The organism is Ruegeria meonggei (assembly GCF_042768335.1).
Taxonomy (GTDB): Bacteria; Pseudomonadota; Alphaproteobacteria; order Rhodobacterales; family Rhodobacteraceae; genus Ruegeria; species Ruegeria meonggei.
Genome location: NZ_JAXHBT010000002.1, coordinates 344,085 through 574,770 on the forward strand (window position 1 = coordinate 344,085; position 230,686 = coordinate 574,770).

The 230,686-nt window shown below is 55.4% G+C and carries 198 protein-coding genes and 6 pseudogenes (2 of these 204 only partly in view); 106 read left to right on the forward strand and 98 right to left on the reverse strand.

Features of this window, described 5'->3' with window-relative positions:
* Positions 1-966: the 5' portion of a pyridoxal phosphate-dependent aminotransferase gene (locus SJY13_RS21640; protein ID WP_377194226.1), read on the reverse strand. 78 nt of this gene lie to the left of the window's left edge; 966 of the gene's 1,044 nt are visible here — the first part of the coding sequence; it begins with the start codon at positions 964-966; its stop codon lies beyond the left edge, outside the window.
* 122 nt (positions 967-1,088) lie between these two features.
* Here SJY13_RS21640 and SJY13_RS21645 point away from each other — a divergent pair, with 122 nt between their 5' ends.
* Complete coding sequence (locus SJY13_RS21645) at positions 1,089-1,844, forward strand: N-acyl homoserine lactonase family protein (protein WP_377194228.1); 756 nt, start codon at positions 1,089-1,091, stop codon at positions 1,842-1,844.
* A 52-nt stretch (positions 1,845-1,896) separates the two neighbouring features.
* On the opposite strand, the gene SJY13_RS21650 is transcribed toward SJY13_RS21645, so the two are convergent.
* Both SJY13_RS21650 and SJY13_RS21655 read right to left on the reverse strand, forming a co-directional pair.
* On the reverse strand, positions 1,897-2,625 hold the full coding sequence (locus SJY13_RS21650) for an SDR family NAD(P)-dependent oxidoreductase (RefSeq protein WP_377194230.1): 729 nt from the start codon (positions 2,623-2,625) through the stop codon (positions 1,897-1,899).
* Between the two features lie 392 nt (positions 2,626-3,017).
* Positions 3,018-3,890 (reverse strand): substrate-binding periplasmic protein, encoded by an 873-nt coding sequence (locus SJY13_RS21655; protein WP_377194232.1) that lies wholly within the window; start codon positions 3,888-3,890, stop codon positions 3,018-3,020.
* A 22-nt stretch (positions 3,891-3,912) separates the two neighbouring features.
* On the opposite strand from SJY13_RS21655, the gene SJY13_RS21660 reads away from it, so the two are divergent.
* Positions 3,913-5,907, forward strand: coding sequence for an adenylate/guanylate cyclase domain-containing protein (locus SJY13_RS21660; protein ID WP_377194234.1), 1,995 nt, complete (start codon positions 3,913-3,915; stop codon positions 5,905-5,907).
* Positions 5,908-6,033: 126 nt separating this feature from the next.
* Here the strand turns inward: SJY13_RS21660 and SJY13_RS21665 are convergent, their stop codons facing one another.
* The 8 genes and pseudogenes from SJY13_RS21665 to SJY13_RS21700 all read right to left on the reverse strand — a co-directional run bounded on the left by SJY13_RS21665 (position 6,034) and on the right by SJY13_RS21700 (position 14,260).
* Entirely contained in the window at positions 6,034-6,273 is a 240-nt protein-coding gene (locus SJY13_RS21665; protein WP_377194236.1) for a hypothetical protein, read from the reverse strand.
* Positions 6,272-6,769, reverse strand: a pseudogene (locus SJY13_RS21670) (IS6 family transposase); the annotation flags it as partial. The pseudogene SJY13_RS21670 and the gene SJY13_RS21665, both read right to left, overlap by 2 nt.
* 281 nt (positions 6,770-7,050) lie before the next feature.
* The gene (locus SJY13_RS21675) at positions 7,051-8,040 is read right to left on the reverse strand and encodes a C45 family autoproteolytic acyltransferase/hydolase (RefSeq protein ID WP_377194238.1); all 990 of its coding nucleotides are present in this window, start codon (positions 8,038-8,040) and stop codon (positions 7,051-7,053) included.
* Positions 8,041-8,048: 8 nt separating this feature from the next.
* A complete protein-coding gene (locus SJY13_RS21680; RefSeq protein ID WP_377194240.1) occupies positions 8,049-9,497 on the reverse strand; it encodes a biotin carboxylase in 1,449 nt (482 codons plus the stop codon).
* A gap of 18 nt (positions 9,498-9,515) precedes the next feature.
* Positions 9,516-12,248, reverse strand: a complete 2,733-nt coding sequence (locus tag SJY13_RS21685; protein ID WP_377194242.1) for an aminotransferase class I/II-fold pyridoxal phosphate-dependent enzyme — start codon at positions 12,246-12,248, stop codon at positions 9,516-9,518.
* A 42-nt stretch (positions 12,249-12,290) separates the two neighbouring features.
* Positions 12,291-13,259 carry a carbon-nitrogen hydrolase family protein gene (locus SJY13_RS21690; RefSeq protein ID WP_377194244.1) on the reverse strand — a complete coding sequence of 323 codons (969 nt, stop codon included), beginning with the start codon at positions 13,257-13,259 and terminating at the stop codon, positions 12,291-12,293.
* 130 nt (positions 13,260-13,389) lie between these two features.
* On the reverse strand, positions 13,390-13,740 hold the full coding sequence (locus SJY13_RS21695; RefSeq protein WP_377194246.1) for a hypothetical protein: 351 nt from the start codon (positions 13,738-13,740) through the stop codon (positions 13,390-13,392).
* A gap of 46 nt (positions 13,741-13,786) precedes the next feature.
* A complete protein-coding gene (locus SJY13_RS21700; protein WP_377194248.1) occupies positions 13,787-14,260 on the reverse strand; it encodes a VOC family protein in 474 nt (157 codons plus the stop codon).
* 387 nt (positions 14,261-14,647) lie between these two features.
* On the opposite strand from SJY13_RS21700, the gene SJY13_RS21705 reads away from it, so the two are divergent.
* Positions 14,648-14,875: an AAA family ATPase gene (locus tag SJY13_RS21705; RefSeq protein ID WP_377194250.1), complete on the forward strand. Its 228-nt coding sequence runs from the start codon at positions 14,648-14,650 to the stop codon at positions 14,873-14,875.
* Between the two features lie 23 nt (positions 14,876-14,898).
* Here the strand turns inward: SJY13_RS21705 and SJY13_RS21710 are convergent, their stop codons facing one another.
* Positions 14,899-15,585, reverse strand: a complete 687-nt coding sequence (locus tag SJY13_RS21710) for an IS6 family transposase (RefSeq protein WP_377194252.1) — start codon at positions 15,583-15,585, stop codon at positions 14,899-14,901.
* Positions 15,586-15,886: 301 nt separating this feature from the next.
* Between SJY13_RS21710 and nhaC the strand changes: the two genes are divergently transcribed.
* Complete coding sequence (gene nhaC, locus SJY13_RS21715) at positions 15,887-17,323, forward strand: Na+/H+ antiporter NhaC (RefSeq protein WP_377194254.1); 1,437 nt, start codon at positions 15,887-15,889, stop codon at positions 17,321-17,323.
* Positions 17,324-17,690: 367 nt separating this feature from the next.
* Here nhaC and SJY13_RS21720 read toward each other — a convergent pair whose 3' ends face one another.
* Complete coding sequence (locus tag SJY13_RS21720; protein ID WP_377194256.1) at positions 17,691-18,179, reverse strand: GFA family protein; 489 nt, start codon at positions 18,177-18,179, stop codon at positions 17,691-17,693.
* Between the two features lie 61 nt (positions 18,180-18,240).
* Positions 18,241-18,933 carry a winged helix-turn-helix transcriptional regulator gene (locus SJY13_RS21725; RefSeq protein ID WP_377194258.1) on the reverse strand — a complete coding sequence of 231 codons (693 nt, stop codon included), beginning with the start codon at positions 18,931-18,933 and terminating at the stop codon, positions 18,241-18,243.
* Positions 18,934-19,105: 172 nt separating this feature from the next.
* Here SJY13_RS21725 and SJY13_RS21730 point away from each other — a divergent pair, with 172 nt between their 5' ends.
* Positions 19,106-19,432 (forward strand): DUF1330 domain-containing protein, encoded by a 327-nt coding sequence (locus SJY13_RS21730; RefSeq protein ID WP_377194260.1) that lies wholly within the window; start codon positions 19,106-19,108, stop codon positions 19,430-19,432.
* A 207-nt stretch (positions 19,433-19,639) separates the two neighbouring features.
* Here SJY13_RS21730 and SJY13_RS21735 read toward each other — a convergent pair whose 3' ends face one another.
* The 4 genes from SJY13_RS21735 to SJY13_RS21750 form a co-directional block, all read right to left on the reverse strand.
* Positions 19,640-20,374, reverse strand: coding sequence for a DUF3726 domain-containing protein (locus tag SJY13_RS21735; RefSeq protein ID WP_377194262.1), 735 nt, complete (start codon positions 20,372-20,374; stop codon positions 19,640-19,642).
* On the reverse strand, positions 20,371-22,071 hold the full coding sequence (locus SJY13_RS21740; protein WP_377194264.1) for a hypothetical protein: 1,701 nt from the start codon (positions 22,069-22,071) through the stop codon (positions 20,371-20,373). Before SJY13_RS21740 ends, SJY13_RS21735 begins: the two co-directional genes overlap by 4 nt.
* A gap of 104 nt (positions 22,072-22,175) precedes the next feature.
* A complete protein-coding gene (locus SJY13_RS21745; protein WP_377194266.1) occupies positions 22,176-23,138 on the reverse strand; it encodes a LysR family transcriptional regulator in 963 nt (320 codons plus the stop codon).
* Between the two features lie 216 nt (positions 23,139-23,354).
* Positions 23,355-24,206, reverse strand: a complete 852-nt coding sequence (locus SJY13_RS21750) for a LysR family transcriptional regulator (protein WP_377194268.1) — start codon at positions 24,204-24,206, stop codon at positions 23,355-23,357.
* Positions 24,207-24,319: 113 nt separating this feature from the next.
* On the opposite strand from SJY13_RS21750, the gene SJY13_RS21755 reads away from it, so the two are divergent.
* Complete coding sequence (locus SJY13_RS21755) at positions 24,320-24,874, forward strand: GNAT family N-acetyltransferase (protein WP_377194270.1); 555 nt, start codon at positions 24,320-24,322, stop codon at positions 24,872-24,874.
* A gap of 88 nt (positions 24,875-24,962) precedes the next feature.
* On the opposite strand, the gene SJY13_RS21760 is transcribed toward SJY13_RS21755, so the two are convergent.
* Both SJY13_RS21760 and SJY13_RS21765 read right to left on the reverse strand, forming a co-directional pair.
* Positions 24,963-25,883 carry a LysR substrate-binding domain-containing protein gene (locus SJY13_RS21760; protein WP_377194272.1) on the reverse strand — a complete coding sequence of 307 codons (921 nt, stop codon included), beginning with the start codon at positions 25,881-25,883 and terminating at the stop codon, positions 24,963-24,965.
* Between the two features lie 595 nt (positions 25,884-26,478).
* Positions 26,479-27,819: a metallophosphoesterase family protein gene (locus tag SJY13_RS21765; protein WP_377194274.1), complete on the reverse strand. Its 1,341-nt coding sequence runs from the start codon at positions 27,817-27,819 to the stop codon at positions 26,479-26,481.
* Positions 27,820-28,341: 522 nt separating this feature from the next.
* Here SJY13_RS21765 and SJY13_RS21770 point away from each other — a divergent pair.
* On the forward strand, positions 28,342-29,571 hold the full coding sequence (locus SJY13_RS21770) for an adenylate/guanylate cyclase domain-containing protein (RefSeq protein WP_377194276.1): 1,230 nt from the start codon (positions 28,342-28,344) through the stop codon (positions 29,569-29,571).
* Positions 29,572-29,838: 267 nt separating this feature from the next.
* Here the strand turns inward: SJY13_RS21770 and SJY13_RS21775 are convergent, their stop codons facing one another.
* The 4 genes from SJY13_RS21775 to SJY13_RS21790 form a co-directional block, all read right to left on the reverse strand.
* Positions 29,839-30,543 (reverse strand): VIT1/CCC1 transporter family protein, encoded by a 705-nt coding sequence (locus SJY13_RS21775; protein WP_377194278.1) that lies wholly within the window; start codon positions 30,541-30,543, stop codon positions 29,839-29,841.
* Entirely contained in the window at positions 30,540-31,142 is a 603-nt protein-coding gene (locus tag SJY13_RS21780) for a helix-turn-helix transcriptional regulator (RefSeq protein ID WP_377194280.1), read from the reverse strand. Before SJY13_RS21780 ends, SJY13_RS21775 begins: the two co-directional genes overlap by 4 nt.
* Positions 31,139-31,576 carry a cytochrome b/b6 domain-containing protein gene (locus SJY13_RS21785; RefSeq protein ID WP_377194282.1) on the reverse strand — a complete coding sequence of 146 codons (438 nt, stop codon included), beginning with the start codon at positions 31,574-31,576 and terminating at the stop codon, positions 31,139-31,141. Before SJY13_RS21785 ends, SJY13_RS21780 begins: the two co-directional genes overlap by 4 nt.
* Positions 31,577-31,812: 236 nt before the next feature.
* Positions 31,813-32,619 carry an IclR family transcriptional regulator gene (locus SJY13_RS21790; RefSeq protein ID WP_377194284.1) on the reverse strand — a complete coding sequence of 269 codons (807 nt, stop codon included), beginning with the start codon at positions 32,617-32,619 and terminating at the stop codon, positions 31,813-31,815.
* Positions 32,620-32,780: 161 nt separating this feature from the next.
* On the opposite strand from SJY13_RS21790, the gene SJY13_RS21795 reads away from it, so the two are divergent.
* Entirely contained in the window at positions 32,781-34,058 is a 1,278-nt protein-coding gene (locus tag SJY13_RS21795) for an aspartate aminotransferase family protein (RefSeq protein WP_377194286.1), read from the forward strand.
* Positions 34,058-35,002 (forward strand): phosphotransferase enzyme family protein, encoded by a 945-nt coding sequence (locus tag SJY13_RS21800; RefSeq protein ID WP_377194288.1) that lies wholly within the window; start codon positions 34,058-34,060, stop codon positions 35,000-35,002. Before SJY13_RS21795 ends, SJY13_RS21800 begins: the two co-directional genes overlap by 1 nt.
* Before the next feature lie 368 nt (positions 35,003-35,370).
* On the opposite strand, the gene SJY13_RS21805 is transcribed toward SJY13_RS21800, so the two are convergent.
* The gene (locus SJY13_RS21805; RefSeq protein WP_377194290.1) at positions 35,371-35,799 is read right to left on the reverse strand and encodes an Rrf2 family transcriptional regulator; all 429 of its coding nucleotides are present in this window, start codon (positions 35,797-35,799) and stop codon (positions 35,371-35,373) included.
* Between the two features lie 251 nt (positions 35,800-36,050).
* On the opposite strand from SJY13_RS21805, the gene SJY13_RS21810 reads away from it, so the two are divergent.
* The 7 genes from SJY13_RS21810 to SJY13_RS21840 all read left to right on the forward strand — a co-directional run bounded on the left by SJY13_RS21810 (position 36,051) and on the right by SJY13_RS21840 (position 41,923).
* Complete coding sequence (locus tag SJY13_RS21810) at positions 36,051-36,587, forward strand: DUF2478 domain-containing protein (protein WP_377194292.1); 537 nt, start codon at positions 36,051-36,053, stop codon at positions 36,585-36,587.
* Positions 36,588-37,259, forward strand: a complete 672-nt coding sequence (locus tag SJY13_RS21815) for a hemerythrin domain-containing protein (RefSeq protein ID WP_377194294.1) — start codon at positions 36,588-36,590, stop codon at positions 37,257-37,259. It begins immediately after the preceding gene.
* Positions 37,260-37,262: 3 nt separating this feature from the next.
* Positions 37,263-37,772 carry a ubiquinone anaerobic biosynthesis accessory factor UbiT gene (gene ubiT, locus SJY13_RS21820; RefSeq protein WP_377194296.1) on the forward strand — a complete coding sequence of 170 codons (510 nt, stop codon included), beginning with the start codon at positions 37,263-37,265 and terminating at the stop codon, positions 37,770-37,772.
* A gap of 17 nt (positions 37,773-37,789) precedes the next feature.
* Positions 37,790-38,788 carry a ubiquinone anaerobic biosynthesis protein UbiU gene (gene ubiU / locus SJY13_RS21825; protein WP_377194298.1) on the forward strand — a complete coding sequence of 333 codons (999 nt, stop codon included), beginning with the start codon at positions 37,790-37,792 and terminating at the stop codon, positions 38,786-38,788.
* Between the two features lie 5 nt (positions 38,789-38,793).
* A complete protein-coding gene (gene ubiV, locus SJY13_RS21830) occupies positions 38,794-39,705 on the forward strand; it encodes a ubiquinone anaerobic biosynthesis protein UbiV (RefSeq protein ID WP_377194300.1) in 912 nt (303 codons plus the stop codon).
* Between the two features lie 24 nt (positions 39,706-39,729).
* Positions 39,730-40,977: an NnrS family protein gene (locus SJY13_RS21835; RefSeq protein ID WP_377194302.1), complete on the forward strand. Its 1,248-nt coding sequence runs from the start codon at positions 39,730-39,732 to the stop codon at positions 40,975-40,977.
* Positions 40,978-41,446: 469 nt separating this feature from the next.
* Positions 41,447-41,923, forward strand: coding sequence for a DUF411 domain-containing protein (locus SJY13_RS21840; RefSeq protein WP_377194304.1), 477 nt, complete (start codon positions 41,447-41,449; stop codon positions 41,921-41,923).
* Positions 41,924-42,080: 157 nt separating this feature from the next.
* Here SJY13_RS21840 and SJY13_RS21845 read toward each other — a convergent pair whose 3' ends face one another.
* Positions 42,081-42,482 carry a MerR family transcriptional regulator gene (locus SJY13_RS21845; RefSeq protein WP_377194306.1) on the reverse strand — a complete coding sequence of 134 codons (402 nt, stop codon included), beginning with the start codon at positions 42,480-42,482 and terminating at the stop codon, positions 42,081-42,083.
* A gap of 97 nt (positions 42,483-42,579) precedes the next feature.
* Here SJY13_RS21845 and SJY13_RS21850 point away from each other — a divergent pair, with 97 nt between their 5' ends.
* Together SJY13_RS21850 and SJY13_RS21855 are read left to right on the forward strand one after the other, a co-directional pair.
* Positions 42,580-42,903 (forward strand): hypothetical protein, encoded by a 324-nt coding sequence (locus SJY13_RS21850; RefSeq protein WP_377194308.1) that lies wholly within the window; start codon positions 42,580-42,582, stop codon positions 42,901-42,903.
* Between the two features lie 4 nt (positions 42,904-42,907).
* Positions 42,908-43,126: a GDCCVxC domain-containing (seleno)protein gene (locus tag SJY13_RS21855; protein WP_377194310.1), complete on the forward strand. Its 219-nt coding sequence runs from the start codon at positions 42,908-42,910 to the stop codon at positions 43,124-43,126.
* A 79-nt stretch (positions 43,127-43,205) separates the two neighbouring features.
* On the opposite strand, the gene SJY13_RS21860 is transcribed toward SJY13_RS21855, so the two are convergent.
* Entirely contained in the window at positions 43,206-44,087 is an 882-nt protein-coding gene (locus tag SJY13_RS21860; RefSeq protein WP_377194312.1) for a sterol desaturase family protein, read from the reverse strand.
* Between the two features lie 394 nt (positions 44,088-44,481).
* On the opposite strand from SJY13_RS21860, the gene SJY13_RS21865 reads away from it, so the two are divergent.
* Complete coding sequence (locus tag SJY13_RS21865; RefSeq protein ID WP_377194314.1) at positions 44,482-44,658, forward strand: hypothetical protein; 177 nt, start codon at positions 44,482-44,484, stop codon at positions 44,656-44,658.
* 120 nt (positions 44,659-44,778) lie between these two features.
* Here the strand turns inward: SJY13_RS21865 and SJY13_RS21870 are convergent, their stop codons facing one another.
* Positions 44,779-45,471 (reverse strand): hypothetical protein, encoded by a 693-nt coding sequence (locus tag SJY13_RS21870; RefSeq protein ID WP_377194316.1) that lies wholly within the window; start codon positions 45,469-45,471, stop codon positions 44,779-44,781.
* An 81-nt stretch (positions 45,472-45,552) separates the two neighbouring features.
* Between SJY13_RS21870 and SJY13_RS21875 the strand changes: the two genes are divergently transcribed.
* The 3 genes from SJY13_RS21875 to SJY13_RS21885 are packed head-to-tail and all read left to right on the forward strand — an operon-like array spanning position 45,553 to position 46,860.
* Positions 45,553-46,005, forward strand: a complete 453-nt coding sequence (locus SJY13_RS21875) for a MarR family winged helix-turn-helix transcriptional regulator (RefSeq protein ID WP_377194318.1) — start codon at positions 45,553-45,555, stop codon at positions 46,003-46,005.
* Between the two features lies 1 nt (position 46,006).
* Positions 46,007-46,240: a hypothetical protein gene (locus SJY13_RS21880; protein ID WP_377194320.1), complete on the forward strand. Its 234-nt coding sequence runs from the start codon at positions 46,007-46,009 to the stop codon at positions 46,238-46,240.
* Positions 46,231-46,860, forward strand: coding sequence for a class I SAM-dependent methyltransferase (locus tag SJY13_RS21885; protein ID WP_377194322.1), 630 nt, complete (start codon positions 46,231-46,233; stop codon positions 46,858-46,860). The genes SJY13_RS21880 and SJY13_RS21885 overlap by 10 nt, the downstream gene beginning before the upstream one ends.
* Positions 46,861-47,056: 196 nt before the next feature.
* On the opposite strand, the gene SJY13_RS21890 is transcribed toward SJY13_RS21885, so the two are convergent.
* Complete coding sequence (locus SJY13_RS21890) at positions 47,057-47,551, reverse strand: DUF6714 family protein (protein ID WP_377194324.1); 495 nt, start codon at positions 47,549-47,551, stop codon at positions 47,057-47,059.
* Between the two features lie 374 nt (positions 47,552-47,925).
* A complete protein-coding gene (locus SJY13_RS21895) occupies positions 47,926-48,603 on the reverse strand; it encodes an ankyrin repeat domain-containing protein (protein WP_377194326.1) in 678 nt (225 codons plus the stop codon).
* 136 nt (positions 48,604-48,739) lie between these two features.
* Here SJY13_RS21895 and SJY13_RS21900 point away from each other — a divergent pair, with 136 nt between their 5' ends.
* From SJY13_RS21900 to SJY13_RS21940, 9 genes are all read left to right on the forward strand, one after another.
* On the forward strand, positions 48,740-49,009 hold the full coding sequence (locus SJY13_RS21900) for a WGR domain-containing protein (RefSeq protein WP_377194328.1): 270 nt from the start codon (positions 48,740-48,742) through the stop codon (positions 49,007-49,009).
* A 702-nt stretch (positions 49,010-49,711) separates the two neighbouring features.
* Positions 49,712-50,116, forward strand: a complete 405-nt coding sequence (locus SJY13_RS21905) for a DUF3768 domain-containing protein (protein WP_377194330.1) — start codon at positions 49,712-49,714, stop codon at positions 50,114-50,116.
* A 220-nt stretch (positions 50,117-50,336) separates the two neighbouring features.
* Entirely contained in the window at positions 50,337-52,202 is a 1,866-nt protein-coding gene (locus SJY13_RS21910; protein ID WP_377194332.1) for a ParB/RepB/Spo0J family partition protein, read from the forward strand.
* Positions 52,203-52,334: 132 nt separating this feature from the next.
* A complete protein-coding gene (locus tag SJY13_RS21915; protein WP_377194334.1) occupies positions 52,335-52,586 on the forward strand; it encodes a type II toxin-antitoxin system VapB family antitoxin in 252 nt (83 codons plus the stop codon).
* Positions 52,586-53,002: a type II toxin-antitoxin system VapC family toxin gene (locus tag SJY13_RS21920; protein ID WP_377194336.1), complete on the forward strand. Its 417-nt coding sequence runs from the start codon at positions 52,586-52,588 to the stop codon at positions 53,000-53,002. Before SJY13_RS21915 ends, SJY13_RS21920 begins: the two co-directional genes overlap by 1 nt.
* Complete coding sequence (locus SJY13_RS21925; protein WP_377194338.1) at positions 52,999-53,541, forward strand: hypothetical protein; 543 nt, start codon at positions 52,999-53,001, stop codon at positions 53,539-53,541. Before SJY13_RS21920 ends, SJY13_RS21925 begins: the two co-directional genes overlap by 4 nt.
* 652 nt (positions 53,542-54,193) lie before the next feature.
* Positions 54,194-54,574 carry a hypothetical protein gene (locus SJY13_RS21930; RefSeq protein WP_377194638.1) on the forward strand — a complete coding sequence of 127 codons (381 nt, stop codon included), beginning with the start codon at positions 54,194-54,196 and terminating at the stop codon, positions 54,572-54,574.
* Positions 54,571-56,385, forward strand: coding sequence for a relaxase/mobilization nuclease domain-containing protein (locus SJY13_RS21935; RefSeq protein WP_377194340.1), 1,815 nt, complete (start codon positions 54,571-54,573; stop codon positions 56,383-56,385). Before SJY13_RS21930 ends, SJY13_RS21935 begins: the two co-directional genes overlap by 4 nt.
* Positions 56,386-56,709: 324 nt before the next feature.
* Positions 56,710-57,045, forward strand: a complete 336-nt coding sequence (locus tag SJY13_RS21940) for a hypothetical protein (protein WP_377194342.1) — start codon at positions 56,710-56,712, stop codon at positions 57,043-57,045.
* Between the two features lie 519 nt (positions 57,046-57,564).
* On the opposite strand, the gene mscL is transcribed toward SJY13_RS21940, so the two are convergent.
* From mscL to SJY13_RS21965, 5 genes are all read right to left on the reverse strand, one after another.
* On the reverse strand, positions 57,565-57,999 hold the full coding sequence (gene mscL / locus SJY13_RS21945; protein WP_377194344.1) for a large conductance mechanosensitive channel protein MscL: 435 nt from the start codon (positions 57,997-57,999) through the stop codon (positions 57,565-57,567).
* Between the two features lie 161 nt (positions 58,000-58,160).
* Complete coding sequence (locus tag SJY13_RS21950; protein WP_377194346.1) at positions 58,161-58,703, reverse strand: hypothetical protein; 543 nt, start codon at positions 58,701-58,703, stop codon at positions 58,161-58,163.
* Positions 58,704-59,026: 323 nt separating this feature from the next.
* On the reverse strand, positions 59,027-59,416 hold the full coding sequence (locus tag SJY13_RS21955) for a VOC family protein (RefSeq protein ID WP_377194348.1): 390 nt from the start codon (positions 59,414-59,416) through the stop codon (positions 59,027-59,029).
* Between the two features lie 267 nt (positions 59,417-59,683).
* Entirely contained in the window at positions 59,684-60,025 is a 342-nt protein-coding gene (locus tag SJY13_RS21960) for a zinc ribbon domain-containing protein YjdM (RefSeq protein ID WP_377194350.1), read from the reverse strand.
* Between the two features lie 227 nt (positions 60,026-60,252).
* Positions 60,253-60,648 carry a RidA family protein gene (locus SJY13_RS21965; RefSeq protein WP_377194352.1) on the reverse strand — a complete coding sequence of 132 codons (396 nt, stop codon included), beginning with the start codon at positions 60,646-60,648 and terminating at the stop codon, positions 60,253-60,255.
* 246 nt (positions 60,649-60,894) lie between these two features.
* On the opposite strand from SJY13_RS21965, the gene SJY13_RS21970 reads away from it, so the two are divergent.
* Positions 60,895-62,781: an adenylate/guanylate cyclase domain-containing protein gene (locus SJY13_RS21970; RefSeq protein ID WP_377194354.1), complete on the forward strand. Its 1,887-nt coding sequence runs from the start codon at positions 60,895-60,897 to the stop codon at positions 62,779-62,781.
* Positions 62,782-62,934: 153 nt separating this feature from the next.
* On the opposite strand, the gene SJY13_RS21975 is transcribed toward SJY13_RS21970, so the two are convergent.
* Both SJY13_RS21975 and SJY13_RS21980 read right to left on the reverse strand, forming a co-directional pair.
* A complete protein-coding gene (locus SJY13_RS21975; RefSeq protein ID WP_377194356.1) occupies positions 62,935-63,645 on the reverse strand; it encodes an IS6 family transposase in 711 nt (236 codons plus the stop codon).
* Between the two features lie 48 nt (positions 63,646-63,693).
* Positions 63,694-63,789, reverse strand: a pseudogene (locus tag SJY13_RS21980) (IS6 family transposase); the annotation flags it as partial.
* A 202-nt stretch (positions 63,790-63,991) separates the two neighbouring features.
* Here SJY13_RS21980 and SJY13_RS21985 point away from each other — a divergent pair.
* The 8 genes and pseudogenes from SJY13_RS21985 (at position 63,992) to SJY13_RS22020 (ending at position 69,039) form a co-directional block, all read left to right on the forward strand.
* Positions 63,992-64,363 (forward strand): YciI family protein, encoded by a 372-nt coding sequence (locus SJY13_RS21985; protein WP_377194358.1) that lies wholly within the window; start codon positions 63,992-63,994, stop codon positions 64,361-64,363.
* A 3-nt stretch (positions 64,364-64,366) separates the two neighbouring features.
* Complete coding sequence (locus SJY13_RS21990; protein ID WP_377194360.1) at positions 64,367-65,602, forward strand: RNA polymerase sigma factor; 1,236 nt, start codon at positions 64,367-64,369, stop codon at positions 65,600-65,602.
* A gap of 68 nt (positions 65,603-65,670) precedes the next feature.
* The gene (locus SJY13_RS21995) at positions 65,671-66,057 is read left to right on the forward strand and encodes a VOC family protein (protein WP_377194362.1); all 387 of its coding nucleotides are present in this window, start codon (positions 65,671-65,673) and stop codon (positions 66,055-66,057) included.
* 24 nt (positions 66,058-66,081) lie between these two features.
* The gene (locus SJY13_RS22000) at positions 66,082-66,480 is read left to right on the forward strand and encodes an MAPEG family protein (RefSeq protein WP_377194364.1); all 399 of its coding nucleotides are present in this window, start codon (positions 66,082-66,084) and stop codon (positions 66,478-66,480) included.
* A gap of 29 nt (positions 66,481-66,509) precedes the next feature.
* Complete coding sequence (locus SJY13_RS22005) at positions 66,510-66,824, forward strand: TfoX/Sxy family protein (protein ID WP_377194366.1); 315 nt, start codon at positions 66,510-66,512, stop codon at positions 66,822-66,824.
* 12 nt (positions 66,825-66,836) lie between these two features.
* Entirely contained in the window at positions 66,837-67,496 is a 660-nt protein-coding gene (locus SJY13_RS22010; protein ID WP_377194368.1) for a DUF2461 domain-containing protein, read from the forward strand.
* A gap of 133 nt (positions 67,497-67,629) precedes the next feature.
* Positions 67,630-68,313, forward strand: a pseudogene (locus SJY13_RS22015) (IS6 family transposase).
* Between the two features lie 354 nt (positions 68,314-68,667).
* On the forward strand, positions 68,668-69,039 hold the full coding sequence (locus tag SJY13_RS22020) for a bleomycin resistance protein (protein WP_377194370.1): 372 nt from the start codon (positions 68,668-68,670) through the stop codon (positions 69,037-69,039).
* A 236-nt stretch (positions 69,040-69,275) separates the two neighbouring features.
* Here SJY13_RS22020 and nadC read toward each other — a convergent pair whose 3' ends face one another.
* The 5 genes from nadC to SJY13_RS22045 form a co-directional block, all read right to left on the reverse strand.
* A complete protein-coding gene (gene nadC, locus SJY13_RS22025; protein WP_377194372.1) occupies positions 69,276-70,124 on the reverse strand; it encodes a carboxylating nicotinate-nucleotide diphosphorylase in 849 nt (282 codons plus the stop codon).
* The gene (locus SJY13_RS22030; RefSeq protein ID WP_377194374.1) at positions 70,121-71,686 is read right to left on the reverse strand and encodes an L-aspartate oxidase; all 1,566 of its coding nucleotides are present in this window, start codon (positions 71,684-71,686) and stop codon (positions 70,121-70,123) included. The genes nadC and SJY13_RS22030 overlap by 4 nt, the downstream gene beginning before the upstream one ends.
* 8 nt (positions 71,687-71,694) lie before the next feature.
* Positions 71,695-72,747: a quinolinate synthase NadA gene (nadA, locus tag SJY13_RS22035; protein WP_377194376.1), complete on the reverse strand. Its 1,053-nt coding sequence runs from the start codon at positions 72,745-72,747 to the stop codon at positions 71,695-71,697.
* A gap of 226 nt (positions 72,748-72,973) precedes the next feature.
* Positions 72,974-73,273 carry a CcdB family protein gene (locus SJY13_RS22040; RefSeq protein ID WP_377194378.1) on the reverse strand — a complete coding sequence of 100 codons (300 nt, stop codon included), beginning with the start codon at positions 73,271-73,273 and terminating at the stop codon, positions 72,974-72,976.
* Complete coding sequence (locus SJY13_RS22045; protein WP_085824808.1) at positions 73,273-73,503, reverse strand: type II toxin-antitoxin system CcdA family antitoxin; 231 nt, start codon at positions 73,501-73,503, stop codon at positions 73,273-73,275. The genes SJY13_RS22040 and SJY13_RS22045 overlap by 1 nt, the downstream gene beginning before the upstream one ends.
* Before the next feature lie 492 nt (positions 73,504-73,995).
* Between SJY13_RS22045 and SJY13_RS22050 the strand changes: the two genes are divergently transcribed.
* Both SJY13_RS22050 and SJY13_RS22055 read left to right on the forward strand, forming a co-directional pair.
* The gene (locus tag SJY13_RS22050) at positions 73,996-74,592 is read left to right on the forward strand and encodes an NYN domain-containing protein (protein ID WP_377194380.1); all 597 of its coding nucleotides are present in this window, start codon (positions 73,996-73,998) and stop codon (positions 74,590-74,592) included.
* A gap of 398 nt (positions 74,593-74,990) precedes the next feature.
* A complete protein-coding gene (locus SJY13_RS22055) occupies positions 74,991-75,359 on the forward strand; it encodes a hypothetical protein (RefSeq protein WP_377194382.1) in 369 nt (122 codons plus the stop codon).
* Between the two features lie 512 nt (positions 75,360-75,871).
* Here the strand turns inward: SJY13_RS22055 and SJY13_RS22060 are convergent.
* A complete protein-coding gene (locus tag SJY13_RS22060) occupies positions 75,872-76,717 on the reverse strand; it encodes a LysR family transcriptional regulator (protein WP_377194384.1) in 846 nt (281 codons plus the stop codon).
* An 87-nt stretch (positions 76,718-76,804) separates the two neighbouring features.
* On the opposite strand from SJY13_RS22060, the gene SJY13_RS22065 reads away from it, so the two are divergent.
* The 3 genes from SJY13_RS22065 to SJY13_RS22075 all read left to right on the forward strand — a co-directional run bounded on the left by SJY13_RS22065 (position 76,805) and on the right by SJY13_RS22075 (position 78,910).
* Entirely contained in the window at positions 76,805-77,272 is a 468-nt protein-coding gene (locus SJY13_RS22065; RefSeq protein WP_377194386.1) for a c-type cytochrome, read from the forward strand.
* 13 nt (positions 77,273-77,285) lie between these two features.
* Positions 77,286-78,194 (forward strand): c-type cytochrome, encoded by a 909-nt coding sequence (locus SJY13_RS22070; protein ID WP_377194388.1) that lies wholly within the window; start codon positions 77,286-77,288, stop codon positions 78,192-78,194.
* A gap of 542 nt (positions 78,195-78,736) precedes the next feature.
* The gene (locus tag SJY13_RS22075; RefSeq protein ID WP_377194390.1) at positions 78,737-78,910 is read left to right on the forward strand and encodes a hypothetical protein; all 174 of its coding nucleotides are present in this window, start codon (positions 78,737-78,739) and stop codon (positions 78,908-78,910) included.
* 106 nt (positions 78,911-79,016) lie between these two features.
* Here the strand turns inward: SJY13_RS22075 and SJY13_RS22080 are convergent, their stop codons facing one another.
* Both SJY13_RS22080 and SJY13_RS22085 read right to left on the reverse strand, forming a co-directional pair.
* The gene (locus tag SJY13_RS22080; protein ID WP_377194392.1) at positions 79,017-85,901 is read right to left on the reverse strand and encodes a calcium-binding protein; all 6,885 of its coding nucleotides are present in this window, start codon (positions 85,899-85,901) and stop codon (positions 79,017-79,019) included.
* Between the two features lie 55 nt (positions 85,902-85,956).
* On the reverse strand, positions 85,957-86,574 hold the full coding sequence (locus SJY13_RS22085; protein ID WP_377194394.1) for an imm11 family protein: 618 nt from the start codon (positions 86,572-86,574) through the stop codon (positions 85,957-85,959).
* 1,154 nt (positions 86,575-87,728) lie between these two features.
* On the opposite strand from SJY13_RS22085, the gene SJY13_RS22090 reads away from it, so the two are divergent.
* The 3 genes from SJY13_RS22090 to SJY13_RS22100 all read left to right on the forward strand — a co-directional run bounded on the left by SJY13_RS22090 (position 87,729) and on the right by SJY13_RS22100 (position 91,198).
* Positions 87,729-89,171, forward strand: coding sequence for a hypothetical protein (locus tag SJY13_RS22090; protein ID WP_377194396.1), 1,443 nt, complete (start codon positions 87,729-87,731; stop codon positions 89,169-89,171).
* Positions 89,172-89,754: 583 nt separating this feature from the next.
* Complete coding sequence (locus SJY13_RS22095) at positions 89,755-90,396, forward strand: GNAT family N-acetyltransferase (RefSeq protein ID WP_377194398.1); 642 nt, start codon at positions 89,755-89,757, stop codon at positions 90,394-90,396.
* 580 nt (positions 90,397-90,976) lie between these two features.
* Complete coding sequence (locus tag SJY13_RS22100) at positions 90,977-91,198, forward strand: hypothetical protein (RefSeq protein ID WP_377194400.1); 222 nt, start codon at positions 90,977-90,979, stop codon at positions 91,196-91,198.
* 435 nt (positions 91,199-91,633) lie between these two features.
* Here SJY13_RS22100 and SJY13_RS22105 read toward each other — a convergent pair whose 3' ends face one another.
* Positions 91,634-92,611, reverse strand: coding sequence for a LysR family transcriptional regulator (locus SJY13_RS22105; protein ID WP_377194402.1), 978 nt, complete (start codon positions 92,609-92,611; stop codon positions 91,634-91,636).
* A 129-nt stretch (positions 92,612-92,740) separates the two neighbouring features.
* Between SJY13_RS22105 and SJY13_RS22110 the strand changes: the two genes are divergently transcribed.
* The 7 genes from SJY13_RS22110 (at position 92,741) to SJY13_RS22140 (ending at position 100,647) form a co-directional block, all read left to right on the forward strand.
* Complete coding sequence (locus tag SJY13_RS22110; RefSeq protein ID WP_299948663.1) at positions 92,741-93,748, forward strand: TAXI family TRAP transporter solute-binding subunit; 1,008 nt, start codon at positions 92,741-92,743, stop codon at positions 93,746-93,748.
* Between the two features lie 80 nt (positions 93,749-93,828).
* Positions 93,829-96,042, forward strand: a complete 2,214-nt coding sequence (locus tag SJY13_RS22115) for a TRAP transporter permease (protein WP_377194404.1) — start codon at positions 93,829-93,831, stop codon at positions 96,040-96,042.
* A 4-nt stretch (positions 96,043-96,046) separates the two neighbouring features.
* Entirely contained in the window at positions 96,047-97,285 is a 1,239-nt protein-coding gene (locus tag SJY13_RS22120) for an NAD(P)/FAD-dependent oxidoreductase (RefSeq protein WP_377194406.1), read from the forward strand.
* Between the two features lie 28 nt (positions 97,286-97,313).
* Complete coding sequence (locus tag SJY13_RS22125) at positions 97,314-98,057, forward strand: aspartate/glutamate racemase family protein (RefSeq protein WP_377194408.1); 744 nt, start codon at positions 97,314-97,316, stop codon at positions 98,055-98,057.
* Positions 98,058-98,157: 100 nt separating this feature from the next.
* Positions 98,158-98,886, forward strand: a complete 729-nt coding sequence (locus SJY13_RS22130) for a TSUP family transporter (RefSeq protein ID WP_377194410.1) — start codon at positions 98,158-98,160, stop codon at positions 98,884-98,886.
* Between the two features lie 61 nt (positions 98,887-98,947).
* Positions 98,948-99,919, forward strand: a complete 972-nt coding sequence (locus SJY13_RS22135) for a D-cysteine desulfhydrase family protein (RefSeq protein WP_377194412.1) — start codon at positions 98,948-98,950, stop codon at positions 99,917-99,919.
* A 314-nt stretch (positions 99,920-100,233) separates the two neighbouring features.
* On the forward strand, positions 100,234-100,647 hold the full coding sequence (locus SJY13_RS22140; protein WP_377194414.1) for a VOC family protein: 414 nt from the start codon (positions 100,234-100,236) through the stop codon (positions 100,645-100,647).
* Positions 100,648-100,779: 132 nt separating this feature from the next.
* On the opposite strand, the gene SJY13_RS22145 is transcribed toward SJY13_RS22140, so the two are convergent.
* Positions 100,780-101,691 carry a LysR family transcriptional regulator gene (locus tag SJY13_RS22145; protein ID WP_085824780.1) on the reverse strand — a complete coding sequence of 304 codons (912 nt, stop codon included), beginning with the start codon at positions 101,689-101,691 and terminating at the stop codon, positions 100,780-100,782.
* Between the two features lie 118 nt (positions 101,692-101,809).
* Here SJY13_RS22145 and SJY13_RS22150 point away from each other — a divergent pair, with 118 nt between their 5' ends.
* Genes SJY13_RS22150 through SJY13_RS22175 form a run of 6 tightly spaced genes read left to right on the forward strand, consistent with a single transcriptional unit; the run spans position 101,810 to position 108,065 of the window.
* Entirely contained in the window at positions 101,810-102,868 is a 1,059-nt protein-coding gene (locus SJY13_RS22150; RefSeq protein WP_377194416.1) for a dipeptidase, read from the forward strand.
* A 35-nt stretch (positions 102,869-102,903) separates the two neighbouring features.
* Positions 102,904-104,499 carry an ABC transporter substrate-binding protein gene (locus SJY13_RS22155; protein ID WP_377194418.1) on the forward strand — a complete coding sequence of 532 codons (1,596 nt, stop codon included), beginning with the start codon at positions 102,904-102,906 and terminating at the stop codon, positions 104,497-104,499.
* Positions 104,500-105,558: an ABC transporter permease gene (locus tag SJY13_RS22160; RefSeq protein ID WP_377194420.1), complete on the forward strand. Its 1,059-nt coding sequence runs from the start codon at positions 104,500-104,502 to the stop codon at positions 105,556-105,558.
* The gene (locus SJY13_RS22165) at positions 105,555-106,466 is read left to right on the forward strand and encodes an ABC transporter permease (protein WP_377194422.1); all 912 of its coding nucleotides are present in this window, start codon (positions 105,555-105,557) and stop codon (positions 106,464-106,466) included. The genes SJY13_RS22160 and SJY13_RS22165 overlap by 4 nt, the downstream gene beginning before the upstream one ends.
* On the forward strand, positions 106,463-107,311 hold the full coding sequence (locus tag SJY13_RS22170; RefSeq protein ID WP_377194424.1) for an ABC transporter ATP-binding protein: 849 nt from the start codon (positions 106,463-106,465) through the stop codon (positions 107,309-107,311). The genes SJY13_RS22165 and SJY13_RS22170 overlap by 4 nt, the downstream gene beginning before the upstream one ends.
* 1 nt (position 107,312) lies before the next feature.
* Positions 107,313-108,065 (forward strand): ABC transporter ATP-binding protein, encoded by a 753-nt coding sequence (locus SJY13_RS22175; protein ID WP_377194426.1) that lies wholly within the window; start codon positions 107,313-107,315, stop codon positions 108,063-108,065.
* A gap of 393 nt (positions 108,066-108,458) precedes the next feature.
* Here the strand turns inward: SJY13_RS22175 and SJY13_RS22180 are convergent, their stop codons facing one another.
* Both SJY13_RS22180 and SJY13_RS22185 read right to left on the reverse strand, forming a co-directional pair.
* Positions 108,459-110,090, reverse strand: a complete 1,632-nt coding sequence (locus SJY13_RS22180; RefSeq protein WP_377191728.1) for an arylsulfatase — start codon at positions 110,088-110,090, stop codon at positions 108,459-108,461.
* 506 nt (positions 110,091-110,596) lie between these two features.
* Entirely contained in the window at positions 110,597-111,487 is an 891-nt protein-coding gene (locus tag SJY13_RS22185) for a LysR substrate-binding domain-containing protein (RefSeq protein ID WP_377194428.1), read from the reverse strand.
* 118 nt (positions 111,488-111,605) lie between these two features.
* On the opposite strand from SJY13_RS22185, the gene SJY13_RS22190 reads away from it, so the two are divergent.
* The gene (locus SJY13_RS22190; RefSeq protein WP_377194430.1) at positions 111,606-112,571 is read left to right on the forward strand and encodes a sodium-dependent bicarbonate transport family permease; all 966 of its coding nucleotides are present in this window, start codon (positions 111,606-111,608) and stop codon (positions 112,569-112,571) included.
* A gap of 489 nt (positions 112,572-113,060) precedes the next feature.
* Here the strand turns inward: SJY13_RS22190 and SJY13_RS22195 are convergent, their stop codons facing one another.
* Positions 113,061-113,642 (reverse strand): TetR/AcrR family transcriptional regulator, encoded by a 582-nt coding sequence (locus tag SJY13_RS22195; protein ID WP_377194432.1) that lies wholly within the window; start codon positions 113,640-113,642, stop codon positions 113,061-113,063.
* 124 nt (positions 113,643-113,766) lie between these two features.
* Between SJY13_RS22195 and SJY13_RS22200 the strand changes: the two genes are divergently transcribed.
* From SJY13_RS22200 to SJY13_RS22235, 8 genes are all read left to right on the forward strand, one after another.
* A complete protein-coding gene (locus SJY13_RS22200; protein WP_377194434.1) occupies positions 113,767-114,357 on the forward strand; it encodes a YceI family protein in 591 nt (196 codons plus the stop codon).
* Positions 114,358-114,587: 230 nt separating this feature from the next.
* The gene (locus SJY13_RS22205) at positions 114,588-114,962 is read left to right on the forward strand and encodes a luciferase domain-containing protein (protein WP_377194436.1); all 375 of its coding nucleotides are present in this window, start codon (positions 114,588-114,590) and stop codon (positions 114,960-114,962) included.
* A gap of 206 nt (positions 114,963-115,168) precedes the next feature.
* Positions 115,169-115,504, forward strand: coding sequence for a hypothetical protein (locus SJY13_RS22210; RefSeq protein WP_377194438.1), 336 nt, complete (start codon positions 115,169-115,171; stop codon positions 115,502-115,504).
* 190 nt (positions 115,505-115,694) lie between these two features.
* Complete coding sequence (locus SJY13_RS22215) at positions 115,695-116,030, forward strand: DUF411 domain-containing protein (RefSeq protein ID WP_377194440.1); 336 nt, start codon at positions 115,695-115,697, stop codon at positions 116,028-116,030.
* Complete coding sequence (locus SJY13_RS22220) at positions 116,030-116,494, forward strand: c-type cytochrome (RefSeq protein WP_377194442.1); 465 nt, start codon at positions 116,030-116,032, stop codon at positions 116,492-116,494. Before SJY13_RS22215 ends, SJY13_RS22220 begins: the two co-directional genes overlap by 1 nt.
* 12 nt (positions 116,495-116,506) lie before the next feature.
* Positions 116,507-116,851: a copper resistance CopC family protein gene (locus tag SJY13_RS22225; RefSeq protein WP_377194444.1), complete on the forward strand. Its 345-nt coding sequence runs from the start codon at positions 116,507-116,509 to the stop codon at positions 116,849-116,851.
* Positions 116,848-117,726, forward strand: a complete 879-nt coding sequence (locus tag SJY13_RS22230) for a CopD family protein (RefSeq protein ID WP_377194446.1) — start codon at positions 116,848-116,850, stop codon at positions 117,724-117,726. Before SJY13_RS22225 ends, SJY13_RS22230 begins: the two co-directional genes overlap by 4 nt.
* A gap of 443 nt (positions 117,727-118,169) precedes the next feature.
* Positions 118,170-118,925 (forward strand): SDR family oxidoreductase, encoded by a 756-nt coding sequence (locus SJY13_RS22235; protein WP_377194640.1) that lies wholly within the window; start codon positions 118,170-118,172, stop codon positions 118,923-118,925.
* Positions 118,926-119,071: 146 nt separating this feature from the next.
* Here SJY13_RS22235 and SJY13_RS22240 read toward each other — a convergent pair whose 3' ends face one another.
* From SJY13_RS22240 to SJY13_RS22250, 3 genes are all read right to left on the reverse strand, one after another.
* On the reverse strand, positions 119,072-119,560 hold the full coding sequence (locus SJY13_RS22240; RefSeq protein WP_377194448.1) for a hypothetical protein: 489 nt from the start codon (positions 119,558-119,560) through the stop codon (positions 119,072-119,074).
* 61 nt (positions 119,561-119,621) lie between these two features.
* A complete protein-coding gene (locus tag SJY13_RS22245; RefSeq protein WP_377194450.1) occupies positions 119,622-120,182 on the reverse strand; it encodes a carbonic anhydrase in 561 nt (186 codons plus the stop codon).
* Between the two features lie 47 nt (positions 120,183-120,229).
* Positions 120,230-121,342 carry an NmrA family NAD(P)-binding protein gene (locus SJY13_RS22250; protein ID WP_377194452.1) on the reverse strand — a complete coding sequence of 371 codons (1,113 nt, stop codon included), beginning with the start codon at positions 121,340-121,342 and terminating at the stop codon, positions 120,230-120,232.
* Between the two features lie 81 nt (positions 121,343-121,423).
* Here SJY13_RS22250 and SJY13_RS22255 point away from each other — a divergent pair, with 81 nt between their 5' ends.
* On the forward strand, positions 121,424-122,011 hold the full coding sequence (locus tag SJY13_RS22255; RefSeq protein ID WP_377194454.1) for a TetR/AcrR family transcriptional regulator: 588 nt from the start codon (positions 121,424-121,426) through the stop codon (positions 122,009-122,011).
* A gap of 105 nt (positions 122,012-122,116) precedes the next feature.
* On the opposite strand, the gene SJY13_RS22260 is transcribed toward SJY13_RS22255, so the two are convergent.
* The 3 genes from SJY13_RS22260 to SJY13_RS22270 form a co-directional block, all read right to left on the reverse strand.
* The gene (locus SJY13_RS22260) at positions 122,117-124,270 is read right to left on the reverse strand and encodes an adenylate/guanylate cyclase domain-containing protein (RefSeq protein ID WP_377194456.1); all 2,154 of its coding nucleotides are present in this window, start codon (positions 124,268-124,270) and stop codon (positions 122,117-122,119) included.
* A gap of 376 nt (positions 124,271-124,646) precedes the next feature.
* On the reverse strand, positions 124,647-125,621 hold the full coding sequence (locus SJY13_RS22265; protein ID WP_377194458.1) for a hypothetical protein: 975 nt from the start codon (positions 125,619-125,621) through the stop codon (positions 124,647-124,649).
* A gap of 8 nt (positions 125,622-125,629) precedes the next feature.
* Positions 125,630-126,610 (reverse strand): alpha/beta hydrolase, encoded by a 981-nt coding sequence (locus tag SJY13_RS22270; protein ID WP_377194460.1) that lies wholly within the window; start codon positions 126,608-126,610, stop codon positions 125,630-125,632.
* Between the two features lie 183 nt (positions 126,611-126,793).
* On the opposite strand from SJY13_RS22270, the gene SJY13_RS22275 reads away from it, so the two are divergent.
* Positions 126,794-127,729, forward strand: coding sequence for a LysR family transcriptional regulator (locus tag SJY13_RS22275; protein ID WP_377194462.1), 936 nt, complete (start codon positions 126,794-126,796; stop codon positions 127,727-127,729).
* Between the two features lie 302 nt (positions 127,730-128,031).
* Here the strand turns inward: SJY13_RS22275 and SJY13_RS22280 are convergent.
* Positions 128,032-128,663: pseudogene (locus SJY13_RS22280) on the reverse strand (tyrosine-type recombinase/integrase).
* A gap of 145 nt (positions 128,664-128,808) precedes the next feature.
* Positions 128,809-129,666, reverse strand: a complete 858-nt coding sequence (locus tag SJY13_RS22285) for a LysR substrate-binding domain-containing protein (protein WP_377194464.1) — start codon at positions 129,664-129,666, stop codon at positions 128,809-128,811.
* 85 nt (positions 129,667-129,751) lie between these two features.
* Here SJY13_RS22285 and SJY13_RS22290 point away from each other — a divergent pair, with 85 nt between their 5' ends.
* Entirely contained in the window at positions 129,752-130,774 is a 1,023-nt protein-coding gene (locus SJY13_RS22290) for a permease (RefSeq protein WP_377194466.1), read from the forward strand.
* A gap of 324 nt (positions 130,775-131,098) precedes the next feature.
* Here the strand turns inward: SJY13_RS22290 and SJY13_RS22295 are convergent, their stop codons facing one another.
* The gene (locus SJY13_RS22295; protein ID WP_377194468.1) at positions 131,099-131,884 is read right to left on the reverse strand and encodes a FadR/GntR family transcriptional regulator; all 786 of its coding nucleotides are present in this window, start codon (positions 131,882-131,884) and stop codon (positions 131,099-131,101) included.
* 337 nt (positions 131,885-132,221) lie between these two features.
* On the opposite strand from SJY13_RS22295, the gene SJY13_RS22300 reads away from it, so the two are divergent.
* From SJY13_RS22300 to dld, 4 genes are all read left to right on the forward strand, one after another.
* Positions 132,222-133,271, forward strand: coding sequence for a TRAP transporter substrate-binding protein (locus SJY13_RS22300; protein ID WP_085824863.1), 1,050 nt, complete (start codon positions 132,222-132,224; stop codon positions 133,269-133,271).
* 118 nt (positions 133,272-133,389) lie between these two features.
* A complete protein-coding gene (locus tag SJY13_RS22305; RefSeq protein ID WP_377194470.1) occupies positions 133,390-135,453 on the forward strand; it encodes a TRAP transporter large permease subunit in 2,064 nt (687 codons plus the stop codon).
* A 13-nt stretch (positions 135,454-135,466) separates the two neighbouring features.
* Complete coding sequence (locus SJY13_RS22310; RefSeq protein ID WP_377194472.1) at positions 135,467-136,651, forward strand: alpha-hydroxy acid oxidase; 1,185 nt, start codon at positions 135,467-135,469, stop codon at positions 136,649-136,651.
* A complete protein-coding gene (gene dld, locus SJY13_RS22315; RefSeq protein ID WP_377194474.1) occupies positions 136,648-138,351 on the forward strand; it encodes a D-lactate dehydrogenase in 1,704 nt (567 codons plus the stop codon). Before SJY13_RS22310 ends, dld begins: the two co-directional genes overlap by 4 nt.
* A 404-nt stretch (positions 138,352-138,755) precedes the next feature.
* On the opposite strand, the gene SJY13_RS22320 is transcribed toward dld, so the two are convergent.
* Positions 138,756-139,202: a hypothetical protein gene (locus tag SJY13_RS22320; protein WP_377194476.1), complete on the reverse strand. Its 447-nt coding sequence runs from the start codon at positions 139,200-139,202 to the stop codon at positions 138,756-138,758.
* A 275-nt stretch (positions 139,203-139,477) separates the two neighbouring features.
* On the opposite strand from SJY13_RS22320, the gene SJY13_RS22325 reads away from it, so the two are divergent.
* From SJY13_RS22325 to SJY13_RS22335, 3 genes and pseudogenes are all read left to right on the forward strand, one after another.
* A complete protein-coding gene (locus tag SJY13_RS22325) occupies positions 139,478-139,951 on the forward strand; it encodes a hypothetical protein (RefSeq protein ID WP_377194478.1) in 474 nt (157 codons plus the stop codon).
* 267 nt (positions 139,952-140,218) lie between these two features.
* A complete protein-coding gene (locus tag SJY13_RS22330) occupies positions 140,219-141,688 on the forward strand; it encodes a pyridoxal phosphate-dependent decarboxylase family protein (protein ID WP_377194480.1) in 1,470 nt (489 codons plus the stop codon).
* Between the two features lie 459 nt (positions 141,689-142,147).
* Positions 142,148-143,491: pseudogene (locus SJY13_RS22335) on the forward strand (efflux RND transporter permease subunit).
* A gap of 112 nt (positions 143,492-143,603) precedes the next feature.
* On the opposite strand, the gene SJY13_RS22340 reads toward SJY13_RS22335, so the two are convergent.
* The 9 genes from SJY13_RS22340 to glyA all read right to left on the reverse strand — a co-directional run bounded on the left by SJY13_RS22340 (position 143,604) and on the right by glyA (position 154,786).
* Positions 143,604-144,620 carry a helix-turn-helix domain-containing protein gene (locus tag SJY13_RS22340; RefSeq protein ID WP_377194482.1) on the reverse strand — a complete coding sequence of 339 codons (1,017 nt, stop codon included), beginning with the start codon at positions 144,618-144,620 and terminating at the stop codon, positions 143,604-143,606.
* Between the two features lie 92 nt (positions 144,621-144,712).
* Positions 144,713-147,568 carry an aminomethyl-transferring glycine dehydrogenase gene (gcvP, locus tag SJY13_RS22345; protein WP_377192351.1) on the reverse strand — a complete coding sequence of 952 codons (2,856 nt, stop codon included), beginning with the start codon at positions 147,566-147,568 and terminating at the stop codon, positions 144,713-144,715.
* A 172-nt stretch (positions 147,569-147,740) separates the two neighbouring features.
* Positions 147,741-148,106: a glycine cleavage system protein GcvH gene (gene gcvH / locus SJY13_RS22350; protein ID WP_085824926.1), complete on the reverse strand. Its 366-nt coding sequence runs from the start codon at positions 148,104-148,106 to the stop codon at positions 147,741-147,743.
* 18 nt (positions 148,107-148,124) lie between these two features.
* The gene (gene gcvT / locus SJY13_RS22355) at positions 148,125-149,219 is read right to left on the reverse strand and encodes a glycine cleavage system aminomethyltransferase GcvT (RefSeq protein WP_377194484.1); all 1,095 of its coding nucleotides are present in this window, start codon (positions 149,217-149,219) and stop codon (positions 148,125-148,127) included.
* Positions 149,220-149,235: 16 nt separating this feature from the next.
* Positions 149,236-149,658, reverse strand: a complete 423-nt coding sequence (locus SJY13_RS22360; RefSeq protein ID WP_377194486.1) for a universal stress protein — start codon at positions 149,656-149,658, stop codon at positions 149,236-149,238.
* Between the two features lie 79 nt (positions 149,659-149,737).
* Positions 149,738-151,156 (reverse strand): alanine/glycine:cation symporter family protein, encoded by a 1,419-nt coding sequence (locus SJY13_RS22365; protein WP_085824699.1) that lies wholly within the window; start codon positions 151,154-151,156, stop codon positions 149,738-149,740.
* A gap of 25 nt (positions 151,157-151,181) precedes the next feature.
* Positions 151,182-152,126: a lipoyl synthase gene (gene lipA / locus SJY13_RS22370; protein WP_377194488.1), complete on the reverse strand. Its 945-nt coding sequence runs from the start codon at positions 152,124-152,126 to the stop codon at positions 151,182-151,184.
* 14 nt (positions 152,127-152,140) lie between these two features.
* Positions 152,141-153,523, reverse strand: coding sequence for a dihydrolipoyl dehydrogenase (lpdA, locus tag SJY13_RS22375; protein WP_377194490.1), 1,383 nt, complete (start codon positions 153,521-153,523; stop codon positions 152,141-152,143).
* A 9-nt stretch (positions 153,524-153,532) separates the two neighbouring features.
* Positions 153,533-154,786: a serine hydroxymethyltransferase gene (glyA, locus tag SJY13_RS22380; protein WP_377194492.1), complete on the reverse strand. Its 1,254-nt coding sequence runs from the start codon at positions 154,784-154,786 to the stop codon at positions 153,533-153,535.
* A gap of 146 nt (positions 154,787-154,932) precedes the next feature.
* Here glyA and SJY13_RS22385 point away from each other — a divergent pair, with 146 nt between their 5' ends.
* The 5 genes from SJY13_RS22385 (at position 154,933) to SJY13_RS22405 (ending at position 160,255) form a co-directional block, all read left to right on the forward strand.
* Positions 154,933-155,538, forward strand: a complete 606-nt coding sequence (locus SJY13_RS22385; protein WP_377194494.1) for a helix-turn-helix domain-containing protein — start codon at positions 154,933-154,935, stop codon at positions 155,536-155,538.
* A 184-nt stretch (positions 155,539-155,722) separates the two neighbouring features.
* Complete coding sequence (locus tag SJY13_RS22390) at positions 155,723-156,415, forward strand: phosphatidylserine decarboxylase (RefSeq protein ID WP_377194496.1); 693 nt, start codon at positions 155,723-155,725, stop codon at positions 156,413-156,415.
* Between the two features lie 3 nt (positions 156,416-156,418).
* Positions 156,419-157,156: a CDP-diacylglycerol--serine O-phosphatidyltransferase gene (pssA, locus tag SJY13_RS22395; protein ID WP_377194498.1), complete on the forward strand. Its 738-nt coding sequence runs from the start codon at positions 156,419-156,421 to the stop codon at positions 157,154-157,156.
* Positions 157,157-157,173: 17 nt separating this feature from the next.
* Positions 157,174-157,797: a class I SAM-dependent methyltransferase gene (locus SJY13_RS22400; protein WP_377194500.1), complete on the forward strand. Its 624-nt coding sequence runs from the start codon at positions 157,174-157,176 to the stop codon at positions 157,795-157,797.
* Positions 157,798-158,056: 259 nt separating this feature from the next.
* Positions 158,057-160,255, forward strand: coding sequence for a hypothetical protein (locus SJY13_RS22405; protein WP_377194502.1), 2,199 nt, complete (start codon positions 158,057-158,059; stop codon positions 160,253-160,255).
* A 115-nt stretch (positions 160,256-160,370) separates the two neighbouring features.
* Here the strand turns inward: SJY13_RS22405 and SJY13_RS22410 are convergent, their stop codons facing one another.
* Positions 160,371-161,234: a sugar phosphate isomerase/epimerase family protein gene (locus SJY13_RS22410; protein WP_377194504.1), complete on the reverse strand. Its 864-nt coding sequence runs from the start codon at positions 161,232-161,234 to the stop codon at positions 160,371-160,373.
* A 486-nt stretch (positions 161,235-161,720) separates the two neighbouring features.
* On the opposite strand from SJY13_RS22410, the gene SJY13_RS22415 reads away from it, so the two are divergent.
* Positions 161,721-162,140: a hypothetical protein gene (locus SJY13_RS22415; protein ID WP_085824690.1), complete on the forward strand. Its 420-nt coding sequence runs from the start codon at positions 161,721-161,723 to the stop codon at positions 162,138-162,140.
* A gap of 184 nt (positions 162,141-162,324) precedes the next feature.
* On the opposite strand, the gene SJY13_RS22420 is transcribed toward SJY13_RS22415, so the two are convergent.
* The 3 genes from SJY13_RS22420 to SJY13_RS22430 are packed head-to-tail and all read right to left on the reverse strand — an operon-like array spanning position 162,325 to position 165,277.
* A complete protein-coding gene (locus SJY13_RS22420; protein ID WP_377194506.1) occupies positions 162,325-163,095 on the reverse strand; it encodes an SDR family NAD(P)-dependent oxidoreductase in 771 nt (256 codons plus the stop codon).
* 21 nt (positions 163,096-163,116) lie between these two features.
* A complete protein-coding gene (locus SJY13_RS22425) occupies positions 163,117-164,580 on the reverse strand; it encodes a flavin-containing monooxygenase (protein WP_377194508.1) in 1,464 nt (487 codons plus the stop codon).
* Between the two features lie 28 nt (positions 164,581-164,608).
* A complete protein-coding gene (locus tag SJY13_RS22430) occupies positions 164,609-165,277 on the reverse strand; it encodes a TetR/AcrR family transcriptional regulator (RefSeq protein WP_377194510.1) in 669 nt (222 codons plus the stop codon).
* Between the two features lie 612 nt (positions 165,278-165,889).
* Between SJY13_RS22430 and SJY13_RS22435 the strand changes: the two genes are divergently transcribed.
* Positions 165,890-166,975 carry a polyamine ABC transporter substrate-binding protein gene (locus SJY13_RS22435; protein WP_377194512.1) on the forward strand — a complete coding sequence of 362 codons (1,086 nt, stop codon included), beginning with the start codon at positions 165,890-165,892 and terminating at the stop codon, positions 166,973-166,975.
* A 382-nt stretch (positions 166,976-167,357) separates the two neighbouring features.
* On the opposite strand, the gene SJY13_RS22440 is transcribed toward SJY13_RS22435, so the two are convergent.
* Positions 167,358-168,119: a helix-turn-helix transcriptional regulator gene (locus SJY13_RS22440; protein ID WP_377194514.1), complete on the reverse strand. Its 762-nt coding sequence runs from the start codon at positions 168,117-168,119 to the stop codon at positions 167,358-167,360.
* A gap of 129 nt (positions 168,120-168,248) precedes the next feature.
* Here SJY13_RS22440 and SJY13_RS22445 point away from each other — a divergent pair, with 129 nt between their 5' ends.
* The 8 genes from SJY13_RS22445 to SJY13_RS22480 all read left to right on the forward strand — a co-directional run bounded on the left by SJY13_RS22445 (position 168,249) and on the right by SJY13_RS22480 (position 178,803).
* Positions 168,249-170,225 (forward strand): CocE/NonD family hydrolase, encoded by a 1,977-nt coding sequence (locus tag SJY13_RS22445; RefSeq protein ID WP_377194516.1) that lies wholly within the window; start codon positions 168,249-168,251, stop codon positions 170,223-170,225.
* 21 nt (positions 170,226-170,246) lie between these two features.
* The gene (locus tag SJY13_RS22450; RefSeq protein ID WP_377194518.1) at positions 170,247-171,812 is read left to right on the forward strand and encodes an ABC transporter substrate-binding protein; all 1,566 of its coding nucleotides are present in this window, start codon (positions 170,247-170,249) and stop codon (positions 171,810-171,812) included.
* A gap of 86 nt (positions 171,813-171,898) precedes the next feature.
* A complete protein-coding gene (locus SJY13_RS22455) occupies positions 171,899-172,837 on the forward strand; it encodes an ABC transporter permease (RefSeq protein ID WP_377194520.1) in 939 nt (312 codons plus the stop codon).
* A gap of 12 nt (positions 172,838-172,849) precedes the next feature.
* Complete coding sequence (locus tag SJY13_RS22460) at positions 172,850-173,707, forward strand: ABC transporter permease (RefSeq protein WP_120633668.1); 858 nt, start codon at positions 172,850-172,852, stop codon at positions 173,705-173,707.
* A complete protein-coding gene (locus SJY13_RS22465) occupies positions 173,704-174,684 on the forward strand; it encodes an ABC transporter ATP-binding protein (RefSeq protein WP_377194522.1) in 981 nt (326 codons plus the stop codon). The genes SJY13_RS22460 and SJY13_RS22465 overlap by 4 nt, the downstream gene beginning before the upstream one ends.
* Positions 174,681-175,604 carry an oligopeptide/dipeptide ABC transporter ATP-binding protein gene (locus SJY13_RS22470; RefSeq protein ID WP_377194524.1) on the forward strand — a complete coding sequence of 308 codons (924 nt, stop codon included), beginning with the start codon at positions 174,681-174,683 and terminating at the stop codon, positions 175,602-175,604. The genes SJY13_RS22465 and SJY13_RS22470 overlap by 4 nt, the downstream gene beginning before the upstream one ends.
* Positions 175,605-175,615: 11 nt before the next feature.
* Complete coding sequence (locus SJY13_RS22475) at positions 175,616-177,265, forward strand: amidohydrolase (RefSeq protein ID WP_377194526.1); 1,650 nt, start codon at positions 175,616-175,618, stop codon at positions 177,263-177,265.
* On the forward strand, positions 177,262-178,803 hold the full coding sequence (locus SJY13_RS22480; protein ID WP_377194528.1) for a M81 family metallopeptidase: 1,542 nt from the start codon (positions 177,262-177,264) through the stop codon (positions 178,801-178,803). The genes SJY13_RS22475 and SJY13_RS22480 overlap by 4 nt, the downstream gene beginning before the upstream one ends.
* A gap of 265 nt (positions 178,804-179,068) precedes the next feature.
* Here SJY13_RS22480 and SJY13_RS22485 read toward each other — a convergent pair whose 3' ends face one another.
* Positions 179,069-179,434, reverse strand: a complete 366-nt coding sequence (locus SJY13_RS22485) for a DDE-type integrase/transposase/recombinase (protein WP_377194530.1) — start codon at positions 179,432-179,434, stop codon at positions 179,069-179,071.
* 48 nt (positions 179,435-179,482) lie between these two features.
* Here SJY13_RS22485 and SJY13_RS22490 point away from each other — a divergent pair.
* From SJY13_RS22490 to SJY13_RS22505, 4 genes and pseudogenes are all read left to right on the forward strand, one after another.
* Positions 179,483-180,167, forward strand: a pseudogene (locus SJY13_RS22490) (transposase).
* Between the two features lie 69 nt (positions 180,168-180,236).
* Positions 180,237-181,061 carry an ABC transporter substrate-binding protein gene (locus SJY13_RS22495; protein ID WP_377194532.1) on the forward strand — a complete coding sequence of 275 codons (825 nt, stop codon included), beginning with the start codon at positions 180,237-180,239 and terminating at the stop codon, positions 181,059-181,061.
* Entirely contained in the window at positions 181,062-181,922 is an 861-nt protein-coding gene (locus tag SJY13_RS22500; RefSeq protein WP_377194534.1) for an amino acid ABC transporter permease, read from the forward strand.
* Positions 181,922-182,650, forward strand: a complete 729-nt coding sequence (locus tag SJY13_RS22505; protein WP_377194536.1) for an amino acid ABC transporter ATP-binding protein — start codon at positions 181,922-181,924, stop codon at positions 182,648-182,650. The genes SJY13_RS22500 and SJY13_RS22505 overlap by 1 nt, the downstream gene beginning before the upstream one ends.
* A gap of 484 nt (positions 182,651-183,134) precedes the next feature.
* Here SJY13_RS22505 and SJY13_RS22510 read toward each other — a convergent pair whose 3' ends face one another.
* Positions 183,135-183,377, reverse strand: a complete 243-nt coding sequence (locus SJY13_RS22510) for a hypothetical protein (protein ID WP_377194538.1) — start codon at positions 183,375-183,377, stop codon at positions 183,135-183,137.
* Between the two features lie 291 nt (positions 183,378-183,668).
* Here SJY13_RS22510 and SJY13_RS22515 point away from each other — a divergent pair, with 291 nt between their 5' ends.
* From SJY13_RS22515 to SJY13_RS22525, 3 genes are all read left to right on the forward strand, one after another.
* Complete coding sequence (locus tag SJY13_RS22515) at positions 183,669-196,892, forward strand: hypothetical protein (protein ID WP_377194540.1); 13,224 nt, start codon at positions 183,669-183,671, stop codon at positions 196,890-196,892.
* Positions 196,893-196,910: 18 nt separating this feature from the next.
* On the forward strand, positions 196,911-197,390 hold the full coding sequence (locus tag SJY13_RS22520) for an invasion associated locus B family protein (protein WP_377194542.1): 480 nt from the start codon (positions 196,911-196,913) through the stop codon (positions 197,388-197,390).
* A gap of 432 nt (positions 197,391-197,822) precedes the next feature.
* Complete coding sequence (locus tag SJY13_RS22525) at positions 197,823-198,107, forward strand: hypothetical protein (RefSeq protein WP_377194544.1); 285 nt, start codon at positions 197,823-197,825, stop codon at positions 198,105-198,107.
* Between the two features lie 592 nt (positions 198,108-198,699).
* On the opposite strand, the gene SJY13_RS22530 is transcribed toward SJY13_RS22525, so the two are convergent.
* The 9 genes from SJY13_RS22530 to SJY13_RS22570 all read right to left on the reverse strand — a co-directional run bounded on the left by SJY13_RS22530 (position 198,700) and on the right by SJY13_RS22570 (position 208,350).
* The gene (locus tag SJY13_RS22530) at positions 198,700-199,593 is read right to left on the reverse strand and encodes a 2-dehydro-3-deoxygalactonokinase (RefSeq protein ID WP_377194546.1); all 894 of its coding nucleotides are present in this window, start codon (positions 199,591-199,593) and stop codon (positions 198,700-198,702) included.
* Positions 199,594-199,616: 23 nt separating this feature from the next.
* On the reverse strand, positions 199,617-200,786 hold the full coding sequence (locus SJY13_RS22535) for a mandelate racemase/muconate lactonizing enzyme family protein (RefSeq protein WP_377194548.1): 1,170 nt from the start codon (positions 200,784-200,786) through the stop codon (positions 199,617-199,619).
* A complete protein-coding gene (locus tag SJY13_RS22540; RefSeq protein ID WP_377194550.1) occupies positions 200,783-202,243 on the reverse strand; it encodes an NAD-dependent succinate-semialdehyde dehydrogenase in 1,461 nt (486 codons plus the stop codon). Before SJY13_RS22540 ends, SJY13_RS22535 begins: the two co-directional genes overlap by 4 nt.
* A 7-nt stretch (positions 202,244-202,250) precedes the next feature.
* On the reverse strand, positions 202,251-203,870 hold the full coding sequence (locus tag SJY13_RS22545; RefSeq protein WP_377194552.1) for a GMC family oxidoreductase: 1,620 nt from the start codon (positions 203,868-203,870) through the stop codon (positions 202,251-202,253).
* Positions 203,867-204,319, reverse strand: coding sequence for a hypothetical protein (locus tag SJY13_RS22550; protein ID WP_377194554.1), 453 nt, complete (start codon positions 204,317-204,319; stop codon positions 203,867-203,869). The genes SJY13_RS22545 and SJY13_RS22550 overlap by 4 nt, the downstream gene beginning before the upstream one ends.
* A gap of 9 nt (positions 204,320-204,328) precedes the next feature.
* Positions 204,329-205,531, reverse strand: a complete 1,203-nt coding sequence (locus SJY13_RS22555) for a sugar ABC transporter permease (RefSeq protein WP_377194556.1) — start codon at positions 205,529-205,531, stop codon at positions 204,329-204,331.
* A 7-nt stretch (positions 205,532-205,538) separates the two neighbouring features.
* Positions 205,539-206,354 carry an ATP-binding cassette domain-containing protein gene (locus SJY13_RS22560; RefSeq protein ID WP_085824663.1) on the reverse strand — a complete coding sequence of 272 codons (816 nt, stop codon included), beginning with the start codon at positions 206,352-206,354 and terminating at the stop codon, positions 205,539-205,541.
* 12 nt (positions 206,355-206,366) lie between these two features.
* Complete coding sequence (locus SJY13_RS22565) at positions 206,367-207,428, reverse strand: ABC transporter substrate-binding protein (RefSeq protein WP_085824662.1); 1,062 nt, start codon at positions 207,426-207,428, stop codon at positions 206,367-206,369.
* A gap of 154 nt (positions 207,429-207,582) precedes the next feature.
* The gene (locus SJY13_RS22570) at positions 207,583-208,350 is read right to left on the reverse strand and encodes a FadR/GntR family transcriptional regulator (protein ID WP_377194558.1); all 768 of its coding nucleotides are present in this window, start codon (positions 208,348-208,350) and stop codon (positions 207,583-207,585) included.
* 723 nt (positions 208,351-209,073) lie between these two features.
* On the opposite strand from SJY13_RS22570, the gene SJY13_RS22575 reads away from it, so the two are divergent.
* Positions 209,074-212,721 (forward strand): AMP-binding protein, encoded by a 3,648-nt coding sequence (locus tag SJY13_RS22575; RefSeq protein ID WP_377194560.1) that lies wholly within the window; start codon positions 209,074-209,076, stop codon positions 212,719-212,721.
* Between the two features lie 134 nt (positions 212,722-212,855).
* Here SJY13_RS22575 and SJY13_RS22580 read toward each other — a convergent pair whose 3' ends face one another.
* From SJY13_RS22580 to SJY13_RS22605, 6 genes are all read right to left on the reverse strand, one after another.
* Positions 212,856-213,617: an inositol monophosphatase family protein gene (locus SJY13_RS22580; protein ID WP_377194642.1), complete on the reverse strand. Its 762-nt coding sequence runs from the start codon at positions 213,615-213,617 to the stop codon at positions 212,856-212,858.
* Between the two features lie 38 nt (positions 213,618-213,655).
* Complete coding sequence (locus SJY13_RS22585) at positions 213,656-216,100, reverse strand: GcvT family protein (RefSeq protein ID WP_377194562.1); 2,445 nt, start codon at positions 216,098-216,100, stop codon at positions 213,656-213,658.
* An 8-nt stretch (positions 216,101-216,108) separates the two neighbouring features.
* Positions 216,109-216,990 (reverse strand): phosphotransferase, encoded by an 882-nt coding sequence (locus tag SJY13_RS22590; protein ID WP_377194564.1) that lies wholly within the window; start codon positions 216,988-216,990, stop codon positions 216,109-216,111.
* Between the two features lies 1 nt (position 216,991).
* Positions 216,992-218,983 (reverse strand): ABC transporter permease, encoded by a 1,992-nt coding sequence (locus SJY13_RS22595; RefSeq protein ID WP_377194566.1) that lies wholly within the window; start codon positions 218,981-218,983, stop codon positions 216,992-216,994.
* Positions 218,980-220,002: a quaternary amine ABC transporter ATP-binding protein gene (locus SJY13_RS22600; RefSeq protein ID WP_377194568.1), complete on the reverse strand. Its 1,023-nt coding sequence runs from the start codon at positions 220,000-220,002 to the stop codon at positions 218,980-218,982. Before SJY13_RS22600 ends, SJY13_RS22595 begins: the two co-directional genes overlap by 4 nt.
* Before the next feature lie 77 nt (positions 220,003-220,079).
* Positions 220,080-221,018: an ABC transporter substrate-binding protein gene (locus SJY13_RS22605; RefSeq protein ID WP_377194570.1), complete on the reverse strand. Its 939-nt coding sequence runs from the start codon at positions 221,016-221,018 to the stop codon at positions 220,080-220,082.
* A gap of 215 nt (positions 221,019-221,233) precedes the next feature.
* On the opposite strand from SJY13_RS22605, the gene SJY13_RS22610 reads away from it, so the two are divergent.
* The gene (locus tag SJY13_RS22610) at positions 221,234-222,007 is read left to right on the forward strand and encodes a DeoR/GlpR family DNA-binding transcription regulator (RefSeq protein WP_085824655.1); all 774 of its coding nucleotides are present in this window, start codon (positions 221,234-221,236) and stop codon (positions 222,005-222,007) included.
* Here the strand turns inward: SJY13_RS22610 and SJY13_RS22615 are convergent.
* From SJY13_RS22615 to SJY13_RS22630, 4 genes are all read right to left on the reverse strand, one after another.
* Complete coding sequence (locus SJY13_RS22615; RefSeq protein ID WP_377194572.1) at positions 221,931-223,619, reverse strand: cytochrome-c peroxidase; 1,689 nt, start codon at positions 223,617-223,619, stop codon at positions 221,931-221,933. The genes SJY13_RS22610 and SJY13_RS22615 overlap by 77 nt on opposite strands.
* 63 nt (positions 223,620-223,682) lie before the next feature.
* Entirely contained in the window at positions 223,683-224,291 is a 609-nt protein-coding gene (locus SJY13_RS22620; RefSeq protein ID WP_377194574.1) for a GNAT family N-acetyltransferase, read from the reverse strand.
* Between the two features lie 68 nt (positions 224,292-224,359).
* Entirely contained in the window at positions 224,360-224,995 is a 636-nt protein-coding gene (locus tag SJY13_RS22625; protein ID WP_377194576.1) for a hypothetical protein, read from the reverse strand.
* A 103-nt stretch (positions 224,996-225,098) separates the two neighbouring features.
* On the reverse strand, positions 225,099-226,037 hold the full coding sequence (locus SJY13_RS22630; RefSeq protein WP_377194578.1) for a homocysteine S-methyltransferase family protein: 939 nt from the start codon (positions 226,035-226,037) through the stop codon (positions 225,099-225,101).
* A gap of 148 nt (positions 226,038-226,185) precedes the next feature.
* On the opposite strand from SJY13_RS22630, the gene SJY13_RS22635 reads away from it, so the two are divergent.
* Positions 226,186-227,748, forward strand: coding sequence for a winged helix-turn-helix domain-containing tetratricopeptide repeat protein (locus tag SJY13_RS22635; protein WP_377194580.1), 1,563 nt, complete (start codon positions 226,186-226,188; stop codon positions 227,746-227,748).
* Here the strand turns inward: SJY13_RS22635 and SJY13_RS22640 are convergent.
* Positions 227,714-228,736: a hypothetical protein gene (locus tag SJY13_RS22640; RefSeq protein WP_377194582.1), complete on the reverse strand. Its 1,023-nt coding sequence runs from the start codon at positions 228,734-228,736 to the stop codon at positions 227,714-227,716. The genes SJY13_RS22635 and SJY13_RS22640 overlap by 35 nt on opposite strands.
* Before the next feature lie 273 nt (positions 228,737-229,009).
* Positions 229,010-229,546, reverse strand: a complete 537-nt coding sequence (locus tag SJY13_RS22645; protein WP_377194584.1) for a winged helix-turn-helix transcriptional regulator — start codon at positions 229,544-229,546, stop codon at positions 229,010-229,012.
* 39 nt (positions 229,547-229,585) lie between these two features.
* On the opposite strand from SJY13_RS22645, the gene SJY13_RS22650 reads away from it, so the two are divergent.
* A complete protein-coding gene (locus SJY13_RS22650; protein ID WP_377194586.1) occupies positions 229,586-229,963 on the forward strand; it encodes a VOC family protein in 378 nt (125 codons plus the stop codon).
* 107 nt (positions 229,964-230,070) lie between these two features.
* Here the strand turns inward: SJY13_RS22650 and SJY13_RS22655 are convergent, their stop codons facing one another.
* Positions 230,071-230,686 carry the 3' portion of a hypothetical protein gene (locus tag SJY13_RS22655; RefSeq protein ID WP_377194588.1) on the reverse strand. Its footprint extends 161 nt past the window's final position, so only the last 616 of its 777 coding nucleotides appear in the window; its start codon lies beyond the right edge, outside the window; it ends in the stop codon at positions 230,071-230,073.

Below are 230,686 nucleotides of genomic sequence, written 5' to 3' on the forward strand. Positions count from 1 at the left end.
ACCCAGTCGGATGTGATGGCGCATGCCGTACGACGATCCGGGCAATAGGAACGTTCGGTAGGGTTCGGCAAGCAAACGTTTGGCAAAAACATCTCCATCAATGCCGTCCAGCCGCGCCAGACCAATCAATCCGGCTTGCGGTTTAATCCACTCAAGGCGCGTTTGTTCAGCGACAAATCGATCAAGACGCTCAAGCGTTTTCTGACCAGCGGTTCTCGCTGCGCTCATGGCCTGATCATACCTGTCTGGTCGCAGAGCTATTTCAGCAATGACCTCACCAAGTATGTTCATGATCTCGCTTGAGTTTTCCCGTAGGATAATTGCATCCCAAATCAGATCGGGATCACGGCAAATCATCCAACCGGTGCGCAACCCTTGAAGTCCCAGCGCCTTGGATACACTACCTGTCGTAATCCCCCGGTTATACATGCCAGCAATGGAAGGCGCGCGATCGCCCTCCCATTCCAACCCGGCATACACTTCGTCCACAACAAGCCACGCGCCAACGCGATCCGCGATCTGGACTAGCCTTTCAAGCTCGCGACGGGTCATGAGGCGCCCGGTGGGATTATTGGGGTTGGTCAGAAAAATAAGCCGCGTTCGGTAGGTTACAGCGGCCTCAACAGCATCAAGTGGCAAGGACCATTCTGACGCCTCCTCGAGGTCGATCACTTTCAGTGTGGCGTCGACTGCATCGGCCAGCACGCCAGCTTGCGGCCATCCGGGACGTTCCGTCACGACTTCGTCACCCGGTTGGACCAATTGCATGAAGGCCAGATAATTGGCTTCTGCGGTGCCAGCCGTGATCAGAACGTCATCTGGCTGACAAAGACCAGAGAGACCCGCCCTGTCCAAAATATGGCTCCTTAATTCAGGCAATCCGCGAAAGCTCTTCTGGTTCCAGTCCAGCGGAAGATCGGAATCCAGCGCGTCCAGGAAGGTGCCCAAACGAGGCGATTCAGACAAAGAAAACCCAATGAACGCTTCAGGGTCCGTTTCTGTAGTATCTAGCAAATACTGAAAAAGCGTATGTATCTTGACTTTCATCCCCGACCGTAAACCCTTGTGACCAGATAGGGAGAGAGTGCGTGCAAGCAGAGGGGTTTGTCAAAGGACGACCAATTGATCTGGCCGTGTTGGACTATGGCCTGTTCAAGGTCCATTCCAATGGGCGGATCATAGGAATTTGCGGGTTTGTGATCCGCACAGATTCCGGCGAGGTGATCCTGATCGATACCGGCTTTCCCGCAAATTACGCGACCGACACTGACGCCGCAGTGAAAGAAGACCGGTTGTTTGAGTTTGGTGAGGTTCTGATCTGTGGACCTGACAACCTGCCACAAGCACAACTAGCCAAATTGGGGATCAAGCCTGCAGACGTCACATTGCAGATTTGTACACATACTCATATCGACCATGTTGGTGGCTTGGGTGATTTTCCAGCCTCACCGATCCTAATATCGGCCGTAGAACGGGCCCTGCCGCGACCGCTCTATTGGGGCGATGTACAACCATTGGATTGGCCCGATCGGGACTATCTTGAGGTTGAAGGCGATGTTGAAATCGGTCCTGGTCTTACGATTCTGGAAGCCCCCGGACACGCGCCAGGTCAGATTGCCATGATGGTTGATCTTCCATCGGGTGCATTCTTGCTGACGAGCGATGCAATCTCCCGGCCCGCTGAGTTTGACGAGAAGTTTGCGGGGTCCTGGGATGAGCAGGCCGCGATTGCAAGTGCGGACCGGCTCATGCGACTGGCATCCCAGCGGGATGCCTTCGTGATTTATGGGCATTGTCCAGTGCAATGGCCTGAACTGAAAAAAGCACCAGAATTCTATCGCTGATCACGAAAACGATTCCGCCTCAATTTCGCTGAGCACTCCTCGCAGCTGAATCCTATCGCACGTCGCGCCCTTGATTGAGGATGATGACATTGCCGCTGGAAACGTCACCTACCGGAGAAATTAGGAAGCCGACCCAGGATGCGATTTGTTCGGGCTGCATCGCTTGGCCATGCGGCATGGCATCAATGGCTTTTTGCAAGACGTCGTCAGTGAGGACGCCAAAAAGCGGTGTCTCGGTCATGGCGGGGGCCAGCGAGTTCACGCAAATTTTGTCTAGCGCATAACGCCGGGCGAGGTCTTTGGTCAAAGTGTCCATCGCCGCCTTGGATGCACGGTAGTGCGGAGGATCGAAGACATCAAAGTTGTACGCACCGTTTGATGATATGTTGACGATCTTTTTAACGCCTTCACGTTCAAGCATCATTGGCACCGCGTGCTGGCAGCAGTGAAATGCAGAGGAAAAATTTATCGCCATCTGATTATCGAATTCTTCGGCAGGTATGTTTGGAAAATCTGACATGAAACAAGTGCCTGCGTTATTGACCAAAGCATCCAACCCGCCACGCGCCGTCCTGATGTCCGCAAATGTCTGAGAAATGGCTTCTGGCCGTGTGAGATCAACACACATCGCCGTGAAGCTAGAATCGAGTTCTATGGCCACTTCGTCCAGACCATCTGCGTTGAGGTCTAACCCAACCACATGCATCCCATCCGCACATAATTGGCGGCAAATGGCGAGCCCCATTCCCCCCGCAGCGCCTGTGACAGCAGCTATTTTCATGGTAATCCCTCTTGCTTTGGCTTCGGAACAGTTTCTTTATTGTGCAGGATCGAACTTAGACCCTCACCTTAAACCCTACAGGTCAAATTGAATTCTGCTCAATATTTGTAGTGAGCATCTAGTCCACCCAACAGCCCATTTGCCCGTATGGTGTTGTCGGCCCATACCTGCCGTTCGAATTCTTCTTGATTTTATGTGCGAGCCCCCAAAAAGCTGCCATTCGTTCAGAGCGCAGCATTTTGAGTTGCTGCGTGACTGCAAGGCGAAGGGCGTAGTCATTGGACCAATGTCCCGTTCAGGTCGTGCTCAACGAACCAAGCAACTCAGATGTGACAGCATCTTTGGAACATTCCCGGCTCAAGCGAGTGTTAAAGTTGCTCGCGAGTGGTAGATTATTCTTGCGGCGCCGGCTCCAATCCATAGCCTTCGATGATCCGTTGCGCGGTACCATCTGAATAAAGTGCAGGCCACGAATCAAAAAACCGCTTAACGACGTCCGGATCGGGAAAGTCTTTGCGGATCCCGGCATAGTATAGAATTGCCTTGTCACCGCCCGCATAGCGAACCTTACCCCCAAGCTCCTCGTCAGAAATAATCCCCCAACCGCGATCACGGTTGGAATAAACGGCATCAAGTCTGTTTGCTGCGAGTTTCCGCATCCCTGCAGCATCATCGGGGTGGCCATCGATTTCGATTGGCTCGACCTGTTGGGCAATCTGTTCTTCGCGCAAACCCTTGAGTTGAGTTTCAGTGTTGGATGGCGCAAAGACGCCGACACGATACCCGGCCACCTGGCTTTGTTCGTCGTAGATCAGAGGATTGTTGGCCGCGACAAAGAAACCATATTCGGTGCGGAATAGGGGTGGCGAGAAATCCAACCATTCTTCGCGGGCCGGGTTGCGTCCGATAACCATCATGCCGTCAGCATCGCCGGCTTTCATGAGTTCCTGCGCCCGCCGCCAGGGGTAGATGTCAAAACTGCAAGCGATCCCGGCCCGTAGGCATGCCTCGGCTATCACGTCACGGCCAGGGCCCGCGACCTGCTGGTTTTCTCCATAGATGAACGGCGCAAACTCAAGCGTAACAAAGCGTAGCCGGTCGTCAGCACGGGCGGTCGCAGCGCAGACGGCAATCAACACAGAAAAGAAAAAGGCAAGCTTTGTCATTGGCGTCCCTGAAACCACAATCAGTTTGGCATAGTCCGAATATGGCGTATCCTTGCACATCTGCGCAATCCACGAGCCGAGGCTGTCCCAATCACGCAACAACGACCATACGAGTTCTGAAATGGCGTCCAAGCGCACCCGTACCGAAACGCTCAGAGCAAAATTCCTGCGCGTGACGATTCCACTGATCTTTTTGTCGGTGATCGGGGTTTTCAGTGTCATTGAATACCTCACCCATCGCAGCGCTGTGGAAAGGCTAGAGCGAAGCTTGGAAGGGCAGATCCAGACTCAGGCGGCGGCGCTTGCCAATCCGCTATGGAATCTCGATGACGAACAGATCGGGCTTGCGCTTGCGGCGCTTGTGACAAGCCGCGAGATTCTGTCGGCACAGGTTTATGGGGAAGAACAGGAGTTGGTGAGCGCGGCGGGCGAAGTAGCCGAAACCGCTTCGTCCGGAGATCTGGTGCAGCTCAGCCGCGAGATTGTCTTTGATGCCGGTGCAGGGCCAAAGGTGATCGGTACGCTCGAGTTTGTCGCCACGCGTGAGCATTTATGGCAGCAAACCCTCAACCGCCTGCTGATTGCAGCTGTTATTGCCCTCGTCGCTGTGGCTATGGAGGTCGCGGCGGCGCTATATGCCCTGAGAACAATCATCGGACGCCCGCTGGCGGCGTTACTTGCGTCGATCGAGCAGCGCCGGACCGGAGGCAGCCGGCAACCGGTGATCTGGGAAAGCTCGGATGAACTGGGTCAGGTGATCGGCGCCTATAATGAAATGCAGGGAAAACAGGCCGCCTACGAGGCCGAACTGAGTGACGCACGCGATACGCTCGAGGATCGTGTCGTCGAACGCACCGCCGAACTAGCCACAGCACGGGACGAGTCCGCTCGCGCCAGGACACGGCTCAACGACGCGATCGAAGCCATCTCGGAAGGCTTCTCGCTTTATGACAATGACGATCGTCTAGTTGCGGCCAATTCGCGTTACAAAGAGCTGTTGAACATCGACGACGACATGATGCAAACGGGGCAACCTTTTCAGAGCATCCTCTCCGCAGCAGTTGATCGTGGGCTCCTTGCCGACGCACAGGGTGACCCGGAGCGGTGGGTAGAAGAGCGAATGGCGCGCCACCTGAACCCGGGCCCCGAGTATCTGCAGCGTTACGCAAATGGCCGTTATTTGCGGGTCAGCGAGCGGCGCACCGAGGATGGCGGCACGGTGGCGGTTTATTCCGACATCACCGAACTCAAGCAACGCGAAGAGGAACTGGCGACCAAATCCGCGCAGCTCGAGCAGCTTTCCAGCCAGCTGGCCAAATACCTCTCGCCGCAAGTCTACGAGTTGATTTTCCAGGGACGACAGGAAGTGAAAATTACGGCATCGCGCAAGAAATTGACGGTGTTCTTTTCCGATATTGCCGGTTTTACCGAAACAGCCGACCGTATGGAGTCAGAAGAGCTTACGCAGGTGCTCAACCAGTACCTGACAGAAATGTCAAAGATTGCGCTCGACCATGGTGCAACGATCGACAAGTTCATAGGTGATGCGATCATGGTATTCTTCGGGGATCCGGAAACCCGGGGTGTCAGAGAGGACGCCCGTGCCTGTGTCCGAATGGCGATCGCAATGAGGGACCGCCTGCGCGAATTGACCGGCGAATGGCTTGCCGCTGGTATCGCCCATCCGTTTCGGTGCCGGGTAGGCATCCACACCGATTTCTGCACGGTCGGTAACTTCGGCAGCGAGGACCGGCTCGATTATACTATCATCGGCCGCGGCGTGAATATCGCGTCCCGCCTGGAGCAAATCTCGGAACCCGGAGAAATTCTGATCTCCTACGAAACCTATGCACATGTCGCAGACGAAATCGACTGCGAGGAACAAGGTGAGGTCAAGGTGAAGGGGATGGCATATCCGATTACCACCTACTGCGTCAAAGGTATCAGTCATGAGGCTGCTGTTGAGCCAGCACAGCAGGCGCAAAGCCTCGTTTCGATTTTGGAATCGGACCCATCTGACCTCTCTGCACACCAACGGGAAGATGCGATTAACCGCTTATCGAAAGCGCTAGATCGCCTTGCCGCCCAATCAAACGCCGAGGACGCAGCAGAGTAACTTGGACTGGAATACTAATTTTGTGCGCATAGGTCCGCGAGAGGTGCGGCCCATTGCCGACGTTCGCTTGTGTCTTTTCTCGACCGGGCCGCTTCCCGGAAGCAGACGCTCTTGCACAACGCAGCATTAGCGCCCGTGATACCGTAGGCGGCGCTCCTTCATCTTGGTTGCCGCTGTTTCAGTCCCATCATGAAACGACCCAAACCAGTGGTCCCAAGGCATTTCCAGGGTTCCGTAGTTGCATTCGAAATACCGATGATGCAGCTGATGGAAGAAATCCCCCAACAACAACTTGCTCTTGTCTTTGACCAGCAGGCTTTCAAAGCCGGTATGCGACGTGGCGGCTTCAAGCGCCTTGAGCTGCATATGATACAGGAAATGGATCGGGTGCGAGGCCACAACCCAGTGGATCAGCCCAGTGCTGAGATATGGCCTTGATGCCAGCCGTGTTAGCTCCGCTTTTGTCGATGACAATCTTTCTCGGAAGGCCGTTGACCTCCAGTGTCCGGGCAAAGAATTTTGTGGCGGCGGGTTTGTTTCGACGCTGCGAAAGCATGAAATCAAGCGTCTTGCCGTGTTTATCGACCGCTCGGTAGAGATAGACCCACGCACCTTTCACCTTGATGTAAGTTTCGTCCATCCGCCAGGAGCGGTCACACGGTCCCTTACGCCTGCGCGCGATGTCGGCGATTGCACTAGCGTATTTTGTCACCCAACGGTTCAGCGTCGTGTGATCTACCGCAACGCCACGCTCGGACATGATTTCTTCAAGATCACGGTACGACACGCCGTATCGAACGTAGAAAAACACCGCGAAGAGGATAACATCCTTCGGATATTGCGCACCCTTGAAAGAAATCATGAACTGACTTTCGGCTGAATTACACCAGCCGCTATTCACTCTCTGCGTTCTTGAGCGTCAATGGCAAAATGTTTGCAACAGATCCTTGGAAAATGGCAACCTTTGAACGAAATCATGTTGGGCACCTGCTCTACAGTCTTGCCGGTGCATCTTGTCGCTCGGGGGTACACCAGGCAATCAAATCTAAAAGTTTGCAACAAACCCGGGGATGTCCATTCCATCAGAACCCCTCGACCCTCAGCCGAATTGTGCAACAAAGCCAATTCACGACAAAACCGATTTCAGTCAGTGGACTCGAGATCCTCAGGCAGCAAAAGCTTCATTTCTCCTTCGGAGAAATCGCCAAACGACAAATCCCAGGACGCCCCTGGCCACAGTAATTGTAGTTGCCTTTTTGATGGTCTGTAAACCACCGTATACAGCGTCCCAAACCCCGATCCGAATGCCGTAGAGTAGAGTGGCGGGCGCAGGAAAGCGTCAATGAACCGTTTTTCGCTTTCTGGATGCTGGTTGAGCCGGTTCAGCAGGTATTTCTCGCGCTCCACTGTTGCCGTAAAACGCGCGTGTTTGGACCATTCAACATGACCCTGATGGTTTGTCGCTACTGGTACGTCCGAGATTTGCGGATGCCGGTCAGGGGCAAGAAAGACTGTGTTGTGGTTGTACTGCGCGTCAAGAACCGTGACGTTATAGCTCATGTGGCAGGGGATGCGGCACAGGCAGTCGATCGCCTCCGCCGTTGTCTCGCAGGTTTGCAGGACATAACGCAGGATCAGCGGCACGCCGAAACCATCGCCCACTTCTCGCCGCCCACCAAAGGTCAGCGAAACAGTGAGGCCGGCATCATTGATACCATCAAGAAGGCCAAGAACACCGTCGCTCATCCCGATCACCCCGCGCCCGTCCCAGTGCGTTTTCAACAGAGCCGCATCAAAGGTCTTGGGATGGTAGTCGTAGTTGCGCACAAGGAACGGCGTTCTGCCGCGCCAGATCGCCTGACTGCAACCCGACAAGTATTTCGGCGGGCAGTAGAAGCTGAGAAACCGCGCCTGGCTGTCACTGCCGCCCACAAGTTCAACCACCTCATCGTAGAGTGGTACGATCTCGGGCATGTGCTTTTCCAGCGCGCGCAGACATTCGCGGTAGGTAGGGCGTGCAGAATAGCCCTCTTGCGCCCACCATTTACGGTAGGCGGGCCAGTATTCGGCAAACAGCCCGGCCAGCTTGGGACCGGGCTGTTCCTCGTCAATTGAGCGAAATACAAGTACCATTTAGCTTTCTACATGATTTTAAAGGCGGGATCATCCATCGCACTGGCCGCAGGAAGCGGGCGCGCAGAATACGTGGATTTGATGCCGTGGATCCACAATTTTGATTTGTCTGTTAGTTTAAAACCTTTGGTCATCGAGCGGCCGCGTGTCACCAGAATGCCCAGATCAGCGCCTTCGTAGCGATAGTCACCGACATTAGAAATACGCAGGAAGAACGCCTCATTCTCACCAACCGAGCGGCGGTGATAGTCGAAGCGATCGAACACGACGCGGCCGTCTTCGAGCATCTTGTAGATACCAGATTGGGGCGCCTGAGTAATCACGTCGACATTGTCGTCGGTGTATTTGATCACCATTTGCGACCAACTGTCGATCATGTCTGGGTCGGCCCAGCGTGCATTCAGTTCCTCAACGTCCAGCTCGAACGGCTTTTTTGAGAACTCCAGCAGGTGAAACAGGAAGAGCGGCGCATCCGCGTGGGCAAAGGCGGCGTGGTTGGTCATGGAACTCGCGCCAGTGATGCGAGGATTCAACTCACCCAGCCATAGCTCATCGGTTTTTTTGTCGATCAGGAAGTCGAGTTCGAAATAGCCGCGATAGCCGGATTTGCGCAGTTCTTCACCAAACTGGAAGGTCAGTTGCCGCGCCTGTTCGCGAGCTTTGGGTGCGAAGGCAGTCGAGAAGATTTCATTGCCGCACCAGCCGCCGCGATAAGGGGTCAATTCATTGAAACCCACAAGCTCGGTCATCAGCGGGCCAACGATTGTACCTTCGGACGTGGCACAAGCCTCGATCGCAGCACCACGGCAGTCGATCCGCTTCATGATCTTGATCTCACCCTCACCGATGATCTCGTGTTCATGCTTTTTGAAATCCGCCTCGGACTTGATGAAGAACGTGGTGTGCCCGCTGTCGCCAAAGGCCGATTGCAACACCAGATCATGCCCCAGCCCGGCCTTATCGCAGACCTTGCGCAGGTGGTCATAGCTCTTGACGACGCTCAGGGTGTTGGGCACCGAAGGCACGCCTGCCTTATTGCCGATACGCACGGTTTCGATCTTGTTGTCGCACTTGGTGCGCAGCTTGGCCTTGGGGAACCACAGCTGGCCGCCCAGCTCCTTGACCAGCTTTTCGGTGGTTTCATCAAACATCAGGAAGACAAATTTCGGCTTGCCGCCGCGCCGCTTGATCAGGTCAATGACCTCTTTGTGCTGCAGCAGGTAATTGTTGATGTCCTCAATCGACTGGAATTCATCATGCGGCATTTCCGAGGGCACGAAAACGTTCGGGTGGCGTCCGTCAAAACAGTCCATGTAGCAGATATAGGTGAAATTCATCACCCATTCGTCCAGTCCCAACAGATTGAAATTAGTCGCCGATACAAAATAGACCGGGTCTTTGTTGGTGTGGAAAAAACGGCGAATTTCCGAGATGTTCTTGAGCACCTTCTTTGGCATGTTATCCTCCCTGTCCCCTTAGGGGTTCTTTACTGATTTCAAAGCGTCTTCTGTAAAAATGCGTAGACCCAGATCGGCGCGAAAACCGTGGATTTCCGATACGTCCAGCTCTTGCATGAATTTAAGATTCTCGGGGCTTATGACTTGTCCTGGCACCAATATGGGAAAGCCTGGCGGGTATGGGATGACGAATGTGGCCGAAACCAGCTCTTCGCCTGCTTCCAACCGATCCAGCATGTCCTTGTCGGGCTCGACATAGTCGCAGTTATCCTCGTTATACGACAGGAAAAAGGCGCTGCGGATGTCGCCCGCCTCGGTGCCTTTTTCACAGCGGAACGAGTCGTGGAACCTGCTGAAATCGGGCAGCGGCGGAACGTTTTCGACCAGGTTATTGACCCGCTTGTCAAATGCGAGCCTCTCCATTTTTGACGCATCGTCCATAAGATCGTCCAGTTCTTTGGCGATCTCGACCAGAACTTCGATCAGATAGGCGACCGAACTGCGCGTTGTGCCTATATTGGTCATGAACAAAACCGTATTGCGCGACGTCTTGTTGATCTGGATGCCGTATTTATCCATCAGGATCTTGGTCTTGAACGTATCGCCATCCCATCCGGTTGCACCCACATGCAGAGTGATGCGGGTGGCATCCAATACGAACTCGTCCCGTGACCAGGAATCCCAGACATCCGCCCAGCCCTGATCAGGGTCGAAATAGCTGGTCATCCCACTTTCACGATACTCCTCGGGAATCATGTCGCCCGCAGTTACTAACTTGAAGTATTTCTTCAGCAGCGGATGGGTCGATACCGCCCTGCGGATCGCCATGGCGCTTTCAACTTGCCGTTGAACAAATTCAAAGCCCTCAAGTTCGACCTGTCTGCGCCCGACATCGAGAGAGGCAATGATCTGATAGTTCGGGGAAGTGGACGTATGCGTCATATAAGCTTCGTGAAACGCCTCTTCGACAGACCCCTTAAAACGCTGATCGTTAACGTAAATCATTGATCCCTGGCGCAGAGAAGTCAGTGTCTTATGGGTCGACTGCGTGGCGTAGACCCGTACCCGCGCATCGGGCGGTGCGATTAGGCGGGTATTTAGCCAAACCTCGTCATCAGCGCTTTCCAGCGTTGACTGTTGGGCGTTGTAGGCCTCGGCATGTTCAGGCGTCCGGAACTCTTCGCGCAGGATATTGGCCGACCGCATCGCTGTGCGCACACGCGAATTGGGGGCGAACCTTGCATAGGCGAACCAGGCTTCATCCCACAAAAAAACCAGATCTTTCTTGATCGCCAAACATTCCTGCATCACCCGCTGGACATTGTAGACGATTCCATCAAAGGTGCAGTTGGTCAGCAGCACCATGCGCACCAGGTCCAGCTTACCTTCTGCCCGCAGGGCCAAAAGCTTATGCTTGATCTCGCGGATCGGAACCGCGCCATACATCGAGTATTCGTGTAGCGGATAGCTGTCCATGTAGACTACACTCGCGCCTGCCAACACCATGCCGTAGTGATGCGATTTATGGCAGTCACGGTCGACCAGAACGATATCGCCGGGCTTTACCAGCGCCTGAACAACGATCTTATTGCAGGTCGAGGTGCCATTTGTGGCAAAGAACGTCTGTTTCGAACCAAAGGCGCGAGCGGCGGCCTCTTGGGCTTCCTTGATTGGACCCTTGGGTTCCAGCAGGGAATCCAACCCGCCCGAGGTGGCAGATGTTTCCGCCATGAAGATGTTCGAGCCGTAGAACGCCCCCATATCCTGAATCCAGTGGCTACGCGTGATGGATTTTCCACGGCTGATCGGCATAGCGTGGAACACACCCGTCGGCTGCTTGGAGTATTCCTTGAGCGCAGTGAAGAACGGTGTTTTGTAGCGACGCTGCACACCGCGCAGGATGTTGAGGTGCAATTCCAGAAAATCTTCCTGGTTATAAAACACGCGCCGGCACAGGCCCAGATCAAGCCCGGCGATGTCTTCGGCAGATCGGTCGGTGATCAGATAGGCATCCAGTTCCGGACGCAACATGCCGATCCGGCGGCAGGTTTCAGGTCCGTATTCCGATGGCGTCAATTCTTCTAGATCCGCCCCTTCGCCATAGAGACTCATGTAGCGGCCCAAAACATTGGTCTCGTTCTTGGACTTCAAGCCCAGACCCGGACGGACGATGACAGCCTGCACATTCTGGTTGAACAGGACCCCGATCAACGCATCCTCGACACTGGGCACAACGACGGTTTCATAGATGAACGGGTCTTCGCTGCGGCGCATGCGCTGAAGGCTGGTTTGTAAGAACTTTTCCTGCTGTTCGTTGACATTGTCGACGATCATCACCTCAAAATACGGTCGTCCCAATGCCCGTGCTTCATGGGTCTGGGTAGACTCGTCTTCGAATTCGTCGCCTTCGGTCTCATCCGCGATCAGCGGAATTGAACGGCGGCGAAAGGCCCCAGAGGTCAGCGCGCGGGACACCCGGCGCACTGCGGTTGAAAAATCCGTGAAGTTGCCATGCTCAAGCAATCGGCGCAGGTAGTCAAAGGCAGATCCGCCGGGAAAGGCAAAATACATCTCGATCGGGGTCAGCGCCTTCATCAGTTGCAGGGCGCGCACGCGATGTTTTTCGTCACCGTCGCGGTACAGAGATTCAGCCGTTTCCCGCAGCGCGCTCCATCTATCAGCCCTCAATTGTGAGGCACTATAGTAATCCGAGATTGTTGGGAGCTTTTCGCTTTCGGAATTTCCGTACATGAAATTTGTCCTTTCTGCCGATGCCGAAAAGCTGGGCCGGTATCAGTCTGTGCCAGAGCGCCCTTTGTAGAGGTACAGATTGTCGGGCTTGGTCACGGCGTCTTCGCTATATCCCAGCGCCGTTCTGGGATCGGATGCAGCGACGCCCGCGACGTCTCCTTTCTGCGGAATGCGCAGCGGGCCCAGCGTATGCAAATAGGCATCCGCGCCGCTGGAGCGGTCATAGATCGGGAAGTCCGCCTCGCGGTCGCGGAAGCTTTTGAGAACTTGGCCCAATCCCTTCAGGCCAACTTCACGCTGACGACGCACCTGGTCCAAATCGATCTCGATGGGGAAAATATCTTCTTGTCCAGCCGACTGGTGCAGAACGGTGGCTGAAGGATCGACCACAAGCGAGCGGCCAACACCCCCGGCAGCCAGACCGTTCACGTCGAATACGTAACACTGGAACTGCGCGGCCGTGGCCTTGGCAATTGACAGCTCGGCCTCGCGGTCGGTGGTACCGGTCAGCACCGGGTGCAGTAGCACTTCGACCCCCTGACTGGTCAGGTGTCGGGTGGTTTCGGGGAACCAAATATCATAACAGATCGATAACCCGAAACGGCCCACGTCGGGCACGTCAAAGATGCAGAATTCGGTGCCAGACGCAATGTTCTGCTCATACGGCTTGAACGGGAACATTTTCGAGTATTTCGAGACAATCTCACCATCGGGATTGATAACCACGGATGTATTGAAAACTCGGCCATCCTCGCTTTTTTCGAACATCGACCCTGGGATCAGCCAAATTCCATAGCGCCGCGCCGCGTCCTGAAACCGCGAAAGGTCGTCGTTGGGGAACGGCTGCGCAAACCGGTCGAGCGGACCATAAGGAGCAAGCTCGCTGAACAGGGCCATCTGCGTCCAAGGGAACCGCGCCATCATCACATCGACCCGATGCAGCATCGCCTCGACATTCGAGTGCATCGCGCCGACATGCATCTGAATTCCAGTTATCGCAAAGGGGGTCATTTTCTGTTTCTTCTCTTTTTCTTGCCGATTGCGATCGCTGTTGTGATCCTGCGTTCTCTATCGGAACATAAAACTGCGCGTTGGCGCAAGCCTGCTGTCCACAGACGTTGATTTATCGAGGCAAGGTCTTTCACCTGACCTCTTTTTCGACGGCATCCTCGCCCGACGCCCCAACAAAATCGATATCATTGCGGACCCAGAAGAACCGGAACCCGCAACTGCGCAGCCACTTTTCCAGCCGGTCGAGGCTGGACCATTCACGGCGAAGCCCACGTGTGGATTCAACCAGTGCCCATTGGCCATCGACCAGGAAATAAACCGTCCAGGTGTTAGGATGTGCCGAATGATTGGCGAACCCACCGCTTACCACCTCGCGCGCCGTGCGGACGGCGACGGGATAGTCACCTGTACGGCCTTCGGCAGCCAGAATGGCCAGATCGTTCTGGCGGATCGTGAAGGTCGGATAGGGGGCGTCTGTCATAGACCGCACTCCCTGCGTTCCGCCGAAGGTCCAACCAGGTCGTTGATCATGCAGCCTCTATCTGCGCAGCATCCACAAGCTCTTTGCGGCGCTCTCTGATATCTGCTGCTTTAAGGTTTTCAAGGCGCGTTGCCAACGTCCAGACATGGCCAAACGGGTCCTCAACCGTGGCACATCGCTCGCCCCAATAGGTGTCGTTTGCGGCCGCAACCAGGTTGGCGCCGCTGTCCAATACCGTCAACAGCACGGCATCAACGTCTTCGACGTACATATAAAGACCGACCGGCGTGACGGTTCCTGGGGAGGTCGGGATATGCGCACCCCAGCCTGCGGTCAAGAACAGCATCGAATTACCGATCTTGATTGCGGCAAAGCCGGGGGCTTCGTCCGGGTCATGGGTCTCAATCTTGGCATCAAAGGCGTTCTCGTAGAATTGCAGCGCTGCCGGAACGTCAGCGACGGCGAGCGATGCAGTGCAAGTACGATAGCCACGGGGCAGTGTGGCAGGCTTCTTCTTCATGTCCGAAATCTCCGACTTGGGTGGCGGTCACCCGATGAGATATGCAGGGAAACTCCCGCACTATGCACCATACTGTGGATTGGCCCTCAAAAATATGCAACACCATGATGCATAGTGAGGGAATTTTCTTGACCCACTCAGAATGCCATAGGGGTAAAGGAGCCAAAGTTGCGGCATTTTTTCGGGCCTACCTGCCGAAACCGATGCGGCGCGCGGCTGTCAAAGTAATACGCATCCCCCGGCCCCGGACTTTGCGTCGAACCCTCACTGACACTTCGACCCGTCCCGATATGACGACCCCGCCCTCTTCGGCCTCGTGGCCATACACCACACGTCCGGTATAAGCACTCAGATCATAGAATTCCTGCGACAGAACCGGTTCAACTTATGCCAGGCTTGTTCAAGGCCTTGCACGGTCAAATTGACCGACGGCGCAGGCAAGGGCATCGGACTGGCCAGTTCTTGTTACTGGGTTCGGCCTCGAAAACGCTTTTGCACCAAAGTGCGGAATCCCTGGCGGGACGGGTCAGCTATCACGAACTGACGCCTTTCACCTTGTCAGAAACCGGTGCGGACGCGATCTCAGGTTCTGCCGCAAAGTTTTTGTCTGGCTGAAGAACGGCCTTCGCTGGACGCACTTATGCTGCGAGTGCGGCGAACTGCTTGAAAGCGGAGACGCTGGTTTGTCCGAACTGGCCCTTGCGGATCATGTGCGTGACCTCGATCCCAGCTAAGGTTGCTGCCGCAGAATGGAAGGCTTTGAAGCCAAGCATGGGCCGCGTGATGCGCTTAATGAAACGATGACCCTGCTCGACGATATTATTCAGATACTTGGATTGAACGACGTCTATGATCCGACCAACTCCCGTGAACTTAAGGATGGCATTTAAGCTCTGAAGGCCTGCCAAATTGGCACCGCTCTTGTCGATGGCAATTCGGCCTGGAACACCGTTGTTGCCAACGGCACGCTTGAAAAACCTTCGCGCAGCAGCGGTATCGCGGCGCTCTGACAGCATGAAATCAAGGGTTTGGCCGTCACGGTCAACTGCACGGTAATGGTACATCCATTTTCCGCGAACTTTGATATAGGTTTCATCCATCCGCCAGGAAACGGCTGTTGACCTCTTCCTGGCCTGCGCATTTGCAGCAATCAATGGTGAGAATTTCACCACCCAGCGGTTCAGTGTGGCATGGTCGACATCGACGCCACGCTCGGCCATGATTTCCTCAAGGTCTCGATACGAAACCCCATAACGAACATAGAAAAACACAGCGAATAAGATCACGCTTTTGGGGAAATGGCTCCCTTTGAAGTCAATCGGCACGGTTGGCTACTCGCTCGCAAACTCAAAAGCCCGCATCTACTACGCCCGAGCCAGCCCGGCCAACTGAAAAAACTTTGCGACAGAACCTACTACAGCCACGAATTTGAGTCAGTACGCATGGAGGCACAAGTCGCCCTAGTAAATTCGCCCTGCTGGGATACGTTCTACTGCTCGATATGCAGCCGGTAAGACAGAGCCCGACACGGCAAATAACATTGCTAATTTTTTTCATCCCGTTCAGGCTGGGTTGTAACTAACTCGCCCGTTAGGTGGGATTACAAGAACAACTTGGGAGAGTGCGATGAAGACTGACGTCCCTGAAGGCGCTCGTGCACCTCATTTTTGGGAGGCAATGATATCGCTCTTTTCGCTTGTTGTCGGAATTAGCATATCAATCGTTGTCTACGGGCTTGATCCGCATATCCCAATGCTGCTGGGTGTATTCGTAGCATCTCTGATTGCGCTGCGCTGTGGTTTTAGCTGGCAAAACATTCAAAACGGCATGGTGCGCGGCATTACCAATGCGCTGCCTGCGACAATCATTCTGATCATTGTAGGAATTCTGATTGGCGTCTGGATCTTGGGTGGCGTTGTACCAACTTTGATCTACTACGGGTTGACTATTCTATCGCCTTCGATTTTCCTGCCGGTAACAGTCGTAATCTGTGCGCTTACTTCGCTTGCAACGGGCACCAGTTGGGGGACTACGGGCACGATTGGTGTGGCCTTGATGGGCGTTGGCGCGGGACTTGGCTTCCCACTTCCATTGGTTGCAGGCGCGGTTTTGTCGGGAGCCTATTTTGGCGACAAGATGTCGCCACTTTCAGACACAACCAACATGGCTCCTGCTTTGGCTGGCACCGATCTGTTCACGCACATCAAGCACATGTCATACACCACAGGCGTTTCTATCACATTGACCCTTATCATCGAGATCATTTTGGGTCTGCAATACAGCGGTGGTGAGGGGGATGTGGAACGGGTTTCGAGCATTCTTGCTGTCCTGAATGAAAACTACACAATCAATATTGCAATGATCCTGCCGCCATTGATTGTATTATTTGTATCTTATCGCAAGATGCCCGCGATCCCTGGGATTACACTTGGCGTTATCGCAGGGGCCATGTTGGCTGTTGGTTTGCAAGGGGCCAACTACGACGCACTTGTAAACGCGGCTTTCGGAGGCATTGAATCCACTACGGGTAATGCCGATGTTGATAGCCTTTTGTCACGCGGCGGTATGGACTCGATGATGTATACCATCAGCCTGGTCATTGTCGCGATGATGTTTGGCGGCGTCATGGAGCGCACCAACCAACTCAAAGCAATCGCGGACAAAGTACTGTCGATGGTCAAATCTGATGGTGGTCTAATTGCATCCACAGTATTCACTGGCATCGGTGCAAACATGATATTGTGTGATCAATATATGGCCATCGTTATGGGCGCACGGACGTACGCCCAGGCTTACAGCGACCGTGGTCTAGCGCCCGAAAACCTATCTCGCGCGGTGGAAGATTCCGCAACTGTCACAGCCAACCTTGTGCCTTGGAATTCAGGTGGGGCATACCAGGCGGCAACGCTTGGTGTTGCAACACTCGCATACCTGCCCTTTGCATTCTTTTGCTGGCTATCTCCGATTGTTACTCTGCTCTTTGGATATATGGGGTGGACAATCTGGAGAATAGCACCAGCGGAAACAGGGGCAGACAGCACCATAGGCGCACCGGCTGAATAACCGTACGAAATAAGCAAAAAATAACCGGACCAAGCGTGGTTCGGCTAGATGGCACTCGGACGAGTCGGGTCTGTACGTTGCATACGGCATATTAGTTCCGGGGCTTCAGATCGATCGACTGCAGACATCGGGCAATTGCAGCGAAAGGTCGGTATGTCCGCAGATTTCCTGTTCGGATTGCACGTGATTTCGCGTCTGCGGCGAATGGCAGGAATGCGGGCTGCTACCGCAGCGTCTCGATTGGGTGCTGAATGTCGGCTCTGGGCCGATCTCGATGGTAGCCCTGGCCTTCCACAATAAAGATTCTGCACCGGCTACGATGTCCGTGAAGAGCCCTTTTTGACCGATGCTGCGGTGGACGCGAATGTCAGCCTCCAACGATGCAAGGCGTAGCATAAACTGTCGGCTCGATGGGCGTGCCGTCATTTTCGGTAGCATGACGATCAAAGGTCTTGAAACCCGGGGGTAAGATTGTCCCCGATCGTGCCTCGGAAACAAAGATATGTTTGGTGTTCCCTACAGTTGCGGTGATCGACCTCGGATCATCCAAGGTTCCGATATAGATACCGATCCGGTCCGGCCAACGCTCGAAGGTTAAGGCCAGTTTGGTGCCGCAGCTACTACAGAAATGGACATTGATGTTCTTGCCACTGCCATCAGAAGGCAGCGTATATGCCTTGGCGTCAGAACCCGACAAGACAAAGGAGTCCCGTTCAAAGATTGGCTCGATCATCCGATCTGACCCTGTGGCGCGCTGGCAGAACCGACAATAGCAAATTGTAATCCAAAGCGGTTCGCTTCCGGTGTCGTAGGTTACATTGCCGCAAAGACAGCGCCCTATGAGACTGGCTGACATGTTGTTCTCCTCGCTGTTGAATCAATGGGCCAAACTCAATTCCGGGCCTGCGACACAGCCGCTAGTTGACGAGCTTCTTCTGAGCAGCGAACGGGCTGAGACCAAGCCAAGTCTGAATGGTCGAAGAAATTTCACGCGAACCCGAAAACTCAAACTTCTCTTGTTCTGCGGAAACATCAGTGACTCCCATCCAGATCGCAGTCATCGTCCGCAGGTCTGTTGACACGTAAAGGTCAACTTCAAACCCTGGATCGGCCCAACACAGGTCCACCTCGCCAGCCGGTTCGATCACTAGCCACCAGTCACGCTTCGTGGACGGTAGGTCGTGGTACATAAACTGGACCACAGTGCGTCTTTCCGGCAGCGGCTTGGGGTTCAGGTTCCGCCGCATGTCCCACATGAGAAGTGATGGATCGAGATTCTTGAGCGATAAAGACGATTCCACCCATTTTTGACCCCAAATTCCCATAGCGATGACGACTTCGCGCAGGTCGCGGCCCGCTTCGGTCAGGTGGTATTCGAAAACACCACGTTCTGTCGGAGCGGGTTTTCTTTCAACGATTCCGGATTCTTCCAAGGATTTTAAGCGTTGCGATAGCAACGTCGGTGACATCTTGGGGACGCCCCGTCGGATATCATTGAACCGTGTGGATCCCGCGATCAACTCGCGCATCAACACCATAGTCCAGCGGGTACAGAGAACCTCGGCCGCCATCGCGAGCGGGCAGAATTGTTTGTAGCCGTGCTGCACCATGTCATTCACCCCAATCCATCTGCTGACAGTCTAACCGTCTTGGTGGCTGGGCATAGTCCAGAAACTGTACTACCCGATTCAGTTTCGTGACTGGAGGCGATGGGAATTCCTTTGGTAGCCTGTTCGGAGATGGCTAAGCCAATTCGGTCAGCAACAGAACGGGAGAAGAATCATGAGTGTCTTTCTAATTGCAGATATCAAAATCACAGATGACGGGTGGGTCCCGGAATATGCCGCGAACGTTCACAATTTGGTGGAAAAACACGGTGGCAAATACCTGTCTCGGAGCGGGAATATTGAAACCCTCGAAGGTGAAGAGAAAGGCAGCACTCTTATCGCAATTCTTGAGTTCCCGACCCGGGAAGCACTCGATAGCTTCGCCACCGACCCTGACTATGCGCCGTATAGCGAAGCACGCCAGTCGGGAAGCGTCTCAAATTTTCATGTCATTGACGATACGGACATCGCTGGCGCAATCCCCTACCTGAAGGCGGGGTGACCCGATCCAATGTCCGTCGTCAGGGTTTTGCGCCCGCAGCGAATGGCAGCAAGGCGGGCTGCAATCGCAGCATCTTGACCGGTCGGTGAGTGGCAGGAATGAGCCGAGTGCAGGCGACAAGCCGGTTTAGCTCGTCGCCTGCTCAGGCTATGAAATTGATCCACCGTTCAGGATTCAGTCGGACCCCAAGGCGACTCCCGGTAAGCTTTAGCCCGGACCGGCACCCGCGCGCGATTGTTGGTCAGAAGCTACAAGTATCGGCCAGGCTGCTGCGTTTAGCGCATCCCATTGGTCGGGCAGCACGGCGATGCCCTTTTCAAGCGACAGATTGTAGTTGGCTTCCAGTTGCGTCGCCGAAACCTCAAGCCGCTTCACCTCCGGTTGTTCCGCCTGATGGGTCACCGCATCCGCCAACAGGGCAGGCTGGGTGGTGCACATGATAGTGACGGTTGAACATTCCCTTCCCACGTTGGTCTTTTCCACGCGCCAGTAGTGCGGAAAGATCGCCCCGCTTTCAAAACTGGCACCGTGTGATCCGGTCTGATCCGTCCAGTAAGCGGATATGAAGATGCCTTGTTGAGCCACCAGCGACAGGCTGCGCAGGATCAGGTCGGGGTACCGGCAACTGGACAGCTCGACGATGGCAAAGCCTGCTTTCTGTGCCTTGGAAAAAGCCAGATGCGCGGCCAGTGAGCCATGTTCGCAAACATCCGCCCCACCTGCGTCGATGACAGCGATATCATCGTTCTCAAAAACCAAGCGCGGTGTCGCGCCGCCCTTTGGGCCGACGGGCGGCAGGGCTATGCGGTCGAAGCCACCCAAGCCGCACATATGAGACCAAGTGACCAGCTGTGCTGCGTCTTCATAGTCGCCGATATGGTGACCCGCGCCCTCATAGGCGCGCGACAGGGCCGCGATCATTTCGTTACGAGATACTCTCATGCCCGGTCCTCCTTCATCTCGGGTTTCAGTGGCAGGAACCAGCTTTCATATGTCTGGCCGATATCATCGATCAGAGGCGCGCCCTGATACATGGTGTTTCGTACCCAGAGCTTGGAACGCGGATCGAATTTGCCCACGCCGAAGAATGCGAGCTTGCAGCGCAACAGGTCCATCGGACGCACGTTGCGATCCGCCAGGTTGGCCCGGATCTCCGCGTATTTGTGTCGCGACATCGTCTGAATGCGCCGGACGATGCTCTTCATTGCAGGACGGCGCAGCAAGAAATGAACCACATCGCTTTTCGGTTGCTCCGCGAGATCCTCGACCAGCAAATCATAACATTCGCGAACACGTCGCCCGATCGGCAATGGCATTTGCTTTTCGATCCCCGGATCCGCCCCGGCAAAACCCAGCCGCGGCTCCAGCTTTTCCGCTGAGCGATACCAGAAGGCGTCTGAGTTTCTCGGGTCGGAAAAATCAATTGCCAGCGCCCAATCATAGCGAGTTTCGATTAGGTGCCGCAGCGCATCTGTCGCCATGGCCGGATCGATCACCGGGTTGGGAATGACGGCAAAACCTTCTTCCAGATTATTCACCAGCTCGGGGTGAATTTCCAGGCAGATGGCGTGGATCAATTCCTGCGTCTCAAGGCTCCAGACGTCGCGGGCATGATCCGACAGGACCGACCAGGTCTCCAGCGTGTCGCCCTGGCCTGATACCCATGCAATCACATCGTCCAACTCTGCGATCAGCACGCGATTTCGCTCGATCTGCTCGTCGTCACTGGTGACGCTTTCAGCGAAGTGCTGCATCGCTTTTTGGACATGCTCGTGAAATAGGTTGATCCGCCATTCGGTTGGTGCCGCCTTGTGCAGCACCTGCGCCAACGCGGTTTCCCGCTTCTCCACCCATTGGCTGAACAGCTCGCCATGGTTCACCAAATAGGGGGCCATGCCCAGTCCGGTTGAGTTGCCGATCCCGAAAAAGCGTTTCAGGCGATCATCTAACGCCACCGCGGTTTCGGGCGCGCGGGCGCTGGCGATGTGATCGATCTGATCCAGGCTGAACTGGCGCAGCATGTAGCAGATGAACATTTCCGGCGCGAAGGGGCGATTGAAATCCGCAAACTTACTGCGCACCTTGTTCCAGTCCGCCATGCCCAGCTTGCCGCTGCCATAGACTGCTGTGGTGCGATAGAGGTACCCGACCTCTGCAATCCGATCGGCATCCGGCTGGCGACCGGCGCTGAGCTCTTCCAGAACGTAATTGAAGAGACGTGAGCTGCGATTGGCGCGCGACAGGCTGAAGACGCGGGAATCAACCCGACCGGCTTCCTGTTTGGGCACATTGCGGCGCAGGTCTTCGAGCCAAAGGTCATCCACTTCACCTTCACAAAGTGCCATGGTCAGATCCCAGCTCGTCGCGATCACCCGGTCATTGCGGTCTTCGTCCGGCAGCGGGTTGGAAAACAGCACAAAGCTGAAAATGTCATTTGGCGATTCAATCCTGTAGATCGCGGTGCCATATCCGTCATTGTCGAGGTCAAAGAGTGACCGATCGATGGCCCATTCTTCCTTCATGATCCGCCGAACAAGCGTACGCATGAAGCTGAGGGTAGAGGAATGCAGTGACCCAAGCCTGGCAAGGTCCATGACCTCGGCTTCGGGTCGCATTCTGTCCGATAAAGCTGCAAGCATGTTGTGCCCTCCTTGGCTAATGGCGCATTCACCAAATGCTTCACGCAGAGGGAGGGCAAAGTAAAATTTGAAGAATCGAACAGCTTATTTGAAAAACAAATATATCAAGAAACAGACGTGACGGGTTTCACCGTATGGTTTGGAAACATTGAAGAAATTTCATGGGATTGGCCAAGCAGAAATTCTGTGAACTTATCGGCGGCAGAGGAAAGCGGGCGATTTTTCGGGATAATAAGCTGCAGTTCCCGATAAAGCTCCGGCTCAGAAAGGCTCCGGTAAACCAGCGATGGATTTAGATAATCCGGGGCAGCCAATGCGGGCAGGGCAGAAACCGCTTCGCCGCTTTCGATGATACCGACCAATGCCGCAATCGTGAGCACGGTAAAACCGGGCGACAGAATACAAGTTGGCAAGCCCTCAACACCCTTGGTCAAGCGGCTGGTTCCGGTATCTGGCGCCATGCCGACAAAGGACAAATCCGTCAAGTCGGACCAGGTCAAAGGGTTTTTGCGTCGCGCCAGTTTGTGATCACCTCGGCAGATCAACCCCATCTGATCCCGCAAGAATGGCCGGTAGTTGAGCTCTGGATTGTCCGACCAACTGTTGGAAATCCCGAAGTCCGCGTCTCCGTTCAAAACCTGTGCCTCGACGCCGCGCCCGTTATCGTCCTGCATGTGGATTTTCACATTGGGCGCCAGCGCTGAATAGCTGCGTATGGCTTGCGGCAAGACCCGAATGGCGACAGAGGGCAGTACCGCGACATTGACACGGTTTTTCTGCTTTTCCGCGCTTGTGCGGGTTGAAAGGATGGCGCTTTCCACATCCGCCAGTATCTTTTCCGCTCTCGGGAGAAACTCCTGCCCCAGAGGTGTCAAAGAAACGGATCGGGTTGTCCTGGAAAGCAACGGGACACCAACGATTTCTTCAAACTGCTGAATACTCAGTGAAAGGGCAGGTTGTGAAATTGCAAGTTCCTGTGCTGCCCCGCTAAAGGACCCGCATTTGGCGACGCTGACAAAAGCACGGAATTGCTTAAGTGAAAGGTTGCGGGCGATCTTATTGTCCATGTTGTCACCATACCTGTCTTGGGATTCACGTTGAACAGGACAAAACGCCTATGGGCTAGAGTTCACCCAGTTGACTAGAGTTTCTGTACGATTGTTTTGTCCAGATCTTCCATCGTCATCTGCTCCAAATTGCTGCACATCGCACGAATGTCTGCTTCGGGGAGGTGGTTAGACTAAATTTTGGAAGGCGCGAACGGCGGCAATGGGCCGAGTTTATCAACCGGTCTGTTCGAACAATAACAGTAGGTGCGTTTCGATCCGGTCAATCAAAGTTGATTTTTTCAGGTGCGCGCGCTCCAGCCTTACCGACAACTCTTCAAGCGCTGGAAATCCGTCAGCTTTCGTCAGTTCCTGCATTGGAGGCACGATGCTGCTGCGCATCATAGCACTTATGGCGATGCCGCTTTGCACCGCGCCGCGCAAACCGGTCATGCTACGGCTGATAACAACCGTCCGATGGTTTCGCTGCATCTCAGCAAGTGCTTTGAACATACGTGACGAATATCCGTCATTCTCATCCCATATTGCGATAGGGAGTGGGTCTTGCAGGTGCAGGTCGCTGCCTTCACGGCCAACCCATACGATCTGGTCCCGAAATGCCACGCGCCCATCCGCAACTGGACCCTCGCCCTCGGTCACAAAGGCCAGGTCAACCGATCCTTCGGCCAGATGCCGTACCAGTTGGCGGGATTCGTCCAGAACAAGATTGATGGTTGCCGCCGGATAAAGCTCGGTAAAGCTGCGCAAAACCTCGGTCAGGATTTTCGGCGCATAGTCTTCGGGCACACCGAGCACGACAACGCCATCAACCTTGCCCACGTCAAATGCCGCCTTGGCATCAGCCACGCTCTCCAGAATCCTTACAGCATGAGATTGTAGCAAGATTCCGTGCTCTGTCATTTCCAAAACGCCACCACCGCGCACGAACAACGGCCGACCCAGGGACATTTCAAGCCTTTGCATCTGTAGGCTGATCGCTGACTGGGTCCGCCCCACGCGATCAGCTGCTGCGGTAAAGCTTTTCGTCTCGCAGATTGCCAGGAATGTCTTCAGCAAATCGGTATTCATCGGGCCCCATGAGAATCGCTCATGGACCATGTTTACACTACTCGTTGGCTTTTTCACCGAGCCCGACGCAAGCATCACGACGTCAAGTTCAAGGGACTGAAAAGGAAAATACGATGGTTGATCTTGTGATTCATGCCGCCTCAATGGCGGATCGAACGGCGCTCAGATTGATGCAGGCGCAAGCGATGCGCAGGTTGGGTGCAGACTTTTACTCACGCAATGCAATCGACGCCTTCATTTCTGAAATCGGTACCATGGATGATCATCTGATCGAAGATGGCACCTATCTGATCGCCTCGCTAGGGGGCATTCTTGTAGGCTGTGGCGGGTGGTCAACGCGACAGGCGTCCTACAGTAAGTGCAATGCGGTTGAGACTGCTGTGACCTCTCCAAGAGCAACGGTGCGCAGCGTTTATGTCCACCCGACCTGGGCGAGGCGGGGCATCGGCGGCAGGCTGATGCACCGGATCGAAGAGGACATCGCGATCGCGGGGTTTGCCAAGGCGTCACTGACAGCGACCCTCTCCGGTATGCCGCTTTATCAACATCTGGGGTATCAGCCGGGACGACCGGTGACCCTCACACTACCCGGCGGCATAAATTTCGGCGCACTGGAAATGGCTAAGTCCTTGACACTTGCAGTCTCACAACAAGACGCTGCCGCCTGAGGGCCGTCCTTAGCGTTGGTAGTATTGGACGCTCAAGCACTTATGATTTGGCGGCATAAATCAATTCAGAAATTTAAGCTGTCGCCACTTACTCGCGTTCATTTATGTAAATCAAAGCCTCAGAGTTCGCATTACCAGCGATCCATTCCCTGAACTTACGCACTTTTGTATCATTCCATCTGTCACGTGGGCCAATGAGCGAGTATTGTCCGTATGGCTCTGCGCATTTCATATGCGCGAGTGGCAGCACAAGCGTGCCAAGTTCCAATTCTTCCCGGCACAATGCCAAATCTGCCATAACGATACCCGATCCCATGACAGCAGCCTTGGTGGCCATATCCAGATTTGGGAAAGCTTCTCCGCGTGTGGGATCGATCTCCTTGACGCCGAACTTCTGCACCCACGTGGCCCAGTCTTCCTTCCTAGGGTTTTCATGCAGGAGCTTGAACTTACAGATATCCTCTGGGGCAGAAATCGATTTCTCGCCTTCCAAAATACTTGGTGCGCAGGCAGGTGACAGGATTGCCGGGAACAAAGGCAGCGTCACAATATCAGAGGATCTTCCAGGTAAGTTCTCCACAGATATGCCGAGATCGTATTCCGAAGTATCAAAGCCTTTTTCACCGTAGAAATCGGTCGTTAGGCGAACGCGGATTTCGGGGTGCATATCACGAAACAGCTCCAGTCTGGGAAACAACCAGCGTATTGAGAGCGCGGGAGGGCAGATTATCCTCAACTCAGACGCGTCCGCAGAAATGTTCTCACATTTACTGGCCATCGCTCCGAAGGATTGAGTTAGGATAGGTAGTAACTCGCTCCCGGCCAAGGTCAGTTCTACGCCCTTGTGGTTTCGTCGGAACAAATTCACACCCAAGTGCTCTTCCAACAGTTTTACGTGTCGGCTGACCGCACCGCGCGTGACGCAAAGCTCGTCTGCCGCTGCAATAAAGCCGTTGTGCCGAGCTGCAGCCTCGAACGCTCTGAGTGAATTGAGTGGCGGTAATCGCATTTCTTCACTTGGTTTAGTTTTTCTACCCCAAGTTAGGAGAAATCTTGGTTTGAAAGCAAGCGTTGCAACACCCAAAGTACAATCAAGAGCGAAGCTTAACGTTGGAAAAGCGCATGTATTCAGATATCAAGCATACACAGAGGCGGTCAAAGCATCCATTCGGCGAATTGCTTAAGATACGAAAGGTGATCAGGTTTTTTGATTCGAAACTGACAGCATATCGAGTCGAATGGCGGATGGAGGAGGAATTGAACAGATTGGCGGAGACGTCTCCGCACCTGTTAGAAGATATCGGTGTTGCTGAAGAAATCGACGGCGATAGCCAGTAAAGTCGTATGGAGGTTTTGGTCTCCTGCAATTAATACGCAATGCTCAAATTGCTGAAACGTGCATCAATGTCCGGTTTCGGGAAACCGACAAGGGTAAATTTGGTTCATCCAAATGTCTCCTTAGGGCCGCGAGCGTCGCACTCATTACCTACGAAGCCATGGATTCTGCGTCATACCCGTCGTCAGCAACGATCCCCGCTATGTACATCCGAATCTCGATAATCAACGGCGGCTTGTAGATCGAAACGTTGGCGAAACTATCCGTCTTAAGGCCAATCACAGGAAAGCGCTCGCCCTTTCAGGCGGCATCGAAGTCGCAGTCGGCCGTTTGAGTCCATCGCATCCACCCACCAGCCGTCCGCTCCCTCTCTGGTTAACATCAGGAAGCCGAAGCCACTATCGTTGACCACGGTACTGGCCAAACTTCCGGCAACTTCAAGGTTGTTCTCCATGCTAGTTGGCATTGGATCAAGCAGCGTCCCGCCGTTACCGCTGATCAACTGAACCGGACCATTGGCCAAATCGATCCCCTGAAAGGCATGGATATGGCCAGACAGAACAAGGTTCAGTAACTCCGGCATGGTCGCGCTGAATGCCGCACGCTGAGTATCGTCACCATCGATCAGCTCACCAAACGCGTGCATGTTCACCCAAAGTGGGCGATGCGTCAGAAGCCAAGTTTCCTGTTTGATGTTCGCAAACACATCTCTCGCCATGCGCCCGTATATGGGTAGCAACTCGGGGCTACTTTCCGGTGCCGATCCAGCAGATGCATCGAAGGCGATCAAATCTAGGCCGTTGACCGAGGCTACCCAGGGTGCAGTTACAGCTGGGCAATCTGCGGGAAAGGACCGAGGTGCAAAATACCGAAACCAGCCTTTGTCGCCGCGTCCACAGCTTTCGTGATTGCCTCTCAGAAATATGAAAGGGGCAACCGAAAAAAGCTCTTCCGCGGGATCCAACCAGTCCGCTGACCAGGCTTGAAAACTATCGCCGAATGGAGACCCATCGCATTTGTCCGGTTCAGGACATTCCGTTGATCGGTACAGGTAGTCGCCGACGTGGATTATCAGATCCGGCGATCTGGCTGCGATTTCTGCTGCGATCGATTTCAACGGCCAGGCAACTGGATCATTGCAGGCCTGCACCCTGCCGCGCCTAATACGGCATCCGGTGTCACCAATTACGACTATGCGCCGAACGTCTGGATTCAGCGTCGGAAGGATCTTATCCCCAAGCGCTATCTGCTGCGGCGCCACTACGTGATGCTCGCAAACAGTTTCCGGGAAATGCTCCGCTTGTTCGGCGCGTTTGTTCATAGTGACAGAACGACCGTCGACTTGTAGTGCGGGGCAATTCGGCGATCGGGAGATGACGCGTACAATCGTTTCTGTTCTTGGCCCAAGCTGCACCCAATTGTACAGCACTTCAGCTGCAAAGAGCGGAACAGCGAAAGCAAACCACATCCATGCTCCAAAAACGAATGAACCAGTTCTTACTGACAAGCGGGCATCCCTCTTAAATGACAAAACGAATTTACGCTCTGCGACCCGTAAGTCCAGTGGATAGGGAATTCTGCTGAAACGACCGGAAAGAGCGAATTTCAACACTACGACCTAGACCGCAATCTGTGGCTGAGCACCAGTGGTCGCTGATGCCTTGTTTGGGTTGCCGACCTGGCAGACTTCCAACTCAAGCGTATGGTGCGCCTTGCATGAACGTCCGCAATGCGGGCTGCGACCGCAGCACTCAGGACCATTGTTGAGTGGCCGGTTTGGGCCGTTAAGGCAGACGCGATCCGACCTTGGGCACAGGATGCTGCGGTCGCTCCGATGGCCGCGAAGAGCCCTTTCTCCAGGATGCTGCTGTGCGTACGAACGGCGGCAATTTCTTAGTTGATCCGGACGTTTGGTTCACGTCCGTTTTGCGTATTCTTGATCCATTCGGGATGTCCCCGACGACGTGGCCAAGTGGAAGGTTTGCCAGCAGGCTCATCCTTGGCGGAGTAAGTATCGCGCCAAGTTGCCGGTATTTATTCATGCTGTCGTGCGCGTTCCACACCGCCTGCAAGCTTGACGTTTGTCTCATTCCGACACCCAATTGTGATCGAAGGCATTGGAGGGGTCCGTATGAAATGGCGCCGAGTTCTTCCAACGATCCGCTTTGGCACCGAACGCTATCCAGAGAAGGTCGCGCGGCACCTCCGCGTGGTGAACGCGACTGCATTTGCGCTGGTGGCGATTTCTTTGGGATTTGTCGTCGCCCATATGATCAACCCCAATCCCGGCCTGTGGCCGCCATCGCTCGTCCATCTCGGCGCCGCGCTCGGTTTTAGCGCCGTCCCGTTAATGCATCGGTGGGGGCCATCGCTGGGAGCGTCCCTGCTTATCGCGGTCGGCTTGGCCGACATTTCAGGACTATGTCTGATCTTTGGAACCGGATCGGGTTTGCACTTCTGGGCCCTGCTGGTTCCGGCGCTTCTCATTCCGTTCTACGGAAAGATACGCCTCCCAGTTGCAGTCGCGCTGGTCGTGTTGGCCGCTACGGTCACGATCGTTTTGGAGGCCGTGACGCCGGTGAACACAGGGCTGCGGCCACCGCATCAGGTTTTCATTGCGAATTTCATTCCCTCTGTCGTACTGAGCTTTGCGATCCTGTTTTCGATCGTACTCTATGCGATCCGTCAGATTGCGCACGCCGAGGCGGCTGCTGAGCATGAGTTCGAGCGTTCCGAGGCATTGATCGCGAACATCCTACCTGTCAGTGTGGCTGCACGTCTCAAGGAGAGTGGCGGCGAAGTAATTGCCGACCGATACGATCAGGCCTCTGTCCTTTTTGCCGACATGGAGGGGTTCACCGCGCGGGCAAGCGACACGGAGCCGGAGGATCTCGTTCGATTCCTCAACGACGTCTTCAGCGATCTTGACACGCTCGTCGAGAAGCATGGCCTCGAGAAGATCAAAACCACCGGCGATGCTTACATGGTTGTGAGTGGCGTGCCCGAGCCGCGGCCAGACCAAGTTGAGGCACTCTCAGATCTCGCACTGGAGATGCGCGACGCGCTTGCTGACCTCGTTGATCCGAAAGGACGTGCGGTACCGTTTCGCATCGGTATCGCCAGCGGTCCGGTCGTCGCCGGAGTCGTAGGCAGGCAAAAGTTCTTCTACGACGTTTGGGGCGACGCAGTTAACATGGCGGCGCGAATGGAGCAAACCGGCGAGCCTGGTCAAATCCAGGTGACATCGGACGTTCATGAACGCCTCAAGAACCGGTTCATCTTCGTCGAACGCGGTTTGATAGAAGTTCGAGGCAAAGGCATGACACGCACCTGGTTGCTGAACGAGAGGAAGAGTGGATGAAAGGACAGGACGAGCGAACTACTGCAGCATCGGTCTTTGTCTAAAAGACCAAACTGTCATCGTGCCCGTTCTTGGCACGAGGCCAAGTTAGTCCCAAGGGCAACAATGGGCCGTTTGCGTAGTCAGATTCTTGCGGGGTAGGAGCCTTGCGGTACTTGCTCTGAGGTCTGCTGTGAGCCCTATTTCACCAATGCTGCTCATTGCATAGACGTCAGCCTCGGCATCTTGACCACCGAAGATGGGCATTTAGAGCAGCTAAACTGATGATTAGATGCTTACGCCAAACAGCCACCCGACGCCTGCCGTAACAGCCATTGCAAAGACGCCCCATCCGACAACACGCAAAACGGCGGGCAAAATAGGGGCGGCTCCTGCCTTGGCCCCCAACGCTCCGAGGATGGCCAATGCCAGGACAGTGATGGTCAGCACGGTTGGGATGACGGCAGACGCCGGCGCCAGATAAGCGGCAAGGACAGGGATAGCCGCCGCGATGCTAAAGGTTGCGCCTGATGCAAGTGCAGCCTGAAGCGGGTTCGCTACGTGTACCTCTGACAGGCCAAGTTCGTCCCGAACATGGGCGCCTAATGCATCTGCGTCAGTCAACTCACGCGCAACAACCTCAGCTGTTTCTGTGCTCAATCCCCGTTTCTCGTAGATGGCAACAAGCTCTCTGAACTCGTCTTCGGGCATTTCAGCAAGAGCGATCCGTTCGCGCTCGATATCGGCGCGCTCAGTATCGGACTGCGACGAGACGGAGACGTATTCTCCAGCGGCCATGGACAAGGCACCGGCAGCCAGACCGGCGACACCTGCAATCAGGACCGCGCTCGGGCCAGAGCCCGCCGCAGCAACGCCGACAACAAGCGAGGATACCGAGACGATGCCGTCATTGGCCCCCAGAACGGCAGCACGCAACCACCCGTTGCGTGTGACATAGTGAGGGTCGCCAGGATGTGCGCTCGGGTCTGTCAAGGTCTCTTTTCCTGCCCGGTGAAACGATCTTTCACTGCCGATTTTTGAATGGATTTGTTCATCAATGCGGAATCCAAGCTATTCTTGACGCTGATATTCCCGGCCAGTAGTTCTTCCACGAACAGGCTGATAAATTGCGCCCGCCCGTCGGTTGAGGATTTCGCGTAGACGCTGGTAGCTTGCGCGCGGACGGTGCCGGATGCTGTGTTTCGAACTTTCGCAATGGCTTGGTTGTCCAGGCCCTTCAGTATCATCAGAGCCACGTCCTTTTCCGCGTTGGTCAAGTTCCAATCTTCAAAAAATCCTTCGATGACCTTTGCCAGCTGTCCGTGGGCAATTTCTAAACCTGTTTGCATATCCGACATGCGCGAAAGTAACCCGCGTAATTCGATCATGAGAAAAACCACGCCCGCGATCAGCGCAACTGCTGCAACGGATTCAAGCAATAGGTGGGGATAACCGAATTTCCCGTCTTCGAGGAAGTCCTCGATCACATCGCCGATAAAAAAGAGCGCACATAGGGTCTGCAAAAGGATAAGGCCCGCAAGAACCGTTGCGCGCCTTTCCTTTGTTTTTGAAGGCCACAGCCTTGGTCTCATATCACATCGCGTCCTTCAGGGATGGTTTTGCGTCCATTTATCATGGCGCGGACGAGATTGACACCGGACCGCCGGGTATCAAAAGCAACACCAGCAACATGCAGCGCAACCGAGAACAGGAGCCAGTTGAAGACAGCTTCGTGGAGCTCTTCGACCCAATCGATACCGAAAAAGGTGATGGTCGTCATCATGAAGCCGGTCACGCCAATGGCGATGACGCTCAGCCAGATGTTGTAGACCATCAAAGCCCCGAGAGGGTTGTGCGACAGATGCACGCTCCTATCACCGGCCCGCATTGCCTTGATATGGCGCAGCGCGCGGGCGGGACTTGGCGGGAAAGCCGAAAAACGCGCGTGTTTCGGCCCTATATTGGCATGATTTGCCCTCCGATCCTCCCTCCAAGCCCAATCATCAGCACCGCGCTGACCGGGCAAGTGTACAAGCAGGGCCGAATACCTGTTTTGGGAAGCCAGCTAAATGGGCATCTTCTGCGCGCGCATTGGTCTGCAAGGAGCCCATTCTTTCAGTTGATGAAGTTTTCAGCGCCCAGCTCGATTGGCGAATATCGACCTTTCGCAGCGGCCCGTAGCCAGGTCAGCTCTGCGTGTGTGCTGCCCATTTACTCGGCGAGACGATCTGCGCCCGTTGAAAGAAGCCAATTGTTGTGCACCTAGAATTTCGGACCCATTCTCTCGATTGTTTTTTCAATCGCCCGTGAAAACATCTGCGAGGGTTGTCCGCCGATTGCGCGGGACACGGCCTCGGCCTCACGCCTTAGTGAGGTCACGATCTGTTGGCGGAGTCTGTCCGTTATCCTGTGGCACGGTGTGGCCACGGCGAGGGCGCCCTGAGCCAATCCGCTCTGGTCGAAAAAGGGAACCGCGATGCCGTAGACGTCCTCTTCGTTTTCTTCTTCGGATGTCGCATAACCCCGCTGTTGCACAATTGCGATGTTCTCGAGGACTTCTTCTGGATCGGTCATTGTGTAGATCGTCTGGGATTTCAACGGTGCCGACAATGTTCGGTCGCGCAGAGCCTGGGATCCGAATGCCAGCACCGCGACGCCTGATGCAGTGCTGTGCAAAGGCAGGATCTCGCCCGCGATCAGCGACACCCTCGTGCTGCGCGTGCTTTCGCAAATGCCGATTGTCGCAAGCGCCGGCCCCGAAATGATCGACGCGTGCGTGGTTTCGCCGACCTTCTGCATCAGCCGTTCGAGTGCTGGGCGCACGATCGAGGCAATGGGTGCGGTCGCTTCGCGAATCTGCGCCAGCCGCAGAATGCCCGCTCCCAGCGAATATGCACGCGTTCCTTCCTTTTGCTCCAGGAGCCCGGCATCGGTAAGGCTGCTCAACAGGCGATAGACCGAAGCTTTGTTGATCCCCGCGCGCCGGGTCAGTTCGGAAAGGCCCAGTTCGGGTTCTTCCTCGGAGAAAAACTCCAGAAGAGACAAAGCTTTGGCAACCGTGGACGACATCGCGCTTTTCCATTCCGACGAGGTTCCAGTTCAACCCTCAGCCTTAGGTCATTGACGCGGAAAATCGGTCGGTTTAAATTTATAACCACTGGTTATAATAAAGAACCAGCCAAGAAAATCAACATCCCGCGGCTTTGCGGTGACGTGAAAGGAGATTGGCGGTGTCGGAGATTGTCGAACGCAGGCGCGCATTGCTTGGACCGAATGTTTCGACCTTCTACGACGATCCGGTGCATATTGTCCGGGGGGAAGGTGTCTGGTTATGGGACGCGAGTGGCAGGCGGTATCTGGACTGCTACAACAACGTGCCACATGTGGGCCATTGCAACCCGCGCGTGGTCGAAGCGATCTGCAACCAGGCTGGCACGCTGAACACCCATACGCGATATCTGCACGAAGGCATCCTCGACTATACCGAGGCACTTGTTGATACGTTCACCGGCGATCTTCTTACCTCGATCCTGACCTGCTCGGGTTCAGAGGCCAATGACATCGCATTGCGCATGGCCGAGGCTATGACAGGCAAGCGCGGGATCATCGCAACGGACGCGACCTATCATGGAAACACTGCATTGGTCAGCCACCTGTCCAAAAGCAACATCCCTGAAGTAGGGTTTGGACTGGGCCAATATCTGCGCCACGTGGAAGCGCCCGACAGCTATCGGATCGACGATCCTGATGGGCAACGCTTTGCCGCGCATGTGCAGGAACAGATCAACGCGCTCGAAGTATCGGGCATTGGGTTTGCGGCGCTGATCGTCTGCCCGCTTTTCCTGAACGAAGGATTCCCGACCCAAGCTGAAGGCTGGTTGAAACCCGCGGCGGAGGCGGTGCGTAAGGCTGGCGGGCTTTTGATCTGTGACGAGGTGCAATCGGGCTTCGGCCGCTCGGGCAGCCATTTCTGGGCGCACCAGAAACAGGGCGTGGTGCCGGACGTGGTGACGCTGGGCAAACCCATGGGCAATGGTCATCCCGTCGCCGGTCTGGTCACCACGCCCGAGATCATGGCCCGGTTCCGCCATTCGTTTCGTTACTTCAACACGTTCGGAGGCAACCCGGTTTCCTGCGCCGCAGCTATGGCAGTGCTACAGGAACTGCGCGACAGGGACCTGCAGGCCAATGCCGCCAGGATCGGCAGTCTGGCGCATGAACGCCTGACCGCACTGGCTGAAAAATACGAATTCATTGGTGATGTCCGCCAAAGCGGCATGGTCTTTGGCGCAGAGTTTGTGCTTGACCGGGGCGCCAAGACCCCCGCCGGTGACTATGCTGACCGTGTGGTCAACACGATGCGGAGCCGGGGCATTCTGCTGTCAAAGCTGGGGCGGCATAAGAACACGCTGAAGATACGGCCTCCGATGCCCTTTGGCGAAGAGCATCTCGACTTGCTCATCGAAACGCTCTACTCGGTTTTGGCCGAAATTCCGGTCGCCCCGTGATGGACCCAGTCGAGAAAGCGCTGTGCCTTTGGGGCATCGATACCGCGCCTTACGATTTCGTGGCGGGCCGTGAAAACCGTGTCTACCGGGTGCGCACTGACGAGGGCGATTTTGCCTTGCGACTCAAACGTCCTGGCTATCGCAGCGAGGACGAACTCCTCTCAGAACTACAATGGCTGGACGCGATGGACCGGGCCGGGTTGCACGTGCCGCGGCCCCGCCAGTCGCTTTCCGGGAAGCTGTTGGAACAAGTAGAGGGACGTTATGCCGACCTGATCGGCTGGATGCATGGAACGCCCCTTGGCAAAGGCCAAGGCTCGCTCGAGCTTGACGATACCCCGTTGGTGTTTCGGCGGCTGGGGCGGGTTCTGGCACAATTGCACGAAGCTTGTGATGCTTGGGAGTACCCGCCGGGCTTCGCCCGCTGCTCCTGGGATGCGGACGGGTTGTTGGGGGATAACCCGGTCTGGGGGCGTTTCTGGGAGAATCCGACCCTTGATCCCGAAACAGGCGCCTTGCTGGGGCGGTTCCGGGATCGCGCGCGGCAGGCTCTGGAGCGGTGCGCCGATGAGCTCGATTACGGTCTGATCCATGCTGATCCGCTGCGGGAAAACGTGCTTGTCGATGGGGGGGAAATCAAACTTCTCGATTTTGACGACGGCGGGTTCGGCTTTCGCCTCTTCGACATTGCCACCGCGCTTCTGCGCAACATGGATGAACCGGACTACCCCACGCTGAAAGCCGCGCTGCTGGAAGGGTATTGCGAGGTTCGGTCGCTAGATGACAGGCTACTGGATTTGTTCCTTGCCCTGCGGGCGGTCACTTACGTGGGCTGGATAGTTCCGCGCATGGGTGAAGCCGGAGCAGAGGAGAGAAACGCGCGGTTTAGCGCACGCGCGGGTAAGCTCTGCACGTCCTATCTATTGGAAACGCGTCCAGTCTGAAGGCGAAAGACCTGGTCAAACCGAGCATACTCAGAGTGAATGGAACCGGACATTCGCACTGGTGAAGCCCAGGGTCAGCTTTGGGCCGCGAGCGCACGTAGTTTTAGATTGGAGAAGCTGCGCGCTCTGTGATTGGGGGAGAGGAGCCCGGACGTAATTCCTCTTCGAAAGCACCAAACTGAGTCAACTCTCCGCTATCGCTGAAGAGGAGTGCTCGATATGGGCCGCAGGGATTTCCCGCGCCACCATCACTGTCGGAATTGACCGTTTCCTCATTGAACACTTGCATGTCAGTTTTCTCCCGAAATCACTCAAGCCTCAAAGCATTGTATCAACTGTGTCCTGAGTCTAAATCTTTTGCTCCTCGATCAGTGATCTGGTGGGTTAGAAATTTCAGGGTGATAGACGCAATCGGCCAAAGTGCTCCGATTGAGGTCAGATAGGAAGGATACCTCGGCTTGGGCCAATCGCGCCTTCAGACGGCAGTGCGGTGTCAGCGTACAGGCAGCACCACCTGGCGAAAAACACTCGACCAATACCTGGCCAGTTTCGAGAAAAGCCACAACATCGCCAAGCCGTATCTCCTCGGGCGGGCGGGCCAACATAGCACCGCCGCTGCCCCCGCGCCTGGTCTCGAGATAGCCCGCTCCGGAAAGCGCGGAAATCACTTTGGCGAGGTGATTGCGTGACACTTGGAACTCAGCAGCGAGTTCGCCGGTTGTCATGGCACTATCGGGTGCCCCGGCCAAGCGCATCAAAACGCGCAGCCCATAATCAGTGAATGAAGTGAGGCGCAAGGTCGCGATCCCGTTTTGGTATTTGCAATGCGTATTAACCGGGCGTAATCGGCAAATCAAATACCAATTCGATTTCGTCTAGACGAATCGAACCCGAAAGGATCGGACATGAGACAGGTTGCCGTCGTCGCGACACAAAAGGAAATAGGCACTCAGGTCGGGCCTATTCTGATCCGGTGTCACAAGACGTTTCGAGCAGACCATGCGTCAGGGGCACCCTTGGCGGTGCAGGTCGAACAGAGGCTGGACCGATGATAAGACTGGCGAGTGTTTCGGTTCAGGGGCGAGGTGCTACAGATCAATTGCTTTCCGCCGTGGTCGCGCGTTTGCAGGCTGAGGGGATCCGGGTTGGTGGTGCCCTGCGTCGGCAAGAAACACAGGGCGAGACGTCTATTTGCAACAACGATCTGTGGCTTTTGCCTGATGGCCCGATCGCCCGTATCACGCAAGATCTTGGTGTTGGTTCAACAGCCTGCCGGATGGATGCAGGAGCATTGGAAGAGGCGGCGGGGACGGCGACCGCGCGGTTGATCGCGGGCGGGATCGACCTGATCGTGCTGAACAAGTTCGGGGTGAGCGAGGCGGAAGGGCGCGGTTTTCGCGCTCTGATCGTCGAGGCCCAGTCTCGCAACGTGCCGGTATTGATTGGTGTATCTGCTGCGCATCGGGCGGCTTTCGAACGCTTCGCAGGCGACATGGCAACGGAGCTATCACCCAAAGAGAGCGCAATTCTGACCTGGTGCCTGACAGCAGCCAAACCCACTGCGTCACCCGTCGTGGAGGCATGAATGGACGATCCGACAACTCAGGCGCCGACTGTCGCGCTGATCAATCACATCTGGACCCGCTACCATGACACACACCGGCAAGAGTTGCCTGGCCTGATAGCGCTGGCCAGCAAAGTCGAGACGACCCACGCGACCGATCCAAACACACCGCACGGATTGACCGATGCGCTTAAGGTGATGTTCGCAGAACTCGAGGATCACATGCGCGATGAAGAGGAAACCGTCTTCACTGCCTTGCAAACCGGCCACCCGACTTTCGCGGCCAGGGCCGTCCCCGGTTTACGCAAGGCCCATGATGATCACCAGGCTGAGTTGAATCGCATTGCAGCGATCACTCACGGTTTTCGAACTCCCGCACTACGCTTGCCAGAGCTGGCGACGCCTCTATGTCGGGCTCGGCAAGCTGGTCGAGGATCTCGACGAGCACATGTATCTCGAAAACGAGGTGCTTTTCCCGCGCATCGAGTCACGGGCATGAGTTACAAAATCACTTTTTCCTCTTCGCCCGAAGCCAGTCCGTTGATGCGCTATTACAAGTCAGCCCCACACCCGGTGCCAATCTGCATCGCACCAATGGCAGTGAACTTGCCGACCATCTTTTCGCAACCCCATGACATCTCGATAGGCTTGATTGTGGCACAGCCCAACCAGTCCGCAGAAAGGGAGGCCTGAGAAATGACAGCCAATACCGACTCGGGTCATCGCCCGCGCTTGATGGGGCAGCGCCCGGTGGCGTGGTTGTCTGCAGCAATTGTGCAGCCGATCCTGTCGCGGGTTGTGCGGCGTATCGCGGAACGCCACCCGTCGCTCTTTGCCCGGCTCGGCTCGCACCAAACAACTGATTACATCATTGATCCGGTTGAGCTGCCCTTTGCGTTGCATCTTAGACCTGATCCGCATGCGTTGATCTTCCGTGCTGTGCCGCGCGATCTTGCGCCTGTTGCCGGGGCAGCGATCCGTGGCCGTTTCATGCTGTTGCTGGAATTGATGGATTCAGAGGAAGACGGTGACGCAGCCTTCTTCTCGCGCGATCTGCAGGTGACCGGCGATACCGAAGCTGTAGTGCGCCTGCGAAACGCGCTCGACGACGTTGATGGCTCCATTGCCGAAGAAACTGCCGACATGTTCGGCGCACCGGGCCGCGCGATCCTGGCGCGCCTGCGCCGTTCCTACCCCACAACCTGAAAGGATACCGACCAATCATGAGCCTTGCCGAATTGATCTGCCCCGCCGGGACGCCCGCTGCCCTTCGCACCGCCGTCGATGCAGGTGCCGACGCCGTCTATTGCGGCTTCCAGGACGCCACCAACGCCCGCAACTTTCCGGGTCTGAATTTCACGTCGGAAGAACTGGCCGAGTCCGTTGCGTACGCTCATGCAAAGGGCGCCAAGGTTCTGCTGGCTCTCAACACTTATCCGCCAGCGGGCAAGGTCGACCTCTGGCGTCAGGCCGCCGATACCGGTGCGCGGTTTGGCGTCGATGCGTTCATCGTTGCCGATATGGGTGTTGCCGACTACATCGCCAGAACCCATCCTGGCACCCGGTTACATTTGTCAGTGCAGGCCGCAGCCTCCAGCCCAGAGGCCATCCGTTATTATTGCGAGAATTTCGGAGTGAAACGCGTTGTCCTGCCACGTATCCTGACAATCCCTGAGATTCGCCAGATCCGCAAGGAAATCCCCTGCGAGATCGAAACCTTCATCTTTGGCAACCACGGTCTGATGGTAGAAGGACGGTGCAGCCTGACCAACTATCTGACCGGGCAATCGACGAATATGGATGGTGTCTGTTCTCCGGCCTCGGATGTGGAATATGCTCGCCACGAGGACGGGTCGATGTCTTCTCAACTTGCCGGATTCACTATCGACTGTTTCGAACCGAACGAAAAGGCGGGCTATCCCACGATCTGCAAAGGTCGCTATTCCGCGCCGCACCGGCCTGAGGGCTACTACGCCTTTGAGGAGCCCATCAGCCTTAATCTTTCGCGCCTGTTGCCCGAGCTGATTGAGGCGGGCGTTCATGCCTTCAAGATCGAAGGGCGGCAGCGGTCGAAAAGTTATGTGCGCAATGTTGTGAAAGCCTTTCGCGCGGCGGTGGATGACATTCGCGCCGGGCGAGAGGCGAATATCGCCGACCTTGTCGCATTGACCGAAGGGCAGAAACAGACACAGGGCGCCTTTGAGACAAAGAAATGGCGGTGACGAACATGGCAAAACTGACACTGGGTCCGATAGCTTATCATTGGACGGCCGAGCGGCGGCGAGATTTCTACGCCCGCATCGCGGATGAGGCGCCCGTCGATGAGGTGTATCTGGGTGAGGTAATCTGCTCAAAACGCGCCCCTTTCCAGGAGGTTGAACTACCAACAATCATCGAACGGTTGGAGCGCGCGGGCAAACGGGTTGTCTTGTCCTCGCTTTCCGAAGTGATGTTGAAACGCGAGCGAAAGGCGACCGAGGATCTGGCCACGCTGGGAAGTCACGAGATCGAGATCAACAACGCCGCAGGACTATATACGCGCGGAAAACGCCCCCATCGCATCGGCCCCTTCATGAATGCCTATAACGAGGCCACGATCAGATGGATGGCCGACCAAGGCGCGACCCATGTCGCCCTGCCCACCGAGCTACCCGCCCCCGCCATTGCCACAGCGACGCGGGCTGCACGTGATCTGGGACTGGGCGTCGAGGTACAGGTATTCGGTCGCGCCTCGCTGGCCGTCTCGGCCCGATGCTACCATGCTCGCGCACATGGCCGCACCAAGGACAATTGCCAATTTATCTGCGAAGACGATGCCGACGGGATGCCTCTGACCACCAGTGACGATCAACCAATCCTGCGGGTGAACGGTATCCAGACCCAGTCGGAAAGCTATATCGACCTCATGCCGGAAGTGACAAGGCTTGTTGGTGACGGAGTCACCCATTTGCGCCTGATGCCACAGGCGGTGGATATGGTAGCCGTTGCGCAGGTCTACCGTCGCGCATTGGACGGCAGCATCGATCTGTCCGAGGCGGAAGCCGTGCTGTGTCAGATTTGCGGCGGGACTCCGTTCAGCAACGGCTTCTTCTACGGCGAGGCCGGATATCGCCGTATCGCCGTTGCCAATCCGGCGTGATCGCGCAGCGGGAGCAATCCAATTGTGGCACCGTATCGACCAATGTTTCTGGCTGGCGCGACCTGGGCAATCGCCGGTGTCGGCATGGTCGGCTGGGACACAGGGCTTGACCTGACGCTTTCGCCGCTTGGAAACCGGTGGGCTTGGCACGGACATGAGATGGTGTTTGGCTTCGCCGCAGCCATGTTCGCCGGCTATACGCTGACCGCGATGCCAAGCTGGTCCAAAGGTGCTCGTATGTCTCACCGAGCTGTAGTGTTCCTAGTGGCTCTTTGGGTCGTTGCACGGTTGACCGCGGCAGGCGCATTTGGGACCGACCCCGCTCTGGTCGCAGCAGGAACTGGAGCCTTTATGGGCTTTGTTACGCTGACACTCGCGCTCGTGGCTTTGCGATCCCCATCCTCGAAAAGTGTGGGATTTGCGCTGTTTGCGCTGACGATGACCGGCGTGCAGATTGCAGCGCTGCGGGGTGGCAACATGCCGTTCATCCCGGTTATGGGCTTTGCGGTCCTTCTGTCGATCGTGGGCGGCCGTATGGTTGCGGGTTTCACCTGGAACAATTTGAATTGCATCCCGCCTCGCGAGCGACGCTTCAGATTGGCGCGGCTTTGCGGATATCCCTCTGTTATAGCTATCCTCGTGGCGCTCTTGCTGGAAACGCTTGGGGCCACATCCGAATGGGTCTGCGCAAGTCTGGCGGTTGCCGCTGCAGCCGAAACGGCTCGACTGGCGCTCTGGTTGTCCAAAGATACACTCGAAGACGGTTTGTTGCGCATGCTGAATCTGGCTTACTTTTGGTTGCCTTTGGGGTTCTTGCTAGTAGCGCTAAGTAAAGCGAATGTGTGGATGCTACCCGACAGCGCCGCCCTGCATTCGCTTACCGCTGGGGCAATGGCGTGTTCGATCTATGCCGTGGCCTCGCGTGCTGTGGCCCGCCGCGCTGATCGATTGCAACCGGCTATGATCGATCAAGTCGGCTTCGCGCTTTTGTGGATGGCGGCTATTTTGCGGGTATTCGCCGCGACCGATACGATAGGGCACGTCGCCATACCCCTTATCTGGTGCATCGCCTGGGCTTCTTTCATAGTGCGGCATGGCACGGCCCTGTTCCGCCCGACACCCCAACCTGTATTCAGTGGTCCGAAACGGCCTACCGGTCGCAAATCCGATGTCGAATTTCCAATACCTCGACCGTCGGATCATCGCGCAGCGTCATCAACAAGCGCCTCATCCGCGCGACTGGCTGGTCCGTCCGGACCGCAGCGAAAGTGAGGTTACGGTTTGGGTCAACTCTACGCCTTTGAACGTCCGATTTGGCGAAATGTGCTGCATCGCAAAGGTAGGTATGCCGCAAGTACGAGCAGATGCTGCGCCAGCAATTGTAGCGCAAGCAAAAGGCGGCAAAGTCCGCGATTTGCCAATTCGATCTGGTTTGGATTTTGCACTTGCGGCGAATGGCAGCTTCAACGGGCCGCAGCGCGGCATCGCAAACCGTCGGACAATGTCCGAAATGGGCCGGGATGCGGTATGCCAATGGAGCGGGTGCCGTTCCGTGTGCCAAGGGATTTGAGCGGGGCCTTTATGTTGACATATCCGCGACATGCAGGCGGTGCGCACCGAAAGCGAACTGATGCAGGGCGGCTCATGACCGCCCGCTTGACACATATCATGACACTTGCCCGCGGTATCGGTCACATGACCCAACATCACATCGCAGGCGCGAAAACGGAAAGGAAATGACATGACCACCCCGACACTCGACCGCCGCCTCTTTCTTGCTGGCCTCGGTGCCTCCGGCATCACTCTGGCCGCGCCGGCCCTGGCAACCGCCAAGCCGCGGGTAGAGGTCCTTAAGGACCCAAACTGCGGGTGTTGCGGCACCTGGATTGACATCATGCAGCGCGAAGGGTTCGAGATGGAGGTTCAGAACGCCGCCTGGGAGACCTTGTCGCAATACAAGGCCACCAAGGGTGTCCCGGAGGAGGTGGCCTCCTGTCACACCGGCCTGGTTGAAGGCTACGTCATCGAGGGCCATGTGCCGCCAACCGATATCCGTCGTCTCCTGGCTGAACGCCCCGATGCGATCGGTCTGACCGTGCCAGGCATGCCTTACGGCTCACCCGGTATGGGGCCGGAGAGTGAACGCGAGGCCTATTCGGTTTTCCTGATCCGCAAGGATGGCACTACGGACGTGTTCAGTCACTACACTGCGGCCTGATCGGCGGCCTCCAAACTAATGATATCACAGCAGGGATTTTGCCCCCTTTTGGAATTTCGGGGTGTCAGCAGCTAAACCTGTTGTTGCTCAATATTTTCTTGCTTTGGAATCTCCGGTGAAACCATGGAGTATTACCGCCGTGGGTTCATCTTAAGAACTATCGGTGGTCTTGTGCAGTTTGCAGTTGAGAAAGCATAGGGCAGGAAACGTTTCCGCTGTCGCAGTTTGCTGTGAGTTCATTCAGTGCGGCTTCCAGACGTCGAAGTTCGCTTACTTTGTCGCGCACGCTGGAAATATGGAGCTCAGCCATTTCTTTTACGGATTGGCAGTCTTCACCGCCGCCCTCGGACAGATCAAGGAGTGTTTTTGCATCTGCGAGCGGGAACCCCAGATCGCGGCACTTCCTCAGAAAGCGAAGTCTGCCAACGTCATAAGCCGAGTAGAGGCGACGATTGTTGGGAGCCCGCTCGGGTTTTGGGACAATTCCTTCTCGTTCATAGTAGCGGATCGCTTCGATCCCAACGCCGCTTTGCCGGGAGGCCTCTCCAATCGCAATCATGTGAAGCTTTCCTTCTTGATCCTGTAGTGACTACAGAAGTTATACGGTTATGAGTCATAACTGCAACGCAAACCACGGCTGCCATTGGAGGGACGGAGTGCAGAATTATCTTGGCCTCAGTTACATTGGATCGTTGTCGGCCCTGGGTGTGGCAACCTGCTGCGTCTTACCTATGGCTATGATGCTGCTGGGGTTGGGCGGCAGTTGGCTCGCTGTCTTTGGCAAAATTGCAGCGGCAAGTTTCTATGTGCTGACCATTTCTACTGCGTTGGTTGTGGTATCGTGGTTGATATCTCATCGACGTGGGTCGATGGCGCGACTGAAATGGTGGCTTGTCGGAAGCACAGCAATGACGGGCTTGGCATGGGCAATTTTGTTCAACGAAGCCCGGATCAACGATTACCTAATCATGCAGATGTAAGACTATGACAGAACAAACCGTCGTGCAGGAAAGCACATTGACATGTCCAGAATGCGGACACAAAGAAACTGAGAAGATGCCGACTGACGCTTGCCAGTGGTTCTACGAATGCAAGTCGTGCAAGACAGTGTTAAAGCCACTCGAAGGTGACTGCTGCGTATACTGCTCCTACGCCACCGTACCGTGCCCGCCCATTCAACTGGGTGATAGTTGTTGCGGATAGATTGAGCAGTTTTGGCAGCTTCTGCCGCCTTTCGAATCTCGAAAATGCTACGCGACCTAGCAAGGCTTTGTTCGAAGGTCTATTTGTCGGTGTCCGGCTTGGATGAGATGGACGAAGATCGCTTCCGATGGCTGCGGGCGTCAAGCGCACCTCCACTTGCCGGGCCGAGAAAGGGTTGAATCAACATCCGGTCGAGCCAGAGTTCGCGGCGCGTCCGAAACTGCTTGATGCCGACCACCATACCCTTGTGCCCCTTCGCGGGTTGGGCGACGTAGGTTCCCAACAGCCGATCCCACCAGGGTAGATTAAAGCCGAAGTTCGAGTTGGTTTCGCGTGGATCAATGGAATGGTGCACTCGGTGCATGTCCGGGGTGACGATGATCCATCTGAGGAAACGATCTACCGGCCGCGGAAGATCAATGTTGGCGTGATTGAAAAGCGCGGTCGCGTTCAGGATGACCTCGAACAAGAGCACGGCGACAGCGGGGGGACCCAAGGCCACAACGACCGCCAGCTTGATCCCCATCGAGATGAGGATTTCTACCGGGTGGAACCGCAAGCCTGTGGTCGCGTCGAAATCAAGATCGGCGTGATGCATCCGGTGCAGCCGCCAAAGCCCCGGCACGGCGTGGAACATCACGTGCTGAAGATAGATCGCAAGATCGAAAAGCAGCATCGAGACCACGATGGCAACCCAAATCGGCGCATCGATGTTGTTGAAGAGCCCCCATCCGCGCTCCTCGGCAATGGCTGCGAGACCAACCGCGAGGATCGGAAAGGTCAGCCGCAGGATTGCGGTGTCGAGCACAACGAGCGCAAGATTGTTTGTCCATCGTACAACGCGTGGTATTTCCCGTCGCCGTCGGGGTGCTGCAACTTCCCATAGCGCCATGACCGCCAGAATGCCAAGAAAGGCAACAAGGCGGATGGTCGGCTCAGCTGCAAGGATGGTGTCGGACATGGAGCGTGTCTTTCCGGGTTGTCGGTCGCGGCGGGTCTGCCATCATTTCTCAGTGACGATTGTTCCTTTGTAAAAAAATAGCAGATACTCACATGAAATCATCTGAGGGCAGCTTTATCCAGCACCCAACTGCCTACAAACAACTGCTGCTGTTCATTGAGCAGGTTTGACAGATGCTCCCCGGTCTGAGACGCTCCCAACATTCGCAATGGAGGTTCTAACAATGGACCAGCATACTTTCTGATCCCGCCGCGCACTGACCTTGATTGGCAAAATGCGCATTGAAACGCTCCTGCGGAGGACTTTGACAATGGACATACGACGCTAGCCCATCTTGGGCGTTCGCAGTCGAGCATCTGCGCGACTTCAGCTTCCTTTTGTCATGAGGTGCATCATGCCCTTCAAACCACCAAAATCCACCTTCGGGCGGACCCTTCCCGCTTTGGAGGACACACCGAAATCCGCTAAGATAGTGAAGGCCAATGCCAAGCCGCAGCGCGATATGCGTGTGAAGACACCACCGCGTGCGGCCAAACGGATGAACATGCCCGGAAAAGCGGGCAGTCGTTAGAGACTGGTGCGGGGCGTGTTGTGTGCCCCGCGCTTCTAATCCGGATGGTCCAAAGCGCCTCATACACTCCACGCTTCGCCGAACACCGGCACGAACTGTTTTTCAGACATCGTCATTCCTCTATGGAGCGACAATCGACTCGCTTGGTGAAGTGGCTCGCTTTGCGACGGCATTGCTCTCAAGAATTTCGCAAGACCCGGGGCCTCGAAGGTGATCCGTACCAGACATCAGACCAGCGGTAATCGAACCCAGGTATCCAAGCGACAGAATTGTAACCGCCACCCATACCCGCTTCGACCGGGACCGAAGACCGATCAGCATGGCGAGGGCTAGACCCAAACCGATCTCGAAGATCAGGAAGTACTGGCCGTAGTGGCGTGGATCCCAATAGGACACCGGCGAGCGGAAGATCCAATTTGTGAACGGCATCCATTGCGCGCGCGCATCTTCATGGTGCAGCAGGAAGTCAGCCCCGACATGCAAAAGCGCGGAGCTGGCGAATATCATCACGATCAAAGCTACTCTACGTGGCAACAAACCAGGTACGAGCAGACCGACGACGCTCAGAGTGTTGAGTGCGAGATATGCGGGGATCGAGTTCAGCAGAATTTGAAGCGTCGTCCATGGCTGTTCCCAATAACGATAGTGGAACACTTCGCATCCGCTGGCCCCCCGCAACCGCTCAATGACAAACATCGCCCACACGTCAGTATCCGGCACTAGCGCGCCAATCAGGCCTGCCAGCGCGACTGTACGGTTCCCCGGCCTGGCGAAGACAGCAGCCCCGACCAGAAGATGGGTTTGGGTGAACACTATCACCTCCACTACTTGACATCCAGGTTGTCATATTCAATTATGACACCCAAGTTGTCAATTGGAAGCTCGGAGCCTTGTATGACGAAAAGACAAGAAGAGCTTGTCGCGCTGATCAGAGAAATCCGGAACGGGTTCAACCGGCTCAAATCCGTCGCCGAAATTCTGCACAGTGATCTGGAAATCAACCCGTCGATGCGGGCGGTCCTTCAGGCGCTGGTTATCAGGGCACCGCAAACGGTTCCTGAAATCGCCAAGGCAAAAGGTGTTTCGCGTCAACATGTCCAAAAGAACATGAACGCCTTGCTGGAGAAGCGTCTTATCCAAGCGCAAGGTAATCCGGATCACAAGCGGTCGGGACTCTACCTTCCCACACCCGCGGGCAAAAAGCTCTTTGCAGAGATTCAAACCCGGGAAGAAGCACCGATGGCCGAGTTGGCTGAGGCCCTGGCCACGTATGACGTCGCTGCTTCTGTTCACCTGCTGGCCCGCCTCAATGAAACGATCGAAACTATGATGGAGAAGGGAATCTGACATGGCACAGCAATCGAAACGGCACGGGAAGACCTTCGGGATCGCCGTTTTCGCGCTACTGGTCTGGGGTGTCGTTGCCCTTTGGTCCTGGAATGCCTTCGCGGTGGAGCTTCTGAGTCTTCCTGAGATGGCGTATCGCCATGCGATTGCCTTCGGTATTCTCGTCCTTTCGGCTGGTGCATTGCTGGCGATGCCTCTGTGGATTTTTCGGGCAGGCAACACCCAGTGTCTCTGAAGTCGAAGATCGTAGCGCAGTTCGGTCATCCATCGGGCCCGTTTGGTGCTCTGGCCGGCCGGATCATGGCGGCGCGGAAGTCGAACCGCTTTCGAAATGAAATAACCGTCGAGATAATGGACCTTCGCCCTCACAGCCAGGTGCTTGAGATCGGTTGTGGCCCCGGCCTCGCCCTGTCGCGATGCGCCTCTATCGTGACGTCTGGCCGGGTGGTCGGTCTTGATCATTCCGGAGTGATGATCCGTCAGGCCCGAAATCGACTGCGCAGACAGGGCGTCGCAGATCGAGTTGATTTGTTAGAAGGGGGGATCGACCTGCTCACCGCTTGGCCGGAGACATTCGACCGCGTTTACTCGCTGAATGTCATCCAGTTTCAAAGCGACAAATCCGGTTTTTTTCGTGCCCTGTTTGATGCTCTGGCACCGGGCGGGCTCTGTCTGACCACATATCAACCACGGCTTGACGCGGATGGCTCCGCGGCCGCACGCCGCATGATCGCCGGCATTGAGGACGCGCTCCATGCTGTCGGGTACGAGAACGTGAGAGAAATCAAAATCATTGGCGGTGCCGCTCCGGCGACATGTGTCGTTGGCCAAAAAAATGATCCTCACCAAAGCTAACGCGCAACAAGCCAAAGGAAATTGATGTTTAAGGCACGAAACGGAGTTTTGAAGGCGACTTGCGACAGACCTGTCGCGGTTTGGAGAAATATCCGACCCGGCCTCCGCAATTAAACACGGATGGCTGATACAGTTGATTTGATGACGAATACCGCAGATTACACCTCGAAATCGCAACCCAGTTTTGATCCGACGATCAATCCGGTTCCTGCAATTCGACATCCATCCAGTGGTTCACCAATGCCACTTCCGCAAATTCACCGAGATCAGGGTGATCGGCGAAATAATGCAAAACCCGTGCCACTACTTCCTCTTGAACTGGTGTTAAAAGGCTGAACTTGGACTTCCTGAATTCGTGCAGCATTTCCTTTGACGTACCGGGATCCAGCGCCAGAAGAATGCTTTCATTGGCATATTCCGGGCTGTCCGAATTGCGAAGCGTCCAAATCAGATAAGCGGGCAAGTAGTATTGAAATGCCTTTGCGCTGAAAGCTGTAGGGGCAGCGTATCCGTGAATGATCATCTGATCGGTCATCTCCGGCCACCTGACGCCTCCGTAAAATTCAAGGATATCCACATCGTCCATGCAGTCGGGATGTAAAAGTTCATCATCGAGAGGAGTGTCAAGCCCGCCAAATGCAGCGCTGATCAGGGTTATGAGCGCTTTTGTTGTTTTAGAGTCCTTTGACATGGCCAAATTCTAGTATGGTTTACGTCCTGAAATCGAGCGCTTTGGCCGCGAGCCGAATTTGAGTGAGTGCCATGGATTCCAAACATAGTCTTTTTACGGACATCCATCAGGTGTTCCACGATGCCTCTATCTACACACTTAAACTAACTTCACCCGACCCGGACAATGATGACTGGACTCTGTTGCAAAATTTGAAGCTGACCGAACACTCTTGGCGAATGCAACGAAACTAGGCAGTCAACTCAGCGAATTGTTTGAACGGACAGAGTCCGGGCGTAAATTGGCCTTTATGGATCATGTGTGACACTTCGATAACCAGGCTGCCATCGGTGCCTCCAAGGTGAAACTCACCACTTCCGCATGATGGATGGGTTTCAGTCCTCTTTTCTGAGGCGCTCTGCCATCTCAGAAAACCCGCGTAGTTCGGCGTGTTCGAGTGGCGTGGTTCCGTTCCGATCGGCAAGTGATCTGTCAGCACCCGCTGCCAACAACGCATCCAGAACTGCAAGATGATCCGGGCCGCCGTCACCAAGCACAACGGCTTCGATAACGGCTGTCCAGTGCAGATTGTTCACATGGTCCAAAGGCGCGCCAGCGGCAATCAGCCGTCTTACAATCTCGACATGACCGAGATGCGCGGCTGCAATAAGAGCCGTTCCTTCATAAGGGCTGGTCGTTAGGCCGGGATCGTTGCCCAACTCGATAGCGAGCGTCATCAGTTCTGGATCATTTGCCACGGCCGCAATCGTGACCACGTCGTAGGCCTGGCCTTCAAGCGCATTCATGTCGGCACCGGCATCAGCGAGTGCACGCAACGCCTCGTCCTCTGAAGCAAAGGCGGCCACATGGGCTGGTGTGCGGCCTCGCGAATCCCGCCCGTTGACGCTTGCCCCTGCCGCAACGAGTTGCCGGATCATTTCTTCGTTGCCGGTGTGAGCGGCTGCGAAGAGACCGTCGTATTGCGCGACCTCATCAACCGAAGGCGGTGTCTGCGCCGTGCCTGCGCTGGCAGTAAGACCTGTTACGAGTGAAAATAGTAAAAGACGAAACATAGCTAATCCTCTTACCTGCATATTGGTCAGGCAAGTGTGATAATAACAGCGGACCTATTCGATGTCCTTTTCCATTCAGGATCGGAATCCTTTCCTACGAACGGATCTCGCAAAGTCATTGGACAGGCGAGCTGAATTGACCGACAATCGCGTCATGGAACCGACAGAAACCACTCCTGTCCACCTGATCCACGTGGACCCAGACGTCAATATGGCGCGGTTCTATGGGATAGAGTTGCAGCCGACGCTGTTTGGGGAAGTTTCCGTGCTTCGTACCTGGGGGAGTATCGGAACAAATGGGCAAGCTATGATGGTGACGTACGACGACGAAGCCCAGGCAGCTGATGCGCTCGATAAACTCGAAAGGCAGAAACGCCGTCGAGGTTATGTGCCGGTCGGTAAGTAATCCAAGGCAGCTATTCCAGTATTGTACTGGGCTTTTGAGTTGGCATCGGGTCTGACTTTCACCTTGCATGGTTCTTGAAAACTTCGGTCGGTACTCTGTTTCCTTGGCAAATCCCGAGCCTATCAGCTCGTGACCGGGCGCTAGGTTCCAGCCGGCTGGCCGGCTTCCAGCCAGAACCCCACGATTTGATCTCCCTGCCTCATTTCAGCACTTCCAGCAATTGGTGAAACTGTTTTGCATAAATGCGCGTTCGAGCGCAGCGAGAGGCAGCGCTTTTATGCACAACCGGTGCTGGAAGTGCCTTAGCCCCTGCGCCGTCTCAGCCGAGCCGGCGCCTGGTCTTTGTGCCATGGTCGCTCCAACCCGCGGTGATCTGCCGATTCCGGTAACGCTCCCTTTTGCGCGCCGGATCAAAGATCCTTTGCCATTCCTTGCTTGTGTCAGGCGGGATTTGGACAAGCCAAACGCCCCCTGACGTCAGGGGTAAGGCGCAGCCTTCCCCCTCGGGCAATCCCATTAGACAGGCCGTGTCCTCGGCTGCGCCTGCGGGCCGCACCACCCCTGTCGAATAACATTGCCTCGCCCCCATCCGCGTTCGCCACGTGGCAGGTTTTAGAGACGACGCCCTTTCAGGGCTTTGCTCAAAACCAGCACCAATCGGGGATCAGCCTCAAAGGGTGCGCCACAAAGGAGACACGAGCTTTGGAAACAGAAACTTCAAATGACATCGAGACCGACACAGACAAGCAAGCCGCAGTGATTGCCGCGCAGAACGACCTGTTCCGTAAAGCGCTCATCGACCCGCTTGCTGCCATCGAGATGCAGAACAAAGGTATTCGGGGCCAGGTTCTTGTAACCCCCGGCGTTTCCGGTGAGGACGTTGAGTTTCAGGCGGCGGCGCTGGCAGCGGTGGCCAATGATACGCAGTTCACCGAGGGCAATGATCCATACGGCGATCACACATTTGGAACGGTGACAGTCAATGACCAGAAGCTGTTCTGGAAGATCGATCTCTATGACGTGAATTTCAAATACGGGTCGGAGCGTCCCTTTGATCCAGAGGTAACGCAACGGGTGCTGACCATCATGTGCCCCAGTGAATACTGATCCCGATCCCAAATCAGAAAGGAGGTGATGACATGAACCCATACACGCTCGCGCGTCAACGTCAGTTGGCATGGAAGAACCTCAAGAAGGGCGGCCTCTCCACCAAGATCGCCCGCGCCTTCTTGAAAACTCACGCAGCCGCCTAAGCGGCTCCGCTCTACCCCGTCAGGGGTAGGGCACCCCTACCACAAAACTTCACTTTGAGCCAAGGACTAGCCCAATGAGCAAACTTGAAACATTCACCGCACCGGAAACCATCGAAACTGTTGCCCTGTGTGATCTGTACCTGTCAGACATCAACCCACGTCAGGATGTAGCCGAGGAAGGCATCGCCCTGCTGGCTGATAGCCTCGTCATGTGCGGCCTGATCCAGAACCTCAGCGGTTTGCGTGATGCAGACGGCAAGATTGCTATCGTCGCAGGTGGTCGTCGTCTGCGGGCTCTGAATATCGCCGTGACCGAGCGGGGTGATCTGGCGCAGGTGCCAGTCAGGATCACCGACAACCCGTTTGTGGCCGAGCAATGGGCCAATGCCGAAAACACCGCTCGCGAAGAACTGGACGTGATTGATGAGGTTCGCGCCTATGGCAAGATGGCAGAGAAATCCCTGTCTGTTGCCAAGATCAGCAATGCATTTGGCGTGACCGAGGGCCATGTGCGCCGCCGCCTTGCGCTGGCCGGACTGCCCGATCCGGTTCTGGACGCGGTGAAAGCCGGGGACATCAGCCAAGGCATTGCCAAGGCAATGACTGTCAGTACTGAGCAAGAAAAGATTCTGGACGTACTGGAGCAGGCCAAGGCTAGCCGGTGGTTCAGCGAGTATGATGTGAAAGCTGCGCTGACGTCGGAAGCGATTGGCAGCGATAACCGCAAAGCCGTTTTTGTCGGTCAGGAGGCTTACGTTGCAGCTGGCGGCACAATCACCACTGATCTGTTCGAGAATGAGGTCCTGTTCAACGAGGGTGAATTTCTCGAAACGCTGTTTGCTGAAAAGCTGGCAGCAGAAGCGGCAAAGCTGCGCGAAGACGAAGGCTGGGAATGGGTTGAGACATGCGACGAGAGTTACATTCCTTATGGGTATACGGACGCGCAAAACTTGCAGCGGCTGGAAAAGACCCGTCTGGTTTACACCGAACAGCAGGCCGAGCGCTTTGACGAACTGGACGCGCTGCTACAGAACGACGCCTTGGACGAAGAGGGACAAGCTGAACTGGCGGCATTGAGAAGCCACACGGTGCCATTCTATTCCAACGAACAGCGCAAGTTTGCGGGTGTTGTCGTCTATGTTGACAGCAACGGCGCGGTTAGCACGTCATCGGCCTACGTTGCTGCTGAACATGTCGCGGCGGCTGTTGAGGCTGGTGTGTTGGCCCCCGTCGAAGTTTCGAAAACTAAACAGGAAGCCAAACCGGCATTCTCGCAGAAGTTCATTGACGACATGGTTGCGATCCGGCTGGCGGCTGTACAAACCGCCATGCTCGACAAGTCTGAGTATGTGCTGAGCCTGTTTGCTTTCTATGCAACCCCGGCCTCCGGTCATACCACCAGCCTGTTTGGGTTTGGCTATGGCGGGGCAGAACGGAACACGCCCGAGATTAATGACCAATTCAATCTTGATCCGCGCCTTGGCGGTGAGCGGGATGAAGCAGCAGAGGAAGCTTATGACAAGTTTCAGGACATGGCCGGTAAAGGCAGTGTCGAAGCCTTCAAAGCGTTCCGCGATCTGGGCAAGAAGACCCGCAATGGTGAAATCACCGCATTCCTCGCGCGGCGCTTCCTGTCCCAACGGTCCGACTTCATGGCGGATATCATGGCAGAGATTGGCGCGGACATGCGCGCGATCTGGACGCCATCTGCACCCAACTGTTTCAAGCGGTTGAAAGGCTGGCAGCTTGACGACCTCTACAAAGACCTTCTGGACCTGCATTTCGATACCGACATGTACCGGGTATTCTCAAAATCGAAAAAGGGCGAAAAAACTGAGGCGATGCACAAGCTGTTCAATGATCCGGAGCATCAGGCGGCACTGGGCGTGACCGAGGCGCAGAACGCCCGCATCGACGCTTGGGTTCCCGCGTGTTTCTGAAACCAACAGGGCAGGGCGCATTGCGCCCTGTCTCCCAGCCGATTGTTGCCTTGGTCGAAAATTGCGTTGAATATCCTTTTTTGAATAGCTTGAATATTCGTTTTGGGATATACATATGGAAAGCAGGAGGATATGCAAATGCCGCTCTATATTCGAGACGACGCCGTTGATGCGCTGGCCGCTCAGGTAGCAAAAGCCACTGGAGCCAAGAACAAAACTGAAGCTGTTCGCGCGGCTTTGCAAGCACAGCTAGAAGCTGCAAAAAAGAAAAAGCCTCTGATTGAACGCCTTCAGGAGCTTCAGGTAAAGGCCGATACAATTGGTGAGGCCAATCCTGCGTTTGACATGAAGAAATACACTGACGATCTGTGGGAGAACGCCTGATGTTCATCGACGCCTCGGCCATCGTTGCGATCCTGAACCGGGAACCCGGATATGAGGAGATTGTAAAGCGCATCGAGGACCAAAAGCGCGGGCGCTATGTTTCGCCCTTGGTCCGGTTCGAAGCAACCGCCGCACTGGCGCGGTCGCGCTCAGGTGTCACGCGCCCGGATTTCAACCAGCACGAGTTGGCCGAACAGATCGTTGAAACCTTCTGCGACGAGATCGAGGCGCGGAACATCGACATAACCCGGGCCATCGGGCAGCGTGCCAATCTGGCCGCGCGCACCTATGGCAAGATGGTCGGGCACAAAGCCGATCTGAACTTCGGGGATTGCTTCGCCTACGCTTGTGCGCAGGCTTACAATTCCCGGCTCATTTACAAGGGCGATGACTTCGCCAAAACGGATATGGCATGATCAAAGAAAGCACACCGGCAACCATCGAAAAAGCCACCCGCCGCGTCTGGAAGTCCGCGCAGATGTTTGTCGGATTTCACAAAGACCAGAGCGGGCAACAGCGGGACCAGGCGAAACTCTGGCCGCCCAAGAATGGCAGTGCGGGCATTCATGACGACCCTGGGACGCAAGAGGCCATCGTTGTCGTGAAGGCCGCCGATCCCAAGTGTGCTCGGGACGTTGAAATCAAACTGCACCCGAACCGGATTGTGGTGCGGCGCGATGCTGAAATGTGGTGGCAGGGTGTTGCCGTGGATGATGAGACTGTCCATGTCCGAATGGCTGATGGCACCACGATCGTCATTGGATATGACGGCTCCGTAAAGCGCCGGTCTGCTGATGATGAAACCCATGTTGAAGCGGATGGGAGTATTTTCAAACTCACCGCACATGCCGAGTCCCACATGACGGGCGATGGCGTAGAACTGACACGTCGCACCGAGGGTCGCATTGCGGCGATCACTGCTGATGGTGTTGTTGATCGGTCGCGCAGAGGTTAGCATAGGTTTAATACCTTCAGACTTTCCTTCGATAAAACTTATGGCCCACTTCGGTGGGTCTTTCTTTTGGCTGATGAACTGGCGTCAATGTCCTAGTGTTGTCCCTTGGCATCTGGGGCTTGCGCCCCACTTGCCAGCGCGACTGGTTGCTTCGCTTTGATAGCCGACATGGCGACCGGAACGACCCAGACTTGTTGCACCTGATCGTCCCAGTGTAGATTGAGTCCGTCTGTTAACCTGACCCGCGCGCAAGTCGGCCTCGCTGCGACCGCGCCACCGGACCCAGCCACACCCGCCACCTTAGCGGCGGGAAATTGAGCGCGCTGAGGCGCGCGGAAAATGCCATAATGATCTTGAACGTGCCGGTAAGTGGCGCGCGCTGTCCGTGCAGCCCATGCTTTGCTTGATTGCCCTGCGCCAGTCCACCGGCACCCACGCCGGGAAAAGGGGCGGGACCCTTTTCCCGGCGTGGAGATTGCCTCCAAGAGCAAATTTGTTCCGGGGGCAATTTGAGAAAATACGGATTTCTAAAATCACCCCCGGTTTCATCTTGGAGAGTATGACAGGATAAGGTAGTTGTGTTACAAATCAAAAATACAACCTAAGGTATACATTGAACAAGCCCGCCGATACCACTGTCTTTTCCGTCCGTTTGCCAGTGGATGCGCTGGAGCGTCTGGAAGCGGCCGTGGACGCGCTCGGTGCGAAAAGCCGCAACCAGATCATCCAGCGACTGATCTATCGGTTGATCGGATATCTCGACCCAGACCCGGCTGTTGTGGATGTCTGGCAAAAGCATCTGCGTCAGGTTCAAGGGGGCTACACCAACCTCAATCAGCTTGCGAAGTCGGCGAAACGAGGCGCTGTCATTTGGGCAGATGACGACCGGCGCGATGTCGAAAACCTGCATCGCGCGATCATCCAGCAGCGCCAGGATCTAAAGGCGTTGATCAAGGCAGCGCGCCGAAACCGGGAACCGGAATCTGCCATTCGCCGGATCCTGCGTGAAGACGATCGGAGCACTGAAGAATGACTGCTCCGTCACTTGATCTTACAGTTGGAGATCTGTTTGAGCTCGCGTTCCGCGAAGCTCAAAAGGGGGTCGATGAGTCCAAGCGCATCAGTCAACAGTTGCAGACTGCCAAGCGCATGAAGTTCATGATCTCGCGCGCATCATCCATCGAAGCGCGGCTTGGTGCCGTGGTTGGAAAGCCTGAAGCGGTTGTGAAACACGTCCGCAAAGGTGGGGTGAAGAGCGCCAGGGAGTTGCGCCGCCAAGTCAATTACCTGACCGTCAGGGCTGAGGGTGTTCTGGACATTCGGGACAATGGTGTGACGCCCCTCGATGCGGATCAGGTGAGCGACTTGATCGAGAGTTGGGCGGATGATTTCAACGGCAAAACAAACTTTGGCTACACCCGTCACATGATCGTTTCTTTTCCCGAAGGGACCTATCCGGACGCTGCGCATCACGCCGGTTTGGAGTTCGCTGATCGGGTGTTTGGTGGCGGCGAGTTCAGCGATACATGGGATTATTTGACGGTGTTCCACAACGACACTGACAACCCTCATGTCCACATCGTTGTGAACAACCGCGGCGTCGAACATCGTCAATGGCTCGCCATGGGTATGACCAGCGAAATGAACATCGACCGCCTGCGGTCAATTCAGGTCGAAGTTGCAGAACAGTTTGGGATCGAGCTGGCCGCCACCACCCGCCTTGAGCGGGGTTTGCGCCATGAAGTTCCCACCGACACATGGCAGGTCCAGGCCGGAATGTCGGTGGTCGAAAGCACCCCTGAAATCGAAGCAAAGGCCCGTGACGCGGCCGCCGATGTGATGGCCCTGTCCATCGCTCGTATGTCGGATCTGTTTGATGAGCGCGCCAACGCCATCAGCGAAAAGATCGAAGAGTTTGCCATCCAACTCATAGAAGGAGACACCCCTGTGGTCTCAAAAATGGAACACCTATTGGATCAAGCCCACCATTTTGATGACTACGGAGAACCAGACGACCCGTCTTATGTCTCTCCGGAGCTGATGAAAGGCTTGCGCCAGCATGTCGATTTGGGAGGTGATCTGGAAACAATTGATCCGGACTTAAGAACCCGTGTCGTCGACCACATCGCCCAGGTTCGGGACAATGAACAAAGCCACCCGCACATCTCAGCCCTGGCCGATATCGCGGATTACAAGGACTTCCAGACCTCCAACGATTATGTCACCGGGCCCAGTCGCTATGCCCAATACATGCAAGATCAACTTGGTGAAGATGTCTTTGTCAAACTTGAGGAGCAAACCACCGACGTCCTGAAATCCATAGAAAGTATGGAAGGTCTCGCACATGAGGTTGAGAACCCGCATCTACGAGCTTCAATGGATGTACGCATCGGTGAGTTGAAAGGTGAAGTTGCTGATCTTCGCCCGTACGACGCGGACTTGCAGGCGTTCACCATCGAGGACAACCGCTACACCAACACCATGAGCGCTGCCGAGCTTGATGCATTGGACCCGACAGAGGCCGAAAAGTGGCTGGCAGTGCGGGAAGAGATTATGGAGACCGCCAACAGTTATGGGCTCAACGGTGACACGTTCCTGGCCCGGTACAACGGTCATGAGAACGTGCCGCTTGGTACAACAATGACATGGCGGAGTGAGGATATTTCAACTGCTGCCGCCCACTTCAGCATTCAAGGTGTTCCGGACAGCTACCAGCGGGCCGAGGCTGTTGTCGGCGAACTGCACCAGGTTGCATCGCGCAGGGTTGCTGAGGTCGTACAGGAAATTGCCCACGTGCGCGAGCAAGCGGCTCACACCCACGAAGATGACGGGCACAGCCTATGACAGAAATGTTGACCGATGGATCAACTGCTTGACCGATTTACCGCCTCTCCTGCACCACTTTCGCTGATGAGGGGTAGATTGTACGGCTCGAAAGCTGCCCGTTCGGATCGAGCACAAGCTAGCGGTAAGCGGCGAGTCCTTGGCTCGTTTCTCGAACGTTCGTTTGTGATAACTGACCTTCGTCGCGCACGGCATGAATTGGAAAGACGCGGACAAATTGTGCTTTCGCCGCAAATGCACCAAGGTCTACTTTCCTTGTTCCACAAAGTCGGTCTGTGATGCTATGAACTCATTTTAGTGCAAAAAGCCGGAGCGAAGCGTCTAATGAAGGAAGGTTTTACGCCACTTATCTTTGGGCTGGTGATGGTCTCGTTTGCAGCGATTTTTTGGCAAATTGACGCAAGACAAAGCCACGAAACCGAATTGTTAGCATCGGAAGTTGAATTGTTCTTGGAAGACCATAGAGCCGAAAGTTCCAGCCACTACACAGTTTACCAGAAAGCTCGACAGCTTCATAACTTAACACAAAGCCCAAATAGAATACTTCTTGTCATACTCTCATTGATAATAGCGGTGCAGTTTTTTTCTGCTTTCGTCAGGAACTCTAAAGGGCAGGTGATTGCTCAAAAATTCACTGAGATGTGGACTTGGCGGCCATAATTCTCACGGCCGCTCCAACTTTCCTTCAAAGCTGACATTGAAGTTGCGCGCAGCATTGCACACTTTGGGCTCATTTGCCTCTTTCGCGGCGCAACGCATGTATGGCCGGTTCGGGAGAAACGACCTTCGCTGCGCCACGCTCGAACTGGTAAGATGCGGACAATTCCGCCATTCAGTTATTGCGCTTCGCTGACGCAGCATTTGTTCGCGGCTGCGGCACATTTTTCGCCGCGTTGAAGCCGATGTCGTCAGTCCGGTCATTGGCGAGCGTAGTTTAGACTGGAATCGAGACCGCACTTTCGCTGCAACCTGGCCCGACAAACAAGACGCGGACAAAGTGTGAATTCGCTGCAGATACGCGAAGGTCTGCATTGCGGTCGGCCACCGGATCAATGGATGATGGCGAGCAGGGGCCGGTTGGCCTGTGATATGCCAGCTAGGCTGTAGGCGTAAAAACTACCAACTGACAAAAAATGCCCACCGAAGAGGCAGGCCTTTGTTTGTCTTTAGTGGTGAAGATCAGGCGTTCGCTTTGAGCGCGTCGCGGATTTCGGCCAGCAGTTCTTCTGCTGTTGGGCCCTTGGGCTCTACTGGTGCTTCTTCTTCGGCTTTGGTGGCGGCTTCTTTGATCTTGTTGACCTGACGTACCAGCATGAACACCACAAATGCGATGATCAGGAAGTTGATGATCGCCATGATGAAGGCACCATAGGCAAAGATCGACCCGCCAGTTTCACGCGCAGCTTCAAGCGACAGTCCTTCGACCACATCACCACCAAGAACGGCGTAGTTATTGGTGAAGTCAACGCCACCCGACACAAGGCCGATGATTGGGTTGATCAGATCGCCGACAAGGGATGTCACGATGGCGGTAAAGGCTGCACCGATGATGATACCAACGGCCATGTCCATGACATTGCCTTTGGCGATGAAATCTTTAAATTCGTTTAGCATAGTGTCCCCACGTGTTGTAATTGGCTGGCGCGTAAGTCTGGTGCCTACTGCGCGAGTGAGCACAGCTAATCCTAAATTAACCAACAGTGCTAAGGGTTTTATTCCAAGGTTTTCCCCTTACGACTTGAGGTCAGCAACGCGGACTAAGCAGACATCTATCCTCAATGAATGTCGTTCTGGTGTGCGGGAACACTTGGTACATCTATCGCCAAGGAACTGACCCATTTGCATTCGTGGCCGTTACGCGCAGCGATGATCCGGTCTTCAACATGACTTGCCTCCCAAACAGCAACGCATTCCAATTCAAGGCACTCGCTCAGAAGCGCTGGCCGTTCCCAGCCATGCTCAGCAAAGTCTGAATGATAAAGCGAAAGAGCTCCGGAAATTTTGTCCTGCTTGAAACGGTAATCTTCTTTCATCACATCACTTCGAGGTTCAACCCGGCCAACTTTCAGCCAAAAACCTCTGCTAATAACGTCACGATAGACCAAGGACTTGAACAATATCGGCAGGTGAATCAAATCTTCGATTGCCGGGCGTTCTGAGAAATATCCTTCAAAAACCGCGACGAAATACTCTTCCCCAAGTTGCCCATATGCCCAACAGTTTTCAGCTATTGGAATCTCAACCAACGCCCCAGCTTGCCAGCGCTGCCGTTTAGTTGCTTGGCCTCTTTGTGCTCGTAGAAAGTTACTCGTGCCCATGCTTTGTGCATCGCACGCTGAGCACCTATTCTCAATGTCAAAGAAGGGCTCAAACCGGTCATCTGACGGTTTCGGTAGGACATCGTGCCGGTTCAGACGGCAGCAAGGTCGGCTGAGCGGACGAAGTGAGCTTGCGCTGCGTCTGCGCCAATGGCTGCATTGCCGCTAGCAGTAATGCTACGCTTGACACGTCTATAGCCCCAGTACGCAGCAACGCGGCAAAGCCATCATCACCACTCTTTTTCAGGGCAGAGACAAAACGGCACACTCACACTCTCTCAATGCGGTGAGGATGTGAGAGTGCCGAACGCCATTGGCCACGATCAGCCTGCATCACCAAAATAGACGAAGCTCATCTTGTTGCCATCAAGATCACGGATATATGCTCCGTAAAAATCAGGCCCATATTGCGGACGCGGCCCCGGCTCCCCCTCATTGGTGCCACCAGCAGAGAGTGCCGCTGCATGGGCCGCTTGCACTTCGGCCTCATTTTCACATAGCAAACCAACCATATTACCATTACCCGGCGTTGCTGCTTCCTTATTAAATGGTGGCGTTACCCAAATCCGCCCGCCGCCACGCAGGCCATAGCAAAACCCATGGGGCATGAATTCCATGACCACCGTTCCACCAACTATGGGTAAGACGGCATCAAAATAAGCCCTTGCCTTTGCTACATCGTTGGAACCGATCATTACATAATTTAGGGACATTGTACGCCTCGTCTAAAATAAAGAACATATAGGGAACACATGGCATCCCATCGGTTATAGCACAACCCCCGATATAACCGGTCTGGATTGGGATCTGTGCCGAAAAAACTATGCTTTCCCACGCCTCTTGATGAGGTAACGGAATTTGTCAGAGCGGTTTGCAGTACGATGCTTTCGAAGTTGAAGTGAGCGACAGCGCTCTAGGTGCGGGTGTTTCAATCACCCAGACACCAGAACTTCTCAGCTACGACGTTCACAGATCGAACTTTACCCGAACACCTTTTTCACAAATTGGGATTTCAGGCTAATTGGACCTATCCCAGGCACCTTGCAATCGATGTCGTGGTCACCGTCGACCAACCGGATTCCTCGGACCTTGGTTCCGACCTTAATGACGGAAGACGTTCCCTTGAGTTTCAGGTCTTTGACAACAGTCACAGTGTCTCCGTCACTTAATGCGTTGCCCACGCTATCAAGCACCTCCGCAGCGTCGTCAGATGACGAACCGGCGACCCATTCATACGCACACTCTGGGCAGATAAGCAGGGCATCCATTTGGTAAGTGTAGGTAGAGGAACATTCGGGGCACGGAGGCAAAGTTTCAGTCATAACACAGCCAATAGCCTGTGAACCAAATGGACGCCAGAAGGAGATAACCCTTCCGTCTTGGGTTTAAGGACAGTCGAAAACAGCAACTTCCTAGAACGGATCCAAGGTTGTCGGACTTTGAGCCCCCGAGCCGCCTTTGCCGAGCAATTTGTTCGATCTCGGATTGAAGAGCTAGAGCTAAGCGCACAACCCGAACCTGCGAGACGATCTGCTTCGAGCATGTAGCCCTAGCCTTCGGACACGGCAGTTAAGTTCATCGTAAGCAGAGCGCCTGATTTTGGCAGATCAACAACAGCAATTGCGGTACGGGCAGGTTTCCTTGCGCCCATTTTGCTAACGTAGGCTGTGTTCATTTCCTCAAAATCTCTCATATCTTTCAAGAAGACATTGATGTGGATAACATGAGAAAGATCAGAGCCGACCGAACTCAACATAATCTCAAAAGAATCAAGGATCTGGAGAGTTTGCGCGGCAGCATTTGGTCCAGCAAGTCGGCCTGTCACAGGATCGACGCCAGCCACCGCTCCGATAGTTATGAAATGGCCGACTTTCGCAATGTGACTGTATGGCCCGATTGGCTTCATGGTATTTGGAGGTGTGGAAAACTGGATTATGCCGGTCATGCCAAGGACTCCTTTGCATTGAATTGATTCAGCCAATTAGGCTTACCCACCCAAACTAAGCTGGCAGGACATCAATGTCGCGGCGATTAAAGAAGCAGGATTACGAAGAGCCCTAGACCATCCCTGTCGTCGGGAGCTTTGGTTATGCAGAAAGTCTCGAACAGCCCTAAGCAGCCACGCGGACTAATTTATAGATTAGCATTTACATACAGGTTAAGCTCTCGCAATCAATGATTGGAAGCGGTGATGGCGGAGGGAGAAGTAACGCGCAGATTGGCCGCCATTGTCGCTGCTGATGTCGCCAGCTACAGCCGGTTAATGGGGGAAGACGAGGAAGCGACGCTTACGGCTATACGTTCTCATCGAACGGAACTAATTGATCCCAAAATAGCTGAATTCAACGGTCGCATTGCAAATACAGCAGGCGATAGCCTCCTCATCGAGTTTCCAAGCGTCATTGCAGCGCTGCGTTGTTCGCAGGATATTCAGCAGCACGTTCTGGAACGCAACGCGGATATTTCCAAAGATCGCCGGATCGAATACCGCATCGGCATCAATATCGGTGACGTTATGGAGCTGGACGGCGATCTCTTTGGCGATGGTATCAATGTTGCGGCGCGAATCGAAGCATTGGCCGACCCGGGGGGAATATGCCTTTCCCGAGCAGCGCGAGATCAAGTGCGGGATCGAATGGAGGTCACGCTCGAAGATTTGGGCGAGGTTGAGGTAAAGAACATTGTGCGTTCAGTTCGGGTTTTCCGCGTGCGGGGCGAAGGAGAAAGTCCGGCCGCATCGGTGAAACAAAAAAGGCAGACACTGACAACGTCCAAAATCATCGCTGTTGCCGCCGCGATGCTGATCGCTGTCGTCGCAAGTACCGGCCTTTGGTGGTGGCAACCATGGGTCGAGAGAGTGGATGCAGCTCGACCAGACCGTTTCGCCCATCCACTGCCTGATCGTCCATCTATCGCGATAATGCCGTTCGAAAATCTCTCTAACGACCCGAAGCAAGAATATATCACGGATGGCTTTACCGAAGATTTGATCACCAATGTCGCTCAATCTAAAGATCTGTTTGTCATCGCCCGCAACTCTACGTTCAGCTACAAGGGGCGCAAGGTGATGATACGCCAGATCGCCGAGGAGCTCGGAGTTCGCTACGTCGCCGTCGGATCGATACGGCGGATCGGCGAGAATATGCGTATTACCGCGCAGTTGATTGATGCAGCTAATGGCGCTCATGTCTGGGCAAAGCGGTACGACGAACCGATGTCCAAACTGTTCGAATTACAGGACGAGTTAAGTCGGGAAATTGCCGGTGCTCTCTTGGCGAGCGTTGGCAAGGCCGATCTTGCCAAGGCATCTAAGAAGCAACCCAAAGACCATTCAGCATATGACTATGTGCTTCGCGCGCGTGCGCAATTTTCATTGGCCAGCCAGGAAACGAATTCGCAAGCTCGCAGGTTCGCAGAGCAAGCCATCGCCATCGATCCTGACTATGCTCCCGCTTACGCCATTCTTGGCGACACGTTCAGTATTGCCTACATACTTCAGTGGGAGGGACCGGACGCCTTGGAACGCGCCTATGTCGCGGCGCTAAAGGCGGTCGAATTGGATCCTCTGTCGTCTGCAGCGCATTCGTTGCTGGGACGGGTTTTCCTACGTCGCCGACAATATGACGATGCTTTAGCGACCCATAAGAGGTCGGTCGCACTTAACCCGAACCGCGCCGTTAGTTATGCCTTCCTCGCGGACACGTTGACATTCATGGGCCAAGCGGACGAGGCTGTCGACTCGATACTCACAGCCATGCGCCTCGATCCGTTTTATCCGGTCCTCTTCGATCTTTACCTCGGTCGGGCCTATTACTTTTCCAAACAGTACGATAAGGCGGCTGCACAGCTCCGGACCTGCGTTGTGCGCGCGCCGAAGTTTCGACCGTGTTACATGTTCTTGGCGCCTACATACGCCGAGCTAGGGGATCAGGTCGAGGCGCAACGCACTGTCGAAACGCTGCTGAAGATTGCGCCTAAATTCTCGATCAGCAAATCGGTGCAGAAGCACCTGCCCTTCGTTCCCTCAGCAATGCAGTTCTATATCGGCGGGCTTCGCAAGGCGGGTGTGCCTGAGTAATTCGGCGTGGCGAAAAAATACGCGAAATGGTGGCATCACCAAAGTGAAGCGAATTTCCGTTTCTGGTGCATTGCTGCCGCAGAGATCAAGCGCAGCATTCGGGGTATTGCCAAGTTGATGACCAGAGCATGAGAGGTATTGGCGAAGACAGGATCAAGCGGTCATTTCTGCGGTGTAATCGTCCCAGAGGTTGAATGCGTCGGAACGAGCGTGGCGGTATGAGTTTGCGGTGAGTTGATATCGGCGGGGGCGGAAGACCAGGTTGATTTGGTCATGCGCAGACAGAAATCTCTGAGCCTGTAGGTGAGACTTGAACCGGCCCATTATCTTTTCTCGTTTGCGGGTCGGTCGGTGCGACACTTCGATAGCGTTATTAAGACCTTTGTGGGCACGATGGTCAGCCTCCGGTGCCAGTATTTTGATCGGCTTGATATAGCTGCGCAATTTGTCGGTGATGACGACCCTGGGTTCGCCAAATTTGGCAACCAGCCCGTTGAAAAAGCGCTTTGCAGCTTTAGCATTCCGTCGCGTTTGCACGAGAATGTCGAGCGCGTCGCCATTTGCGGCGATAGCGCGCCACAACCAGTGTTTCTTGCCACCGATCATGATAACGACTTCGTCCATGTGCCACTTGTCATTCGGCCGTGGACGATCCCGCTTGATGCAATCTGCGAAGTGTTGGCCAAAGCGATTGATCCATAGCCGAACTGCTTCCCGGCTGACGATAACGCCGCGCGCAGCCAACAGATCCTCGACGTCAGCTGTGCTCAACGCAAAGCGATGGTAGGCCCAAACCGCGTAAGCAATGATCTCACGAGGAAAGCGAAAACCCTTCAGGCGTGGCATGATCGTTGGGATGTTCATTCGCGCGACATAGCTGGATCACTCAGCCTGAACAACTTGGCAATACCCTTCCAGGTCGCGGTAAGAGACGCCATAGTGAACGTAGAAATAGACCGCAAACAGGATCACAGATTTCGGGTAGTGTGCACCTTTGAAGTCGATCATTGGGCATTCCTAAACGTTGTCTAAGACCAACCAGCCATTGAATCAAACCGCGCGAAGGCGCAACACGTCGACCAAAGTTTGCGACAGAGCCGCGTCTCGGTGTTCCAAGTGGCTATCTTACGATCTTGCATTGTGGATCAGTTGTCGGATTTGCATGTCCTCGCGCGTCCTTGCACCATGTGAATGAAGCATGGAGGCGAAAATGATATACGCAATCACGATTTATGGGGAGCCGGGCGTGTTCGAAGCGCTGCCCAAAGATCGCCAGGACGAAGTGATGTCTGGCCACGGTGCGCTTCAATCGGCGCTATCAGAGCGCGGGGAGTTCGTGTCAATGAAGCTGATGCCGCCGACTTCTGCCGTGATGGTCGAGCCCGCTCCAACCGAAGGCTCAGCACCATTGATCACCGACGGTCCATTCGCCGAGACCAAGGAGAATTTCCTTGGGTTTTATGCTGCTGAATTCGAAGACCTTGATGAGGCACTGGAATATGCAACAATGATCTCATCCCCTGTTGCAAGGCTTGAGGTGCGACCGGTAGCCTGGGCTGGCGGTGTGATCTCGCCGGAATAGGATATGTCGGACTGGCTCGAGGCCACTTTCACTCTGCACCGACCGCGTGCGCTAGCAGCTCTGACTCGGATGTTTCGGGACATCGATATGGCTGAAGAGGCGTTTGCCGACGCCTGCCTGAAAGCGCTGACAGTCTGGCCAAATGATGGTGCACCTCGTGACCCGTTAGCATGGTTACTGACGACTGCACGAAATTCAGGCCTTGATCAGGTGCGCAAATCACAACGCCGCGCCGCAATCCTGTCGCGTCATATAGAGGAGTTGAAACCGATACCTGCGGAACCCCCGGATCCTGACGAAATGCGCGATGACGTTTTGCGGCTTCTTTTCATCTGCTGCCATCCGGAACTCAACCGGCGGGATCAGATTGCAATTGCGCTGCGCGTGGTCCTGGGGTTGAGCGTAGACGAAATCGCGAGCGGATTTCTCATTAAGCCCAAGACTATGGAACAGCGGATCACCCGTGCCAAAAAGAAGATAGCGAGCAATCCGGTTGCCTTTGAAACACCCAGTCCGGCTGAGCGGGGTGCGCGCTTGGGAGAAGTTTCTCTGATGGTTTACTTGATGTTTAGCGAAGGGTGGTCAACCTCGGCCGGTCCAAAGCAAATAAAGCTTACCTTGTGTGAAGAGGCAATCCGTTTGGCCCGTCTGCTTGCGGCACTGTTTCCGGCGATGGGGGAACAGGCCGCCTTGCTGGCCTTATTGCTGTTTCAACACGCGCGGCGACATGCGCGCATTGATCCAGAAGGCAAGCTTGTCGCGTTGGACGATCAGGATCGCAGTCTTTGGGATCGTGCGACCATCGCCGAGGCGACCGGGCTTTTGCAAAAGGCCCAGCGGATAGGACATCATGGTGTCTATATCATTCAGACTGCAATCGCAGCGACCCATGCCCATGCGGCCTCGGTTGATGACACAGACTGGTCATCGATTGAAAGTCACTACGCTGCCCTTTACGCTTTGCAGCCAACGCCTGTCGTCCGACTTAACCAGATTGCGGTTCAAGCCAAGCTCCATGGCCCGCATTATGCGCTGAAAGCGATGGTACCTCTGGAACAGGATTTGTCTGCGTATCGCTGGTTCCATGCAATGCGCGGCGGGCTTTTGCAAGAAACAGGTGACCACCATGCCGCGATTGCTGCTTTCGAAACGGTGATGACGCTCAGACCAACCGCGCCCGAACGTGTTGCGATTAATGAAAAGATTGAGATCAGCCAAGAAAGTTTGCGCGACGTGTAGGGATTGCTGGATATCGCGCGTCCTTGGATCAGACCCGTATGTGTCGGGCGTAACCAAAGGAGATGCCCATGAGTATTTTAGAAATGACCACCATCGGAAACTCAGGCTGGATCGGACATTCTGGCCCAGATCAGGGCAAAGCCAAAGCGTTTTATCAGGAGGTGCTTGGCTGGACGATCAACGACATGCCCATGCAGGACGGGTCGAGCTATTCTGCTGCTGTTGTAGGCGAAACCGCAATTGGAGGCTTTTCCCCGATGCCAGAGGATAACGGTAGCTGGACGATCTTTTTTACCGTGGCAGACGTGGACGCTAGTGTCGCCAAAGCTGAGGCCAAAGGTGCGGCGATTGTTCAGCCTGCTACCGATATGCCAGGGGTCGGCCGTATGGCCACTCTGACTGATCCGCAAGGGGCTCGGTTCGCATTGATCACTTACGAAAGTATGTCGTCTTAAGCGCGTTCAGAAAGGAGGCATAACATGGAACAGTTTCCGCAGATCGCGCTGGTCGTCACAGCCATTTTTGTTTTGATGAGCATTCCGATGGCGATTGCCGTCGGCGTGCGTCGCACCAAGACTGGGATTTCCTTGCTTCACGGTGAGGATGAAAGCTTGTTGCGGCTGATGCGGGCGCATGGGAACTTCATCGAATACGTGCCGCTTGCGCTGCTGGCCCTAGCAGGAGCTGAAATCGCGGGAACTGCACCCAGGCTGGTCGCTGCCTGCGGTGGCGTGCTGCTGCTTGCCCTCCTCATTCACTATTTCAGCCTCAGCACTTCGGTGAATGGCAAGGGGCGCGCGGTTGGGGCGGCGCTCACGACTATGGCAATGCTGGTGCTTGCGCTTGCGATCCTTTGGCAGTTTTGGATCGGCAACTGATGCCGGTTGATGAAACACTCAACGTCCGCATGCGTGACGCTCTGGCCGCGCATGTGGGCATCTCCGAAAAGCGGATGATGGGCGGCCTGTGCTTCTTTTTGAACGGCAACATGCTTTGTGGTGCGCGCAGACATCAGGATGGCGTGGGTCGGTTCATGTTCAGGGTGGGAAAGGTGAACGAGTCCACGGCATTGCAGGACCCCACGGCCCGCGCTGTGATTCACGGAACCCGAAGACTGGGTGGTTTTGTCCGGGTGGACGAAACAGACTGCGATGGTGCCGCGTTGAAGCGTTGGCTGCACCTGTGCCTTGAACACGCCGCGGCGCTGCCAAGGAAAAGCTGAACGGAGGAATTCATGGCCCAGTTTGATTGTTTTTCGCCTGCGGCGGTTGGCTTCCTGCAAGACCTGAAAGCGAATAATACGAAAGATTGGTTTGCAGCGAACAAAGCGGTCTATGAAACCCACCTGAAAACGCCCAGCAAGCTGTTCGCCGATGACATGGCACTAGCCCTGGGTGATCTCACCGGGCAGGTTCACAGTAGCAAAATCTTTCGGATTTACCGCGATGTTCGGTTCTCCAAGGACAAGACACCCTACAACGCACATCTGCACCTTGCGTTCACGCCGACGGGGCAGGTGGCTCAGCCACCAATGTGGTTCTTTGGGCTCTCTCCCGAAAAGCTGTCCCTCGGTTGCGGGGTTTTTCAGTATGAAAAAGGATCGTTGGACGCATTCCGCGACGCCATGGTGGGACCCTCGGGGGCAGAGTTAATGCAGACCACCACAGAGTTGCGAGAACGGGGTTACAGGATCGGTGAGCCGGAGTTGAAGCGCGTTCCCTCCGGGTTTGACAAAGACCACCCCCTTGAAGAAGCGTTGCGGCGCAAGGGCTTTGCAGTTTGGATGGATACCGAGACCCCAGCCTTTGTCTTAAAGTCGAATCTGACGGAACGAACAACCGCCGAGTTCGCCAAGCTGATGCCGGTGTTTCAACTGCTTTCCCGGATCAAGTGACCCCACTATTGCGAACGCAGCGAATGGCGGCTTTGACAGGCGCACCGCAACGGTTCTGTCGCAATCTTCACCCCTACCTGTCAGTTCGAGTGCATTTCTGGTAGCGCGCCCGATAACATGACAGGAGCAAGCCGTGAAAATTTCATTTAAGGGCGCGCGTTTTCCGAAAGACGTGATCTTGCACGCGGTTTTCTTCTACCTGCGCTACGGTGTTTCATACCGGGACCTGGAAGAAATCTTGGCGGAACGTGGCGTTGATCTGGATCATGCAACGCTAAACCGTTGGGTCAGTCGATATGCAGGTCTCATTGCTGAAACAGCGCGGTATAGAGAGCGTTCCGCAGACCGTTCGTGGCGCATGGATGAAACCTATGTGAAAGTGAAAGGTGAATGGGTTTATCTTTACCGAGCGATCGACAAACACGGCAAGACCCTGGATTTCATGTTGTCCGAGCGCCGGAATAAAGCCGCTGCGACGAGGTTCTTCGCCCGCGCTCTCGAGGTGAACGGATTGCCACGCAAGATCGTCATCGACAAAAGTGGTGCCAATACAGCTGGCATCAAGGCGATCAACAAGATGTTGAAAGGCTTTGGTTGTCCGATCTCGATCGATATGGTCAGGCGGAAATACCTCAACAACATCATTGAATAGGATCACCGTTTCATCAAACGAAGGATAAGACCCATGCTGGGCTTCAAATCTTTCGCTTCAGCCGCATCTGTCCTGGCAGGCATAGAACTGGTCAACATGATCCGCAAAGGTCAATTCACGCCCGGACTCCGACCGTTTCAGCAGTTCGCCCAACTGGCAGGGTAAACCGCCCTCTAATTCCGCTGATGTTCTTTCATGTAAATGTTTGCGAAAGAACCCAGAAGAGACAATTGACACTATTGCTGAGTTTCTCAGGTAAGTTCCATAACCGAATGCCAACAACGCGGGACGAAATCGCCGTTGCCAGGTTGGAATTTCTAAGCGAAGTGTACGTCTATGAACATAGTGCCGATCAACCCCTTAAGTTCGCGAAAATGAATGAAAGTTTTGGCGCGTAGTTGCGTTGCTTGCTTGAAGTCAACACCCGCAGTTTGAACCCACTGAGTCGCAAGAATAGAGGAGGATTTTTGCAGCCCCATCTCGAGTACATCAAAGAATCAAGAAACCAGGAGATAAAAAATGCTGAACAGTATATGCCCGATTCTACCCAGCCGCGATTTCGACGCGACATCCTCATTTTATGATCTACTGAGTTTCAGAGAGGTCGCAAGGTTCGACGCCGAGGGTTACTTGATCCTCGTTCGTGACAACGTTGAGCTTCACTTTTTTAATCACCCTCAGCATGATCCTGAGGTCTCTGAGCATGGTGCTTTTGTCCGTGTCGACGATGCAATGGACCTTTCGGAAAGCTTTGTACTACTGAATCTACGCACTGAGGGCATTCCGCGTTTCGCAAGAGCCGAAAACAAGCCCTGGGGCGTTTGTGAACTGGAAATCGTCGATCCTGATGGGAATTTGCTTCGCATGGGTCATATCGTAGACGAAGAATAATCCTCATTCGACTTGTAGCTTGGAACGCGTTCGGCAAAAAGCTCAAGCCCATCCGTTGCTCAGTGCAAAATGAGTTCACACAAGCCGGCTAAGGGAAATTATGTAAACTTTACTGATTAACATCGCGATTCTTCCAAGAACACAACCTTAGTCAAAAACCCATTCGAGGAAACCGCGTTATCCGGCATCGATCTACTTACGCTCTGCTACTGTCGAATCCATTGCAGATCCGCAATTCAAAAATCCAAGCCGACATCAACAGAGCGGTATGAATGGGTCAACGCTCCGGAGGAAATGTAATCCACTCCGGTCGCAGCGATGGCTGCCACAGTGTCATGACTGACGTTTCCAGAGGCTTCGGTCACCAATTGGCCGTCTGCCATTGCTACAGCCTCTTGCAATTCGTTCGGGGACATATTGTCCAGCAAAACAACGTCCGCCCCTCCGACCTCAAGCACTTCGGCCAATTGGTCCAACTGATCAACTTCGATTTCGATCTTCATCATATGTGAAGCGCGCGTCTTTGCAGTCTCCAGAACCGCACGCACGCCGCCAGCGGCGGCGATGTGGTTGTCCTTGATCAGGATCGCATCTGAGAGCGAAAAGCGGTGGTTGAATCCGCCACCGTGCAGAACGGCTTGTTTCTCGACAATGCGGAGCCCGGGGGTTGTCTTGCGTGTGCAGGTTATACGCGTTTTGGTTCCCCTTGTTTCGGCAACTAACGCTGCGGTTAACGTGGCGATCCCTGCCAGTCGTCCAACAAAGTTCAATGCCACCCGTTCCGCAGAAAGGATCGAGGCCGCGCTGCCCTGGATTTCCATCAGCGCGTCCCCTTTTGCGCAATGCTGACCATCATGAAAATGAGTGATGATATCCAGCTTGGGATCGACCAGACGAAAGGCCAGCTCTGCCACTTGCAAACCCGAGATCACAGCGTCTTCACGGGCGTTCAGCCGAGCGCTGTAAGTCGCCGCAGCAGGGATAACAGTCAGGGTGGTAATGTCTCCGTTGGCCCCCAGATCCTCCATCAGCGCGGATCGGACTAGCGGTTCAAGGATCAAGTCGGGCAGTGCCGGATAACTCATGTGGCGTCCTTTGCGATACGGTCCCTCAGCGCCATTGCCTCGCTCAGTGTCAGAATCGAGCGTTGGCCAGGGCCGGGGGTGGTTTCAGGAAAATCAGATCGGTAATGCGCACCGCGGCTTTCCTCGCGGATCAGTGCTGCCGCGGTTATCAGGGTGGCCGTTGCGGTCATGTTTAGGAAAACTTCTGACTCCGCATGATGGGCCTCAAGCGCTGCGATATCGGAAAGGGCGCTTTCCAACCCGGCCCGCTCGCGTACAACGCCCGCATGTGAGGTCATGGTTCGGCGCAAGGCGGACACGGTCTGTTCATGTGTATTGTTCATACCAAGGACGAAACGAATATCGACCGACGGTGCATACTCCGCAGGTACAACCTCTGCAATACCCCGGGCGCAGGCACGGGCAAAGACCAGAGCCTCAAGGAGTCCGTTTGAGGCCAGACGGTTGGCACCATGCAAGCCGGTGCAGGCAGCCTCACCACAAACCCAAAGCCCGGCCAATGAGCTGCGGCCCATCATATCCGTCACCACTCCGCCCATATGGTAATGCGCCGATGCCGTTATCGGGATGGTCTCGGAAACCGGATTGACGCCGTTGCGGGTGCAGGCGTCGGTTACAGAGGGGAACAAGGTCGCAATTTCGGCACCGATAGCCGCACGTGTATCGAGCGCAGGGCGTAGGCCAGATTGCGCGCGCAGATAGACGGCGCGGGCGACGATGTCGCGAGGAGCCAGTTCACCATCGGGATGAATATCGGCCATGAACCGATGGCCAGTCTTGTCGATCAAGGCTGCTCCTTCCCCGCGCAGCGCTTCGGTTGCCAAAGGCGTCGGATCTTCTCCCACGTCGATCGCTGTGGGATGAAACTGCACGAACTCCGCATCGGCGATACGCGCGCCGGCACGGGCCGCCATCCCGATCCCTTGCCCCCGGATACGCGCAGGGTTGGTGGTCTGCTCATACAGGCCCGATGAGCCACCCGTAGCCAGAACATGCGCACTTCCCCGTAACAAAACCGGCTGCGCATCAGGCGCGTCGATGCTGGCCAGGAAAACTCCGGTGACTTGAGCGCCGTCACTTTCCAATGCAACAGCCTGCGCAGCTTCGACCACCTGAACAGAAGACGTCCGGCGCAATTCCGCAATCAGCGCCCGCATGATTTCAGCCCCGGCCTGATCGCCCTTGACCCGCACCACACGGGCAGCGGAATGGGCGGCCTCGCGCGATTGAACAAAGCTTCCGTCAGCCCTGCGATCAAAGCCGGTGCCAAGATCTGACAGGTCCAGTACATGCTCGCGCGCCGAACGGGTCACAAATTCAGCCACTTCACGCAAAACAGACCCGGACCCAGCCCGCATCGTATCATCCGCATGGGCCTGAGCACTGTCGGTTGGTGCCATCGCAGCGGCCACACCGCCCTGGGCCCAAGCTGAACTGGCACCGGTTCCCAAAGGTTCCGGTGAGATCATGACAACCGGTCGCGGCGCCAGTTTCAACGCCGCATAAACAGCGGCCAAACCTGCACCAATGATGACCACGCGATTTGTGGCTATCTGTTGCATTGGGACGATCAGATACCCAATTGCCGCGACAGGTCTATCATACGCTGTACGGACTGCCGTGCTTTGACTGCAACGTCGGCGTCAACCTCAATCTGACCGGTCATGGTGTCGAGTGCAAAGAGCACCTTTTCCAGGGTAATTTTCTTCATGTACGGGCACATGTTACAGGGTCCGACGAACTCGACCTCGGGCAGTTCATCGGCAATGTTCGATGCCATTGAACATTCGGTGATGAGTAATGCTTTTTCGGGTTTTTCGTCGGTGACGTATTTAATGATTCCGCTGGTTGATCCGGAAAAATCGGATTCCGCCACAACGTCCGGCGGACATTCCGGATGCGCAATTAGGCGTGTCCCGGGGTTCCATCTGCGAAAATCACGCAGATCGCTGGCGCTATATTGTTCGTGAACGATGCAGGACCCTTCCCACCAGACAACATTCTTTTGGGGGACATCGCGCGCAACGTTCTGCGCCAGGTATCGGTCGGGGGTCATGATCACGGTGTGGCTGTCCTGGGCCGCAACGATCTGCGCTGCGTTGGATGACGTACAGCAGATGTCCGACGCCGCTTTGACTTCTGCGGTGGTGTTTACATAAGACACAACCGGAGCCCCGGGATACCGCGTGCGCATTTCCTCGATACCTTCCGCAGTAATCGATTCTGCCAGCGAACACCCCGCCTCCATATCTGGCATCAGCACTGTTTTGGTTGGGCTAAGAATTTTGGACGTCTCGGCCATGAAATGCACGCCACACTGCACGATTACATCTGCCTCGACCTCGGTCGCCCTGATGGCAAGCTGCAGGCTATCCCCGCCAAAATCGGAAATGCCATGGTATATCTCTGGCGTCATGTAGTTGTGACCCAAGATCACTGCATTACGCTCGGCTTTTAGATCAATGATTGCCTTTACATATGGCGCATAGATTGCCCAATCGACGGGCGATACCACACGCGACATCCGATCATAGATATCGGTCATGCTGGCGGCCAGCTCGGGCGATGGGGTCAGATCATACTTTTCGGAGAGGTGAGCGCGCTGCGCGGGGAGGTCGAACACGGGACTGATTTCTGCCTAGCTTACTTGTGGTGCCTTAAGTAACGAACTCGATTTAAATTGAACACCAGTCAATAAAGGAAAATGTGCCAATTTTCGCCGTCGACTTGGAACCAATTGACTTTTTTATCTTGACACTCAAACCACAAGGTCATGGGATGTCCATTCCATCAAAACCTTGCTAAGTTGTTGACGTGGGCCTGTGCCAACTCGGCGCCTCTTACTTCTATCAGAATCCCTGCATGAGCATATCTACGGCGACTGTGATCTGTTCAAACTCGTCTTTGAGATCACTCACTTGAGACTTGAGAATTCCAACAGGCACGGCCGCTAAAAAGTGGGTGGCCATGACGACATGTTCACCATTGATCTCGAATACTGGGTTGAGCCGGGTCGCAGGTTTTGGAGCCTTCGTTTTCGGCAAAAGCGGCACAACAACACGCGTGTTCAAATCACTCAGAAGATCAGTTTGAACATCCAGAAGGAACCCGTCACCAGAAGGGTTGGGATAAACATCGTATTTTGGCATTAGAACTGTCTGAAGCTTTCCAGTGGTAGCCCATGTCGTTCCACATAAGAATTGGAGCTTCTCAGAGCTGCAGCATTTTCACTTTTCCATTGCTCTGCCTTTGCAGCAGCAACGGCTACACGTACGCCGTCTTCGGCCGCGCGCGATAGGTTTACTTTCAGCTCCTTGGCTTCAGAAAGTAAGACACTGTCGAGCGACAGATTAGTTGGTTTTCGTGATTGGGCATTCATTCGAAATAATCTCCGCATGCGCCTAAAATATCAACAAGCATTATGGGCGTCAACTATGCGCATACTGAGCCTACCGGTATGGAATGTTCTTCAGAGGGGTCTGACTCGTAGCACTTGAACGCCAGAGTCTCCGACTACTTCGGAAGTTCTAACTGAATTGAGGCCAAAGTTTGCGACAGAGCCCTTCGATGTAATTCACAACCCAGAGGTTTCGGATCACTGCCCTCTGATATTGGAATTGCAATCACGCGGCAAGAAAGCTGACATTGGCGCAGCAGCAACGAATTCACACTTCGTCCGCCTTCCAAACCTTGAAGCCGCAAGAGCTGGCTCGATGACCCACCGAAAGCACCAGATGACCGCTTAGAGCCCTGAGCAGCCGTTGATCACATTTCAGCCTTTCGCTCATGCAGCAGGTTGCGAACCGCGCTAACCGGACATCCGTCAGGATGGTAATGCCATCTGGGCTTCAACGATGTTTCTTCCGATGGTATGGACATCACGATAAATTATTCGATCATCGAGATTTTAGCTGTGCGCTTTCTTTCTACTATTTTCACCATTTCAATTTGCGGCGTAGTAGTCGCGGTTCTAGACGCTAGCCTGTCAGATTGGCTTTTGTTGGCAGTGCCTTGCGCAATGACCAGCGCGCTGCTTTTACTCAATAGCCGGTTGCAAAGCGCTGAGGTCAACAAGAACTGGATCGTTATTGATGGATCGAATGTCATGCACTGGAATGATGGCACTCCAAAAATGGAAACTGTTCGAGAGGTGGTTTCAACTCTCACTAACGCAGGTCTGACCCCCGGCGTAGTGTTCGACGCCAATGCTGGATACAAAATTTCGGGACGCTATATGCATGATAAAGCCTTGGGTAGCCTCCTTGGTCTACCCAAAGATCGGGTCATGGTAGCCCCAAAAGGTATGCCCGCAGACCCTATGATATTGCAGTTTGCCAGAGATTATGGGGCAATGATTGTTACAAACGACAGATTTCGTGATTGGGTCGACGATTATGCTGACGTATTGAAATTGAAGGAGCCAGTGCGTGGTGGATACAAAAATGGAAAACTCTGGTTATCGCTTTGACGCTATAGCAATGTCGGGAGAATTTTACCCTCTACAACACACAACTAGTACTTTGAGCCCTTACCTGCCTTTCCCAAGCTACTCGATCTCTGTGCGCGCATGCGTCCGGTAAGCGGACAAGTGTCCCTTTGCGAAATGCAGGGAACGAGCCTATGCGGAGAGGCTGTGTGAAAACTCTGACTGTCCGGCGAAATACGCCGAATACAGCCTCTATGTGCGTTCTCTCGCACTTCTGAGGGAGCTTTTGCACAGGCGACGAAAACGAGCGCGACGAGAGAGCTCATGGGCCGGAGTTTTTACACAGCCTCCGGACAAAGTTGCCCTTTGTTCATTGTCGTGACTAAACTTCCAACATGTTGTTTCGAAAAACCGTTCGGCCAAAAAAGTCAGGACAGAATATGAAAGCACCAGAAAAGATTACTGGAATGAGCCTCAAATGGACTGGACGTCATCACTCCGTATCCGGTGACTTTGTGGAACTATCAACGCATACACTTACTTACGTGACCGATGATACCTGTTTTGCGACATCAGATGGTCAACTTGTTGGCGAAGCCTCCTACGTCTATCGGCGTTTGGACGAGCAGGTCGGTATATGCATCTACAAACCAAACATCTACCAGGGCCGTACAGATGTCGTTCTTAACGCAATTTTCAATTTCCACGAAATGACCGACCGTGCCGTCCTTACTGCAGGCGGCGAGCCATTTGCAGTTGCTGACGGACAAATGGAATGCGTACCGTCGCAACCCAAGCCAAGGATTTGAATCATAGAAGTAAATTTTGCACTAGCGTTCTGCGACTAGCAGGATAATACCATCTTCCTCAACAACCCGGGTGGTGCGCTCCTTGCTGCCGACAGACAATATGCTCAGAACTGTCCCCGGCTCGAAATCGCGCTTTTCTGTCTGGCTGGTGTGAAGCCGTCACCAGAACACATGCAGAAAACTCGGTTGGGTAAACATGGCAATAATGGGCTCAACGTGCCAGCACGAGCACGTCGCACTCGAGGTCCGGTCTGGAGCCCAGAGCGGCCGTTCATCATGCCTCGGTCCTTTGCTCATGCAGCAGGTATCGAACCGCACAATCCGGACGTTCAGCATTCTAAACCAAATGGCCGACTAAGCTTTCATCAGCCTAGGTCTTCGCAGTGGCTGTTCCAATCTCCAAAGCGGTCATCACAGCGGCGACCTGATAGCCTAAATGCAGACCTAGTGGATTCCACGACCAAATGGCTGACTAGAAAACCGCCCTCTTCGTGGCCGCTTTCCGAGCTATGTCATGCAGCCAGAGCATTGGATAGGCGTTCAATCAAAGCTCGCTTGACGACGGAAAACCTCGGAGTTTGCGCAATTTCATCAAGTGTCGTGACCCACAGAGGAACTTCAATTTCGAGACAAATATCCATCGACAGCTGAAGCCGAGGATCCGCGTTTCCAATAAAAGACGGTAGAAACGCTTTGCCCACCCCGGCCGCAGCCATCTGCTGAAGCACCAAAAAGCTATCTGCGCCGTTGGTCATTTCATCCGCACTGACATGTTCTGCTAACCATTTGGCTGGGAGCGAGCGGTTCAACGCCCCATCAAGCCTCATCCATTTTCGATTTGGGGAGCCGTTGTCAAAAACTCCAAATGACAGCGTACCCGCACGTTCCCCGACAAGCCCTTCTTCAAGTTTTATCGAGGGTCGTACGGCGATGTCCGCTGTCAGCCGCGATAGATCATGATGGCTGTTTCCGCTCAATAAAGTCAGCTCCAAGCCGGGGTACATCTGCGATATCTCGTTTAGTATTTGAGGCAATACAAGCTGGCAAAGGCTATCAGTGGACGCAATGCGTACGTGACCTACAGGGGACCGGTTTGCGCCCACAATTGCCCGCTCTACGGACAGCACGGCGTCTTCTACGCTTTCCATCGCCGAAAGAATTGTGCTGGCCTCGGGGAGTGCGGAGTACCCTGACCGGTTTTTTTGAAAAATCACACATCCAAAGCGTTCTTCAAGTGCAGCAACTCTGCGCAGGACCGTTGCATGAGTAACACCCAAGGCCCCAGCGGCTGCGTTCAACGATCCGTATTTTCTAACGGCAAGCGCGTATCGAATATCATCCCAGTTTTGATTGTTCATAAATTAACAAGTGATGACGAATAACAAACAATTACAAGAAAATTCGTTCAAACTAACATTCCGACATATTGATTAGGGAGGCAAACCATGATGAAGAAATTTTCGATCTTTGCGGCAGGACTTATGTCAGTAGCAGTTATTGGCACAGCCATCGCGCATGAAAGCGAAAACCCGGCAGTGAAGGCCCGGACCTCGATAATGCAACTCTATTCTTTCAATCTTGGCACTCTTGGCGGCATGGCCAAGGGAGAGACGGAATATGATGCCGAGGCGGCAACACGGGCCGCGAATAACATCGTCGTTCTGACGCAGATCGATCAATCCGCGATGTGGCCCGCCGGATCCGATAATGTGGCCGACCCGTCCACCCGCGCGTTGCCTGCAATTTGGGAGAACTTCCCGGATGTAGGCGCCAAGGGACAGGCTTTGGCCGACGCCGCTGTTGCGATGCAGGCCGCCGCCGGACAAGATGTCGAGGCGCTTAAGGGGGCGATGGGTGATCTGGGCGGCGCCTGCTCCGCATGTCATAAAGCCTATCGAGCACCGAAAGACTAGAGGAGCGCTAGCTATGCGGCGTTTTTTCATTTTCGCCGCTGTTGTTGCAGTTCTGGTCGGGTTGGCCGGTCTAGTGCTAACCCGACCGCAGAGAGTTGATCGGACCCAACTCGACGGCGTTACCCCTGACCTTGCAAGAGGTGAGACCGTTTTCTACGCAGCAGGATGTGTATCATGCCACTCTGCTCCGGATGCCGAGGGAGAGGAAAAACTTATTCTCGCTGGCGGTCGTAGGTTTGAGACGGATTTTGGCACTTTCATTGCCCCAAACATATCCAGTGATCCGGTTGCTGGTATTGGGTCCTGGTCCGCGCGGGATCTGGCCAATGCCCTGTTTCATGGAACTGGACCCAATGGGCAGCATTATTATCCAGCGTTTCCTTATACATCCTACGCAAACATGACAGCGGAAGATGTCGCATCGCTCCATGCATTCCTCGCCTCCCTGCCAGCGGCGGCGATTGAAAGTAACGCGCATGAGGTTGGCTTCCCTTTCAATTTTCGACGCGGGCTGGGCGGATGGAAGCTATTGTATCTGGAGCCAGGCTGGGTGGTTGAAGGCGACCTGACTGACCAACAGATCCGAGGCCGGTATCTGGTGGAGGCGCTGGGACATTGCGCTGAATGCCATACACCGCGAAACGGATTGGGTGGATTGAAACGTGATCTTTGGCTGACCGGCGCACCAAACCCAAGCGGAAAAGGTCGTATCCCAGGACTGACCGCAGACCAACTTGATTGGTCCGAAGCTGACGTCGCGGAATACCTGAAGTCGGGCTTCACACCGGATTATGACAGCGCCGGCGGTGAAATGGTTGAAGTCATCGAGAATACTTCTCGATTGAGCGATGACGAGCGTTTAGCGATTGCCGCTTATCTCAAGGCCGTTCCTGTGCCGCAGATTGAGTTCCCATCAGAGTAACAGGTGTTTGAGGCTGCGATGCGGATGCCAAGGATGTTTCCCCCTGTTCGCAGGTAGAAAGCCCAGCGGCTCTATTTCCCTTTTCCCAATTGCGAACGACATGAAGTCATCACGGGTTCGCTGCCGACATTCCCTGCGACGTGTTGGAGCTGGCACCTTGAGCCCCTGAGCCGCCATTGATCACACTTCAGCCCTTCGCTCATGCAGCAGGTCGCGATACCGTGCAAACCGGACATTCCCTGTCTGGTTCGTGGATGGCGGTGAAGCGGACATAGCGAGCTTTCGCTGAGACCGCGCCAACGGCCGCTCTTGCGAAATTGAGATGACCAAGACCACTTCCTACCGTTGTTAAAAACGGTCGTTTGCTGTTCAGAAATCATCCACAATCCTAGCGGTAGCCAAACAGTCGGAGATGCCGAGCACCCCAGTTCGCGCTGGCGCTGGTACTAGTTCATATAATCCTACTTCCCACCCCCAGGGATGTACTGGCAAACCGCAACATCACTCGACGTATTGAAGCCACTGGCGAAGAAGAGAATGTCGTGTTCGATGATAAGCCGTCGATCCGGGAGCAGCTGGAAGGTGTACTGAACAAGCCGCGTGAGACGCTGGAGCGAGATGATGGACGTAAGGCGGAACAGGATCGCGGCGAAGGCCATGAGCAGGAACGGGAAATCGACCGAGACAAGGATGGAGGAGAAGGACACAGCCTCTGAATTGCCCCGATGAGGAGCTGGTTCGAATCCTGCCCCAGGTGCTCACAACGAGGGCGCCACACCGGGCGCTCTCGTTTTGTCTTTTTTTACAGAGGGCTTTAGCTGGTCAAACAAATACCAAACTGTCATCAACAATTGGGGCCGTGAGCAAATCGCTCCTTGTCCACTCAACACCATCCGCGAACTCGATGGTTTCAACACCATAGCGATTGTTGGAAACCAGTTGATCCAGAAGTATGATTTGATCGCCGTCGGATAGTGTCAGAACAACATCATTCGGATCAGATTGCAGCCGCTCAACCGTGACATCAGTTGAATTAATATCGGTGAATACAAACTCGTCATTACTCTGATAGGTGTCGTAATCGCTGATCGTGTAAGACCCGTCACCCGAACTGTGGACATAGGTCTCGTCGCGTTCCGTGCCGACAACCGTGCCGGTTGCCTTCATGTCGGAAACCATCTGGTTGCGGAAAGCGGTGTGATCCCAGGTTGTGCCGTCGGCGAATTCGATGGTTTCGATGGAATACCGCAGGTTCTCATCGAGATACCGCACGAGGGTGATGGTTTCACCATTGGTGAAAGACAGCACCGCATTATTGCCAGACCGCGACAGGGTCACGTCAGATGGGTTCAGATCGGTGAACTCCAGGCGATCATTACTCTGATAGGTATCGTAATCGCTGATCGTGTAAGACCCGTCACCCGAGTTGTGGGTGTAAGTCTCATTGTGTTCCGTGCCGACAACCGTGCCGGTTGCTTTCATGTCGGAAACCATCTGGTTGCGGAAAGCGGCGTGATCCCAGGTTGTGCCGTCGGCGAATTCGATGGTTTCGAAGGAATGCCGCAGGTTCTCATCAAGATACCGCACGAGGGTGATGGTTTCACCATTTGCGAAAGACAGCACCGCATTATTGCCGGACCGCGACAGGGTCACGTCAGATGGGTTCAGATCGGTGAACTCCAGCCGATCATTACTCTGATAGGTATCGTAATCGCTGATCGTGTAAGACCCGTCACCCGAACTGTGAGTGTAGATCTCATTGCGTTCCGTGCCGACAACCGTGCCGGTTGCCTTCATGTCGGAAACCATTTGGTTGCGGAAAGCGGCGTGATCCCAGGTCGTGCCGTCGGCGAATTCGATGGTCTCGATGGAATACCGCAGGTTCTCATCGAGATACCGCACGAGGGTGATGGTTTCACCATTGGTGAAAGACAGCACTGCATTATTGCCAGACCGCGACAGGGTCACGTCAGATGGGTTCAGATCGGTGAACTCCAGGCGATCATTACTCTGATAGGTGTCGTAATCGCTGATCGTGTAGGAGCCGTCACCCGAACTGTGAGTGTAGATCTCATTGCGTTCCGTGCCGACAACCGTGCCGGTTGCCTTCATGTCGGAAACCATTTGGTTGCGGAAAGCGGCGTGATCCCAGGTCGTGCCGTCGGCGAATTCGATGGTCTCGATGGAATACCGCAGGTTCTCATCGAGATACCGCACGAGGGTGATGGTTTCACCATTGGTGAAAGACAGCACCGCATTATTGCCAGACCGCGACAGGGTCACGTCAGATGGGTTCAGATCGGTGAACTCCAGGCGATCATTACTCTGATAGGTATCGTAATCGCTGATCGTGTAGGAGCCGTCACCCGAACTGTGGACATAGGTCTCGTCGCGTTCCGTGCCGACAACCGTGCCGGTTGCCTTCATGTCGGAAACCATTTGGTTGCGGAAAGCGGCGTGATCCCAGGTCGTGCCGTCGGCGAATTCGATGGTCTCGATGGAATACCGCAGGTTCTCATCGAGATACCGCACGAGGGTGATGGTTTCACCATTTGCGAAAGACAGCACCGCATTATTGCCGGACCGCGACAGGGTCACGTCAGATGGGTTCAGATCGGTGAAGACCAGGCGATCATTGCCCTGATTGGAATCATAGTCGGTGATCGTGTAAGATCCGTCTCCGGCTGTGTGATAAAACACATCAGCACCTGACGTACCCACCTGATCGCCAATAGGAGCTGAAATTGCGTTCACTGTAATTGTAACGGTTGCGGTATCTGAACCGCCGTACCCGTCAGACACCGTGTAAACCAGTGTTTCTTGCCCATTAAATCCGATGTCTGGTGTGTAGCGAATATGTCCGTTTTCTATGATTGCCGTGCCATTCGAAACGCCGTCGATGGAACTTATTACTAGGTTATCACCGTCGCCATCATCGTCGTTGGACAAGACATCCAGCAGAATCGTGCTGTTTTGCGATAATACCGCGATGTCATCTGTGGCAATGGGATCAATATTAGACGCCAGCCTGTCGGCGTCCGCTTTATTCAGAATGCCTTGGGCGTTCAGCACAGCTCCATCGGCAAACTCGATGCTCTCCAGTCCCCAAAAATTGCCCGTAAAGTGATCCGTTACGGTGATGGTCTCACCATTGTTCAACGTGATCACCAGGTCTTGTCCCACATTCTGCGAAAACGTCACATCCGCCGCATTAACATCTGTGAAGATCAGCTTGTCGTTCTCTGTGCCAAAGGCGCTGGAGTCACTGATCGAGTAAGATCCGTCTCCCAGGCTGTGTGCGTAGTTCTCAGCAAATGCGGACCCCATGACCACGCCAGAGGCCTTCTGATCCGATACGGACTTGTCCCGGATCGCCTGCCCATCCAGTACTGCTCCATCGGCAAACTCGATGCTCTCCAGTCCCCAAAAACTGCCCGTATAGTGATCTGTTACGGTGATGGTCTCACCATTGCTGAGCGTGATCACCAGATCCTGTCCTGCATTCTGCGAAAACGTCACATCCGCCGCATTAACATCTGTGAAGATCAGCTTATCGTTCTCTGTGCCAAAGGCGCTGGAGTCACTGATCGAGTAAGATCCGTCTCCCAGGCTGTGTGCGTAGTTCTCAGCAAATGCGGACCCCATGACCACGCCAGAGGCTTTCTGATCCGCAACGGTTTTGTCTCGGATAGCCTGCGTATCGAATATCGTGCCATCGGCAAATTCGATCAGTTCCAGATCCCAGAAACCGTCTCTGAAATGACCTGTTACGGTGATGGTCTCACCATTGCTGAGCGTGATCACCAGATCCTGTCCTGCATTCTGCGAAAACGTCACATCCGCCGCATTAACATCTGTGAAGATCAGCTTATCGTTCTCTGTGCCAAAGGCGCTGGAGTCACTGATCGAGTAAGATCCGTCTCCCAGGCTGTGTGCGTAGTTCTCAGCAAATGCGGACCCCATGACCACGCCAGAGGCTTTCTGATCCGCAACGGTTTTGTCTCGGATAGCCTGCGTATCGAATATCGTGCCATCGGCAAATTCGATCAGTTCCAGATCCCAGAAACCGTCTCTGAAATGACCTGTTACGGTGATGGTCTCACCATTGCTGAGCGTGATCACCAGATCCTGCCCCGGACTCTGCGAAAACGTCACATCCGCCGCACTAACATCTGTGAAGATCAGCTTATCGTTCTCTGTGCCATAGGCGCTGGAGTCGCTGATCGAGTAAGATCCGTCTCCCAGGCTGTGTACGTAGTTTTCAACAAATGCTGACCCCAAGACCACGCCAGAGGCTTTCTGATCCGAAACGGTTTTGTCGCGAATAGCCTGCGCATCGAATATCGTGCCATCTGCAAACTCGATCAGTTCCAGATCCCAGAACCCGTCCTTGAAATGATCTGTTACGGTGATGGTCTCACCATTGCTCAACGTGATCACCAGATCCTGCCCCGGACTCTGCGAAAACGTCACATCCGCCGCACTAACGTCCGTGAGGATCAGCTTGTCGTTCTCCGAACCATAGGCGCTGGAGTCATTGATCGTATCGTTTCCGTCCCCGAGTCTGTACACATATGTGTCAGCAAACGAGCTTCCTTCCAACACATCATCGCCAGTGCCGCCCATGAAAACCTTCGAGCCACCTGTGCTTTGAAGTGTGTCGTCCCCTGCCCCACCGACAACAATTGCGTCTCCGTCGACGGACAAGGTGTCGGAAGTATTTGATCCCACTTCCAAAACTACGCCAAAAACGGCCTCAAGTTGTACTTCCGTGACCGGCAGCGATGAATCGGCAAGCGCGGCTGGGAGGTAGCCAAACTCCGCCTGATAGGGCTTCAGGTTCTCCAAGGCGTTTTGGATCGCTTCAGCACCCTGGTCTACGTATTGCGCGACGAATTCGACAGCAAATTTTGCTCCGTCACCGAAGAACACATCGTTGAGCACGTCGTACCCAATATGTTCAAAAGGAGCTAAGTAGCCCAAGTCCGCATCTTCGCCTTCAGTCAGAATGATGCTTTGTACAGACTGTGCGAGGAAACGGGTTTCAAAATAGCTTCTGATCGCATCAAACTGCTCCGAAAAAATCGGTATCAGATCAGGGTCCGGAACTCCGACTATTATCTTGTCATGGGCTACTGAGTTTTCGGCCCGGGTATAATCCTGCCCCATCAGCTTTTGGATCACAGCAAATTTCTCGGCGCTCAAATCGGGGACATACTGGTCATCAAGATCTTGAACGTCACGGTTTGAGTCGAGCACGATTGGATTGCTAGGTCCCCCGGTGATCCGACCGCCAACAACTGATGGCCCACTATCAAGAATATCTACGTTTCCATCGCCACCATCGTTGATAATTCGCGGAGGAACAGGGAGGAAGGAAATGCCCCCTTCCTGTGGTGTACCGTCCAGAAGGAGGGTATTTATCAACGTAAACGCTGGCATATATGCCGAGCTTGGACGCACCACGTCATTCTGTTCAGCTATGCTGTTTACATCGTCAAAATCGAATTGCTGGTCGCCGATGACGTCAAAGATATAGAAGTCAGGGTTAGGAGCACCGGACAACGGGTCAAATCCTGGAGCGAGCTTCTTGTCCTCGTCATACAGATAGGTGATTTGCACAAAGCCAGCCTCGGACAACCACTTGGTATCTTCTACGCCCGCCCAGCTCACCAGAAAATCCTCAAACGCCGATTGAAACGTGTCCATTCCTTGGCTGCGAGCCACTTCAATCAAACCCTTCGCTTCCGCCTTCAACTCGGGGTCCTGGGTAAATGCGGCAGGTGTAAGTGCCATCTCGCCGAATCCGGGCAACCAGGGCAGCAGAAAGACCTCAGCGTCGAACACGAAATCCTCAGGTAGTTCAAACACCGTCTCCGCCTGGTCCAGTCGAAACAAGACTTCAGCAGCCTCGGACGTCGACCCGTCGGTATGAGTGACAGTCGATGTCGCGACAACCTCATTGGTACTTACAAAATGGCCAGCTGTTTGCGATGCCAGAGAGATTGATGCAATTCCAGCGTCCGTGAGGCTTTGCAGTTCACTTGCATCAGAAACCCCGTCCTGATTCAAATCCTGCCAAACTTGCAAATCGGCGAACTGCGCGTCCTGGCTATCTATCAGGCCATCGCCATTACTATCTAGTTCAGCAAGTTCTTCGAATGCAGTTGCTGTCGGCGACCCAAAAAGCTCGCCTATTCCGTCAACTTCACCGTTTCCGTTTCGATCCAGGACCAGCAGCCCATCATCCGGCGCCACCCAACCCGTTGTTTCGGCAAACCCATCATCGTCCAGATCAAATTGCGCTTCGGAATTCTCTAATCTTGTCAGCTCGACACCGTCGCCGTCTAGATCCAGAACCAATGGATCGTTAATTGGATCGCTGAAGTATTGGATCAATTCTTCCCAACCATTGAAATAGTCCCAAGCAAAGCCGACAGCAATTCCTACGACCACAGCTGCAACAATCGCCGGGAAGGCTGCGGCGGCTGCCGTGGCACCAACTACACCGGCAATCGCGGTTACAGCTGTGTAGGCGGCATAAGATGCGACAGCAGAAACGGTTACAGCGAAAGCCGCCTTTCCAAGTACATCAACTGCGGCATCTGTATCTCCATTGGCATAGTGCTGCTGAGCTTGAACAGCCGCGATACCAAGTTCGGCGACGTCTGCGATTGTCCCCCCAAAGACCAGTGCTTTACTCCAAGGGGTGCTGTTAAGCGTTCGGCCTAGGTCTTCATTCAGGGTTTTCAGCGTCTCAACGATATTGTTCGTCGCAGCCTTGAAACCATCAAGTGTGGTAGCATTCGCGGCTCGACCAATTGCTTCGTTGAGCTTGTCGGAAAAAGCGTTGATATTCCTGGCAATATTATCCGCGTCAATAACTGCGGTTCCGTCTGGAGAAACCCTTATGTTCACTTCCGAGATCGCGTCCTTAACAGTGGTCACCGCATTGGAAACGTCAATTTTTGGGCTGCCATCTGAATTTGCGCCCGGCGTCTTGTCCAAGTCGCGGATACTCTTGTCCAGATCTGCGTCCGCAGCTGTTATAGACTTTGGTGAACCCGCATAAGGATTCTTGGTTGTAAACTCACCGGTTGCGTCATTGGCTATTTCAACACCAAGGTGGTTCCGGACTGCCTCCGCGCCAACTTTTATCGTATTATCTGCATTTATCGCTTTGTAAGCCCCATTGCTCGCGTCGCCAGCGACGCCTTTTTGGTAGGCTTCTGTTCCAATTATTTTTTCTGGGGAATGATTGTTGACATTGTTAGCCGATACATCCGCCGACGTGACATCTGACCCCAAGTCCTTGATTGCCTCTGAGTCACGCGGGTCGAGATATGTGCTTTCGCCACCTGTCAGAGCTTTGCCTTCATCCGAGTAGTCTAGCGCAGATCTGAAATAGCTGTGTACACCCTGAAACATCTGACCTTTCTGGGCGTCGCTCAATGGGTTTCCGGCAGCGTCGACAGCAGTATCGATGGCACCTAAAGCATTTCGAACTGCGGCATTTAAACCGGGATGCGATCCCTTATGCATGAAACCATCGTTTGCCGTGGCGCCTTCGGCCGTCGTGGCTGCAGGTAACTTGTTATAGATCGCTTCTTGATTGAACTGACCGTTTGTCCACTTCTCGATCCGGTCTTCAAATTCGTTGTAAACGCCAGTCGGAATGATGTGATGTATTTGCACAGAAGATGTCATCGGTCAGTAGCCCCGTCAGTAAGTTCTTGATGCTATTTTTGAAAATATTGAGATATCAGCGCTCTTCGGCGCGCCAGGATTTGTAACCCTTGATCTTTTGTGCTTTGAACTCAGCGTGCATTTCGTTGGACATTAAGAGCGGCAAGTAGAAGTATCGGTTTTGTCGCCAAAGATGATGCCCTTGGATCGCTTCCTTTTTTAATACTAGATCATGAGATGTCATTGGCTCCATAACCATTCGGTCACGCGAAATTACGCCAGAGAACTGCTTTTCCATTCGCACACTGGACAATTCTTCGTTGACTGCATCGAGGTACATGGTCACATTCATGATGAAGTACGGGGCATCGGGTTTCGACCCATCCTTATACACGGCCTCGATCGGGATAATCTGATGCACGCCCGGATCGAAATCCTCGAGGATCTGTCGCACCCTGTCCGTGATGATGCGCACCCCGTTTTTGGCCGAAAAAATGTCCGGCAGTTTTTCGGCTTTCTTGGAAAACAACACCTGTTCTGGCGCCTCGCCTGGTTCTAAACGACGATTGCCGTGATGAAAGATGGTCGGAACGTCGTCTGCAATTTCACCTGATTGGAATTTCTTGCTCCATCCTGGCAAATCGAAGCCTTGTAGATAAGGTGCGGTAAAAGGATATTCGCAAACGTAAGCCATATGTTACCTCTTGCATCTCGTGTTGTTTGGCATGTGCTTCCGAAGCGCTAATTCGAAAAGCAAGCGCATTGGTGCAAATCGCACGTTTCCGCAGATAGAAAGATCAAAACCATCTCGCCCAATAATTTTGGTAAGTTCTCTTTCTTCATTGGGCTATCGCAGTACCCCAAAATACACACTCAGGTTGTTCGGATTGTTGCTTCTTCTATGCATCCCTGCATCGATCTTTAAAGGTGGCATCCCCTTAAGGATTAAGACACGTTCAAATCCGCGTGTGAGTTGCGCATTGCACATGCTGTACAGCAAAAAGGATTCTGAAATTGTCTTTGCTTCACTGCGTCCTCGATAAGGTCTCTTATTTTTCGGCACTATGCGTGTAGATCCAAGTGAATTTCAACCAGAATTTGCATTTAAGTGGGCGCGAGCGTTAATTTTTGCAGAGGACACGCCGAGCCAGAAAATCCCGTACGCGCCATCCCGAATCAAGCATAACTTGCGCGTCAAAAACGGTCGTTTTTGTCACTGGCGGGGATACGCCTGCAAGCATTGAAAAATCTTGTGCCCTAAACCCTTGGCGAAACTCGGTTTGATTTTGACACCTTTTTGGCCGCAGTCCGAGGAGCCGACATTGATGCAAAATGCGGCATCGGTTGAAATGGGCTCTCTGCCGTTATTCTCTGCGGGGCCCTTCGACTGGCGGTCAGAGCCCTAACCGGCCATTGCCGGGTGATCTGGTAGCTGCGGGTGCATTAGGCCGCTCGCAGCCCTTTGCCGACCTTGAACCCTAGCGAACATGTACGTGCGACTCTTGAGCTTGAGCAGCTAGTTGAAGGAGGCGGTTAGAATTGTTCGAGCTGAGCCAAAGACGGAAGCAGGGCGCGGTCAATGCGGATCCCGCCCTGCGCTTTGTTAACAAGACGTAAACTAAAGTGTTCGTCGCGCGTTCAATTGAGTTTTTCTATACCTACAATCGTCGGCTTCAACGGACGGGCACCATTAAATCGCCAAAAGTACTCGTGTCCCCGACAGCGTGTGCTGCGCAAACCTTTCACATTTTTTCCCTCAATATGAACTGGTAATGAACTGCGCGTTCTACATGAGTTCAAGCAACCTGGTCTTTAGTTGCTGCGTTGAGTTCGCGATTGGTAACGCAAATGAAGTTAATACGATTTTTGGAGAAACATTTCTCCGCAGTTTTGTTTTGTTTTTCGATTTTGAGCGGGGCGTATGTCTACGGGATTGCCAGCTACAAGTATGAATGGTTTCCCGTTCCGGTTCTGCAACAAGCCAAAGCCGGGTTTGACGCTTGGCAAAAACTTGAAGCCAAAGAAGTCATCTACGGAAAGGTGGAAGATGTAACGGTTCCAAAGGAAGATCTGACAACCTGGCTTGTCGAACCCAGGAACTATGACGATTTGTTGTTGATTACAGGCGGCTTTGAGGAACAGCCCGAACTCTGCCCCGAGCTTGGCTGCATCGCCTGGATAATGGATCGCGAAGGGAATGTATTTCACACTTGGAGTGTGTCGAGAGCGGACCTCTTTGATGGGCAGGAATTTGAAGGCTTCAGTGGACAGCCCGGAAGAGACAATGTGAATGTGTTAAGTGTTGATCTAGACGGCAACGGTGACCTTGTTGTCACGTTTCAAGCCAAAAACATGTTCCCTTATCATATCGGTTCGATGCGAATTGATCGGGAGAGCAATATTCTTTGGTCCTTTATAAATCACGCACATCACTGGCCTCATATTGCGGAGAACGGTGAGGCCCTTTTGCCCTGGGCACAGCTTGAGCAGTCTCCGAAGAAACATATTGGTCCAACCCGGATCGATACCAATTGCTCAGAATATGGAGCGGTTTACGAGGAAGGATTCCAAATCTACAATCCGGCCGGAGAGCGAATACGTGCAGTGCGGTTTGAAGATCTTTTTCTAAAAAACAGACTGATGGGTCTGGTATACTCAGTGCGCGAAGGGTGTGATCCTTATCACATCAATGGGCTTGTGGAGCTAAATGAAGCAACCGCAGCCAAGATCGAGGGTGCAGAGGCGGGCGATATCGCCATGTCTCTGCGATCCTCGAGCTCACTCATTATCGTGGACCGATATGATGATATTGTTCATCAAGTCATAATGGGTCCAATGGTCGCTCAGCATTCGCCAGTCGTCACAGAACGCGGTACTTTCGTACTGTTCGATAATCTTGGCGGTCTCGCATCGCAGGGCGGATCTCGCATACTCGAAATTGACCCGGTATCTGGCCTCGGCACATCGCTTTTTCCGTTGGCGGGTGACACAGAACACGTTCTATTTTCCGAAGAGCAAGGCGTAGTACGATTGAGTGAGAATAACGAACGTGCACTCGTATCGGTTTCTGGAACTGGCAAGGTTTTAGAAGTTGACTTGCTGGAAGGCAGACCAATTTGGGAATATCTTAATCAAACTAGTCTCTCGGCGTTCGTTCGTCGCATAGGCGAAACCACGGATGCCAATTTCGCTTTGATGGAAACACGAGGCGCGGATTATGTGTCCCGGGATTTTGTCGAAGCGGTATTGGGCAGGACAGAGCCAATTGGCGTGGTGCAGCCAGAAGCTTAGACAGGAAAGAAAGCCAGTAAATGACGGTTGTTGGGTAATGTTGCGATGACATCTGATTGGCAAACTAAACACGGTGCATTTTTCGACCAAATTGAAGAGAGCTGACACCTCGGAACCTTGCTACATTTTGACTTGTAGGCAGTCAAAGGTCGGCTTTGTCCGCAATGCCGCTGACCACGGCTCCAAAACACTGCATCTTTGATTTAAGGTCCGTTTCCTGTGCATTGCCGCCGTCGCTTAGGTCTAGTGCTGCACTAGCAGCGAAGGTCTGTTGTGTGGCCGAACTCACCTAGTAGCCACGTCAAGTTGTCCGGAAAATCCCACCGTTTTGTCCGAAAGCCGCCGCCGCGCTATAGCCTTGTTGCGCAGGCTGTGAATTCGGCGGTCACCAAATTTTTCTACTCTTGCCATGTCTCCTCTGGCGGGCCGCACCGCAGCGACGGCACTCGTCGTCCAACGGCAGTTCCGGGCCGGTCTTCATCCAAGTGAAATGCGCCTGACCTCCGAATGTTGTATTGCCCCCACACGCCTCAGCCCAATTCAGTCATCCATCGTTGCTTGAGCAGGACAATAAATTGCGCATTTGACAACAAGTATTTGCGGCCCACATGCTGAACGTGAAAATCGAGGTGGAAAGACCAAAGGTAATTTCTTGTTTAGATCATCAACCCGAAGTGAAGCAGAAAGTTTGTTAAGCGGACTTGCTCTTGGATTTTCTGCCGACCCATTCATGCGTTGGCTGTATCCTGAACCTGCCGATTTCCTTACCCACTTTCCGCGAGTAATGGACTTCTTTGGAGGGCGTGCATTTGAACAGGGTAGTGCGTTTCGAAACGATGATTTTACTGCTGGCGCACTTTGGCTTCCGCCAAGCATTCACCCTGACGAAGAACGGCTTGTCGCCTGTTTTGAGCAGACGGTCTCATCAGAAAAGCATGATGCGTTGTTCGAAACCTTCGGGCAGATGGACAATTATCATCCCGATGAGGACTGCTGGCATTTAGCTTTTATTGCGGTCGATCCAATTCGCCAAGGAAAAGGGTTGGGGTCCGCGTTGCTTGAATGCTGCCTCAAACGTTGTGACGAAGATGGAAGACCTGCTTACTTAGAGTTGACAAACCCTACAAATCTATCGCTGTACAAGCGCTATGGTTTCCAAGAGATGGGTCTAATCAAAGCCGACCAAGCCCCACCCCTGTTTCCGATGTTTCGAGCCGCCCAATAGCGATTGATCAAACGGCTGCATTGTCCGCGGTTCGTGAGTTCGACAGGCCTCCTTTCTCGCGAGTGCAGCGAATGGCGGCAAGGCGGGCTGCTACCGCAGCATCAACACTGGGTGGTCAACGGCCGCAATGGGCCGAACTCACTTTGTTGAAAGATGAGACGGCGTTCTCTAATTCTACCGACGCCAGTACCGATCGCCCTGCGACGTTGGGTTGATTAGGACCGTAAGTCGTATTGCAGACCGCTTTCCTCCAAAGGGAAAACTATTCGCGAATGCCAGGGCTGTCTCGCGCGTGGAGAAAGTATTCGCCAAGCCGGGGTTTCCAGTCGTACTGAAACTGCCCTTGCGCCAAGTTGCGTAGCTCCATCCAGATTTGCCGCGTCCGACAAGACCCACCCAAGGATGTTTTTCGTTGTGATCTTGATTTCCATCAAGTCTTTCTGGGAAAGGGAGTCCGTTCATCGGGAATGGCCTGCTAATCGGTCAATAGTGGCCTGATCTGGAATACTTGCTGAGTATGTGGTGATCTCGGCGTCAAAGGACAAGACCCACCGGTCATCGTTATGGAAAGGAAACAGCTTTGATAATCGCTTTGATTAATTGGCGTGTGAAATCTGGAGCGGAGGAAGACTTTCTCAATAAATGGAAGCACGAGGTGTCGCTAGAAGGTGCTAGTGGATTGATTGGTGAGTTTTTGAGCAAGGTCGAAGACAGCAATTTTCATGAAGGAGTTACATGGGAAATGGAGCCTGATCAAAGAGACAACCAAAGTGATTGGGCTTCAGAGGATTATACGTCGTAATTGAACGTTGGGATGTGGACGTCGGTTGACGCGTTCATGGATGCCGTTGGTAAGTACATGGTTGCTGGCCGGTCAATCAAAGACGACTTTGAGGCCGCTCCTCGTCGGAGAGCCATCCTCAAGCCCAAACACTGGAGTATTGGGTCAGACCAGCTTCCACAGGCGACAAGTGACGGTGTAAGGCCTTAAGGCAATCACTGACCCAATTCGATTTAGCGTTTCACACGAATGTCCGCATTGGGGAATGCTGTATCGCGGCGACGCAATCTCCAACGAACGACGTCATTGGGCCGTGGAATACGGGGTAGGGGCCTATGCTGCGTCTGCTCCGAGGTCGGCTTGGAGTCCAGAGTAACGGATGCCGCAACATGCATGAATGCCGGCTTTTGGTCACTCAATAGCCAAACACAAAAATTGGTTTTCAGATCGTAAGGTCTATAGTGATCTATTATGTTCTGTCCCTTCTTCATCTATCCAAAAGGAAAGGGGGTTTGCCTTCACGCCATCCAACATCCTCAACATTTCTGCCTTCCATCCCGCTTTGGTCTGTAATGCCAATTGGGACGGTGATCGGTGGTTTGGTTCGAGGATGGCATACTCATATCTGAGCGGTTTCGTGAAGGGTAAGAAAACCACTTTGCCATTCGAGAAGTTAAGCTCACGCTCAGTCGCAACTGTCAGCGGATCAACGATGCTGCAACACTGTCCTGAACTCACAAATGGGATTAATGGCAGAAAGTACTGGCAAGTTACCGTTGGGTTGTATTCAGCGGCAACGTTTTCAAACTCCTGCCGGATTTTTCGTTGAAACGGGTGTGAAGGATGCAGGCCGCCCATTGGCGTTCCATCCAGATCCGATAAGGTCAAGCTCTGGCGCGATGAAAGCGGATGATCGCGATCAAGGGCACAGAAGCAATCTGCCCGAATTAGCTCGGCGGAATATTGGGGTTTTTTACCGGTTGAATGCTCGAAGTCAGCAAAGCCGAAGTCGATGTTTTGTGATCCCGCAAGCTCCATAATCTGAGGTGAGCTGCGAGTGGAAAGTGTTATGCGAATTTCGGGGTTTTCGCCAACTGACTGGCTTATGAAACGCGGGAACAAAAAGGCAGATGGACCAGGCATCGTTGCAATATTCAAGCTTCCGGCATGCCCTTTGATGAGACCTTCCATGGTGTTGGAGATCGACGCGAGGCGGTCAAGAATGCCTGTCGTTTCTGCCAATAGATAATGCGCTTCGGGAACCGGCACCAAACGCCGCCCTTTACGTTCGAACAGCATCAGGCCCAGAGATTTTTCAAGGTTTTTCAACGCAAGACTGATTGCAGGCTGCGTTCGATTCAGTTTCTTGGCTGTTTGAGAGATGGAGCCGGTCTCCATCACCTCACGAAATACAGTTAGCTGGGTCAGGTTCATATGATTAAGTATAAGTAAAAGTTTAGTTTAGTGAAATATAACAAATTTGTATTTATGCAATTTGTCTCTACGCTTGCAGGATCGAAGTTTGGGAAAACCGAAACCGAAATTCCAACAAGGGAGATGACAATGAAAATTGTAAAATGCTTGACTGGTCTAGCATTGGCGGGCGCGCTGGCCGCACCTGCGCTGGCGCAGGATCCGACCTTTTTCCGTATCGGCACCGGTGGTGCTGGCGGCACCTACTTCCCCATCGGTGGCACCATCGCCAATGGTATCTCAGCGCCTCCGGGCTCACGCCCGTGTGAAGAAGGTGGCCAGTGCGGTGTTCCGGGGCTGATCGCAATTGCGCAATCCACCACCGCATCGGTCTTTAACAACGCGGCCGTTGAAAACGGTGAGCTTGAGGCGGGTCTTGCTGCAGCGGACGTCACGCGTTCGATGTATCTGGGAGAAGGAAAATTCGAAGGCAAACCGCATCCCAAGCTGCGCATCGTGGCCAACCTGTTCCCCGAAGACCTGCACCTTGTTCTGCCGGCCGGGTCGACGATCAACGATCTGAGCGATCTGGAAGGCAAACGCGTTGGTATCGCGCAAGCTGGTTCTGGCACTCAGGTAGCCGTTTTGCAGATGCTCGATGCCTGGGGTGTCAATCGTGACAACATGGACGAAGCCGAGCTTAACAACAGCCAGAGCGCCGAGCGGCTGGCCGATGGTCAGCTAGACGCCTATTTCTACGCTGCGGGCTGGCCGGTTGCTGCGATGGTGCAACTATCGTCGACCAAAGGCATGAACCTGCACTCGTTCAGCGATGAGGATCTGGCCAAAATCAATGAGATCATTCCGGCCTATATCCCTTCGGCCATCCCTGGCGGTGTCTATGAAGGTATTGATGCGGATACGAAGACCCCCGCGGTAAGCGCAATGCTGGTTGTATCCTCGGACCTATCCGATGATCTGGTCTATCAGATGACCAAAGCTCTTTGGAATGACAACACTCGCAAGCTGCTGGATAACGGTCATGCCAAGGGCAAGCAGATTACACCAGATACGGCGTTGGACGGTGTGGAGGCGCTGGGTGTTCCGCTGCATCCGGGCGCCGAGAAGTTCTACAAAGAAGCCGGGCTTCTTCAGTAATTCTGTCTCACGAAACTTAAATGTCCGGTGCTCAGATCTGAGCACCGGGTACTCAAGATACGCGTAATCAGGGGGCCATCATGTCCGAGACACAAAAGCTTGATGACCACGAGCTGACAGCCGAGGAACTGGCTGCAATCGAAGAACAATTCGACGAAGGCGCCGCCGTCCGGCAGGTGACTCCGACAACCGGAAATGTTCTGCGCGTCGTGGCCCTGATCTTTGCATTCTACGAATTTTTCACAGCCGGGTTTGGCCTGCCTGCCGATCACTGGCACATGGGCATTTATCTGGCTCTGCTGTTCATTCTGGTCTACGCGACAATCCCGATTATCGGGGTCAAAAGCCTTTATGCGCTTAAATTAAGTCGGTTTCGCATAGGCAACATCCCACTATACGACTTGGTCTTCATGGTGCTGGGGATCATCGCAGCGCTGTATGTTGGCGTCGCCTGGCGCGGCATTCCGTTATTGGGGATCGAGGAACAGACGTTCCGCATGGGTAACCCCAACACATTTGATGTGGTATTGGGCGTGATTATCATCCTGCTGGTTCTGGACATCGCGCGCCGCACTTTGGGTTGGGTGTTGCCGCTGATCATCTGCGTCTTTATTTCATACGCACTGCTTGGGCCGTACTTCCCCGGATTGCTGCAACATCCCGGCGTGAATTTTAAAACCTTCGTGTCGTCGATGTATTTCCCGCAGGAAGGCATCTACGGCGTCACCCTTTGGGTTGTTTCGACCATCGTTTTCCACTTCGTACTGTTTGGCGTGATCGCGCAACGCACGGGGTTGGGGCAGCTATTCATCGATAATGCAACTATTTTGGCGGGCCGTTATACCGGCGGTCCGGCAAAAGTGTCGGTGGTGTCCTCGGCCTTCTTCGGCACGATCTCGGGCTCTTCGGTGGCCAACACCGTATCAACCGGCGCGCTGACAATTCCCAACATGAAGCGCCTTGGATACCCCGGCCATTTTGCGGGTGGGGTCGAGGCTGCTTCCTCGGCCGGTGGTCAGATCACTCCACCGATCATGGGCGCGGCGGCCTTTATTATGGCCGAGTTCCTCGAGGTTCCCTATACCACCATCGTGATTGCGGCGATCTTCCCAGCACTACTGCACTATGTCGGTGTATTCGCCGTCGTGCATTTGATGGCACGCAAGCTGAATCTCAAAGGTCTGACCAAAGACCAACTGCCGCAGCTCAAAGCCGTCTGGGCAGAAGGCTGGGCCAACATAGTGCCCCTGATCGGCCTGCTCGTCGTTCTGTTCACGGGTTACACGCCCTTCATGTCGGCCTTCTGCGGCATATCACTTGCGGTAATCGCAGGCATGTCTCGATTGAAGCAACCTCCGACGCTGATCTATGCGGCGGCGTTCCTCAGCTTTGTACTTTGGAAATTCTCAGACGGCGGCTTTGACCTGACCATGACAACAATCCTGTGCGGATTGACGGTCGTCGCGACATTGAACCCTCAGAAACGCATCGAAGTACCCGAGATGCTACAGGCGGTAGAATTAGGTGTGAAATACTCGCTGGCCGTGGGCGCCGCCGCTGCTGCGGTTGGTATCGTGGTAGGCGTGATCAACACCACTGGCATCGGTTTTCGCATCGGTTTCATGGTTACGCAAGGCGCAGGCAACCTGGCATCGGATCTGTACAACATGATCTCGTTCGGCAGCTTCCAGTTCTTTGCGATGGAAGACTTACAATTGTTCATCTCATTGGTGTTCATCGCCGTCGTCTGTATCCTGATGGGCGCCGGCATTCCGACCACCGCGCTGTATATCATGCTGGTATCAGTGGCGCAGCCTGCGCTCGCGCAATTGGGTGTTCCACCCATCGCCAGCCACCTTTTCGTGCTCTACTACGGCGTGGTGTCCGAGATTACACCACCGGTCTGCACTTCAGCCTATGCCGCGGCGGCCATTGCGAACTCGAACCCGTTCCGAACAGGTCTTTCTGCTTTCACCCTTGGATTGGGCAAAGTGATCGCGCCTATGGCCTTTGTCTATGCGCCGGTGCTGCTATTCGTGTCCTCAACCGGGTTTAACCTGTGGGAGTTCACCTATACCGCGACCAGCTGCATCGCCGGGGTTATTGCCCTGTCGGCGGCTGTGGTTGGGTATTGGTTGTGCCCGCTGAATATCGCATCGCGCATTCTGTTGGCCATCGCTGGGATTATCTTTGTCGCGCCCAGCCTGACTGCTGATCTGATCGCGCTGGCCGTGGCATCACCTGTCATCGTCACCCAACTGATCGCCCGCAACCGAAGCCACTCTCCGGCCTGATGCGATGACAGAACAAGTGACCATCATCGGCGCAGGGATCGTCGGCATTTGTTGCGCTTTGTCGTTACAAGAGCGCGGCATTCCGGTTCGGCTGATTGACCGCGGTCAACCGGGGCAGGAAACCTCTTTCGGGAATGCAGGTGTAGTGTCGCCGTGGTCAATCATTCCGCAAGCGATGCCGGGCATATGGAAAACACTGCCCCAGATGCTACTGGACCCCAAAAGCGCGCTTTCGGTCAGAACCAGTTTCTGGCCAAAAATGATCCCCTGGGGGCTGCGGTTTTTGGGAAATTCCGGCGAAAGGTCAGTGCGCGAAATCTCGGACGCGATGGAGCTTTTGTGCCGCCCTTCTATCGACTTGTATCGTCGTCATCTTCAAGGCACCGGGCACGAAAACCTGATCACTGACAGCTACTATATTCACGCTTTTCGCCACCGGAAGCAGGCTGATCTGAATGGGCTTGGATATCTGATCCGCCAGGAAAAAGGAGGCGATCTGGAGCTTGTCGATGGTGCCGAGTTGCGCCGCATGGAACCTGCACTGTCAGAAGAATTTAAAGCCGCGATCGTGATAAAAGGTCAGGCACGCGTAACCTCGCCAGGACGTGTGGGGGCGGTTCTGGCTGAAAAAGCGCGCGCGCAAGGTGCTGAAATAGTAAAAACCGAAGTCACCAGGCTGGCACCGGCTGAAGATGGTGGTTGGCAGATTACAACCTCGCAAGGCACGATGCGTGCCGCCAGCATTATCCTCGCGGCAGGTGTGTGGTCCGCCGACCTGTTAAAACCGCTGGGGATGCCTGTGCCCCTTGTGGCCGAGCGGGGTTACCACGTCGAATTCCCTAAGGCCTTGGCCCAATTGAACAATTCGGTCATGGATGTAGACGCAAAGGTGGTCGCAAGTTCAATGCAAGACGGTCTGAGAGTCGCTGGCACGGCTGAATTTGGTAGTGTCGACGCGCCCGCTGATCCACGCAAGAAAAAAATCCTGACCGAACAAGCCAAGGCCATGGTGCCAGGCCTCGATACAGGCGAGGCACAATTTTGGATGGGTCGACGCCCGTCCTTTCCGGACAGTTTGCCGGCGATCGGACCAGTTAACGGGCGGGAAGGGCTCTATACCGCGTTCGGACATTCTCATTATGGGCTGATGATGGCCCCGAAAACCGGTGAGCTTGTGGCCGATCTTGTGTCCGGTCGCAGCCCAAATATCGATCTGGCCCCGTTTTCGCTGGCCCGGTTTTGAACCTTCAAATTAAAAGGATCAGATGACAATGCCAATCTACCACGGTGGCCAGAACATATGCGGGGCGTCAATTGGTGTTCTGTGCCTTGAAAGCTATTTTCCAAAACCACCGGGCCATATCAAGAACCCTTCCAGCCTGCCATTTCCGGTTCTGTATGAGATGATCGACGGTGTGACTGTCCCGACCTTGCTGAACAACCCTTCGCCCGAGTTACTGGCACCGTTCATCGAAGGCGCCAAGCGGCTTGAGGCTGAAGGCGTGCGAGCCATCACAGGCAGTTGTGGCTTTCTAGCCCTGTTTCAAAAAAAATTGGCTGCGGCGGTTTCAGTGCCTGTCTTTGCCTCCAGCCTGATCCAAGTGCCGCTGGCTTATCACATGACCGGGGCCAGCGCCCCAGTGGGTGTGCTGACTGCGGATGCATCGGCACTAACGCCCCAGCATTTTGAAGGTGTCGGTGCAGCCGGTGTTCCTGTGGCAGTGAAGGGCTTGGAAGGTACATCAGAATTCGCCGAGGTGATCTTGCGGAACTCGCGAACGAGGATGGATACTGATCTGATCGAGGCCGAGGTCTTGGATGCCGCTCGCAGTCTGATGCTTGAAGCTCCGGATATTCGGTCATTGGTATTGGAGTGTACAGATCTGCCGCCATATGCCGCGCGCCTTCAGGAAGAACTGCAGCTTCCCGTTTTTGACCTTACAACACTGGCGCATATGGCGCATTCTGTGGCGGCCCGAGTACCATACTCTGGAATGATGCCGTGGCAGCGCTGACCGCGCCGTGCCGTAGGCGGGTTGGAATTGAAGTAGACCTCAGCTGGTCAATCAAGGTACCTGTGGCCCTGCAACAATCCCCCGATCCATAGGAGTTTGAGTGCCCGCTGAACTGTACATCCTGATGACCGCTATTTGCCTTGGCGCTATGCTGCAAGTCGGGGTTGGCATCGGATTTAGCATCATTGCGGGGCCACCCATGATGATTATGCTTGGCACGCCGACGGCGGTTCCCATTTTGCTTCTGCTAAACACCGTTGTGTCAGCGGTGGCAACGGACCGGCATGTTCTGAAAAACAATCGGCGGATAATCGTCACTGCGGTCATTGGATGCGCCGTTGGAGTGGCTGCTGGCCGCATTGTTTATCCCCTTTTGAGCGAGGCGTTTGTTCTCGCCCTGACGGCCTGCCTGTTGTTAATCGGCTTGGTTACAACCTTGCTCCCCTTGCGTGGCTCAATTGGAAACGTCGGGTTTTCAGCTGTTACCGGATTGTCTGGACTTGCAACTGTATGGGCGGCAACCCCGGGTCCACTTATGGTGTTCGGTTTGATTGCAAATGGTCGGTCCGCCAAAGAGGTGGCAAAGCTGGTTCAACCAATAGCGCTGGTGGCATATGGCATCGCATTTTTGTTGCACAATCTGTCCGGGGCACAATCAATCTCGTATGGGTCGTCAGTATGGGGGTTCCTCGCCATAACCTTGATCGGCAGCTTACTTGGCCGTGCGACAGGTCCCAACTTGCCACAGGCGGTCGTCATAGCAGCGATCCGCGTGGTTTCACTGATCGCTTGCTGTGTTCTGTTCTATCGCGCCTATATGACGGTTTAATCTCAAAGGTCACACGATGATACGAAACGAAAATCTGCACAGATTTCCACGTGCCCAACTCATGTCTGGCCCAACACCTTTGGAGCACCTGGACAACCTATCGGCCGAGCTGGATATCGATCTCTGGCTGAAACGTGATGATCTGACCGGGCTTAGTTTTGGTGGCAACAAAACACGGCAGCTTGAATTTTATCTTGGAGATGCGCAGCAAAAAGGCGCTGATACCATTCTGATCACGGGCGCCGTTCAATCCAATTTTGTGCGATCTGCAGCCGCCGCAGCGGCCAAACTGGGTATGCAATCGGTGCTTCAGTTGGAAGAGCGTGTGCCGGACATGGGATCAGAGTATTATGTGTCCGGAAACGTACTCTTGGCACAAATCCTGGGTGCCGAGCAAATGAGTTACCCCGAGGGCGAAGACGAACCCGGAGCGGATGCGGCATTGCATGCACGCGCCGACGAATTGAAAGCCCAAGGTTGCACACCTTACGTTATTCACCTTGGCCTGCATCATCCACCCCTAGGAGCCCTGGGTTATGTCGTCGCTGGGCAGGAATTGTACCAGCAGATGCCAGATTTCGATGCGGTCGTTGTCCCGTCAGGCAGCGGCGCGACACATGGCGGTTTGCAAACCGGATTGGCGCTGGAAGAAAGCATTGCCTCGGTTTTTGGGGTTTGCGTGCGCCGGGATCGTGAAAAGCAAAAGGCTCGAATGAAAACCGTTCTGCAGAATCTTGCGGACTTGCTGGAAATCGACGCAGGTTTTCTACAGGACAGGATTGATGTTTGGGATGAAGCCTTGCCGCCAGGCTATGGCAAAGTGAATGCCAAAACACGCGCCGCTTTGGAGAAAATGGCCCGAACCGAAGGGGTTTTTCTAGACCCGGTCTATTCTGCCAAAACATTCGCCGGTTTGCTGGACCTGATCGAACGTGGAAAGATAAAACCAGGTGAGAAAGTCGTTTTACTGCACACGGGCGGGTTGCCCGCACTATTTGGTTATCAAAAAGAGCTAGTAGGTAACCCGGCTTGAAGTGTTCAAAGCACAGTTCCGGATCAGGACCCTACTTGGCTGTACTCTAGGTACCCAAACGATTTTTTTAGCCCGTTCCGGCTTGATTTGCGAATACGCAAGGTCAGCTTTGGTTCGCGAGCGGCAACTGAGTTCTACGCTGGGAACGGCGGGATTGTTGCGCGATCTGTAAATTCGCATGGCGAACGATCTTGCGAGCGCAGCGAAAGACCGATTTGGTGAAGCCGCATTGCGGCAGCGGCACTTACGATGAATGTCTCCTTCGGGCCGTTTATAACGACCCAATTGTGATTGGGAATGCACTAACGTATGCAATGACATACTACATTAGTTGTATTGATTTAGTCTCTGGGCCGGGCAAGATGATTGAAGAACTGCATCACATCCAAATTGCTATGCCAAAAGGCAGAGAAGGTGACGCTCGCAAATTCTATTGTGGCGTATTGGGTTTTTCTGAAGTTGAAAAACCCAATGCGTTGCGCGGTCGCGGAGGAGTTTGGTTTCAATGCCAGAATGTGCGTTTTCATCTGGGAGTGGAAGAACCATTTGTTCCTGCGCTGAAAGCCCACCCGGGCTTTAGAGTAGATTCACTGGAGACCACTGTTGCTCATCTTAAGGCTGCAGGTGTTGACGTTCGAACTGACATCGACTTACCCGACATCAAGAGAATTTATATCAGCGATCCGTTTGGAAATCGTATTGAACTGCTTGAAGTAGTTGCATTGTAGCGCTCGGCACGAGGACAACAGAGCCCGCATTTCCTCCTTCCAACTAACCTGAGTGCTTCGCTGGATAGTCGATCTGCACCGTAGTGGCGACCGTGGAAACAAAAAACGGATTTGGGTGGGTCTGTACGCTTCCTAGTTACGATCTGAAAAGGGATCAGGAGGTGTGTTCAGCCGGAGATGCCGCATAAAGGCTCGGGCGATCCTTGGAACGGGCCTTTGGTCTGAAACCACAAAATGACCTCGATATCGCATGGGGGATTCAAACGGGACAAATGCCAGTTCTGGGGATCGATACATGTACACAGGAAATGGGTTGATCACCGCCAAGCCCAAACCTTCTCGCGCCATGTCAGCAGCGGCGAAAGAGGTCGAAACTTCTGCAACAATTCTGGGTTCGGCTCTAACCTGGTGCAACAACCGATCAAGTTGTCCACGCCGTCCATGACGATATGTCAAGGCGATCAGATCCTGTTCATGAAGGTCAGACGGTGTGAGTGTGTCGCGCGTTGCCAGTGGATGTTCTGGGCGCATAACACAAACTGCAGGAGATACCCGAAAAGGAATGAGTTTGATACCTGCACGGCTTTGTTCAACGCCGGTCACTGCCAGATCAAATCGATTTTCCAAGACACCTAGCGTGACCAGGTCCGAAGTTGTCACTTCCAAATTGATGAAGAACCCTGGGTTCCCCCGTAAAAAACTTGCGATGAGGGAAACGATATATCGATGCGCATAGCTGGGTGGTGCGACCAGACGCAGTGTTTCTTGCACAGCTTCGGCGGGGCCGTCGATCCGGTCCAAAGATTCGAACAGAGGATCAAGCCGCATGTTGAGCCTGACCGCCTCTTGCGTTGGGCGTAACCTGCCCGCGTCCCGCTCGAAGAGCATTTTCCCAAGCCGCGCTTCAAGGCTGCCGATCGAACGGCTGACCGCAGATTGCGACAAACCCAGTTGTCGCGCCGCCGCCGCCGTTGTTCCGGCCTGCATGAGTGCTCGCAATGCTTGGTATTCTGGCAGCGAATGCCAGTTGCGAGGTTTTACCATTTCTTTACGGCCTCATGATTTCGTCTACCTCTATGAGTAAAACTCATTGAAATTTTTTGCAATTATGATGATCCCGTCTGTTAGCGTGTATCGAAATGATACTGAAACATGTGGTGCAATGGTGAAAACGTCTCCGCTGATCTTCGACGGGCATAACGACGTATTGTCGAAACTTGCCTCGGCGGGTGGTTTGTCAGAAGCTGGTCGCTTCCTTACAGGTCTTGATGGCGCGATTGATCTGGTCAAAGCCCGAAGTGGAGGCTTTGGCGGAGGTTTCTTTGCGATCTGGGTTCCATCATCGATGGATTTGGCCGCCAAGATGAAAAAGATGGTCCAGCCGAGTTATGAACTGCCGCTTCCAGATCAGATTGATGCCGAAGATGCCTTACCTGCCGCGTTGGGCCAGATCGCAATCCTGCTCGAACTGGAGCGTTTGGGCGCATTGCAGGTGGTTCGTTCGGTCGCTGACATCCGGGATTGCATGGCGCAAGGCCGGATGGCCGCCATTTTTCACATAGAGGGTGCCGAGGCGATCGACACCGATCTGCATGCGCTAGATGTTTTTTACGCCGCGGGCCTGCGGTCGATAGGGCCGGTTTGGAGCCGACCAAACATCTTCGGGCACGGAGTACCGTTGAAATTCCCATCAGGGCCAAATACTGGCGGCGGGTTGACCGATCATGGTCTCAGGCTTGTGCGGCGCTGCAATGCACTTGGCATTATGCTGGACTTGTCACATCTCACTGAAAAGGGTTTTTGGGATGTGGCGCGGTATTCTGACGCCCCATTGGTTGCGACCCATTCCAACGCCCATGTTATATGCCCGCACGCCCGCAATCTGACGGATGATCAACTCCGCACGATTGCTGAAAGTGACGGAATGGTCGGCCTGAATTTTGCCACTGCATTTCTACGCGAAGATGGGCGGATGGTTCCCGACGTGCCTTTGACGCAGGTTCTGAGGCACCTTGATCACCTGATTGGTATACTGGGTGAGGATCGGGTTGGGCTCGGGTCGGACTATGACGGGGCAATGGTGCCGGAGGATGTGACGGATGTATCCATGCTGCCCCGACTACGAGATGCCATGGAGCGCCATGGTTATGGTGAAGAGCTCATCAAGAAGCTCTGCCACGAAAATTGGTTACGTGTTCTCGAAAAGACCTGGGGGGCGTGACCGTCGATGAAAGACATAGTGACAGAGAGGACAACATGAACGCATTTAGTAGATTGCTTACCGGAGCGGCGCTTGGAATGGCGCTGGCCGTGACTTCGACTTCCGCGATGGCAGAAACGCCACCAAACATGCTGGTTATCGCAAATCGCATTGACGACATCACCACACTGGACCCAGCCGAGAGCTTTGAATTTGCCGGGTCCGATGTCAGCAGGAATGTTTATCAGAAACTGGTGAATTTCGACCCGCTGGATTTGGATGCCGGGTATCAGCCGGATATTGCCGAAAGCTGGGACGTGTCAGAGGACGGAAAGTCCATCACATTCAAGATCCGGGACGGGTTGACGTTTCACTCCGGTAACCTTGTGACCGCCGAGGACGTTCAGTTTTCGCTGCGCCGCGCGATCATTCTGAACAAAACTCCGGCGTTTATCCTAACACAGTTTGGATTCACGCCTGAAAACATCGAGCAAACAATCGTTGCAGATGGCGATACGTTGACCATCACTACGGACAAGCCTTATGCGACATCCTTTGTCCTGAACTGCCTGACCTCTACAATTGGTGGGATCGTCGACAAAAAGACAGTGATGGAGCACGATAAAGATGGCGATTTGGGCAATGAATGGCTCAAAACCAACACGGCTGGATCGGGTGCCTATAGTCTGGTCAGCTGGAAGCCGAATGAAAGCGTAACGCTGAAATCCAACCCCGACTTCTATCTGGGCGCCCCGACCATGGAGCGTGTGGTCGTGCGCCACGTTCAAGAAAGCGCCAGTCAGCGTCTGTTGCTGGAACGCGGGGACATCGACATTGCCCGCAATCTGAACCCTGAAGATGTGGCTGGTGCCTCATCGGTAGATGGGGTCAAAATTGCTGACGAGCTGAAAGGCCGTCTGATGTATGTATCGCTGAACCAGAAGCATCCTGAACTGAGCAAGCCTCAGGTCCGGCAGGCGTTTAAGTATCTCATCGATTATGAGGGAATGCGCGACAGCTTTCTAAAGGGTCAGTACACAATCCATCAGAACTTTCTACCTCAGACCTATCTGGGCGCATCCGATGAGGCCCCGTTCAACTTTGACATCGAAAAGGCCAAATCCTTGCTGGATGAGGCCGGTGTAAGCGGACTAGAGATTGAGGTCGGCGTGCGTGAAGCGCAAGAGCGGATCGAAATCGCGCAGGCCATGCAAAACGCGCTGGGACAAGTCGGCATCAAGATGAACATCACGGTCGGAACTGCCAAGCAGATTCTGGCGCGATACCGCTCGCGTGAACTGGATGTTTATCTTGGGGCGTGGGGGCCGGATTACCCTGACCCGCAAACAAACGCCGGTACGTTTGCGTACAACCCGGACAATTCAGACGAGGCCAATGCTACCGGTTTGCTGGCCTGGCGGAATTCCTGGGATACAGATGGTCTGACCGAGAAGACGAATGCTGCCGTTGTGGAAAACGATACAGTAAAACGTGCTGATATGTATAAGACAATTCAGGCAGATTTCCGTGAGACATCGCCTTTTGTCATCATGTTCCAGCAAATCGAACAATCGGCGATGCGTGACAATGTGACGGATTTCTCGACCGGGCAGGCGATTACGTCGGCGTCATACTGGCAGGTGACCAAATAGATGGCACTGGCCGAAAGACCAACAGGGGGGCGCCGTTCGGCGCCTCTCATCCATTGGATCAAGAGCATTCTGAAAACTCTTGGTACCATTGCAATTACGATGCTTGGTTTGTTGTTCGTGACATTCATCATCGGTCGCGTGATGCCGATTGATCCGGTGCTGGCCATTGTTGGTGAACGTGCATCACAATCGACATATGATGCGGTCTACCAACAACTTGGTCTCGATAAGCCATTGTTGGTGCAATTCTTGTACTATTTGTGGGATGTCCTGCACGGAGATTTTGGCAATTCACTGCTGAATGCGCGCCCTGTATCCGAGGATATCGCCCGCGTTTTCCCCGCCACGTTGGAACTCGCCACTCTGGGTGTTCTGATTGGTATTTTTCTCGGCGTTCCGTTAGGGGTGATTGCCGCAGTCAAGCGTGGCTCGTGGATTGATCAGATCGCTCGGGTTGTCGCGCTTGTCGGCTATTCGATGCCTATCTTCTGGTTGGGCTTGATGGGTCTGCTGGTGTTCTATGGGGTTCTTGGTTGGGTTGGTGGTCCCGGACGGCTGGACATTTTCTACGAAGATGTTGTGCCAACGCGTACGGGTTTGATCCTGTTGGACAGCGCTATCGTTCAAGACTGGGATGTCTTCCGTAATGCTTTAACCCATATCATCTTGCCGGCGGCTTTGCTCGGCTATTACTCGTTGGCCTATATCAGCCGGATGACCCGTTCCTTCATGCTGGAACAGCTTTCGGCCGAATATGTCATCACCGCACGGGTCAAAGGCCTGTCGGAACGGCAAGTGATCTGGCGCCATGCATTCAAGAATATCCGGGTGCAACTGATCACGGTTATCGCGCTGAGCTATGCCAACCTGCTTGAAGGGTCTGTTCTGACCGAGATCATCTTCAGTTGGCCAGGCATCGGCAGTTACATCACAACGGCATTGCTGAGCGCAGACATGAATGCTGTTCTGGGCGGAACAGTTGTGGTCGGGCTGATCTTTATCTGTCTGAATATATTCTCTGATCTTCTCTATCGTTTCTTTGATCCGAGGTCGAAATGAGCGATTTGACTTTGCGACAATGGCTGCTGGCCGACGCACCTACGTCTCGCCGTCACGCCAGATTGTCCAGTCTGTATAAGGGCTGGCTAACACTGCGAACGAATTCCATGGCTATGGTTGGTTTGACCATTCTGGTACTTCTTGTTTTCACCGCGGTATTTGCCCCTGTTCTGGCCCCGCATGATCCGTTTTCTCAGGATCTTGCTAGCCGTCTTCAGCCCATAGGGACCGGGGGGCATCTTTTGGGCACCGACAGTTTGGGGCGGGATATTCTGTCCAGATTGATTTATGGTGCACGTATCACGCTCTACATTGTCGCTCTGGTTGCACTGATCGCCCCAGTAGCGGGTCTTTTGGTGGGGACTGTTGCGGGGTATGCAGGAGGTTGGGCCGATGTGGTCCTGATGCGCATCACGGACATCTTCCTAGCTTTCCCGCGACTGGTTCTGGCGCTGGCATTTGTTGCAGCCCTTGGCGCCGGGATCGAAAATGCGGTGCTCGCAATTTCGCTTACGGCTTGGCCTCCCTATGCACGTATGTCGCGGGCCGAAACGCTGACCATCCGGTCAACTGACTATATCAACGCGATCCGCCTGCAAGGTGCAGGGCCTTTGCGGATCATCACGCGTCATATTTGGCCACTTTGCATTTCATCACTGATCGTGCGCGTCACGCTGGATATGGCTGGGATTATTCTGGCTGCGGCTGGCTTGGGTTTCCTCGGTCTGGGCGCACAACCGCCCAGTCCTGAATGGGGGGCGATGATATCAGAGGGTCGAAGATTTATTCTGGACCACTGGTGGGTTGCTACCGTACCGGGGCTCGCGATTTTTACGGTATCGCTGGCTTTCAACCTGCTGGGTGATGGCCTGAGGGACGCTCTGGACCCGAAGGATGACGGACAATGAGTTTGCTGGACATCGAAGATCTTTGGGTCCGTTTTCCAACCCGTCAAGGCGTGTTCGACGCTGTACGCGGCGTGTCATTCTCGCTGGGACGCGAACGGCTGGGTATTGTCGGTGAAAGCGGCTCCGGCAAGTCAATGACGGGTCGCGCTATCCTGCGCCTTATCCGCAAGCCCGGCATAGTAGAGGCCAGTCATGTCAATCTTGAAAGCCGCGATCTGCTGAAGTTAAGCGAACGCGAGATGCGCGAGGTCCGGGGGAAGCAGATTTCCATGGTCATGCAAGACCCCAAGTTCTCACTGAACCCGGTAGTCACTGTCGGTGAGCAACTTATGGAGGCCTATCTTCAACACAATTCCGGCTCCAAGTCTCGTGCACGGAAGATGGCTATCGAGATGCTGGAGAATGTGTCGATCCGTGATGCTGAGAGGGTGATGCGCGCTTATCCCCATGAAGTTTCCGGAGGTATGGGACAGCGTATCATGATCGCGATGATGCTGATCCCCAATCCCAAGATACTGATCGCGGATGAGCCGACCTCAGCACTGGATGTTAGTGTCCAGAGACAGGTTCTGAACATCATGGACGGGCTGGTCAAGGAACGGGGCATGGGGCTGATCTTCATCAGTCACGATCTGAACCTCGTGTCCGAGTTCTGCGACCGCGTTCTCATCATGTATTCAGGCCGGATTGTCGAAGTCTGCGAAGCGAACAAGCTGCATCAGGCCCAGCATCCCTACACCCAGGGGCTGTTAAATTCACTTCCCCGACTTGATGACAAGCGCACCCATCTGAGCGTCCTGACCCGAGACCCGTCATGGTCGAACGCACCAAGTGTCAGAGGTTGAAATGACGGCATTGGAAATCAGGGACCTAGACGTCTGGTTCGGCCACGCACATGACCGCGTTGATGCGGTCAAAGGTGCCAACCTCAGTGTCATGCAGGGCGAAAGCTTTGGTCTTGTGGGAGAGAGCGGATCCGGAAAATCTACCATCCTGCGCGCAATAACGGGGCTTGCGCCGCAATGGTCCGGTACCATCGAAGTCGAAGGTCAGACGCTGTCCGGAGCGAAACGGGATCGCGCGTTCTTCCGGACGGTGCAGATGGTGTTTCAGGATCCTTACGCCTCGCTTCATCCGCGGCACACAGTCGATCAGGTGCTCAGCGAAACTCTGCATCTGCACGGATTGGACAATATCGACAAACGTGTGGCGGGTCTGTTGGATGATGTCGGCCTTGGGCAACGGTTCCGGTTCCGGTATCCGCACCAGCTCTCTGGTGGTCAGCGTCAGCGCGTTGCCATTGCAAGGGCCTTGGCCGGTGAGCCAGATATCCTGCTATTGGATGAGCCCACATCAGCCTTGGATGTCAGCGTTCAGGCTGAAGTTCTGAATTTGCTCGCTGACCTGCGCACGAAACACGGACTGACGTATCTGATGGTATCCCATGACCTTCCTGTTATTGCGCATATGTGTGACCAATTGGCTGTCATGAGAAACGGCGAGATTGTGGAAGTCATGTCCTCCGAAACTCTGCGGATGGGAAACCCCAGGCATGAATACTCGCAGGAATTACTCAGAGCTTCGGTTGCGCCACAGTGAGTGTGGCGTATCAATGTTGGGACAGTTAATGTGACAACACCGATGCCGTTAAAGCAAACGCCGCTAAGGAAAAAAGTTATCAACGTTGATTAGTCCACTGACTACAACGCCTAAAAAATGATTTGCGGGAATTTCAGCCAGACTGAAACTTGGCAATGGCAGTTTCGTCCGCGCAGCAGTCATCCTAGCCACCTTTTGGTGATGCGCTTGCAGCGAATGTCCGGATTGTGGGCTGCATCAGCAGCATTCTAAAGTAGTGCTCAAGGTCGGCTTTGGGCCGTCCACAATCTGTGTAGGACAGGGCGGGCAACCGATGCCGTATCGCATCTGAGGTCCGGTTAGAGCCCAAAGCAGACATTCATTTGCTCTGGGTCGAACGTTTTGTGCGGTTGCCTATTGTTCAGCCGGGACGATGCCCACTTCTTCCGCATAGGCATCCCACGCCGCGATCAATTCAGTCAGCAGGCCTGGCATTTCTTTTGAAAGATCGCTTGTTTCGCCGGGATCGACAGAAAGATTGAACAGACGCCATTCACCGCCGCCGTAAGGTGCGGGTACTTGAATCGCTTTGAAATCTCCCTTGCGAACCCATTTGCCCCCAGCCATTTCACCTGAGACAACTTCCTCGGGATCATACAGCGTATCATCGTCGCCGCTTAGCAACGCCATCATCGAACGGCCTCGTGGTGGCTCAACCTGATGCCCATTGAACGTCTCAGGATACTGTACCCCGGCAGCATCAAGCAGCGTTGGAAGGATATCCCAAACATATGCAAAAGCTCTTGTGGTCTCGCCCTTTGAAATGCCTGGTCCCGACACAATCAGAGGAACTCGGATTCCCCCCTCACCCACGGTCTGCTTGTATAGGCCGAGAGGTCCGCTGGAACCGGCTGCAAACCCAGGGCCGTACGCATAATTTGAACCAGGATGCCCAAGGTTTTCGAAACTGTGATCGAATTGAGCGACAAAATCGGGATCGTCGGCGCCGGGATAGTCCACGGAATAAAATGGGTTGGACCCGTTGTCCGACAGGAACACCACAATCGTGTTATCTAACTCATCAATGTCCTGCAGGAAATCAACCACACGGCCATAATGATAGTCCATTGCCTCCACCATGCCAGCATAAACTTCCATCCCGCGGGCTTCAGTTCGGCGCTCATACAGCTGCAGTTCTTCCCAAGGTGTCACTAGGGGCTGAGAACCCGGCAATTGCGCTTCTCCCGCAATGAGGCCAAGAGACTTTGCCGCCTTCCAACGTCTCTGTTTCAGAACATCGTAGCCTTCGTCGTACTGGCCCGCGTATTTTGACATCCAGGGTTCGGGCACGTGAACAGGATCGTGCGGTGCTGTGAACGCGAGATAGCCGAAAAACGGTTTGCCGTCGTCTCGGTTTGCCCTGATCGCATCAATCAGAAAATCCGCGTAACTCCGGCTTGAATAGAAATCTGCAGGAAGAACATCGAGATAACCGCCATTCGAAGCATACTTTGCTGGGTCATCTTCGGGCAATATTCCGAGTCTGTCCGCCCAGTGGCTGGCACCGCCAACCAGCATGGTCAACGTTGTGTCGAATCCACGATTGAACGGCAGGCGTTCCTTGGAGTGTCCCAGATGCCATTTGCCAGCCATGTAGGTGTTGTATCCGGCAGCTTGCAGGATTTCAGGCAATGCCGCGACGCGGTCGTTCAGGTAACCCTCATATCCCGGCTGGCCGCGCTGGTTATCAACGAGCATCTCGCTCATCGTTCCCAGTCCGGCAATGTGATTGTCATTACCAGACATCAACATAGCGCGAGTGGGCGAGCAAGACACGGACGCGTGGAAGTCAGTGAAGAGCATTCCCTGCGCAGCCAATTGGTCTAGGCGAGGCGTGTCAATCTCTCCACCATACGACCCAATATCGCTCCACCCCAAATCGTCAGCCATGACCAACAAGATGTTCGGTCGCACATCGGCAGCAGCGGCACTTGTGGTGAACGACAAGAAAAGAAACACGAAAAGACAGTTGTTTGCGCGAAACACTTTTTCACTCCTTTTCGCAGCTACTTGAATTCATACCGAAGCAATTGCCAGTGAGTGCAACTTCTACCTATGACAGATCAAACCAGTTAATGTCCGCCTTGTCCGCCCAGCGTAAGTTCAGTCAGCCTTTGATTTTGCGCTCGCAGCGAATGACCTGAAAGCGGGTTGCGGATGCGGCATCTCAGTTGGTTGTTGGATGTCGGCTTTGGACCGTCCTCGTGATCAGCTATTGGCGGGGCAGGGGCCTTTGCTGCATTGGTTCTTGGGTCTGCAATGAGCCCATTTTGACAGATGTTGCACTGTGCATGAAAGCCCATACTGGAATGAGAGCATAACTACGTAGGGGCTCATGTCTCTCCATTTGGAACTCTGCTCTATTGCTGTGGATGAAAACGCACATCCATGGAACCCTCCCATTGAATCAACAGGATTATTGGCTCATCAGTGGAAAACGAGTCATTTTTCTGCTCCCCACTGGTTGGTGTTCGTAATCTCCGAGGGATTCTTCAAGCCTGCGTCACTTCCAGTTTGAGCACTTTAGCGGCGTTCTGCAGGATCGTCGCGAAAACACCAGTAAAATGTTCCGGTCGATCGGATGGTACAAGGATGCTAATCGTTCGATCGGCATCCGGCATAACTAGCGGCATCACGCAGACTTCACTGCGGTAGATGCCTTGTCGTCGCGCAAAAAGGTCGGGAAGGATACCTATCCCAGCTCCGGTCGCCGCCATTAGCACGATAGAGTCTAGGCTTGTGCCCTCGTAGTCGTTGGAAACTGTGGCCCCGCTCGCTCCGGCGATACCGTAGACAATTCGGGCGAGTCGGTGACCTGTATCAAGCGTCAACAGACGTTGTCCTTGAAGGTCCTCTGCCGCGACTTGTGTGCAAGCTGCCAGTGGATGATCCTGCGCCACCGCGACCCAGAGTGGTTCGATGAACAGCTGATGCTGGAATGTGTTCGGGTGATCCTCGGGCGTCGAGATGATCGCGTCGAAGCGCCCGTTTCTTATCCCTTCGTCTAGGTTCAATGTGTTTTCCTCGCGAACGATAACACGCAAGTCAGGCTCAGATTCATGCAGTGACTTAATCGCTTGCGGCAAAAGATATGGCCCGATTGACGGCAGTACGCCTAACCGCAGCCGTCCGCCAAAAGGCAGGTTTGAGAGCATCGAGTCGCGCAATGCTTCGACCTCGGAAAGAATGCGGCGGGCACGGGTTACAAATTCCAAGCCCCGTGCCGTCGTGCGCGCCCCAGCTCGGCCACGTTCAAAAAGTCGAACACCAAGATCTGTTTCCACTGTAGCCACCTGGTTCGACATACTGGGCTGGCTGACATGCAGCGTTTCTGCTGCAAGACCAAAACTGCCCAATTGATGGACGGTGACGATGTATTCCATCTGACGCAACGTAGGGCGCATTCATAACCTCAGGCTATCTTTTTCTGTTATAAAATGTATTTAAACTATTCAATGAATCCGGGCAACAGGCATAAAACATGTTCCGGATACGCAAATAATGCAGATTTTTGATAGCCTTGTGGGCAACCTGATTGTGCCTACGATCTTGTTTTTTGTCCTTGGTCTTCTGGCCGCAATCGTACGCAGTGACCTTACGATCCCCGAAGGTGCCGCAAAGTTCATGTCGCTCTACTTGCTGTTGGCGATTGGCTTTAAAGGTGGGCACAGCTTAACAGAAAATGGGTTGAGCAAAGAGGTCTTCACCGCCCTTGGTGTAGGACTTGCACTATCCTTCCTGATCCCATTTATAGCCTACGCCCTTCTACGTGGCATGACTCGATTAGACGCGCTGAACGCTGCCGCCGTGGCAGGGCACTACGGCTCTATATCGATCGTAACTTTTGTCGCTGCCTCAAGCCTCTTGGACCTGTCCGGCATTGCTTGGGATGGGTACATGGTGGCCATAGCTGCAACGATGGAAGTTCCAGCGATCCTTTCGGCCCTGTGGATCGCACATCACTTTGGACGTGATGGGGCAGCGGGAAGTGTGTCTATTCGGGAGCTTTTTGCCAATGGCTCCATCGTGCTTCTGACCGGTGCATTCGTGATCGGCGCTCTGACGCAGGACAAGGGCATGGAGATGATCGCTCCATTTGTAGTGACGCCCTTTACCGGAATTCTTTGCCTGTTTTTGCTGGATATGGGCCTGTCTGCGGGCCGCAGCCTGCTGCGCAACTGGCACCTATTGAGCGTGGGGCTGTTTGCTTTTGGCATCATAATGCCAATGATCAGCGCGATGCTTGCCATGGGGCTGGGCTTGGCTATTGGGTTGCAGATCGGCAGCCTATTCTTGTTGATGGTGCTTGCGGCCTCAGCTTCTTACATCGCAGTGCCCGCAGCGATGAAGATTGCACTGCCGCAAGCCGAGTCAGGCATATATCTGACACTTTCTATGGGCGTGACCTTTCCCTTCAACATCACGGTTGGCTTGCCACTCTACCTATGGCTTTCCCAAACGTTCTGATGATCCAATAGAAACTAGGCCTCCATACTTGATAGTGTCGACAGACGCGAAACACGCAAAGCAGACTATGGTTTTCATCCAACGTAGGACCGGTTAGTCCTCAGTCCGTGAGTTCGACAGGTCTCCCGTCTCGCGACTGCAGCGAAAGCCCGTTTTGGGGAAGCCGCGCCGCGGCATTTGATGATTGCCGAAAGTCCGGACTGGGCTGTCACATCTGGGTCGATGCGTTCCACCCGGTTGACATGCTGCAAAACGTCTAAGGTCGGTTGCGAGCCCAAAGTTACCGGGTGCTGCAGTCCGCGCTAACGGTGGCAACGCGCAGTAAGCGGACTTTGCAAATTTCGGAGAACGATCATTGCGAATCTTTGCCAAGACCATTTGGAGCAGCCGCTATTAGGAACTGGCTGGACATGCTATTGATCATGATTGATGCTCTGCCGTAATCTCGCGCCCGTTGCTGGTCGCTTTGATTGCAAAGTAAGGCGATGGTCACTGCCCCGAATTAGTTTTCGCGATACTGCAAAGCAGATCGACGTGCTGATCCAACCAATCTTCGTCCAGGGCCTCGTGACGTATGAGCTTGCGGAAATAGGGGGCAGCGACTGCTAGTTCTATGAGTTGGTCAACCGGAACGTCGGCGGTGATCTCACCGCGGCCTACTGCGGCTGCAAATACTGCTTCAACACTCGCGAACCTGTCTTTCATGAATTCAGTGATCACCAACCGCGCTTCTTCGTCGGTGGACGCAGCAGCGACCACCTGAGGCGCGATTTGGCCCCATGGTGTGTCATTCAAGGCTCCCATCAGTACTCCGAGTAACCAGCGCAGGTCAGATCGCAGCGGGCCATCGGTTTTGGGTGGTATGTTCGGCGGTGTTGCGATGCGCCTGAACGCTGCATCACGCAGACTGCGCGCATCTGGCCAGTGCCTGTAAAGTGTGCTGCGCGAAATGCCCGTTGCCTTTGAAACTGCGCCATGAGTTACGTGCAGCACGCCGTCATCCATCAGTATCTTTTGCGCAGCATCAAGCGCAGTCTGTCGTGTGGCGATCAGCCTAGGATCTTCTTTCAATCACCCCTCCTATAGAACAATTTGTTGCATAGTAGAACATTTTGTCCTAAAAGTATGGTCGGCCAACACCTAAATCCCAATACTCAATTCCACAAACACGTCTTGTCAAAATGGGAGCGTATCAATGTTCAAAGTTGCAGCAACCCCGCTGGCGGTACTCCTATCGATGGGCGCGACAACCGCATTGTCCGAGAGCGGCACTTACGAGCTGGATCCTGGACACAGTCAAGTATTGTTCAGCTACAACCACATCGGGTTCTCAGAAACATATGGAATGTTCTCAGGTTTTAGCGGTGAGATTGAGTTCGACGAAGATGATCCGTCTGGGTCATCTGTCACAGTGTCTATGCCTGTGAAATCCATGATCACGGGCTGGGACGCCCGTCTGCAACACTTCATGTCCGATGACTTTTTTAGCGCGAGTGACGGTGATGAAGTCACATTCGCCTCAACCAACATCGAATTGACCGGGGACAATACCGCGAATATTTCTGGCGACCTGACCATGAATGGCGTCACCAAACCTGTTGTTCTGGAAACAACGCTTAACAAGTCAGCGCTATACCCGTTTGGCCCAAAAGAGGGCATGCCGACCTTGGGGCTGGCTGCCACGGCGACTATCGTGCGGTCTGAATTCGGACTTGGGGCATTTGCGCCAGCGGTGAGCGACGAAATAGATCTCTTGATCAATATCGAAGCGTTAAAGGCTGAATGATGTGTGCAACGGCACCGATACTGCGCTCAGCACTCAATCTTTTTGATTGGCAGATGGTCAACACGATGAATGTGCACCTGAGAACATTGGCGGTTGCTGTGACGGTAGTGGTATTGATGTGCTCAATGGCGTCCGCGCAAGAGCGCTCCTTGCCGGAGCGCACCTCGCCCCGTCCCGAAACGACAAGCGGCGTACCGCATACTCAAATTGGTGTCGAAATTAATGCCGATTTGGCCCAGCTATTGCTGGAGCAAGTTGCGCAATTCCCAGGAGTCACACTTGGCCCAACACGCATATCATTACCTGGCGCGATTGGCTTTCAGCTTGATCCTGACATGTTGTTGTCTCAACCGAACTCTATCGTCGGTAGGTTTGAGTTTGCGCATATGCATCCTGATGGCAGCTTGCACGCTTCGCTGCACCCCGCAATGGCCCGACGGGCAATTGAGGCTGGCTGGGCCGTAGGACACCCTTGGGCCAATCAACGTCCCGGATGGAGTGGCTTTGTCATGATATATACACCGACCACGCCAGAAGAGTTGGATGTCGTCATCGATCTGGTCGAAAGTTCGTACACCTTCATCACCGGAAACACCTTGGGTTAAACGCCCACCTGCTGACCTTGCCGTTGCTGACTAATACACAGGTCAGTCAAAATTCAGTTTTACCGGAATTTCAGGTGATCCATGTTCCACTGTTCCAGCCGGGCATGATCCAGAGATGTGGCGCACCCAAAATGGGTGCAACTAGGATATATGGCGAAACATCCTCGTAACTTGTCAAAACAACATACCCCCAGTAGGTATTTGGTATGCTTCGCTTGGTCCTGTCGATACTTCTTGTTGTTGCATTCTCTGGCGCATCCGCTGCGTCGGTGAAGCATGGCTTGACCCATGGATCGGATCATTCTGGTCATTATGCTCAAATGGCGGGCGACGATCCGTTAGCTAATGCCGAGAAAGCTGCTGCGGATTGTTGCGACACCACTAGCGGCATGGGTTCAACATCCTGTTTTGGTGATCTTGTCGCCACGGCGGGGATTTCGCCGATTGCTCCATTGATGATCTCAGTGGGTGGTGTGACGTACGCTGGAGCCGATTTTTCGAGCCTCGCAATGGGCGTCCCCACCGGTCCTCCGAAAGCCTGAATGGCAACGGGCGCTCGCCCACATTCCGTTCAAATTTCACATCAAAGGACCGACAGACATGATCACACGTCGTCACTTCACCAAACTGTCTGCAACTGCTCTCATCGCGACCGCTCTTCCCGTCCGTGCAGGCACCCCAATGCACGTGCTCAGTTCACCAGGTTGCGGATGTTGTCACGCATGGGCCGACTTGGCTCGCGCACGCGGCTACGCCGTCACCGTTGAGGAACTGACGGACCCCGAGGCACAGAAGTCAGCGCGGAGCATCCCGATGAACCTCGCGTCCTGTCATACTGTAGAAGCCGATGGTTATGTCTTTGAAGGCCATGTGCCGTTCGAAGCACTGGAGGCCGTATTGAAGGATCGGCCTGACATCACAGGGCTTGCTGTTCCTGGCATGCCAATGGGCTCCCCTGGTATGGGCGACGATCCGTCCGCCCGTTACGACGTGATTGCATTTGGGGGAGAGGCTGGGGCCGGTACGGTATACTACCGCGCGGGCACCGCGCAGCCGTTCGACACCTGATGCTAGGGCGCACATCACTCTTGGTCACCGGTGGGCTTGCGCTCGCCGGTTTCTCCGTAGCGTTCGTTTTGGCCCAAGCCTCTGAACCGGTCGGTCTTTTAACACCTGATGACGCGGAAGTTGTCGCCGTTGGCCAAGATATATACGCGGACCAATGTGCTACCTGCCACGGTGAGAACCTTGAAGGACAGCCAAACTGGCGGATACGCGGCGAGGATGGTTTGCTACCAGCACCGCCGCATGACGCCACAGGGCATACGTGGCACCACGATGATGAAACGCTTTTCACCCTGACCAAATTTGGCCTGGCCGGACTGATGGAAAATGCGCCCCCAACCGGTATGCCGGTCTATGAAGGTGTGTTGAGCGATGACGAAATCCTAGCGGTCCTATCTTTTATCAAGTCAACCTGGCCCTATGACCTTCGTGAGTACCACGACGAGTTGAATGCCCAATCCGAATAGAGGAAAACTCAGATGATCAAACAAACTCTTATCGGCTTGGTCGTAGCAATGGCTCCAATGCTTGCGGCCGCGCATTCAAAGTCCGAAGCAACGACACCGGCTGACGGTGCTACCGTCACGGAAGTGCCTGAGCTTACCATGCGGTTCGATGATCCGATGCTCATCATCTCGGTCACGCTGACCTCACCCGATGGCGATGTCGAAATTGACCGCGAAACGGGTATGGACCCCGCCATAGAGTTCCGGGCTATGCCTTTGGAGGAGCTTGCACCCGGAGGCTACCGCTTCGACTGGCGCGGTATGGCTTCCGACGGTCACCCGATGCAGGGCAGCTTCTCTTTCACGGTCGCTGAGTGATCGGTCTGGCACCCATTGACGGTGTTGTTGTCTTGGCCATTTTGGCGAAGGCACTTGGCTACGGCTCGGCGCTGGTAGCGATGGGTGGCGTCCTGTTCACGATCCTCTTTGCCAAGCGCGCTGAAGAGTTTGTTCTACGCCTTGCGCGGCACCTCGCGGTCGGAGCTGCGATTGTCGGTTTGGCCGTACTTGCTTTACGTTTTGGCATCAGAGCAGCGCGGATATCTGGGATGGGCTTTGAGGGCGCGACGGACCCAATGATGCTTGGTTTTGTTTGGGACAGTCCGCTTGGCACCGCCGCGATTTGGCGAGGGGTTGGTGAACTCGCGATATTGGCAATCTTGCTCTCTCGAGTCGGGCAGTGGATCGCTTTGGTGGGCAGCCTTGCCATAGCGATTTCCTTTGCCCAAGTGGGACACTCGCTTGGAGAGCCTAGGGCGGTTTTTGCCGTCTTGCTGGTTCTTCATCTGCTGGTTGCCGCGTTTTGGGTCGGTGCTCTCATGCCTTTGCGCAAAGCGGCGCTCACTCCAACTGGGGCCGATCTACTGCACCACTTTGGCAATGTCGCTGCTTACGGAGTTGCGGTCCTGATTGTTGCAGGCGCAGCACTCGCATGGCTGCTTTCGGGCTCCTTGGCCGCCTTGTTCGGAACGGCGTATGGATTGGTGCTATTGGTCAAGGTCGTGATCGTTTCTGCCCTGCTTGGTATCGCAGCGCTGAACAAGTTGAAACTCGTTCCGGCTCTCAGGGCTGAGAAGCATGACGCGACACTTGCTCTACGACGGTCGATTTCAATAGAGATGTTGGCTGTTGTCCTGATCCTGCTTGCAACGGCGACCCTAACCAGTGTGACGACACCTCCCATCAATCTCTGACGGCCTAAGGTCCGAAGCAGGAGCTGCAAAGCCTTGTTACGAATGACTGCTAAGGGCTGCGAGCGGTCATTAATCGTTCAGCATCCGACGGCAGCATTGTCCGCTGACTGTGAGTTCGGCTGTTGCCAGATTTTGCTCCCGCAGCGAAAGTCTGGTTCGGTGAAGCTGCATTGCGACGTGGCCTGACCCAATGAACGGCAGCTCCGGGCCGTTCTTCTCGTAGGCTCAATCGTTAGTTATTGCTCTTGCAACAGCGTTGGTACTGATCCCAATAAAGAGATTTCGCTACCGCGAACGAACGACGGCTCCCGTTTGGGGTCAACCAATTGATCCGTTTCTTGCGCATTCGGTTCAAGTCGCTCAACACACGCGCAAGAACCGGGTCGCGCGACACTCGCATTATTCCTTAGGTGATTGGCATGCAATTTCAGAAAGGCATGACCATGGAACTTAAAGACAAAACTATCATCATTACCGGCGCGAGCAGCGGAATCGGTGCAGCAGCAGCGCTTCTGTTTGCTTCGGAAGGGGCGAATGTCGTTTTGGGTGCCCGTAGGGAAGCTCAGCTGAACACACTTTTCGGGCAGATTACACAGAGCAGTGGGCGCGCTGTTTTCCTTGCGGGCGACGTGACGGACGAAACATATTCCAGGGACCTTGTTGATCTGGCGAAACGGAGATTTGGTGGTCTTGATGGCGCATTTAACAATGCGGGCATTATGGGCGAGATGGGTCCTGTTCCCAAAATGGATTCACGCAACTGGCAGTCGGTTCTTGCAACAAACCTTTCCAGTGCATTCTTCGCGGCAAAAGCGCAGATACCGGAAATGGAGGAACGCGGCGGTGGGTCTATTGTATTCACCGGAACATTTGTTGGTTTCAGCAATGGGGGCATGCCCGGCATGGGGGCCTATGCCGCATCAAAAGCTGGGCTGATTGGGCTCGTACAGTCTTTGGCATCTGATCATGCGGCCAAGGGCGTCCGTATCAACACTATTTTGCCGGGTGGTACCAAAACCGACATGGCCGGCGATGACCCTGCGACGCACGACTTCATTGCCGGCCTGCATCCCCTGAAACGCATGGCAGAGCCAAAAGAGATTGCCCAATCTGCTTTGTTCTTGTTGTCAGACCGGGCAAGTTTCGTGACGGGATCTCCATTCGCTGTCGACGGTGGCATGGCGACCCGCCTGATTTGAGTTTCTGCCGTTGGTTACTTGATAGCCAACGGCAGTCGGGGAAACCGCTTCGCGGCGTCATGGAGCATGATGAATTTCATCTTTGGACCGTGAGGCCCAGTGGGGCAGGCAGCAGCGCTGCCTGCCCTGGAACGATATCTGTCCTCTCATGCCGAGACTGTCTTGGGTCCATCTGCCCTCAGCAGTCGTGCAAAGATCATCACATGCGTGACCAACAGTACCGGCACAAAGAATGTCGGGATGAACCATGTGGGGCCAAAGTAGTCAATTGCCTCGGCTTGGCGCAGGGCGTTCGCCAAATCGAGGGTACCAAGGATGTTGAAACCCCACACCAACGGAAGGGCGGCCATTGATCTCCATCGCAAGGCTAGAAGCGCGGCGATTGCCAGAAATGCCGAGAGCAGATCCCCATAGCTGGCGCTGGTTGCAAACGCCTCGGGCAGGCCTGAGTTATTGAGATTTGGCACCATGAAACTCATTCCGATGTGTCGGAAAGCATGCGGCAGCAGGAGGATTGAGAGCGCCGCCGCCGCGGACAGCCGTGCAAGCCATGGTGCTACGTACCACGCTGCGATTAGAGAAAAGACAAAGAGGCTCATCGCGAACTGAAGAAGGAATATCACTGTGGGGGTCATCTGATCGGTCCTTTCGATATGCGTCTGTTTACGGAATTTGGAGGTGGATTCGGGCAGACGTTCACCCTCGCGATGCACTCGCTTTAGCCCGCATTGCCCCTAGTGAAATGGCAGGAGAAATAGCGTGGGCTGTTCCAGTGGCGACATCGTAAAGCAAGGCTGAGACGGTGATTGCGTCCGGCACCTCTGGTGCCACGGCCAAACGCTTGATGTCTGCCGAAAGGTCGTTTTCCTGGTCCGTGATTGCGTATTCGGACACGTCGATTCCAAGCTTTTCCAGCAACATGTCCTGAAGGTCAGGATTGGACAGCCGCTGGGCTCCACATTGTGTGTGCTGCATCAGGATTACGTTGAACCCCTGTTCGCGGCCCTCTGTCATAGCACTCACCAGAAAGGCGAGGGTGGCGATTTCTTCGATTGCGGCGCGTGTAACCCGTCCGCCGTTGTTTCGGATTACAACCGCGTCGCCAAGCTCCAGACCGAGGATGTGCGCGGGATCGACCCGGGCATCGCCGCAAGTCAAAACAACCGTTCGCAACTTTGGCAGGATCGGCAGGTCAGCGCTGTCAAAGCCTGCGGCGAATTCCTGGTTTCGAGTGATGAGTTCATCTTGAACGTTCACAAAAATGTCCTTTCGTCGGGTGGATCAATCCTTCGTCTCGCGCAGTCTCAGGCGACACGCATCGATGGGGCTGCTTCGCCGTTGGACTGGTGTCCTTCCGTCCATGCCGCATCGTCCAGGCAGTACGACGAAGAGGAAAGCTGAACGTAGTCTCGCTGCTTCTGTGCGCGATCAAGATCGAAGGGGCGCGTCGCGAGGATCTTTAGAAAACTGCCGATGGCGCCAATGCTGCCTGGTAGGCTGCGCGCCAGGCCCGGTTGATCAGCGACCTTGCGGCGCACGATGTTTTCGAAGACTTCCGGTTCGCACCCCCCGACTTGGAATACATCCTCGGTTGGGGCGTTCACCGCAAAGGCGCCTCGCTTGTACTCTTCTGAATAGATTGCAAGCTGGGTGACTGCAGCTTCTGAAAAATTTGCTGGGCGCAGGGCTTTCAGAGCCTTGACCATCATACGCTCGGAAATGTCGACATAGCGTACCCGCCGTCCCAGCGCGCGGCCCATTGCTTCGGCGATCTCGTTGGGCGACAGCAGCGTTGGTCCCGTGGGGCGGTAGGTCTTGCCCGCATGGCCTGCCGGGTCCGCCAAGGCACCGACCACCACGCGTGCAATGTCCTCGTTCGAGGGGGCTGCATTCTTTTTCACGTCGCCGTCGCCAAGCGGCATCGTGAACAGCCCAAGATGGGCCGCCATGCCCAGCACCATCAGGTAGTTTTCTGCAAACCATCCGACATTCACCGTGGTTACGGACATCTCGGGGCGCATGCCGATCAGGATGTCGCCCAGGTAAACTTCGCGCGTAAACAGTGATGGGTGATCTACGCTCGAAAGCCATTGGCTAAGTGTAACGACGTGTTCAACCTCTGCTTCGTAAGCCGCAGCGGTGAAGACCGCATTGAAGTGCAGCCCGTTGGGTGCTGTCGGGGCGCATTGATACGCCCGCTGCACGCCTTTCATGGCTTTGCGCATGTCGCTCAGAGAATACTGGTCACCCACGAATAGTTCAGCGCCAGCGCGCTCAAGCAGGTCAGAACGATGATCCCTCTGACGTACGAACGCACGGACAGGAAAAGTCATGGCTCTGAGCTGAAGTGCAACTTGCGATCCGGTCTTACCGCTTGCGCTTGTGACTAGGATCTTGGGCTTGGCAGGCACGGGCACGCTCCTTTAGATGATGGTTGCAATCTATAATTTAGATGATAGATACAATCTTAATTGTCAACCCCTTCTGGGAGCGCGAAAATGCCGAGGATGTCGGAAGCGGAAAAACAGCGCAGTCACAACAGGATACTGGATGCTGCAGCGCAGTTGTTCCGCGAACGCGGGGTCGAAGCGACTAGCGTCGCTGATGTCATGAAGGCAGCCGGAATGACACATGGCGGTTTCTACCGGCACTTCGAGTCGAAAGAGGATTTGATCGCGGCAGCCTTCCGGCATGCGGTCGACGATGTCGTTTCAGGCATGGAACGCGAAGAAGCCAGCGAAAGGCAAGAGAGGGAGCGCCAGGACTACATCGCGAAGTACCTGTCCCAAGCGCATGTTCAAGACAGTCGGCATGGATGCCCGCTGGCGGCGATGGGAACTGAGCTTGCCCGCACCCAGGGTGCATCCCGGCACGCGGGCGCTCAGGCTTCGGATCGCATGGCGGCCCTACTAAGAGACACGTCGGAAACAGGCTCCGACCAGGGCTCGGCCACGATGGCACTCTTGATGGGTACGATTACTCTGGCTCGTTTGGCAGGAACTGAAGAAGAGGCAGACCGGGCACTGGAGGCCGGACGCACTGCCATAGATTTGCTGCAGGATCATTGGCCGAAAGACAGGTCCTAGCCGAACTGAACGATCCACCACACCAAGCCAGCCAAAACAATGGCGTCTGCCGATAGACGAGACAATCTCGGTGTTGGATTAACGAAAGCAGGGCAGATCTGACCTTCAATCATTCACGAGTACGAATTCGGAATCGATAACACCGAAGTTTAGGACGGATGAAACGAACAGGGTCTCGTCAGTCGATCGAGCGCGATCAAGGTAAAGATAGTGGCAGAGTTCGCGACCCTGATGGACCGAAGGAAGTCTTTGACAAATCTGATCGCCAGCGATCCGCCATGTTCCGGTCAAAGGTATCCCATTCATCCAGGCGAAGTTCATTGAGATCGTCCCGTCGGGCGTCCGCTCTTCGGAAAAAGGAGCACCGAAGGGTCCAATCGTGTGCTTTTCCTCGAATTTGTCGGAATGCAGCTGAACGAGTTGTTCATGATCGATACGATCGCCTTCCCGCCCTTTAGGAAAGTCGAACGGCCACTCAGGCAGGCCAGATCCCAGCATGGCCTCGGCATATGTCTGATAGACTGTCGGATCCTGGTAGATTTCGAACCATGGCTTCATCCAATTCAGATTCAGCCAGACATTGTTTACCAGAAACCGCTCGATATTGGCCCGGGCGGCCTCTACGTTTCCTTCCTCATACTGTGCATCGGCCATAATCCTGAGATGCTGTTCTTTTATCTCCTCCTGTGGAATCTCCGATAGGAGCGCGAGTGCCCTGTCGCTGTCTCCGGCACGTAGATAGCTCCAAGCAAGATCACCTTTCTCGCCGGAGTTCAGCCTGGGCGACAGTCGTTCAAACTCTTCGAATGCCTCGATCGCCTTGTCGTAATCACCTATCGCAGTCAAGCTCAGGCCGTGGACATATCGCAAGACTGGTTCGTTGGGATTGCTGAACACGGAGCTTCGCGCAATCGACAGGGCGCGGTCGCGTTCGAGGTGCTGAATCAACAACTGGACCTGCAAGCCAATGGCCACCGGGTGCTTTGGATCGTTCTGCAAAACCTCGTCGACAGTGTCAGTTGCAATCTTGAGGGCGTCCAGTGTGAAGCGGATTGTATTGAAACTGCCTTCCCAGACTTTGAAATTGGCTTCTGCGTATCCGAGCTTCGCTTCGACAAAAGCCGGATCCAGTTCGATCGCTCGCTCGAATTGGGTGAGCGCTTCGCCGATGTCCGTAAAATCCTTGCTATCGAGCAAACGTTTAGCCTTGGCAAATGCAAGATAGGCCGCTGGACTGTCCGTGGGCGCCAATTCAAAGATGGCCCGTTCAACGGGATTGAGTTTGAGTTTCATTGCGCCGGCTGCGCCCAGTTTGAGCGTGACGACCATGTCGAGAAACTGATCTCGATCTCCGGTCAGGGACCGATACCAGAGCGTGCCGTCACCCGGTTCCGCAGTATCACGCAGACGCGCCTGCACTTCGATCTGGCCATTAACCGTCTCTGCTGACCCATCGAGGATATAACGCAGGCCCAGGTTTTGCGAGACCTCGTCCAGCGGCACATCAATGCCCTCGTAGGCCAAAGCCGTGCTGTAGGAGGAAATGGGCATATGGCGTTGCCGCTCGAAGGACAGAAGCAGCATTTCGGTCGCCGCATCGGCAAGGATTTGATCGCCGCCATGTTCAAACTCAAAAGGTAGGATCAGCAGGCCCGCCGTGTCTGGTGCGGTGTCCTTGAACAGATCCTTGGCCGTAAATACGCCGATGACGGCCGCAAGGCAAAGAACTGCCGCGATCAACGGCTTCCGGCGACCGACGCGCAGACGCTCTTTGCGTGCGACGACTTTGCCCGCATCTCCCGGGTCGAGTAGGACACTGTAGGCTTGCACGGGTTCGGAGATGTTTTTTACTGACAAGGTGCCCTGGTCCGCGAATCCGAGGTCGAGCTTGCCTTTGACATTCCGAAAAACCGCTTCGGACACGAGGATGCCTCCCGGCTCGGCCAATCCTTCGAGGCGCGCGGCGATGTTGACCCCTTCTCCGAAAATGTCATCGCCGTCAACGAGTATGTCACCAACGTTGATGCCAACCCGATAGGCGATCCAGCGGTCACCGCTGGCCCCGCGTGCCCTTTTGGCGATTTCGCATTGTATCTGGGCGGCCCATCGGACGGCGTTGACCGCGCTGCCGAACTCGATCAAGGCACCATCGCCGGTCGTCTTGACGACGCGCCCACCGCATTCTTCGATCGCGGGGCCAAACACTTCGTCCTGAATCGCCTTTTGCAGCGCGAGCGTACCAACTTCGTCGAGTTCCATGAGCCGGCTGTAACCAACCATGTCTACGGCCGTGATCGCCGCAAGTCTTCTCTTCCCGTTCAGCTCCGCTATACTCATCCCGCAGCAGCTCCGCAGTTGCGTTCTCTTGCCCGGGTCATTGAAACACAGTTTCAGGGATGCAGTAAGTTTGGATTACGGGGATCAGTATTTCCGGCGTCTCCGACGACGGCTATTCCTGCAGAACTGTCATCGGCACCCTCGGAATGCTGCGCTGACTATCAACGTCCGCTTTGTAGAAGCTGCATCGCAGAGACGTCTATCGTTATAGAGGGCAGCTTTGGGCCGACAGTTAGCTCCCGGTGTATATGCTACAGGCAGAAACCATGCGCCATGAAAACCAGAGTAAATGCGTCTATTAGTCCAGATTTTGTGCCGCCTGAGAGGGCAACTCCGCATAGGATGCGTCATAGAAATAAGTCAGCCATATCGACGATCCATCGAAAAGAATATCGGAAATCCCGCGCGAATGAGACCCGGCGTCCAGTGGAAGAATGGTTCCATTAGTTTCAACGCGCATAAGCTTTGCACTCGGGTGCGCCTTGTGACCCCGATAACCTCCGACGACAACTATGTCGTTGATTAATTCAACGGATTCCAAGTTGCCGAAGCCGTCTGAAAGTGTTGCAGCGGTATGCCCGTTGTCCGAATGCGGCACCCAATACAAGGCGCTGTCCCATGCGTCGTCGCTGCCCCAAGAGACGGCGTAAATTCCTGTCTCTGCAACTGCAAAGCGGGCAAGTCCACTGATACGTAAATCGCCGAGGTAAGGTTGAATTTGCCCAGTCTGGGTTGCAACCGATAGGAACGCGCCGCGCCCAAAATCACTCACGAGAAGGGTAGTCTCGTCGAGAACTTCAATGTCATAGAAAAAAACACCCTCGTTATCAAGAGCCTGCCGCCAGTTTACTGTGCCATCCGAAGCGGTAGAGATGACCTCATTGCCATCCACAATGACAATCTGGTTGCCAGAACGCACCATTCCTGTCGGGTTGCGCAGGCCTTGCCCATCCGAGAGTTTGATTTCTTCCGACGCACCGTCGGAAGCAACCTTATAAAGCCCGCCATTAGTGGCGTCCGAGCCGAACTCTTCATCTGGCCCACCCGGTCCTATCGATACGGCATAGACATCGTTTCCCATTGGTAAAACCGCTTCGGTAAAGGGCGGCAGCTCCTGTTCGGCAACAGCAGGGCAGGCCGCGGTGCAAGCGACCAATAACGAAAGAACTTTCATCTCAAATAATTCTCCTGTGTAATTACGCTTTGATGTTGCCGCCCAATTTTCCGGCAATGATTGCTCTGGGGCAGCCGTAACGAACCAAGCAGTCTGCATCAAAGGCTTCACCCGAAGGCCAGAAAATGCGGAACAAGCGCATTGACGGCGGTGTCTATGATCAGCGGGTCTTCGTAAAATTGAAGCTGGTTGGCACCGTCGATCCAATGTAGCGTCTTCTGCTCTGACGCGATTTCTTCAAAAATCCGGCGCGGAATGTCCTGACCGCTTGCAGCCCTGTCGCCATGGATCATCAATACGGGCAGGCTCAGTTGAGGTGCTGTTTCGTCGATCCGCCAGCCCCAAATGCCCGCTTCGCTCATCGCGGTGATGCGGTTTTCCCACCCGCCTTTGAAAGTCAGCCAGGGGGCTCTGTTGTCCCAGGGCAGGTACCAGTCTGCAATGGCTGTTGCGGTCAGAAGGGCATCCTCAGAGCCGACGATCGGAATGTAGCTTGCTTCCCCCGTTTTTTCGAAATCGGCGGCTGCTTTGGTCGCGCGCTCCATACGCGCTTCAACTGCGGCATCACTGCCAAGGTACATTCTGGCGGTTTCCGCGGTCAGATAATGACCCGCGACAACCCCGAGAGACGCCACGCGATCGTCTGTCACCGCTGTTTCAATCGCCCAGTTGACGCCCTGGCAAATCCCGAGAAGGTGAAGCCGGTTTGCGTCGATGCCTTCCTGAGCGGAGAGAAATCCGAGGGCCGCTTGGCAGTCTTCAACTTTGGCTTCGCCCAACTCGTAGCGTCGGGGGGCGCCTGTGCTTTCTCCATGATAGCGCGGGTCGAATATCAGAACGGCCAGTCCACGTGATGCCAGGCGGGTCGCATATTGCACGGGTGACTGTTCTTTCACGAATGCAACAGGCCCGATGATCACGACTGCCGGGTGAGACCCTTCTGAAGCAGGTCTCAACAACTTTCCAACAAGGGTTTCCCCAGAGCTGTCAAAGGACACTGTTTCAACATGGTAAGAGCCAAGTGCCAATTGATCTACGTCACCGGATGCCTCCGCAGTGCTGGGCCGGGCGGCGAAAGCTCCGGTCATGGATGTTGCAATCGCGATTGAGTTGAATATGCGTCGTGTAATCACTGCTGCTGCCCTTTCGTATTCAGTTTGACGGCCTTCGCACCCAAAAAATCTTAGACAAAACACCTGATTGAGGGCGCCCGGTTGGGTTTCACTTGTCAGTTAGCTCACGACCGGCATAGTTGGGATGACGCAAAAAGCATGGTGGACATGCAAAAAATGGATGGCGAACTAACTTCTCTGGACATGCGGACTCTACGGTTCCTGCAGCTCCTGCTGCGAACAAGCAGCGTAACACGCACGGCAATGCATCTGGGGATCAGCCAGCCTGCCGCCAGTCGAATCCTCGCCCGGGTACGCGACCTGATAGGAGATCCCGTGCTGATCCGAACACAGTCTGGATATAAGTTAAAGGATCATGCTCTGAGCCTGAATGAGCCTGTCGATGCAGCGCTATCGGCGATAGCTGACGTCTTCAGACCTTCCGCCTTTGATTCGGCACAGTCCCACTATTGCTATCGCATCGCCTCGACAGACTACGGCGTCGCGGCTGTCCTGGGACCAATGATGGAGGTCATTGCCGCTACCGCACCAGCATTAAGGTTCGAGGTTTCGCCACTGGTGCCGCAAAGTTTTGGCGATCTGGAAAAAGGAGCAATTGATCTGCTGCTATACGCGGATTTGGATGCCAGGAACGACTTGCTCATTCAGAAGCTATTTGATGAAACCTACGAAATTCTTTTCCGAAAAGGCCATCCGCTCGAGGAACACGCAGCGCCACAGCGGGCCTTTACTCCTCAAGACGTGGCGCCTTACCGGTTAATCGAGTTCAGTTTTCCGGGCACGACAAGTTTAAAACCGGATACGATCATGCGGGAAGACGGAAACGCTTCGAATGCCGTATTCCAGCAGCCCTTCTTCACCACGCTGCCTTTCCTGGTAGGGCAGACGGATGCGGTTGCAGCTGTTCCCAAGCGGCTGGCAAAGCAAGTCCAGAAATTGACCTCTCTTTGTTCAGCGCCGTTTCAGCCGAGTTGCGGTTTTCCCTATTATCTGGTCCGTCACGAGCGCAGCCGCTACAATCCGGCGATCAATTGGCTGAAGGTACGAGCATTGGAGATCACCAAGTTTGACTGATCAGATGTTCGAGCCGTGATGCTGGACTGAACGCGAGACTTTCGAAGTACAAAGAGGCCATCCCAATCACCAGTTGCTTCTGGGTCATGACGAAACCACAATCCATAAACAGCTGGTTTGTTGGGCGGAGCTGCAACATCGTCCGTTAACGTTACATCTCGGCTTAGACCCGCGATCCAGATCTTCGCCCACTTTCCTGCGTTGCTATCGCAGCGAATGTCTCCTCCGACGGGCCGCACTGCAGCATCGCTAGTCCTCGGGCAATGGCAGCAATGGGCCGTCCTTTCAGGCGGCCCTGAGTTTTAGATTTCAATGGCTTCAGCAATGGCCAAGGCATCCTCAAGTTCAACACCAAGATACCTGACCGTACTGTCCATCTTTGTGTGCCCCAACAGAAGCTGAATGGCGCGAAGGTTGCCTGTCTTCTTGTAGATCTGAGTGACCTTCGTGCGCCGTATCGAATGCGTGCCATATGCACTGGCTTCCAATCCGATCGACGTGACCCAGTCCCGAACAATCCGCGCATACTGGCGTGTCGATATGTGAAGACGCTCATGAAAACGGCCCGGCCAAAGATACTCTGATCCGATCATCAGTTCGTCTTCCATCCATTTCTCGACGGATGTGCGGGTGCCTTCCGATATCTCAAACCGGACTGGCTTCTGCGTCTTGCTCTGCAGCACTGAGGCGCGTTCCTTGATCTGGCCAGACGCCATCACATCCACAACTTTCATCTTCACAGGTCGCAGCCGCGAAGCCTGCTGTCGATTGCCATATTGAACGGAGCAAGATCACGATGGTTCTCTGCCAATTCAAGCCGCACCCGGATTGCCCAGACATGCTTAGGTTTCAGTGGCCGCTTCTGACCGACGATGCGGCCCTTGTTCCAGGCTGGCCGAAGTGCGCGAATGGCAGGTAAGTTTGGTATTTCCATGACTGATCCTCCGATCCGCCATGCCCTCCCAAAACGACAACCCGACGTTGACACAGACGTCATACCACAGGATGCCGCGCTGCCTCCGATGTCAGCAACCGAGTCCGACCTGCCCATTCGACAGAACGCAGTGAAAGTCAGCTTTTTATGGCTTGGCCATAAATGCGGCTCGGATCGCGGCCTTCATAGCGTCCTGAGGCCCCTGTTCTTTCGGCTTGCTGGATGCCATCACCAGCTTGGAGGCAGGCGTGTTTCCGAGGCCCAATGCATCGTTCACCACTGATAGACCGCCGTGCAGCGAGGAGCGACCGAGCAGACCCACCACGATCCCGGCTTCTACTGCTGCGATCACGCCAGAGACGCTCTGGCTGGAGTAGACAACGCGATATGGCTGTCCACGGGCTTGCAATGAAATGACTGCCGCGTCGCGCCACCAGCACGCATGATCGAACAAGGCCACGGGAAGGCTTTCATCGGCCCGAAAGTGCCGGTGCGCCGACGACACCCAACATGTCGGGTCTTCATAAACAACCTCCTCGTGACTGGACGGGCTTTCCACCTCATAGACCGCAAGGTCCAGCGACCCCTTATCGAGGGCTTCTGGAAAACTTGTGCTCAAGGCGCAGGTGACATCCAGTTCGACTTTCGGATGTTGACGGGCAAAGGTCGCAATGATCGCCGCAAGCCTGGCGCGCCCGTGATCGTCGGGTATGCCCAAACGCAGTCTGCCGCTTACTGTGTTCTGTGAAATTTCTCGTAGTGCCGCGTCGAGACGCGCCGTCACCTCCTGCGCGACTGGAAATAGCTTTCGTCCCGTGTCGCTCAGGACCACGCCGCGACCATGCCTGTCAAAGACCGGCTGACCCAGGATCGCTTCGAGGCGCTTGATCTGAAGACTTGTCGCAGATTGCGACCGGTGGATGCGGGCAGCACCGTCCGTGACGCTTCCGGCATCAGCCACGGCGACGAAAGTTCGCAGAAGATCGCTATCCAGATTTTCCATCTGTTTTTCCAATACCGGAAATTGAAACTATGCGTTTCACAGATGCCTTGTGCCGCACTATTTTTCAAGGTCAGAGGAGTATCCCATGTCAGAGCAGTCAGCTGCCAACCGACCATCTAACCGGAAACCCCTGGTGTGGGGCGTGTCTTTGCTGCTGCTGGCAGGCGTCTGTCTTACCTGGCCGGAACACGCCGCAAACGCAGCAAAGTTTGTCCTATGGGGCCTGATTGTCGTGGCCCCCATCGTCATTCCGGGCATCGTGCTTGCAGCCTGGATCATCGCAAGCGGCGCGGATACCCACATCGCTGGTGCCTTCGAGGGCAGGACACTGAGAACGGTTCTGGCGGCCTCGCTCATTGGAGCCATCACGCCCGTATGCGGTGTGACCGTGCTGCCTTTGATGGCCGGATTGCTGGCAGCGGGCGTGCCACTCGCTCCGATCATGGCATTCTGGCTGTCCTCTCCGATAACGGACCCCGCAATGCTCGCGACAACAGCGGCAACCCTTGGTTTGAGCTTTGCGATTGGCAAGACGCTTGCCGCCTTCGGATTGGGTCTATTCGGCGGCGCGATCACCGGCCTGTTCGCCAAGACGCCCTGGGCCATGAATGCGCTTCGGGACAATGGCCTGGCGCGCCAGCTAAGTGCTGCACGATGCGGGGAAGAGCAGCCCTTTGATCCTTGGGTCTGGCGGTCTGAGGCGCGACGTCATTCTTTCGGCAAACAGGCATGGGCAACTACGCGGCTTATCCTGATTTGCCTGATCCCGGCATTTGCCGCGGAGTATGCCTTGAACGCGGCCCTTACACCGGGCGCACTGGCAGCATATGTTGGCGAAGACAAATGGTGGGCCATACCCGCCGCTGTCTTCGTCGGTGCCCCGGCCTATATCGACGGTTACGCTGCGCTCCCGCTGACACGCGGGTTGATCGACAACGGCATGTCCGAAGGCGCGGCAATGGCGTTCCTTGTTTCGGGCGGCGCGGTCAGCATCTGGGGTGCTATGGTCATCGCACCGGTGCTCAAATTGCAACCGTTCATACTCTATCTGCTGCTTGCAGTTCTGGGGTCGCTCGGGGCGGGGTATGTCTTTGGGTGGATCGTCTGAGATTTAGCGTTAACGGGAAGCAGACGTTCAGCAACCGGCAGCTTTGTCCGCGAACTGTGAATTTGCCCATCACCAAGTTTAGCAGTTACAGCGAACGACAGCTCTGACGGGCCGCATTGCAGCATCTTGACCCTCTAGCCAACGGCAGGAATGGGCCGAGCCTGTTCATTTCGGGAATTTGCTAAACTGGCGTTTAGCTCGCTGTTACAAAGTTTTCCCTCAGACCCACCAATACTTCGCAACAAATCCGGACAAGGCATCAGAATACGTGTTTTCTTCGATCTGGCCCAATAGCGTGTGATGCATCCCGATAGCCATAGAGAGCTACGACATTTTGTAATCCGACAGCAGACGGCGTTTTTCAGCTATCGCTTCTCTGCGGTTGCGTTCGATCCCCAGCCTAAAGGACTCTTCGACGAAGTCGATGTGATCAGTCGCGGCTTTTTCGGCGCGTTGCTCATCGCCGTCAATTACTGCCTGGCCGAGCTCCATATGCTGGTCCAGTAGCTGCTTTCCAGTGCCGTCAATTGTTTTCAGAAAGTCGCGGTTGTAGAACACACCCTTACGTGTGAGCTCGTAGATCGAAGCCATGATATGGATCAGGGTTGCGTTCTGGCTGGCGTCGACGATTGCAGAGTGCAGCGCAAAATCCGCTTCTTGAGAAGCTTTGGTATCGTTTTCACGCCAAGCGCGCTCATTCTCGACCAAAATCTCCGCAATCCTCTCTTGGTCGGCCTTTGTAGCGCGTCGCGCGGCAAGGCGGGCGGCAAAACCTTCCTGTTCACGCCGGTATTCCAAATAATCGAAAAAGGCGGGCTCATGTCGCTCATAGAGCGCGAGCAGTGCAGGCATCATGGCCTGTCCGGTTAGTGCGGCGACAAAGGTCCCTTCACCATGTTGCGTCGTGACCAGGCCGCGTTCTTCCAGAACAGACAGGGCTTCGCGCAGTTTCGGGCGCGACACGCGCAACATCTCGGCGAGGTCTCGCTCCGAGGGCAGTTTGCGGCCCTGTTTCAGGACGCCCGAGGCGATCAGGTCCTCGATCTGAGCCACGACAGCTTGAGCCAGCAATTCGTGGCCGACAGGTTCAAATATCGCTGTGGGGCTCATGATTCTGATCTCCGCTCAATGCCAAAACTAAAGAGTACTGGTAAATAAATATATCCATAGCTGGTCAAAACTCAAGCTACAACGCTCATCAAGAACTTCGAACTTAGCAGCATGATATGAATAGATTTTAGTCGATTCTTCTTTTTGGGTCGTCTTCGGGTCATATCCTGAACCTTACTGAATTCTACTTGATTTAGCGCATAATGAATAGCCAGTGGTAAATAAACTTGTTGACTGGATTTGTTTGGTAAAGTTAATTTACCACCGGAGCGGTGCTGGAAGAACCCGCGCCACTGATTGGGGTAAAAGTGCCCCGACCTACCCTGGAGGAGATTTCATGAAGAAGACCCTGACGAGCCTTGCTGTGGCCGCCAGCCTGCTGGCCGCACCTGCGGTTGCCGCTGACAAGCTACTGCTGAAAACCCCGATTGCCTTTTCGACCGAGCTTCCGGGCCTTGGTTCACCGATCCCGCGCGTTGCTGAGCAGCTTGAGCTGATGTCGGGCGGCACTTTGAAAATGAAAGTGTACGAGCCGGGCAAATTGGTTCCACCGTTTGAAATTCTGGACGCTGTGTCCACCGGCAAGATAAATTCTGGCTACACCACCGCCGGATACTGGGCCGGCAAAATCCCGGCCGCACCGCTGTTCTCGGCCGTTCCGTTCGGTCCAGAGGCTGGCGAATACATGGCGTGGCTTTATTACGGCAACGGCCTGACCCTCTATCAGGAAATGTATGATCAAGCAGGCTACAACGTACACGTTCTGCCCTGCGCTGTTATTGCGCCTGAAACCTCTGGCTGGTTCGCGACCGAGATCAACTCTCCAGAAGACCTGAATGGCCTAAAGATGCGCTTCTTTGGTCTGGGCGGCAAAGTGATGCAGAAGCTGGGCGTAGCAACTTCGCTGCTGCCGGGTGGTGAGATCTTCCCCGCGCTGGAAAAAGGCGCCATCGACGCAACCGAGTTTTCGATGCCTGCTATCGACGCGCGCCTGGGTTTCCACAAGCTGGTTAAATTCAACTACTTCCCCGGTTGGCACCAGCAGGCCACCGTATTCGAACTGTTGATAAACAAGGACGTCTGGAACGAATCCAGCGACCAGCACAAGGCGATCATCGAAAGTGCTTGTAAGGCCTCGATGACGGACAGCTTTGCCGAAGGCGAAGCGATCCAGCACGCCGCGCTGCTCGACAATATTGAAAACAACGGTGTCACCATCAAGCAGTGGTCGCCCGAGATGCTCGACACCTTCCGTGCGACCTGGGAAGAGGTTGCCGCTGAAGAGGCTGCCAATGACGCCTTCTTCGCACAAGTTCTGGACGACATGAACGAATTCCGTGACGGCTATGGTCTCTGGAAGACGAACGCGTTCCTCCCGCGTCAGTAAACTCCCTTGCTGACGTTACCGGGGCGGCGTCATCCGCCGCTCCGGTTCTTATTTCCTGATCTTCGGAATTTCTAACTTTTCACTGCCTGTGTGCCGGGCTGCTGAGCGAGGAATGACCATGACCACGCAAAATAAACTTACCGATCCGGTCGAAGCCTATGAAGGCATCCTGGAACACCCCGAAACCGACCGTCAGGGAATTGCCGTTGCCATCGACGCAAGCGTTAAGGCTGTTGGTCATGTGGTTATGTGGGCAAATGTCCTGCTGATGGGAGCGATCTTTACCCAGGTCGCACTGCGGTACTTGCTGAGCCAGAACTATCCCAAACTGGATGAGATCCAATGGCATTTCTACGGCATTGTCACGATGGTCGGCATCTCTTATGCGCTGATCACCGACAGCCACGTGCGGGTGGATGTGCTGCATATGCAGTTGTCTCGCCGGTCTCAGAGGGTCATTGAAGTGATAGGCATCCTGACCCTGCTGACCCCGTTCATCTATCTGATGATCGATCAGGGGTATGACTATTTCTATGAAAGCTTGCGCGTTAACGAGCGTTCGGACAGTCCCACTGGTCTGCCGGCTCGTTGGGCGCTCAAAGCGGTTATTCCGATCAGCTTTGTCTTGCTCGCGCTGGCCGCCTTGGCCCGATTGATCCATGACGGGCATGCGTTGCTTTACGGGCCGGCGTCCGAGCGTGAAGGCGCGCCATTGCGACGTATTCTGTTGGTGCTGGCTGTGTTCGCCGCAGTTTGTGTTGGACTGGCTTTCCTCGTCGAAACAACCGAGGAAAAGCTGGTAATCGCAATGTTCCTGACTTTCATCGCATTGCTGTTCACCGGCTACCCGGTGGCCTGGGTTCTGGCAGGTGTCGGCGTGGGATACTGTGGGTTGGCCTATCTGTTCGACAACGACCTGATGTTGTGGACCGGGTTGGAGAGCACCTTTACCGGGCTGGACTATTTGACCCTGGGAGCGGTGGTGAACCGTGTCTATGCGACCATGTCCAACGCGGTTTTGGTGGCTTTGCCGATGTTCATCTTCATGGGTCTGATGCTGGATGAAAGCGGCGTGGCCGAGCGTCTGATGACTTCGATGCAGCGTCTGTTCGGCACTGTACGCGGCGGTCTGGCAATTACCGTGACGCTGATTGGGATTATTCTGGCGGCCTCAACCGGTATCATTGGTGCGTCCGTGGTGTTGTTGGGGGTTCTGTCGCTGCCGTCGATGATGCAGCAGAAGTACCAGCCGACACTGGCCGCTGGCGTGGTTTCGGCCTCTGGCACGCTCGGCATCCTGATCCCGCCGTCGATCATGCTGGTGATCATGGCCGATCAGATGGCATTGTCGGTCGGAGACCTTTTCATGGCAGCCGTCTTCCCCGGTGTAATCATCGGCGGGTTGTATCTGACCTTCATTTTCATCTTTGCACTGGTAAATCGCGACGCGGCCCCTGTGCCCGAAGGTGCCAAAGCCCCCGACTGGGCCGCCGTTAAAGATGTGCTGATCGCCGTCATTCCGACGCTTATCCTGATCCTTGCCGTACTGGGCTCGATCTTCGCAGGCTTGACCACACCGACCGAGGCCTCTGGCATCGGTGCTTTGGGCGCGACGCTGCTCGCATTGGGATATCGCAAACTGACCTTCCACAAGCTGTGGAACGTGCTGGTGTCGACCTTCAACACCACCGCCTATATCTTTGCGATCTTCCTTGGCGCGACTGTCTTTTCTTACGTCCTGCGTGAACTTGGTGGCGATGAGTTGATCGAGCATGTTGTTCAATCCACTGGGTTTGGCGCAAATGGCACCATCCTCTTCATCCTGTTTATCGTCTTCCTGCTGGGCTTCGTACTGGACTGGATCGAGATCACGCTGATCGTGCTGCCGCTGATGCGCCCGATTGTGAACGGGCTGGGTATCGATATCCCTGGCTTTGGCGTTCTGGATGAACCTGCGCTGGTGTGGTTCGTGATCCTGGTCGCAGTGACGCTGCAAACCAGCTTCCTGACACCGCCGGTTGGCTTCGCCCTGTTCTATCTGAAAGGCGTCTGCCCGCCCGAAATCAAGCTAATGCACATCTATAAAGGCATTATCCCCTTCGTTCTGCTGCAGCTGACCGGTCTGGCGCTGGTCTTCCTGTGGCCAACTCTTGCCACCTGGTTGCCCTCGGTCGCCTATTAAAGGAGCTTTCCCGATGCGTCTGAGCCAATGTCATAACTTCCACGACTTCCGGCTGCTGGCCAGGAAACGGCTACCGGGTCCCATTTTTAACTACATCGATGGTGGAGCTGATGACGAAGTGACGTACCGCGAAAATACCAACGCGTTTGATCGCTGCGATCTGCTGCCTTCGGTTCTTCGCGGTGTGTCAGAAGTGGATATGTCTGTCACGGTGATGGGGCAAAAGCTGGACATGCCCGTCTATTGCTCGCCCACCGCCTTACAGCGCCTGTTCCACCATCAGGGCGAGCGAGCTGTTGCCGCAGCGGCCGAAAAATACGGCACCATGTTCGGCGTGTCCTCGTTGGGTACCGTGTCGTTGGAAGAGCTGCGGCAAAAGCACGAGAACCCGCAGGTATATCAATTCTATTTCCACAAAGATCGCGGCTTGAACACCGCCATGATGCAACGCGCCAAAGAGGCGGGGGTCGAAGTGATGATGCTGACGGTGGACTCAATCACCGGAGGCAACCGCGAACGCGACCTGCGGACCGGGTTTTCGATCCCCTTCCGTCTGACGCTGGGGGGTATGATCCAGTTCGCGATCAAGCCGAAGTGGGGGATCAACTACGTTACACATGAGAGATTCCGTCTGCCGCAGTTGGAAGAACATGTGGATATGGGTGGAGGCGCCAGTTCTATCGGCGGATATTTCACCGATATGCTCGACCCGTCGATGAGTTGGGAGGACGTTGCCCAGATGGTGCGCGATTGGGACGGTCAGTTCTGTCTGAAGGGGATCATGACCGTCGAAGACGCCCGCCGCGCGGCCGAGATCGGATGTACCGGGATTATCCTGTCAAACCATGGTGGTCGTCAGTTGGACGGCTCGCGCACGCCTTTCGACCAACTGGCTGAGATTGTCGATGCGGTCGGTGACAAGCTGGATGTAATGATGGACAGCGGTATCCAGCGCGGAACCCATGTGTTGAAGGCGCTATCGCTCGGGGCCAAGGCCGTTGGGGTAGGGCGCCACTATCTGTATCCGCTTGCCGCTGCGGGGCAGGCGGGAGTCGAACGTGCGTTGGGATTGATGCGCGCCGAGATCGAGCGCGATATGAAGCTGATGGGTGTAACCTGTATCGATCAGCTGAACCGCAGCAATATCCGGTTTCGGGACACCGCACCCAATATCAGACAACAAAGGGATGCGGCATGACGAATGAGGATCTGATCCGAACCTTCCGTTCCTTCGTCGGTGCTCGGCACGTTCTGACCGGCGAACGCGCAACAGAGCGTTTTTGCCGGGGCTTTCGCTCGGGCCAGGGCGAGGCTTTGTGCGTTATTCAGCCCGGTGCGCTGCTGGAACAATGGAAGGTACTGCAGGCTTGCGTTGCGGCAGACAAGATCGTCATCATGCAAGCGGCCAACACCAGTCTGACCGAAGGCTCGACCCCATCGGGCCGATATGACCGAGATGTGGTGCTGATTAACACCCGCCGGATGGATACCTTAGTTCCGTTGAATGACGGCGCGCAGATTGTCAGCTTTCCGGGGGCCACATTGTTTGCTTTGGAAAAACTGCTGGCTCCGCTGGGGCGCGAGCCGCATTCGGTTATAGGCTCGTCGTGCATCGGGGCGTCCATTGTTGGTGGTGTGTGCAACAACTCGGGCGGCTCTCTTGTTGAGCGTGGACCGGTTTACACCGAGCTATCGGTCTATGCCCGGATTACCGAAAAGGGCGATTTGGAATTGGTCAATCATCTGGGCATTGATCTGGGCGAGACGCCCGAGGAAATTCTGGCCAATCTAGACTCCGGCACATTCGACCGGACACCGGAACACACCAACAAACGCGCCTCGGCCAGCGACTATGCGCAAATCGTGCGCGATGTGGACGCTGAAACGCCGGCGCGGTTCAACGCGGACAAAGCAAAGCTATATGAATCCGCCGGGTCCGCGGGAAAGCTGGCGGTGTTTGCCGTGCGCCTTGATACCTTTCCCAAGAACGACGCTGAGAAGGTGTTTTATATAGGCACCAACGATCCGGGTGATCTGGCCGCCCTACGCCACCACATTCTGTCCGAGTTTAAGGACTTGCCGGTGTCTGCGGAATACATGCACCGCGACGTGTTCGATATTACCGCGCGCTATGGCAAGGACACGGTCGTGATGATCGATAAGCTGGGCACGGACCGCTTGCCGATGTTCTTTGCCATTAAAGGGGCAGTGGATGCATGGCTGCGCCGCGTTCCGTTCCTGAGCAGTATTACTGACCGCTTCATGCAAATGGCCGTAGCGCTATGGCCGCGTGTTCTGCCGAAACGGATGCTGGAATTCCGTGACCGTTTTGAACATCACCTGATACTCAAATTGAAGGGCGGCGGGATCAATGAGGCTGCCAAATGGTTGCCCGGCTTTCTGAAGGATCGCGATGCCGATTTCTTTGAATGCACAGCGCGTGAGGCCAAGATCGCCGGCCTTCATCGGTTCGCCGCTGCGGGGGCTGCCGTGCGCTACATGGCCATCCACGCAGATGAGGTTGAGGACATCATCGCATTGGACGTCGCCCTGCGTCGAAATGATCAGGATTGGCTGGAAAATCTACCGCCCGAGATCGGTGATCAACTCGTCCATAAGCTTTACTATGGGCATTTCCTGTGCCACGTGATGCATCAGGATTATGTTGTCCGAAAAGGTGCAGATCCAAAGGCACTGAAGGCAGCGATGCTCAAACTGTTTGATGAGCGGGGTGCGGAATACCCCGCTGAGCACAATGTGGGCCACCTATATGCGGCGAAACCCGATTTGGCGGAACATTACCGATGTTGCGATCCGACCAACTCCTTCAACCCAGGAATTGGAAAGATGTCAAAGGCCCGAAACTATGCCGGGGCCACGCCCAAACAGCCGACCTAAATTGGAGCTCACTCAATGTGGTTTTGAAGGTGTACACGCCCCCGCTGGCCTCGATGTGCCATTGTGGGTTTGCAAACAGCCTGAATGGAGCCGTCTATGGAAGAGATTAGCATGATTGGCCTGGATTTGCCCGGCAGGCCGTGTGTTCGCTCAGTTCCTGAGCTTGCGCGTGCAGCGAATGTCGGGAAAGCGGGTTGCGACTACAGAATTCGACAGCTGCGCTGAGTGTCTGGAATGGGCCGTCCTCAATTGGCTGGAACCGTGACCCTGAATTGGATGCTGCGGTGACCCTAACGACCACCAGTAGCCCCTAGGCTGTCAGATTAAATTCAACTGTGCAACGCAGCAATTCGAAAACACGATCACTTGAGTTCGCTCGACAATAAATACGCGTATGCGAATTTTCAGATAACTGAAATCACAAAAGCAACTCCGACCAGTGCCGTCAGCAAGGCTGCGATCCGCCAAGGTGTTCTTACGCCAGTCGCCCTCTCAACTTCACGAGGGAAAAAAGCGGAAAAACTGCCAGCGACAAGAGCGCCGCCTAGGATTGCCAGTTTTGCCCATAGTAGGTCGTTCGAAACGCCAAATAGCGTAAGCATGGCCAAAACAATCCCGAGTGACAAAAAACCACCGCCCATCACTTTGTAAAGGGCACCAAGTATTCGCAGAGTTGCTTCGCTGAGTTCGTCGTTTTTGGTGATTTCAGCGTGATAGTCCAAAGGAGGTTCTGCTCGGACGTATTTTAATCCCATTGCCAATACGCCGAAGGACGCTACGAGGTAAAGAATGACACTGAGAAAATGCATTTTGTTCGACCTCGATATTGATTTAGGAGCGGCAATCGGCATGTGTGCTTATTACACAACTGGTCCAACTCCCGCGAGAACAAAGGTAAACTGGGTCTACTCCGTTGCGTTTGTTGGCCACAAACATCGACTTCGTCCACACTCCTGACATTACTGGCGTCTGAACTGTCCCGATGAACTACCGAAACCGTCGAATGGCTGGCCTGAGCCCAACTCGACATTCCATTAGCGCTTTACCCCTTACACCATAAGTGGTCGGCCACTAGAGTTTTGCTGATTGTAAATGCTTCGAAGGCCCTTAAGATGAGCGGCATTATTTGGAGAACCAAATGAGAGCCCTACGGATTAGCCTGCTTTTGGCGACACTCGGTGTTGCCGCCAGTGCTGACGAGCAACGCATCGAGATCAACAATGTCTACCCTCTAAACCAAGAGAACTTTGACCTTGGTGATCACATTTTTCACCTAACGGACAATACGGGTGGTTTCGAAGTAATTGAGGGTCCAATGGATGACGGGCCTGCCAGATGTTTGGGTTCGGGATTTGGATTTGAAGACGGCACCAACTCAATCAATGGAATATGCGTTTTCGGTGAAGGTGATGACACTTTTATCATGCGATGGAAGGCCGGGGAAAAAGGCGAGGCAAACACTTGGGAAATCGTCACCGGGACGGGGCGCTACGAAGGGATGACTGGCAGCGGTATCGCGACAACAGATATCGCTTCAGCATACCAAGCGCTGCCCCTGAGGCGAACTCATATTGTCGGAACCGTGGAAATCCCTGACTAAGACGGCAGCGGTTTTAGAAACTGTATAGTTTCGATTGGTCTCGAACTATTTCGATCTTAAGTGGCTTTTGCGGCTTGGTCTCAATCTTCCCAGGATCACTTGCATTAGTGCGGCGTACGTCCGCTTAGTCCCGCGTTGCTGACCTTGATGCCGTCTGAACCGACCCGATGACCTATTGAAACCGACAGATGACCGGTTTGAGCCCAAAGCAGACACACCTTTGCAAATTTTTGTACTCCAGTTACTCTTTTCCGATTGGAGGACGCCATGAAAGAAGATAATCGACCCAAGATTGAAGAAGGCCTCGATCCACCAGATTGGGCGGCCCTTCATTCGACGGCGCACCAGATTATCGACGATGCGATTTCTCATGTACGTGACGTCCGCGACCGTCCACTTTGGCAGGAAATGCCCGCCGCTGTTCGCAAAGCTTACGCCGGACCATTACCGCTCGAGTCGAAAGCTCTCAACGATGTTTATGCGGAACTAAGATCAAACCTCCTTCCTTATCCGATGGGCAACATTCATCCACGGTTTTGGATGTGGTACATGGGTTCAGGTAGTTTCAGCGGTGCATTGGGAGAATTTCTAGCGGCGATTGATGGGTCCAACCTCGGAGGCGGCAATTTCGCAGGTGCGCTGATGGATGGCCAAGTTACAAATTGGCTAAAAGAGATGATGGGCTTCCCTGAAACAGCGAGCGGAACATTGGTCAGCGGCGGTTCAATGGCCAACATTGTAGGGCTTACAGTGGCGCGCAACGCCATGGCCGGAATTGATATTCGATCGGACGGAGTAGCTGCGATTGAGCAGCCACTATCATACTACGCTTCGGACCAGGCCCATAGCTGTCACCAGAAGGCTGTCGAGCTTTTGGGGCTTGGGAACAAAGCATTGCGTCGCGTGCCTTCGGATGCAGCTTTGTGCATGGACTTGGCGGAACTTAGAAAACAGATAATAGAAGATCGCAATGCAGGCCGCCTACCTGCTTGCGTGATAGCGACAGCAGGCACAGTGAATACTGGGGCAATCGACGACGTGAAAGCGATCCGGCAATTGTGCGACGAAGAGGGTCTCTGGCTACACGTTGATGGATGTATCGGTGCCCTGATGTCAATTGCACCTGAGAACAGACACCTTGTGGACGGCATCGGAGACGCTGATTCATTGGCACTCGATCCTCACAAATGGCTGCATGTGCCATTTGAGGCTGGCTGTGCGTTAATCAAGGACGCGGCCCTGCATAGGGACGCTTTCGCGGTTCACCCCGAATACCTTGAAGAAAAACCTCGCGGCATCGCAGCAGCAGAATATCTTCAGGACTACAATCTTCAGACTTCTCGTGGCTTCAGGGCACTGAAAGTATGGCTAACACTGAAGGAACATGGCGTTGCGAAATTCGGGCGGTTAATTGACCAGAATATTGCACAGGCCCGCTACCTGACTGGAATGGTGAATGAAGATGCCGAGCTAGAACTGGTCGCGCCTACGACAGTCAACATTGTTTGCTTTCGCTTCAAGCCTGCCGAATTGGCTGACGATGCGTTGGAGGCTTTGAATACAGAGATCATGATCCGCCTTCAGGAAAGCGGTACCGCGGCAGTATCGGATACAACCGTCAAAGGGCGTCATTGTTTGCGAGCCGCTATATGCAATCACAGGACAAGAATAAGCGATCTCGAGTTGTTGCTACAGGAAATTAAATCTGTTGGTTCAGAAGTTTTAGAGAACGGTTAATCGAATTGAGGAGGCAGTAACGCTTTGGAGATCGTACGAACGAGATTGAAAATCAAGTTTCTACCAAAGGTCAGCTTCGTCCGCAATGTGTGAATTCGTTAGCAGTTAAATTATGCGCTTGCAGCGAATGACCGCAAAGCGGGCTGCGCCCGCAGAATCTTGCCTGAGTACTCAATGTTCGGAAAGGGCCGTCCTCGTGTCAGTTTTAGCGGGGCAGGGGGCTTTGCTGCAACGGCACCGAGGTCAGAAACGAGCCCAAGCCTCCGATAGGCCGCAAGTCGCACATGCCGTATCAAATGCGCCAGAAGCGGCCATTCAAATTACTAAAACGCTCGGTATGGATTTGAATTTTAACTCAGCAAAATGATTGCTCTGTCTGACGTCAGCACCTATGGGTTCAAATAGCTGCATTTGATAAGGGAGAGTTTCTGGCTCATCGTAACCACTGAGGAGTGGGACATGAGAAAGACAACAAGACGCCCTGGCGTGGGAAATGTATCCGTCGTGTCCGGGGCAAGCATCCTGGCTGGTGGCCGCTCAAATGCAGGTATGGCGATTGTCGCGCTTAAACCCTGGGATCAACGGAAAACACCGGGTCTCCAAATGGGCGCGATCCTGCGAAGCCTCGACCGCCAACTGGCGACCCTGCCAGAGGCCGAAAGCTATGTGTTTCCTTTCCCGACTATTCACGGGCTGGGATCGACGGGGGGCATATCGGTCGAGTTGCTGGATTTGCACGGCGGAGACAGCGGCAAGTTGTATTCGGTCATGAATGCGTTCGTAACGGCGTTGAACGCAGCGCCTGAGTTTGTGCGTGCAAACGGCAATTTCGCGGGACAGACCCCTCAGTACAGGCTAACGGTTGATCGCGATAGGGCCGAGACCCTGGGTGTGAGTGTCTCCGATATATTTGCCGCTCTGCAGGCCAATCTCAGCTCGTATTACGTGGATAACTTCATCTTGTCCGAGCGGGTGTACTAGGTGGTTATTTCAGCCGACGCTGAGTTTCGGCAAACGCTTGATGACGTGGACAATATCTACGTCAAGAACGCGTCCGGCGACACGTTGCCACTGCGTGATTTTGTTAGCAGTGAACCCGTATTGGCCCCGGATTCAATTCCGCGATACAACCTTTTCACAGCTGCGTCGGTCAGCGCACAACTGGCCGAGGGGGTAAGTTCCGGAGATGGAATTCAGGGCGTGCAAGCGATTGCTGACAAAACCTTGCCAGTCGGGTTTCGGATCGAATGGGCGGGCGTAACCCAGCAAGAGGTCAAATCGCAGGGTCAGGTGGCCTACATCATGCTCTCTGCCGTCCTACTGGCCTACCTGTTTCTGGTGGTTTTGTATGAAAGCTGGATATTGCCCCTGTCGATTGTCACCTCAACAGTCTTTGCCCTTTTGGGTGCGCTTATCCCTCTGGCGTTGTTGCCTTTCCTGACAAGCAATATCTTCGCGCAGGTCGGGATGGTTCTATTGATTGGGTTGGCTGTTAAGAAGGCAATTTTGGTGGTTGAGTTTGCCAATCAACAACGCGAAAGCGGAGCAAGTACCCGTGACGCTGCCCTCAAAGCAGCCGAAGTCCGATTCCGACCGGTTACTATGACGGGTCTTTGTTTCATCATCGGCGTGCTTCCCCTGGTTCTGTCCAGCGGCGCTGGAGCTGCCGCGCGCGTGTCTATAGCTTTTCCCGTGCTATTTGGCATGGTTCTGGACAGCACGCTGGGTCTGCTTATGATCCCAGTGCTGTATGCTGTGTTTCAATCACTCTGCGAACGGCTTGCCAAAATCGGCCTTCGCTGAGTTGGCGTTGTCTGCGATGTCGTTGTTACATGACTACCGGTGACGGGATGTTAAAGCGCATCAGGGGTCGCTACTTGTTGAAAATTTGGCGCGTCACTTATCAAAGCTCTGTTTAGAATTGAGTGTGTTTTGCCTTCAGCGTGCCGTCTTTTCCATGAAAGCGCTGAGTTCGAATATTTTCCGGCCGCGTATTGTAGTGCTCGAAAAAAGCGCGCGCCAATGCGACGCTTGAGGAAAAGCCGGTCGCTACTGAGATTTCAATCTGGGTCATGTCAGTGAGTCGCAAAAGGCTATGCGCGCGTTCTAGGCGAAGTTCCTTGTAAGTTGCTAACAGCTTTGTACCCGTCTTTTTCAGAAATTGACGTTGAAGCTGACGCGTTGATGTTTTCACTTTTGCAGCCAGATCAGAAATCCTTATTGGATCTTCAATATTGTCCAGCATTGTATCCAAGACGCGCAGGATCAACTGATCTCCTTTTGCGCGACGTACCAAACGGGTCGCCAATTGGCTTTCGTGTTTGTACTGCGGTTCCGACAGTCCGATATAGGCGCGCAAAAGATCCGCCAGATGCTCGCCATGGTCAATTGACACGAACTCGGACAACAGTTTTAGCGCGCTCAGCCTAGTGGCCGCACTGTGCGCACTCCCCTCGAACGCCAGACTGGTTCCGCGGCCGCAGCTTGTGATCCCATTTTCGAGTGCTGCGGCTTTGAAGTTAGGGTGAACTGCCACTGCCGTTTGGTCCGCGCGCCGAAGTCTTGCCAGCACGAAAATAGCACCACCTACGAGGATGGATCTGGGCGATTGGCTTAGTACCTGCGAAGCCCAGGTTTTGTGCGGACCATTCAAGCTCCAGGTGTTTTCAAGATCACCCCAGAAAATTGCTGTGCGACCTGACCAGTACATTGGTCCACCCGCTGGTTGTTCGGTTGGTACACAAAGATTGACAACATAGGTGTGATCTTCAATCAGAGTGTTCAAAGCCCGATAGAATTCAATGACCACTTCGGCAGACGCTTTTTCATTCTCGTCGCTTAGGATGACTTCTATGTGTTTTAGCCTTCCTGGTTTCGAAGGCCGTGAGTCGACCGGGCAAAGTTTGGGGTTTCCAAGGACATAGTGTTTCATTGTTCCTCAAACGGCTAGGTACGGGTGGTACATGAAACGGGACGAACCCAGGTTTGCAGGCCCCCCCGCCTGTTGGCGGGGGGGTATTGTGTTTACTCTGCGGCGTCTTGGTATTCTGACATTGGGGGGCATGTGCAGATTAGGTTTCTGTCTCCGTATGCGTTGTCGACGCGGTTTACGGGGGACCAGTATTTGTCGACGCCCATCGAGCCCGGGGGGAAGCAGGCCTGTTCGCGGCTGTAAGGCCGGTCCCAGTCGCCGACCAGATCGCGCACCGTGTGTGGGGCGTTTTTCAGCGGGTTGTTCTCGGCATCGATCTTGCCGTCGATGATGTCCTGCGCTTCCGAGCGGATCGACAGCATGGCGTCGCAGAAGCGGTCCAGCTCATCCTTGGGTTCCGATTCCGTGGGCTCGACCATCAGGGTTCCGGCCACCGGCCAGCTCATGGTCGGCGCGTGGAAGCCGCTATCGACCAGACGTTTGGCGATGTCGTCGACGCTGACATGGGCGGCCTCGTCCAGGGGTCTTGTGTCCAGAATGCACTCATGCGCCACCCGACCTGTCTCGGACGTGTAGAGGATCGGATAGGCCTCAGCCAGCCGCGCGGCGATGTAGTTGGCGTTCAGGATTGCCACCTTGGTGGCCTGGGTCAGGCCAGCGCCGCCCATCAGCAGCACATAAGCCCAGCTGACCGGCAGAATGGACGGCGAGCCGAAGGGCGCCGCCGAGACCGGACCCACGGCACTGCCGTATTCCGGGTGGCCGGGCAGGTGTTCGATCAGATGCGCCTTGACGCCGATCGGACCCATGCCGGGGCCGCCGCCGCCATGCGGGATGCAGAAGGTCTTGTGCAGGTTCAGGTGGCTGACGTCACCGCCAATGTCCCCGGGGCGCGACAGGCCCACCATGGCGTTCATGTTGGCGCCATCGATATAGACCTGGCCGCCATGGTCATGGGTGATCTGGCAGACCTCCTGCACGGTGGTCTCGAACACGCCATGGGTCGACGGGTAGGTGATCATGCAGGCGGCCAGATGATCGGAATGTTTTTCCGCCTTAGCGCGGAAGTCATTCAGATCAATGTTGCCCTTGTCATCCGCCTGCACCGGCACCACCTGCCAGCCCACCATCTGCGCCGAGGCCGGGTTGGTGCCATGCGCCGAGGTTGGGATCAGGCAGACATTGCGGTGCCCTTCGCCGCGCGCAAAGTGGTAATTGCGGATGCTCAGCAGCCCCGCATATTCCCCCTGCGCGCCCGAGTTGGGTTGCTGGGAGATCGCGTCATAACCGGTGATCTGGCACAGCTTGTCGTTCAGATCGTCGATCATCTCATGATAACCCTGCGCCTGATCCTGCGGGCAGAACGGGTGCAGATTGCCGAACTCGGGCCAGGTGACCGGGATCATCTCGATCGTCGCGTTCAGCTTCATGGTGCACGATCCCAGCGGGATCATCGCGCGATCCAAAGCGAGATCACGGTCGGCCAGACGGCGCATGTACCGCGTGATCTCGGCCTCGGCCCGGTTCTTGTGGAAGATCGGATGGGTCAGGTATTCGCTTTCGCGCAGGGCGTAATCGGGCAGGCGGTACAGCTTGTTGGAACTGTCATCAGCCTTGTCGATGCCAAAAGCGCCCCAGACGGCCTCGATGGTCTCGGGGCGGGTCTGTTCGTCCAGGCTGATGCCGACACGGCTGGTCCCCACCTTGCGCAGGTTGACGCCCCGGGCCACGGCGGCCTCCATCACCACGCTCTGCAGGTGGCCGACCTCAACCGTGATGGTGTCAAAGAACACCTCCGGCTCAACCGCAAAGCCTGCCTCTTCCAGACCGGCGGCCAGGCGCGAGGTCTTGCGGTGCACTGATTGCGCGATGGCCTTGATGCCATCGGGGCCGTGATAGACGGCATACATCGAGGCAATCACCGCCAGCAGCGCCTGCGCGGTGCAGACGTTGGAATTGGCCTTTTCGCGGCGGATATGCTGTTCACGGGTTTGCAGCGACAGGCGGTAGGCCTTGTTGCCCCGGCTGTCGATGCTGACGCCGATAATCCGGCCCGGCATCGAGCGTTTCAGCTTGTCGGTGGTCGCCATATACGCCGCGTGCGGCCCGCCATACCCCATCGGCACGCCAAAGCGCTGGGTCGATCCGATAGCGATATCCGCGCCCATCTCACCGGGCGATTTCAGCAGCGCCAGCGACAGGATGTCGGCGGCGACGATGGCGATGGCTTTATGTTCGTGCAGCGCCGCGATTTCCGATGTGAAGTCGCGCACATGGCCATGGGTGCCGGGATATTGGAAGATGGCGCCAAACACTGACCCTGCATCCAGTGTGTCCGGATCGGCAACCTGAACGTCGATGCCCAGAGGCTCGGCGCGGGTTTTGATCACCGCGATGGTCTGCGGGTGGCAGTTGCGGTCGACAAAGAAAGCCGCGTTGTTGGCCTTGGACCGGCCACCGCGCTTGGCCATCGCCATCGCCTCCGCCGCCGCAGTCGCTTCGTCCAGAAGCGAGGCGTTGGCCACGTCCAGCCCGGTCAGGTCGCTGACCATGGTCTGGAAGTTCAACAGCGCCTCAAGCCGACCCTGGCTGATCTCGGGCTGATACGGCGTATAGGCGGTGTACCAGGCCGGGTTTTCCAGGATGTTGCGCAGGATCGGCGCCGGCGTGGTGGTGCCATGATAGCCCTGGCCGATCAGCGAGGTCAGAACCTTGTTCTTGCCCGCCACCTGTTTCATGTGAAAGAGCGCATCGCGTTCCGTCATCGCCGGACCCCAGTCCAGCGGGTCTTTCTGCCGGATCGCCGGTGGGACCGTCGCGTCAATCAGCTGGTCCAGCGTCTTGAAGCCAATCACCTTGAGCATGTCGCGCATCTCGGTCGGGCTGGGGCCGATATGGCGGCGATTGGCAAAATCATAGGCTTCGTAGTCGGTCAGTTTGAAGGCCATAGGTAGCGCTCCTGTCGAATAGGTCAGGTCGGGCAGAGACTGCGATAGCCTCCGGCGTGGGGTGAGGGCCGTCCCTGAACCTGTCCGGTGGACAGGTTCAGGCCCAAACGGGCGGAGCCCAATCGGCATCCGCAGTTGAAACGGCGGGTCCGCGCAGGGACCCGGCCAAAGATCAGCCGATCAGGGCCTTGTAGCCGTCCAGATCCATCAGATCTTCCAGCTGCGCCGCGTCCGTGATCTTGATCTTGTAGATCCAGGCCGCGCCTTCGGGGTCGTCGTTCAGCGAGCCGGGATTGTCGGCCAGCGCCTCGTTCACTTCTACGATCTCGCCGTCCACCGGGGCATAAAGCTCGGAGGCCGCCTTGACGGATTCGATCACGCCGATCTCACCGCCTTTTTCGAACTCGTCGCCTGCTTCCTGCTGTTCGACGAAGACCACATCGCCCAGCTGCTCGGCGGCATGTTTGGTGATGCCCAGCGTGGCGGTGTCGCCCTCGACGGTCAGCCATTCATGCTCTTCGGAATAATAGGTTGCCATGGTGTCTCTCTCCTGACTTCAACGCTTGTAATTCTGGGTAACAAAGGGCAGCGCCACGATCTGCGCCGGTTGCGGCTTGCCCCGGATGATCAGGTTCACCTGTTCCCCGGGTTCACCGTGACCGGCAGCGACATAGCCCATCGCCACCGGTCCACCGACCGTGGGGCCAAACCCGCCCGAGGTGATCTGGCCAATCGTGGTGCCATCGCTGCCCTGGATCTCGACGCCCTGACGCGCAGGTGCGCGGCCTGTCGGTTTGATGCCGACCAGCTTTTTGGCGGGGCCTTCGGTGAGTTCTTTTTGGATGCGGTCGGCGCCCGGAAAGCCGCCCTCTTCCTTGCGGCGCTTTTGAATGGCCCAGGCGAGGCTGGCCTCAATCGGCGAGGTGCTCTGGTCGATGTCATTGCCATACAGGCACAGGCCCGCCTCCAGCCGCAGGCTGTCGCGCGCGCCCAGACCGGCCGCTTCGCAATCCTCATGCGCCAGGAAGGCTTTAGAAACTTCGATGGCCTTGTCCTCGGGGATCGAGATCTCGTACCCGTCCTCGCCGGTATAGCCCAGCCGCGAGATGCGGCAGTCCACGCCCAGGATCGGCGCCACAATGGTTTCCATGAACGTCATGTCGCGTGCCGCAGGGCACAGATCGCCCACCACGTTTTCCGCCGCAGGGCCCTGAACCGCAACCAGCGCCCGGTCGAAGATCTCAATCACCTCAACCCCGTCCAGATTGGCGCGCATATGCGGGATGTCCTGATGCCGCAGCGCCGCGTTCACCACCACAAAATAATGATCACCCGCGTTCGACACGATCAGGTCATCCATGATCCCGCCATCCACGTTGGTGAAAAACCCGTACCGCGCCTTGCCGGGCTTCAGCGTCGCATAAGCCTGCGGGCAGATCGCCTCAAGCTTCTCGCCCACATTCTCACCGCGCAGGATCACCTGACCCATATGGCTCACGTCAAACAATGCCGCCTTCTCACGACACTGCGCATGCTCACCCATGATCCCCAAAGGATACTGAACAGGCATCTCCCAGCCCGCAAAATCAACCAGCTTACCACCCAATTCAACATGCAACGAATGCAAAGGGGTGCGTTTAATCTCGGTCATTGTTCCAGCCTTTCGGTTAGCGGGACTGATCGCGCACAACCATAACCGTGCAATGCGCATTGCGCACGACACGAGCGAGGTTCGGGCCAATCTCATAATTCGGGTAATCGCCTTTGGTCGAGGCCATGACGATCAGGTCAAAGCCTTCTTTGTAGGCACATTTCAGGATTTCGCGGTAGACGCTGCCTTCTTCGATATGAATTTCCACATCTTTGGCATCGTTGTGATCTAGAATGACTTGAACGGCCTGACGTACGTGGTCTCTGGCGCCTGCCCCATAGTTGGCGGGCAGGTTCGGCAACTGGATGATCTCGGGAATGACGGACACCGCATGCAGTTCAGCCCCGTAGAACTGGGCCTGTTCCAAAGCAGCCGGAAGCGCCTGTTTCCACGATTTTTCTTCGGTGTGGTCAATGGGCAGAAGGATTTTGGTGGCCATCACACATCTCCTCGAATTTCAACTTTTGTTCCGGAAATCGGAGGGCCAGAGAGGCCCGCCGCAGTCTTTCTGACCGAAGTTATTCGGCGGGTGTGCCGCCGGATTCTTCCGACTTGCCACCGCTGGCAAAGAACTCTTTCGTCAGTTTGAAGACGATCGGGCTCAGCAGCGCCAGGGCGATCAGGTTCGGGATAGCCATCATGGCGTTCAGCGTGTCCGCCAGCAGCCAGACGAAGCCCAGATCCGCTGTTGCGCCGAAATAGATCGCAAGGATCCACAGGATGCGGTAGGGAAGCAGGGATTTGACGCCTAGCAGGAACTCGACACACTTCTCGCCGTAGAACGACCAGCCAAGAATGGTGGTAAAGGCGAAGATCGACAATGCGATGGCGATCAGGTAGCCGCCGATGCCGGGCAGAGTGGTTTCGAATGCCAATGAGGTCAGAGCTGCACCCGAAATTGCCTTGTAACCCTCTGTTTCACCGTTGGCGACAAAGTCGGCAATCGATGCATCGAGCGCCCCGGAGGCGATAATCGCCAGACCAGTGATCGAGCAGACGATGATGGTATCGATGAACGTGCCCAGCATCGCGATAAGGCCCTGGTTGACCGGACCTTTGGTCTCGGCCGCTGCGTGTGCAATCGGGGCAGAACCCAGACCGGCTTCGTTCGAGAACACGCCACGAGCAACACCAAAGCGAATGGCCAGCCATACCGCTGCGCCAGCCGCGCCGCCTTTTGCAGCCCAAGGAGTAAACGCGTAGGTGAATACGTCGCTAATGGCAGCACCGATTGCGCCAATGTTCAAGAGCAGAACCAGCAGACCCGCGACGATGTAGGCAACCGCCATGAACGGAACCAATTTCCCGGCGACCGCACCGATGCGGGTGATACCACCGAGGATTACGGCAGCGGTCAGGACCATCAGGACAATGCCTGTGACCGATTCATTGACGCCGAAATTTGTTTCCAGCACTTGGGCCACGCCGTTGGCCTGAACACCGTTGCCGATGCCAAACGCCGCAATACCGCCAAACAGAGCGAATGCTACGCCCAGCCAGGCCCATTTCGCGCCCAGACCGTTCTTGATGTAATACATCGGGCCGCCGACAAAGTTGCCCAGCTCGTCTTTTTCACGGTATTTCACCGCTAGAACCGCCTCGGCATATTTGGTGGCCATGCCCACCAGGGCGGTCATCCACATCCAGAACAATGCACCCGGACCGCCCAGGAAGACAGCAGTCGCCACACCAGCGATGTTACCCGTACCGATGGTGGCCGACAGCGAGGTCATCAGCGCGTTGAACGGGCTGATCTGCCCTTCGCCCTGGCCTTCACGGCCTGCAAACAACAGCTTGAAGCCGGTGCCGATACGCAGGATCGGCATGAATTTCAGCCCGACCTGCAAGAAGAAGCCGACGCCGAGGATAAGGGCCAGCATCCAAGGGCCCCATACGACGCCATTGATGGCCCCTGTGATTGAAGTTAACGCTTCCATGGATTTCCTCCCAATTGCGTTAGGTTTATGCCCCTGTTGCGAGGGCCCGCTGGCGGGCCTGCTTGAGGGCGGCAAAATCTTCGTCCGCGTGGAACGACGAACGGGTCAGCGGAGTGGCCGACACGTGCAAAAAGCCTTTGGACCGGGCGATCTGTTCCAACTGAGTAAACTCTTCGGGTGTCCAGAACCGGTCGATCGGGTGGTGTTTCGAGGTCGGCTGCAGGTATTGCCCAACAGTCAGGAAATCGACCTGAGCGGCGCGCAGATCATCCATCACCTGCCGCACGTCATTGAGGGTCTCTCCCAGGCCAACCATCAGTCCCGATTTGGTAAACAGTTCCGGATTGGCGCGTTTGGCGTCGTCCAGCAGGCGCAGTGATGCATAATACCGCGCGCCGGGACGCACCGTGGGATACAGGTGCGGAACTGTTTCCAGATTGTGGTTGAATACGTCGGGGGCGGCATCAAAGACCAGATCAGCCGCATCCCCTTTGCCCAGAAAGTCGGGGGTCAGGACTTCTACCGTTGTGCCAGGGTTCTGGTGACGCACAGCACGGATGGTTTGGGCAATATGTTCAGCGCCGCCATCGCGCAGATCGTCCCGGTCAACGCTGGTGATCACCACGTGGCGCAGACCCAGTTTTTTGACCGCCACCGCGACCCGGCCGGGTTCAAATGCGTCCAGCGCATCCGGGCGGCCCGTGGAGACGTTGCAGAAGGAACAGCCACGCGTACAGACCTCGCCCATGATCATCATGGTGGCGTGGCGTTTGGACCAGCATTCACCAATATTGGGGCATGCAGCCTCTTCGCAGACGGTCGCCAGATTGTGGTCGCGCATCAAGCGGCGGGTTTCGTAATATTCCGGTCCCTCGACCTTTTTCCGCCGAATCCACTTGGGTTTGCGCGGAATGGCACTGTCGGGTTTTTTGGCCTTTTCCGGGTGGCGAGGGCGAAGCTGGATGGTCATCTGGCTGATCTCCTTCACGCGTGGATCACACGGCCCATGGCGTCAAGGCAGGCCTCTTTCACCGCCTCGCCCATGGCCGGGTGCGCATGACAGGTTGTGGCGACTTCGGCGACGGTGGCGCCTTTGGTCATGGCCAGCACCAGTTCGGCAATCAGATCGCCGCCATGGGCCCCACAGATATGCGCGCCAAGGATGTTGCCATCGGGATCGGCCAGTACTTTAACGGCACCGTCGGTATCGCCGGTCGAGCGGGCGCGGGAGTTGGCCATGAAGGCGAATTTGCCGACCGTATATTCGGTGCCCGCCTCCTTCAGCGCCTCTTCAGTCAGTCCGACCGAGGCAACCTCGGGGTCGGTGTAGACCACGCCCGGAACGGTGTTGTAATCGAGATGGGCCGCCTCACCGGCCAGCATTTCGACACAGGCGACGCCGTCTTCCTCGGCCTTATGCGCCAGCATCGGGCCGGGGACGCAATCGCCGATGGCGTAGATACCGGGCACAGATGTTTGGAATGTGCCATCAACCTCGATGAAGCCGCGCGCATTCAGGGCAACGCCAAGCGCGTCCAACCCAAGTCCGCGCGTCACTGGGCGGCGACCAACGGCCACCAGAACCTTGTCGGCCTCGATCACTTCTTCTTTGTCCTTGCCGACCCGGTCGACCGTCAGGGTCAACCCGGCATCGGATTTTTCAACGGATTTCAGCGCCCGGCCCAGCTGGAATTTCAGCCCGCGCTTGGAAAGGGCCCGTTGCGCCAGCTTAGCGATCTCACCATCGATACCCGGCAAGACGCGGTCGAGATATTCGACCACCGTGACCTTGGCCCCCAGACGCGCCCAGACTTGACCCAATTCCAGACCGATCACGCCTGCACCGATCACCACCAGATGATCTGGCACGCTGTCCAGCGCAATGGCACCGGTGGAACTCAGGATGTCCTGCTCATCAATCTCGATCCCCGGCAGCGGGGTCGGCTCAGATCCGGTGGCGATCAGGATGTTCTTGGCCGCATGGACCGTATCACCGACTTTGACCTGCCCGGCGGCTGAGATGCTTGCCCAGCCTTCGATCAAGTCCACACCGTTTTTCTTGAACAGAAAGGCGATGCCCTTGGTCAGATCACCGACGATCTTGTCCTTGCGCCCCATCATTGCGGGTACATCGATGCTGGCCCCCCCGACCGAAATACCGTGGGAGGAGAGATGTGCAATCTCGGCATATTTGGCCGAGGAGGTCAGCAACGCTTTGGAGGGTATGCACCCCACGTTCAGACAGGTTCCGCCCAAGGCCCCACGCCCTTCGACGCAGGCAACACTCATTCCCAGTTGGGCGGCACGGATAGCCGCGACATAACCGCCGGGACCACCCCCGATAACGATGAGATCGTAAGCGCTCATAATTAGCCCTCAGTAAATCGGGTGACTTGCGCACAGGGCGCGGACTTTTTCGCGGGTCTCTTTTTCGACTGTCGCATTGCCTTCGGGGGATTGCGCCAAAGCGTCCAGCACATCGCCAATCAGATGGCCGATCTGCTTGAATTCTTCCGGACCGAATCCGCGACTGCATCCGGCAGCAGTGCCCAAACGGACACCACTGGTAACAGTGGGTTTTTCCGGATCACCGGGAACGCTGTTTTTGTTGCAGGTAAAGCCTGCGCGTTCCAGCGCGACCTCGGCATCCTTGCCCTTCACACCAATGGGGCGCAGGTCAACCAGCATCAGGTGGTTTTCTGTCCCGCCCGAGACAATGTCACAGCCGCGCGACATCATCACATTCGCCAGCGCCGATGCGCTGTCGACAACACGCTGCATATAGACCTTGAAGTCGGGTTTCAGCGCCTCGCCAAAGGCCACAGCCTTACCTGCGATCACATGCATCAGCGGGCCGCCTTGAAGACCGGGGAAGACGGCCGAGTTGATCTTCTTTGCCAGTGTTTCGTCATTGGTCAGGATGATGCCGCCGCGGGGGCCACGCAGAGTTTTGTGCGTGGTCGAGGTGACCACATGCGCATGCCCAATGGGCGAGGGGTGCAGGCCGGTTGCAACCAGCCCGGCGATATGGGCCATATCGGCCAGCAACCATGCGCCAACCTCATCCGCGATCTCGCGGAACCGGGCAAAATCGATCTTTTGCGAATAAGCGGATGCTCCGGCAATAATCATCTTGGGTTTTTCTGCCCGCGCCAACGCGGCAACCTGATCATAGTCGATCAGTCCTGCGTCGGTCAGGCCGTATTGAACCGGACGGAACCATTTGCCCGACTGCGCCGGTTTGGCGCCGTGGGTCAGGTGCCCGCCGGCATCCAGGGACATGCCAAGGATCGTATCGCCGGGGCTGAGCAGTGCCAGTTTCACCGCGCCATTGGCCTGAGCCCCCGAATGCGACTGAACATTTGCAAACGCGCAGCCGAACAGCTGTTTCAGGCGAGAGATCGCTTCGGCTTCAACTTCGTCCACGAACTCGCAGCCGCCATAGTATCGGCGACCGGGATAGCCTTCGGCGTATTTATTGGTCAGGACCGAACCTTGCGCATCGATCACGGCCTGTGAGACGATGTTCTCAGAGGCAATAAGCTCAATCTGCTCTGCCTGGCGGGTAGCCTCACGGTTGATCGACGCCGCGATAACCGGATCTGCTTTGGACAACGATGTTTGGAACATTGATCCCTCCTCCTGTTCGAATCCTCGGAACGAAACTTTGTTTCCTATAGTGGAAAACATTCCCTCAGGGCAACATATTTCTCGTATTTGTGAAGTTGCGTGCGTCTGGGGAATTTCTTAGTCTCTGTAAATGAAGGGAGATTTCTGTGATAGATGAGACCCAGAACGTTGTTTCCGGACAGGAAGAGCCGGATGAAGGAGCCGCCTTGGGCCGTTCCATCCGTGATGCGCGCCGCGCCAAAAACTGGACTCTGGAGGAAGCGGGACAGGCCGCGGGGATCGGGCGGTCAACACTTTCGAAGATCGAGAACAATCAGACAAAGCCCAGCTTTGACATCGTGAGACGATTGACACAGGCGCTGGACATGAACACGCCACAACTGTTCCTGCAGTCGGGTCAAGCCGGGATTGCCGGGCGTCGCGATTTCACACCAAAAGGGCAGGGTGAGCTTCAGGATACACCAACCTATCTGCACGAGCTGTTGTGTTCTGAGCTTACCAGCAAACGCATGCTGCCTTACTTGGCCACCATAAAAGCCCGCGATGTATCCGAGTTCGAAACCTGGATCAGACATTCTGGCGAAGAGTTCATGTTCGTCCTGAGTGGCGAGCTTGTATTTGTGTCCGAGCATTATCGCGCGTTGCCCATGAAGACTGGAGATTCCCTATATTACGACAGCGGCATGGGGCATGGCTGTATCTCGACCAGCAAGGAAGACGCCGTCGTGTTGTGGGTGTCGCTTAAATCGTAGGCATTGCGCAATACGGGCTGCCACGCGTTATTTTTCGGAATGAATGGCATCCGAGTGGTGCAAGTTCGATAGGGATCTGAACCCGGCCTGTTGGTGGGATTTCCACCAAGACACCGAAACCCCGTTGTGGACCACGTCGGAACCGGGTTAGGAAGCGACCAGTCACTAACAAAGGGCGACCTGAATGCGGATGCGCGACACTTTTCTGAAGCCAATGCATCCGGAGGGTCGCAAATTTGTTGCGATCTTCGCAGCCATAACGGTGCTGTTCTTCCTTCTGTCAACGGTTCTGGGATGGATCGGTATCGGTGCGACCGTCTGGTGTTACTATTTCTTCCGCGACCCCAAGCGGTCGACGCCGGTGCGAGAGGGGCTGATCGTCAGCCCTGCGGACGGTGTTGTGTCACTGATCGAGCCTGCGGTGCCTCCATCCGAACTTGGGATGCCGGATCAGGCCCTGACCCGCGTCAGCGTGTTTATGAATGTGTTCAACTGCCACGTAAACCGCGCGCCAATCGCCGGGGTGGTTTCAGAAATCAAATACCGGCCCGGAAAATTCTTCAACGCTTCGCTGGACAAGGCTAGCGCTGATAATGAACGCAACAGCCTGTGTATCGAAATGGCCGATGGCCGCCAGATCGCGGTTGTGCAGATAGCGGGTCTTGTTGCGCGGCGAATTGTCTGTTTTGTCGATCCAGGGCAGGGAATTGAAACCGGTGAGCGTTTTGGCCTAATTCGCTTTGGGTCGCGTTTGGATGTCTACTTGCCAGAGGGGGTGCAACCCATGGTCAGCCTTGGCCAAACAATGGTCGCAGGTGAAACCGTTCTGGCCGATCTGGCAGCTGATGAGCCGGCCCGTTCCGCGCGGACCGATTGAAAGATGTCAAAACCCCAGCCAGACCCCACACGTGACCTGCCGGTCATTCATCTCTTGCCCAACCTGATGACAATCACGGCAATCTGTGCCGGGCTGACGGCTATCCGGTTTGGCTATCAGGGCGATTTTGAAACCGCTGTAAAACTGGTGCTTTTGGCTATGGTGCTCGACGGTCTTGATGGCCGCCTCGCACGGCTGATGAACTGTCAAAGCTCGTTTGGAGCAGAGCTGGATTCGTTGGCGGATTTCGTCAATTTTGGGGTCGCGCCGGGATTGATACTGTATTTCTGGGCATTGCACGAATCCAGCGCTGGCTGGCTGGCGGTGCTGGGGTTTGTAATTTGCTGCGTCTTGCGACTGGCTCGTTTCAACGTAAGCAGCAAGGCGGACACAGAAGAAAGCCAAAGCAATTTCTTTGAGGGCGTACCCTCACCAGCGGGCGCGCTACTGGCAATGCTGCCGATGTATGTATCTTTCCTGTTCTCCGATATGCAGTTGGCACCACCAATTTTTGTTGCGGGTTACCTGCTGGCAATTGGGCTTTTGATGATAAGCCGGGTTCCCACATTTTCCTTCAAGAACATCTCAGTGCCTAGTGGCAACGCGAAATTCCTGATGCTGGGGTTTGTTCTTCTGCTGTCGGCCTTGCTTATCTATCTGTGGACGACCCTCGCACTTATTTCGATCACCTACATCGCAAGCCTGGCGCTGGCGTTTCGCGCGGCCCGAAAGTCCACTTAACAAAAGAGGGCAGTCTCTTGGATATCCATGCCGTCAAAACCTCGTATGCCCGCTGGGCGCCAGTTTATGATCGGACGTTTGGCGTCGCGACTAATGTTGGTCGGCAAACCGCGGTGGATTACATCAACGCGCAAAAGGGCACGCAAGTACTGGAGGTTGGGGTTGGAACCGGGCTGGCCTTGCCCTTGTATCGCAACGATCTTCGGGTCACCGGGGTGGATTTCAGCGATGAGATGTTGGCAAAAGCACGAGAAAAGGTTCGGGATCTTGAGCTGACGCAGGTTAATGCTCTTAAACAGATGGATGCCCGTGATCTGCGCTTTGCCGACAATAGTTTCGACGCCGTAGCTGCGATGCATATTGTCTCGGTCGTGCCAGAGCCCGAGCGCGTGGTCGCCGAGATGGCACGTGTGTGCAAACCTGGCGGCAAGATTGTCATAACCAATCATTTTGCGCGCGAAGCCGGGTTTCTTTCTCTGGTCGAACGGATATCAGCCCCGTTTGCAAATGTTCTTGGCTGGCACTCTGACTTCGACATCCAGACAGTTCTGCAGGCGCCAGAATTGCAAATCATCGAAAAAGAGACGCTTCCGCCGATGGGTCTGATGACGTTCCTAGTTCTGCAGAAATCAGTGGGCTGAGCATTGTAGCTGTCGGGTCTTGATTTGCTGTGATGCCCTCTGACCTTCTATTTTTTGAAACTCAACGCCCATTCTGCAATCCAGGTCTTCTAAAACCAATAGACACCAGAGATTGAATCTCGCCAGCCAGGTGCGCGTGGGCTGAGGATTGGCCTCGGCGGGCTTCTGGCTTGTCAGATGCTTATGCAAAAGCCATAGTTCCCTCACGTAAACCACAATGTTGGGTTGTCCAAGGACGTATCTTCAATCCCGTGAGGAGTTGAGCAGTATCGAAACGCCGAAGCACCCGTTCTCACTGGAACTCCTATGGTTCTTGCTGTTCATCGGTTGGGTGCCGATGCTGGCCTCTTACGCGTATGTGTTGGACCCGGTTGCTACGGGCAAAACGGGTGTTCTGACGACGATCACTGACCAGATAACTCTGTACCAACAGCGCGGGTGGGGGCATCCAGCAATAGGCGTTTTGGGAGTGGCGGGGCTGATAGCGGCCGCGCTGGTTGTCAGGATACGGCGATATACGCTGTGGCCAATACCGGTTTTCCTAATTTGGTCGTCGCTGATCTACGCGTTCAACGCAGCAGGTGCGGGCGGGCCAATGGAAATGGCGATACATATTGTATATGCCGCGCTTGCCCTGACATGCACCTATCTGTTCCTGTGCCACGGGCATTTGCTGTCGGCGTCTTTTGTTGGTTTCACGGCGGTCTTGTTTCTGGACGTGGTGACCTCATGGATCGCGCAACTCTTTGGTGCCACACCCGGTGCCAGTTTCCTAGGGGTGCTGTTTCTTGGCTATCAACCCTATTTGGTGAACGCATTATTGTTCCTGACGATCTCGGTGCTTGTGCGCATGCTGTGGTTGATGGTGCGGGACAACCGCCAGTTCATCATAACCTTGCCCAGATCCGAGTTTAAAGCTGCCAGCCTCAGGACATTGCGCCTTTGGTTTCCGGCCTTTGCCTGCTTTGCCGTGTTTGGTGGGTTTTGGTGGGGGCTGGTAAACCTGCTGATCGAACCGCGCATGGTTACCGAAATTGAGGCGCAAATTACCGAACTGGAAAGCACAGCTGTCCGCTGGGTGATCGAAAACGAACCAATGGCACACGACACCCATACGTCGTATGTCGAGCAGTGGTCAGGCGAGTATCCCACCGCAGACCCATTGGAACGGGCCCTCAACCGTTGGTCTGACGTGTATCTGACTTCTGTGCACAAACGCCTAAGTGTGAATCTGACCAAAGTCACGAAAGAGGCGAAAAACGATCTTGCGAAAGTGCCCGGAGCTGTCAACGGCCAGATGAATGCAGCCTTTCCAGAGGATGTCTTACCGTTGCTGGAAGAACCCGGGTGGTGTTTCCCGTTGGACCCGGTTTGCAAGACAAAAGAGTGGATCGTTTCAGGCACAAATCAGATGATGCTGGATGCGCGCAGCGGCGTGATTAAAAGTACCACAGATTTCGCCAAATGCGTCAGCCTCGACGACGATCACCGTGGCCGACCGCGGGACTGCCCCGACGAGATCAATATAGCGGATGACGTCGAAACCGCATCAACCCAAGTTCAGGGCGTTTATCACCAAACCTACATATCCATGCATACGACGACCACGTCGTCAATCACCGGTGGCTTTCGAACATGGCGCAATGTTTCACTGCTGTTGACGGCGTACAGTTTCATCATTCTGCTCAAGACCCTGCTTATCGTTTTCTCACGCGTGATTTTCGCGCCAAACGGCGCAGCAAGTGTGCACGCACAATTCCTGCCTGATGATCCTCCTTCCGTGGCGCCAGTAGTGGCCAATCACGGGCAGCACTACCGTATTCCGACCAGTGCAAAAGATGCGTTTTTCGTTGCCCGATGGGGTGTGACCTTGGAGGGCCCACCCCCCGCGCGGCGACGTCCGTTGGGGCTTCGTATGCCGGTGGCGCGGATTCTCAGTGGCACCTGGGCCATGAACCGTGTTGACGGTGATCGGGCAGGAAATCCCGACGAATTTGATGCAGAATTGAAGGTCGATGAGCCGGCCGAGCTGGTGTCGTGGACCTTGCAAGACGGCGAGCGGGTGATCTTTCGCTTTTCGGACTTCGTCGGAATGAGCGACACGTTGAACATGGGGCGTATATCCAGCCTGGGTATTTCGACATTGATGCTGGGGCGGATGATTTTCTACTATGCTGAAGGCCCCGGAACCTTGATCCTGCGCACCACTGCCGCGGCGCGCCTGACACCCTCGCCCGAGGCCGAAAAACCTGCGCCAATGCCAAAGCTAGTTGCGTGGGGCAGCAGTACAAAATTCAGTATTTTTGCCGCCCTCACAACGATGGATACGTTCCTCAGCGGCTATAACCTGAGAACAGCGCCAGGCGATGCGGTGGTCTGGGACAGTTCAACGCGTCGTGGAGACGGTCCAGGGACCGGAATTTTGCGCTTTATGAAGAGCTTCATACTACCCATCTAAGCGCTGACATTGCGCGTTCGAAGACCTCCGAGATATGGACCTCAAACACCATCTAATCCGGGGCGAACCTGACTCGCTACCGTGAGATGTGATGAAAAAATCAGTCCCTTAGCGATCAGCCAAAATGTGTTCTGAAACGATCAATGCACAGGCGAAATCCGTCTTCGAAGTTGCCGTTTCCAGGGTGATAGACACTTTCGAATGAAACAACACCCTCATAAGCATCCGCTCGCAATGCATCCGCCAGAGGCTGAAACTGATCGGCCAGCTGGCCTTCGCCCATTTGCTTGACGGTCAGTGTCGCACGTGGCGTGTCAACCTGAACATCCTTGATATGAACATGTCCAAGGTAGCCGTCTTTTACCTCGTCATACCCGGCGGGGAAGGCCTGCTCGTGACACCAGCAATTGTTGGCCGGGTCCCAAAGCACCAACAGCGTGTCCTTGGCGTCCAGATCATCGATCAGCTTTCGCGCGGTGTAGTTCGAATTCACCATGGTGCCATTGCCTGTTTCAACAACCAACGTGATGCCGGCGTCCCTGGCGACATCGATGGCTGGCGCGATCAGGGGCAACATCGCATCCCAGGCACCCTTGGCAACGTTCCACTTCTCGGCGCCGCCAAAGCCCCAGAGGATCTGCTCCTTTTTCGGGGTCATGATGCGCACCAGCGGGCTGTTGACCACATGCGCCATATCGATCACGCGCTTCAAAGCGTCCATATGTTTAGTGTGCAATTCATCGCCCGGCTTATTTGCCCCGGTCATTCCTGCAAAGATATGGCGCGACAGGCACGACACAGGCTTTCCCCGGTCGCGAAGCAGTAGGTCAATATCCCTGATTTCATCCGCCGAGTGATCTCCGACCTCTGTGACACCAACGAATTGCAGTTCGGCATATTCCAGGTCAAATTCATCCATCACATCGACGGTGTGTTTCAGGTCTCGGCTGATGCCGTCACAGATGGCGCCAAGTTTCATGTCTTTGTCCTTTCTCAACGATGCAGCTCAGCGCCGGTTAAATACTCAATAACATGGTTGCAGGCCCTGTTGTCACGCTTGGGTCTTTCTGCGTGGCTCGTATGGATGTCCTGCACGACCGCCGAGGCTGGTCGTCCCAGAAACTTGCGATTTGGAGTTATGACTTTCAACGCCGCTGCAAATGATCCCGATGTGGTGTTGAGAACCAGCTAACCCGAGTTGATCGCCGGACTCAAAGCCGAGACAGGTCCCCCTGTTCCTACAAGATCATTGCCAGATCAAAGTGTCGACACAAGGAAAAGAAACCGAACCGCTTCAACTCTTGTGGGTTCCGTTTTTCCCGCCTGATTCCGGAATTGTACTCAAAACAGGCACATTAGCCACGCTGGAAGGCAAAGAATCCATAAGTGAAGCGTTTCACTTTGGAGAGAATTGCCTTGGGGTAGTATGTTTGGAAGGTTGTTAAAGAGTATTGTGAGTTTGTGAATGTATATGTCGAAATTCGACGATCGAAATGACGTCGCAAGTGATAGCCGAAAAACCGAATTCGCGCGGAAGTATCCTTTGTTGGATGATGCCTCTGTTCACGCACAGTGGAAAAATGGCAGCTGGCAGATCACGCGTATAGGGGATATCTGGAGCAGGACCGGCAAGGTGCTCTCTGTTCGTTTCGAAGGCGCTGACGCCTACCCATCGTTTCAGTTTTCCGAAGATGGGACGCCGCTCCCCTTGATGGAAAAAGTGCTGAGCGCTCTGCCGTGTGAAATGTCGCCGTGGCAATGTGCATTCTGGGTGACCTCTCCCAAAAAAGAGCTGGATGGAGAATCCCCGGTCAGTTGCATTCAAACGGGTGATGCCCGCGTGATAGATTTGGCAGGCCGGGCTGGCGCAATCTTTAACAACTAAGAGCGGTCGAGCCCAAGTCGGGGTACCAACGGGCCGCGCGCAGGTCGCGATCTTCCGGCAGGGGTGGCATAATCGTGGGTGCACTACCGTGTTTTGACTGCGAGTGCTTTTGACGCTAAAGGTTGGGCCGTTTGCTCTCAACCTCACTATTCAAGTGCATTTTCCGACGATCACTGCATCCCGATCACGCCAAGGCCCTGACCATGGCGCGAAACAGAGGCCCCGGTAATAGCCCTTGCAATACGTAGAGGCACCGAAATTTCAACGTCTGGACCCGATGCACACGAACTGGCTTATAGGTCGACAGCATTTGGGCAACTTCGGTTGCTACGCCTTCGGGACCCATGTCGATCCCGTGTTTTCGAGCGACCTTCTGCATCGCTTCGGCCTCGATCAGGGGAGTCTTCACGACCGGCGGCCAGATTGCCTGAAACGCGATGCCGTGCTCTTCCCATTCCAGGCTCAGTGCGTCGGTAAGGTGTCGCACAAATCCCTTGGTGGAACTGTAGACGGCCACATTGGGGGCCCCATAGATTGCCGAGACTGAACAGGTGTTGATCAGATGCGTCGGGCCTTGCGTCTTTTGCAGATGCGGGAAAGCCAGATAGGCCCCGTTGACCACCCCTTTGATGTTTACCTCAATTTGACTGTGGTGATCTGCCAGCGGCGCTTCGGCGAAAGCTCCGCCGCGCAGAATGCCCGCATTGTTGCAGACCGCATGGAGCGCGCCGGTCTGCGTGGTGATGTGATCAAACGCGCCACGTAAGGCACTTGCATCGGTGACATCTGCGGCGATTGTTATCACCTGCCCACCCGTCACGGTTTCTGCGGCCGCTTGCAGGGCCTCTACACTCAGGTCGATCATGCCGATAGACCAACCTTCGCGCGCCATGCGCTGCGCGATGGCCAACCCGATACCAGAAGCCGCGCCGGTGATTGCGATTGTCTTTGTCATCTTGTCCCCTCTTTGCAGCGATCAGTGGCCCGAAGCACCAAGTTTAGAATCCGACATGTCAGGTTTTTTGGTGCGCCGGAAATACTCACGCGGGGGGCCGGGCCAGTTGGTAGTGATCCGCTCGCCATCCATGTAATAGCTGCGCCCGATCCGTGCCCACTGGCTTTTGGCCAGACGCTGCTGGATCTCGTCGTCATAGCGCTGCGCGGCATCGGGTGTCACTTCAATCGTGCTGTGACCAGCTGCCTTGATCAGCTGTGTGATAAAGCCGATCTGCAACTCGATCTTTGTCAGCATCGATGTATGGCCTGAATTCGTGTTCGGCCCGTAGATGACATGCAGGTTGGGGTAGTTCGGGATCGAGATACCCAGATAGGCCCGTGCACCGCCGTTGTCCCAGACATCGCGCAGCATAGTGCCATCGCGTCCTTTGATGTCGATCGCCTGCAGGAAGGGATTGCACTGGAACCCGGTGCCCAAAATAACCGCATCATGGGCATGTTCAGTCCCGTCAACGGTCTTGATCCCCTTTTTGGTAAAGCTGTCGATTCCATCGGTCACAAGCTCGACATTGTCGCGGGTCAAGGCGGGATAATATTGGTCCGAAATCAGCAGGCGCTGCGCGCCTGGCGGATTTTTTGGGCGGAGCGCTTCGCGCAGCTTTGGATCAGCGACGGTTTTCTTCAGGTGTTTATCCAGCATATGCTGGATAAGGGTCTCATGCAGCTTCGAGCCCTTCATTACCGGATAGACTTTGAATTCGTTTTCCGCCCAAAGCCGGAAGCGATAAAGCTTTTGCAACGGAGGGATTGATCGCATCAGCGCCTTGAACCCCTTGCCATAGTCCTTGTTGCCCTTGGGCAGAACCCAGTTGGCGGTACGCTGATAGACGGTCAGTTTGCCCGCCTGCTTGGCCACTTCGGGGATGAACTGCAGCGCGCTGGCGGCATTGCCGATAACCGCCACGTACTTGCCCTTGAGGTCAACATCATGACGCCATTCCGCAGAATGGAAGATCGGGCCGTCGAACTGGTCCTGCCCCGGCGTGTTCAGGCGGTTGGGGAAGTGCAGCAACCCTACCGAACAAACCACGTGGCGACACCTATATGTTTCATCCCCATTGCCTTGGGTGGTTACGGTCCACAGCCCGCTGGCGGCGTCGAAACTGGCTGAAGTCACCGCGCAACCAAGCCGCATATGAGGGATGACGCCGAACTTTTCGGCACAGTCGCGGGTGTATTCAAGGATTTCCTTCTGACCGGACCATTTGCGGCTCCAGGTCGGCGCCTTGCCGAAGGAATAGCAATAGAGATGTGATGGCACATCGCATTCGGCCCCGGGGTAGGTGTTGTGCATCCAGGTGCCGCCCAGCTCTTTGGCTTTGTCGAGAATAACGAAATTCTCAATCCCAGCCTCTTTAAGCTTGTAGCCCATGCCGATGCCGCCAAAGCCTGCACCGATGATCAAACAGTCGACCTGTTTCATGTCTCCCCCTTCCGTTTTGTGTGATTGTTCAGGGGGCAAACCTGCGCCGGTGATATGTGCCGATATAGGCCGAGATATATGCCCGGACCGCCCGCTTGCCTTCTTCGGCCAGCTCATCAGTAATGCACCCGTGCCGGATAAAGGAAATGGCCCAGATGGAATCGTTCAGCGCTGCTGCTAATGAGAATTTATCTAGTATTTTGTGGGTGTCCGGGATCTCGAAATAGCGCGACATGGTTGCCAGCACTTCGCGCGCGCCCTCTTGCTGGGCCTGGATTGCCAATCTTCGAACTTCGCTGCTTTGGCTTGGGCCGTAGAATATCTTCAGCGCCGCAGGGTGGGTCTCATAGATCACGCGTGCAAGGTCAATTTTTGCTCCGACCAAGTCCCATATGTCGTCAAAGCCGCGATCGCTCTCTTGTGGCCCCAGCCGGTCTGCAAACTTTTCAACATAGCGTTCTGCCAATGCGGCGACAGCCCCATCGGGGCTGGAAAAGAAGTGATAAGCCGAGGCTGTTGGCACGTCGGTCAGCTTTGCCAGATCCTTGAGGCTGATCGCGGCCTCAGCGCGCAGAGGCAAGTTCTGCTCGAGGACATCCAGCAGCTTTTCATAGGTTTGCCGACCATTGGCGCGCGTTGGTTTCCTATAGATTTGCTGTGGCGCATCGGTGCGCTCAGGTGATTTGGCTTCAAGCATATCGGCCTCTGGGTTTTCCCTCTTATTAAAAAGTATTCTATTATGAACTGCCGTGTAAAGTGGTGTGACCCAACGTCAGATTGGGGGTTTCACGCGAAACTCGGGAGAGTCAGCCTCCAAGACGGATCAAAATGCGGCCTAACTCTCGTGTATTTTGCCCCAGCCGGTTGGAGCTATGGTCGCAAGACAGGGACCCAAAAGGGGCAATCCGGCGATCAATGCGCTGTCGCAAGAGATGTGCCGTAGGCTTCAGGCACGGCCGCAGCCTTCTGCTGAGCCAAGGCCGATAACGGTGATTTCGGATATACGAACGTCGCGGCTGGATTGAGATCGAGTACGAGGGCCCCAAAGATTGGCAATGTGTCGCGACGTATTGCGGTGCCGTCTCTGTCATAGCGCCCGCCGCCGCGGTTGTTTTGGCCATGAGGCCTGCGGCCAGGTCACGAACAGTCAACAACACAGGAAATTCTTGCATTGAACTCCCCTGTGTGAAACCGAGAGCGGTTTATTCTGCGGTAGGGGCTTGTTCAATCAGTCGCATGAAAATAAGCCAAACCGAACACGTCTTTCACAGCCAGATAAGACGATGCAACAAAGCCTCAGGAGAGCATAATGAAGACGATTTTAACAACCGCAGCGCTAGCCTTATTCATCACATCCGCGGCGCATGCCGAAGAAACCGTCTATGTTTACAACTGGGCGGACTATATCGATGAATCCCTGCTGGAAAAATTTACGACCGAGACAGGGATCAAAGTCGTCTATGACAATTTCGACTCTACCGATATGCTCGAGACCAAAATACTCGCGGGCAACTCTGGCTATGACGTTGTGTTCCCATCGGGGTCTATTTTTCAACGTCTGATTGCCGCTGGAGCGTTTCAACCTCTCAACAAGGATATGCTTCCGAACGCGGTCCATTTGTGGAGCGCAATCGAGCAACGCACCGCAGATTTCGACCCGAATAACAACTACTCAATCAACTATATGTGGGGATCGACAGGCATTGCTGTGAATGTCGGAAAGGTTCGTGAGGCCCTTGGGGACGACATGCCTTTGGACACTATGGAGTTGCTGTTCAACCCGGAATACGCGTCCAAACTGGCGGATTGTGGTATAAACTTTCTGGACGCGTCATCCGAGATTGTCCCGGCCGCGTTGACCTATATCGGCGAGGATCCGAATTCTCAGGACCCTGATGTGATCGCCAAAGCAGAGCCGGTACTTGAAGCGGTACGGCCGTTTGTCAGGAAATTCAGTTCGTCGGGGTACATCACCGACCTGGCAACAGGTGACATCTGTGTTTCGATGGCATGGTCGGGTGACGGGCTGCAAGCGCGCGAACGGGCGGCACAGGCGGGCAATGGTGTCGAGATTCAGTACCACGCGTTCCGCGAGGGCTCTGGTATGTGGTTTGATCAGATTGCGGTTCCCGCAGATGCGCCGAACCCGGATGCCGCCCATGAGTTCATCAATTTCCTGATGGAGCCGGAAAACGCAGCCGCAATCTCAAACTTTGTTTGGTACGCAAACGGCAATCTGGGGTCACAAGAATTTTTGAAGACCGAGATTCTGAATGATCCCGGTCTCTATCCTTCTGAAGAGGGGATGAAGAACCTCTATATGAAAAACACTTGGGATGCTGAAACGCAGCGTCTTGTTACACGCATGTGGACGCGGGTTAAGTCCGGTCTGTAGTTCGCTTTCCCAGGAAAGTGCGCCTGTGCCGGGCACATAGAAAGCCCGGCACGTGCTATTTGTTGGAACAGGGAAAGACCGCATGTTTTGCGCGGATCGAAGTCAACGCTCTGATTCACAACGAACTTTCAGATAAGCCTCATCCAAACGCCAGAGCTCAGCAGTGTTGACCTTCCGTTTGCGCTGTAGCAGTCAAACCATCTGTTGGATCAAATTGCACAGAGGTGCGGCACGCCGGTCTGAGTTTGCGACTGGGCCCTTTTTGCCCCTGCCAGAGCGAATAACGAACGTTGCACTAAAATCCCAAGATTGTGTGAAATTATACCTCACGGCGATCCTTACTCTCTTCAATATGCCAGATCCGCTGAGCTCGACAGACGCCTTAATCGTCGCGAAGGTGCTTCCTGACAGTTGGATCAATCCTTGTGCTTTGGGCTGAGTAGATGCCGCACGCAGCAATTGCCTCGCGTGCGGTAACTCGTTCGTGCAAGCGTTTCCAGATGGTCTTTGCCGCATAGGGGTGAGGGTACGGCCGCCAGGCTACTCCCATTGTCATTCCTCGCAGATACTTCAACTGCTGACGGTGTGCAGAATACAAGATTGTGTTAGCAACGCTGCCTTCGCGCGCGAGCTCGTGTTCGGTTACGAAAATCCTGTTTCCCCGCATTGTCACCAATCCAGTGTAGCGCGAAATCTGGTGTGTGCTGTTGTCCGGCGAGGTGGCAATTTCGCGCGAGCGGATCGTGATCAGCCCGTCAACTTCCTGAATTCGGATCAATGAACAGAATATCTTTCCTTCCCATGACGGTGTGCAGAAATAGGAATGATAGAAGCCTATGTAACGCCTTAGGTTTTTCTGTTGCTCCCGAAAAGGGTTCAGAAAAGCATCCGTGGGCGTTGTTCCAGTTTGAGGCAGGGCGCCCTTGAGCATTCTTTCGAAGCTTGTTGTGTCGGCGAATAGCTCAGCTTCTGTCAGGTCGAAATGACGCGCGATCCGGCGCATGTTGTGGGCGGAGGGTAGGCTGGAACCCTTCAAGTAGCGATTGAATTGCTGTCTGTTGACGCCGATGTCACGACAAATCTGCGAAATGTTACCGTGTTCTGCGCACAGTGACCGCAGGTTGATAGAAAAATACTCTGACACAAACAAAACCTTTCGCGTTTTGAAGCTATATAACGACAAATAGCGTCAACTCGCACAAGTTCGCACAATTTGATTTATCTGCATATCGGTTTCTTCTTCGGTATCAGCTCGCAACAGATAAGTTCGCAAATGCCAATTGAAACCATCGAAAACACATGGATCACTCTCGCCGATGGGCGACGGCTTGCTGCACGCATTTGGTTGCCTGAAACGGGTCCCGCCCCCGCGATTCTGGAATACTTGCCGTACCGCAAGCGCGACGGTACTGCGCCAAGAGATGAAACTACACACACCGTGTTTGCTGAGGCGGGATATGCCTGCGTCCGGGTCGACATAGCGGGCACTGGGGACAGCGAAGGCCAATTCGACGATGAGTATTCAGGGCAGGAACTACGTGATGGTGAGGCGGTCATAGCCTGGATTGCCGCGCAGGATTGGTGCGACGGTCACGTCGGGATGATCGGTATTTCGTGGGGCGGGTTCAACGGCTTGCAACTGGCCTTTCGACAACCACCCGCGCTGAAAGCCGTCGTCAGCGTCGCCTCAACCGTGGATCGCTATGCGGATGATATCCATTTTATGGGTGGATGCCTGCTGAGTGACAACGTGAACTGGGGCAGTCAGATGTTTGCCTATCTGACCCGCCCGGCTGATCCGGATCTTCGTGCAGATTGGCGACAGGATTGGCTGGAGCGACTGCAAAATACACCATTTTCTGCCGCGGATTGGTTGCGCCACCAGACCCGTGATCCCTATTGGAAGCATGGCTCAGTTTGCGAGGATTGGCCTGCGATTCAAACGCCTGTCCTGGCGATAACAGGCTGGGCGGATGCCTACGTTAACGCACCTCCGGCTTTGGCTGCGAACCTAACGGTTCCGACAAAGGCTGTCATCGGGCCGTGGGAACATCGCTACCCTCATATCTCGAAACTTGATCCAGCAGATTTTCACTCTGAAGTCATCGGCTGGTTTGACCGCTGGCTGAAAGGGCAACAGAACGGCGCAGAGGATTTGCCTGCGTACCGGGCATACATGCAGGAACACTTTAATCCGACGCCACAAAACGGTCCTCGGAAAGGTCGTTGGATTGCAGAATCTATGTGGCCATCACCTAACGTGCTGGATCAGGTCTGGCATCTGGCACCCGGCGGGTTTTCGAAAAACCCAGGCCCTGGTTCAGTTGCGATCACTTCTCCTTGCCATGTTGGTATGGAAAGCGGGTATTTCTGCGCGGGCATGCGGATCGACAACGAACTTGCCGGGGATCAGGCAAGTGATGATGACCTGTCTGTTTGTTTTGACAGCGTGCCGTTGCAAGACACGCTAGAGCTGCTGGGTCGCGCTAAGCTGAAGTTTCAATTTTCAGTGGATCAACCGGCGGCCCAGCTTGTCGCGCGACTATGCGATGTTTCCCCCGAAGGTGTTTCACAACGTATCAGCTATCGGTCGCTGAACCTGTGCCACTACCGCAGTCACGAAACGCCCGAAGCCCTGCAGCCCGGTGAGATTTATGAGGCTGAGATTATTCTGAACGAATGTGCACACCGGTTGCGCGAAGGCCATGTGTTGCGATTGGCGCTGTCGACGTCTTATTGGCCGATTGTCTGGCCATCGCCACGGCCCTCCAAGGTGACTTTGCACTTGCAGGATTGTGCGATCCAACTGCCAGTGCGTGAAGCCACGAAGGAAATTCAAGCCTCTGAGCCTGGTCCCGCACAAGTCTATCCGGTTCTTGCAGCTGAGCAATTGCGCGCACCCTCAGCGCATTCCGAACGTACCGTGGCTGAAGACGGCCGCGTTCTTCTGAAGACTTATGATGATTATGGCAAAACGCGTGATCCTTATCATGACCTGATTGTCGGCAGTGACGTGCACATGCACTACGGCATCCACCCCGACGACCCGGCCACTGCGCAATTCGAGACCGCCTGGAGTTTCACTTTCGAGCGAGGGTATTGGCAGGTTGCCATCTCGACCGAGTGCCGCATGCGCTGCGATGCCAAAAATTTCTACCTTTACCGCAAACTGCGCGCCACTGAAGGCGCAGATGAAATCGAAGTTCTGACAATGGAATGGTCCGAAACCGTTCCGCGTGGACTTCTCTGACTGAATCCAAGGGAGGATATTATGAAGATCGAATGGGCAAAGGCCGATGTAGGTCGCCGGAGTTTTCTGAAAGGCGCAACCGCGCTTGGGGCCGCCACGGCGCTTCCGATGGGATGGGCGAACCGCGCATTTGCCGCAGAGGATGGCGTATTGCGCGTGCGTGCCTATGGCGATGCGCAGAACATGGACCCGGCGCATTCCGTTGGGGTCGTTGAGGAAGAGGTTCATGCCTCGATCTACAACAAGCTGATCCAGTACAAGCCGGGCGAGGAATGGGGCTGGCAGATGGATGCCGCCACGATGATCGAGCAGGTCGATCCGACCCATATCAAATTCGCATTGCGTGACGATATCGGCTTTACCAACGGTTTCGGCGCCATGACCGCCGAGGACGTAAAATTCAGCATGGAACGGATTGTGGACGACGCGACCGACAGTCCGAACAAACCCGACCTGGGGCCGTTCAGCCATGTTGACGTGACCGGCGAACGCGAAGGCACAATCGTTCTGAACAGCCCGTTCGCGCCGATCTGGTCGATTGCGCTGCCCTATATTACTGGCAACATCGTCTCGAAAGCCGCGGTCGAAGCCGCCGGTGGCCGCATCGGGGCTGATCCGGTTGCGGAATCCGGCCCGTATCTGCGGGACAGCTGGTCGCCCAAGGAAAAGACCGTCCTCAAGCGCAACCCTGACTGGAAAGGGGATGCACCCGCCTGGGACACCGTCGAGATTTACCCGATTGATGATGAAAACACCGCCGAGATCGCCTTTGAGGCCGGTGAGCTGGACGTCACCCGCGTGTCGCTGGGCTCGGTCGAACGGTATCGCGCCGGGGTTCCCAATGGTGGGTCGCTGGTTGAGAAACCTTCGCTCTACTACGTCTGGATGGGCATGAACGTCGAGCATCCGAAGCTGCAAAATCAGAAACTGCGGCAGGCGATTCAACATGCTGTGGATGTGCCCAGCATTCTGGAGGCCGCCTATTTTGGTGCTGCGGAACCGGCAACCGGTATCATTGCACCGGGCCTTGCAGGCCATCGGCCGTCATCGCTTGTGCCCCCTGCAGCGAACTTTGAAAAAGCCGCTCAGCTGCTCGCGGAATCCGGTGAAACCAATGTCTCGCTGACGCTTGATACGTTGAACAAGACGACCTTCACCACAACGGCTCAGATCATTCAAGCAACGCTGGCACAGATCGGGATCACGGTTGAGGTGAACGTTCTGGAATCCGGTGCGTTCTGGGCGTCGGGCGACAATGAGAATCTGCAGCTTGTTCTGAACCGTTTCTCGATGACCCCGGACCCCTATTATGCGACTTCGTGGTTCACACCCGAGCAGATAGGCAAATGGAACTGGGAACGCTTTAACAGCGCCGAGTTCAATGAGATCCATGAAACCGCAGCAGGTGAAACGGATGTTGCCAAACGGGCAGAGATGTATCAGCGCGCGCAGGATCTGATGGAAGAAAGCGGTGCCTACCGTTTTATCACCCATGAAGCGACGCCGGTTGTTCACAGCGCAAGGGTTACTCCCGCCCTGCGGCCAGATGGCCTGTCGTTGCTTCGCTATTTCGGCAAGGCGACCTGACCTCCCCAGGTCGACCGGGTACGGCGGGCGCGTAACGCTCGCCGTGCCAAATTGAACGCCATCAAGCCATAAGGAGCCAGTTGGCCATGCTGAATTTCGCAACCCGTCGCTTCGGGCTGTCGCTGCTGATCCTGTTCGTGGCGGTCACCGTCATGTTCCTGATGATCCGCGCAGTGCCAGGCGATCCGGTCCAGATCATGCTGGGTCCGCGCGCCACGCCCGAGCTTCAGGCCCAACTCACCGCCGCTTTGGGGCTTGATCAACCGATCTGGAAACAGCTTTTGATCTTTTACGGAAATCTTCTACAGGGTGACCTTGGAACCGATGTGTTTTCGGGCCGCGCTGTGACGGACATCGTGTTTCAGCAATTGCCGTACACTCTGGAACTGATTTTTGCGTCGATCCTGTGGTCTGCCACACTGGGCATCGCACTCGGTGCCTACGCTGCCGCGCATCCCAATACGCTGATTGACCGGATCGCCGCCGCGATATCTGTCAGCTTCGTTGCAGCCCCGGCTTTTGTCGTCGCGCTATTGGCGCTTTTGGTGTTTGCCGTGCATCTGCAATGGTTTCCTGCCATCGGCGCAGGCGACGGATTCCTTGACCGGCTCGACCATCTGGTTCTGCCGGCTTTTGCCATCGGCCTCAGCTGGGTTGGCTATATCGCCCGGTTGGTGCGGGCCTCGATGCTTGAGGTGATGGGCGAAAGCCATGTGCGTACGGCCCGGGCTTTTGGCATCGCCGAGCGTCGCGTGGTCATGGTTTACGCGCTGCGTATCGCCATTCTGCCCGTCGTCACCGTGATCGGTGTCGGGATGGGCTTTCTTCTCAGCTCAGCCGTTTTTGCTGAAATAGTCTTTGCCCGGCCGGGTCTGGGTAAACTGGTGATCGATAGCATTACGACCCGCAACTACCCGATTGTTATGGGCTCTGTCCTCATATCAACGGCGCTGTTTGTGGTGTCGACCGCATTGGCAGATCTGATCAATGCGTTGCTCGACCCACGCGCACGCACGGCTCATTGAGGAGGGGGCGTTATGGAAAAATCACGTTCCGAACTCGGGCAGATCATCGTCGGTGTTGCCCGTGACCCGCTTGGACTTATGGGGCTGATCATCGTTGGTGTGATCGTTTTCTGCGCAATCTTCGCCTATTGGATCGTGCCCTACGATCCGATCGCGATGGATATCAAATCCCGCATGCAAGGACCGTCCGCCGCGCATTTGCTGGGCACTGACCAACTGGGTCGTGATACGTTTTCACGGGTTATCGCCGGTGGTCAGGTCGCGCTGAAGGTGGCGTTGCCTGCTGTTTTTGGTGCGATGGCGATTGGTCTGACCCTGGGTATGATCGCCGGGTATGGGCCGAAATGGCTCGACAACCTTCTGATGTTGTTCTTCGATACCATTCGGTCCTTTCCGACGGTCATGTTTGCGCTTGCCGTTGTGGCGCTGATCGGACCCAGCCTGCAAACAGTTGTGTTTGTCGTCATGGCGACCTCGATCCCGACCTATGGCCGGGTGGCCCGGACACAGACGCTGACGCTGCGCAATTCCGAGTTCATCCTGGCCGAACGGTCGATGGGGGCCAGCATGGCGCGCATTCTGGGCGTGCATATGTTACCCAACATCATTGGCGTTCTGGCGGTGCTGGCGGCGATGGATATTCCCACGGTCATCGCACTGGAGGCAGGTCTGTCGTTCTTGGGTTTGGGTGTGAAGCCCCCAACACCCAGCTGGGGTGCCTTGCTGAAGGATGGGTATTCCCTGATCCGCCAAACCCCCTGGCTGGTCGTTGGCGGAGGCCTTCCGATCATCCTGGCAACGCTTGGGTTTACGTTCCTGGGTGAAAGCCTGCGCGATGTGGTTGACCCGAAACTGAGGAAACAGCGATGACCGATACACTTCTGGAAATCGACAACCTCAGCGTCGATTACGAAACAGGCCGTGGCGATCTCCAGGCCTTGAGGGACATCACCTTCAACGTCAACAAGGGCGAAATCGTCGGCATCGTCGGGGAATCCGGTTGCGGAAAATCCACGTTGATTTCATCCATCCTGCGTTTGACCGCTCCCAATACGCGGTTCCGCGAGGGTGAAATCAAATTCAAGGGGCAGGATTTGTTGCAGGTGTCCGAACGGTACATGCGTGATCTGCGTGGGGCGGATATATCGATTGTCTTTCAGGACCCGATGCAAACGCACAATCCGGTTCTGACCATCGGGCAGCAGATGCTGGATATTCAACATCGCTCCAAACAATCAAAGGCGGACAAACGGGCGCATGCGACCAAGATGCTGGGCGCAGTTGGTATTCCCGATCCCGAAGCGCGCCTAAAGCAGTATCCGCATGAATTCTCTGGCGGGATGCGCCAACGGATCGCCATCGCGATGGCGTTGATGTCCGAACCCGATCTTTTGATCGCGGATGAGCCGACCACCGCGCTGGATGCCACGCTTGAGGTGCAGATCATCGAGCGCCTGCAAGAACTGCAGCGCGAGTTTCACTGTGCCATCCTGTTCATCTCGCACCATCTGGGCGTGATCGCGGAACTCTGCGACCGGGTGGTTGTGATGTATGCTGGCGCGGTTGTCGAAAGCGGCGATGTGCGTGAAATTTTTCACGATCCCAAACACCCTTACACACGCCGTCTGATCGAGTGCGACCCGGGTCACCTCAAGGAACGCGCTCGCGTTTTGCCGACCATTCCCGGTGAAGTGCCCGATCTGGCCAACCTGCCGGGTGGCTGCATATTCCGCGATCGTTGTGATCAAGCCTTGGCGCGCTGCGCAACCGAAGTGCCGCCACTGGATCAGTTGAAAGAAGGCCATCACGCAGCCTGCTGGTTGAATCATGAGGAGGCCACATCATGAGTTTGCTGAACGTTGTGGACCTGAACACCAGCTACGGTGCAGTTAATGTGCTGGCGGGTGTCAGCTTTTCCGTGGAACCTGGTGAAACCTACGCCCTGGTGGGTGAAAGTGGTTCTGGTAAAACGACGGTAATTCGCGCCATTGCCGGTCTTGCACCCGCACAGGAAGGATCGGTCACTTTTGAGGGCCAGGAAATCCGGGGCGCACCGGAAAAGGTCATGCGTCCGCTGCGTAAAGACATGGCGATGATGTTTCAGGACCCGGTCGGAAGCCTCTCGCCACGCTTGACCATCCGCAGCCTGATCACCGAGCCTTACCGCATTCAGGGCATGAAAGACCGCGATCTGGATGCCGAGGCCAAGCGCCTGTTGGAAATGGTGAACCTGCCCACGCATTTTGCGGATCGCTATCCATACCAGTTGTCAGGCGGGCAAGCGCGGCGTGTCGGTGTGGCGCGTGCATTGGCGCTGGAACCCAAACTGATCCTTGCGGATGAGCCAACTGCTGGTCTTGATGTGTCGGTACAGGGCGAGTTGCTGAACCTGCTTAACGATCTGCGCGAAAGGCTGGGTCTGGCGATGGTGATCATCACCCACAACCTCAGCGTCGTGCGCCATGTGGCCGATAGAATGGGCATACTGTATCTGGGCCGTTTGGTCGAAGAAGGCACCACCGAGACGATCTTTAATGAGCCACGCCACCCCTATACCCGCTGCCTGCTGAGCGCCAACCCAGAGCCCGACCCGGATGCGCGTTTGGAACGGATCGCCCTCAAGGGCGAACCCCCAAGCCTGCTCATGCGCCCTTCTGGCTGTGAGTTCCGCGAACGTTGTCCTTTTTCCAAAGAAATCTGCACCCAGACCCCGGAATGGGAAGTGAACGGTGGCCACGGGCTGCGTTGTCTGGCCCCGCTGTCGTAATAGGAACCCAGATGCCAAGCACCCTCCATTTCAACGGCACAATCCTGACCATGGATGCGCAGAACTCCTCGCCCGAGGCTGTTCTGACCGAAGGGAACAGAATTCAGACAGTTGGTGCCGAGGCTGATCTGCGCGCACGCATGCCTGCGGATGCTCAGGAACGCGACTTGCAGGGCTGCACTCTGATGCCTGCCTTTATTGATCCGCATGGGCATTTTCCAGATCCCGGGTTCATCCGGCTATTCCGGGTTGATCTGTCCTCTCCGCCCTTAGGCGATTGCAGGCAAATGGCTCAGGCGCTGGACCGACTTCGAGAGAAGGTTCGTGCAACGCCCGAGGGTGAATGGGTAATGGGGGTTTTGTTCGACAACACGTCAATTCTCGAAGGCCGTATGCCCACAAGGGCCGAGCTGGACGATGTATCACGCCGTCATCCAATCTGGGTTATTCATGCATCGGGGCACAATGGCGTGGCCAATTCCGCTGCCCTTGAGAAGCGAGGGGTGAACAGTCACACACCTGACCCGGATGGTGGCCGCTTTGGCCGTGACCCTGAAACCGGAGCCCTGACAGGATTGATCGAGGGGCTATCGGCCATGGGTGAGATGGGCGATACGGATTTCCTGATCAACCGCGAAAGGTTTTGGCAGGGGTTTGACGCGTGTCGCGACGAATACCTGACTCACGGTGTGACGTACGCTCAAAACGCCTGGGCGTCACAAAACATGTTAGATCATTTCGCCAGCCTGCCCGCAGACCAGGACCCGGGAATTGACATAGAGCTCTTACCGGTCGGAAGTCTGGAGCCTGAGTTAAGCAAGAACTGGATCAGCACGGACTGGCCGGGTAACCCGCATTTTACACTGGGCCCACGCAAACTGTTCACAGATGGGGCCTTTCAGCTGCAGACTGCCTATCTGTCTGCCCCGTATTTCAAACCGGCCAATTTGGATCACCCTTACGGGATGATTTACACCTCACAAGAGCAGATGGATGCCGACGTCAGCAAGCTCCACTGCATGGGTTTGCAGATACATTGCCACTGTAATGGCGATGCAGGTGCCGAGATATTCATCGATGCGGTCGAAAAAGTGCTTCAGGCTTACCCCCGCGAAGACCATCGCCATACCATCATCCATGGCCAGGCCCTGCGGGACGATCAACTAGCGCGTATGGCCCAACTTGGTCTCACTGTCAGTTTCTTTCCTGCTCACATCCATTTTTGGGGAGACCGCCATTACGACACCTTTCTGGGACCTGAGCGGTCCGAGCGGATATCGCCTGCAGCCTCAGCGGAACGGTTTGGCGTGCGATACACGATCCACAATGACGCTTCGGTCACGCCAACGCGCCCGATCCATCTGGCCCATTGCGCGGTAAATCGAAAATCCGTTTCAGGTCGCTTGCTTGGCGAAGATCAGAAAATCAGCGTTCTTTCAGCTTTGCGCGCTCAGACCATCGATGCTGCATGGCAGGTGTTCAAAGAGGATCAGCGCGGATCAATCGAACCGGGCAAAGTTGCTGACTTCGTTGTCCTTTCACGCAATCCACTAAACGCCCCAGAGCATCTGCCCGATACGCGGGTACTTGAAACAATTCGCAACGGCCAAAGTGTTTTTGCAGCAACGCCTACCGAACAAGAAGTCGAGCACACGCAATGACGAGCAAGCGTATTGTGATCGCGGGGTTTCAGCATGAAACCAACTGCTATGGCGTGACAAAGGCCGGTTTGAACGAGTTTGAGATGGCAGATTCCTGGCCAGGCATGTTGCACGGTGCGCAAGTTATCTTGGAAACCGAGGGTATGAACCTGCCGGTCTCAGGCTTTGCCGCGGCTGCTTTGGCGGCGGGGTTTGAAGTCGTGCCTTTACTGTGGTGCTCTGCTGAGCCGTCCGCCCATGTAACCGATCATGCGTTTGAAGCGATTTGCGGGATGGTATTGAACGGAATTCGGGATGCGGGTCACATCGACGGCGTTTATCTTGATCTCCACGGGGCAATGGTCACCGAAAGCCTTGCCGACGGTGAAGGTGAGATTTTGCGCCGCCTGCGTAAAATCGTGGGTCCCACGGTTCCGGTGGTGGCAAGTTTGGACCTGCACGCAAATGTCTCTGCGCAGATGGTTGAACACGCGGACTACCTGTCGATTTTTCGTACGTACCCTCATTTGGATATGGCAGAAACGGGCGCGCGATGCGTTCCTGTCCTGCAGCGATTGCTGGCGGGCGAGATACTATACAAAGCGTTTCGGGCGGTGCCTTACCTCGTTCCCCTGCACGCGCAATACACCGGTTCTCCGCCATTTGACGAAATCTGTCAAATGCCAGCAAGCTTGGAGCAGCTGGAAATTCTGGCAGAGATCGCTCTTGGATTTACGGCGGCGGATTTTCCCGACACAGGCCCGTCCTGTGTTGCCTACGCAGCGACCGCGGACAAAGCCGTCGCTGCCACTGAAGAGATCGTCAACGTGTTTATGGCTCGGGAAGCTGATCTTGATTGCTCGATGTTGTCACTGGAAGCAGCTGTGTTGACCAATCACCCAAGTCAAAAAAAACCGATCGTACTGGCAGATGTCCAGGACAACGCAGGTGCGGGCGGGACGTCAGACACCACCGGGTTGCTGTCGGCACTGATTGAGGGTGGAGCCAAGAGTGTTTTGATGGGTCTGTTCCATGATCCGGAGAGTGCAAATCAAGCCCATGCGGCAGGTGAAGGCGCGCTGGTCCAACTTGCCATTGGCGCAAAGTCCAATTTGGCTGGGCACGTTCCGGTTAAAGCAGAGTTTGAAGTTCTGGCTTTGGGTGACGGAACCTGCCGCTATACCGGAGAGATGTATGGCGGCGGTGTCGCAACGCTCGGCAAGACGGCTGCTCTGCGTTTGGTTGGCCAAGAGGCCGAGATTGACTTGGTTGTCACAAGTATACGCAACCAATGTCTGGATCGTGCGCATTTCACGCATATCGGTTTAAATCCGACGGCTTATTCGTTGATTTGCGTCAAAAGCACCACACATTTTCGGGCAGATTTCGAACCAATCGCAGGCAGCGTTTTTGCGGTCTCTTCGCCAGGTGTCTTTATCTGCGACCTGGAAAAAATCCCTTACGCTTGTCTCACCAGAAGGCTGCCGGTCACGCGCGGAACTGCTTCTGAAATACGTAATGTTAAAGAAGCAAAAAGAACGAAGGTTCCCATTCTGTAGTTTGGCCCAGTTTTAGTTTCAAACATATCTGGCTTGAACCGAATGGCAGGTCTTACCAATTTATTCACGTGACTGGATCGGTCGATCTGCTGGCCTTGAAAATTTCGGCCAATACATCGCGCCTGAAGCGGTTCTGCTTTCCTGGCTAGATCATTGCTTGGGCAGTCTGGACGTACGCCGCTTCGCACGCAGCACCGCAGATGTTGAAGACCTGTAGCTAGTGCGCAGCATGAGGATGTGTCGCAAACTTTTGGAACGGCTAGAGTCAGCGCCAGATTGGGCAAACCTGTACCGTGATCACGGTGTTTAGCCGAATGCCTGACGTCAAAGTGTTGGGGGATTGCTGCCTTCGGATCATGTTGACGACCTCGATTCCGTCCAATGTAACCGAGGCGGATCTGAGTGATTTGAACCCACACATGTGTCGAATTCGTCGTCTAACAAACCGATGATCCTGCTCGATCATGGTGTCTAGATTCTTGGATTTGATCTTGTGCATCTTGGTTCGGCAACCAAATCGCTCCATAGCCTTGTTTACCTCTCGAATGCCGGCTGCATTGGAACCACCCTTGTCGAGCACGATCTTGCAAGGTCTGCTATCCGAAGACAGCGCTTTAGGGTCACGACCCATTGATTTTCGTCGAGCGGCATGATTCACCGCTCGAAACGGAGCGATGACATGTTTGATCTTTACTGGTTGAGCGACGCACAGATGGCGTGTCTTGAACCCTGTTTTCCAAAGGCCCACCGCAAGCCGCGCGTCGATGATTGACGCGTTCTGAGTGGGATTATATTCATTAGTCGCAATAGCTTGAGTTGGCGTGATGCGCCCAGGGATTACGACCCACATAAGACGCTGTACAACCGGTGGAAGCGCTGGAGCGACAAGGGCATTTTGCCCAGATGATGGTCGGGTTGGCGGTTCGTCATGGCGAAGAGAAAACCGTGATGATTGACGCCACATTACTGAAAGCGCACCGAACGGCGACCAGTATGGGCGTGAAAAAGGGGGACGCAGTCTGGTCGAATTCGGACGGGTCGACGCAATGATTGCGCGGATTGGCGACCGGGCATTGCTGAGCAGTCTTCCAAACGTCGACTGGTTGCTTGGGGATTGTGGCTATGACGCTGACTGGTCCAGAGAAGCGTTGAAAGACAAAGGGATACGCCCCTGCATCCTGGGTCGCAAGCAGCGCAAGGTAACCGTCAAGTACGACAAGCGCCGCTACAAACGCAGTAGTCGCATCGAGATCATGTTCGGCAGGCTCAAGGATTGGACACGCGTCGCGACACGTTACGATCGCTGCCCAAAGGTATTCCTCTCCGCAATCACTCTCGCAGCAATCGTAATCTATTGGTTGTGAGTCCTTACACTAGACAAATCCGATTGCCCGTAAGAACCTGTGCGCAATCAGAAAATGGGAGACATTTGGATGAAACTGATTTCTGGCACAGCTCTGGCTTTGTTTTTCTCAACAACCTCGGTGCTCGCCGCAGGGGATGGGACTTGCGCCAAGGGAAAAACCCTGACTGAGGGCACCCTGACTATCGCAACAGGCAACCCGGCCTATTACCCTTGGGTGATGAACGATGCGCCTGAAAGCGGCGCGGGGTTCGAAGCTGCTGTTGCTTATGCCATTGCTGATAAAATGGGTTTTAGCCAGGACAATGTCACTTGGGTTCGCACAAGTTTTGACGAGGCGATTCAGCCAGGCGCGAAGAACTTTGACATCAACATGCAACAATATTCAATTACTCCCGAGCGAGAGGTAATGGTCGATTTCAGCTTGCCTTACTACACTTCTGCAATGGCGGTTCTGACCACCCAGAATGTTGTCGATTCCGGAGCCGAAGCGACGCTTGATGGCTTGAAGGCATTGAAATGGGGGGCGGTGGCGACAACCACGGCGATACCCATGCTCAACGACGTGATTCAGCCTTCAGATGCACCGCTGCTCTATAACGACAACGCAGATGTTAATGCCGCCATAATGGCAGGCCAGATTGATGCGGCACTTTATGATCTGCCCACAGCGCTCTATCTGTCAGCGGTGGTCGTGGAAAACGGTGCGTTGTTGGGTCAGTTTCCACCGGGTCAGTCGGAAAGCCCGGACCAGTTCGGCATTTTGATGGAGGACGGCAACTTGCTGAAAGAATGTGTCGACGCGGCCATTTCGGAATTGACCGAAAGCGGAGAGCTTGCAGCCATTGAAGCCCAGTGGTTGTCCGAGGCTACGGGTGTACCGGTTATCGAATAAATGGGCGAAACACCGTTGCGAAACAACCCGGTCGAACACCCAGCCTCAACGCCCACGCGCCGCGAGGTTTACGAGGCTGGGGTCCGGCGGCGTTCTAACCGTATCGCGCTGATCTCCACGGTCAGCGTGCTTCTTGCTATCGTCGTCCTCGTACCGCTTGCCCCCGGTTGGGAAGCCGTCCAGCGTGCTTTTTTCAACGGGAGGGTTTTCGCAGCAACGTTTCCCGGACTGCTCGAGGCCTTTTTTCTGAATGTGATGATTTTTGCATGGTCCGCGCCGCTTATCGCGATCTCAGGCCTGGCCATTGCGCTGTGTCGGGACACGCGCGCACCCGCACTCTTTCCTCTTCGGCTTTTTGGGATTGCCTACACAGACATCTTCCGCGGCCTGCCAGTGGTTCTTGTCATCTATATCGTCGGCTTCGGTATACCAGGGCTTGGCCTGCCCCGGCCGTGGAATAGCCCATATATCTGGGGTACCTTGGCGTTGGTTCTTGTTTACTCGGCTTATGTGGCTGAAGTGATCCGCTCCGGCATCGACTCGATCCACCAATCGCAGCGATCCGCTGCAGCCTCGCTGGGGCTTAGCGATCAGGACACCATGCGCTTTGTGGTACTGCCACAAGCCATTCGTAATGTGGTTCCTGCCAATATGAACCTCTTCATCGCTTTGCAGAAGGACGTGGCGCTTTTGTCTTTCATAGGCCCGGTGGAGATTTTCCGCCAAGCTGGTGTCTACAAGTCGCTTTATGCCAATTTCACACCTTACGTAGGCGCAGCGCTCATCTTCTTGGCGCTCACCATACCCGCCACACGATATGCGGATTACTTGATGAACAAGCAGAACAGGGCGCGTTCGTGATGGCGAAGTTATCCTTGCGAGGGGTCCGGAAGCGGTTCGGTGAACACGAGGTATGCAAAGGCATTGATCTCGACGTGGCCGAGGGCGAGATGGTCTGCTTAATCGGGGCGTCAGGTTCTGGAAAATCCACGCTCCTGCGGTGCATGAACCTGCTGGAACCCATAGATGATGGAGTGATTTGGCTGGACGGCACAGACATTTCCGAGCCGGGACTAGACCCCCAGCCCGTACGCCAACAGATCGGCATTGTATTCCAGAGCTACAACCTCTTTCCCCACATGACTGCCGCAGAAAATGTGATGCTCGCTCCGCGTCGCGTGCGGAGACTGAGCAGAGAAGAACTGCGCCCACGCGTGGCAAAGTTGTTCTCCCGATTTGGGCTGGGCGACCGGATGGAGCATTACCCGGATCAGCTCTCGGGCGGTCAGCAACAGCGCGTGGCGATAATCCGAGCGTTGGCGATGGAACCGCGAATCATGCTGTTTGACGAGATCACGAGCGCACTGGATCCTGAACTCGTGGGCGAGGTGCTGGACGTTCTTCGCGACCTGCGAAAGCAGGGAATGACTATGGTCCTTGCCACCCACGAGATGGGATTTGCCCGGGAACTGGCGGACAAGGTATGTTTCCTTGATGCGGGCCGTATCTTGGAACAAGGTCGGCCTGACGTGCTGTTCGCCTCACCGCGCGAACCGCGTACCAAGGCCTTTCTTTCACGTATACTTTGACGCCGCTTTCAGCCATTCTGTGCGGCGTTGAAGGCCGAGCCATGAGTTTATCCTTGGATCGCGGATATTTCGGCGTTCAAACCCAACGCCGTAGTCTATTTGACATCGCCTACATCTCCGGCGTCCGCCTGGTTCGCGATCTTCGAGTTCAAGTGGTGTTTTCACGTTACCCGTTCTTCGGTTGCTGATGCCCAGATTTGGACGTAGGTGACATCGATGAAACTATCTTCCGTCAGCTGCAATCATCGCTGATTTCCTCCTCAGTTCATTGCTCACGCAGTATGGCTGTACGTTCTCTTCAATTTGAGTTTCCGCGAAGGTGAAGAGAAGTTGCCGCAACATGGGGTTCGCGCTCCGCTTTGACCTTGGTCGCGTCAATCGACAGATGCAGCGGTCTTGATCCGCCTCAATAGCCGCCATCCCGCGCCCAGCACAGCATCAGGCTTCGCAGCAGCTGTTTTGCAGCCTGGTTATCCCGTTTAGGTTAGAGGGCCTCGTCCAGAACGACGCCCTGCTGATCAAGCCCGCCAAAGCCAATACTTGCGCCCAGAGATGGCCATAACGACAAAATCGAAATGCCAAATATCGCCTGGACAGTGCTGAATTCGTCGTAGGTTTCAGGCGACCTGCGGTTCGAACTTGATGTACCCAATCGTGGCTTGTATCGACCCATCCAACTCAAAGAAAATGTGGCCACGAATCCAATGCTGAGTCCTATTTGTTGCATTTGTGCAATTGTAGAAACGAATTTTAATTTGCGCGAACAACGCCACATTAGTCGCTCTTAACTTGTGCATATTCTGCTTCGAATTGTGATGGGGTTTAGTCAAGCAGCAGTTGCAATTCTTCTTGAGCGCAGCTAATTCCCATCTGTTTTTTACTAAGTCGGCTTTAGGGGTCAAGGGTGATAAATAAATCAAATCTGATTTTGGTGTCTTCGTTTTGTGTTTTGATTTCAACGTCTTTGCTAGCAGCTCCTACCTCCACTTCGAAAGTCGGCGACACAGTTACCAACCCGGTGACAGGCCTGGACACCACCGTAAGCGCGCTGATCGTGGACCCGGCCTCAACACCTACGGCCGGGACAACTGCATTTGTAGAGACGGCCGATGGCTATGTTTTTCTCGTTAAAAGTGCGGGCGATACAATCTACAACTCTGACAATCCGCCGGTGTCTTTTGGGATTGTCTCTATTTCCGGCACAACGGCAGAAATTAGCAGCTCAGGCGCATCTGGCACGGCCAGTTTGTCCACTCAACTGACACTTTCGCAGTACAACAGCGGCTTCAACAGTTCAGGTACTCCGGGTACGGTGACGCCACCTCAGGACGTTTCAGGACCGAACGGTGTAAACCAGGTTGTCTACGGCCAAGGCGGTAGCAACGGGAGCGACGGCGCATTGTTTGTTCCGCCAAGCTCGGGTGGGAATGGATCGACGGGTCCGACGCAGACAAAGACGCTGAGCAGTGATGTCAACGCGACCAGCAACATAGGATGGCAGGTCGGCAGCGTAGGCGGTGATGGCGGCAATGGTGGCGACTCATATCTGAGTTTCTGGGATGGGCGTGACGGCGGCGATGGTGGCAAGGGTGGTACGGTTAACGCGACACAATCCACCGGCAGCACAATCCAAACGTCGGGCAGCGACAATGATGGTATTTTCGCGTTCAGCCGAAGCGGCAAGGCAGGCAACGGTGGCAGCGGTGTTTTAGCCCCCGTTGGTGGTACCGGGGGGCACTCGTCCGATGGGGGCAACGTGATCGTTACCCAAAATGGGGCGATTTCGACATCCGGGGATTCCGCCGATGGCATCTATGCGCTGAGCGTTTCGAATAACGGTGGCGATGGTGGATCTCAGTGGGGATTGGTGGGTTCGTCCGGCGATGGCGGCTTTGGTGGCAGCGGCGGCACGGTGACCGTCAACACAAAGTCAAGCGCCAGTATTTTGACAACGGGCGACTACGCGAATGGGATTTATGCCCAGTCGATCGGTGGGTCCGGCGGTTCCGCCGGGACAAGTGGAAACCTTTTGGTTTCGTTGATCGGTGGTGCGGACAATGGCGGTAACGGCGGACAAGTTTCAGTCACGCATGCCGGAGCGATTGAAACGCAGGGTGATTTTTCACGCGGCATTGTTGCCCAATCCATTGGCGGTGGCGGCGGTTCCGGCGGAACAGCTGGCGGGTTGGTGTCACTTTCGTTGGGTGGTGTCGGCTCGAACGGCGGCAGCGGCAGCGCGGTAGGCGTCACAGTGCAAGGAACGGGCAGCATTCTGACCTCGGGCGCTGGTGCCGACGGGGTTATGGCGCAGTCCATCGGCGGCAGCGGCGGGACCGGCGCGAACACCTATGGTCTTGTCGCAATTGGCGGAACCGGCTCCAAGGGCGGAACGGGTGCTGCGGTCAGTGTAAGCAATTTCGGACGTATCGTGACGGGCGGTGATGGCGCGCGCGGGATCATTGCGCAGTCCATTGGTGGTGGTGGCGGCGACGGCGGCTCTTCTGGCGGCATGGTATCCGTCGGAGGAAACGGCAGCGGCGGTGGCAGCGGGTCGACCGTAACAATCGTGAACGACGGGATCATAACCACAACCGGTGATGATGCGATGGGTGTTCTGGCCCAATCCATTGGCGGTGGCGGCGGCAATGGTGGATCGTCCGGTTCGGTTGGTGCTTTTGTGGGTGTGGCCATCGGCGGCGATGGTGGAGCTGGCGGCGCCGGCGGGGATGTCAATGTAACGCTGTCCAACACCGACAGCAGCCAACCTTCGGCCATTCAAACGTCGGGCGACCGTTCGACAGGTGTTTTCGCGCAATCCGTTGGCGGTGGCGGCGGCAATGGAGGCGGGGCTGTTTCGGTTGCGGTCGGTGCGTTCGGAGCGGCTTCGGTTTCCGTCGGAGGTACGGCAGGCAATGGCGGAGACGGCGGTGACGTAACGATCAGCGGCAGCGGTTCCGCTTCTGTGCAGACCGGCGGGGATGACGCTATTGGTGTCATGCTTCAGTCTGTTGGCGGTGGCGGCGGCAATGGCGGGTATGCTGTTTCTGTGGCCGTTTCTGGCGGCCCTGTTTCCGGGTCTCTGGCTGTTGGCGTAGGCGGTGATGGCGGTACCGGCGGCACAGGCGGGTCTGTTACGGTTGGGCAATTCAACAGCAGTGGTGTTGCGACTGCCGCGGGTTTCGAAGGTACAGTTGTCACCACCGGGAACCGGTCAACTGGAATGTTGTTTCAGTCCGTGGGTGGCGGCGGCGGTAATGGCGGATTGGCTGTGGCAGCGACCGGTGGCGCCTCGGCCCTGTTTTCAGGTAATGTTTCTATAGGCATCGGTGGTCAGGCTGGCAGTGCTGGTGATGGTGGGTTGGTACAGGTTTATACCAATGCTGACATAGCGACGACAGGCACGAACTCCAGCGCGATGATTGCGCAATCCGTTGGCGGCGGTGGCGGCAATGGCGGTGGCAGCATCGCAGCCGGGATCAGCGCAAGCGCCGGGGCGGCGGTTGGCATCAACGTTGGCGTAGGCGGAGATGGCGGTGGAGCCGGAACCGGTGGCGACGTCACTTTGGTTGCGGGTGGCAGCACAATTGAAACCAGCGGAGCCTTTTCCAGCGGTGTTGTGGCACAATCTGTCGGCGGTGGCGGTGGCAACGGTGGGTACAGCGTCGGTGCCAGTGCCGATATCGGTGGTGCAGCGGCAGGGTCGGTCAGTGTGGGACTGGGTGGAAAAGCAGGTGGCGGCGGCGCAGGTGGCGCGGTTACCGCTCAGGTCGATGCTGATGTGACCACACGCGGTGACGACTCAGGTGCTATCGTTGTTCAATCTATTGGCGGCGGCGGCGGCAATGGCGGCTTCAGCGTTGCGGCAGGACTGGCCGCAGGCGGAGCAGGCGCCGGGACGGTCGATATTGGGCTGGGCGGTGATGGCGGAAGTGGCGGCATTGGCGGAACGGTCACAGGCGTGCGCGTCAATGGCGATGTCCGGACCGAAGGGCTTCGTTCGACAGGGGTTGTGATTCAATCTGTTGGCGGCGGCGGTGGCAACGGCGGATTCAACGTCACAGCCGGGGTTGCAGCGGGTGGCGCAGGTGCCGGAACAATTGGTGTCGGTCTTGGTGGAGACGGAACAGGTGGCGGCAATGGTGGGGTGGTCGAAGGCCAAGTTGCCGGAGATGTGACAACGCTGGCCGACAATTCAGGCGGTGTCGTGTTTCAATCTATCGGCGGCGGTGGTGGTAACGGTGGGTTCAACGTAACGGCAGGAATTGCGGGCGCAGGCGCTGGTGGCGGTGCGGTCACGGTTGGTCTTGGCGGAGATGGATCCGGCGGAGGCATCGGGCAAGCGGTAACCGGAAGGGTTACGGGCGCTGTCAGCACAGGCGGGGCGGATTCGACGGCCATTCTGGCGCAATCTGTTGGCGGCGGTGGCGGGAATGGTGGCTTTAACGTCAGCGCCTCGGTGGCTGGTGCGGGTGTTGCCAGCGGTGCGGTTTCTGTTGGCCTGGGCGGCAATGGTGGCAGTGGCGCAATTGGCGGAACGGTCAACCTCACAACAACAAATTCCGTCGTCACGGCCGGAGACCGATCCTCTGGGGTTGTGGCTCAGTCGATTGGTGGCGGCGGTGGCAATGGTGGATTTAACATATCCGGTACAGGGGCCGGTGCAGGCGTCGGATCCGGAGCTGTCAGCGTAGGGCTGGGCGGTACAGGTGATGCCGGCGGCAATGGTGGCGCGGTTACACTGACATCAAACGGCATGATCCTGACACAAGGCGAAGCGGCCACGGCGTTCCTGGCTCAGTCTGTTGGCGGCGGTGGCGGCAATGGCGGGTTCAACGTCAGTGCTTCGGTGCAGGGATCAGGTACAGCAGGTGCCGGGGTCTCCGTTGGTTTGGGCGGTTCGGGCGGTGGGGGTGGCGACGGCAGCACCGTCGTCGCGACATCTAATAACGCGGTAGAAACCCAGGGCGATCAATCCTCGGGTGTAGTGGCGCAATCTATTGGCGGCGGCGGTGGTAACGGGGGCTTTAACGTATCTGCGTCTCTGTCCGGCGCGGGTACTGCAAGTGGCTCCGTCAGTGTTGGGCTCGGCGGTTCGGGTGACACAGGCGGGCAGGGTGGCGATGTCACATTGAGGTCCAACGGCACCATTCTGACCGATGGTTTCGCCTCAGGCGGATTTGTCGCGCAGTCGATTGGCGGCGGCGGTGGCAACGGCGGCTTCAATGTATCGCCGACTGTTTCAGGCGCAGGAACCGGTGCCGGCGCATTATCTGTTGGCTTGGGTGGGTCCGGGGCCGGAGGTGGCGATGGCAGCCTGGTTACGGCCAGTACTACGGCCAATGTTGTGACCAAAGGCGATGCGTCTGTAGGCATTCTGGCGCAATCCGTCGGCGGCGGCGGCGGCAATGGCGGCTTTAACGTTTCACCGGCACTCGCAGGGGCCGGTACGGGCGCGGGCGCAATTACCGTCGGTTTGGGTGGCAGCGGCAGCGGCGGCGGCAATGGCGGTGTCGTGGGCCTGACTGTTGCAAATGACGTCCAAACTGAAGGCGCGCAATCGAGCGCGGTTGTCGCTCAGTCGATTGGCGGTGGTGGCGGCAATGGCGGTTTCAACATCTCTGCATCCGTAGGCGGCGCAGGGACAGGGTCCGGGTCAGCTGCTGTAGGTTTGGGTGGTCGTGGCACCGGAGGTGGAGATGCCTCAGCCGTGACCGCAAACGTAACCGGAAACCTCGTCACGTTGGGAGAAACCTCAACGGGTCTGCTGGCCCAATCTGTTGGCGGCGGCGGCGGCAACGGTGGGATGAATATCTCGGTTGCGGTTGCTGCGGCAGGAACGGGATCTGGTGGCGCATCGGTTGGTCTCGGTGGTGCGGCCGGTACCGGCGGCAACGCTGGCACGGCGGAGGCAACGCTCACCGGTGACGTATCAACTCAGGGTGACGAATCCCGCGGCGTTGTTGTTCAAAGCCTTGGCGGTGGCGGCGGTAACGGCGGCATGAATATCTCGGCGACGGTAACCGTCGCGGGAACGGGAAGCGGCGGTGCGTCTGTCGGGTTTGGCGGCAGTGGCGGAAGCGGCGGCAATTCGGATACAGCGACCGGAACAGTGCTTGGCAACGTAATCACAGCGGGGGACAACTCTGGTGGTGTGCTTGTGCAATCTGCTGCGGGCGGCGGTGGCAACGGTGGGCTGAACGTTTCGGCCGCGGTGAACTTGTCGGGCACTGGTGGCGGCGCTGTTGGTGTGGGAATCGGCGGATCCGGTGGCAGCGGCGGCAACGCAAGTACCGCTACGGGATCGGTCACCGGAGACGTTGTGACGGCGGGCGAAAACTCAACGGGTGTCCTGGTTCAGTCGGTCGGCGGCGGTGGCGGCAATGGCGGGCTGAACGTTTCGGGCGCTGTCAGTATTGCCCGCACAGGATCAGGCGCTGCAGGAATCGGTGTTGGCGGATTTGGCGGCAGCGGTGGCACCAGCGATGTGGTCGACAATACGTTTGTTGGCACTGTCAGCACGTCTGGCGCACGCTCGGCCGGGATCATCGCGCAGAGCCTTGGCGGCGGTGGCGGCAACGGTGCGACAAACATTTCAGGTGCTATTTCCGTGGCCAGTAGCTTTTCTGGCGGTCTTGGGATTGGGGTCGGTGGCTTCGGCGGCAGCGGTGGTGCGGCGGACAACGTAACACAGCAGGTCACGGGGAACGTGACAACGACCGGTGACGATTCGGTTGGGGTAATGACTCAGAGCCTGGGAGGTGGTGGCGGCAACGGCGGCACAAACATCTCGGCTGCCCTGTCTTTGTCCCGGTCGACCAATGCCGCTGTTGGCATCGGTGTTGGCGGGTTCGGCGGAGGTGGCGCAGATGCTGGCGCGCTGGTCCAGTCGACCGTCACGGGCGGTGTCGGCACCAGCGGAGATCGCAGCACCGGTGTTATGACCCAAAGCGTCGGCGGCGGCGGCGGTAATGGCGGCACGAATATCTCGGCCTCACTGGGCATCAGCCAGCAAAACGGCGGTGCGATCAGTCTGGGTGTGGGTGGCTTCGGCGGCGGTGCCGGAAACGGCGGCGAAGTAATCAGCACTTTGCGGTCCAGCACGGATACCAGCGGTACGACCTCAGTGGTTACGATGGGTGCCGATAGCATAGGTGTCATGGCCCAGTCTGTCGGTGGCGGCGGCGGCAATGGCGGCCTCAACGTTTCGGGTGCCGTGAACCTGACTGGTAAGTCGGGTGCAGCAGTTGGTCTGGGCCTGGGTGGTTTTGCCGGCGGCGGTGGTGATGCCGGTGCGGTGACGCTGGATGTTCAAAGCGATGTCGTGACTGCGGGTGACGGATCGCATGGTCTGTTTGCTCAGAGCCTTGGTGGCGGCGGCGGAACCGGCGGTGTGAATGTCTCGGGCTCATTGGCGCTGACCAAGCCGTCCGGCTCAGACACGATATTCTCGGTTGCTGCCGGTGTTGGTGGCTTTGGCGGGGCAGGCGGCGACGCCAGCGCGGTTGATCTTGACTATACCGGTAACATTCAGGCGGTCCCGATGGTGCAACAACCTGACGGCACCTTTGTGGTCGACGAAAGCGCAGGGGCCAGTGGTATCATCGCGCAAAGCCTTGGCGGTGGCGGCGGTAACGGTGGAACCAATGTGTCTGGCGGCATTGCAATCAGCGGCAAACCCGGCGCGGGTCAGACGGGCAGCAGCAAGTCATATGCCGTTGTCGTAGGCGTCGGCGGCTTTGGTGGTGGCGGCGGCAATGCCGGAAATGTTGATGTCAACATCGGCAGCGGCAGCACGATCATGGCGCATGGTACCGGACAATCCGGATTGATGGCGCAATCCGTTGGCGGCGGCGGCGGCAATGGCGGGCTGAACGTCTCAGGCGGGATCGTCTCTGACAGCTCTTTGATCGTGGGTGTTGGTGGTTTCGCGGGCAACGGCGGTACGGCGGGGGATGTCAACGTCACCGCCCAGGCCGATATTACGGTTTCAACGAACCCGGACGATATCTCGATCCCCGGCGACACCACCTTTGAAGAAAAGCTGCGCGACTTCCTTGGGGACACGATTGTTGATGAGACCGAAGAACTGGCTTCAACCTTCGGGTTGGAACGTCTGTTCATCGACATGGGTGTCTTCAATGAAGAAAAGCCGGATACCGATGGCTCAGCTGGCCTGATGGCGCAATCCATTGGCGGTGGCGGTGGCAATGGGGGCCTGAACGTCTCAGGCGGCATTGCCCTGAGCAAAGACGGCAAAATCCCTTCGGTTACTTTCGGTGTCGGCGGCTTTGGCGGCAACGGCAACGTGTCCGGTGATGTGAACGTAGATCACACCGGCTTTGTTTCGGTTGCGGGCAACTGGAAACACGGCGTTCTGGCGCAATCCATTGCTGGCGGCGGCGGCAACGGCGCGCTTAACGTGACTGGCCAGCTGAACTATGGCGATTCCAACAGTTCAGACGGCAAAACCGACCTGAGCATTGTTGGTGGTCTGGGCGGTCACGGCGGTACTGGAGCGGATGCGGGCAATGTGTCAGTTACGCAGACTGGCAATATCGCCACCAATGGTTATCACGCCCGCGGTATTTTTGCCCAAAGCATTGGCGGCGGCGGTGGTACCGGCGGGATCAATGCAACCTTTGTCGGCACCAAGGACAGTTCGCCCATCGCAATGGGCATCGGTGGCTTTGGTGGTGGCGGTGGTCATGCAGGCGATGTCACCGTTGCGCGCGGCACCGCTGCGGCAGCAGCGGGCACCATTCTGACTGACGGTGTCGGCTCGCACGGGATTGAGGCCTCAAGCATCGGTGGTGGTGGCGGAGACGCCGGGATCAATGCGGTGGTGGGCATCAGCAAAACCACTGGCAATCAGAGCAACGGCGGAACGGGCAATTCCTCTAACCGCAAAACGCCGACCAATACCGGTGTGGATGATTCCGTGCTCGCCAACTACAACAGCGTGCTGGACGAGCTGGAAGGCAAGGTGAACCCGGCGGATTCCTCTGGCAATAAAACCGGTGTGTCGGCTGTCATCGCGATCGGTGGCGATGCGGGAACCGCCGGGGATGGCGGCACGGTGGATATCGACCATTACGGCGATGTCATTACGTTGCAAGACAGCAGCCACGGGATCTTTGGCCAATCCATCGGCGGCGGTGGCGGTAACGCGGCCCTGAACCTTGGTATGACGTACGAGTTGGCCTCGGATGCGACCAACAAGGGCTTTGGCCTAGCCATTGGCGGCGGTACAGGTAACGGTGGGGTTGGCGGTTCGGTTGACGTGCGCAACACCGGCGACATCACCACGACCGGTGCGGATTCACACGGTCTGTTTGCCCAATCAGTTGGCGGCGGCGGCGGCAATGCCGGTTACAATTCGGTCTCGACATCGGTGGATGGCGGCAACGTGAATATCCAGATCGGCCGCACAGGCGGCACTGGGGGAAGCGGTGGCGACGTTTATGCCAGCTCGAACGGGTTTGTCAGCACTGCAGGTGACAGGTCTTACGGGTTCTTTGCGCAGTCCATTGGCAATGGCGGCGGCAACTCAACATCGACATCTGTCAGCATTGGCACGCCCAAATCCGGCGACAGCAAAGGCAATAAGGCCAGCCTTTCGGTTGGTCTTGACGGCGGCACCGGAGGTGCAGCGGGCGATGTCACGACCGTTGTAGCCGGTACTGTGGTCACACAAGGCGCGGATGCCCACGGTGTCTTTGCTCAGTCCGTGGGTGGCGGCGGCGGCAATGGAGGCAAGGCCAGCAACTCTGCCGGTAAGGGCATCTCGATTGCGCTGTCAATTGGTGGCACAGGTGGAACCGGAGGCGTTGGTGGCAAAGTTGACGTGACCAATACGGCGCAGATTGCGACCTTTGGCGATCGGTCGATTGGTCTGTTGGCGCAGTCCATTGGCGGGGCCGGCGGCACCGGCGGCATGGTGCAGGCGGGTCAATCGAACCTCGACACCGTCAAGGCGCTGGTCAAACCGTCAACGGTCGGCACGACAGCGTCGATCAATGTCGGTGGTACAGGCGGCGACGGCATGACATCGGACACTGTGACTGTGGTCAGCGATGGCATGATCAGCACGGCAGGCACGATGTCTCATGGCATTTTTGCCCAATCTGTCGGTGGCGGCGGGGGTATGGGTGGCGTGGTGGAAAACCGCATCATCAGCCTGCGCAAGGATATTGGGAACACGGCGACCCTATCGATTGGTGGCGATGGTGGCACCGGGGCGACCTCTGCGGCGGTCTCGGTCACAAACCGTGACGTCATCCAGACAACGGGTGACAAATCCATTGGCATCTACGCGCAATCTGTCGGTGGCGGTGGTGGTGACGCGCAACAGGTGCGCAACATCATTCTGGGTCGGTCTTCGGACGGGTCGACCACAAATGCCATTCTGATCGGTGGCACTGGCGGGACTGGCGCATCTGCAAGCACAGTGACGGTTGTAAACGAAGTTGATGCAACGATCCTTACGACCGGCAGTGAAAGCTACGGCATTCTCGCGCAGTCCGTTGGTGGCGGCGGCGGCAATGGCGGCTCGACAATCTCGATAGACGGGCGCTATGGCGGGGCCGAAGCCAGCACGCGGCGCGCGCTGCAATTCGGCCTTGGCGGCTCGGGCGGCGACGGCGGTACTGGCAGCACCGTATCGGTGACCAATGCCGGGACGATCATGACAACCGGCGATGGTGCACACGCGATCCTAGCACAGTCCATCGGTGGCGGTGGCGGCAATGGCGGAAGTTCGATCACCGGCACGATGCGTCTCAAGACAGGGGACAGCAGCTCGCCCACTGCACAGTTGAACATTGGTGGTTCTGGTGGCACCGGCAATATGGCTGGCAATGTCATCGTCGCAAATAGCGGCGGTATTCAGGTTGATGGCGCAGGTGCTTATGGCATTCTGGCGCAATCTGTTGGTGGTGGCGGCGGCAATGGCGGTCTGGCCGTTGCCATGGATGTGAATGACATCAAGAACACTATGACCGGCAAGTCCTACTCGAAAATCGCCATCGGCGGGTCGGGTGGATCGGGCGCAGATGGTGGCGATGTCACGGTCGACCACACGGGCATCATTATCGTGAACGCCGAATACGGATTTGGCATCTATGCACAATCTGTAGGTGGCGGCGGCGGCAACGCGGGGTATTCGGTGTCGTCCCCGCTGGTCTCGGCGCTGGATTATACAATCTCGCAAGCGCTGGGGGCCCGTTCAGGGTCGACTGGCGCAGTTGGAACTGTGACTGTCAATTCGACTGGAGATATTCTGGTCAACGGTGAAGGCAGCGAAGCTGTGTTCGCTCAGTCCGTGAACGGCGGTGGCGGAAATGTCGATACCTTTGTCGACTTCACCGCGGCAACTGCCAGCTCTGCATCGACTGGGACCGGCACAGTCGTGAGTAGCGACATCGCCCTAGGCGGTGATGATGTGTCGGGAATGGCTGGCAATCGGGTCGCCCAGTCCCATAACGGCAACATTGCCACAACACGCGACCGGTCGACCGGCCTGATGCTGCAGAGCGTTGGCGGCGGGGGTGGAACGTCTTCCAACACAGTCAACGTTCAGGATGGCGACGGCATCGATATCACGGCGCGTCTGGGTGCGATCGATACGGATGACGCCAGCGGCGGCGACGTAAACGGCAGCCGGACGGGCGATGTTGGCACCGATGGGGCCTTTTCATCCGCAGGTGCGGCGCAGTCCATTGGCGGCGGCGGCGGCAAACTGGTTCTGAACAGCACCAGCGATGGTCAGGCCGGGGCCGAAAAGACCGCTTCGGTGATCCTGGGGGCTGACCCCAGCTTTAACAACGATGGCGGCAATATCGATCTGTTGCTGGACGGAGACGTGTTCACAAGCGGTGATCGGTCCTTTGGCCAAAGCGTCCAGAGTATCGGCGCGGGTGGCGGTGAAGTTGTCTTGTCCGGCCTTGGGCGTGCGGACGTGACTTTGGGCGCGCAGGACGGTTCGACTGGAGACGGCGGCAATGTTGATTTCGCCAATACTGGCGACGTGACCACCAGCGGGAAAGGGTCGCATGGTTTCGTCATTCAGAGTATCGGCGGCGGCGGCGGCCTCGTTTCATCGGATATAGACGCCAGCAAGGTTACCGTGGATCTATCCTCAAACAATGGGGGTGACGGTGGTGATATCGGGTTTGCGCAATCCGGAAACATCGTGACCACCGGCAAAAACGCGATTGGTGTCGTGGCTCAGTCTCTGGGCGGCGGCGGCGGTATGGTTGACAATGCCTTCCGTGGCACGGCGGGCGGTGCGGGTGCCGGTGGCGCAATCGACATGGACCTGACAGGCAATATCCTGTCAGTCGGAGAAGGCGGCATCGGTGTTCTTGCGCAATCCGAGGGCCGTGACGGTGCTGACGCAATCACGCTTGGTTTGGATGGTGTGGTCATGGGCGGCACCGGTCAGGCGGATTCTGTCGCATCCATCGTTGTGTCTGGAGGTGCCGATAACGTGCTGTCCCTGTCCAACGCGAGTGTGCTGATTGCCGCAAACAATCAGCTTGTGAATGGCGGTGACGGTAACGAACAGATTTCGCTGAAGGGTACAGCGCTTGGGAACGTAAACCTGGGCGCAGGCCAAAACAGCCTGACTGTCGAAGAAGGTGCCGACTTCTATTCGCTTGATACGGTCGATCTGGGCGTGGACGGGCAAATGCAGGTGAATGGCAATCTGGTTCTGGGGGGCAATGTTGGTCTGAACACGGATTTGACGCCCACAATCCAGTCCAGTGATTTTATCTTCGCCGGAAATGTCAGCCAGACAACAAACCTTACCGGCAGCCTTGCCTTTGGTGATACGGCAATGTCGACCTTCGACGTGTATTTCCTGACCACGGGCGCGTCAGGAGGTCGTAGTGATCTGATCAATGTTATCGGTGATGCCGCGATGGGCGGCACGCTGTTGCCGCAACTCAACACGCTAGAACGTGCATTGCCGCTCGTCATTATCAACCCCGATGGAACAGCGACGGATGCCGGCACGGTAATACAGGATACCGTCGTTCTGGATTACTCCATCGGTCTGAATGGAGCCACTTCAGACGGAAGTTCGGTTGATCTGGTGATCACGCCGGATTACTCGACCGCGGGCATGAACGCGAACCAGGCGGCGGTTGGTGATTACATCAATCAGGTTCTGAACGGGCAGGGGTCGGTCGAACAGGGCGAACTCTTCGCTTTGATCGGGAACATGATGTCCGAGGCCGAAGTCATCGCTGCAATTGACAGTCTCACAATTGCTGATTACGCGGCAGACGTGGTTGATGCCTACTATGGTACTCGAGTATTTGCCGACGCTCTGCACAATTGCGAACGGTACACGGAGCATCAATCAGGAGACGATCCGCGCCGGTGTGTCTGGTTCTCTGGGGGCAGATCTTTCTACGATCGCGAACAAATCGGTATCTACGATGAACTGGACATCAACAATACCAACCTTTCCGCCGGTATCCGGCTGCCGGTTGGGGATGATCTGTATGCAGGCTTTGCCTTCGGTCATGACCAGATAAGCCTGCGGAACGGGACGCAATACAATGCAACCGGTGACCGGTTTAACCTGGGAGCCTCGCTGACCAAATATGTCAGCTCATGGGAATTTGCAGCAATGCTTTCGGGCGGCTGGTCGGATTATGATACGGCGCGCTCTGGCGGGGTCAGCGGTATTCTTCCCAACGGAACGCCCGTTAACACAAATGGTGTCAGCTCGATCAAACATAAAATGAACCACCAGAATCTGCGCCTGAGCGTTGCCTATGATTACAGGTTTGCAGGCGGCAGTTCTTTCCTGAAACCCGAGATTGCCGTCGACGCCACGCGTCTGGCAACCGAAAGCAACGGCGATGCAACCTTGTCAGGGGTTGTTTTGCAAGACGACAGCGAAATGATCTATTCGCTGACGCCTTCGCTTGAGATCGGAACGGAACAGACCCTAAGCGCTAAGCAAAAACTGCGGGCGAGCCTGCGGGCCGGGGCCATATTCTCATCTGATGACACAGTTTCTGTGAGTGCAGGGTTTTCTGGTGCAAGTGCTGCTGATGGTGGTTTCTCCAACACCAGCTACATTGGCGACACACACGGTCTGGTCTCGGCTGAGTTGGGACTGTATGCCTTGGACGACAGCAGTTTCCTAAACCTGAGCCTCGACCACGTGTTCGGTGACTCAACCGAAGCCCTGCAGGTCGGGCTTGGCGTCGGGATACAATTCTAAAAAATGAGGGACAGCAGAATGAGAATTTGGGTATGCGCTCTGGCGGCGTCGCTGGGATTGGCACAACCACTGGCTGCACAAGAAAATGAAACGCCTCCCTGGTCGATCACTTGCGGCAATCTGGTCAAAGGGACTGAGTTGATCTGTGAGATGACCCAAAGCATCGTTTTAAGCGAAAGCAATCAGAGGTTGGCGTCTATCGCGTTTGTTAAAGCGGCAGGGCAAGACGAAACCGAAGTTGTTCTGACTCTGCCGTTTGGACTGCTTTTCAGCGACGGTTTGACCGCAAAGGTAGACTCTGTAGATGTGGCAAAGCTGGAGTTTCTGACTTGTGAAGCACAGGGCTGTTTTGCGCGCTCGCCGGTTTCATCCGACTGGGTGGGATCGATGCGCGCAGGCAAACAACTGACAATTGAAGCCAAAAACAGAAATGGGGAACCAGTTTCGCTGGGCTTTGATTTGACGGGCTTCAGCCAAGTGTCTGATCTTTTGCCTTAAATGCCTCGTCCTGTATTGCGACGTTCATTCCGTGCCGGGAGGTTGTTCGTCTGAGCGTTCCTCGAACTGAACTTCCCCATTTGAACAGGTCCTCCGTCAATATCAGGAAACGGAGGGCCAAGAGACTGCGTCCAATCATCTGACAGGGCAATGTAATAGGTCAGGGTAAAAGCAAACTCGTTGAGACACTCGAAATAGGACCTTGAGTTTTCAGCCCACCTCACTGGGATTTCAGACGGCTAGCTGCGTATTTTCAGTTAGTCGAAGCCAGGTGACGCTAGCCCACACCCCAGATTTGCTAAAAAATGATACAAGCGTCATCTGATACATGTGTCGTTCTGATCGTTGGGCAACGGCAATTTGATAAATCAACTTTTGCGACCGACATTGCCATCGGCAACTTTTATTCTGATATGGTAGGATACAACAGTCGTGCTGCCCACCGTCGTCGACCCGGTCGGTTTTGTTCGCAGGCTGGATCGTGCAGTGATTGACGGTATCCAGTGGAAACCTGATTTACTTTTCGCAATCAAGAAAACGCTGATGACAGAACTACTGGTTCTGCCGATCTGTCGAGCATCGCAGCTTATTCCAAAACTGTTCACTGGATGGAGCAAGCTCAAAAGCGGCATCGCAGATGCTCAAGCGGTTGTTCTTGAAAAAGCAAAGCTGTGCTCACCGGCTGAACGCCCTTCATCTATTACATGTCGATTTTGACTATAAGGGCATACTCTGTACCTTCAGCTCGTGACCGAGCTCTATCCGGACGTCGGCTGCGCCGATTTCCGTCCCAAGGAGCCACGACCCCTTTGCGGTGTTTCCTGTCAATGGAATGACTTTGCTGCCAGAATGGCAGTTCCAGTGCAGCGGTCAGAAGTTACTCTGGGAAGGGAATCGACGCAGTAAAGTGCGTTCAGCTCAGCCCTGGTATCATCGAATAGTGGGGCGCTGTAACCGGTAAGCCGGTCTCATCATCCCGATAACATTCAGATTAATTGCATCGAATTCCGCTGTCTCTCGCTTGCGGTCCGAAAGTGGAGTTCGAACTCCACTTGTTTGGCTATTCGGAATACACTCTGATCCGCTTGAACCATGCGTCGGGCCGGTTAAGGGGCAAGCGCCGCGCTGGTCGCGTGTCGTCTCCAAGTCAAGAAAGCCGGTTCCTCCTACGCACTGGCACGCAGTTTCCCCACATTGTACGCCGTTCAGACCCGGCGACAGTTGCGGGGCGACACATAGATTTGCCATTTGCGACCTAAATGTCTGCCAATTCCTCTTTGACAAGCTCAGCGCGTGCGGCGGCTTTTCTCTAAACACCGATGCCGTCTTGTTGGTGTTGATAAGCCGCCGTGAGCCCTCTCAATGTCATTTCTGAGACCTCCACGACCCTCCCACTAGCGCCCATTATGTCCAAAGCCGTCAGGTAAAGTTCGCACAGTGCTGACGCTCCAATCAAAGTCACTGTTTGATCCAGCCAGTACTGTCTTACTGCCATAAATTCTTGACCGATCAATAGACCTGAAAGAGTGGCGCGGGCTTGCGCGCTGGTTTGCGTTGCAACCAGCATATCCGCACGGATTGCAAAAAGGCGACGCGGGACGGCGGCAGGATCATCGGCTACCAACCGAATTGCCGCCTGAAAGGCGCAGTCGCTCCACCCATCGTCTGGCATCGAGTGCGACAACACGGATGCTTTGGATAAGAACGCGAATTGCTCGCCGGTCATACAGGTTTCAAATTCGATGATGGCACCATCCGCAACCCGGACCCACTTCGTGTGTGTTCCTGGCAGGCAAACGATGCCGTGAAAATCGGGGACAAGATGAATCAACCCGGCAATCTGAGTTTCTTCCCCGCGCATGACATTGGCTGGTGACTGCTGCTTTACCCCTGGAAGTATGCGTACCTCACGCGATGTGTTACTGACTCTGATTGCGCCCGCCCCAAGCTCATCAAGACGCGTTGGTGCCAATAGGTAAGGGGCCTCGCACCAACCTTGCGCGGCGCCCGCCATGCCACAGATAATGGCTGGAACATCCTGACCTATGCCCAGTTCATTCAGGCTTTCTTCAAGTACGCGACCAAAGTCGCTGGGTTCAAGATTTGACATGCCAAATGGACCATCGATCGAGGCAAGAGTGTTCCCGCATGAATCCAGCACCCATAGCCGAAAACCAGTGGTTCCCCAGTCGACAGCAATCAAGGAAGGGTGAGACATAGCGCGATTCAACTGCAGATATCGTATCGGAGGATGAAGTCCCGGTCCGGCTCTACACCCAGACCAGGCCCGGTTGGAATGGCAACAAACCCACCGGTCGATGCGACTTGGGATTGAATGTTCAGTGGATCCACAAGCAGTTCATCCCGAAACTTATTGTCGGTGGTATCAAACTCGAGCATCGGTTCCCACGGGAACAACCCGCCTGGCAGGGGCGGCATGGCCGCGAGAAGGTGCATGTTGGTGGCTACTGCGACGGCTGAACCCCATACGTGATTCACAACTGGCGTAAAGTGCGCATGGCACAACGCCAAAACCCGTTGGTATTCAGTGATCCCACCCAGAGCACACACTTCTGGCTGCGCGATATCCAATCCCCGGCTTTCCAACAGGGCGCGCCAGCCCCATCGGTTGAATTCAGCCTCACCTCCCGAGATATTGACGTTCAAACCGGCACGCAGTTCGCGATATCCGTCAAGATCTTCCGGGGCGACGGGTTCTTCGAACCAATAGGGGTCGAACTCTTCCATCGCGCGACCCACATAAAATGCGTCATGGGTCGTGTAGGCATGGTTTGCGTCGATCATAAAGCGATAGTCATCGCCGACGCCTTTGCGCACTGCTTCGATCAAGCGCACGTCATCCCTGGGGCCAAGTCCCACTTTCATCTTTGTCGCGCAAAACCCCATTTCCCTAATTGCAGCGGCCTCGTCTTTGAAGCGGGAAACCAGATTGTCCGCACTCTCAGGGCGCAGCATCATTCCATAGCCGTAAACCTGAATGCGGTCGCGATGGGTGCCCCCGATGAGTTTATGCAGAGGCAGGCCCGCGATTTTGCCTGCAATGTCCCACAGCGCGATGTCGACGCCCGAAAGTGACTGCAGCGGCATTCCCTTTTGCCCATGATCGCGCATCAGATTGTAAACCTTGTGCCAGATCACATCCCGGTCCAAAGGGTCCATACCCAGAACCATCGGCTGGATCACCTGCTCGACGATCCCCTTGTTGGCTAGGGCAATGTTGCCTGCGCCAAAACACTCGCCCCAACCTGTGACACCTTCGTCGGTTTCCACCTCGACCAGATGCGCAGTACGCTTGTGGTAGTATTGCTGAGAATACCCAAGTGGCTCGGGCAGGTCGTAACTCAGAACATGGCTGGTAACGCGGGTAATTTTCATGGGTTCAACCCTCCAAATCCGGTCGTGTCGAGGGCGCGCGTGATCCGCTTTTGCACAAGATAATCGTGCAGTGCGAGGTTTGAGCAATCATGCCCAATACCCGACTGACCAATCCCGCCATGCGGCAGGTCGATATCGTACTTCACCCCATTGATTTGAATTTCGCCATAGCGCAACTGCGCGGCATAGTGTTCGGCCCGGCCCAAATCGCGGGTAAATAGGTAGGCCGTCAGCCCGCCCTCTCCGCAATCATTGGCCATTTCAACAAGCCGGGTTTCATCCGCAAAGGGGATCAGACTAACAACGGGACCGAAGGTTTCTTGTCGGTAGACCCCCATTGTTTCGGTCACTTTATTCAAAACGGTTGGTGCAATGTAGTGACCTTTACTCAGGTGCACAGGTCTGTCGCCGCCGACGAGAAGGTTCGCACCATCCGCGATTGCATCGTCAATCAAACCCTTGATGCGCGCCCAGGCGCGGGCGTCAATCACTGGGCCGGTTGTAATGTCCGCTGTCTTGTCAAACCCGACCTTCGCCGCCCTTGCCTGGGCCACAACCTTGTCGGTGAACTCCTCACGCACTGCCTCGGCTACGAAAACGCGGTTGGGTGAAACGCAGATTTGCCCGGCATTCGAGAACTTTACTCCTGTTACGATGTCAGCCGCCAAATCAAGGTCGGCGTCTTCGAACACGATAACCGGTGCGTTGCCTCCAAGTTCCATCGAATAGCGTTTGATGGATGTGGCACCGGTGCGCATGATGTGTTGTCCGGTCTTGGTCGAGCCGATCAAAGTCACCACCTGTGGAATGGTAGAGGCCGAAAGAGCACCCGCCACATCGTAGCTATCCGTGCCGAAAATCTGCACCACGCCCTTGGGTAGACCGATTTTTGCGCACAATTCGCCGACTGCGTAAGCAGAAATAGGCGTCGCCTCGGACGGGCGGATGATGATCGGGCACCCCGCCGCCATGGCCGGGCCAATCTTGAACGCCAGATTCAACAAAGGGAAATTCCATGCAAGATAGGCTACAGCCACACCGGCAGGTTCATAGACCATGCGATGCGCGTGGGTTCCAGCCCGGTCGGAAACGCCGTAATCTTGAATGCGGGCAATTTCTTCGGTGTAGAAATCCAGTGAGACGACCAACCTGTCCCAATCCTCATGGGTTTGAGCCCAAGGCTTGCCCATCTCATGATGCACGCAGTCGCGCAGAAATTCTTCATGGGCAATCACCTCATCGCGTAGCCGTCGCATCCATATTTGCCGGTCTGCGATGGATGTCGCAGCCCACTTGGGAAACGCTGATTTTGCCGACTGCAATGCGCGCTCGACATCCTCAAAGCCTGCCGTGGTGACCGTGGCGATGTTTTCTTCAGTGGCTGGATTGATTACCTCTTTGCGTCCGCTGCCATCTGTCAGTGCGCCGTCAATGTAGATTTGCGTCGAAAACTCCATGGCTACCTCAATCAAACAGCGTTGCGATGTTGGTTTTAATCTGGTCGCCGATATAGAGCGCCAGCGCTTGGATCGTGGAGGTGGGGTTCACCGCCCCGGCCGTAACAAAAATCGATCCGTCCACTATGAAAAGGTTCTTCACGTCATGACAACGCCCCCAGCTGTTGACAACGGACGTCTCAGGATTGTTGCCCAGGCGGCAGGTACCCATCTGATGCCATCCCGCGCGCCACCAGACCTTGTCATCGCCTTTAGTCAGGATGCGCTTGGCGCCAGCCGCAAGGAGAACCTCTTTCGCCCGGTCCTCGCCATGCCTAAGCATCGCGCGCGTGTTGTCACCCAGCTTATAGGTGATCTTTGGGGCCGGTATACCATCACTATCCGTCAGGTCCGGGTCGAGTGTGACACAGTTATGCTCTTCCGGCAGGTCCTCGGTCACCACGGTGAGGCCAGCGAGGTAGGGATAGACGTTGTCCATAATCTCTCGGTGCTCAGCCCCCCATGGGATAGGCCTATCGATCCCATAACCGCCAAGTGCATAGGTCATCGGCGTAGTCGACCGCCCTGAATGAAGGCCATAGCCACGGACAAAGCCGCGGGTGGGGTCGCTCTCGTAAAACTCCTGGGACAGGATCGAACAGGCCATCGGCCCTTCGTGCCCTTTCATCGGTTCTTCGAAAACGCCTGCAACCCCCGTAAGTGGATGGAACATTAAGTTCTTTCCCACCTTCCCAGACCTGTTGGCCAGGCCATCAGGGAACAGCCTGGATTTGGAATTAAGCAGCAGACGAGGTGTGCCAACACCGTTGCAGGCGACGATGACAAGCTCGGCTTTTTGTTTATGCACGCGCCCGTCGGCACCATGATAAAGCACGCCCGTTGCGAAGCCTGTGGAACCGTCCACCAGGATTTCGCGAACGCGCGCCCTGGTACGCAGCTCGACACCTGCATTTTCAAGCATCGGCCAATAAGTGAAATTGGTCCCGCCTTTGGCCCCTGCCGCACAACCAAGGTCGCAGGTCCCGGCATTCACGCATTTCTGGCGGCCGTCGTCGTCTTCACTGAGGATGGCCACATCCGACGGCCACCAGTGCCAGTCCTTTTCGTTGAAACCGCGCGCCAGCGTTTGCCCCAGTTTGCCAATTGGAATTGGCGGATGTGGCGGCTTATAGTCGGGATACGCCGGATTACCACCTAACCCAGAGACGCCCGTATTGTGGTCATTCATGTCATAAAACGGCGCAAGCGTATGATAGTCGAGCGGCCAATCCTCACCAACTCCATCCAGCGATTTGGTCCGAAAGTCTGACGGGCGCATGCGCGGCCAATGGCCAAGAAAATTGATCGTAGACCCGCCTACGCCATTCCAGTTCACCGGCGTGATACAGCTGTCATCCGAGTTAATCGGATAGTCCTGCTGCAGCCGGCGCACATTGGGGTCGCAGGAAAACGCACCATATCGAGCGATCTCATAGTCCTCGTGACGCGAAGGGAAGTCTTTGTCCGGCAGATGGTCGCCCTGTTCCAGACACAGAATTCGCATCCTCGTTTCCAACAGCGACCAGGCGATTGCAGCTCCTGATGCTCCTGCACCAATGATCAGGACATCAACAGGATCATTATTCATGCCTGACCTCCGGGAGGGTCGCGAAACACTGGCCCGCGGGCGCGAACTGGCGCTGTCAGTTCGTTCAGAAGTTCTGGCGACTCACTGGCAACTTCATACCCGGCTGGGTGCACAGGATGTGCTCCAACCCCAACAAGAGCCCGAATGTCCGGTCGGCTGTAATACCCTTTGTAGGTTTCCACGAGCAAAAGGTTGAACGCCTCGGGCAGTTCGGTTTCCAGCTGGCGGACGGTATCGGGAGTAATACCGCCCGCCAATTCCCCGGCGCGCGAAAGCAAGGCGATGAGCGCAGTGTTGAGAGCGTTTTTTTGCGCCGCCGCCTCTGTGACAAATGTAGCCACACCAAGTTCACCTGCCGCAGGGATGTTTCGGTTGGGGTTTGCGGGGATAAGAACATCAAGGATTGCATCAAGCGATGGTTGTGGATCGACATTCGAATGTTCTGACATTGCGGCCTCCTATCTTCCGCTTCCATTGCCTGGACGCGACAGAGCATCAATCGCAACGGCCAAAAGCAAAATTGCGCCCGAGACCATCAACTTGTCCGCAGCACTCGCCCCGGTTAGGTCCAGCCCGTTTCCGAGCGAGCCAATAACCAATGCGCCAAGGATGGCATTCCAAACGGACCCGCGACCGCCAAAGAGTGATGTACCACCAATCACTGCGGCTCCAATCGCTTCAAGCAGCAGTGAACCACCGGCGAATGCCGTGTAGGAAACCGATCCGTAACGCGAAGCTCCAAAAATTCCCCCGATTGCGGCCATAAACCCGACGATTGCAAAGGCGGATACTCTTAGTCGCTTGACCTTCATGCCGACGCGCCGAGCACTTTCCGGATTGCCGCCAACAGCAAAAAGGGATCGACCATACGGCGTGCTTGTTGTGATCCACCCCAGAAGAGCAGTGATTGCGACCAGCAACACAAGCAACAATGGCAAGGAGCGATAGGCGTTGAGCGTGAAAACGACCGCTACAACAATGGCTGCAAAGGCGATCACCTGACCCCACAAGGCTAGCGGGCTGTCTTGCTCCAGCCCAAGTGTCTTGCGTCGGGATTGTTTGCGCAGGTTGGCGTAGGCGAACATTCCTACAACTGCCAATCCCAGCACAATTCCCCACAAGTCCGGTATAAGAACCCGGGCAATTCCGCGAACGAAGGGATCACCGACGTTCAGGTTGCCCGTCGGCAGAATTTTCTGCATCAGGCCCTGATACCCAAGAAGCCCCGCGAGCGTAACGACGAAAGAAGGAATGCCCACGTAGGCGATCAGAAGACCCTGTGCCGCTCCCATGACGATGCCCACGAAAATAACGATGATACAAGCCAGCCAGCCGGGCACGCCGCTCAACACAAGCACTCCCAAAAGTGCAGCACAAACGCCTGCGGTTGCGGCTGCTGACAGGTCAATGTCACCAAGCAGCAAAACGATAGTGATCCCGACCGCCAGCGTAGCAATCACTGCAGATTGCATAAACAAGTTGTAGATATTGCGGGGGCTTAGAAAGATCGCACGAAAGCTGTCTGCTTCCCCGCTCATCAGATCAATCAGTGGCAAAACAAGGCCGAAATACCCCCAGATTGCTGCCAGCGCGAGGAGAACAGGTACAAAGGCTCCGAACTGCGTCTCGCGCATAGCGCTGAACCGGTCAAGAAACGTCATTTTGGCCTCAGGCTGCATTGCCGTTCTCCGTATCCAAGCCACGCGTCATGGCGACGACAATTTCATCCGGGTTCGTATCTGAAGTTGTGTAGGTGGCGACGTTGCTGCCGTGGCGCAGGACGGTGATCCGATCTGAGACTTCAAAAATGTCGCGCATGTTGTGCGAGATGTAGACGACCGCGTGGTTCGTCTCGCGCAGTCGTTTGACAACCTCCAGAACCTGGCGTGTCTGTGCGACACCAAGGGCGGCCGTGGGTTCATCCAGCATGACCACTGAGCTTTCCGTCCCGACGGCGCGGGCAATCGCAATGGCTTGACGCTGACCACCTGAAAGACCGCCTACTTTGGCCCGAACAGATTGCAATGTGCGAACTTCAAGCTTGTCGATGGCTTTCTTGGCCTTCACTTCCATTTCCAGATCGTCAAGCGGACGCAGAAGGTGCGGCAGGAAACTCCAGCCGGGTTTAACGGGTTCGGCCCCCAGGGACAGGTTGGCTGAAACATCCAGATTTTCGCACAGAGCAAGGTCCTGATAGACGATCTGAATGCCAAGCTCGGTTGCATCATTGGGCGTGGACATTTCGACGGGCTTGCCGTCGAGCAAAAACTCACCGTCGTCGGCAAGATGCGCTCCGGCGAGCACTTTCATCAGCGTGGATTTGCCCGCGCCGTTGTCGCCGACTAAGGCCATCACTTCACCGCGGGCGACCTCAAAGTCAACGCCGCGTAGCGCGTGCACTCCGCCAAACCGTTTTTGAATCCCACGCACAGCAAGGTGCGCTGGTGGGGCAGCTTGCCCCACCATTGTGTTTTCAAACGTCATAACTTGACCTTGTTACTTACAGAAGTCGGTTGCGGCTGCTTCGCCCTGGCAGACCATATCCTTGGTGATCGACGCATCGTTCTCGATCACGTAGGCGACACCTTCTGCGCCGATAGCCGAGTATGAACCAACCGGCACATAGGCCACGTCAGCTCCGACACCGTTGGTCACAGTTTGTGGCGCAAGATCAGAAAAATCTTCACCACTCACCAAGCGAACCGTGACCTGAGCCGCAGCGGCTGCCATGTCTTCAAGCGGGCGCCAGCCGCATTGCGTTTGCTTACCCAACAGCATCAATTGCTGTGCCTGTACCGTGCAGTCCAATCCAGAGACCGGGACTGTTCCTGCCATCCCCTGTTCTTCCATTGCGGCAATTGCAGCACCGGCGTTCCCGTCGTTGGAAGAAACGACACCTTGAACGTTGTTATCGAGTTGAGTCAGCGCCTGATCCATCGAACGACGCGCAATGGCGGGGTCCCAGCCTTGTGTCCAGTTTTCATAGCCCATGACCCGTGCGCCACTTTCAAACAGAGGTGTGAGTGCGCGCAGCTGGCCATTGTGGATGACAGCCGCATTTGGATCGGTCGGCGACCCTTTGAGCATTACGAGAGTATCGCCGTCTTTGGTGTTCTCGATCACATGGGTTGCCTGATCGAACCCCATGCCTTCCAGATCGGCCTGCACCCAGAATGTTGTGTTAGGCGAATTGATCATCCGGTCATAGGCAATTGTCGGGATGCCTTCTTCGGCTGCGGTATCCGCAATGATGGCAGAGCTTTCCCCATCAATGGGAATGACAACAAGAACCTTTGCACCTTGCGTCAGCGCTTGCTCAGCCTGTCGCTGCTGTGTGGCGGTATCATTGTTGGCATTGAACACCTCAACTTTCACGTCGGGTGCAATCTCGCCCATGGTGCGCACAAACGCCGCTGCATCCTGCTGTTCCCAGCGTGGATTCACGTTTTCCGGCAGCAACAGAGCAACCATGTCCTCTGCCGATGCCATCTCGGCTGCCAGCAACGCAGACGTCGCGACAGTTCCGGCCAGCAGGCCTTTCGAAAGCTTTGAAAACATCATATCCTCCTCGTCGATGTTTCTGGCGCGTAGCGCCGGATTATCTGGTGGAGTTCTCCCGTTTCTTCGGGCCAACCTGACGACGCGAGGCTGGGTAGAAGCATGTCTCGTGTCGTCACCACTAGCCCAGCCACCTTCCCGGACAGTGGGTATCTCATCCCTTTTGTTCGCTTGCCCCACGTTTGAGGCTGAAATCTGGCAGAGCCCCTGAAAGGCGCTCATAGGTATCGGCCAAATGCTCGCGCATCGCCGATGTGGCGGCCTTACTGTCCTGAGCCTCAATGGCCCTCAACACCCGCCTGTGCAGCGGCAGCGAACGTTTGTTTTCGCGCGGGTCGCTGTTTGTCACTTTGATTGAGCTTAGGAGCGCCGAAAAGATCACACCCTCCAGAGCGATAAGCACTTCGTTATTCGCGGCGCGCAGGACAGAACGATGAAAAAGCGCGTCTGCAACCACGAAATCCTGGATCGAGCTCGCTTGCTCCATGTCTTGCTGCGCTTTGCGAATATCTTCGATCTGCTTTGGCGTTGCCGTTTGAGCCGCCCAGCCCGCAGCATTGGGCTCTACCATTTGCCTGACATCCATCAACTGACGAAGAAACTCGGGCTTCGGTTCAATGCCCTGATGCCAGGCCAGCACATCGTCATCCAGAAGGTTCCAACTTGCGCGCCACCGCACTCGCGTACCACTGCCGCGGCGCACTTCCAGCAGCCCCTTGCCAACCAGCAATTTGATTGCCTCACGTACAACAGATTTGCTGACCCCGAAACGGGTGCACAGCTTGTTTTCGTCGTCGATCAAACTGCCTTCCGGGAAATGCCCGGCAACGATGCGCCGTCCAAGCTCACGGCACACCTGAGTTGCAAGGCCAGGTGCCACACCAGCTGTATCTTTCAGATCGTAAAATAAAAGCTCGCTCATAGGATGATCATAAACATCAGATGTTTCTGTTGTCCAGATGTTTTGCCTGCCCAGAGGTGATTGTGAAATTATGAGATGGCTCAACTTTCACCCAAGTGTTTGCCAAATTTAGGCTTATAGGGACCGGTAGTCCTTGTTTCGGGAACTGGTAGAGCGACGGTTTGGCTTGCGTCATATTTGAGTTTGGATATTTTTTGCCCGTATTCCTCTTCGGTCCGGAAAGTATTTGCGCCGTCTCGACTCACTCAGCATGAAACCCAGGGTGTTCCTTACTTTTTCGGCAACTCGATAGAAATGCACCCATTCGCCACGAACGCTAAAAAGGTCTCATCCATGGGCTTGGAAATCAGCGTAGAGCGCCTTTTCTGTTGCGCTCGAACTGCGATCACCGGCGAGTGTTTCGAAGCCCATCCATTTAAGGTGGTGTGATAGAAAGAAACACCTCATTCAGAACCGCTTGCTAGGGAAAGGGATAACCTTTCAAAGAGGTCATAGTGATACTTGTTCGATTGGTTTTAACCCAACAAACACCAGGATACGCAATTTGATCAACCCTAGTCTCAGGCTTGCGAAACAACCTCCGCGCTTTCGATCCATCCATCGCTGACAGGCTGCTTTTTGCGACTTTTCTGAATGCGGGTCCATTGTATCGGGAAAGAGTTTGCAGGATAAAAGCAAATCTCCGGGCAGGCAGAATAATCAGGCGGCACTTGCGAACCTATCATGAACACGCTGAAAAAAATCTTGGGTGCAATTTGCGAAGGATTGGACCGCCAGGCAGAGACCTCACCAGAATATCCAAATTCAGGGCTTCCCTTCGTTGGTTATGACTACAATGTGCGACAAAACCAAATTTGTGGGGCGGGCTGGTTACTGCTTTCTTTCGGTGTAGCGTCTCGTAGAAGGCTGGGCAGGGCCGTTCTCAAGTCACTACCACATTCGAACCTTGCAAAAGTTTCTCGTTGGACATTGCCACGAGAAGTTGACGCAGCACTCAACTCATTGAAAACGGCACGAGACCTTGAAGCAAACGAGGTTATGGTCGGAGATCCAAGTGACAGCGCTGAACGCATTGGTGAAAGAATTCTTCACCTTACCACCATGCGTGCCTTTGGCCGCGCTCGCGAATTGCTACTGCAAAACGAAGCCAATCTGCACGATAGATTCGAGCCGCTTCAGGAACAGTTAAACAGACTGGAGAACGGGGATCCGATCCCTCAATGCGGAAGCTGGTTGGTTGGTCGCCGGAGCGAGAATTCTGAAAATACGAGCGGTTCGAAGATAATATCTGAAACCCTGTGGCGAACAGAAAATCAAAAGATCGTGGATACCCTCTACAATGAAGGGGCCCATAGCGCGGCGGGTCTTGACGCGTTGCTTGCCGGCGTTTCAACCGATCCTTTGCGTGCCCTTTCCCTTCTTGGATTTCTGAACAATGGGCTTGATGAGAGCTACAAGGCCAAGTTGGTAGCTGCTGCACGCCCCTTGCCGCCGATGGCCCGTTTCGTGATGTTTTCGCACTGGAATTGGGTGGACGGAAAGCGCCTGGTCGACACGTTTGAAGAAGCTATTGCAACGGGCCAAACCTACAACGTCGAAGCGTCGCTGCTGCGTGCGATGTCCGGTCATTTGTCCTTGCCAAAGAAGGGCGGAGCGAAAAGGAAATTGTTCAACAAGCTGTCGCGACTTGCGGCAGGAAGTGCTGCCTTTGGGGCCGATCCTTTGATAGATTCAGCGGCAAGACAAGGGGTGCGTGCGGTGGGGAAAGAAGCCATGCCAATCGCGTTAGCAGCAGATCAAGACTACAATTCCTCACCCAAAAAGTTGGCGCAGGGCGTAGCACCTGCTCTTACCAGCCGAGCAAAAGCCTGGTTGGAACAGGCATCTGCCAGTGCCAAGGGAACGGTGGTTTTCTCTCCTCACGCTCAAAACCTTGCCCACGCTTCAAGGCTATTGCAAATCGCGCTGGCGGGCATGGGAAAACCTGTTCAAACCATTGTCACAATCGCGCCTGAGATCGGCGACCCCGCCGAGGCTGCGGGCTTTTTGACCGCGGCACGAAAAGAAGGGTTTGACATCACCTTATCTGGTCGTTGGTTGAACAAACGCAATACTCACGCAAGCCAGTACCTGGAGCGTTTGCGTTCGGGTGAGGTGCTACAGATCTATTTCGACGGCACCAAGGCACCTGGTAGAAGATTGTTTGTCCCGTGGTTAACGCGGCCCGCCAAATTGCCGGGGTTTCCCGCGCAACTGGCGATATCCAGCGGTGCAGATGTTTGCTTTGCTGCGACTTGGGTAGACGGCGACGGTACTCAGATCATCGACATTGTCCCGCTTGACCCACCGCCCCGGGCGGGAGCAAACTTGGTCCGTACGTTGTGGCTTACCCAGCAACTTGCGCGTGCTTGTCGACACTTTGTCTTGATGCAGAAGATGCCGGTTCAGAGACATTTGTTAGCCGCTTACGGGGGCCCATCACCCAAGCGAGAGTTGATTGAGCTGAGCACCTGGCTGCAAAGCGATGCGGTGCGTGAAAGTAAGCTGTGCTGGCTTTCTGGTTTTGACCCAAACCATATCGCCATACGAACGGCATCGGGTTCCGTCACCTATGCAAGTCTTGCGAGCCTGTGTTTTCGTATGTCCAACATGCTGCTGCATTTTCAGGATACTACACCAAACCATACCAATTCCGAACGCAGTTTCGAGGATCAGCACCGGATCTTGTGCTTGTTGCCAGCCAGTCCTGCTGCAGTTGTGACACAGCTGGCTTCAACTGCAGCCGGCAGTTTGCTGTGCGTTGGATTGCCAGAGGATTCCGACGTTCAGATTACCGACCGTTTAACGGCCTTTAATCCTGATTTGATTGTTGTGACTTTTTCGCTGTGGAGCCGTTTGATTGCTGCGGCCCCAGAGCTGGAGGGCAGGAACGCACTGATCATTGGCGACGACTGTGATGAAGCCGCGCTGGAATTCCTGTTGGAGAGTTTTGCCGAACCCCCGGCATTGCCACCTCTCGACCTTCAGCGCCCAGCTTATGTCGTCTACACCTCAGGCAGTTCAGGAGAGCCCAAAGGAGTCGTTCTGGCCGCGGGTATGGCTTCGCGGATGCTGGTATTCAACTATGATGAACCACAAACACTGCTGACAGTTGTGCGCTGGGACACTGCAACTGCCCTTGAAACGTTGCCTGCATTTGTGGGGAACCATACAATTGTCCTGCCTCCGACCAACGGCTTTTCAGACCTGAAACAGCTTTGCAACCTTATGATTGAAACTTCCGCAACAGCCTTGTCTGCTCCGTGCAGCGTGTTGCATGGAATGCTGCAAAACCCTGATTTTTCGCCAAGCCGGTTGCCCGAGCTGACCGTATTTTTCCCCTGGGGCGAACCAAGTCGCGCACGATTCATACAGGATCTTGTCAATCGGTTCCCGAAGGCGGAACTGAACGCGTGTTACGGTGCAACAGAGTTTATCGATGTGTCTTGCGGAAAGCTGTCAGGTGAAGAGTTCGCCAAGTATCAGGGATCTCCGGGTGGGATGCTGTTGCCGGGGACGCGGGCGGTCAATTCTGAAGGTGATGATTTGAAACCTGGAGAAATCGGTCGAGTAGAGGCGCTCGGCTATGATCGGACCCTGGGCACGTTCAAGGACCTTCAGGCAGGAGTTCGGGTGGTTGATCCGCTCAAAGATCCAATTCTTTTGGAGGACTGGGTGACGGTTTTGCCGGATGGCAGCTTGGATGTGCTGGGGCGAATTGACGATGTGGTCAACATCCGGGGGCGGAGAGTGTCGCTGAATGATCTTTCTGAAACGGCAGAAAACATAGACGGTATCGCCCGCGTGTTTGTCACAACCATACTTGTGCGCGATGCCGAAGCAGTGGCCATGGCCGTCGAAACCAGCCGGACAGACACCGACATTCTTGAAAGTGAGCTGCGGCAAGCCATTACCAAAAAGTTCTTTGCCTCTGCGGCACCTGTGCGATGTGTTCACATTGAGGAACTGCCGCGCCTGCCGAGCGGAAAATTGGATCGCAAGAGACTTCAAGCCTTTTTGGAGAATGGTTGCACCAATACGACCGCCTTGATCGCGCCGCGTGCAGAGGGTGCGAAAACCGCGGAAGAGCCCTTGCCGCCAATGCTAGAGTTGCTGAGAGACTTTGCAAGTCAGGAGGGTCTGGTTCCGCGGGCAAGATTTGATCCCGACAATACCCATCCGTTTCTGGATTCTATCGTTAGTCTGATACTTATGCTGAGCATCGAGGAATTCCTTGGAAAACCCCCACCGGCGCATGTTTTTGACCGTCAAAGTACCGCAACATGGCGCGAACTGGCGGAAGAACTGAGTAGCGAAACTGTTCAGGTTTAGTGAGGTATTTCCGCTGTGGGTATGCGAGCCGGAAACCGTTGTTCCGTTTCACAACACCGATGACGCATGACAAGAGGGGAAACAGGCACTGCTTATCCCGCCATCTGTAACATCTGTGGTCGTGGCCTCGCTGCTCACGGGTTCAAAAGCTCTAATAGCTCGGCGTGTAATGCGGGGGTTGCAGCCGATACAACCGCCCCGTTTGAGCTGAGTTCCAGCGGCCTCCCCTGCCAATCGGTCATCACTCCACCCGCGGATTCGATCAGTGGAGAGAGCGCGAGGAAATCATAGGGCTGCAGATCATAATCCACGACCGCATCCACATGTCCCGCCGCCAGCAAGGCATGGGGATAGCAGTCATAGGCGAACCGACGTGTCTGTCCGGATTGCATCAAACGATTGAACAAATCCGGATGGTCGCTGTACAGCTTGTCGCCTTCATTCACATAGAGGATAGCCTGATCCAGGTGTGATTTGTCCGAAACATGGATAGGCTGGCCATTCAGGCTTGCGCCTTTTCCGAGCACACCCAAAAAAGTCTCGTTCAATGCGGGCATTCCCACCACACCCAGTTGCGGGTGCCCATCGACAAGATATGCCAGAAGAAACCCGAATAGCGGATGCCCTGACAGAAAAGACCGGGTTCCGTCGATCGGGTCGATCACCCACATGTGGCGTCCGTCACCGGTATCTTGACCTTCTTCCTCGCCAAACACGCCATGGTCGGGAAAGTATCGGTTCAGATAGGACCGCACTTTGGCTTCTACATCTTTATCGGCCTGCGTGACCGGGCTTTGATCCTGTTTGAACTCAATGCCGAGAGTGCCGCGAAAATACTGCATCGCAGCTTGTGACGCGAGTTCCGAGATCGCTTTTGCATGCGTGTCCAACGCCATGGCATCTTGCATGTTCTGTCCTTTTGGAAGGGTTCGCGTCACGTTTTGACACGTTCCATTTTAGGGTCATAAAGCGGCTGCAGGGTGACATTGCAGGGGACCCGCTGGGTTGCGACTTCCAACTGATAGTTACCGGACGTTACAAATTTCGCGTCGACCCCTTCGGGGTTGCGAACGTAGCCATAGCCAATGGATTTACCCACGGTATAGCCATAGCCGCCTGAGGTCAGCCAACCAACGCGCTGTCCATCGCGATAGATCGTCTCGCGGCCCAGCAGAACGACATCAGGGTCCACGGTGAAGCAGGCCAGCATCTTTTTGACACCCCCGGATCTTTGCGCCTCGGCTGCGGCTCGGCCCTTGAAATCGACGTTCATGCGCAGTTTCACAGCCCAGCCCAAACCGCTTTCGAAGGGCGTGTGATCGGGGCCGATATCGGATCCCCATGCACGATAGGCTTTCTCCAACCGCAGCAATTCAATCGCGCGGTAGCCGGCATTTATCAGACCATGTGCCTGCCCGGCCTCCTTCAATGCGGAATAAACGGTCTGGGCGTATTCTACCGGCAGATGCAACTCCCAGCCAAGCTCGCCCACATAGGTCACGCGCAGCGCCCTGACCGGGCAACCGGCGATGCCGATAGTGCGGATGGTGCCAAATTTGAAACCCTCATTCGACACATCATCGCGGGTCACTGCGGCCAGAATGTCCCGCGCTTTCGGGCCCATCAGCGACAGCACCGCGTTGGACGAGGTGATGTCAAACAACTGACAGTTCATCCCATCGGGGATATTTCGACTGATCCAGTCGAAATCATGGGTGGCAAAGCCGGTGCCGGTGACGATGTAGAATTCGTCATGGGCCACGCGACCTACGGTCAGGTCACATTCAACCCCGCCCTTGTCGTTCAGCATCTGGGTATAGACCAGTGCGCCAACAGGCTTGTCCACATCATTGGCGCAGATCCAGTTCATCGCCGCCAGCGCATCCGGCCCCTTTAACGCGAACTTGGCAAAGGAAGTCTGGTCGAAAAGTACCGCCGCCTCGCGCGCAGCCCTGTGTTCGCGGCCTACGGCATCGAACCAGTTCTGGCGGCCAAAGCTGTATTCATCCTTGGCTGCCTCTCCCAGCGATGCGTCGGCAAACCAGTTCGGGCGTTCCCAACCCAGTTTCTCGCCAAAGCAGGCGCCATGGCTTTTCAATGTGTCATAGAGCGGCGACTTTCGGCACGGACGGCCCGAGGCGTGCTCTTCATGTGGCCAGGCCATTGTATAGTGCTTGCCATAGGCTTCGACAGTTCGCGTTCGGACCCAGTCGGTATCGAAATGTGGTCGGCCAAACCGGCGGATATCGGCGGACCACAAGTCAAAGGGCGGCTCACCTTTGTGTACCCATTCGGCCAGGGCCATTCCCGCCCCGCCACCCGCGGCGATACCAAAGGCGTTGAATCCGGCCCCGACAAAGAAATTGCTCAGTTCGGGCGCTTCACCGACGATGAAGTTGCCATCGGGGGTAAAGCTCTCGGGACCGTTAGTCAGGGTTTTGACGCCCGCATGCTCAAGTGCGGGCACCCGGCCAAGGGCTTGTTCCATCAGCTGTTCGAAATGGTCGAAATTGCTGTCGAGCAGGGTATAGTGGAAGCCCTGCGGAATGCCGTTGGTGGCCCAGGGGATCGGGTTTGGTTCATAGCCTCCCATGACCAGACCGCCGACTTCTTCTTTGTAGTAGGTCAACCGGTCCGGATCGCGCAGGGTCGGCAGATTGTTTGGCACGTCAAACGGCTCGGTCACCATATATTGATGTTCCATTGGCACTAGAGGCACGTTTACACCATAGCGGCTTGCAAAACTGCGGGTCCATTGACCGGCGCAACAGATGACCTTTTCACATTCGATCCGGCCATGTTCGGTAATGACGGCGCGGATTTTGCCGTTTTCGATTTCGATATCAGTGACCTTGGTGTCCTCGAAAATCTTTGCACCGGCCATGCGTGCGCCTTTGGCCAGCGCCTGCGTGATGTCCGAGGGGTTGGCCTGACCATCGGTCGGCAGATAGGCCGCGCCGATCACGTCCGACACATCCATCAGCGGCCACAGTTCCAGCGCCTCGGAAGGGGTCAGAAGCTGCATGTCCAGACCAAAGGAATGCGCAGTGGTGGCCTGTCGCTTGACCTCGGTCCAGCGTTGCTCGTTACAGGCAAGGCGCAGACCACCATTCATCTTCCAGCCGGTGCCAAGACCGGTTTCCTCTTCGATCTTGTTGTACAGATCGACAGAATACCCCAGCAGCTGCGTGATATTGGCGTTCGAGCGCAGCTGCCCCACCAGACCAGCCGCATGGAATGTGGTGCCAGAGGTCAGCTTTTTACGCTCTAGCAGCACAGTGTCGGTCCAGCCCAGCTTGGCCAAGTGATAGGCGGTCGAGCAGCCGATGATCCCGCCACCGATGATGACGGCTTTGGCTGTTTTCGGAAGGTCGGTCATGTCTGTCCTCAGGTATTATTGAAATCGCTCAGGGCCGCGCGAAACCGCGCGAGGTTTTCGGCTGTGTAAGCTGCGTAATCGAAGTCAATATCCGAGGTGATCTCGGACACCATGCTCCACATGGTTTCGCGCAGCAGCGAGGCGCATTTCATCGCGGTGTAGCGATGGCGCAGGTCGTCGTTGACAGGGGTTTCGAAATAGCTTTCCAGCATCCAGTTTTCTTGTTCTTGCGACAAGCCGTTATTCGAGGCCAGCCCGCCCAGATCGAATAGTGGCGAGTTGAACCCGGCATAGTCGAAATCGATCAGCCACAAGCGGTTGCCATCGTCCAGAAAATTGCCGCAGAGCAGATCGTTGTGGCCAAAGACCATGTCATAAGGTCCGGCCTCGGCTTCGAGTTTGTTACCGGTCTGAACCAATTCAGACATTAAAGCCGAGTGAGTGCTGCCGCGGTCCGTAAGCGTGGCGGCATAGTCGCGGATGACATGGAAAACCCAGAACACCAGCACGGGTCCACGTAGGTGCAAAGGTACTTTGCGGTGGTAGGCTTTCACCAATTCCAACACACGGGGCAACATATCGGGATGGCGCACATCCTCTTCGCTCAGCGTGTGGCTTGGGATGAATTCCAGCACCGTCAGATCGCCAGAGGCATGAATGACGGCAGGGGACAATCCGGCGGCATGTGCGGCCTTGTTTGCGGCCAACTCATTGAAACGCATCACTTGATGCAGCGGGATGTCGTCCCCTGCGCGCACTACATAGGACCCGGTGGTGTCGGTAACTTTGTAGTTCACGTTAGTGATCCCGCCGGTCAGCGGTTCCGCCGTAATTTCCCCCTGCCAGACAGGCAATTTTCGGATGCGGGCCAGTAGGTTTGATTGGCTCATCTCAATTCTCCAGTCCAAAGCGGATGCGCGCCTGACGGGCACCCGCGTTGATCAGCCGGTCGGCAATGATGGCAATGAAGGCAATCGATAAACCCGCCACCAGACCCCGGCCGGTATCAGCCTTGGTCAGAGCGATGTAGACTTCTTGACCCAGATCGCGGGTGCCCACCAAGGCGGTAATGACCAGCATGGACAGAGCCAGCATGATTGTCTGGTTGATGCCCAACAGGATCTCGGGCAGGGCCATCGGCAGGCGGATATGGCGCAACAATTGTGTGGGAGTGCAGCCCGAAACCAATCCGGCCTCGATCAGTTCCCCGCTGACTGAGCGCACGCCATGAGCGGCATAGCGCACCGCCGGGGCCAGCGCATACAGGACGATAGCGATCAAAGCGGTGAAATCGCCGACCCGGAACAGCATCACAACCGGTATCAGATAGACAAAGCTGGGCAGTGTTTGCAGCGTGTCAATCAGCAAGTTGATGACTGCTCCGGCTCGTTTGTTCAACGCGGCCAATACGCCCAGCGGTACGCCGATCAGCGTCGCAAGAATGACCGAGGCACCACAGAGATACACCGTCACCATAGCTTTGGACCACAGGCCCGAGACCAGGATCAGCGAGGCCATCCCTCCGCACAGCAGCGCCAGCCGCCAGCCGCCAGCATGCCAGCCCAGCAAGGTCAGCATGGCAATGGCCCAAGGCCATGGGATTCCCAGCAGAACCGTTTTGATCGGAATCATGAACCACGTCAGGAAAAAGACCTTGATCGCCTCGAACGTGTCGAAATAGTTGACGTTCAGGTATTTGACCGTGTCATCCCAGAACGCGCCAGTAGTGATGGTCTGGTTTTCCGGATACTCCAGCAACAGGGGCGAGAACTGGCCCAGTACCCAAGTCAGAACCAGCAGGACCAGCACAAGCACCGTTCGACGATGGCGGGTAATCCACGTGCCAGGTATCTCGTGATGCACCTGTCCCATACGCTCGGCAAAGGATTGGCTCAGCCGGTCAATCGCGATAGCAAGGACGACAATGGCGATCCCGGCCTCGAACCCTGCGCCGATGTCCAGTCGGCGCAGCGCGGCGAGGACGTCGAACCCCAACCCACCGGCCCCGATCATCGAGGCGATGATGACCATGTTCAGGGTCAGCATGATCACCTGATTGACCCCCACCATCAGGCTGTGGCTGGCCGAGGGCACCAAGACGCGCCACATCAGCTGCCGTTGGGTCGTACCGGCCATGCGCCCAAAGTCCAGGATCTCGGGATCGACGGCCTTAAGCGCCAGCGTGGTGATCCGTACCATCGGAGGCGTGGCGTAGATCATCGTCGCAACCAGCGCTGAGATCGGGCCAAAGCCGAACATGAACAGGATCGGCACCAGATAGGCAAAGATCGGGATCGTCTGCATCAGGTCCAGAATGGGCGAAATGATGCGTTCGAATGTTGGGTGGCGATAGGCGATTATGCCGGTCATCAGACCTCCGCCTGCACCAATCGGAACCGCGATCAGGACCGAGGCAAGCGTCACCATCGCGCTGTCCCACTGACCAAAAACGGCGAGGTATATGAAACACGCTCCCACCAGTGCGGCCAGCGCCCAGTCGCGGCAATACTGACCCAGCGCGATCACGGCGGCGATCACGACAATCCAGCTGATGGCGGGCAGAATAACTTGTGCTTCATTTCCCTGACCGCGGACAAAACCATCCGCCAGCAGGGTCAACACAAGGTTATAGGGCTGTTCGATCAGCCATGCGATTGCGCGCGTGACATCGGTGAACGAGACTGGCCCAAGGGCTGCGTCTTCGATCAGCCAGGTCATCGCCGACGAGATATAGCTTTTGAACGGGATAACCCAAGCTGACGGGAATTTGGTCAACCAGCGCGCATCCAGCGTTTTGCCCAGATCACGACCGAACCAACCCAACAGAATCGTGACCACAACAAGCGTCAGAATAACGATCTGGCTGCGGTTCAGGCGGATCATGCGGCGTCCCCTGCGCCGAACAGCACATGCGCCACCGCTTTGCGATCAATGCCTCCGACAATCTGGCCGTTCCCATCCGACACCGGAATCGGCGCATCCGCCGCTATGATCCGCTCTGCCACATCCGAGACGCGGGTGGATTGCGGAATCGGCTCGCCTTCACTTTTGACGCCAGGAGTCATGACACCCCCCACTGTCAGAACTTTCGACCGTGGGATGTGGCGGGTGAACTCGGCGACATAGTCGGTGGCGGGGTGCATCACAAGTTCTTCAGGTGTGGCGATCTGGATGATTTCACCATCCTTCATGATGGCGATGCGATCGGCCAGACGGACCGCTTCTTCAAAATCGTGCGTGATGAAGACGATTGTTTTGTGCAAGCGCTCTTGCAGGCGCAAAAACTCGTCCTGCATCTCGCGCCGGATTAACGGATCAAGCGCTGAGAACGGTTCATCCAGAAACCAAAGATCTGGTTCTGTCACCAAAGAACGGGCAATGCCGACACGTTGCTGCTGCCCGCCTGAGAGTTCGCGTGGATAGTTATCTTCGCGCCCTTTCAGGCCGACCAACTCTACTACGTCGCGCGCCTTGGCTTTGGCCTCGGGTTTGGGCGTGGCCTGAATGGTCAGCGGAAACATCACGTTCTGCAACACTGTCAGATGCGGAAGCAGAGCAAAATGCTGAAACACCATTCCCATCTTGTGACGTCGGATTTCGATCAGTTCTTTGTCACTGGTGCTCAGCAAATCTGCGTCATCGAACAGGACTTCTCCAGCGGTGGGTTCAATCAACCTTGAAAGGCAGCGGACCAAAGTGGATTTGCCCGATCCGGACAGACCCATGATGATAAAAATCTCTCCTTCAGCGATATCGATATTGGCGCTGCGCACCGCGCCGATCACACCCGCCTTGCGAATATCATCGGCTGACGGGTTCGGATTTTGTCGCAGCAGCGATTCCGCCTTGGGGCCGTATAGTTTCCATACGTTACGGCAGGATAGTTTTGTCTTGGGGGTCATCCGGGCGTCCAGTCACAGGGTGGAAAAAAACCGGAACGAGTGGGGAGAGGAAGTTACTCGTTCCGGCAAAAGGCGGACTACTTGGAAATCCAACCGGACCAGCGATCCTTGTTTGTCTCCATCCAATCCGCGACAACGGTGTCAATATCCACCCCGTCCAGATCGGCCTTGCCGACCATCGCGCTCATTTCATCGTTGTTGATGTTGTAGGCCTCGATAATGTCATACGCGCCAGGCCATTTTTCCTGAAGGCCGGACCAGGCAGCTTTCCAGATCGGGCCACGGGGCTTGCCGCAATCATAGGCAAGATCCGGGTTCACGCCGACTGACGGCTCGCTATAGCATTCCGCCGAAAATGGTGGAAATTCCACAAACTCACCATCGTATTTGGCTGGTGCCCAATGGGGAACGTAGACCCACAGCACGATCGGATCTTCTCGCTGGTAGGCGGATTCCAGTTCTGCAAACAGGGCGGCATCGGTGCCTGCGTGGACAACTTCGAACTCAAGCTCCAGCGCCTCGACCCGTTCCTCATCAAATCCGCCCCATGTTACAGGACCGCCGACATAACGCCCGTTGGGCGCGGTTTCTGCGGTTGCGAATTCTTCGGCGCAGTCTTTCAGTGCTTCCCAATTTGGCAAACCGGGGCACCGGTCTTTCATGTAGGACGGATACCACCATTCCTCGATCGCCATCAGGCCGGTTTCGCCGACATTGACGACGTTGCCCGAGGCAGTCGCCTCATCCAGCGCTTCGCGTCCAGTGGTTTCCCATATTTCCATAGCCAGATGCAGGTCGCCCGTTTTCAGGCCCGCGAACTGGGCAATATAGTCTGCCTGTAAGTATTCGACATTATATCCCGCTTCTTGCAGGATCGATCCCATGATCTTGGTATTGATCAGCTGCCCGGACCAGTCGTGCAGTGTCAACTTGATCGGATCCGTGGATTCAACAGCCCAAGCTGCAGACGTTGCAACTGTAAACGCTAACGCACTGAGTCCCAATTTGAGGTTCATCATACCATCTCCCTATCGTGGTTTTTTGGTGAATCGGTGGTATTGCCAAAAGATCACCACATTGTGGGGTTTTGTGTCAATAAAAACCACGTTTAGCCAAATAATCTTATTCACTCGGGGAAAAGCATCATCCAATTGTCGGGCAATGTTGCATTATGTGGGTATTATGATATGCATTATCGGCAATTTGGCGGGCTAGAAAGTACATCGAAGATATGAATCTCAGAACGACCAACCAGCGCGAAGAAGAGATTGTGCGTGCACTGTTTCGAACCGGTGGATCCTGCCGGGTAAGCTTTTTGGCCAAAGAGTTAGGCGTCACCCTGGAAACCATCCGGCGCAACGTGCGTACTCTTGAAGAACGGGGCATCGTTCGCAAAGTGCACGGTGGCGTCCATCTTCTGGAGGACATTCTTGAACCGAACTTGGAGAGCCGTCTTGACAAGAAAGTGGACGCCAAGGAAAGCCTGGCCAAAGCGGTAGCCGAAACCATCAGCAATGGCGATTCACTGTTTCTGGATATCGGATCAACCACTGCCTATGTGGCCCAGGAACTTCGCTATCACAGTGATCTGTTTGTGGTAACCAACTCAGTCTTTGTTGCCCACACACTGGCATCGCGGAACAACAACAAGGTGTTCATGGCCGGGGGTGAACTGCGCCCGCATGACGGTGGTGCCTTTGGTTTGGAAGCCCAAAGACTGATCGAACAGCTCAACGTACGCTTCGCCATTCTGTCTGTCGGGGCGGTGAACGCGGATCAGGGATTCATGCTGCACGACTTGCAAGAAGCCAATCTGGCAAACATCGCCATAAACAAAGCGCAGGTTCGGATTGTTGTTGCCGACAGTGAGAAACTTGGAAAACGCGCGCCGGTGACCTTAGAAGCGGCCAACAAAATCAATCTGCTTTTTACCGACACGCAACCATCACAGGACATTCAACAAATGCTGGCCAGGAATGACATTGACCTAGCTGTTGTCGAATGATTTCCGCTTTGTTTGTGCCTCTGGCCAGGCCCATGTCGGGTTCAAGCCTATGGGCTCTGCTGCATCTGTCATAGCAGGCATCAAGAGGGTTAACATGACCCGCAATGGTCACTTCATGTCCGGACTTCCCTAGGTCACAGTCCGTCTGTCGGTTGGGTTGCGGATCCAGGCCTGATGGCACGGTCTTGGGCACAAGTCGGGCGACCTGATCAACGGCGGGATCAGTCAAGGTTTCGAGAAAGGCGACCAGGTATCTGACATCGGCATCGCTCAGGTTGTCGCGGGCAGGCAGTGTGTTGGCGGCTGCTATGCGGTCGGTCAGGGTGAATGTCTTCATTACCCATGTGTCGCGGGCTGCAAAGGCGTCCCGGCGGGTAGGCTCAAGTGGTTTGAAGGTCAGTGCCGATCCCCTTGCCGCCAATCGCTGGATACGGTCTATTTTCGGCAGCGTGCCGGCTGGAAGTTCATAGGTTTTAAGACTGCCGACCGGATCAATGTGATGCCGAATAACCGCGCCCAGATTGTCAAAGGTGCCGCTGTGGCCCCATGGCCCGGTGATCGCCACATTAAGCAAGGACGGGGTTCGGAACGCAAAAAGGTCACTGGTTTGAAAGGTCACCCTGTACCGGCCCTCGTCCTCAGTGCGGCCTGGTAAACCGGTCTCGCGCCAATAGCTCAGGTCAGCCCCGTGGCCCTTGCCGGGACCGATCTGCGGCATGGCGATTGCGTGAAACTGATGGTCAGTCAGCAACGGGCCGCTATGGCAACCAGAACACCCAGCATCGCCATAAAACAAAGCAAGCCCCGCGCGGGCGTCCTGGGCCAGGTGCGAGGTGTCTCCGGTGCGCAGGACCCGATCAAACGGGCTGTTATGTGCGCGAAAACCGACTGTCTGGAAGGCGGCAAGAGCTTTGGCCAATTGGGTGTATGTGACGTCCGAAGGGTGTTTTACTTCGGCAAATGCAGCCTTGAGCAGGGTCATGTAGCCGGGCACTGCCGCGACCCGGGAAGCAAGCAGGGACCAGACTATTGCACGATCCTCAACCGCTGCGGCATTTGCGATTGGGTTTTCACCAAATTGCCCGGCCATTTCGATCGGTGATGTCACTGGGAAAAAGGCCTGCGCCACCAAAGCAGTGCCGAGACCAGAGGGCAGTGCCTGCCCGGCGGGGTTGCGCTGTGTCAGGCCCAGATCCTCGACCCGGCCGTCGTGAAACATGCTGGTATAGGCGCGGGCACCAATGTTCCACAGGGCCTGAGCGTTGCGCGGAACCCGCCCGGTGACCGGGTCTTGGGTGATCCGGTTTGTCCCGATACCGGTCCCTCCTTCGCCGATGCCAAGGGCCAGCCCGTCGCCAGTACCATTGCCAGGGTCGTGGCAGGTCCCGCATGAGATGTTGCGATTGCCGGACAGGATCGGGTCAAAAAACAGGTTGCGGCCCAGCTCGACCAGATCCTCTGGCGGTGTGCCGTCATATAGGAAATCCCGGTCGTCCAGCGGTTGCGGCAGACGGAGCGATTGCTGGGCCGATCCGGGATTGGCAAGTATGGGTGCCAGAAGGACAACGCCCAAAAGAAGTGTTGCCTTGGAAAAATTGAATTTTATCAACATATTAATCTCATTCCATTAATTGACCTGCGAAGGCACAGGAACTGTTCCCGCAGGTCCGGCCGCTCAACCAGACCGCTGTGCAATCTTCCGGATCAGCAAGATGACATCGCCCGTGTAGTAGGGAGGGCAGGGGTGATGGAGGACCGGGGCTTGCGCGACCGGTTCAAACCCCAGCCGTTGATACAGACGCAGTGCTCCGGTGTTCTGGCCATAGACCTGAATGCTGATCTCAGAGTATCCGGCGCGGCGAGCCTGTTCCTCGACCTTGGCCAAAAGTACGGTTCCAATTCCCCGGTTTCGGCTGGACGGATAGGTGGCCAACGCATTCACAAACCACGTGCCGGTCGACAGGGCCTCAAGCTCGACAAAGGGTTTGATCGGGTCTGGCAGATCGGCGATGTCGGTGTCTGGTGCGGCATCGATGGGGTAGGTCAGGGCCATGCCCAGAACTTGGCCAGCCTCTTCGGAGACAACAGCGTTGGTGTAGGAAAAACCTCCGCTGGTGCGCCGCGCGCGGGCAATTCCGACAGTAAGTGGCGATTGACCCTCAGCGGTGTTCTGGCCCCAAAGCCACGAGGGGATGCCTTCACCGGCGATGTCTATAAGTTTGGCCAGATCTCTGGCGTCTTGCTGCACGGCACGGCGCAGGTTTGGATGTGATGTGTCCTTCATTGTCTTTCTCGTCTGGTCTGAAGTGTTGTTTGTGTGCCCGGCGGATACCGGGCACAGCCATGTGATGATCAGGAGTTGGTATCCGGTCGGTCTTCGATCGGACCAACCGGCGCGCCCGAGTCCCACTCAAGAACGTCATCTTCGTCGATGGTATAAGCTGCCTGATCTGATGGGGCGGTTTCGAACGCAAAGGTCGCATTGATGGCCATGAAATCGTTGAACCCCAAAGTGGTCTGAATCAGCCCGCCTTCGATTTCAGCATAGTCCCCGGTTGCACCGGTGATCGGGCGCAGGTTCTTTTTACCGATATCGGCGATTTCCGGGCCTTGGGTGATGACAGTGTCACCATCGTTGAATTCAAAGACCTGCCGGCTGATGACCCAAACGCCCGAGGTAGCATTGCCGCCATCGCCAACAAAATAACCGTCACAGGTCCAGGTGCCCAGAACCAACCCCGGAAAGGCCGGGGTGCCGTCCAGATTGACCCCCTTGGCGCCGTCGTTCAGGGTTCCAGCCGGGTATATATAACCTTGGCTCAGGAACGCGTTGCCATGGGCGGGCATGCCATTGTCGTGCACTGGCTGGGCGGCCATGAATATCCGTGTGTGATCCTCGGCCACATCAAAGGACATCGGGGCGCTATCGGCCTGGGCAATCGCGGTTGAAGTCAACAGTGCAAAGGTTGAGAGTATGGGTTTGAACATTGTGTTTTCCTTTTGGGTTCAGAGACAAGTTTCTCCTGCACCTGCGGCTTACCCCGCAGGCGGCAATTGATTTGGGGCGTTAAGCACCGGCAAAAATGCCGTATCAAGCAGCGGCCATCGCCTTGCAGATCGCAGACACGTGGCGATGATCCGTGCCGCAGCACCCGCCCAAAACTGTCAGGTTGGGCAGCATCGCAGATAGTTCGGCATAGAGCTGACCCAGCTCAGTCGGATCGCCATCGTCTAGGGTTTCAGCGGCATCCAGCTCAGCATGGCTGAGACGCGAGGCATTGGCGCGCAGCCCCATGATCCGCTTGGTCCAGCTGTGATCGAGGACATGCGCAAAGTGATCGGGATGGGCACAGTTGATCATGTAATAGGCCGGGTAGCTGCCCGTTGCGGCGTCGACGGCCTCAATCGCCTGTTGCAGGGTCTCGCCCGAAGGCAACAACCCGTCGGTTTCCAAAGTAAATGCGATTGCAACCGGGATCCCATGATGTCGGGCTGCCTGCGCGATGCCAATGGCCTCGTCCGAATAGGTCATCGTGATGGCCGAGACCATGTCGGCGCCAAACTCTTCGAACCATCCTACCTGCACATCATGGTAGGATTGCGCCTGATCCGCGGTCAGAATGCGGGTCGGAGCGTATCCGTCATCCTGCGGGCCAATGACACCGTTGATGACAAAAGGCGATTGGCCTTCGACCTCCATCGCATTGCGCAAATTGCTAAGGGTGCAGATCGTTTCCTGATGTACTGCGCGCAGGGTGTCGTGGCTGATCCCCAGATCAGCCGCCCATCGCGCGCTGGCCCGCCATGTTGGTGTGTCCATCACAAAGCCATGTTTTTCCCGGATCGCCATTTCGGCAAAGCGCTTCATATAGGCGTCGATTGCCGCCACTCCGGCATCTGTCTCAAGCGCCTTGAACGCCGCAAAAAGCGGCAGATCGATCCCGTCCTTGAAGACCAGCGACGTCTCAAGCCCACCATCGGTGATCATGGATTTGCCGGCCAGTTGCGGCAATGCGTTACGGTATTTCATGTTACGTCCTTCCCGTTTTCTGGTTGTCGTCAAAAAGCAGTGAGGATGTGGTACGGTGCCCAGGTCGAGCAGGCTTGAGATAAACCTGAGAAAACTCTGAGAAGTTCTGAGGCTTTTCGCGGTCAGGCTTCGCGGATACTGTGGCGCAATGAAAACGCGGATCTCAGACACCGAGATCGACTTCGATCAGATGACGGTCTTGCGTAACGGACAGACACAGCGGCTGACCCGGCAGTCGCTGGGCATTTTGCGTGCGTTGTTCGAGGCAGGTGGGGATGTTGTCAGCAAGGATGATCTGATCCTGCGGGCCTGGGGGGATAGGATTGTGACCGACGCCACCTTGTCTACCGCGATCAAAGAGGCCCGGCGCGTGGTCGGGGATAACGGGTCCAGGCAACAGGTTATCAAAACGGTGCATGGGGTCGGGTTCCGGCTGGCCGTTGCGATCGAGCCCACAGGCGAGAAGCCGGATACAGAGTTGGCCACGCCCTGTCTGGCCTTGTTGCCATTTCGGAACACCAGCCAGGACCCGGATGCTCAGTTCTTGTGTGAAGGCATCACCGACGAAACCATCTCTAGCCTGTCCCGGTTCAGCGAGATCAAGGTGCTGTCCCGCACTACCTCTGACGCGATCCAAGGCGACCGGTTGGACCACGATCAGATACGCCGACGCTATGGCGCGGACTTTGTGGTCGAAGGCAGCGTGCGTCGGACTGAGACCAGGCTGCGGGTCAGTGTTCAACTGGTGTCGACAACGACGGGCACTGTGGTTGTGACCGAACAGTTCGACAGTGAAGCAACCGTTGGTGATCTCTTTGACGTGCTGGACCGGATCGCCCAGATTTGTGCTGGTCGTCTTGCAGGGCCGCACAGCCCGGTTGCCAACGAAACTGTCAAGCGGATGCGCACCCAAGTGCCGCATGAAAGCTGGACGATATTTCGGCTGGTCTCGGACTTTCGCCGGTTCTATCACAGCTATGACATCGGTTTGCACGCCCGGTTGCGAGACGCGTTTCCGCAGGCCTTGGAGCGTCACCCGAACGCTGCGGATGGGTGGGCGGCGTATTCCGTTATCCTGCTGGAGGAGTTCCGCTATCACGTCAACGAACGCCCGGATGTTGATGCGCTTGCGCTGGCTACGGATGCGGCGGAAAAGGCGGCTCAGGCTGATCCGCGCAATGCGTTTGCCTTGGTCGCGCTGGCCATGTGCCGGTTGTTTGCTATGGATGTCGACGGGTTTGACCTTGCGGCGCAAAAAGCGCTGGAATTGAATTCCGGTCATTCGGATGTGTTGTCAGAGATCGGCCATTGCTATGCGTTTCTGGGTCGTGAAGAGGACGCCCTGCGCCTGCTGGACAAGGCCATGGATATCAGTCCCGAACATCCCGGTTGGTACCATTTCGCCCGCGTTTGGCGGTATGCTCGGTTAGGTATGTTCGAAGCCGCGCTGTTCGAGATGCAAAAGGTTCCGATGCCCGGTTTCTATTGGTACCATGCGCATTTGGTGTGGTTGTATGCGGCGCTTGGGGATCTGGACTCGGCCGCTGAACAGGTGGACCTACTGAAACAGGTGTTTCCAGAGTTTGAAGGCCGCGCGTTTCAGGAACTTGCAATTTGGGAAGCAAACAAAGACCTGGTCTCATCAGCCCTGGCCCATTGGCGTATGGCCGGGTTGGTCATCGCGGATGAGACCGGACGCCCGATTGCATAAGCCCGATCAAACCGGACAGCAGGATCGCCCCTGCCAACGCGGTATACCCGATCGAGAAGATTAGGGCAGAACCGGCGGCGCCACCTACAGCAAAGCCCAGCAGGTATCCGGCCATGGCTCCGGGTGCCTTGTCGCCTGCCGTGCCCAAGTAAAGCGGAAAATAGACAAACAGGGCAAATCCGTTCACCAAAATGGTCAGGCCAAACAAGGCCAGATTGGGCGCCAAATAGCTGCACCCGCCAGTGACAGCGGCTGCGACCATCGCCCGGGCTTGCGTCCTTGCCTGCCAGCTCGGGGGGATGCGCGCCGCCAAAAATGCGCCAATTGCGCCAGTCACCAAACTGCCCAGCAGCCAGAACGGCAACTGTCCGGCGTTGTCGAACCGCGCGCCGAACAGCTCAAGATAAGTCCAATAGGCTCCCATCATGACAAAAAACGGAATGTACTGAACCGGCAGGGCCGAGGTGATGTGGTTCCATTGAAACCGTGATGAGGGGGGCATCTGTGGCGTTCTGACGGCGAGCATTCCCAGGGACAGTGCCGTCAATAACCACAGCGAAGACAGGGTCAGCACCGGAAGGATCAGATAGACGATCAGCGATACGACCAGCCCGATCGACAGCGCAAGGCTGATCGCCGCTAACTTGTCGCTCTGGCCGTCCAGCCCACTGATGACGCGTCCGGTCAGCGCGCCGATGGCAATTCCCAACCCGCAACAGGCAAGGGCGGGCAGAAGCGGGGCTGAGGGTGGGCTCAGTGCCAGCAGAGCCAGGCAAATTGGGGCAGCGACTTTTGACAGGCTGATATATTCGGCATCTCTCAATCCCAGACAGGCCAGAGACGCGGACAATAGCACCAGGCTGGCAAAAGCCCCTGCAATACCGTCCGAAAGCCCGGCTCCTGATGCCAGATCTCCGATCCAGACGGGCATCGTGTTGATCATCACCGACCCAAACCCGACGGTCAGGATGATTGAGCGCTGATCCATGAGCCACCCCTGTTCCAACCGCGCCAGCCAATCCTGTGATGGATTAGGCAGTATGCTGCAACCACAGTCTTTTTGGGGTGTGACATCAAGAAGAAGTTTGCCGGGCGAATCGCGTTTGGGCGCTTGGGGCAGGGTGCGACGCACCAGACTCGTACCCCCTCAAAAAACTAACAAACCCCCCAAGGTGCGCCGCAAATCAAGTTTACTTAAATTGAAAGAAGGCCTCAATGTAACCTTTGTTTCGACGCTGTAACAAACTCTCGGGGTAGGGGGTCAGATCGCCAGGGCAACCGCACGGGTGACCTCGATACCGGTGTTCACCGCGCGATAGGTCGGATGCGGCACCCGTCGTGAGACATCAATATCGCGTTTTAGCCATTCAATTTCCTCAAGCTGGTGGAGTGACTTCGAAAGGGCCCGATCCGTAATTGGCACAAGTCCGGATCTGATCTCGGAAAACCGCCTCGGTGTTTGCGTCAGTGCCAGAACGGGAACCGTCCAGCTGCGCCGCAATAGGGCAAATTGAGTGTCTTTAGGCACTGCCTTTGTGATCCTGCTGGCGGTTTCGGCGGCAAGGGTGCCCGACGGGGTCAGTCGAAACTCGGGCCGCAACGGGTGGCCATGACCTGGGTTTTTTTCCAACAACCCCATTTTGATCAGATGGTCCAGGCTTGCGGAAAAGGACGTCCGACCTGCGCATGTTGCGGCCAGCAGGGGGGCTTGCCGTCCGGGGACCCCTTCATGAAGTGCCGCCAGAATGTTCAATGACCATGCCCGCGAGGTGAGCTTGACAAGTGACTTAATGTCCATAAAGTATAGTAACTTTATTTTCTGCAAAGGGAAAGTCAAATGTCGCTTGTTTCATTGGACGCCACGATCACTCTGGCGATTTCAGTCAGGGATCGGCACGTCAGTGCTGCGTGGTACAGCGCAATGCTCGGGTTCGAACTGATCCACCATATTGACGACGCGGGTTGGAGCGAAATGCAGACCAAAACCCCCGGCGTGACTCTGGGTTTGGGAGAGCAGTTGGAACCGTCGCCAGGCAATACCGTGCCGGTGTTTGGAATCGGCGATATCGCGGTTGCGCGGCAAGCCTTGGAAGGGGCAGGCGTCCGGTTCGACGGCGCAACTGAAACCATCGAGGGGATGGTCAGCACAGCCACGTTTTATGACCCGGATGGCAATGCGCTGATGCTGGCGCAGGACCTGACAGGGCAGGTCTGACTACAGCCACAATAAGCCTGCGGGTATTCTTGTTGCGACCCGATGCGGTATACCGCGCAGGCATGTCGATATCGGATCGCAACAGTTTGATTCAGCCGGAGAATGCGTTACTTGAACACGTCCACCAGGTCCGAGACGCTGACGCCTTCTTTAATCTCTTTGAGGCGTGCGAAGATAATGGCAACCGCAATACTGGCCAGACCATAAGAGATTGCGTTGATGATTGTCTCAAGCAAGACACCCAGGCCAAAAAAGTTACCAGAAGAGAAAATGGCCAGAATAAAGGCGGTCACAAAGCCAAACAGGAACAGGCACAAGAACACCAGTATGAATGCGCCGATGATTGGCCAACGATATCCTTTGGTCAGCTCTGCGCTACGACCCAATGCGCCAAATCCGGCCCCTTCGATGACGATAACAGGCACCAGCATTGAAAACACAGCGTACAGCCAGATCCCCGGAATGATCAGAAACAAAGATCCAATTACATACAGGATCGACGCAACAATCGACAGAACCACAATGGCGGGCAGGTTTTTGATCGCGGTCGACAGATATTTGACCAGCTGTGTGGGCCGACCCAGTTTGGTGTCATAGGACAGTTGAACCAGAGTCGCTGTGATGACCGACATCATGACGAGGCTGACCAGAAACACGATCCCGAATGCGAATGCGAACCCTCCGGTATCGAAATCAGCGCCAGGTTCAAGGTTTGCGGCACTG

Bases quoted from the DNA above. Each gene is read 5' to 3' on its own strand.
- SJY13_RS21650 (WP_377194230.1), bottom strand. From the start codon at position 2,625: ATGAAAATAGCTGCTGTCACAGGCGCTGCGGGGGGAATGGGGCTCGCC.
- SJY13_RS21660 (WP_377194234.1), top strand. From the start codon at position 3,913: ATGGCGTCCAAGCGCACCCGTACCGAAACGCTCAGAGCAAAATTCCTG.
- SJY13_RS21665 (WP_377194236.1), bottom strand. From the start codon at position 6,273: ATGCAGCTCAAGGCGCTTGAAGCCGCCACGTCGCATACCGGCTTTGAA.
- SJY13_RS21675 (WP_377194238.1), bottom strand. From the start codon at position 8,040: ATGGTACTTGTATTTCGCTCAATTGACGAGGAACAGCCCGGTCCCAAG.
- SJY13_RS21680 (WP_377194240.1), bottom strand. From the start codon at position 9,497: ATGCCAAAGAAGGTGCTCAAGAACATCTCGGAAATTCGCCGTTTTTTC.
- SJY13_RS21685 (WP_377194242.1), bottom strand. From the start codon at position 12,248: ATGTACGGAAATTCCGAAAGCGAAAAGCTCCCAACAATCTCGGATTAC.
- SJY13_RS21690 (WP_377194244.1), bottom strand. From the start codon at position 13,259: ATGACCCCCTTTGCGATAACTGGAATTCAGATGCATGTCGGCGCGATG.
- SJY13_RS21695 (WP_377194246.1), bottom strand. From the start codon at position 13,740: ATGACAGACGCCCCCTATCCGACCTTCACGATCCGCCAGAACGATCTG.
- SJY13_RS21700 (WP_377194248.1), bottom strand. From the start codon at position 14,260: ATGAAGAAGAAGCCTGCCACACTGCCCCGTGGCTATCGTACTTGCACT.
- SJY13_RS21705 (WP_377194250.1), top strand. From the start codon at position 14,648: ATGCCAGGCTTGTTCAAGGCCTTGCACGGTCAAATTGACCGACGGCGC.
- nhaC (WP_377194254.1), top strand. From the start codon at position 15,887: ATGAAGACTGACGTCCCTGAAGGCGCTCGTGCACCTCATTTTTGGGAG.
- SJY13_RS21720 (WP_377194256.1), bottom strand. From the start codon at position 18,179: ATGTCAGCCAGTCTCATAGGGCGCTGTCTTTGCGGCAATGTAACCTAC.
- SJY13_RS21725 (WP_377194258.1), bottom strand. From the start codon at position 18,933: ATGGTGCAGCACGGCTACAAACAATTCTGCCCGCTCGCGATGGCGGCC.
- SJY13_RS21730 (WP_377194260.1), top strand. From the start codon at position 19,106: ATGAGTGTCTTTCTAATTGCAGATATCAAAATCACAGATGACGGGTGG.
- SJY13_RS21735 (WP_377194262.1), bottom strand. From the start codon at position 20,374: ATGAGAGTATCTCGTAACGAAATGATCGCGGCCCTGTCGCGCGCCTAT.
- SJY13_RS21740 (WP_377194264.1), bottom strand. From the start codon at position 22,071: ATGCTTGCAGCTTTATCGGACAGAATGCGACCCGAAGCCGAGGTCATG.
- SJY13_RS21745 (WP_377194266.1), bottom strand. From the start codon at position 23,138: ATGGACAATAAGATCGCCCGCAACCTTTCACTTAAGCAATTCCGTGCT.
- SJY13_RS21750 (WP_377194268.1), bottom strand. From the start codon at position 24,206: ATGAATACCGATTTGCTGAAGACATTCCTGGCAATCTGCGAGACGAAA.
- SJY13_RS21755 (WP_377194270.1), top strand. From the start codon at position 24,320: ATGGTTGATCTTGTGATTCATGCCGCCTCAATGGCGGATCGAACGGCG.
- SJY13_RS21760 (WP_377194272.1), bottom strand. From the start codon at position 25,883: ATGCGATTACCGCCACTCAATTCACTCAGAGCGTTCGAGGCTGCAGCT.
- SJY13_RS21770 (WP_377194276.1), top strand. From the start codon at position 28,342: ATGAAATGGCGCCGAGTTCTTCCAACGATCCGCTTTGGCACCGAACGC.
- SJY13_RS21780 (WP_377194280.1), bottom strand. From the start codon at position 31,142: ATGAGACCAAGGCTGTGGCCTTCAAAAACAAAGGAAAGGCGCGCAACG.
- SJY13_RS21790 (WP_377194284.1), bottom strand. From the start codon at position 32,619: ATGTCGTCCACGGTTGCCAAAGCTTTGTCTCTTCTGGAGTTTTTCTCC.
- SJY13_RS21800 (WP_377194288.1), top strand. From the start codon at position 34,058: ATGGACCCAGTCGAGAAAGCGCTGTGCCTTTGGGGCATCGATACCGCG.
- SJY13_RS21810 (WP_377194292.1), top strand. From the start codon at position 36,051: ATGATAAGACTGGCGAGTGTTTCGGTTCAGGGGCGAGGTGCTACAGAT.
- SJY13_RS21815 (WP_377194294.1), top strand. From the start codon at position 36,588: ATGGACGATCCGACAACTCAGGCGCCGACTGTCGCGCTGATCAATCAC.
- ubiT (WP_377194296.1), top strand. From the start codon at position 37,263: ATGACAGCCAATACCGACTCGGGTCATCGCCCGCGCTTGATGGGGCAG.
- ubiU (WP_377194298.1), top strand. From the start codon at position 37,790: ATGAGCCTTGCCGAATTGATCTGCCCCGCCGGGACGCCCGCTGCCCTT.
- ubiV (WP_377194300.1), top strand. From the start codon at position 38,794: ATGGCAAAACTGACACTGGGTCCGATAGCTTATCATTGGACGGCCGAG.
- SJY13_RS21840 (WP_377194304.1), top strand. From the start codon at position 41,447: ATGACCACCCCGACACTCGACCGCCGCCTCTTTCTTGCTGGCCTCGGT.
- SJY13_RS21845 (WP_377194306.1), bottom strand. From the start codon at position 42,482: ATGATTGCGATTGGAGAGGCCTCCCGGCAAAGCGGCGTTGGGATCGAA.
- SJY13_RS21855 (WP_377194310.1), top strand. From the start codon at position 42,908: ATGACAGAACAAACCGTCGTGCAGGAAAGCACATTGACATGTCCAGAA.
- SJY13_RS21860 (WP_377194312.1), bottom strand. From the start codon at position 44,087: ATGTCCGACACCATCCTTGCAGCTGAGCCGACCATCCGCCTTGTTGCC.
- SJY13_RS21865 (WP_377194314.1), top strand. From the start codon at position 44,482: ATGCCCTTCAAACCACCAAAATCCACCTTCGGGCGGACCCTTCCCGCT.
- SJY13_RS21875 (WP_377194318.1), top strand. From the start codon at position 45,553: ATGACGAAAAGACAAGAAGAGCTTGTCGCGCTGATCAGAGAAATCCGG.
- SJY13_RS21880 (WP_377194320.1), top strand. From the start codon at position 46,007: ATGGCACAGCAATCGAAACGGCACGGGAAGACCTTCGGGATCGCCGTT.
- SJY13_RS21890 (WP_377194324.1), bottom strand. From the start codon at position 47,551: ATGTCAAAGGACTCTAAAACAACAAAAGCGCTCATAACCCTGATCAGC.
- SJY13_RS21895 (WP_377194326.1), bottom strand. From the start codon at position 48,603: ATGTTTCGTCTTTTACTATTTTCACTCGTAACAGGTCTTACTGCCAGC.
- SJY13_RS21910 (WP_377194332.1), top strand. From the start codon at position 50,337: ATGAGCAAACTTGAAACATTCACCGCACCGGAAACCATCGAAACTGTT.
- SJY13_RS21915 (WP_377194334.1), top strand. From the start codon at position 52,335: ATGCAAATGCCGCTCTATATTCGAGACGACGCCGTTGATGCGCTGGCC.
- SJY13_RS21920 (WP_377194336.1), top strand. From the start codon at position 52,586: ATGTTCATCGACGCCTCGGCCATCGTTGCGATCCTGAACCGGGAACCC.
- SJY13_RS21925 (WP_377194338.1), top strand. From the start codon at position 52,999: ATGATCAAAGAAAGCACACCGGCAACCATCGAAAAAGCCACCCGCCGC.
- SJY13_RS21935 (WP_377194340.1), top strand. From the start codon at position 54,571: ATGACTGCTCCGTCACTTGATCTTACAGTTGGAGATCTGTTTGAGCTC.
- SJY13_RS21940 (WP_377194342.1), top strand. From the start codon at position 56,710: ATGAAGGAAGGTTTTACGCCACTTATCTTTGGGCTGGTGATGGTCTCG.
- mscL (WP_377194344.1), bottom strand. From the start codon at position 57,999: ATGCTAAACGAATTTAAAGATTTCATCGCCAAAGGCAATGTCATGGAC.
- SJY13_RS21950 (WP_377194346.1), bottom strand. From the start codon at position 58,703: ATGGGCACGAGTAACTTTCTACGAGCACAAAGAGGCCAAGCAACTAAA.
- SJY13_RS21955 (WP_377194348.1), bottom strand. From the start codon at position 59,416: ATGTCCCTAAATTATGTAATGATCGGTTCCAACGATGTAGCAAAGGCA.
- SJY13_RS21960 (WP_377194350.1), bottom strand. From the start codon at position 60,025: ATGACTGAAACTTTGCCTCCGTGCCCCGAATGTTCCTCTACCTACACT.
- SJY13_RS21965 (WP_377194352.1), bottom strand. From the start codon at position 60,648: ATGACCGGCATAATCCAGTTTTCCACACCTCCAAATACCATGAAGCCA.
- SJY13_RS21970 (WP_377194354.1), top strand. From the start codon at position 60,895: ATGGCGGAGGGAGAAGTAACGCGCAGATTGGCCGCCATTGTCGCTGCT.
- SJY13_RS21975 (WP_377194356.1), bottom strand. From the start codon at position 63,645: ATGAACATCCCAACGATCATGCCACGCCTGAAGGGTTTTCGCTTTCCT.
- SJY13_RS21985 (WP_377194358.1), top strand. From the start codon at position 63,992: ATGATATACGCAATCACGATTTATGGGGAGCCGGGCGTGTTCGAAGCG.
- SJY13_RS21990 (WP_377194360.1), top strand. From the start codon at position 64,367: ATGTCGGACTGGCTCGAGGCCACTTTCACTCTGCACCGACCGCGTGCG.
- SJY13_RS21995 (WP_377194362.1), top strand. From the start codon at position 65,671: ATGAGTATTTTAGAAATGACCACCATCGGAAACTCAGGCTGGATCGGA.
- SJY13_RS22000 (WP_377194364.1), top strand. From the start codon at position 66,082: ATGGAACAGTTTCCGCAGATCGCGCTGGTCGTCACAGCCATTTTTGTT.
- SJY13_RS22005 (WP_377194366.1), top strand. From the start codon at position 66,510: ATGCGTGACGCTCTGGCCGCGCATGTGGGCATCTCCGAAAAGCGGATG.
- SJY13_RS22010 (WP_377194368.1), top strand. From the start codon at position 66,837: ATGGCCCAGTTTGATTGTTTTTCGCCTGCGGCGGTTGGCTTCCTGCAA.
- SJY13_RS22020 (WP_377194370.1), top strand. From the start codon at position 68,668: ATGCTGAACAGTATATGCCCGATTCTACCCAGCCGCGATTTCGACGCG.
- nadC (WP_377194372.1), bottom strand. From the start codon at position 70,124: ATGAGTTATCCGGCACTGCCCGACTTGATCCTTGAACCGCTAGTCCGA.
- SJY13_RS22030 (WP_377194374.1), bottom strand. From the start codon at position 71,686: ATGCAACAGATAGCCACAAATCGCGTGGTCATCATTGGTGCAGGTTTG.
- SJY13_RS22040 (WP_377194378.1), bottom strand. From the start codon at position 73,273: ATGCCAAAATACGATGTTTATCCCAACCCTTCTGGTGACGGGTTCCTT.
- SJY13_RS22045 (WP_085824808.1), bottom strand. From the start codon at position 73,503: ATGAATGCCCAATCACGAAAACCAACTAATCTGTCGCTCGACAGTGTC.
- SJY13_RS22050 (WP_377194380.1), top strand. From the start codon at position 73,996: ATGGACATCACGATAAATTATTCGATCATCGAGATTTTAGCTGTGCGC.
- SJY13_RS22055 (WP_377194382.1), top strand. From the start codon at position 74,991: ATGAAAGCACCAGAAAAGATTACTGGAATGAGCCTCAAATGGACTGGA.
- SJY13_RS22060 (WP_377194384.1), bottom strand. From the start codon at position 76,717: ATGAACAATCAAAACTGGGATGATATTCGATACGCGCTTGCCGTTAGA.
- SJY13_RS22065 (WP_377194386.1), top strand. From the start codon at position 76,805: ATGATGAAGAAATTTTCGATCTTTGCGGCAGGACTTATGTCAGTAGCA.
- SJY13_RS22070 (WP_377194388.1), top strand. From the start codon at position 77,286: ATGCGGCGTTTTTTCATTTTCGCCGCTGTTGTTGCAGTTCTGGTCGGG.
- SJY13_RS22080 (WP_377194392.1), bottom strand. From the start codon at position 85,901: ATGACATCTTCTGTGCAAATACATCACATCATTCCGACTGGCGTTTAC.
- SJY13_RS22085 (WP_377194394.1), bottom strand. From the start codon at position 86,574: ATGGCTTACGTTTGCGAATATCCTTTTACCGCACCTTATCTACAAGGC.
- SJY13_RS22090 (WP_377194396.1), top strand. From the start codon at position 87,729: ATGAAGTTAATACGATTTTTGGAGAAACATTTCTCCGCAGTTTTGTTT.
- SJY13_RS22105 (WP_377194402.1), bottom strand. From the start codon at position 92,611: ATGAACCTGACCCAGCTAACTGTATTTCGTGAGGTGATGGAGACCGGC.
- SJY13_RS22110 (WP_299948663.1), top strand. From the start codon at position 92,741: ATGAAAATTGTAAAATGCTTGACTGGTCTAGCATTGGCGGGCGCGCTG.
- SJY13_RS22115 (WP_377194404.1), top strand. From the start codon at position 93,829: ATGTCCGAGACACAAAAGCTTGATGACCACGAGCTGACAGCCGAGGAA.
- SJY13_RS22120 (WP_377194406.1), top strand. From the start codon at position 96,047: ATGACAGAACAAGTGACCATCATCGGCGCAGGGATCGTCGGCATTTGT.
- SJY13_RS22125 (WP_377194408.1), top strand. From the start codon at position 97,314: ATGCCAATCTACCACGGTGGCCAGAACATATGCGGGGCGTCAATTGGT.
- SJY13_RS22135 (WP_377194412.1), top strand. From the start codon at position 98,948: ATGTCTGGCCCAACACCTTTGGAGCACCTGGACAACCTATCGGCCGAG.
- SJY13_RS22140 (WP_377194414.1), top strand. From the start codon at position 100,234: ATGACATACTACATTAGTTGTATTGATTTAGTCTCTGGGCCGGGCAAG.
- SJY13_RS22145 (WP_085824780.1), bottom strand. From the start codon at position 101,691: ATGGTAAAACCTCGCAACTGGCATTCGCTGCCAGAATACCAAGCATTG.
- SJY13_RS22150 (WP_377194416.1), top strand. From the start codon at position 101,810: ATGGTGAAAACGTCTCCGCTGATCTTCGACGGGCATAACGACGTATTG.
- SJY13_RS22155 (WP_377194418.1), top strand. From the start codon at position 102,904: ATGAACGCATTTAGTAGATTGCTTACCGGAGCGGCGCTTGGAATGGCG.
- SJY13_RS22160 (WP_377194420.1), top strand. From the start codon at position 104,500: ATGGCACTGGCCGAAAGACCAACAGGGGGGCGCCGTTCGGCGCCTCTC.
- SJY13_RS22165 (WP_377194422.1), top strand. From the start codon at position 105,555: ATGAGCGATTTGACTTTGCGACAATGGCTGCTGGCCGACGCACCTACG.
- SJY13_RS22170 (WP_377194424.1), top strand. From the start codon at position 106,463: ATGAGTTTGCTGGACATCGAAGATCTTTGGGTCCGTTTTCCAACCCGT.
- SJY13_RS22175 (WP_377194426.1), top strand. From the start codon at position 107,313: ATGACGGCATTGGAAATCAGGGACCTAGACGTCTGGTTCGGCCACGCA.
- SJY13_RS22185 (WP_377194428.1), bottom strand. From the start codon at position 111,487: ATGGAATACATCGTCACCGTCCATCAATTGGGCAGTTTTGGTCTTGCA.
- SJY13_RS22190 (WP_377194430.1), top strand. From the start codon at position 111,606: ATGCAGATTTTTGATAGCCTTGTGGGCAACCTGATTGTGCCTACGATC.
- SJY13_RS22200 (WP_377194434.1), top strand. From the start codon at position 113,767: ATGTTCAAAGTTGCAGCAACCCCGCTGGCGGTACTCCTATCGATGGGC.
- SJY13_RS22210 (WP_377194438.1), top strand. From the start codon at position 115,169: ATGCTTCGCTTGGTCCTGTCGATACTTCTTGTTGTTGCATTCTCTGGC.
- SJY13_RS22220 (WP_377194442.1), top strand. From the start codon at position 116,030: ATGCTAGGGCGCACATCACTCTTGGTCACCGGTGGGCTTGCGCTCGCC.
- SJY13_RS22225 (WP_377194444.1), top strand. From the start codon at position 116,507: ATGATCAAACAAACTCTTATCGGCTTGGTCGTAGCAATGGCTCCAATG.
- SJY13_RS22235 (WP_377194640.1), top strand. From the start codon at position 118,170: ATGGAACTTAAAGACAAAACTATCATCATTACCGGCGCGAGCAGCGGA.
- SJY13_RS22240 (WP_377194448.1), bottom strand. From the start codon at position 119,560: ATGACCCCCACAGTGATATTCCTTCTTCAGTTCGCGATGAGCCTCTTT.
- SJY13_RS22255 (WP_377194454.1), top strand. From the start codon at position 121,424: ATGCCGAGGATGTCGGAAGCGGAAAAACAGCGCAGTCACAACAGGATA.
- SJY13_RS22260 (WP_377194456.1), bottom strand. From the start codon at position 124,270: ATGGAACTCGACGAAGTTGGTACGCTCGCGCTGCAAAAGGCGATTCAG.
- SJY13_RS22265 (WP_377194458.1), bottom strand. From the start codon at position 125,621: ATGCAGACTGCTTGGTTCGTTACGGCTGCCCCAGAGCAATCATTGCCG.
- SJY13_RS22270 (WP_377194460.1), bottom strand. From the start codon at position 126,610: ATGACCGGAGCTTTCGCCGCCCGGCCCAGCACTGCGGAGGCATCCGGT.
- SJY13_RS22275 (WP_377194462.1), top strand. From the start codon at position 126,794: ATGGTGGACATGCAAAAAATGGATGGCGAACTAACTTCTCTGGACATG.
- SJY13_RS22285 (WP_377194464.1), bottom strand. From the start codon at position 129,666: ATGGAAAATCTGGATAGCGATCTTCTGCGAACTTTCGTCGCCGTGGCT.
- SJY13_RS22290 (WP_377194466.1), top strand. From the start codon at position 129,752: ATGTCAGAGCAGTCAGCTGCCAACCGACCATCTAACCGGAAACCCCTG.
- SJY13_RS22295 (WP_377194468.1), bottom strand. From the start codon at position 131,884: ATGAGCCCCACAGCGATATTTGAACCTGTCGGCCACGAATTGCTGGCT.
- SJY13_RS22300 (WP_085824863.1), top strand. From the start codon at position 132,222: ATGAAGAAGACCCTGACGAGCCTTGCTGTGGCCGCCAGCCTGCTGGCC.
- SJY13_RS22305 (WP_377194470.1), top strand. From the start codon at position 133,390: ATGACCACGCAAAATAAACTTACCGATCCGGTCGAAGCCTATGAAGGC.
- SJY13_RS22310 (WP_377194472.1), top strand. From the start codon at position 135,467: ATGCGTCTGAGCCAATGTCATAACTTCCACGACTTCCGGCTGCTGGCC.
- dld (WP_377194474.1), top strand. From the start codon at position 136,648: ATGACGAATGAGGATCTGATCCGAACCTTCCGTTCCTTCGTCGGTGCT.
- SJY13_RS22320 (WP_377194476.1), bottom strand. From the start codon at position 139,202: ATGCCGATTGCCGCTCCTAAATCAATATCGAGGTCGAACAAAATGCAT.
- SJY13_RS22330 (WP_377194480.1), top strand. From the start codon at position 140,219: ATGAAAGAAGATAATCGACCCAAGATTGAAGAAGGCCTCGATCCACCA.
- SJY13_RS22340 (WP_377194482.1), bottom strand. From the start codon at position 144,620: ATGAAACACTATGTCCTTGGAAACCCCAAACTTTGCCCGGTCGACTCA.
- gcvP (WP_377192351.1), bottom strand. From the start codon at position 147,568: ATGGCCTTCAAACTGACCGACTACGAAGCCTATGATTTTGCCAATCGC.
- gcvH (WP_085824926.1), bottom strand. From the start codon at position 148,106: ATGGCAACCTATTATTCCGAAGAGCATGAATGGCTGACCGTCGAGGGC.
- gcvT (WP_377194484.1), bottom strand. From the start codon at position 149,219: ATGACCGAGATTAAACGCACCCCTTTGCATTCGTTGCATGTTGAATTG.
- SJY13_RS22360 (WP_377194486.1), bottom strand. From the start codon at position 149,658: ATGGCCACCAAAATCCTTCTGCCCATTGACCACACCGAAGAAAAATCG.
- SJY13_RS22365 (WP_085824699.1), bottom strand. From the start codon at position 151,156: ATGGAAGCGTTAACTTCAATCACAGGGGCCATCAATGGCGTCGTATGG.
- lipA (WP_377194488.1), bottom strand. From the start codon at position 152,126: ATGACCATCCAGCTTCGCCCTCGCCACCCGGAAAAGGCCAAAAAACCC.
- lpdA (WP_377194490.1), bottom strand. From the start codon at position 153,523: ATGAGCGCTTACGATCTCATCGTTATCGGGGGTGGTCCCGGCGGTTAT.
- glyA (WP_377194492.1), bottom strand. From the start codon at position 154,786: ATGTTCCAAACATCGTTGTCCAAAGCAGATCCGGTTATCGCGGCGTCG.
- SJY13_RS22390 (WP_377194496.1), top strand. From the start codon at position 155,723: ATGCGGATGCGCGACACTTTTCTGAAGCCAATGCATCCGGAGGGTCGC.
- pssA (WP_377194498.1), top strand. From the start codon at position 156,419: ATGTCAAAACCCCAGCCAGACCCCACACGTGACCTGCCGGTCATTCAT.
- SJY13_RS22410 (WP_377194504.1), bottom strand. From the start codon at position 161,234: ATGAAACTTGGCGCCATCTGTGACGGCATCAGCCGAGACCTGAAACAC.
- SJY13_RS22415 (WP_085824690.1), top strand. From the start codon at position 161,721: ATGTATATGTCGAAATTCGACGATCGAAATGACGTCGCAAGTGATAGC.
- SJY13_RS22420 (WP_377194506.1), bottom strand. From the start codon at position 163,095: ATGACAAAGACAATCGCAATCACCGGCGCGGCTTCTGGTATCGGGTTG.
- SJY13_RS22425 (WP_377194508.1), bottom strand. From the start codon at position 164,580: ATGAAACAGGTCGACTGTTTGATCATCGGTGCAGGCTTTGGCGGCATC.
- SJY13_RS22430 (WP_377194510.1), bottom strand. From the start codon at position 165,277: ATGCTTGAAGCCAAATCACCTGAGCGCACCGATGCGCCACAGCAAATC.
- SJY13_RS22435 (WP_377194512.1), top strand. From the start codon at position 165,890: ATGAAGACGATTTTAACAACCGCAGCGCTAGCCTTATTCATCACATCC.
- SJY13_RS22445 (WP_377194516.1), top strand. From the start codon at position 168,249: ATGCCAATTGAAACCATCGAAAACACATGGATCACTCTCGCCGATGGG.
- SJY13_RS22450 (WP_377194518.1), top strand. From the start codon at position 170,247: ATGAAGATCGAATGGGCAAAGGCCGATGTAGGTCGCCGGAGTTTTCTG.
- SJY13_RS22455 (WP_377194520.1), top strand. From the start codon at position 171,899: ATGCTGAATTTCGCAACCCGTCGCTTCGGGCTGTCGCTGCTGATCCTG.
- SJY13_RS22460 (WP_120633668.1), top strand. From the start codon at position 172,850: ATGGAAAAATCACGTTCCGAACTCGGGCAGATCATCGTCGGTGTTGCC.
- SJY13_RS22465 (WP_377194522.1), top strand. From the start codon at position 173,704: ATGACCGATACACTTCTGGAAATCGACAACCTCAGCGTCGATTACGAA.
- SJY13_RS22470 (WP_377194524.1), top strand. From the start codon at position 174,681: ATGAGTTTGCTGAACGTTGTGGACCTGAACACCAGCTACGGTGCAGTT.
- SJY13_RS22475 (WP_377194526.1), top strand. From the start codon at position 175,616: ATGCCAAGCACCCTCCATTTCAACGGCACAATCCTGACCATGGATGCG.
- SJY13_RS22480 (WP_377194528.1), top strand. From the start codon at position 177,262: ATGACGAGCAAGCGTATTGTGATCGCGGGGTTTCAGCATGAAACCAAC.
- SJY13_RS22485 (WP_377194530.1), bottom strand. From the start codon at position 179,434: ATGGGTCGTGACCCTAAAGCGCTGTCTTCGGATAGCAGACCTTGCAAG.
- SJY13_RS22495 (WP_377194532.1), top strand. From the start codon at position 180,237: ATGAAACTGATTTCTGGCACAGCTCTGGCTTTGTTTTTCTCAACAACC.
- SJY13_RS22500 (WP_377194534.1), top strand. From the start codon at position 181,062: ATGGGCGAAACACCGTTGCGAAACAACCCGGTCGAACACCCAGCCTCA.
- SJY13_RS22505 (WP_377194536.1), top strand. From the start codon at position 181,922: ATGGCGAAGTTATCCTTGCGAGGGGTCCGGAAGCGGTTCGGTGAACAC.
- SJY13_RS22510 (WP_377194538.1), bottom strand. From the start codon at position 183,377: ATGCAACAAATAGGACTCAGCATTGGATTCGTGGCCACATTTTCTTTG.
- SJY13_RS22520 (WP_377194542.1), top strand. From the start codon at position 196,911: ATGAGAATTTGGGTATGCGCTCTGGCGGCGTCGCTGGGATTGGCACAA.
- SJY13_RS22535 (WP_377194548.1), bottom strand. From the start codon at position 200,786: ATGAAAATTACCCGCGTTACCAGCCATGTTCTGAGTTACGACCTGCCC.
- SJY13_RS22540 (WP_377194550.1), bottom strand. From the start codon at position 202,243: ATGGAGTTTTCGACGCAAATCTACATTGACGGCGCACTGACAGATGGC.
- SJY13_RS22545 (WP_377194552.1), bottom strand. From the start codon at position 203,870: ATGAATAATGATCCTGTTGATGTCCTGATCATTGGTGCAGGAGCATCA.
- SJY13_RS22550 (WP_377194554.1), bottom strand. From the start codon at position 204,319: ATGTCAGAACATTCGAATGTCGATCCACAACCATCGCTTGATGCAATC.
- SJY13_RS22555 (WP_377194556.1), bottom strand. From the start codon at position 205,531: ATGACGTTTCTTGACCGGTTCAGCGCTATGCGCGAGACGCAGTTCGGA.
- SJY13_RS22560 (WP_085824663.1), bottom strand. From the start codon at position 206,354: ATGACGTTTGAAAACACAATGGTGGGGCAAGCTGCCCCACCAGCGCAC.
- SJY13_RS22565 (WP_085824662.1), bottom strand. From the start codon at position 207,428: ATGTTTTCAAAGCTTTCGAAAGGCCTGCTGGCCGGAACTGTCGCGACG.
- SJY13_RS22570 (WP_377194558.1), bottom strand. From the start codon at position 208,350: ATGAGCGAGCTTTTATTTTACGATCTGAAAGATACAGCTGGTGTGGCA.
- SJY13_RS22575 (WP_377194560.1), top strand. From the start codon at position 209,074: ATGAACACGCTGAAAAAAATCTTGGGTGCAATTTGCGAAGGATTGGAC.
- SJY13_RS22580 (WP_377194642.1), bottom strand. From the start codon at position 213,617: ATGGCGTTGGACACGCATGCAAAAGCGATCTCGGAACTCGCGTCACAA.
- SJY13_RS22585 (WP_377194562.1), bottom strand. From the start codon at position 216,100: ATGACCGACCTTCCGAAAACAGCCAAAGCCGTCATCATCGGTGGCGGG.
- SJY13_RS22590 (WP_377194564.1), bottom strand. From the start codon at position 216,990: ATGAGCCAATCAAACCTACTGGCCCGCATCCGAAAATTGCCTGTCTGG.
- SJY13_RS22595 (WP_377194566.1), bottom strand. From the start codon at position 218,983: ATGATCCGCCTGAACCGCAGCCAGATCGTTATTCTGACGCTTGTTGTG.
- SJY13_RS22600 (WP_377194568.1), bottom strand. From the start codon at position 220,002: ATGACCCCCAAGACAAAACTATCCTGCCGTAACGTATGGAAACTATAC.
- SJY13_RS22605 (WP_377194570.1), bottom strand. From the start codon at position 221,018: ATGAACCTCAAATTGGGACTCAGTGCGTTAGCGTTTACAGTTGCAACG.
- SJY13_RS22610 (WP_085824655.1), top strand. From the start codon at position 221,234: ATGAATCTCAGAACGACCAACCAGCGCGAAGAAGAGATTGTGCGTGCA.
- SJY13_RS22615 (WP_377194572.1), bottom strand. From the start codon at position 223,619: ATGTTGATAAAATTCAATTTTTCCAAGGCAACACTTCTTTTGGGCGTT.
- SJY13_RS22620 (WP_377194574.1), bottom strand. From the start codon at position 224,291: ATGAAGGACACATCACATCCAAACCTGCGCCGTGCCGTGCAGCAAGAC.
- SJY13_RS22625 (WP_377194576.1), bottom strand. From the start codon at position 224,995: ATGTTCAAACCCATACTCTCAACCTTTGCACTGTTGACTTCAACCGCG.
- SJY13_RS22630 (WP_377194578.1), bottom strand. From the start codon at position 226,037: ATGAAATACCGTAACGCATTGCCGCAACTGGCCGGCAAATCCATGATC.
- SJY13_RS22635 (WP_377194580.1), top strand. From the start codon at position 226,186: ATGAAAACGCGGATCTCAGACACCGAGATCGACTTCGATCAGATGACG.
- SJY13_RS22640 (WP_377194582.1), bottom strand. From the start codon at position 228,736: ATGGATCAGCGCTCAATCATCCTGACCGTCGGGTTTGGGTCGGTGATG.
- SJY13_RS22645 (WP_377194584.1), bottom strand. From the start codon at position 229,546: ATGGACATTAAGTCACTTGTCAAGCTCACCTCGCGGGCATGGTCATTG.
- SJY13_RS22650 (WP_377194586.1), top strand. From the start codon at position 229,586: ATGTCGCTTGTTTCATTGGACGCCACGATCACTCTGGCGATTTCAGTC.